The sequence below is a fragment of the Bacteroides ilei genome, assembly GCF_900128495.1.
In the GTDB taxonomy this organism is placed as follows: domain Bacteria; phylum Bacteroidota; class Bacteroidia; order Bacteroidales; family Bacteroidaceae; genus Phocaeicola; species Phocaeicola ilei.
Map to the genome: position 1 here is coordinate 1,495,685 of NZ_LT635801.1, position 230,686 is coordinate 1,726,370.

Genomic DNA, 230,686 nt, shown 5'->3' on the forward strand with positions numbered 1-230,686 from the left:
AATGACGGATGCGGATGTGAAAGTCAATGGCGTTTCTGCAGGACCTGTGCATCAGGGCGGATTTTACCGTTTTTCTTATGACATTACGGAACTGGTGAAATTCAAGGGGAAGAATACATTGGAAGTAACTGTGCATAAGCAGTCTGCCGATCCGTCTGTTAATGCAGCTGAACGTCGGGCGGATTGGTGGCTTTTTGGCGGCATTTACCGTCCTGTCTATCTGGAAGCAAAACCCCGGATGCATATAGAACGTTTTGCGGTGGATGCCCGTGCCGACGGAACTTTGCATACGGATGTTTTTCTGGAACATTTGCAGGAGAACTGCCGGTTGGAATTGGCCTTGTCGACAGCCGATTTGCAGACACTTGTGGGGAGGCAGGTTTGTAAATTGTCGACTGACGGAAAACAGACATTGACCACGCAGTGGGCGGGAATCAAGACCTGGGATCCTGAACACCCCAATCTTTATCGTCTTACGCTTAAACTGATTGATGATAAGGGGACAGTTGTGCATGAGGTTACGGATTGCATAGGTTTCCGTACAATCGATTTTCGTCCTGCCGATGGTATTTATCTCAATGGGACGCGTCTGTTGGTGAAAGGTACTAACCGGCATTGTTTTGATCCGGAGAAGGGCCGTACGGTGAGCCCGGATCTTGACCTGAAGGATGCCTTGCTCATTAAACAGATGAATATGAATGCTGTACGTTCCCATTATCCGCCCGACAAACATTTCCTGCATTTGTGTGACTCTTTGGGGTTGCTTTATGTGTACGAGTTGTGTGGCTGGCAGAATCATTATAGTGATACCATTGCGTTACGGTTGCTGCCGGAAATGATAACGCGGGATGTGAATCATCCTTGTATATTCCTTTGGGGAAATGGTAACGAAGGTGGATGGAATACAACGGTGGACCGCCGTTTTGCTGACTATGATCCGCAGCATCGCCATGTCATTCATCCGTGGGCAGATTTTGACGGATTGGATACACGGCATTATCCTACCGGACAAGATAATGTGTATCGAATGGATCGTGGACGGAAAGTGTTTATGATGACCGAATTCCTTCATGGCTTGTATGACCGCGGCCAGGGTGCTGGACTGGATGGATTATGGGCAAAGTTCTGTAGTAGTCCTTTGTTTGCCGGAGGTTTTTTGTGGGCTTATGTAGATGAGGCCCTATACCGGACAGACACCGGTGAAATGGATACATACGGTCCGAATGCACCGGATGGTATTGTCAGTGCAGACCGCCAGAAAGAAGGAAGTTTCTATACGGTCCGTGAAGTGTGGTCTCCTGTGCAGATAGAACCTTTCCGGGTGAATCAGTCGTTCTGCGGACAGTTTCGTGTGACCAACAACTATTTGTTTACAAGTATGGATGAGGTCCGTATGAAATGGCGTGTGTGGCAGATACCTCTTTTGTCGGATCAGTCAGTCTGTTTGGCTGAGGGAGATGTGACATTACCATCCATTGCGCCGGGTGAGACAGGAACGGCCCGTTTCATGCTTCCGGAAGCTTTTCAGAAAGGTGATGTGCTGGAACTGGAGGCTTATGGTACGGCAGGTGATACGGTTTGTACATGGACATACCCCATTCGTAGTCCTCACTCCTACGTTGAGAATTACCTGACATCGGCAGAAGGTAATGGAGAAAAGGCGCATTGGCAGGCTGATGAAAATTATGTGACATTGGAAGCCGGACATAGTCGTGCTGTTTTTAACCGTTCGGATGGAATGTTGGTGCGGCTTTCGTGTGACGGGCTGACTATTCCTCTTTCCAACGGTCCTCTTCCGGTGGGGATGAAGGTGCAGCTGCAGACTTCTGCCGTACGTATGCAAGGCGATACGGCCGTTTATGCCGTAAAGTATGCCGGAGCGGTAGATTCGATTGTCTGGCGGATGACACCTTCCGGTCTGTTGGGTATGGATGCAGTGGTACTTAACCGCCGGGGAGATTTTTATGATAAAAAGGTGTATAACCTGGGATTCACATTCTCTTATCCGGAGAATGAGGTAAAAGGGATGCGCTGGTTGGGACGTGGTCCTTACCGGGTGTGGAAAAACCGCATACGGGGTACCCGTTACGGTATATGGCAGAAAACGTATAACAACACGGTTACCGGTGAATATCATATTCCTGTAGTATATCCGGAATTTAAGGGTTATCATGGCGATCTTTATTGGGTTACTCTACAGTCCGGAAATGCGCCGTTGACAGTTTATTCGGAAACGGAAGGACTTTATTTGCGTGTGTTTACGCCTGAAGAATCGCGTGACCGGGAAGACCGGGGTATGTCTGTAGTGGAATATCCGGCAGGTGATCTTTCTTTTTTGCTGGAGATACCCGCTGTCAACTCACAGGGAACCGGTGGCGAATCTTCATCGGTCAAGATAAATGTAGGTGATGAAGGGTCTCGGATAAAAATCTGGTTTGATTTACGGAATCATACGGATGTGGCTGGAACCCGATAGTACATGTTGTAGGCGGAAAATAAAAACGTATTGAATGTCAGGAATGTAACATTGTAATAATTGAGAATCATAACTATGAAAAAAACATCAGTCATTGTGTTATCGGTATTGCTGCTGTGCTGTCCGGCTATTTTATGGGCTGCAGAAAAATCGGAAACTTATATCCCCTGGAAAAATGGGAAATTGACGGTTTCGGAAGAACATCGTTATCTGAAGCATGAGAACGGGGCTCCTTTTTTCTGGTTGGGAGAAACGGGGTGGCTTATGCCAGAGCGTTTGAACCGGGAAGAGGTTCCTTATTATCTGGAGTGTTGTAAAAATGCAGGTTATAATGTCGTGCAGGTGCAGACTTTGAACGGAGTGCCTTCCATGAACTTTTATGGGCAGTATTCTATGACTGACGGGTTTGACTTCAGTCATATCGACCGTAAAGGTGTATATGGTTATTGGGATCATATGGATTATATTATCCGTACTGCCGAACGATATGGAATCTATATCGGTATGGTCTGTATTTGGGGTACTCCTGTCAGTCAGGGACTGATGGATGTGAAGGAGGCACAAGCTTACGGGACGTTTCTTGCCGAACGGTATAAGGATGCTCCGAACATCATATGGATTATAGGTGGGGATATCCGGGGGGATGTGAAGACAGAAGTATGGGAGGCTTTGGCTACTTCCATCAAGGCAGTCGACAAAAACCATGTAATGACGTTCCATCCGCGTGGCCGTACTACTTCCGCCAAGTGGTTCAACAATGCGGAATGGCTGGACTTCAACATGTTCCAAAGCGGACACCGCCGGTATGGACAGCGCAATGGCGACGGAGATTACCCGATTAAGGAAAATACGGAAGAAGATAACTGGCGTTATGTGGAAGCTTGTCAGGCTGAGACTCCGTTAAAGCCTGTCCTGGATGGGGAACCTGTCTATGAAGACATTCCTCAAGGTCTGCATGATCCGGAAGAAGTCCGTTGGAGCGATGCTGATGTCCGCCGTTATGCATACTGGTCGGTCTTTGCCGGTTCCTTCGGTCATACTTACGGGCATAATTCGATCATGCAGTTTTATCGTCCTGGATACAGTGCGGCCTATGGAGCCGACAAGCCTTGGTATGAAGCATTGAAGGATCCGGGCTTTAACCAGATGAAGTATCTGAAGAACTTGATTCTGACGTTTCCGTTCTTTGAACGTGTGCCCGATCAAAGCGTCATCGCCGGTAAGAACGGTATCCGTTACGACCGTGTGATCGCAACCCGTGGAAAGGACTATATGCTGGTATATAATTATAGCGGGATACCTATGCAGATTGACCTGACTAAAATTGAAGGGACAAGGAAAAATGCGTGGTGGTATGCTGCCAAGAGTGGCAAGCTGACTTATATAGGTGAGTTTGAAAATAAAGTGACTTTCTTTCAGTTTGATGGCGGGTACAACAGTGGAAATGATCAGGTACTGATTGTAACGGATGCTTCTGCCGGTTATGTCCAGAAAGATTGGACAGAATTGCCGGATGCGCAACAGAAATGGATGAAATGATGAATTCAAAAAAGAAGCTGCACACTTTCTTAATGTAGGAGAGGTGTGCAGCTTTTGATTATAAGAAAATTGAGCTTGAGACTGTTATTTATTGTAATCTTCATACATCATCAGGAGGTGTGATGCACTCCAGCTGAAATGGGGTGCCTGTAGCCGTTTTCCGTCGTGTGTCCCGTAATTTTCATGGATAGGAGCGTCTTCTTTCAGTCCTTGGCAACGTTCGAAAACCTGTTCTGTATATCGGTCGGCAAGTTCTTTGTAACCGTAGTTTCTCAGTCCTGTGATGGCCTGATAAGTCTGGTCCAGCCAGATGGGGCCTCTCCAGTAACCGTTTGAATCGCATTTTGGATTGTCGGCTGCTACTGTCGGGAAAGGAATGTAGGTCGAGAATTTGGTGGTATCGGTAAGCAGGACGAGTGCTTTATCCATTTGCCGCTGGTCGGCTATCCCTACCCAGAACGGAGTGTAACCTTCGCATCCCGGTTCTGCAATGAAGCTGCCGTCACTCAGCCGGCGGTCACAGAACCAGCCGGTCTGTTCGTCGAAAAAGTAGTCGGCTATTTTGTCGCTGTAGTCCGGACCGTCGAATGTGGTACCCGCCAGTGAGGCAAATTTTTTCAGCAACCTACATTCATAGGCCAGGTAGGCATTGAGGTCGACACTTTCCTGATCCATACTCCAGGCGTCTTCTGCATTCTTCAGCATCCCGGTATGGTCAAAACGTATGGCATTGTCCATGCCGCTTTCCCATGCCGCCGCTTCCAATGTCCCGTCGGTGGAGCCGAATTCGCAGATTCCGTTGTGGTTGTGGTCACGTTTGACATACCACCATTTGTAATAGGCCAGCAGTTGCGGATACATTTCCTTGACAAAGGCGGTATCTTGTGTGTGGGTGAAGATCTTGTCAACAGCCCAACATACCAGGGGCGGTTTGCTGTCGCGTGCATTGTTCTCGGCTGAGTTCGTGTAGATGCAGTCTATAATCATGCCGTCGGGCAACTGGTAATCGAACATGGCCCGGATGTTGTTCTTTGCCAGTTCGGGGGCGAAACTGGCCAGTGCAGCCGAAAACCGCCAACTGTCCCATGCCCAGAATCCGATAAAATAACCGACAGCGTGGCTGGGAATGACTCCTTCGTGTAGGAGACCTTCCCTGTGTGTCCGCCAGTTGGAAATCAGTGTTACGACCGATTTGACTGCAATCCGGTCATATTCAGGTTTCATGTCATCACGCAATACATTCTGCAGATAACCGTTCCAGCGTGCGGTATTCTGTGCCAGCTCTTCTTTGGGGTTGTTCAGCAGAAACTGTATGTGTTGCCGGTTGGCAAGCAGTTCCTTCTCGGAAGTGAAAAAAGAGATGGCTACGACTGCCTTTTTACATCCGGGCTGAGTCTGTGCCATGTAATTGTGTTTGTCACAGGTAAGGGTAATGTCATTTCCGAATGAAAGAGTGATGATTTCTCCGTTGGGATGGTAGGCCGTGACTGTATTCCTTTCGGCTTCCAGGCGTATATGGCTGTTCCATTGGCGGGCGGTGAAACTCAGCCCGGCCTTGCAGTCTGTCTCTACCTGCAGGAGGGCTGTATTTGCGTCAATGAAATTCATGCGTTGGAAAATCCTTCCTTCCGCAGATGATGAGGCCATGTATACTTCTCCGGGAAAATAGGATACCGAATCTGGAGTCATGACATCTTTTTTGCCTGATAATCCTACCTCTACGGCTGCCTGGGCGAACCATATACGGTTGTCAATGCTGAACGGACCGCAAAAACCGTTGACCCATCTGTCTGACTGAGGTAGGGTGAACCCCATCCATGAGCCGGCGTCGGTAAAACAGCCTACACGGCTGACCGTGGAATCGGGGGTAAGCCGGATATCCAGTATATCGTTGAATTCATATCGGTTCCTGTCGTATGACATGTCTTTGGGAGAGGTCGTGGTACAGGCTGCGAAGCCGCTTATGATTCCCGACAGCAACAATGTTTTTATTATGTTTGTTTTCATCTGGTTATGTGGTTAGAAAAATTTTTTATACGTTTCCTGTATGACGTCCGATCCGGCTCCCAAGGGGCGGAGAGTGAAACTGTATGTCCAGGCGTGAGGGGTGACGGTATATTCGGAGTGTACGTGTGCCCCCCATGTATTGTCACCGCCTACTCCCATCTGCCGATGGTCTATATTCAGCCATACCAGATCCTTTTTCTCTACGCTTCTTCCATGACGGCGTTCTACGTTGAACGGGCGGTATTCAATGTCTTCTTGCGGGAAATTCCATGCACTGACGCTCATCGGTTCTTCTCCGGTAACGAGCAGGCCTTCTCCGTCGGAATTACGTAAGGCTACCCAGCGGACATCACATTTGTTTGCCGTTTCCTGTGCGCGTACGTATGGATGATACTGTTCCCATACACTGGCTGTATATAAACCGATTGCGGCACTGCTCTTGCGGTCGGCATAATTTTCGTGAGGGCCTCTTCCCAGCCAGGTCATTGTTTCATATTCGGCCGGAAGTATCAGGCGCATACCCAGTCGGGGCATCTCAGGCAGTTCCTTGTTTCCCGGGATGAATTTCATGGTGACTTTTATGGTACCTTCGGGGCGGATGATATAGGAAATATCCAGATCGGCGTCCTGTTCTTCCATACGGTATGTAGCGGTGACAATGGCTTGCCGCTTGTCTGTAGCTTCGGTCAATTTCAAATCCTTCAGGCGGGCATTCTTTCCCGCATCCTGCCAGATTCGGCAGCGTTCTGGTGTTCCGTTAGCCACATCGTTATCAGTCAGTCCTCGCCAGAAGTTGGCCTGCAGCCCTGCTTTGATCAGGTTTTTCCCGTTATATTCCAAAGTTGTCATTTCTCCGTTTCGGACAGAGAAGCAGACCCGGAAGCTGTTTCCGCTCAGGCTGATGGATTCCGGAGTGCGTTCCGTTGTCAAGGTTCCGCTTATGGGTTCCATTTCCGGAATAATCTGTTCTACTGGCAGTTTCCATTGTTCCATTGCTGCTACATGGCCGGCCGGTATCATCGGAGTATCTTGGCGGGTTACAGCTTCAAGCTTCAGAAAGTATTCTTTTTCACTTGCACTGATAGGCTGTAAAGGTAATGAGATTTCCTGGCTTTGACGGGCTGGCACCGGTGGAAAATCCATTGTTCCCTGTTGGATATTTTTCCCGTCGGCTTCGACACTCCAACGCAGAAGATATCCGGAGAGATTGATGAAATCATGACGGTTGGTTACTGTGATCCGGTTCGTTGTAAAGGCCACTGGGCTGAAATGAATGTATTGGTATACTTTTTTCACTTCGTAGATGTGAGGATGCAGAGAGCGGTCGGCGGCAACCAGGCCGTTGGCACAGAAGTTGGAGTCATTGGGTATGCCTACATATCCCATGTCACCTCCGTATGCCCAGATTTTGTTTCCTCGTCCATCTTCCTTTGCAAACGTCTGGTCTACCCAGTCCCAGATAAATCCTCCCTGGAGCTGGTCGTATTTGTATATCAGGTCCCAGTAATCCTGCAGGTTACCTACGCTGTTTCCCATGGCATGGGCATATTCGCACATGATCATCGGACGTGCGTCGCGCTGGTTGATGTGGCGACGGAGTGACCATATACGGGGGTACATCGGACAGTAAATGTCTGATTTGCCTTCATATCCTCCTCCTTCGTATTGTACCGGACGGGTCGGGTCAGTATTTTTAGTCCAATTGTATATTGTTTCGAAATGCTTGCCGTAACCGGATTCATTTCCCAATGACCAGGTTACGATAGCCGTACAGTTGCGGTCGCGCATTACCATACGGCTCATGCGCTGCATGAATGCGGATTCCCATTCCGGATAATTGGCGAGTGTACCATCCTTGTGGTTCATCATACCGTGGCTTTCGATATTGGCTTCACCTACCAGGTAAAGGCCATATTTGTCGCATAGTGCGTACCATTGGTAATGGTTGGGATAGTGGCAGTTACGTACTGCATTGATATTGAACTGTTTCATGAGACGGATATCGGTCACCATACTTGCTACGTCGATCGACCGTCCTTTGTAAGGATCGTGTTCGTGGCGGTTCACTCCTTTGAACAGTACCGGAACACCGTTGATAAGCTGTTGTCCGTTTTTCATCTCTACCGTACGGAATCCGAAGGGGTGTGCGAATGATTCCATCGTTTTTCCTTGCTTATCGAATGTATTCACGACCAGCGTATACAGGTTGGGCGTTTCTGCAGTCCAGGCCGGTGCATTCTTGAACAAATGGCTCCCGGTGAATAAGGTATCGGTAGCGTTCCTTATTTTTTTCTCTTGCATGTAGACGGTTTTACCTTGTGTATCCAGAACTTTGAATTCCACGTGTTGTCCTTGTCGGGGATTGTGTAAGGTAATATCTACATTGAACTCTCCGTCCCGGTATCCGTTTGTCATTCCTGCTGTCAGCTTGAAATCTTTGACCCGGCTTTGGGGACGGGCGTACAGATAGACGTCTCTTTCTATTCCGCTGTATTTCCAGTAGTCCTGGTCTTCCATATAAGAGCCGTCACTGAAACGGAATACCTTTACTGCCAGTCTGTTCTTTCCTTTCTTCAACAGCCTGGTTATATTGAAATGCGCGGGGAGTCGGCTGTCTTCACTGTATCCGGCAAGTTTACCGTTGATCCAGCAGTAGTAAGCCGATTCTACCCCTTCAAAGTCGATGAATATATCCATTCCGTTCCATGTTTCGGGAACGGTAAATTCACGTACATAAGCTCCTACCGGATTATAATCGGATGGAACGTAAGGCGGATTGCAAGGGAACGGATAAGATACATCCGTATAGATAGGAGAGTCGAATCCTTGAAGTTCCCAGCTTCCTGGAACTTCAATGTCTTTCCATTGGCTGGTGTTGTAATCCGTATGATGGAAATCGGACGGGCATGCGTCATTGTTCCGGGAAAAGAGGAATTTCCAGGTCCCGTCAAACGAGATACGCCGTTCCGTTTGCGGGTTTACCTCAAAACGCTGTAAATCGGGTAGGGCCTGTTGTGACAATGCCGCCTTTTCACTGATGAATGGAATGAAATGCGCATGCATCGGTTCACGGTTTATTTCATTGACCTGCGGGTCTTGCCATGGAACAGATTCGGCGTATATGCGCTTGGTAGTGAATGAGGCAAGTATGCATGCTATATAGAAAAAGTGTCTTTTCATGAAGTGTTTTTATTTAAATGGAACAAAAGAACGTTACCAGGAACGGTACGCTGAAATCGGTGACGAAACCATGGAATATGGATACTACAGCAAACTGTTGTCCGGCATAACGGGTTATGATAGGGAGTGTGGTATCCATCGTTGTGGCTCCTCCGGCTGCTATCGGGGCGAGGTTACCGAACCAGCGGACCAGTAGCGGGGCACACAGCAGGGTCATGATTTCGCGGGTAATGTTCGAAAGCAGGGCGATGGTTCCCAGTTCCGGACCTTTGTATTCTGTAATGAAGATACTGGAAAGTGAATAATACCCGAATCCGGATCCTACAGCCATACATTCTGCCGCACTTCTGTGCGGCAGAATAAGGCTGACCAGCGCGGCTGCCGATAAGGTTCCCATTATGGTAGCGGCCGGCAGGAATATCAGTCTGGGATTCAGGGAACGGAAATTCTTCAAGGTTTGCGGATCGTTTCCGATGCTTAATCCTACACAGAACATCAATGCACACAAGGCATAGAAGCTTATGTTGCTTTCTGTCATATCGAATGGGATAAGGTGGAATATTCCGCATAGGGTACCGATGGCGAAGAATCCGACTATAATCAGACTTCCTTTCATGCATTTCCTCCTTCCCTTCTGTATAGCAGGTACCATAATCCCCACGCAAATATGCAACTTCCTGATATACATGCCAGTGTAATGCCGAAAGCTTCTATCCCCAATGTAGCTATCCCTTCTATGATACGGCGGTTACTTCCCACTTCCACTCCCAGAAGAAAAAGAAGTATCCAGATAAGTAAGGTAATGGCCTTGCTTGTCCATGAAAGTTCCCGCTTGCGGAGGAGAAAACCGGCAGCCATACCTCCCAGCATGAGTCCGATAACTGTAAACATATTCTTTCTCAGTTTACAAATCTTTTATTTTACTTCGGGGTTGGCGTCAATTTCCCATTTAGGTATCGGATAGAACAGCTTGCTGTTATCGAATCCGCTGCGTCCTGCTTTCTGTAGGGCTTCGGCCGTCTTTCCCCAGCGTCGCAGGTCGTACCATCTGTAGCTTTCCAGCGGGAATTCAATGATACGTTCATGTTCTATCTGGTTACGTACTTCCTGTTGGGTCGTTCCTGACATAGGAGGCATGTTTCCATGTATCTTGCGGATATCGTTGATGATAGGGATAGCCTGTTCGGGATGTCCTTGCTCGTTCAGTACTTCCGCTTTCATCAGCAGGACATTTACATAGCGCATTAACGGAATATTGATGGCACATGCGTCGCTCATTTCTTTCAGGGTAGGTGATGTGAACTTACGGAATGCGGGTCTGTCTTCACTGAACAGGTCATCATATTCCTTGCCCATTACTCTGCCGGTACCGTCATTGAAATAGTCACATTTGAAATAGATGGTATTATACAGACGTTCATCGTACCGTCCGTCGTTCAGTTTTCCTTCTTTCATGTATTCTTCCATCAGAACCGTACCCGGAAGAATTTCATCGTAGCCGTTCAGTTCCCTTGAACCGATCCATTGGTTGATATAGGAATAGTGGACTGAACCGTTTGCTTCACTTTTGCTGTATTGTACTTCAAAGATGGATTCCGGACAGTTCTTGTTTGTCCCGTTGAACATTCCGATCAGTTTGTCTCCGCTTACGAGTGAATATCCTTTGACGTTGTTCAGTGCAGTCAATGCTTTTTCCAGATAGGCCTCTTTCTGGCTGGGTTCTTCGTAGGCGCGGGTCAGGTAGGCAAAGCCCAGATATGAGTAGGCACAGCCGCTGGTAGCACGTCCCAGTTCATTGTCACTTCTTTTTTCCGGGAGACCGGTGGCGTATTCCAGTTCCTCGATGACAAAGTTCCAGCAGTCTGCACGTTCAGACAAGGGCCGGTTTAACTGGGAAGTCTCTTCGATATACTCATTGCGGATAATGATTTTTTCCCAGTTCAGCAAGAGCATCATGTGGTAATATCCTCTTAGGAAATGGGCTTCGTTGAGAATGCTTTTACGTTTGCTCTCGTCCAGATTCGGGATTTTGGCTACGTTGGCCAGTACCTGATTGGCGAAGTTGATGCCTCTATACAAATCCTGGTAGTAATATGAAAACTGTGTGTTACCATTGGTATAGTTGAAATAATACAGGGCTACCCATTGGTCGTAGTTTCCGGCATCTCCTCCTAATTTGAACAGGTCGGCGCGGAATTCTTCTGTCGGCCAGCGTACTTCACTGGTTGAGTACGTATCCCCGTGATACAGTTGTGAATATGCAGCGGCAAGTCCTGATTGTGCATCTTCTTCGTTTCTCCAATAATTGTCGCCTGTCAGTTCGTCCGGTGATTCTACAGACAGGAAGTCCTCGCAGGATGTCAGTGATAAGGCGAGGCATATACTTGCTAGATAAAAGAACTTTTTCATATTTCTGTCATTGAATGGTTATGGTTTAGAATGTCAATTGTGCTCCTACCGTAAATGAACGGGTAAACGGATAGATGTAACTGTCTATACCGGTATCCAGCGGACTTCTCCGTGAAAATTCCGGATCTGTACCTGAATACTGGGTAATGGTGAACAGATTGTCGCCACTGATGTAGAAGCGCAGTTTTTCAATATAGATCTTTTTTAAGATATGGGTCGGAAGGGTATAACCTAATTGTGCTTGGCGCAGGCGGACGAAATTACCTTTTTCAAGGAAACGTTCAGATTCGCGTGCATTTTTGTTCGGGTCATTCAAGACGGCGCGCGGCATGTCTGTCTTGGTATTTGAAGGAGTCCAGGCATCCAGTACGGTAGTCAGCATTTGTCCGGGTGTCTGCATGCTTTCATAAAAATAGCGGTTACCGTTGAACAGTTTGTGTCCCCATGCACTACCCAGTGACAGAGTCAGATCGAATCCCTTGTATGCGGCCGACAGGTTCAGGTTGGCTTCAACTTTCGGGATTCCGGTACCGCAGTATTCACGGTCACTTTCGTCCAGAACTCCGTCACCGTTTATATCCTTGAAACGGATGTCGCCAGCCTTGGCGTTTGGCTGCAGTTTTTTCCCGTCGGCATTTACATAGGCAGCGGCTTCTGCATCACTCTGGAAAATTCCGTCTGTGCGGTATAGGTAGAAGGCACTGATAGGTTTACCTTCGGTGGCATAGGCCGGAGTATAGTCGGTACCATATACCAGACCGGTGCAGTAGAGGGCTTGTCCTTTGTCGGCAAGGCTTACTACTTCATTGTGTGTGGTACTCAGATTGAATCCTACGCTATATTCGAACTCCTTTATTTTGTCATTCCAGTTCAGTTCCAGTTCGAATCCTTTGTTGCGGATCTTGCCTACATTCAGTATCGGATTCTGGTAACCGGCCGATGGAGAAAGTTTTTTAGTGATCAGCAGATCTTCGGTCTGGTTGATATAATAGTTGATGCTCCCGGTCAGACGGTTGTTGAACATACCGTAATCGAATCCGATATTCTTTGTATCGGTGGTTTCCCATTTCAGATCGTTACGTTCCATGTTCCAGGCAATTGCTCCGGCCCACGGGTTACTTCCATTACCTTGCACGTATCCTCCGTAATAAGTGTTATAGGAAGATATAAGAGATTGGAAATCATAATATCCCAGAGCATTTTCATTTCCCAGGCGTCCCCAGCTGGCACGGAACTTGAGATTGTTGATGAAACTGTTCTTTGGGAAGAACTTTTCTTCGCTGATACGCCATCCTATAGCGATGGAAGGGAATGCACCCCAACGGTTGTTTTTCCCGAATTTGGATGAACCGTCGTAACGCATGGTAGCCTGGATGAGATAGCGGTCGTTGAAGTTATAATTGATTCTTCCGAAGAACGAGGCACGGTTATACGTGTATTTGGTTCCGTTTCCGGTATAAGTACCGCCTTTACCAGCATCGATTGTTGTGAAACTCGGGTCGAGGAATCCTGACGGTTCATCTTTGGTTACCAGGTTACCGTCCTTATCGACCGAATATCTGGTGGAAAAACCTTCTACTGCCACTCCGTTCGATGTGTTCTTGGTTGTATTGATAGATGAACCGACCATTACATTCAGACTATGTTTCCCGAATTCCTTGTTAAAATTCAGAATATTGTCAATTACCTGTTCTTCCCAGTAATAGGTTGATTCACTGTTGTAGGGATATAGATGGGTCTGCTGTGCATTGGAAATATAATCGGGATAATGCAGTGTGTATCTGTAGTGTTTGCCACGGTAGGCATAGCTGGTCTTGAAGTTGAGCCATGGAGCAATTCTGATACCCAACGAAACATTGGCAGTTGTGCTGAATGTCTTTTCTACTTCATTCCGGTAATGATAGTCGGCCATCGGATTGTTGTTGGAAGGAAGTCCTTGGCTGGCTGTAAGTCCGAAACCATATTTTTCATTCTCGTCATATACAGGTACGAGCGGTGATATGTTATATACTTCCTTCAGCGAATAGGTAGGCTGGTGGTTCTTTGTATAACGGAACCCTAAATTGGCATCCAGATCAAATATGTATTTGCTCATGTGGAGTTTCATGCGGGCATTGTCCTGGCGGAAATCGTTTCCCAGAAAAATACCTTTGTCGTCAGCATGGTTATACGATACGGAATATTGAGCTGTTTCACCGCCTCCTCTCACACTGAACATGTAATTTTGAGCAAATCCGTTGCGCATCATTTCATCTTGCCAATGGGTGTCAATTCCCGTATCGGTATTGCAGTAGGCTGGGATTTCGTTTTCCCGACCGGCATTTATATACATTGATTTGATAACTGATTTATATTGGTCCGCATTCAGAAATTCCAGCCGTTTGGCAACTTGGGTCATACTCAGATAGGTATTGAAGTCAATGTGTGTTTCGCCTTTCTTACCGTTTTTTGTTGTGATGATGACCACTCCGTTTGCTGCAACGGAACCATAGATGGCTGCAGCTGCACCGTCTTTCAGCACCTCCATTGATTGGATATCCACCGGATTGACGCTGTTGATGTCACCGGGAAACCCGTCAATGATGTACAGCGGTTCGTTGTCGCCGAAAGATTTTACTCCACGGATTTTTACAGAAACTCCTGCTCCGGCATTTCCTCCTGATTTCATGATATTTACTCCGGCTATTTTCCCTTGTAGGGCTTCGGCCGGATTGGTTGTGGTACGTTTGGTCAATTCTTCCACATCTACGGATGAAATGGCTCCGGTCATATCACTTTTTTTCATTGTTCCGTAACCTACCACTACTACCTCGTCTAAGACTTCCGTGTCCTCCTTGAGTATGATTTTAAAGCTGCGTTGGTTGTTGACTTCGATTTCCTGGGTCTGGAAACCGACATAAGATATTACAAGAGTAGCATTGGGAGATACCTGAAGTTCAAAGTTTCCATCCAGATCGGTGATGATACCGTTGGTGGTTCCTTTTTCCAAGACACTTGCACCGATAACTGACATTCCCGATGCATCGAGTACTGTACCTTTCACTTGGATTGCTTGTGCAAACCCTGACATGGGGAACAATAAAGCTAGCAGGAATATGAACTGCCACGCTTTGAGACAACATCTTTTTTCCATTTGTGTTTCGTTTATATTAAGGTTAATCGACTAAGTTTTTCGATGAACCAAATATATTCAAAAGGAATTGAAGGACGTTTTGATCTGTTGTCACAAAGAGTCTACACAGGCATGTCTTCGGTACTGATTTATATCTACATTCTGTTGATTTATATCATTGATAATTAGTGTTTTATATATGTATGATATATCTACAGAATAGGCGTTTCATGATGTTTCCGAGGAAGTGTTCATATAGACTGTATATAAGCGATAAGATCTGCTTCTGAAGACAATCCCAAAGCCTTGCGCAGGCGGTATCGGTTCATGTTGATGGTTTTGGGAGTGTTTCCGGTCAGCATGGCGATTTCTTTGGTAGATAAGTTTACCCTCAGCAGGCTGGCCAGGTATTTCTCTCCCTGTGTGAGATTGGGATGCCTTTCAGTCAGATGGGTCAGAAATTCCTTGGTCTTTTCGTCTATGGTCTGTAGGGTCATGCTGTTGTTTTTGTTATTTGTCTGATATTGGCCTATGAAGGCATTGATCTTTTTCAGATGCGTAATCAGTTCCTGTTTTTCCATCCGGTACCCTTGTCGTACCAGTTCCTGGATTTTGTCCAGCAGTTCATTGCGGCTTTGCAGGAACAAGGCGAAGTTAGTTGTTTCCTGTTTGCTGGTTTCCAGTTCCTGCTGTACATTTTCCAGTTCCATTTTCTGCTGATGCATTTTAAACTTGGCCAGTTCATGTTCCGACTGTTCCAACATATATTGTGTGTTGAGCAGTTGGATTTTTTTCTTACGTTTTATGCGTTGGAACAAAAGGAAACAGATAATGGCTAATGAGATTCCCACAGTCAGTATGGTCATGATATTCCGACGTAACAGTTTGATCCTATATTCCCGTTCTTGCAGTTCTTCTTTCTGCTGTTGTGCCAAGAGCTTGTCTTGGGCGATGCGCTGTTCTACAGTACGCAGCTTGTTCTCGCTCTGGATTTCTTTGCTCAGGTTATAGAGGGCCTTCTGTTTTTCATAAGCTACCTTGTAATTTCCTATGGCACTGTATACCAGTGCGGCATATTCATAATTGTCGCAGATGATCCCTTTGGCTCCGATACTTGAAGCCAGTCGGTAGGCTTTTTCGAGTGCGGCTATAGCTTCCGGATATTTCCGGTCGTAGTAGTAGAGCTTTCCCAGGTTATTGTAGTTTTCTCCCAATGACCAGGTGGCGTTCAGATGTTTGTTAATGATAATTGCTTCTTTGATCCATTCCATTTGCTCTTTGATACTGTCCTTGAACAGACAGAGGTTGTTCAGATTGCTGGCTATGCTTTTCAGGTTCTTTGAAGATCGGTTGATGGCCAGAGCTTGTTCCAGAAATCGGTTTGCCTGTGGAAATTCATTGATGTGGATATGTATGATTCCTCGGTTATTGTAGCATGATGCCAGATTGAGCGAATCATTTTGTACCTTGAAAAAGGAGATAGCCTTGTCGCTTAATGTGATAGCCTTGCCATAATCTCCCAGATTACAATAAGTTACACTCATCAGGTTATAGATATGGCCTTTCAGGCCGGTTCCTTCCTTCTTGTTTGAGAGCAGATCTTCAGCTTCATACAGGGCTTCAATACATCCATCGAAATTTCCTAAGAGCTTTTCCGCCTGTGCATAAAGATAGAGAGATTGTGCACGTAGTAATGGGGATGTTGCGGCGGCCCTGGCTTTTGTGGCATAATAGGCTACCTGTTGCGGATTGGTATAGAGTTCTTTTTGCGCTTTTTCCAGAAGTTCCTTCACTGCTTTTTCCGATGTCGCAGCGTAACCGGTTCTTGCACATACAGACAGGCATAGGATGATTATGAGGTAGGGAATGATGTTTTTCATGTGAAGCTCGGTTTTCCACAAAGGTAAAATTTATTTCTTATTGGTACAACTATATAAAAAAATCCCCTTATTCCTATATATAAAGAAAGGAATAAGGAGATTGATTTGGGAAGAGATTGCCGGTATTCCCGGACTGATCTTATTTTATTTCTTGAATTTCACGGCAGCTTCTTCAATGGCCAGGCAGGTCTTGTAATGTTCAATGTATTCATTGAAACCTTTTACGTATTCTGGTTCAGGAGAAACCTCGATGCCGGTATTTCCTGCAAATACTTTTTCATCGAGAAAATCGGACAATGACTGTTTTTTGTCATTATTGACCAGATAGGAACCGAGCAATGCGATACCCCAGGCACCGCCTTCACCTGCCGTTTCCATTACAGAGATAGGTGAGTTGATGGCTGCGGCCAGGATACGCTGTCCTACCCCTTTTGTTTTGAACAGTCCGCCATGACCGGTAATTCGGTCGACCTTGATCTTTTCGTCGTTGAAAAGTATGTCATTACCGATTTTCAGAACGGCTACTGAAGCGTATAGATGAGCACGCATGAAGTTGGCCAGATTGAATTTGTCATTGGCTGTGCGGACGAACAGAGGACGTCCTTCTGTCAGGCCGGTTACAGGTTCGCCCGAGAAGTAGTTGTATGAAATCAGGCCACCACAGTCGGTATCTCCTTTTAATGCGTTATTGTAGAGTTTGCCGAATATTTCATCCATATCTACCGGTATACCCATCAGTTCCTGGTATTCCTTGAACAGTCCTACCCATGCATTCAGGTCGGATGTACAGTTGTTGCAATGTACCATGGCTACCAGACTGCCGTCGGGGGTGGTCACCATATCAATCATCTCATAAGGTTTGGAAAGATCCTTTTCCAGAACGATCATTGAGAATGAAGAGGTTCCTGCCGATACGTTTCCTGTACGTTGCTTTACGGCGTTTGTTGCTACCATTCCTGTTCCGGCATCTCCTTCGGGAGGACAGACAGGAATACCCGCTTTCAGGTGTCCGGAAACATCGAGCAGTCTTGCGCCTTTCTCTGTCAGGCAGCCTGCGTCTTCGCCGGCCAGCAGAACTTTAGGCAAGATATCAGTCAGTTTCCAGCTGAAGCCGTAAGGGCTTACCAGCTTGTCGAACTTTCCGATCATTTCAGCCGAGTAGTTCTTTGTCTCCGGGTCAATAGGGAGCATACCGGATGCATCGCCTATACCCAGCACCTTTGCACCTGTAATCTGCCAGTGTACATAGCCTGCCAGTGTAGTCAGGAACTTTATGTCTTTTACATGTTCTTCCTTGTTCAGGATAGCCTGATAAAGGTGGGAGATACTCCATCTCAACGGGATGTTGTATACAAAGAGTTCCGACAGTTCGGCTGCAGCCTGTCCGGTATTGGTGTTTCTCCAGGTGCGGAACGGTACCAGGATCTCTTCCTTGTCGTTGAAAGCCATGTAACCGTGCATCATGGCACTGATTCCGATGGCGGCCAAGGTTTCTATTTCAATTCCGTACTGCTTCTGTACATTTGCACGGAGGTCGGCGTAACAGTCCTGTACCCCGGCCCAGATAGCATCGATACTGTAGGTCCAGAGACCGTTTTCCAACTGGTTTTCCCACGTATGGCTTCCTTGGGCAATCGGCTTGTTTTCCTGGTCAATCAGGACGGCCTTGATTCGAGTGGAGCCGAATTCGATACCAAGAATGGCTTTGCCGTTTTCGATAGTTGACTTAGCATTAGATTCCATATGTCATTGTATATGTTTCGGTGATAAAATAAAGGTAGATACAATAAAATTAAAAGTGCAGCCGGCAATGGCTTGCCGTGCACTTTTAATTTAGTTATATGATATTAGCAAAGAGCTTTGTTGAGCATGTAGTAGACTTCGTTCATGCGAAGTTCTTTCTTGAATTCACTGATTGTAGTATCCTTGTTGATGTGTACCATTTCAATACCTGCAATTTCTGCATAGTCTTCCCAGTATTCGGCTGTAAGGTCGTATGAGAAGCAGGAGTGGTGGGTACCACCTGCCAGGATCCATGCTCCGGCACCAGTTTCAAAGTTAGGCATCGGTTTCCACAAAGCGGAAGCTACCGGCAGTTTAGGCAGTGGTTTCGGTTCGATACATTCAACATCGTTTACGATAAGGCGGAAACGGTTACCCAGGTCAACGACAGTAGCTGTACAGCCTTTACCTACCTTTGACGTGAATACCAGACGGGCAGTTTCACTCTTGCGGATACCGATTCCGAGGAAGTGTACTTCCAGACGAGGTTTCTTGGCTGCAATCAGCGGACATACTTCCAGCATGTGTGCCTGAAGGATAGCGCTGTTTTCACCGTCGAAGTTCAGTGTATAGTCTTCCAGGAAGGAACAACCGTTGGCGAATCCCTGGTTCATTACCCATACGGTACGGTAGAGAGCTGCCGATTTCCAGTCACCTTCAGCACCGAAGCCGTAACCTTCTGCCATCAGACGTTGTGATGCCAGGCCCGGAATCTGGTCGAAGTGGCTGCCGTCAGTCTGTCCGAGGTCATCGAAGTTGGTTGTGAATCCTTTGGCACCTTTGTCTTTCAGAATGGCACGGAGAGCAAGTTCTGCTTTGGCAGAGTTCCATACCTTCTGATAAGCTTCTGTAGATTTGTCTTCAAGGGCTGCATCATGGTCGTATTCTTTAAAGTAAGTTTGTACCAAGGCATCTACGTCGGCGTCTTTTACCTGTTTGTGATATTCCATCAGTTCGCTTACCGGGCAATAGTCTACATGATATCCCATACGCTGTTCGGCTTCAACCTTGTCACCGTCTGTTACGGCCACATTGTTCATCTGGTCACCGAAACGGATAATCAGCATGTCTTGTGCATCGGCCCATGCAGCGCATACACGCATCCATACAGCAATCTTCTTCTGTGTTTCTTCTTCTTTCCAATAGCCTACTACCACTTTACGGCGGATACGCATACGTGTACAGATATGTCCGAATTCACGGTCGCCATGTGCACTCTGGTTCAGGTTCATGAAATCCATGTCCATTGTATCCCAAGGAATTTCCTTATTATACTGTGTATGCAGGTGGAGCAGAGGCTTTTTCAGCTGCTGCAGACCGTGGATCCACATCTTTGCCGGTGAGAATGTATGCATCCAAGTAATTACACCGATACATTTTTCGTCGTTGTTGGCTGCTTTGAATACTGCTTCCACTTCTTTTGAAGAGTTGGCAGTTCCTTTATATACAACTTTAACAGGCAGTTTACCTGATTCATTCAGTCCTTTCACCATTTCATTGCTGTGTGCATCTACTGCGATTACAGCGTCACCTCCGTACAGAAGCTGTGCTCCTGTGACGAACCATACTTCATATTGATCAAATGCGTTCATATACTATATTATTTTATGTTTTTATTAATTCGGTTATTTTTATTTCTGTCCATAATAAGCATTGGGGCCGTGTTTACGGCTGAAATGCTTTTCGATAAGCAATGGATTCATGGTCAGGTTTGGGTTGATGGCATAGGCGATAGAAGCCATTTTGGCAACCTGTTCCATAACTACTGCATTGTGTACGGCATCATGTGCGTCTTTTCCCCAGGCAAACGGTCCGTGGTTCTTTACCAATACGCCCGGTGTATGTACAGGATTCATGCCTTCAAAACGTTTTACTATGACATTTCCTGTTTCCAGTTCATAGGCTCCTTTCACTTCTGCTTCGGTCATGTCTGCCGTGCAGGGAATGGCTTCATGGAAGTAATCGGCGTGGGTTGTACCGATGTTAGGAATATCACATCCGGCCTGTGCCCAGGCTGTAGCATATGTGGAATGTGTATGTACCACTCCGCCTATTTCGGGGAAGGCTTTGTATAGCACTACGTGTGTAGGAGTATCAGAAGACGGTTTGAGCCGGCCTTCTACCACTTTTCCGTCGAGGTCAACTACAACCATGTCTTCAGCTTTCATTTCATCATAGCTTACGCCACTCGGCTTGATGACTACCAAGCCGCTTTCACGGTCAATTCCGGAAACGTTCCCCCAGGTGAAAATGACCAGTCCGTGTCTCACCAGATCGAGGTTGGCGTGAAATACCTTTTCTTTTAATTCTTCTAACATATGTTTAACGTATAAAAGTTACAGTTTGAATTTGGGAGCTCTGCGGTATACCTTTTCGTTGAACCGGTAGAGGGCAGCGCCACGTTTGGATGTTGTCTTGTCAATCAGGTCTGTCTTTTCTATATAGTCCATATCGGCTATCCGTTTACGGAAATTCCTTTTGTCTATGGCCTCTCCGTAGATTGCCTCATACAGACTTTGCAGCTGTGACAAGGTGAACAGTCTGGGCAGCAGGTTGAAGCCTATGGGAGCTACCGATGCCTTTTGCTGCATCAGAGCCCGAGCCTGTTCAACCATAGCTTGGTGGTCGAAGATCAACGGTGGCAGTTCGTCTATGTCTACCCAGAAGGCATTGTGTCTCTGTACCAGTTCGCGATCGTATTCATTGATATTGATCAGTGCATAATATGCAACAGATATTACCCGTTCACCCGGATCCCGGTCTATGGCGCCGAAAGATCCGACCTGTTCCATATATACCTGGTCCAGTCCCGTAAGTTCTGCCAGCACCCGTTTGGCCGCATCATCTACACTTTCGTTTTCCTGAACAAACCCGCCCATCAGAGACCATTCTCCTCTGGCCGGTTCAAAATTCCTTTTGAGAAGCAACAGGTGCAGCTTCCCTTCGTGGAATCCGAAAATGATGCAGTCTACCGAAATGTAGAATTTGGGGTTGACGCTATAATAGTTGCTCATTGATAATACACTGTTTAATTATTGATTAGACGATAAATACAATTTTCCGCAAGTTCCCTTTTCGGAATGTTAACGGTTCGTACCGATTACCAGAAATATGTGTAGAACAAGGCGCAAAGGACAATGACACCCAGGGTAGCGATGACATCCCATTTGTTCCAGCTCTTCAGGATTTCCTGCTTATAATTTCCGGTAAATGTAATGGCTTCAATCTGCTGTGCCGAAGGTTTCGGAGTGAAGCAGGATACTACAATCATGAATATGATCAGGAATACCAGCAGCCAGACTTCGAAGATAAGCCAGTTGGTCTGCCAGAACCAGGAAGTATATTCCCAGAATGCGCCGTCCATGACAGCTTTCCCCGAGTTGGTAATGACGTTGGTCAGCAGACGTACCATACCGATCAGGAAACCGCCGATAAGTCCCCATTCACCGGCCTTCGGAGTGATCCGCTTCGAGAAGATACCCAGAGTGAATACGGCAACCATGGCCGGAGCAATCAATGATTGGATATCCTGCAGATAAGAGTACAGGTTACCCATATTCATCATGATAGGCATCCATGCCAGTCCTAGGAGTACGACAACTACGGTTGCGATACGGCCTACCAGTACATAATGGCTTTCGCTCATTCCTTTTTTCATCGGTTTATAGAAGTCTTCAGTAAACAGCGTGGCGCAGCTGTTGAAGAATGCGGCCAATGAAGCAACAAGAGCGCAGATAAATCCGATGGTAACGATGCCTTTCACGCCGGCTGGTAATATATTTTTTACCATCATGGCGAAGGCTCCGTCTGTATCGTGTGTGTTGGTAATATCCATGACAATGCCGCTACCTGTCTTTTGGGCAAGTGCATAAGCTACCATTCCCGGAATCAGGAACATGAATACCGGTAACAGTTTGAAGTATCCGGCTGCGATAGTACCGCGACGGGCGCGTCGCATAACCACCTCGTTCGATTCACCTTTCTGCTGTCCCAATACACGCTGTACGATATGTTGGTCGGTACACCAGTACCAGAATCCGATGATGGAGGCACCCAAGAATACTACATATCCCGGGAATTGCTGGTACATTGGGTCGGCCGGGTCAGTATGGAACATATGAGTCGTTCCGAAACCGTCGTGGGCTGCATTACATACGGCCATCATCTGTGACCATCCTTCGGATATGCTGCCGTCACCCAGCATGCTTAATCCCAGGAACAATACGAGGAAAGAACCGATTATAAGGATAGGTGTCTGGATGGCAGACAGGGTCATGACACCCTTCATGCCACCGAATACCGTGAATATTGCGGTAACGGCAATCAGTCCGATGGCACCATACCAGAACGGCAGTCCCAGCAGGTATTCGAAGAAGATACCGCCGGTGAAGGCTGTAACGGAAACTTTGGTAAGTACATATGCAATCAAGGTAATGATTGACAGCCAGGAACCCGTACGTTGGGTATAGCGGAATTTCAGAAAGTCGGGCATGGTAATGATCTTACCCATCTTGTTGTTCAGCAGTTGGTAGAACGGAACGAACAACCATCCCAGAATCAGGATCATCCAGCCTTGCATTTCCCAGTGGGCCATACCTACACCGTCTTTGGCACCTGTACCGGCAAGGCCTACCAGGTGTTCCGATCCGATATTGGCTGCGAAGATTGCGGCACCGATTATGTACCAGGGTTCACCTTTACCGAAGAGGTAGTCTTGGCTGTCGGCTCCTTTCATCTTTTCCTTATCTTTCTTTATGGCGCGGTAGATGGCCCATATGATGGCTACGATTCCAATGGCGAGAACCACCCAGTCGAGCCAGATAAATTCATTTGTAGTCCAATTCATATTTTCTTATGTTTATTTAGTATTGAATTAAGGTTTATTTTTCTACACCGAACTTAAAGATACAGTGGCTCTGGTATGTCTGACCCGGTTCCAGAATTGTCGACGGCCATTGAGGCTTGTTGGGGCTGTCGGGGTAATGTTGTGTTTCCAGACATACGGATGCCCGTTGCGGATAGGCAATGCCTTTCTTTCCCTTCACTTTTCCGTCCAGGAAGTTACCGGTATAGACCTGTATACCCGGTTCGTCGGTATATACCTCCAGTGTGATACCGGTTGTCGGACTGGTCAGCTTGGCTGCCAGCTGGCTGATGTCTCCTTTGGTCTTCAATACCCAGTTGTGGTCGAAACCGTTGCCGAATTTCACTTGTTCGTTCGTGAAGTCGGTTACAGAAGGAGCAATGGTCTTGGGAGTATTGAAATCAAAAGGTGTTCCTGCTACAGCCATCATTTCACCTGTTGTCATGAATGTATTGTCTACAGGTGTAATGCTGTCTGCGGCTACGTAAAGGATACAGTCGGTTGCCGGTTTGGAGGGATCTCCGTTCAGGTTGAAATAAGAGTGGTTTGTCATGTTGATGACTGTAGTCTTGTCTGTTGTGGCCGAGTAGCTGATGCTTATAGCATTGTCGGCTGTAAGAGCGTAAGTTACATGTGCTTCTACGTTTCCGGGGAAGTTATTGTCTCCGTCCGGAGATTTCATTACAAGCTGCAGGGTGCTGTCATTGGTCTGTGTACCTTCGTATACCTGATATTGCCATCCGGTAGGGCCGCCGTGCAGACAGTGCCCGAAATTGTTTAAGGGCAATTGGATTGAATCGCCGTCTATAACCATTTGTCCTTTGTTTATGCGATTGGCATAACGTCCGATGGAAGCTCCGAAATCGCTGGGAATATGCTGGTAGTCTGCTACGCTGTCGAATCCCAATACTACGTCGGTCATTTTCCCGTTACGGTCAGGGACCATGACGGAAACAATTCGCCCTCCGAAGTTTGTGATACATACTTCCATACCTTGGGAATTTTTCAAGGTGTACAAGTGGGTTTGTTTGTTACTGTCGGTTGTTGTCTCGAAATTTGCCGGATCCAGACCTGAAAGTGTAAGCTGGGGCTGTGCCGGTTTTGTGCTGCAAGCGCTTATCAGTAAAGCGGTTAAGGCTGCACCTGCCAATGATTTACTCATGCTTTTCATATAACTAATATTAGTATAAGTTTTAATTTGGTGTAAATGTAACACTTATCGCGATAGGTTGTTATTCAGAGATATATGTTATGTAACATAAAAGTGTCGATTTTACACTTTTAAACCATTTTTATTTGTTGTGGTCAGGGTGTGTTACAGGTCTTTCAGCAAAATCTGGTTGTTTTGCCGGGTATATTCTTCGCGTGCGGTTATCAGGGCGTCCCAGTATGACGAATATTGTTTGTGGTTAATCTTGAAGTCTTCTGCTCCGTAACTGTCCAGCTTGTTGAGCAATACTCCTACGCTCAGATGATGGATATCCATTCCGGGTACGAAGCGTACCAGACCTTTTTTTTCTTCCGGTGTTTCATAGATCAGACCCATATCCAGCAACTGGTAAAGTATGGTTCTGGTCAGCCGGACAGGAATCTTGTTTTCTTTGCTGATCTCTTCGGCAGTGTAGGGTGGTTCTCCCTTTTCAAACCTTTTGCAGATGGCCGAAAGGATGATGGTACAGAAGAAATCGTGGTAGCGCCGGCTGATATTTTTTGTCTCTTTCTCAAAATTGAACGATTCCAGATTCTGGCTGATGTAGCACATCTGTGCCCCGAAAAGGCAGATGGTCCAGGATATTTGTGTCCATAGCAGGAACATGGGGATGGCTGCGAAACTGCCATAGATGGCGTTATAGTTCGAAACCCAGATCTGGCTGTTCACATAGATGTATTGGAATGCCTGGAAGGCACTTCCGGCAAGCAGTCCGGGAAGCCATGCGTGGCTGAAGCGTACGCGGGTATTGGGCATGAATATGTACAGTCCGGTAAACATGAGCCATGTCAGTGTATAGGGAATGAGCCGTACCAGAAGTTTCATGACCGGAGCCAGCAGCAGGAAGTTCTGCATGTCTTTTACATAGGTAGTCATGAAGATGGTAAGACCGCTTGATATGACGATAAGCAGAGGCAGCAGCAGGATCATGGAGAAATAGTCGGTTATTTTACGGAATGGGGTCCGTGGATGTTTGACTTGCCATATGGCATTGAAGCTGCGTTCGATGTTGTCTATCAGGATCAGGATGCTCCACAACAGCATGACCAGACCTACCCCGATGAAGATGCCGCTTTGTGCATGTTGCAGGTATGAGTTGATCCATGTGATTATCAGTCCGCTCTGCTGGCTAACGACACCGGTGCGCAGCTGTTCCTCTATCAGTTCGTCGAATCCGAAGCCCCGGGCTATGGCAAACAGAAGGGCCAATATGGGTATGATAGAAAGTAATGTACTGTAGGTGAGGGCCGATGCCCGGACCTGGATACGGTCGTTCAGGAATTGTTTGACAGAAAGTATCACCACCTTGATACAAGAATAGAGAAGGCTCCGTATGGGCGTTATTTCATCTTCCGTAATCCGCCAGATCCCTTCGGTCAAGAATTTCTGTATATTCCTTATCTTATTCTTGTTCATGGTTACAAAAGGTTTGGTATAAAAAAGCAGCCGGTCTGTAAGCCGGGTTCTGTTCCTTAATAAATTAAGGCGTTTGTCATTTATCTACGCCAGTCGTTGCCGAAAGGCTCTAGCGGTCTACCCTCCGACGTGGGGCGAGCAACCCTCGTTAATGCCGGTTTACATGACCTTACAACTCCTAAGATGCACAGCCCGCATATCGCTACACGGCTGGTGGGCTCTTACCCCGCCTTCTCACCCTTACAGTCCACTGGAGACTGCGGTTGTTTTCTTCTGCATTACTCTGCCTTCGCAGACAGCTTTCCGTTAGGAAGTAGGATGCTCTGCGTTGCCCGGACTTTCCTCTTGTACATTCTGTACCAGCGACAAACCGACCGACTGCTTTTCTGTGGGCAAAGTTATAGAATTATACTGAAATTTCGTCATATTTCTGACAAATATATCCGTCGGTCGTCTGTCAGTAACTAATAATGAATGCAAAAATGCTATATTCTCCAGTTAACTGCGGTTAATGTGATATAATTCTATGTTAAAAGAGGGAAAAAAGAGGAGGAATGTTGTACAATCGTATGGATTTTGTTCTAATTTAGCAAATGAAATGTTAAACAAATATTGAAATTAACAATTATCAAGGAATAAGATTATGAAAAAGGTAAGTAAAATAGCGCTAGGCACAGCAGCATTGGTCGCTGTGAGTGCAGGAGTTTCGGGAGTTACTACATATTCCCTGATGCAGTCTAAGCAGGATAAGAATACTTCGTTTAATGAGGCTTTTGATACTGCCGACAATATGTCTTATGCAGCGCTGGATGCTTCAAGCATGCAGCCGGTTGATCTGACGAAAGCGGCTGAAAGCTCATTGAGTTCAGTGGTACGTATTACAGCCGTACAGCATAGTAAGGTACAGACTATCCAGCAACAGCCGGATATTTTCGATTTCTTTTTCGGTGACGGCCGCGGCCGTGAACAGCAGGTGCAGACTCCGGAACAGAGAGGTATGGGTTCAGGAGTCATCATCTCGAAAGACGGTTATGTGGTTACCAACAACCATGTGGTGGACGGTGCCGACGAGCTGACGGTCAAGCTGCATGACGGCCGTGAAATGAAAGGACGTATTATAGGTACTGACCCGACGACCGACCTGGCTCTGATCAAGATTGAAGGTGATGATTTTCCGGCTATTCCGGTGGGTGATTCCGACCGGTTGAAAGTGGGAGAATGGGTATTGGCTGTCGGTAACCCGTTTAATCTGGGATCTACGGTAACAGCCGGTATCGTGAGTGCGAAATCACGTGGACTGGGTGCCAACGGTGTAGAATCTTTCATACAGACCGATGCTGCCATCAACAGGGGTAACAGTGGTGGTGCGCTGGTTAATGCCAAAGGTGAACTGGTGGGTATCAATGCCATGCTGTATTCACCTACAGGAACCTATTCGGGCTATGGATTCGCCATTCCGACAAGTATCATGACAAAAGTGGTAACCGACCTGAAACAGTATGGTACCGTACAGCGTGCCCTGTTAGGTATAGCCGGACGTGATATGGGTAATGATATGTATCCGGAAGAAATCCTGAAGGAGCAGAAGACACTGGGCATCAATGAAGGTGTACAGGTTGTCGAAGTGACCGACGGAGGTTCGGCTCAGGGTATTCTGGAAAAGAACGATGTCATTACTGCATTGAACGGCAAACCTATCAAGACGATGGCCGAACTGCAAGGAGCGTTGGCTAAGTTCCGTCCGGGCGATAAGGTGACAATTAAAGTTTGGCGTGACAAGAAGGAAAAGACATTCACTTTGACGTTGAAGAACGCACAAGGTAATACCAAGGTAGTCAAGAATGCCGACATGGAAATACTGGGTGCAGCCTTCCGTCCTGTCCCGAATGAGCTGAAGAAGCAGTTGAATCTGGGTTATGGTGTAGAAGTGACAGGTGTTTCCGACGGTCGTATGGCTGAAAGCGGTATACGTAAGGGATTCATTATTCTGAAGGCGAACGGCAAACAGCTGAAGACCGTACAGGATCTGGAAGATGTATTGAAAGCCGCTTCACAGTCTCCTGATCAGGTATTGTTCATGACCGGTGTCTATCCGTCTGGCAAACGTGCCAATTATGCCGTAGATCTTTCACAGAATAATTGATAAGATTAATTACATAGAAGGTTATAGACAGGAAAAAGGTGGACCGGAGTTATTCCGGTTCACCTTTTCTTATGTTAACCGCAAGGATGTAGCATGGTTTTAAAGGTACATGCAATGTTAAATTAAAGATGCTATGGCATTTGTGCCATAACATAAGGTTCTTTTTATTGAAAGATAAAGGCGTTTTGGATAAAAAATGAAGTTCTTTCGGGTGAAAGATGAAGACGTTTTTCCAAAAGATGAAAGCGTTTTTTATCCAGTCCGTGTCTCGGATCAGCGTGTTCCCAGATAGAGGAAGAACATACCGATAAGGACCAGCAGAAGGTCGATTACCTTGCTTCTGAGGTTCTTTTCATGGAATACCATGGCTCCGAACAGGAAAGATACCACTACACTGCTTCGGCGTACCATGGATACGATGGAAATCATGGAATCGTCCATGCCTAGGGCGTAGAAATATACGAAGTCGGCAGCCGACAAGAATACGGAAATCAGTATGATGCACCAGTCCCAGTGGAAGGGAGTGGTAGTTTTCCGTTTGGGCCACCACAAGAACATCACTACACCGCCCATCATGAACAGCTGGTAGATGTTGTACCATGACTGTACTACCATGTTGTTGAACCGTCCCATCAGGTATTTGTCGTAAAGTCCGCTTACGGCTCCCAGAAGAGCGGCCAGCACGACAAACCATATCCAGTGGTTGTGTTTGAAATCGATTCCTTCCTTCTTCCCCGAACGGCTCAGCATGAAGAATGAGATGACAGCCATAATCACACCTATCCATTGGTACAGGTTCAGCCGTTCACCGAAAATCAGCAGGGCCCCTACCAGGGTCATTACGGGACGTGTAGCGTTGATAGGGCCGACAATGGTCAGCGGCAGGTTTTTCATCCCGAAGTATCCGAAGGTCCATGAAGAAAGTACGATGACCGATTTCAGAATAATGAATTTGTGTGTCTGCCAGTCCAGACTGTCGGGAACGAAAAAGATAGTGCCTTGCAACATATCCGGTCTGAAGTGAGAAATCAGGATGAACGGGATGAAGATGAGGCTGGAGAATAATGTGTTCAGTGCCAGAACCGGCAATACGGCATTGTTGTTCAGGGATTTTTTCTTGAATACGTCATAGAAGCCCAGCAGCGCTGCCGAGCAGAAAGCTAATAGTAACCACATAGATCTTTCAAACTTTAATATCGATGTATTTACAGCAGCGTCCGGAGTCCGGAAACCGCAAAACCGGTCCACATACTGAATTCCGGCGCAAAATTACAATAAATTTCAGAAAGATTTGCTGGAGAACGGAACTCTCTTTATCTTTGGGTTTGTAATCATTACAAAAAAGTAATTTCATGAATGAGCAGGTGATACAGAAATTGAAGATTCTGGCCGAGTCGGCCAAATACGACGTTTCCTGTGCGTCCAGCGGTACGGTACGCCGTAATCAGAAAGGCGGTGTAGGCAATACGGTGGGTGGATGGGGTATCTGTCACAGCTTTGCTGAAGACGGACGCTGTATTTCTTTGCTGAAAATCATGCTTACCAATTATTGCATATACGACTGTGCGTATTGTATCAACCGGATCAGCAATGATATTCCCCGTGCGACCTTTTCGGTTACAGAACTGGTGGAACTTACGATGGAATTTTACCGGCGTAACTATATCGAGGGTCTTTTCCTCAGTTCGGGGGTAGTGCGTAATCCGGACTATACGATGGAACGGCTGGTACGTGTGGCAAAGGATCTGCGTGAACGGCATCGTTTCAACGGGTATATCCATCTGAAAAGTATTCCCGGGGCCAGTGAAGAACTGGTACGCCAGGCGGGACTTTATGCCGACCGTATGAGTGTGAATCTGGAAATTCCTACGGAAGAGAACCTGAAAAGGCTGGCTCCCGATAAAGACCATAAGAGCGTATATCTCCCGATGAAATATATCCAGCAGGGGGTACTGGAGAGCGCGGAAGAACGGAAGCATTACCGCCGTGCGCCTCGCTTCGCTCCGGCCGGACAAAGCACCCAGATGATAGTGGGGGCGACTCCCGAGAACGACAAGGATATTCTCAACGTGTCGTCGGCACTTTACCGGAGCCCTACCATGAAGCGTGTCTATTATTCGGGATACATTTCGGTCAATACATACGACAAACGTCTGCCGGCACTGAAGCAGCCGCCTCTGGTGCGTGAAAACCGTCTGTATCAGGCCGACTGGCTGCTGCGTTTCTATCAGTTTAAGGTTGATGAACTGGTCGATGACGCCCATCCCGATCTGGATCTGGAGGTCGACCCCAAGCTGGCCTGGGCCCTGCGTCATCCCGAGGTGTTTCCCGTCAATATCAATACAGCCGATTACGAGATGCTGCTGCGCGTGCCGGGAATCGGGACCCGTTCGGCCGCATTGATTGTCGCCTCACGTCGTTTCTCGCGCATCGGTTTCTATGAATTGAAAAAGATGGGGGCTGTGGTGAAGAAAGCGAAGTATTTTATAACCTGTAATGAGCTGCCGGATAAGACTATACTTGATCTGGGCCCGGCGGGGGTGCGTAAGCTGCTTCTTCCCAAACCGAAGAAATCGGCAGACGAACGCCAGTTGACGCTGGATTTTAAATTTTAACGGTTATGTGGAAAATTATCAAGGAATTGAAACGGAAGGACCATCCCCGTTATTTGGGAGGGATCGATTTCTTCCGCTATATAGGTCCCGGTCTGCTGGTGACTGTGGGGTTCATTGACCCGGGAAACTGGGCTTCGAATTTCGCAGCCGGGTCGGATTATGGTTATGCCTTGCTTTGGGTGGTGACTTTATCGACAGTCATGTTGGTTATCCTGCAGCATAATGTGGCTCATCTGGGAATTGTTACCGGATTGTGCCTGAGCGAGGCTGCAACGAAATATGCGCCACGCTGGATATCCCGTCCCATTCTGGGCAGTGCGGTGCTGGCTTCGGTCTCTACATCCCTGGCCGAGATTCTGGGAGGAGCCATTGCTCTGGAAATGCTGTTTGACATTCCTGTGGCAGTGGGGGCCGTACTTACAGCGGTGCTGGTGGTTGTCATGCTTTTCACCAATTCCTATAAACGGATTGAAAGGGCGGTCATTACGTTTGTTTCGGTCATCGGGCTTTCCTTTCTGTATGAATTGTTTCTGGTAGATATCGATTGGCCCGAAGCAGCGTATGCCTGGGTTGTTCCTTCTGTACCCGAAGGCAGCATGCTTATCATCATGAGTGTGCTGGGGGCAGTGGTGATGCCACACAACCTGTTCCTACATTCGGAGGTAGTCCAGAGCCGCGAATATAATAAAGGTGATGAAGTGTCTGTCAGACGGCGTTTGAAATACGAGTTTTATGACACCTTGTTTTCAATGGGAGTGGGATGGGCCATCAACAGTGCCATGATACTTCTGGCGGCAACGGCTTTTTTTGCCGGAGGCACCCCGGTGGAGGAGCTCCAGCAGGCAAAGTCTTTGCTTGATCCGCTTTTAGGGAACGGTGCCGGACTTGTCTTTGCACTGGCTCTTCTGATGGCAGGTATATCATCAACGGTTACAAGCGGTATGGCAGCCGGTTCCATCTTTGCCGGTATGTTCGGTGAAAGCTACCATATCAAGGATATCCATTCCAAGCTGGGGATTCTGATTTCTTTGGGAGTGGCTCTGGTCATTATTCTGTTTATCAGTGATCCTTTCCAGGGACTTCTCATATCCCAGATGGCCTTGAGTGTCCAGTTGCCGTTTACTGTGTTCCTGCAGGTGGGACTTACTTCTTCCAGAAAGGTTATGGGGCAGTATGTCAATTCCCGTTGGAGTTCGTTCCTGCTTTATTTCATCGCTGCTGTCGTTTCCGTATTGAATGTCATGCTGTTGTTCAGCTGACGGAGATGTCTGAAGTGATATATCAGCATCAGTACAGCCGTGATAAAGGCTATCATGTCGGAAATGCACATGCTGGCCCACACTCCGTTCACTCCCCATAATGGAGGCAGGAAGGCCAGGCAGGGAAGCAGGAACAGCAATTGTCGGGATAGTGACAGGAAGATGGAGATCCTGGCTTTTCCGATCGACTGGAAAAATTGGGTGATTACGATCTGAGCTCCGATGACGGGGAAGGAAAGGACTCCTATCCGGAGTGCCGTACTTGCTTCGGAGGTAAGTTCCGCATTGGTCGTGAACATACCGACAAAGATATTTGGGAAAAGTTCGCTGGCCAGAAATCCGACGGTGGTTATGCTGCAGGCGGCAATGATTCCCAGCTTCAGGTTGTGCATTACCCGGTCATACCGGTGTGCTCCGTAATTGTATCCCGAAATGGGCTGCATCCCCATGGTTATGCCCATCACAATCATGACGAACAGCATCTGGATGCGGTTGAGTATGCCGAATGCTCCGATGGCCATGTCACCTCCGTAGGAAAGAAGCCGGTTGTTGATGAAGATGACGATACAGCAGGCACATACGTTCATGACGAAAGGAGACATGCCTATTCCGAATACGGAAAGGATGATGTGTCTTTTCAGTTTGAAACAGGAACGTTTGAAGTGGACGAAACTTTTCCGGTTGTTGAAGTGGTACAACACCCAGATCATGCCGAAGAACTGTGAAACAAGGGTGGCCAGTGCCGCTCCCCTGATTCCCCATTCAAAGACGAAGATGAATATGGGTGCGAAAACAAGGTTGCATCCTACGGTCAGCAGTGACGACATCATGGCTTTTTTCGGATATCCGGTAGCTCTCATGATGTTGTTCAGACCTATCATGATATACGATATGGGAGTTCCTAGCAGAATGACCTGCATGAAATCGTATGCATAAGGCAATGTGTTTTCGGTTGCGCCGAAGAAAATTAGTAGCGGTTTCAGGAACAGGAGCGAGAGGCCTCCGAAAATGATGGCGTTGATGATGCAGAGAATAGCTACGTTCCCCAGAATGTATTCGGCTCCTTTCTGGTCTTTCTGTCCCAGGCGGATGGAAGATATGGTGGCACCGCCTACACCTACCAGGGTGCAGAAGGCGACGACGAGGTTCATCAGCGGAAATGTGATGGCCAGTCCGGATATTGCCATGGCTCCCACTCCATGTCCGATGAAAATACTGTCGATGATGTTGTAAAGAGATGTAAGTGTCATGCCTACAATGGCCGGAATGGAGTATTGGAGCAGCAATTTTCCAATGGGGGCGGTTCCTAGGATATGAGGATTGTTCTCTTTCATGGGAGTTTAAGAAATTTTGTTTTTCAAAGTTAGGAAGAACAACTGATATTTTAGAACTTTGCAGCGTTAAATCAAACTAAACACCATAAGAATGGATAAAACTAAATGTTTGGCCGCTCTTTTTGATTTTGACGGAGTGGTGATGGATACCGAATCTCAATATAGTATTTTCTGGAACGGGGTAGGTGAGAAATACCGTCGGGAATCCGGTTTCGGACGGATTATCAAGGGAATGACATTGACCCAGATCTATGACAGGTATTTTTCCGGTCTGAAGGAAGAACAGGAGCGGATTACAGCCGACCTGAACCGTTTTGAAAGCGAAATGGTCTATGAATATGTGCCCGGAGTGGTGGAATTCATGCGCGAGTTGAGAGCCCATGACGTGAAGATAGCCATTGTGACAAGTTCGAACGATTTGAAGATGGCCAATGTCTATAAGGCACATCCGGAACTGAAGGAGCTGGTGGATCGTATTCTGACTGCCGAAATGTTTACACGTTCTAAACCGGCTCCCGACTGTTTCCTGCTGGGTGCCGAAGTGTTTGGAACAGTACCGGCCAACTGTGTTGTGTTTGAGGATTCGTTCCATGGCCTTGAAGCCGGGAATGCCGCAGGCATGACGGTTGTAGGATTGTGTACGACAAACCCGAAGGAAGCCATACAGGATAAATGTAAGGCGGTTATTTCCGATTTTACGGATTTCGGTTATGAAAAGATGTGCTCGCTGCTTGCTTAACTTCCTGAAATCTGCTAACTTTGCCGAGTTTTTTAATTGATTGAAGTATTATGGCAGGATATTTGTCGAGTGATACACGTAAGGTGACTACTCACCGCCTGGTTGAAATGAAGGAAAGGGGTGAGAAGATTTCAATGCTTACTTCTTATGACTATACGATGGCCCAGATTGTGGACGGGGCCGGGGTAGATGTGATTCTGGTAGGTGATTCGGCATCGAATGTAATGGCCGGTAATGTTACCACTTTACCGATTACCATTGACCAGATGATTTATCACGGGCGTTCCGTGATGCGTGGCGTAAAACGTGCGCTGGTGGTGGTAGACATGCCTTTCGGTTCTTATCAGGCCGCTCCGTTTGACGGTGTGTGCAATGCCATCCGCATGATGAAGGAAACCGGAGCCGACGCATTGAAGCTGGAAGGTGGCGAAGAGGTCATCGAGACGATACACAAAATTATCGGGGCCGGAATACCTGTAATGGGACATCTGGGCCTGATGCCTCAGTCTATCAACAAGTATGGTACATATGGTGTACGCGCCAAAGAAGATAGGGAGGCGGAAAAGCTACTGCGTGACGCTCATCTGCTGGAGGAAGCCGGATGTTTTTCGCTGGTACTGGAAAAGATCCCGGCAGATTTGGCCGGACGTGTGGCTCGGGAACTGAAGATTCCGGTAATCGGTATCGGAGCTGGTGGAGCTGTCGACGGACAGGTTCTGGTCGTTGCGGATATGCTGGGAATGAGCAAGGGATTCAGTCCCCGTTTCTTACGCCGTTATGCCGACCTGCACACCATCATGACCGATGCTATCGGGCAGTATGTGACGGATGTGAAGTCGTCCGATTTCCCGAACGAGAAAGAACAATATTGATTGTAGACAGACATGTAGAAAATGGGTTCCTGTATTTCTTGAAGAACGGGAATTCCGATGATATGGGGTAGTGGCGATGAATATGCGAAGGGTCTGTGTGGACCGGTCCATGTTCTTTGTCACTATTATGATTTAGATACAATAATTTAGCTAGAATAACTGTTTTATGCTGTGGAATAAAAATTTTACTTTATTGATTGCAGCAAATTTCCTTCTTTTCGTAGCCGTGTTCATGCTGTTCCCGTTGCTTCATGACTGGATGGTAACGGATAAGGGATGTACTGATTCCCAGGCGGCGTTGGTTTCTGTCATTTTTGGTGCCGCCATGTTTCTTCCGGGGCCGTTTAACAATTATCTGGTCGATGCATTCAGCCGCAAGCATGTGTGTACCAGGAGTATACTTCTGTTGGCTTTGCTGTCTTTACTGTATCCGTATGTATCCGGATTATGGATGGTAGTGGTATTGAGGATCCTGCAAGGGGGGCTGTTTGCCGTTTCACTGATGGTGACAGGCAGTACCTTGGCTATTGACGTCACACCGAGCAACCACCGTGATTCGGCCAACCGGGTCTTTACATGGTCGGGGATTTTGGGACTGGTGGCAGGACTGGTTGTGGGGACACACAGAAGCGGACTGCTTACTTTTGACCAGACACTTTACCTGTCGTCTGTCTTTTGTGCTGCCGCCATTCTGCTGGTCTTGTCTGTACATGTCTGTTTCAGGGCTCCATTGGATGTACCGCTTTGTTCCTTCGACCGTTTTTTCCTGTTCCGTACGTTGCTGCCAGGTATTAATATGATGGCGGTTCCCTTGGTTTTAGGCTTCCTTTTTTCATCGGTAACCGATACTTTTTTCTATCTTTGCATAGGAGCGGGCTTTATTGTGTATCTGCTTGTCCGTGAGATTTTCCGGCGTCCGATGCATGGGCGGTTACAGATCTTGATCGGCCAGCTTCTGACCGCTTTGGGACTGGTTGCCCTGATGAAGTCGGAGCAGGGTATTCCCTTGTATGTAGGTGGAATACTGATCGGTGTGGGTTGTGGATTCTCTATCGGCCAGTTTCTGCGCATGATGATTCTGCTACCCCTGCATTGTGAGCGGGGGAGTGGTTACCATACGTTCCAGTTGCTCTGGATTTTAGGAATTGTGGCAGGTTTCTTTTTGGGTAAAGGAGCTTTGCCGCCGGTAACCGTGGGCGACTATGCCGGAGCTTTGTGTATCTGTCTGGGAGGTTTTATTTTCTATCAGGTATATATCCACGGCTATTTTACGAGGAATTACAAAAAACATTAAACATTTGAAAGAATATGGCAGACGATAAAAAAATTATCTTTTCAATGGTCGGAGTGAGCAAGTCATTCCAGAACAACAAACAGGTATTGAAAGACATCTACCTATCCTTTTTCTATGGTGCCAAAATCGGTATTATCGGATTGAACGGTGCCGGTAAGTCTACTTTGATGAAGATTATTGCCGGCCTGGAGAAGAATTACCAGGGAGAAGTGGTATTCTCACCGGGATATTCGGTAGGTTATCTGGCACAGGAACCTCATCTGGACGATACCAAGACTGTGAAGGAGGTTGTTATGGAGGGTGTACAGAAGGTTGTGGATACACTCGCCGAATATGAAGAAATCAATAACAAGTTCGGTTTGCCCGAGTATTATGAAGATCCTGAAAAGATGGATGCACTTTTTGCCCGTCAGGCCGAACTGCAGGATATCATTGATGCAACGGATGCGTGGAACATTGACAGCAAGCTGGAGCGTGCGATGGATGCGTTGCGTTGTCCGCCCGAAGACCAGTTGGTGAAGAACCTGTCGGGAGGTGAACGCCGTCGTGTGGCCTTATGCCGTCTATTGCTACAGAAACCGGATATTCTGTTGCTCGATGAACCTACCAACCACCTGGACGCCGAAAGCATCGACTGGCTGGAGCAGCATTTGCAGCAATATGAAGGTACGGTCATCGCCGTAACGCACGACCGTTATTTTCTGGACCATGTGGCCGGCTGGATTCTGGAGCTCGACCGTGGCGAAGGTATTCCTTGGAAGGGTAACTATTCAAGCTGGCTGGAGCAGAAGACCAAGCGCATGGAAATGGAAGAGAAGGTTGCCAGCAAGCGCCGCAAGACATTGGAACGTGAGCTGGAATGGGTACGTATGGCTCCGAAGGCTCGTCAGGCTAAAGGAAAGGCTCGTCTGAATTCTTACGACAAACTGTTGAATGAAGATGTGAAGGAGAAGGAAGAGAAACTGGAAATCTTTATTCCGAATGGTCCGCGTCTGGGTAATAAGGTTATTGAAGCAAAGCATGTGGCGAAGGCATACGGTGATAAGCTGCTGTTCGATGACTTGAATTTCATGCTTCCTCCCAACGGCATTGTCGGTGTGATCGGTCCTAACGGTGCAGGAAAAACGACGCTGTTCCGTTTGATCATGGGATTGGAAAAAGTGGATAAAGGTGAATTTGAAGTAGGAGAAACCGTCAAGATAGCTTATGTAGACCAGCAGCATAAGGCCATTGATCCTAACAAGACTGTCTATCAGGTAGTGAGTGGAGGGAATGACCTGCTCCGCATGGGGAACCGTGACGTGAATGCCCGTGCTTACTTGAGCCGTTTCAATTTTTCAGGCTCCGATCAGGAAAAGCTGTGCGGAATGCTTTCGGGCGGTGAACGTAACCGCCTTCACCTGGCGCTGGCGCTGAAGGAAGAGGGGAATGTGCTGCTGCTTGACGAACCTACCAATGATATAGACGTAAATACACTCCGTGCACTGGAGGAAGGTCTGGAAGACTTTGCCGGATGTGCGGTAGTGATCAGTCACGACCGTTGGTTCCTTGACCGTATCTGTACGCATATCCTGGCTTTCGAAGGTAACAGTGAAGTGTTCTTCTTTGAAGGTTCCTATACCGAATATGAAGAGAACAAGATGAAGCGCATGGGCAACCAGGAACCGAAACGGGTACGTTACCGTAAGTTGATGGAAGATTAATGGAAGGGTCTTGTAACTGATTTTTGCAGGTATGGTTGATTTGTATATAGCCCGTCATGGACAGACGGAGGAGAATGTTGCCCGGATTTTTCAGGGACATCTGCCCGGCCATCTCACGGAAGAAGGGAAAAGGCAGGCGGTGGAGTTGGGCCGGCGCTTGGCCGGTATTGAGCTGGATGCCGTTTTGAGCAGTGACCTGCAGCGTGTTGTGGATACGGTCAGACTGGCGATGGCTTCCAGAAATCTGCCGTGGGAGAAGACTCCGCTGCTTCGTGAAATAGACTGGGGAAGCTGGACCGGTCTTCCGCTGGACAGTGTAGACCGGAGTAGGATTCCCGCCGACGCCGAATCGAAAGAAATGTTATATGAGCGTGCCGGAAAATGTATCGGCTATATCCGCCGGCACTATCAGGGGAAAAGGTTGCTGGTAGTGGCGCATGGTTTGATCAACCGTTCGTTGCGGGCACAGATAGAAGGGATTCCTGCCGACAGGCTGACTTCCATTCCTCACATGGACAATTGTGAGGTGGTACATATGACATTGGTGTGAAACAGCTGCCGTAATATGTACATGTATTGAAGAAAGATTACCTGAAATTTGTATATGTCAAACCTTTGTCCCACCTTTGCGGGACATAATGGAAAGGTAAGTTTTGTAATCCTCATCGGAGGGCATGAAGCCGGATAAGATGACTGGGTAAAACCGTCTCTTATCCGGCTTTTTGTCTAAATTTGAATCAGTATGAAAGAACTTGATCTGACACAAGGTAGTGTACCCAGGACATTGCTTCAGTTTGCAGTCCCTTATTTGCTTGCCAATGTGTTGCAGGCCTTGTACGGAGGGGCCGATCTGTTTGTCGTAGGCCAGTTTGATGACGCGGCGAGTGTGGCCGGTGTAGCCATCGGCAGCCAGGTGCTCCAGACGGTTACGGGAATTATCTTGGGACTGACTACAGGTATTACCGTGCTTATCGGGATAGCTACAGGAGCACGTAACAACAGGGAGGCTGCCTCCATAATCGGTTCGTCGGTATGGCTGTTTGTCATTATCGGTGCTGTGCTGACGTTGCTGATGGCCTTTTTCCATCAAGCTGTGACGTCCGTCATGCATACTCCGGCGGAAGCGGTGCGTGATACGGAGCATTATCTGCTGATCTGTTCGCTGGGTATACCTTTCATGATCGGGTACAACGTAGTCTTTGGCATCATGCGCGGCCTGGGCGATTCACGTACGCCGCTGTACTTTGTAGCATTGGCATGCATAATTAATATAGTGCTCGATTTCGTTCTGGTAGGTGGTCTGCACATGAGAGCGGCAGGGGCGGCTGTGGCTACAGTCTCTTCTCAGGGTATCAGCTTTGTCGTTGCTCTGTGGTATTTCTACCGGAAAGGATTCGACTTTGAGTTTACCCGCCGTAACATCCGTCTGGACAAGGTCCTTTCAAGGCGGATTATCATTCTGGGAGCTCCGCTTGCCCTTCAGGATGCATTGATAAATATCTCTTTCCTGCTTATTACGGTCATTGTAAACGGGATGGGAGTCATCGCTTCCGCGGCGCTCGGGGTCGTAGAGAAGCTTATCATATTTGCCATGCTTCCTCCGGTAGCCATCTCTTCGGCCGTTGCAGCCATGACCGCACAGAATTACGGGGCGGGCCTGACAGCAAGGGTGGAGCGCTGCCTGCAGTCGGGAATTGTCATGGCCCTGTTTTTCGGTGTGTCTTTCTGTATCTATTCCCAGTTTCTACCCGGAACACTGGTGGGAATCTTCACACATGATGCCTCCGTGATAGCGATGGCGTCGGGATATCTGCACGGTTATAGCCTTGACTGCATCATGGTGAGCTTTGTATTCTGCTTCAATTCCTATTTCAGCGGACAGGGGAACTCACTCTTTCCGATGGTACACAGTCTGATTGCGACTTTCCTGTTCAGAATCCCACTGTCATGGATTTTCAGCCATATTGACCCCACTTCACTTTTCTGGATGGGATTTGCTCCTCCGCTTTCTACAATGGTATCACTGTTGATATGCATCTGGTATGTAAACCGGTGGAAAAAAAGAGGACTCCTCTACAAAAAGGCGGCGGGTGAAGTCTTGGACTCCACCCGCCGGAATGTATCAGGAACCGGTCGGTCAGTTGTGGACTAAAGTCCCGATCTTCTCGCCGGACATCACTTTCTTCAGGTTGCCTACGGTATCCATGTCGAATACGATGATCGGAAGGTTGTTTTCCTTGCACATGCAGGTTGCTGTCAGGTCCATTACTTTCAGGCCCCTTGCCAGAACCTCATCGTAGGTTATGTCATCGAATTTCGTAGCCGTCGGGTCTTTTTCCGGGTCGGCGGTATAGATTCCGTCCACGCGGGTACCTTTCAGCATGACATCGGCTTCTATCTCGATGCCTCTCAGGGAAGAACCGGTATCGGTTGTAAAGAACGGATTTCCGGTTCCAGCCGACATGATGACCACTTCACCGTTTTCCATGGCTTCAATGGCTTTCCATTTCGTATAGAATTCGCCGATAGGTTCCATGCGGATAGCTGTCAGGACCCGTGCCTTTACGCCTGCCGCTACCAGGGCAGAGCTTAATCCCAGGCTGTTGATAACCGTTGCCAGCATACCCATCTGGTCGCCTTTTACCCGGTCGAATCCTTTTCCGGCGCCACTCAGTCCGCGGAAGATGTTTCCGCCGCCGATTACGATTCCGATCTGGACACCCATATCATGGATTTCCTTGATTTGCTGTGCATACTCGCCGAGGCGTTTTTCATCGATACCGTATTTTTTTTCGCCCATCAGACTTTCTCCACTGAGCTTTAACAGGATACGTTTAAATTTTGCCATACTTTCCAGAATATTTTATTGTTTGGAACAAAGATACTTAAACTGGTTCAAATACGAATGATTTTGGAGGGAATAATGTCAGATATTTCGAAACTCCCGAGACAGCCGGTGTAAGCTATTGCGGCGATACGGGATACAGCCGTTTCAGGAACGGCCGTATGAAGATTCCTTGCATCACACCCCGTAGGGCCAGGTAAGTAAGGAATGCGAGCCACAATGCGTGGTTGCCCCAGCAGTGCTGCAGGCCGTAGTAAAGGAGGAAGAAGCTGGCGGCGGCTATCACCATGGCCCGCAGCATGATGTGGGTGGCTGTCATTCCGATGCATATGCCGTCATACAGAAAGGCGGAGAATCCGGCGGCAGGAATCAGCAGGATCCAGTATATGTAGTCTCCGGATGCCTCGATGACGGCTGTGTCGTTGGTGAGCAGTCCCAGGAATCCTTTGCCGCCTGTTCCGTAAAGCAGGGTGAATACAACCGATAAGCCGATTCCCCATCCGAAGAGGTGTCTGACAGTCTTTTTCAGCTCATTCATGTTTCCGGCACCGAACGATTTGCCGGCCAGTGCCTCTCCGGCATAGGCGAATCCGTCCATGATGTAGGAAAACAGGGTGAACAGCTGCATCAGGAGGGTGTTGACAGCCAGGATAACGTCGCCGTAGGCGGCTCCTGTGGAGGTGAAGAATACGGTTACCGCCACCAGGCACAGTGTACGCAAGAAAATGTCGCGGTTCACCAAGAAGAAACGTTTCATGGAATCTTTCCCGAATATGACTCTCTTCCGGATGCTGGAGCGTAACGGACTGTAATGTTTCAGCCAGAGTATGTACGCCATCAGCAGACCGGCGTATTGGGCGGTCAGCGTGCCCAGAGCTACACCGGCCACTTTCATGTCGAGCCCGAATACGAAGAACAGGCTGGCGGCTATGTTGACGATGTTCTGGGTTATGGCTATGAACATAGGGAAGCGGGAATTCTGCATGCCGATAAACCAGCCGGAAAAGCTGTAGAGTCCCAGTACGGCAGGAGCTCCCCAGATACAGATATGGAAATAGAGGCTTGCCAGCTCCTGTACCTCCCGGCTGGTGTCGATGATACGGAAGGCGGCCAGTCGGATGGGGTACTGCAGTACGATGAGCACAAAGGAAATCAGCAGGCTGATGGCAAGGGAGCGTAGCAGGATATGGATCATTTCCTGTCTATTGTCCTGTCCGAAGGCTTGGGCGGTCAGTCCGCTTGTCCCCATGCGCAGGAACCCGAATATCCAGTAGATCATGCTGAACAACATTCCTCCTATGGCTATGGCGCCTATGTAGGAGGTGGCTCCCAGGTGACCGACAATACTTACATCTACCAGTCCCAACAGCGGGACGGTAATGTTCGATATGATGGAAGGTATGGCAATATCCAGAATGTGTCTGCTGGTAGGCGAGATCGTGTATGTTTTAAAGGTCATATACTTTGAGTGTTACAGTATGTATTCCACTTCCTTGAACATATATTCCCGGCGTGTCCCGTTTTCATCTTCCAGTATCAGTTTGCCGCTGGGTTCTATGTCGCATATGCAAGCCTTGAATATGCCGCTCGCATCTCGGTAGGTATGGAACCCTTCTTTCCGGTAGAGTGCCTGTTTGTAAAGGCCGGTGATTCCGTCGGTCTGTCCGGCCTGCAGTTGTGCATAGTAAACCGACACCTTTTCCATGATCCGGTGCAGGATATCTGTCGGGTGGTATGTCTTTCCGGTAATCTGGAAAAGTGAGACAGGGTTAGGGGCGTCACTTATGAAATGCTGCTGGTTAAGGTTTACGCCTGTTCCCGAAATGGAACGGCTGATACAGGTACCCGTCAGGTCGTTTTCGATGAGGGTCCCGCACAGTTTCTTGTCTTCCCAGTAGATGTCGTTCGGCCATTTGATGGTAATGCCGGCAGTATATTGTGAAAGCACTTCCTGTAATGCTAGTGCTGTAACTTGCGACAGCAGGAACTGTTTCCGGGCTTCGAGGAAATCCGGATAGACCACGAAACTGAAAAGCAGGTTCGCACCGGCTTCCGATTCCCAGCTGTTGCCTCTCTGTCCCCGGCCTGCACTTTGGTAGCTTGTATATACGCTTGTCAGTTCGGCCGGATGCTGCCGGTTGCACAGTTCGGCTAGGTAACTGTTGGTGGAAGTGGTTTCTTCCAGCCGTATGGGTGTAGGGTAGTTCATTCCGATTGTCTTTGTTTATGGTGTTTACGGTCCTCTGTCTGTCGGGTATTTACCATACGGGAGGCAGAAACGCGTCTTCTATGTGTTCTATGCCGAAGGGTGGCTTTCTGCCTGTGACTGTAATGATGTCGAACCTCACCGGCAGGTCTATCCCGAACTTGCGGAGGTATGCGTCGGTCGAGGCGACGATGTTCCGGATCTTACGGTCGCCGACGGCATCTTCCGGACGCCCGAAATTTTCATTGCCGCGGGTTTTGACCTCTACGATGACCAGCTCCCCGTCTTTTTCGGCAACAATGTCAATTTCCTTTTTCCCCGACCTCCAGTTGCGGTGCCGTATCCGGTACCCTTTTTCCATGAGGTGGAGTGCCGCAAGGTCTTCGCCTTCTTTTCCCAGTTCGTTATGTGCCGCCATAGACAGTTTTCTGCAAAAATACGCATTTTTATATTTTGAATTTAAGTGAACTGCATTAAATTTGCACAATCATGATGAATAATGGGAAGAAAAGAAAGAAAGTGCCGTCATCGGTGCCGCCCCGCAAACGGCGGATGGTTTGCCTGATGAGCGACGAAGAAGTGCAGATTGTGGACAGATATCTGGAGAAATATCAGATCAAGAACAAGGCGCGCTGGCTTCGTGAAACGGTATTGGCCTTTATTCATCAGAATATGGAGGATGACTATCCTACCTTGTTCAATGAACACGATATGCGCAGATAAAATGGACGGATATGGCAGATGACAGCTTTTACATGAAACAGGCGCTGCAGGAAGCGCGGAAAGCGGCCGGAATAGGAGAAGTTCCGGTAGGAGCTGTAGTCGTTTGCAGGGATCGTATCATTGCCCGTACGCATAATCTCACCGAAACCCTGACCGATGTGACAGCCCATGCCGAAATGCAGGCCATTACGGCCGCTGCCAATGCCCTGGGGGGGAAATACCTGAATACATGTACGCTTTATGTGACGGTGGAGCCGTGTGTGATGTGTGCGGGTGCCATTGCCTGGGCCCAGACCGGGAGACTGGTATTCGGGGCGTCCGACGAAAAGAGAGGATACCGGAAATATGCTCCGGAAGCCCTGCATCCGAAGACGGAGGTCGTGCAGGGTGTACTGGCCGAAGAGTGCGCTCAGTTGATGAAAGATTTCTTTAAAAGCAAGCGATAAAAAAAGAACTTGATCTTCTCCGGAAACATCAGGTTCTTTTCCCGAAAAGTTCAAGTTCTTTCCATTAAAACGTCAGGTTCTTTGCATGAAAATTTCAAGGTCCGGTCTTGATGATGTCAAGGTGTCCGTGCCCACGGTTCCCGCTCATTTGATTTCTTCAAAGTCAACGTATTCCCCTTCATCGTCATCGAATACCTTTTTCCGGTTGGACTTTGGGGAACCGGTCGTGTTCTGTCCTGCCGCATGGCCGGAATTTCCGTTCCGGAATTCCTGGCGGGCCGATTGCCGGCCTCCGGTTTTTTTCCCGAAGATGCGTCCTGTCATTCTGTAGATGTTCCGTATGACCGCTACGGCCAGCAGCAGGCCGGCCAGTACTACAGCGATGATGATGAATAATATGATTTGGATAAAGCCCATAATGATTGTTTTTTGTTTTGAAACTACAACAACCATGCCACATTCATGGCCCGGTTATTTTTTCCGTGTGGCAAGCGATAGCAGGATATACCATACGATGACGGCCGCGAATCCGCTCAGTCTGAAGATGATTAGTAAAGGGATGCTGACTATCAGGAAGATATAGCTGACCTTATTGTTTGCCCACGAGAGATTCTTGAATTTCAATGAAAACATCGGAATCTCTGCCACCAGCAGGAGTGACATGATGACAACCAGGATGAAGAGATAGGCGGCGTTGAACGTTTCGGATACCAGGAAATCATATCCTCCCACGGTAAGGGAGCCCCAGAACAATGCGTTGGCCGGGGTAGGCATTCCGATAAAGGAAGAGGTCTGCCGTGTGTCGATGTTGAACTTGGCCAGGCGCAGGGCCGAGAATACAGCAATCAGGAATCCGGTGTATGGCATGAATCCCGCCAGAGGTTCCATGAATGTGGGGTAATGTACATCTTTGAACAGGGAAAATACGATAGCGGCCGGTGCCAGTCCGAACGTGATGTCGTCGGCAAGGGAGTCCAGTTCTTTCCCGATCGGTGAGGATACGTGCAGCAGGCGTGCGGTCATTCCGTCGAAAAAGTCAAATACAGCTCCTACGATGATGAAGGTCAGCGCCATAGGATAATTCCCCTGGAAAGCCATGTAACACGCTATGCAGCCCGAAAGCAGGTTGCAGCTGGTAATGGTATTGGGGATGTTTCGCAAGATTGCGTTAGCCATTTTTCTTCTGTTTTATTTCAGTTTGGCGATAACAGTCTGGTCGCCGGTCGTCTTCTGTCCCATAGTTACGCAGACTTCTGTTCCAAGAGGCAGATAAACGTCGACCCGCGAGCCGAACTTGATAAAGCCCATATGCTCGTCAATGAAACATTCTTCTCCCTTTTCGGCGTAGGTTACAATACGCCGTGCAATGGCGCCCGCAATCTGGCGTGCCATTACGGTATGCCCTTCCGGGGTTTCAATCACCACCATGGAACGTTCGTTTTCGGTGCTGGCTTTGGGGAGCCAGGCCTTCATGAAACGTCCGTTATGATGGTCTACATGCACTACGGTCCCGTCTACGGGATACCAGTTGGCGTGTACGTTGGTAATGCTCATGAAGATGGAAATCATCAGCCGGCGGTCGTGGAAGTATTCGTTTTCGTCTACTTCCTCTATAACCACCACCTTCCCGTCGGCAGGTGCCACTACAATCTTTTCTGTATCTGATCCGAACAGCCGGATAGGGCTGCGGAAGAAGTTTACCATCAATGAATAAAGGACGACGCTTATGGCTGCAACGAAGTAGAAGGGAATCTTACATTCGATTCCGCAATACAGGGCTGCGTTGATTATAATCAGGATGATTGCACCGGTAATCAGGATATGCGTACCTTCCCTGTGCAGTCTTATCTTTTTTATTTTTTTTCTTATCCGATTCATAACAAAAGTCTGCGTTTATCCGTGCAAAAATATAGTTAATTTAAAGATCTTCCAAATAAACATAGGTTGAATTAAGGATTTACTTTCTTTTTTCTTTAAAAAGTATTCATTGAAGTTAAGTTTATTCCATTGTTTTTGTTTCTTCTCCAAAACCTCGGTATCTTTGAAGTCGGTTAATGTGAATTTCGTAACTATATGCAGGATTTTGTTCATTTGCACGTACATAGCCAATATTCGATATTGGACGGTCAGGCTTCGATTGCGCGTCTGGTAGACAAGGCCATAGCCAATGGCATGCGCGGAATTGCAGTTACCGATCATGGCGACATGTTCGGTATCAAGGAGTTTTTCAATTATGTAAACAAGAAGAACGGAGGGACCAACGCCGAGATAAAGGAACTGAAAAAGAAGATTGCCGACTTGGAAAGCGGCAAGGGCGGAGCGGAAAATCCCGAAGAGGAGCTGGCAGCCTGCAAGGAACAGTTGGAGGCGGCCCGGAAAAAGCTGTTCAAGCCTATTTTCGGTTGTGAAATGTATGTGGCACGCCGCCGGATGACCGACAAGGAGGGAAAGCAGGACCAGAGCGGTTACCACCTGGTGGTGCTGGCCAAGAACCTGAAGGGATATCATAATCTGATCAAACTGGTGTCCAAGGCATGGACACAGGGATTCTATATGCGTCCGCGTACTGACCGCGAAGAATTGAAGAAATATCATGAAGGACTGATTGTCTGTTCAGCCTGTCTGGGAGGGGAGGTGCCTAGAAAGATTACGGCCGGTGATTTTGCCGGTGCCGAAGAGGCTGTCCGCTGGTATAAGGACCTGTTCGGTGACGATTATTATTTGGAGCTGCAGCGCCATAAGGTTACCGACCCGAAGCAGCGGGCCAACCGGGAAGTCTATCCGTTGCAGGAGGTGGTCAACAAGAAACTTATCGAATATTCGAAGAAATATGGCATCCGGCTGGTGTGTACGAACGACGTGCATTTCGTGGATGAAGAGAATGCCGAGGCGCATGACCGCCTGATATGCCTGAGCACGGGAAAGGATTTGGACGATCCGAACCGTATGCTCTACACCAAGCAGGAATGGATGAAGACCCGCGAGGAGATGAACGAGATTTTTGCCGATGTGCCGGAGGCGCTTTCGAATACGGTCGATATATGCGACCAGGTTGAATTCTATTCCATCGACCATGCGCCTATCATGCCGAACTTCGAGATTCCGGAAGAGTTCGGTACGGAAGAAGGGTATCGGCAGAAATTTACCGAAAAAGACCTGTTCGATGAGTTTACCCGTGACGAGAACGGGAACGTAGTGATGGACGAGGCTTCGGCCAAGGCCAAGATAGAGCGTCTGGGGGGCTATGACAAGCTGTACCGTATCAAGTTGGAGGCCGATTACCTGGCTAAACTGGCATACGACGGTGCAAAACGCCGTTATGGAGAAAACCTTTCGGACGAGGTAAGGGAGCGTATCAAGTTTGAGCTGCATATCATGAAGACCATGGGTTTTCCGGGCTACTTCCTGATTGTGCAGGACTTTATATCGGCGGCACGTTACAAACTGGACGTTTCGGTGGGACCGGGACGTGGTTCGGCTGCGGGGTCGGCTGTCGCCTACTGCTTGGGTATCACCCAGATCGACCCTATCAAGTACGATCTGCTGTTCGAACGTTTCCTGAACCCCGACCGTATTTCTCTGCCTGATATCGATGTCGACTTTGATGACGACGGACGTGGAAGGGTGCTGAACTGGGTAACCGAAAAGTACGGTCAGGAGAAGGTGGCACATATTATTACATACGGTACTATGGCTACCAAACTGGCCATCAAGGATGTGGCCCGTGTGCAGAAGCTCCCCCTGTCGGAATCCGACCGGCTCTGCAAGCTGATTCCCGACAAGATTCCCGACAAGAAGCTGAACCTGCCCAATGCCATTGCCTATGTTCCGGAGCTGCAGGCCGCGGAAGTTTCTTCCGATCCGGTTCTGCGTGATACCATCAAGTATGCCAAGATGCTGGAAGGGAACGTCCGCAATACGGGTGTGCATGCTTGCGGTACCATCATTTGCCGTGACGACATTACCGACTGGGTGCCTGTAAGCACCGCCGATGACAAAGAGACCGGCGAGAAGATGCTGGTTACACAGTATGAAGGTTCGGTGATTGAAGATACCGGACTGATCAAGATGGACTTCCTGGGGCTGAAGACCTTGTCTATCATCAAGGAGGCTCTGGAGAATATCCGTCACAGTAAGGGCATAGAACTGAACATTGACGAGATACCGATTGACGATCCGGCCACTTACAAACTGTACAGCGACGGCCGTACCGTCGGTACCTTCCAGTTTGAATCGGCCGGTATGCAGAAATATCTGCGTGAGCTTCAGCCTACCACATTCGAGGACCTGATAGCCATGAATGCTCTGTACCGCCCGGGGCCTATGGATTACATCCCCGATTTTATCGACCGTAAACAGGGTCGCAAACCTATCGAGTATGATATCCCCTGTATGGAGAAATACCTGAAAGATACGTATGGCATTACGGTATATCAGGAGCAGGTGATGTTGCTGTCGCGTCTGCTGGCCGACTTTACCCGAGGCGAATCGGACGCCTTGCGTAAGGCTATGGGTAAGAAGCTGCGTGACAAGCTGGACCATATGAAACCGAAATTCATAGAGGGCGGAAAGAAGAACGGGCACGATCCGAAGATTCTGGAAAAGATATGGGCCGATTGGGAGAAGTTCGCTTCGTATGCGTTCAACAAGTCGCATGCCACATGTTATTCATGGGTAGCCTACCAGACAGCCTATCTGAAAGCCAACTATCCGTCGGAGTACATGGCTGCCACCATGAGCCGTAACATTTCGAACATTACCGAAATCACGAAGCTGATGGACGAGTCGAAAGCTACGGGGGTCAATGTACTCGGTCCGGATATCAATGAAAGTAGCATGAAGTTTTCCGTAAACCGGCGCGGCGACATCCGTTTCGGGCTGGGAGCTATCAAAGGAGTAGGCGAGTCGGCCGTACAGAGTATCCTCACGGAGCGTGAGAAGAACGGTCCGTTCAAGAATATCTTTGATTTTGTACAGCGTGTGAACCTGTCGGCCTGTAACCGTAAGAACATTGAAAACCTGGCTCTTGCCGGTGGGTTCGACAGTTTTCCGGGTATCAAGCGTGAAGATTTCTTCGTGAAGAACGCCAAAGATGAGAGTTTTACCGAAGTGCTTGTTCGCTACGGAAATAAGTATCAGATAGACAAGGCCGCCGCTGCCAATTCCTTGTTTGGCGGAGAGCATGAGGTGGAGATCGCTACCCCCGAGATAGTGAGCGCACCGGCATGGAGTGACCTGGAACGTCTCAACAAAGAGCGTGAACTGGTAGGTATCTATCTGTCGGCACATCCGTTGGACGAGTTTTCGGTCATTCTGGAAAATGTGTGCACTACACGTATGGCCGATCTGTCCGACCTCACTCCGCTTCAGAACCATGACATTACGTTGGGGGGTATCGTTACCGGTGTGAGGGAAGGATATACCAAGACCGGAAAGCCGTATGGAATCGCCAAGGTGGAAGATTATTCGGGTACTGCCGAGTTCGCCTTCTTCGGCAATGACTGGGTAGAGAAGAAGAATTTTTTTGTGGAAGGCATGTTCCTTTTCATGCGTGGAAAGTGTCAGCCCCGACAGTGGAAGCAGGATGAATGGGAAGTGAGGATAAACAGCATCGAACTGCTGCCGGAGGTAAAGGAACGGCTCATCGAGAAGATTACCGTATCGGCCCCGCTGTCGGCGGTAAACAAGGAGATGATCATGGAGCTCAGTTCGCTTATAAAGGAGCATCCGGGAAACACCGAACTTTACTTCTTTATCCGTGATGAAGACGGGCAGATGCATGTGAACCTGCAGTCGCGTACCATGAAGATTTCTGTCCAAAAGGATCTGGTGAATTATTTAAAAAGCCAGCCATTGTTGGACTATAAAATAAATTAGTATATATTTGCGTACATAAAATAATCAACAAAGTAATTAAGAAAAGAATTATGGCACTTGTAATTAAAGATGACAATTTTGAAGCTATCGTAGCTGAGGGCAAACCTGTAGTGTTGGATTTCTGGGCAACTTGGTGCGGACCTTGTAAACAGATTGCTCCATACATTGAAGAGCTGGCCGAAGAATTCAAGGATACCGTGAATATCGGAAAATGTGACGTTGATGACAATTCGGAACTTACAGCCCAGTTTGGTGTCCGTAATATACCTACCGTACTGTTTATCAAAGACGGTAAAGTAATGGACAAACAGGTCGGTGCAACTTCCAAGGCTGCTTTGAAGGAAAAAGTAGAAGCATTATTAAAATAATCATTTATAAAAATCTGAGACTATGGGAATGGAAGACGATTTCTTGTTGGAAGATGAGGACGATGAAAAGACAATTGAGTTTATCAAGAGTTATCTGCCTCAGGATTCGAAGGATAAATTTACAGACGATGACCTGTATTATATTCTGGATTTGATTGTGGACTATTATACTACAAGCGGCTGTCTGGATGTTCAGCCTGATGACGAGGGTTACATCAACATCGACCAGGATGAAATTGTAAACTACATAGTCAAGGAAGCGGACAAGGACGGAATGGGACCTTACAATCCGGACGATGTGTTCTTTGTAGTCCAGGGAGAAATGGAATACGGGAATTCATTGGGACAGGTGGAATAATAAGGATTCCTTTAGTATAGCTGGAGAGAGGGGATATCGGTGCGCGGATATCCCCTCTCTTTTTATGTGTATGCGGGATGTTACAGCCCTATTCCGAATCCGGCAGAGAAACTGCTGAATTCCGGTCCGAAACCGGATTGGAACACGTGGCACGGAGCGTATTTCAGATAGATGTGCAGATTTTTGAATACGCGGAAATCAACGAGCAGGTCAATGGTTACCGGAGCCTGGTGGATGTCCTTGTTTTTGATCTTCATCTTTTCGCCTTCGGCCGTGGTATATCGGGTAAGCAGACTTCCGTGCGTGTTGAAGTTGAGCATCGGCCCGAACATGATGCCCGAATTGCGTGATACGGGTATTTCATAAAAGCATGAAAAGGTCCAGCTGAATATTTTCAGGCGTGAGAAGTCCGGGTCGGTTCCGTCCGGGTAAGTATTTACAGTAACGCTGTTCCCATCCTTGTTGAAATAGTTCATTCCCATCATGCGGTAGTTTTTCCAGTTGATACCTCCAGCCAGGCTGAAGCGGTTATATTCGAGATACAGTAACCGGGGCATGGATATTTCGAAAGAACGTCCCATATCTGTATTCATATTTCCGGGAGCGCCCGTCGGGCAGATGAATCCGACGGATATGCCGCCTACCCCGATTTCCCATTTGTTGTTTTTCTTCCTGCTTTTCTTCTTGTCTGAAACGAAAGGCACTTTGAAGTCCCAGTTTTTTTCCGTGACGGAAGCTATCGTGTTGCTGTCCTGTGCTATCGTATAGTTATACCGGTAATGAGGATTTCCTTTTGCCCCCTTGACCTCAATCTGATACGCGTCGTTGCCGTTGATGAGGCGTACGGTGTCGGCCGAAAGGATAAGTGTCGTGTCTTTTTCAATGGACGGATAGGCTTGTGCCGCCAGCGCCGCGAAACACAGCACAGCAGCAAAAGCGATTTTAGTCAGATTTCTTTTCATCATAGTAGCATTATTTTAATTGAACATTTTTTTCAGTTGCTCGAGTGTGGCATGTCCCTCCATGTAGATGAGGGTAATTTCCTGGCTTTTCCTGTTACGTAACGTATTGTTCCGGTAGAAAAGGTAGCTGTAACTGCCGTCTGTCTTTCTGAAACAATAGAAGGCGTAATAGATATGGCCTCCTATGGTCCCGATTTCCTTGTCGGCAGCCTCTTGTCCGTCGGCTTTCACCAGCTTTTCGATGGCGTCTCGTTGTCCGGGAGTCGTTTTCAGTGTCTGGCTCCGGAAATACTCCAGATTGTAGGGCTTCAGTTCACGCCCTTTGATTATGATTTCTTTCTGTCCCTTTCCCAATGTCGTCTTGCCGAATACGGGTGCCACGTTCATTCCCGACTGGGCATACGCATGGGGTGTTACGGCCAGCAGGCAGAACAGGAAAAATAGTATTTTTTTCATATGCATAACGGGTTATTCTTTAGTGACGGTAATCTCTTTATCATTCATGCTGCCGAACAGGTCATGCAGCTGTTCTTCGGCCGACGGCAGTCTGTTGTCGTTCAAGCCTATATCCTGCATGGAAGACCTCATCTGCTGCATGACAAATTCCCTGTCGGTATATTTTTCTCCGTTCATATAGGCTACGCAGTAGTTGTTATGCCGGTAATATGCCTGTGCCCCGATAAACAGCGCTGCCAGGAAACAGGCTGCGGCCGTCCAGTACCGGTAGATGTGCCTGCTTTTCCTTTTCTGCATATCCGTTGTGCGTGAAAGTGCCCGGCCGGCCGCAAAATATCCCATTACCGCCTTGACGTCGTCCATCGACGTGTCTTCTTCGGGTAGTCCGGCTATGTATCCCTTCAAGGCACGTTCCTCTTCTACCGAAGTCCGGGCGTCGAAATATTTTTCGGTCAGTTCCCTCCAGTATGCCTTGCCGTACGGTTCATGGGTTGTTGAATGACTTCTTTTTCTTTTCATCGTTTTGTTGTTGATAGATTGAACGTATCATTTTACGTGCTCTTGAGAGCTGCATCCTGACAGCCGTTTCCTGCATGTCGAGTGCTCTGGCTATTTCAGCGTAGTCTTCGTCTTCGTATTCCCGTCGCCGGATGATTTCACGTTGCAGGGGTGACAGTCCGGTTTCGATAATCCGTTCTACGGCAAGGAAAGATTCCTTCATTTCAAGTCTGTCGGACGGTGACGGTTCTTCCGGAGCGTCCTTTTCGTCATCTATTCCGGTTGTCGGACGTCTCTGTTGTTCCCGGAGCCTGTCGATACAGAGGTTATGTATGGTGGCGGCAGTCAGGGCCTGCGTCCTTTGCGGATCGTCCAGTTCATCTTTTTGGGGCCACAGTCTGCAGAATGCATCCTGAAGCACATCATCTGCATCGTCATCGTTGTGAAGAATACGCCGTGCCATCAGTTGGAAACGTTTCCTCAGCCTGGTAAACGTGTAGGTCAGCGTTTCTTCACTCATGTCGGTCTGGTATTTGGTTCATTTCTCATGTCTTTTACTTGTCGTTTCTACAAGGTTAACGGAAAAGGACGGCTTTTGTAACAGGAAAAAACGTTTTTTTTAGAAATTATTTCAGGATATATAAAGAAGAGGCAGACCATACTCTAAATATGGCCTGCCTCTTTCACTATTATAATTATACCGGACTGCAGGGCCCGGTGGCCCCGTCCTTTTTTACACTATCCCTTGGATGGAAAGAAAGAAGAAAACACCTGTCGCAATCATCAGGCATCCCAATGCCGCATAGAACAGGCGGGCCCGGTTACGTCCGGCACTGGCTACGATAAATTGTGTGTTGCGGGCGGTAAAGAACCAGTCCCAGTTGAACACGGCAGCCAGTAGAGCCAGCAGGCCTGTAATGACAAATATTGCCTGGATTATATAATGTGTGACCATAGGGACTTCCTCCGTTATTTATTCTCCGGCGTCGAAGCGTATGGTACGTGAACCGTCTTCGTTTTCATCGATATGGACGTTTACCGCATCACCCGGCAGCAGATCTTCGATGAGTTCGGGCCATTCTATGAAGCATAGTGCACCGCTGTAGAAATAGTCTTCGTATCCCATGTCATAGACTTCTTCCAGTTTCTTGATGCGGTAGAAGTCGAAATGATAGATCAGTTCACCCGTCTTGTCCGAGCGGTATTCGTTTACGATGGCGAATGTGGGCGAATTGATTACGTCTGTTACTCCCAGTTCTTCGCATACGGCTTTGATGAAGGTTGTTTTTCCGGCACCCATTTTCCCGTAGAATGCGAAAACGGTATTGTCTCCCATGGCTGCAATGAACTGTTTGGCAGCTTCATGAATATTTTCGAGTGAAGTGATTTTGATTTCCATAAGGCATATTTATTTCGATTATCTGCAAAAGTAACTAATTTTTCAGTAATTGCTTCGTGTCGGCTCCGATTATTCTTTCCTCAGGAGGCTACGGTATATCTTGGCGAGTGTATAGATGATGATGGAAACGAAGATGATGGAAGCTCCCGAGGGGATCTGGTACCTGTAAGAGAAAAACAGTCCTCCCAGGCAGCTGATATACCCGATACCTACCGAGAGCCAGATAATGTTCCTGAACTTGTAAGTAAAGAGGTTGGCCGTCATCTGTGGCAGTGTAAGCAGGGAGATTGCCAGGACTATACCTACCATGCGCAGGCACGATACGATGGTCAATGCGATAAACATCATAAGCATGTATTCGAAAAAGGCCACGGGCATCTGCTGTGAACGGGCATATTCACGGTCGAACGCTATGGCTACGATAGGCCTCATGAAAAGGGTGAAGAAGATAGCCAGTGCCACGCTGATTATTCCCAGCAGGATGATGTCGGCACGGGTAATGGTCAGGATATTCCCGAAAAGAAATGACGAGAGGTCGGGGGTGAATCCCGGGGCCAGGAAACTGAATATGATACCTACCGCCATGCCGAAGGTCCAGAACACCGCAATGGCCGAATCTTCGCGCATGTCGCTCCGTTTGCTCAACCATTCCACGCCAAAGGCCGAAAGTACCGAGAATATGGCTGCTGTGAGCAGAGGGGATATGCCTGTATAGAGACCTATTCCTACACCTCCGAACGAGGCATGTGTAATGCCTCCGCTGATGAACACCAGCCGTCGGGTTACGATATAGGTACCGATGATTCCGCAGGCAATGCTGGCGAAGAGGCTTCCCAGCAGGGCATGCTGGAAGAAGGTATAATTGAAAAGTTCGAGTAAGTTGTCCATGTCTCAGCTTTTAGTGGTAGAATCCTGGTTGAAGCGCCGTTCGCCTACAATCAGGAAAAGTTCGTCCTTCAGTTCATCGGGCAGTTCTATGCCACGCAGCTGCAGGCTGCGGCTCCATCCGGCTACGTCTACCTCCTGCATGGTGTAGAGTATGTCCCGGAATTCTTCAATTTCCTCATCGCTGTATCCGTTGCCCGGACGTCCCTTGAAACGGTCCAGTTCTTCATCGTCATAGTACTCTATTTTCTTGCTTACCGCCGCCAGCAGACTTTCTTTTTCGCATATCTGGTGTTGTCCGCAACATTCACTGTCTACAGTCTTTACTTCGGGGGCTTCTTTTAGCTCTCCTTTTGCTATTTTCCTGTTGATGTTGCGGTTATAGAAATATCCGGCAATGAGTCCGAAAACAACTACTCCTATCAGGATAAGAATCAAAATCCACATGTTTCCACTCTTTTGTTATTTTTCCAGTAAATATCATTTATTCTTTTTCACCGATGATGGAAAAGCCTGCCTGTTCCAGGTTTTCCCAGTAATGCGGATACGATTTGCTCACTACGTGCGGGTCATTGATCCGGATTTCGCCCAGTCTGATGCAGGCTGGCGCAAAGGCCATGGCCATCCGGTGGTCTTCATACGTATCGATGCAGGGGAGTGCATCCGGAGTACAACGTCCGCCGTCCCAGAAAAGTTCAGAACCATTTGCTTCCCGGATGGGATAGCCCAGCTTTTTCAGTTCGGTGATAAGAGCCGCCATGCGGTCGGTCTCTTTGATTTTCAGGCTTTGCAGTCCGTAGAAATGGAACGGGATGTCCAGCATGGCGCATGTCACTACGAAAGTCTGGGCCAGATCGGGCTGGTTCACGAAATCGTACTCCATGTGTTCCGTCCTCTTTCCGCTTTTTTTCAGCATGACGGTCCGTTCGCCGTAAACCGTTTCAACTCCCAGCTGCCGGAATATCTCCGCCACTTCCGAGTCTCCTTGAAAACTTTGCCTGAAAAGTCCCGGAAGCTCTATCGTCGCATTGTCCGAAAGTGCGCATATTTCATACCAGTAAGACGCTGCGCTCCAGTCGCTTTCCACATAATATGGAGTTGGCTTGTATGGTACAGGCTTGACCTCGAGGCAATTGTCGGACATCCACCCGGCTTCCGCTCCGAATTCGTCCATCATGCGGAGGGTGAGGTTGATGTACGGACGTGAAACGATATCGCCTGTCAGTGTCAGTTTCAATCCTTTTCCAAGTGCAGGGCCTATCATCAGCAAGGCTGATATGTATTGGGAGCTTACGTTCCCGGGCAAACTGATTTCATGGTTGGTGAGTTGGCATCCGGTAATCCGGAGCGGAGGGTAACCTTCGTTCCCTGTATATTCAATGCGGGCTCCCAACGCGCGCAAGGCATCGACCAGGATACGGATAGGACGTTGCTTCATGCGCTCGGTTCCGGTAATGACATGCGTGCCTTGCGTGACGGACAGGAATGCTGTCAGGAACCGCATGGCCGTTCCTGCCGCCATGATATCGATTACCGGTGTCATTTCCTGCAAAGCGCGTATCATGACACGCGTATCGTCGCAATCGGAAAGGTTTTCCGGCTGGAATCCGCTTCCTGCCAGTGCGTTCATAATGAGTGCACGGTTGCAGATACTTTTGGAAGAGGGTAGCTGGATGCGGGTCTGTATATCGGCCGGAGGGGTTATTTTTATTCGCTTCATGCTGATTTGGATTGTTCTGTTTTGTTGACTGGCAAAAGTACGAATAAAAAGTGATAAACAGAAAAATGTAATGATGTTATTGGCCGATGTATCTTATATGCTTTCTATAGAGACAACTGATTTGTTATTCATTGTCTATCGGTAGATAGTGTGTCAATGCAATTTTTTTCCATGCGGAATTTTTTTGGAGACATTCCTGTATTTTTCTTGAAGAAACGGCTCAGGTAGGATGAATCGGGAAACTGACAGATGTTTGCTATTTCGGTGACAGACAGATCGGGATTATTCAACTGTACCTTAATTTCAGCGGTCAGTTGCTCGTCAATCACTTCCTTCGGTGTCTTTCCGTTGGCGTAAGTGACGGTTATTTCGTTAAGGTAGCGTGCGGAAATACAGAGTTTTTCTGCATAGAACAAGACTTGATGTTCCCGTACAGCATGTTCATGTACCAGATGCATGAAGCGGTGAAACAACAATTGTTTCCTTGTATATGAATGTGTTACCGAAACGTATGTTTCAGGGATGGAACTGAATATCCATAAGAACATGCTCTGCAGGAAGTTCAGTTCCAACCTTTCGGTAAAAGGGGAGGCCGGTCGGGTGAACAGCATCTGTCCCATATCCATCCAAAGATTGATGTTTTTCCAGCTTTGGAGATTGCCTGTATTTCCGTGGTCAAACAGCGGAAATTCTTTCATGTAGTTGAAATAGGTGCTGTCTAGTGATACAGCAGCCTGTAGGAAAACTTTGGAAGGATAAAGCAGAAGTCGTACGTGGAAATCGGGCGAGGCTTCCATCAGTTGCATGATGCTTCCGTGCCAGAAAATCAGTTCACATCTTTCTTTCAGCTTGAATTGTTGTGCCCCCGTAGAAATAATCCCGTATCCATTGGTGCAGATTATCTGAATACAACAATCGAAATGGAACGGAGAGTTGAGAAGAAAACTGAGGTCACTTTCTTCATAATGGATCCCGGATAGGGGAAATGATAGGGGTATATTCATGAAATTTACTTTTATGAAACAAAAATAGCGATTTTTTTTCTTGAAAAAATGATTTTATTCCGTTTTTGAAAAATATTGTGCGGCAAAAGATAGGTATTATGATTAATACAATATCTAATTTTGCAACGTTTTTAATAGATAGTTTTTTATGGTAAAAGAAAATTCACAATTGTTTATTCTGGTATTCCTTGGGGTTCTTACGGCGTTTGGTCCTTTTGTGACAGATATGTATTTGCCTACATTGCCTGCTATGACCGGTTTTTTTCATACCACTTCCTCACAGGTACAGTTAGGGCTTACAGCAAGTATGATCGGGCTGGCGGTCGGTCAACTGTTTTTTGGTCCGTTAAGTGATAAGTATGGACGTCGTTTGCCATTGATCATAGCGATGGTTTTGTTTCTGCTTGCTACAATCGGATGTCTGTTTTCTTCCACAATCATGCAATTTATAGGCTGGCGTTTGGTACAGGGTATGGCTGGAGCTGGCGGTATCGTGATTTCACGGTCTATTGCTGCCGACAAATATTCTGGCCGTGAACTGGCGAAAATGCTGGCTGTTATTGGAGCCATTAACGGTGTGGCCCCTGTGGCAGCTCCTATAGCAGGTGGCAGTATGGCTGGCAGTTGGGGCTGGCAAGGTATTTTCTGGACACTTTTCGCTTTGGGGATTATTTTGTTGGCGGGAAGTTTGCATTTCAAGGAATCGCTTCCGCAGGAACGTCGCCAAAATGCACGTTGGCGTGATGTATATACCAGTTTTGTGACTGTTATTCATAATCGTCGATATGTCTGTTATATTCTTCAGTTCGGCTTTGCTCAGGGAGTTCTGTTCGCTAATATTGCTTCTGCTCCTTTTATCATGCAGCAACATTACGGTTTTTCGCCAATGATGTTCAGTATATGTTTCGGTATCAATGCGGTTGCTATTGTAATTTCCGCTGCCTCTGCCGCTAAATTTGCTCATCCGGAACAGGCTTTGTATAGAGGAAGTATCGGCATGCTCATTGCTTCTTTTTTCCTTTTTATTGCACTTAGTTCTCATTGCAGCTTTTGGATTTATGAAGTTCTGTTGTTAGGTCTGCTTTCTATGTTAGGACTTACTTTTACAGCTTCGAATACATTGGCTATGGATAGTGAACGTGCCAATGCAGGAATGGCTTCGGCTCTGTTGGGTGCATTGGGATTTGCTTTTGGTGGAATTGTGTCTCCGGTTGTTGGACTGGGTGACATCATGACATCTACCGGGGTTGCTTTTCTTGTAGGTTCCATCTGTTCATTTTTATGTACCCGTATGGCTGTTCGCCGTGTATTTTCATTGGCTCAGTTTTACCGGCAATAATGAGGTTGTTTTCTGTTGATATAGTTACTCTTCGGATGTCTGCCTGCTTATGTGGGCGGAGGTGTGAGACCCTTTTCTTTGATGGATATTATAGTGATAAAAGTTATTGAAAAATTTTAGAAAAGTCAGGTAACGATATTTGGGTAATGAATTTGTCATGGTAGAAACGGAAAAGAGTTTAATGCATGAAGGAATAGTGGATTAATGTATTGGAAGGCCGGTTCCTTCTATTAAAATACATAGATTTAAATTGTCTCTTTATTTGGATAATAGAAAATATGCCGTAATTGGTGTAAAAACAGAATTACGGCATATTCATTTTAGTGAGTTTGAATCGTGAGGGTATAGGGAGTTTCTGAATCTTCCATCTGTACATTTATTTTAATCTTTCCTGCTTTTCGTCGGGATTGTACAATAATCAAAGCTTTGCCAAAGTAAGTTTTTGATTTGTTGCTGCTAAATGTTTCTCTTTTACGTAGGTCCCCATTATCTACTCCCATTAATTTCCCTTCTCCTTCAATAGACACTTTCAGATGCTTGTCGTCTGTTTGTACAGGTTTTCCGTCTTCGTCATAAAGTTGGACTGTAATGTGTGACAAGTCTTGTCCGTCGGCTTTTATTGTTTGCCGATCGGGAGTAAGTGTCAAGTATTTTGTTTCTTTACTTGTTTCTATGGAATATGAAGCAACTTCTTTACCTTGAATGAATCCTTTTGCTGTTATATTACCGGGATGATATGGAATATTCCATATGATAGTGTTGTTTGTGAAATCATGTGTCTTTTGTTTTCCCATTGATTTCCCATTGAAAAAGAGTTCAACTTCTTCGCAATTGGTAATCGTACAAAGCTGTATGACTTGTTCTCGGTAGGAAGATGGAAGATTCCAATTAGATGCCATTTTAGGCCATTGCCAAATGTCTCTTCCATGTTCAATGTCTAGAGACGGATCTAAATAGGCGATATTGACAGATGGTTTTTTGTTCCACATGGCACGATGATATGCTGCTCTAGGTTTTTCAAACATACAAATATCAAATAACCCTTCCGGCCATCCAAAACTGTCATGTCCGGCTTCACCTAAATAATCCACTCCAGCCCAAATAAATCCACCGGCAACAAATTCATTTTCAGCTATGATGTTCCAAGGATTATAGGGAGTATAGCTGCGTATATTACCTTCTTCTCCACTGAAATAGGGCAGTTCTTCAGTAATGATAAAGCGTCGTTCAGGAAATTTCTTATGATCGTTTAACATTCTTGCCTCCAGGTAGTTATATCCGATAACATCGGTTATTCCGGAAAATTTTTCCTGATGGTTGTTTTGTGCAGAAAGAATAACCATACGACTTGGTTCTTTTTCATGTACATAATCTTGTAGCATTTTGGCTCTTCGCCATCCTGTATCAGTAGTGTCCCAAGCTTCTTGTAATTCATTGCCGATACTCCATAGGATGACAGACGGATGGTTTCGGTCTCTGGTCAACATATTGTTTAGGTCTTTTTGCCACCATTCATCAAAATATTTGGCATAGTAGCCGGATTTCCATTTGTCGAATGCCTCATCAATGACTACAAACCCCATGCGGTCACACATATCCAGAAATTCAGGAGATGGTTGGTTATGTGCACATCGGATAGCATTACATCCATATTCTTTCAGTATTTCCAGCTTGCGTTCATAGCTCCTGTCGGGTACGGCTGTTCCTAAACAACCTCCATCCATGTGTAGACAAAGTCCTTTTAATTTAATTTGTTCTCCATTCAAGAAAAAACCTTTATCGGAGGTGAATTCAATTTTCCGGACCCCGAATTGTGTATAGTATACATCGTGTCGTTTGCCATTCACTTTTATAGTTGTTTCCATTGTATAAAGTGAAGGTTGGTCTATTGACCACAATATCGGATTTTTTAAGTGAAACTGTTGTGATAAGGTCAATGTATCATCAGGTTGGATGATGGTTTGCTGATTGTCACTGTAGGCCACGGTCTTTTTTTCATTGTTTAATATTCGTTGGGACAAAATGACGGTTTTTGTCTTATCTGATGCGTTTGTCAATGATGTTTTAATGTGGATGTCTGCTTGTCCTTTGCTTATCGTCGGTGTTGTGATATAAGTTCCGTCATTGATTACATGTATAGGATTGGTTATAATCAACCATACGTGTCGATAAATACCGGAACCAGTATACCATCGTGCTATATTGTCTTTACCGGAGCGGTCTACACGTACAGAAATGATGTTATTTTTGCCATATTCCAGATAGGGTGTTAAATCATATTCAATACTACAGAACCCATATGGGCGGAACCCTAAATGTTTTCCGTTAATATATACATCACTTTGATGGAATATTCCGTCAAATAAAATAGAAACAGATTTTCCTCGGTAGGAATTAGGGATATGGAATGATTTACGGTACCATCCAATGCCACCTGGCAGATGTGCTGCCGATCCGCTGATTTCCGGATCGTAATTGAGTTTTATACTCCAGTCATGTGGTAATTGGATATCTTCCCAAGATTGATCATCGTATATTTTTTCTGCATATTCTTGTTTGTCGGTCAAGGAAAATTTCCAGTCAAAATCAAAATTTTTTTTGTAACGGAGTTGTTGGGAAAATAGATTGATAGTTCCGCAAAGGGCAAAGATTAGAATAATGTATTTTTTCATTAATGAAAGATTTTTATGTGTATATGTTACTAATCGGAACATTCTATCCGATTCGTTTATTAATCGGATAGAATGTTATCAGAAGTCAGAATCCTTCGTATCCAGGATTTTGTTCGATATTTCCAAATATGTTTTTTTCTATTTCACTGTAAGGTATTGGTAACAGGTTCTGATAATCACCTACATTGTAGCCGTAAGGATTATATTTTTGAGATCTTTCGACAACTTTACCAAGACGGCACAATGTCGGTAAGCGGAAATCTTCAAAGTATAATTCTCTTAATTGTTCGTCCAGTATGAAATCCAGATTGACATCGGCTTCTGTAATTTCAGTAGCGTTGGCACGGATTCTGATTTCATTTAAATCGTCTTTAGCTTTACTTAATTCTCCTTTTCCTAAATATGCTTCGGCTCTTAATAAATAAGTTCCTGCCAAACGATACATGTATTCATCTTTCATTGATGTATTTGCGCTCAAGCTACCCCATTGATAGACAATACCATGTTCTCCAAGGTCGGTGATGACATAGGAGCCGTCCGGATTTTTTGCGTAATTGTCGTCGGGTAAACCGCCGATACGACTGAACTTCATGATGAAGGGATAGAAATTTCTCATTTTTTGATCATTACTTAATTTGTCATACCATCCGTCAGCTACCATCCATTGGTTATATCCTTTTGCTTCTTTGTTTTCTATTTTATAATCCCGGACAATCATGTAGCTGGAATTCCGGATATCTCCTTCTGTCCAGATTTCATTTAGGAAATGATCGGTTGGTCGGATACATCCAATACCTCTACCACCTTTTTCTTCTGTCAAAGTGGGAAAGGCGGCTACTTGTTTATTGGGATCCTCTGCAGATTCGACTTGTAGTCCGGCATAGAAAGGTAAGAGCCAGCGTGGCATTTCGTTGCTATAAGATGAACCAGCATTCTTATATTCATATTGTAGAGCCCAAATTGTTTCAGTATTACCGCTGGAGCGGTTTTGATTGTCAACTTGGAACAAGTCCCAATATACATCTTTTCCTGGTTCGTCTTTTCTGGAGCCAAAACGTTCTTTCATCAGTCCCATAGCCGGATTTTCTATGACATCAGAAGCTGTTTCTATGGCTTTGTCATAGTCTTTTAATGAAATATATACTTCAGTCAATAAATGTTGTGCTGCCTGTATGTTGATTTCACCGTCTTTGGCTTTTGTAATGTCATTTAATAAGGTTATTGCTTCTTCCAGATCTTTCCGTGCTTGGTCATAAACTTCTTGACGATTTGATTGAACATAGTCTCTCCGGGGTGTTTCTGCTTCTTCGGTAACAATGGGTACGTTTCCGAACAGGTTAGCCAGGAAATTGTAGAAATAGGCTCGGAAGAATAATGCTTGTCCTTTTATTATTTTTTTGTCATCTGTACCTACTTGATTGTCCATATCAATACGGTGGATAATTGTATTGGCATTGGCAATTACAGAATAGGCTGGATTCCAATATTCTCCTGAAACGTATGTGTATGGAGTAAAGAACGTTTTAAAATTGTTGAATTTGTTATCTGGATCGGTCGCTCCATATCCAATATCGCCACACCACATTGCTACATGTTGGTCTCCCAATTTCCAATGCATTTCCCGGACTTCATCATAGAGAAAATTTAATGCCTGTTGGAATTGTGCCGTTGTTTGGTAAGAATTGGCTGGGGTATAGAAATCATAAGGAGTTTCTTCCAACCATTTGCTTTCATTACAGGATGTTCCTGCGTATGTCATAGCAAAGGCGATAAAAATGTATTTAATGTTTTTCATATGATTGCGTATTAAAATTCAAAATTTAATCCTAGCGTATAACTTTTCATAGTCGGATAACCGTCCAGATCATAGGTAACTCCTTGTCCTGCTTCCGGATCCCATCCATCCCAATTGGTTATCGTAAATAAATTGGATGCACTGACAAATACTTTGGCGCGATTTACATGGATTTTTTTCAGGAATCTTTGAGGTACATTATATGCCAGTGACAATTCTTGGAGCCGGATAAAGCTGCGTGACACATAAGGAGAAAAGCCTTCCCCTAGAGATGCTGTATAAAAGCCTAACTGTCGGTATTTGGCATTCGGATTTTCTGGAGTCCAATAATCAAATTTCATGAAACTGTTACTTTTTAAGTGGTCAGGAATACTTAAATCAGCCAAAGGTTGTCCTAAATAGTGATTTTTTCCGCCCTGTACGGAATTAATGAAGATATTTAGTTCAAAATCTTTATATCTGAAATTATTCTGTATACTGAAGCGATATAAGGGATCTTCGCAACCGATTATTTTTCTGTCTTTTTCTGCGGTATAGCTTCCATCTTGGTTTATATCTTCAATTTTGTACGTCCCATAAGTAAAACCATTGGGGATTATGCCATTTAGATAATCTTCCATTTGCCACATGCCGATGATATTGTAATCGTAGATTGTATTCAAGGGCTGGTTGATAAATATGTTGCTCGCTATAAGGTCATCTTCTTTGCCATCTCCGTTTGCATCAATTCCTAGAATGGTTTTTACTTTATTTCTGTTCAATGAAAAATTTGCAGTGATGCTCCATTCAAAGTCTTTGTTGGTAACAGGAATTCCTGTAATACTGAATTCATGCCCCATATTTTGAAGTTTACCGATATTGGTCGGTACACTATTGGTAACCATTCCATTGATGTTCGGGATTTCAATATCATATAGCAGATCGGTTGTATTTGAGACATAATATTCGTAATTACCGAATAAACGTCCGTTTAAGACACTGAAATCCATACCTATATTGACTGATTTTGTTGTTTCCCATTTCAAATCTGGATTAGGTAAAGTTTTCATCAGTTGCATTAATCCGGCTGTACCTCCATCGCCGAATACATATCCGGTACTGCTTGTTTCAAAGTTGTTCGTATTTTGCATTTGAGCCATAGTGGCATAACGTCCGCTAGTACGGTTACCGCTAGTTCCGTATGAAAGGCGTAGTTTTAAATTGTCTATCCATTTTAGGTTATTTTTTATAAAATTTTCTTCACTTAATCTCCATGCTCCTGCTATTGATGGAAAATAACCGAACTTATTCCCCTCGCTGAATCCAGAGAAACCGTCACGACGTATTGTACCGGTAAAAATATATCGGTCATTGAACGTATATACTAGTCGCAGCATGTTGTATAGGCTGGTTTCTTTCCATGCATTGGACGAGATGGTATTCAGGTCGGCTTGCCCCATACCCATATTGTTGTATCCTAACGTCTTGTCATTGAAAGTATTTGCTATAGCATCGGTTGCTTCATAGGTACGTTTTTCAACACCATATACGAATGTTGCATTGACAGAATGTTTACCAAAGCGGTTCTGGTAGGTAAGTATGTTGTCCAATGTCCATTCATTTTGGTTTGTATGTTTTTTTTCGGCTTGTCCCAACAGTGTGTTGGCATATGGGTCAAAAGCATAGTAGTGATATATGGTCCAGTTGTTGGCGTAGTTGATTCGATAACTCAAACCTTTAATCCATGGAATAGTTACATCAGCATATACATTACCTGAGAGGTTGTAGCGTATATCTTTATTAGGGTCATGTATTTTTTAATAAAGGGTTGATTGTACCGGTAATCGGGTTTGTTTTTAAGGTGACACCATCGTCTTCATAGGGTGTTGTACAGGCTGGGATACTGAAAAGATTACCGAATGATGTGTTTTCACCAGAAAAATTACTGACATTGAAATAGGAAGATGTTCCAATTTTCAGCCAATCGGTAATTTTACTGTCTAAATTGATACGTACATTATAACGTTTGTATGTATCATTGATGACAAGATTTTTCTGGTCTGTAAATCCAAATGAGATGAAGTAACTATTCATTTCAGTTTTACCACGGACACTGACATTGTGATTTTGGATATATGGTACATCTTCTGTAAGTAAATTCCACCAATCTGTATTTAGCCCTTCATTATATCCTTTAATTACAGCCTCGTCTTTAAAGTAGTCTGTAGGATTAAAATCGGGGTTTCGTTGGGATAGATCATTACCCATTCTACTGTTTTCCAGCATAATGTCTGCAATTTGTGTCGCAAATCCTTCTCGATCCAGTCGTTTCATGTCATTATTGATAAGTCCTTGCAATGTAAATGTACCGTTATATTCAAATATTGGTTTTGAATAGTTCTTGGCCGTTTTTGTGGTAATCATTAAAACTCCATTTGCAGCTTGAGAGCCATAGATTGCAGTACTACTTGCGTCTTTTAAAACATCAATGGATTCAATATCGCTGGGATTTATGTCTGAAATGTTTCCACGGTAAATGACACCGTCCAATACGACTAACGGTTCTGTTGATCCGGATATAGAATTACGTCCGCGAATTGATACAGTAGGAGAATCTCCGGCTTTGGTTGCGACTCCTATGTTTAATCCAGGAACAACACCTTTCAGTCCTTGAAGGACGTTTACATTCGGTGATTTTTCTAAAGCACTCATATCAGCTCTGGTTACGGCACCAGTCAGGTCGCTTTTTTTTGCTGTACCATAGCCAATGACGATAACTTCATCCAGATTTTGTGTATCTTCTTTTAATATGATGTTGAGAGTCGTTTGATTTCCGACAATCACTTCTTGAGACACATATCCTAAGAAAGAAAAAACAAGTACCGCATTTTTGTCGGGAACGGTGAGAGTAAAATTTCCATCTAGATCTGTAACTGTACCATTGGTTGTTCCTTTTTGTAAGACATTGGCACCTATGATGCCTTCGCCTGTAGAGTCTTTTACAATACCGTTAATGGTTATTGATTGGGCTAATGCTCCAAAGGAATAAGTCAGAAGGATAACAAATAGTATCCAAGACTTGGGGTGATAAATAGCATTTTTCATAATTAGTTAAAGTTTACGATTTGGTTTTGCGAAAATAACCAGAATATGAAAAATGATATTCGTGTCCCTGTTTCAAACCATGTAGTTATGTGTTACGTGTTTGTTTCAAAATACTCTATTTTTTGTTACATACCTGTTCACGGTATTCTGTAGGGGAGCATCCGTATGCTTTTTTGAATGTAGAAGAAAATAGAATAGGGTTTGAAAAACCTACAGCGTAGGCAATCTGCGAAATGGTTATATCATTTTCTTTTAATAAAACAGTTGCTTGTTTTAAACGGAGATTACGAATAAATTCACTGGCGGATAAGCCTAATAATTCTTTAAGCTTTCTATGGAGCTGTACTCGGCTAATCCCCACATTCTCGGCTAATATTTCTACTGTGAAATTAGGGTTTGACAGATTTGTATTAATGGTTTTTACCAATCGTTCCATTAATTGTTCATCGTGAGATTTTATAACAATTTGTTGGATTCCTTTGTCTATATTTTGTCCTAGTCCGTATTTCCCTTTCAGAAGTATATGCTTATCTATTAGATTTGAACAGAGTGAAATTAATTCTTCTATTTTGAAGGGTTTGGATAAAAATGCGTCTGCCCCGTTGGTCCAAGCCTTGATCCTATTTTCTGCTTCAGCCTGTGATGTAAGAAGGATTACTGGAATATGGTTGATTTCGGTATTGTTTTTTATCTTTTCTAAGAGCTCAAATCCGTTCATACCTGGCATGACAATATCTGAAATGATAAGATCGAACGGTTGCGACAATGCTATTTGCAGGGCGTCTTGACCTGTATTGCAGATTGTTATATTATAGATTGAGTAGAGTTCTTCTTGTATATATTTACAAAGATTTAGATCATCATCTACTAATAATATACGATTTCTCAATTGCTTTCTTATTTCAGCCTTTTTTGTACTATCTTCCCGTTCCGGATTTTCATTTAAGTGGATTGTGGGTTCATAAGGTTGAGGGTCTTTTTCTATTTCGTCTTCTTTAAAGGATTTTTTGTCTGATGGAATATGTATAATGAAACAGCTACCTTGTCTGTCAGTCCGATTTTCAGCCTTTATATTTCCATGATGTAATTCTACCAACATTTTTGCTAGGTTCAGTCCTATTCCGAACCCAGGTGTCGTATTGGAATGAGAAGTGGATTGATAGAAACGATCAAATATTTTATTCAAGTCTTTAGGGCCAATTCCGGTCCCTGTATCTTTTACATAAATGGAAATATAATGGTTTGTGTTGTTTTTATCTTGTTTTTCAGTAGTATTGATTATAATTTCTATATTTCCTCCGTCGGCTGTATATTTGAATGCATTAGTCAAGAGATTTATGATGATTTTATCGAAGTTTTTTGGATCAATCCATACAGGTAATTCTTCTATATTGTGGATAAAGTTAAATTGAATATTTCTTTTTTTTGCTTGATATTCAAAAATATCACATATGTTTTGTATAAAAGAGATTAGATTGATCTCTTGGCAGGCTATTTTCATTTGGCCTTTATCTATTCGGCGTATATCAAGCAGTTGGTCTATCAGATTCATGATTCTTCGTGCATTCTGTTCCATAATCTGTATGTCTTTACGTATTTTGGAATCAGTTACCTGATGTAGTATTTCATTTAACGGGCTGATAATAAGAGTAAGAGGAGAACGGATTTCATGAGCTATGTTGATGAAGAAACGCAACTTTTCTTCATTTGCTTCTTCTTTACGTTTCTGATCTTTTCTATAAAAGTAATAGTAAACAATAAATATGATTAGAGATATTCCTGAAAGGTAATATAAGATAAAAGCCCATTGCGTCTGATACCAAGGGGGAGTAATATAGAGATTTATTGTGCGGGTAGGAGAAGTCATGTCATTTTTGCACGCTCTGACTTCAAGTGTGTAATTTCCTGGATGTAGATAGTTATAATCGATACGGTTACTACCGAAAGCTGTACGGTTCCATTTTTCTCCCAATTCTTTGATTCTGTATTCAAAAAAAACATTTTTTTTGTCATGAAAATCAAATGTCGAGAATTCCAAAGAGATTATATTGTCTGTATATTTAAATCGCAGTTCATTTGTATTGACTAATGCTTCTTTGGTTAGGTCTTGTCTTTGGGACAATATATGTGAGTCTACTGGAATATTATTGATGTACAGATAGGAGAGGGTGGGAGTTTCTATTGATTCCTTTGTCTGAATCTGGTTAGGCATAAAACGGGTAATACCGGATGTTCCTCCAAAATATATAAATCCGGCTTTGTCTTTTAAGGATACTTGAAGTGTATATTCTTTGTCTACTAATCCGTTACCGGAAAAATAGTTTGTTATGTTGTGTCCGTCATGTGAGATGCGGCATAGACCTTTATAGGTGCTACACCAGATATTTCCTTTTCTATCTTCCTGGATACCGCAGATGATATTACTGGGTATACCTTGTTCTTTTCCAAAATGGATCAGGTTTTGGTCATGAGGGGTATATAGGAATATTCCATTATTTGTTCCGATCCAAAATTGTTTGTTCTTATCTTCCAGTAAGGTGTAGCATACATATTTTTTAAGTCGTTCATTGACTGGTATTTTTATAAATTCTTTTGTTTCAGGATTATAACAGCTTAATCCTAAAAAATGAGTTATCCATAGCATACCATTTGAATCAAAAGTCAAATCATTGATCCAATCATTTCCCAACATAACATCATTTTTCATTTTTGTCTGATAGGAAAGAATTTTACCTTTGTTGGTTGTCAGGTCATATATACCTAGTCCATTGCCTGGAAAGCTTATAAAAAGTTGATTGTTTTTTCCTGATATTAATTTGTTGATATCTTTATTTTGAAAGATTGTAATAGATTGGATCTTGCCTTTTTCCCGATTTAACTGATATAATCCGGCATTATTACAGCCTATCCATATAGACCCTTTTCCATCTTCGCAAATTGCTTTTGGATAATTAGGCAACATGTATCGCTTTACTAGTTTGCCGTCTTGTGTGATTTCGGAAAGAGATTTGTCTTGATTACCTATCCATAAATGCGAGTCTTTAGTTTGATAAATTACTGTCGGATAATTTTGAGGGTTGGTTAAGGAATAATCCCAAAATTCAAATTGTTTTTTTTCATTGGTAATCATTGTCAGACCAGCTTTTCTGTATGCCAGCCATTTATTTCCGTTTCTGTCTTCAAGAAAACTTGTTATTTCCCCATAAAGGGAATCATTAAAATATTTAGAAATTAAGGAGTTATCTTTGTATAGCTTTTCTTGTTCAATATCTATGTACATTAATCCTTTATTAATTGTATTAACCCATAGTTTTCCATCTTTTCCTAGGATTATACCTCTTGCCGAGACTTTATGATTATCTGTCGTCTTAATTGATATGAAGTGTTCCTCTTGAAATCTCTTTAATAGGACATCATCAAAAGTAATGATATAAAGATTCTTTTGTGAATCTTCTTTCATTCCATATACTTTAGGAAATGGAGTGTTAGGAAGGACATAGGTCATTATTCTATGTGTGGCAGGATTGATGCATGCAAGCCGGTTTCCGAGGAAAGAAATCCAAATATTGTGAAAACTATCTTCATATATACAATTTACAAAAGAGTAGTCGCATTGCTCTCCGACCCATTTCATAAGTTGGATTTGTTTGGTTTTTGTATTTAGAATGTATAATCCACTTCCTGATACGGCAAAACAGATTTCTTGATTATGTAATTCTGTGAGACAGCTTACATTTGAATGGATATTGGGGATACTATGGAATGCATCTTCCCGCGGAGAATAGTATTGCAGGCCTTTGTTTGTAGCAATCCAGAGTTGTTGGTTGGAATCGGTAAAAATTTGGTTGATATAATTATTGATTAATGAAGTAGAATCATTTTCATCATGAAAATAACTAGTGAATGTCCACCCATCAAATTTATTAAGACCGTCTTCAGTGGCTATCCAAATAAATCCATAGCCATCTTGTGCCAGACTTTTAATTTGGTTGCAAGATAATTTGTCATTATCGAATCTGTAAACTTGTTGTGCGTTGCCGTAGCGGCAAATAAGTATTAAAATCAAGGTTATAATGATCGTGTTTTTCATAGGCTTGTTTCTAGATTTGACAAAAATAGAAAAAATATACTGATTTGCAAAAGGTTGATTTGCATCTGTTTTATGAATGGTTAAAGTGTAAAGGGATTTGTGTTAAGGTCAATAAATTATTCGATTTGAAAAAATTGAGCGTATCCTTTGGTTAAAACTCCTTAATTATAGTAGCTGTTTGTGGTAAAAGTATAACATTCCCTTATATTTGTGCCAAATCTTTTTATTAAATATGAGTGAAATAGTCATAATTGTCGGGCTGATAATTTTGAATGGGATTTTTGCTATGTCGGAAGTCGCTTTGATATCAGCCCGCAAATCCCGCTTATCTACAGACGCTAAAAAAGGTAATAAATCAGCAAAAATCGCATTGAAGCTGGCGAATGATCCGGATCGTTTTCTTTCTACTGTTCAGATTGGCATCACATTAATAGGTATTCTTACCGGTATTTATTCCGGAAACAAGATAGCGGTCGAGTTTACGGAAATTATGAAGGGGTGGGGTGTTTCGGCTTCTTATGCTGCCGCTCTTGCCCAAGGTGTCATTGTGGTGGTTGTTACTTATCTTACCATCATATTCGGTGAATTGGTTCCTAAACGTATCGGTATGAGTATTGCAGAAAGTGCAGCTAAGGCGGTGGCACGTCCGATGCGTATTTTGTCGGTCATAGCTCTTCCGTTCGTATGGTTGTTGGCAAAAAGTACCGAATTGATATTCAATCTTTTGGGTATTAAGGAAAATGACAATAAGGTTACGGAAGAGGAAATCAAGTCAATCATTCAGGAAGGTACGGAGGATGGTGAAGTACAGCCGGTCGAACAGGATATCATGCAGCGTGTGTTTCTGTTGGGCGATCTGAAGGTGGGTTCCATTATGACACATAAAAGTGATATCGTTTGGCTGGATATAGAAATGACGGCATCTGAAGTAAAAAATGTATTGGCGGAGAACTTGTACGAATTCTATCCGGTAGCGAAAGGAGATCTGGACCATGTGAAAGGTATTGTCAATCTGAAAGATCTGGTATTGCATCTCTCAGAACCGGATTTCAATCTTTCTAATCTGACTCACGAAGCAGTCTATTTTCATGAAAGCATGAATGTATACAAGGCTTTGGAACAGATGAAGGAGAAAAGAATAAGTCACGCCTTGGTCTGTGATGAATTTGGAGCATGTGAAGGTATCATTACCTTGCGTGACATTCTGGAAGGACTTGTTGGCAACATGGATGAGGCTGAAGATGAGCCGGATATCATTAAACGTGTCAATAAGGAAGGCTGGCTGGTAGACGGACAATGTTCATTGTATGATTTCTTATGTTACTTTGACCGTCGTGACTTGTTTGAATCTGACGGGTACCATACTGTAGGAGGATTGATCCTGCAAAAGTTGCAGCATATACCAGTGAGTGGTGAAACCCTTGAATGGAACGGCTTTACGCTGGAAGTAGTGGATATGGATGGTGCCCGGATCGATAAAGTGCTGGTTACGGTTCCTGCGTCGGAAGATACAGGAGATGAAGACGCTTGATTTTTATTTTGTATAAAAAACTGATGAAGGCGCGGAAGTTAAAATCGTATGTTTTGTTGGCAATCTGCATGTTGATGCTGGTTGCTCAGGTACTTCCGCACCATCATCATTCGGAAATATTCTGCTTGTCGTCCGATCTGGTTTCATATGGTAGCACGGAAACATGCAGTGGAAACATGCATCATAGCGATGATGCCGACTGCCATTCGTGTAGCAGTACTTGTGTAACTCATTTTCAGTGCGGTACGCCCGACCAGCATTTGTCCGACATTGCTCCCGATTATTCTTTTTATTCCATACTTTATCCGTTAATTCCTGTACTGCATGTACTGGCTCTACCGGCTGATGAGGCTGATGCCGACTGGGCATTGTATGTAGAGAGCCTGCATGCACATTATTTTGTCCAGGTAGCAGGACTGCGCGCTCCCCCCGCTTCTGTAATTTGTGTATGAAAGACTGCAACTCGGTTGCAGCAGAACATCCGTATCTTTGTGGCACGGATAGCTAAATCGTTGTGTTTAATACATTAATTACATTTACATTCAAATGAAACGTTATATATGGATGGGAGCTCTGGCAGTGTGTATGCTGGGAGCTTGTGGAGGTCATGAAGAACATGACCATGAGCATGACCATGATCATGAAGCGGAGGCTGAAGCGAAGGAAACGCATGCAGCTCATTCCGATGAAATTATATTGACTCCGGAAAAGGCAAAGGCTGCCGGAGTAAAGGTAGAAGAGATACAGCCTGGTACGTTCCGGAGTGTGATTGCCACCAGCGGACAGATTCTGGCGGCTCAGGGGGATGAGGCTACCGTTGTGGCAAGTGTGTCGGGGATAGTGAATTTTACTCGTCCGCTGACCGAAGGGGTGCAGGTAGGTGCCGGTACAGCACTGCTGACGGTTTCTTCGCAGCATATTCAGGAAGGAGATGCCGTGAAGCGTGCCCGTATCGCCTATGAAACGGCCAAGCGTGAATACGAACGTGCTGCCAAGCTGGTCGACAAGCAGATCGTTTCGCAGAAAGATTTCAGTCTGCTGAAAGAAAATTATGAAAATGCCCGTATCGCTTACGAAGCCCTTTCGCCCAGCAAGGACGGCAAGGGAGTATCGGTCAAGTCGCCGATAGGAGGATACGTCAAGTCGTGTCTGGTAAAGGAAGGCGACTACGTAACTGTGGGACAGCCTTTGCTGACCGTCACTCAGACGCGTCGCCTGCAACTGAAGGCTGAGGTGTCCGAACGTTATTATGCCGAACTGAAATCGATTGTTTCGGCCAATTTCACCACTCCTTACGATAACAAGGTCTACCGGCTGGACGACCTGAAAGGACGTCTGCTGTCGTACGGTAAATCCTCGGGCGACGCATCGTTCTATATTCCCGTAACTTTCGAATTTGACAACCGCGGCGACATGCTGGCAGGCTCTTTCGTCGAAGTCTATCTCTTGTCGGGAGAACGGCAGGGAGTCATCAGCCTGCCTGTTTCGGCCATCACCGAAGAACAGGGACTGAACTTCGTATACCTACAGGTAGATGTCGAAGGATACAAGAAGCAGGAAGTGAAACTCGGCATGAGCGACGGTACCCGTGTAGAAATCCTTTCAGGACTGAAGGGAGGCGAGAAAGTCGTGACTGCCGGAGCCATGCACGTGAAACTGGCTGCTGCCAGCAATGCGATTCCTGCACACACCCACAACCATTGATGTGCGGGTAGTATTTATCAGATACGGATATCATTTATTAGAGTATTATGCTGAATAAAATCATACATTTTTCATTGCAGAACCGTTTGCTGGTTCTGGTCGCTTCGGTCTTGCTGCTGATAGGAGGTACCTATACGGCGTTTCATACCGAAGTGGATGTGTTTCCCGATCTGAACGCTCCTACCGTGGTGGTGATGACAGAAGCGGGAGGCATGGCTGCCGAGGAGGTAGAGCAGTTGGTTACTTTCCCGATTGAAACAGCCGTAAACGGTGCCACGGGAGTACGCCGCGTACGTTCATCGTCTACAACGGGTTTCTCCGTGGTGTGGGTAGAGTTCGACTGGGGTACCGACATTTACCTGGCGCGTCAGATTGTTTCCGAGAAACTGGCAGCCGTGGGAGAATCGCTTCCCGATAACGTAGGCAATCCTACCCTCGGCCCTCAATCGTCTATTTTGGGAGAACTGCTGATTGTGGGACTGACAGCCGACAGCACTTCCATGCTCGACTTGCGTACCCTTGCCGACTGGACCATCCGTCCGCGCCTGCTGTCTACCGGAGGTGTGGCACAGGTTGCCGTATTAGGAGGTGACATCAAGGAATATCAGATATTGCTGCATCCCGAACGCATGAAGCACTACGGTGTGACACTGGGTGAAGTGATGGCAGTAACCCGTGGCATGAACCAGAATACCAACGGTGGAGTGATTTATGAATACGGCAATGAATACATCGTGCGTGGAGTGGTTTCTACCGACGACGTTCGCCAGATGGCACGCTCGGTAGTCAAGACAATCGACGGTGCTCCGGTGACGCTGGAAGACATAGCCGACGTACGCATAGGAGCTCAGCAGCCCAAGCTGGGACTGGCTTCGGAAAGGGGCAAGCCCGCCGTACTGATCACCGTCACCAAACAGCCCAATACAGGAACCATCGAACTGACCGAGAAACTGGAGGCAGCGTTGAAGGACTTACAGAAGAATCTTCCTGCCGATGTAAAGGTTTCTACCGACATCTTCCGTCAGTCGCGTTTCATCGAAAGCTCTATCGGCAACGTACAGGAATCTCTTTACGAGGGAGCCATCTTCGTGGTCATCGTACTCTTCTTGTTCCTGGCCAATACACGAACCACCATCATTTCACTGGTAACCCTTCCATTGTCGCTGGTCATCGCAATTCTGGTACTGCACTATATGGGACTCAGCATCAACACCATGAGCTTGGGAGGTATGGCCATTGCCATCGGTTCGCTGGTAGACGATGCCATTGTCGATGTGGAGAACGTATGGAAGCATCTGCGTGAGAACCGCATGCTCCCCGTCGGCGAACGCAAGCCTGTGCTGGATGTGGTATTCCATGCTTCACGCGAGGTACGTATGCCTATCCTCAACTCTACGCTGATTATCATCGTAAGTTTCGTTCCTTTGTTCTTCCTGAGCGGTATGGAAGGCCGAATGCTGGTTCCGCTGGGTATCGCGTTCATCGTGTCACTGTTTGCTTCGACCATTGTCGCCCTGACACTGACTCCTGTACTGTGCAGCTATCTGCTGGGAGGAGATTTCAAGAAAGACGGACTACCGAAAGAAGCCTTCATTGCTGTATGGCTGAAAAAACATTACGAACGCGGACTGCTCTGGGCTTTGGGACATAAGAAAACGGTATTAGGTAGTACCATCGCCTTGTTTGTGGTTGCACTGGGAGCGTTCTTTACCTTGGGACACAGCTTCTTGCCGTCCTTCAACGAAGGTTCGTTTACCATTAACATCAGTTCGCTGCCCGGCATCTCGCTGGAAGAATCCGATAAAATCGGTCGTCAGGCAGAAGAACTGCTGCTTAGCATTCCGGAGATCAAGACCGTGGCCCGCAAGACGGGACGTGCCGAACTCGACGAGCATGCATTGGGCGTAAACGTATCCGAGATAGAAGCTCCGTTCGAACTGGATGGCCGTTCACACAAGGAAGTGCTGGAAGACGTACGTCGTAAGTTGTCGGTACTGACCGGAGCCAACATCGAAATCGGACAACCTATTAGTCACCGTATCGATGCCATGCTGAGTGGTACGCAGGCAAGCATCGCCATCAAACTTTTCGGCGACGACCTGAACAAGATGTTCTCTCTGGGTAACCATATAAAGGATGCGATACGGGATGTGGAAGGTATTGCCGACCTGAACGTGGAGCAGCAGGTAGAGCGTCCGGAACTGAAGATTGTGCCTCGCCGCGAGATGCTGGCCAAGTACGGCATTTCACTGGCACAGTTCAATGAGTTTGTTACGGTGAACATGGCGGGTGAAGTGGTTTCTCAGGTATACGAGAATGGAAAATCGTTCAACCTCGTGGTGCGTGCGGCAGAAGACAACCGTGGCTCGATGGAACGCATCAAAGACCTGATGATAGACGATGCCCAGGGACGCAAGATACCGCTGGGCTATGTGGCACGTGTGGAATCGTCCATGGGACCGAATACCATCAACCGTGAGAACGTAAAGCGTAAGATTGTCATCTCGGCCAACACCAGCGGACGCGACCTGCGCAGTGTGGTAAACGATATTCAGGCACGGGTGAACGAAAAGATCCAGTTGCCCGAAGGTTATCACATCGAATACGGCGGACAGTTTGAAAGCGAGCAGGCAGCCAGCCGTACCCTGCTGCTTACTTCGCTGATGAGTATCGTGGTCATCTTCCTGCTGCTGTATGTACAGTTCCGCAACGCCTCGCAGAGTGGCGTGATCCTCTTGAACCTGCCGCTTGCCCTGATAGGTGGTGTCTTCGCCCTGCTGTTTACCACGGGTGAAGTCAGCATTCCGGCCATCATCGGATTTATTTCGCTGTTTGGTATCGCTACCCGCAACGGTATGCTGTTGATCAGTCACTACAATACCTTGCGCGACGAGCAGGGCATGGGAGTACGTGAAAGCATTATCCACGGTTCACTCGACCGTCTAAACCCGATTCTGATGACCGCCTTGTCGTCTGCTCTGGCATTGATACCGCTTGCCTTGCGCGGCGATCTGCCCGGCAACGAAATCCAGAGTCCAATGGCAAAGGTTATCTTGGGAGGTCTGCTTACCTCGACCTTCCTGAATGCATTCATCATTCCGATCGTATACGAACTGATGAACCGCAAGAAGTCAGATGCTAATAAACAGTAATTATGAAACATACTTATATCACATTGGCCGCATGCCTGTTCTTTACGGCAGGCATGCAGGCACAGGGCATTGATGAGGTGCTCCGTCAGATAGAACAGAATAATAAAGAATTGCAGGCACAGCAGCAGTCTACCCGTGCTGCCCAGCTGGAAGTCCAGACGCAGAACAATCTGGAAGACCCGTCGGTAGAATACAGTCCGTTTTATACCAGAGGCATCACCGGCATGTCGAGTTCGGAACTGGTCGTGACACAAGGATTCGACTTCCCTACTTTGTATGCGGCACGCAGCCGTTCGGGAAAGTTGCAGCGTGAAGCCCTTCACCGTCAGTACGAGGCTACCCGTCGCAATATACTGCTGAATGCAAAGAATCTCTGCCTCGACCTTGTGATGCTGAACAAGCAGCAAGAGCTGCTGGAGGAACGGAAAAAGAATGCCGACGAACTGCTTGCCTTGTTCGAAAAGCGACTGGAAGAAGGGGATGCCGGCATACTGGAAGTCAATAAAATCAAGATGGAACGGATGAGTGTACAGACAGAAGTTTCGCAGAATAACGCTGCTCATCGTACCGCCTTGCAGCAGTTGCTTGCCATGAACGGCAATCTTCCGGTGGACTTTACCTCACGTGATTATCCGCAGGTAGAAGCGTTGACGGACTATAACGCTCTGTACGACGAGGTGATGGCTACCGATGCCACGCTGCAGGCTGCTGATGCTGCCGCACGTGCTGCCGAGAAGAACATCAGTGTAAGTCGTCAAAGCTGGTTGCCGAAACTGGAAATTGGCTATCGTCGCAACACTTCACTCGATGAAAAGAGCAACGGTTTCCTTATCGGAGGAAGTTTACCGATCTTTTCGAACCGGAAGAAACACCAGATAGCCCGTGCACAAGCTATCAGTGCCCAGTATCAGTTGGATAATGCCCGCTTGCAGGCAGAAGCTCAGGTGCAGAGTCAGTTCAACGAAATGCAGCAGTTGACTACCGCCATGCAGGCATACGACGTGGAACTGATGCATCAAACGCTGGACATGCTGAAAGAAGCCGTTACCGCAGGACAACTTTCCATCATCGATTACTATACGGAAGCTGACAACGTATACCGTAACTTGCAGGCTTACATGGATCTGGAGAATCAGTACCAGAAGCTGATGGCAAGCATTTACAAAAATCGGTTGTAAAAACAGCTATAATTTGTTCTCAACGACATAAAGGACTTTTGGATAATTTATTTTGTTGTGTCTATTGCCATCAATAAACATTACTTTCTTACTTCAATCATCAAGACAAGAAAGAAGCTTTGAAAAATAATAATAGAGGATAGTTTGTAATACACATGAGTTCGAACTGTCTGAGTTTATAAAGTTAGAAAAGCTATTGGAGACGTACATTTCCAGTGGCTTTTCTTTTTTGTGGATGGCTATATCGATTTTGTCAGAGTAAAGGATTTTCTGTAAGCAGTTTTGTATTGCTTTCATGGGTACTTGTTTATAAACAGTTGAATTGAAAGAGTCAACTTAAAAGATTACAGTTATCAGCTTTAAGAACGCAATAGTTATAATAGGATATAAGAATATAGGTATTACTTTCCATAATCCACGTTTATAGTGTTTTTTTCTTTCTTCTACATTCATTTTTAAATATTCTTCATGGATTATTTGAACATATCTGTCTTGTTTTAGTTTTTTAATTATCGCGTTGACAACTATTAGACATAAGATAACTGTACCTAAAGCTATACTTAATTTGTATTGTGGAATTCCGCATATATGTACGAGTATAAAAAGAATTATGCAAGCAGTAAATACGAAAAGTGTTTGTAAAGTTACCCAAATTCCGTTGTATATGTTTCTTTCATCAAATTCTTGTTTGTATTTTTCCAGCATATAAATTTTTGAAATTACAATTTCATAATAAAATGATTTTATTTTTTTCATACCCTTCTATGTTTAAATAGCAATGATACATAATTAGTTTATTCTGGTTAATATTCATAGACGAATTTCTTCCAGTCAATATTATAATCCGTAATGGAAATTATATCCGTCAGATGGAAAAAGTGTAAAACCCTGCCATTTCTCCCACTATAGGAAGGAATGGCAGGGTTCTTTTTCGTATGAATTACCTCTAGGCTACAATCATTTTCCATTTACAGAATATCAAGTTTGGTAATCGAAGCATACTTCGACTGGTTGGCAGACTCGATCATCTCGTCCAGCATGAACTGGAAAGTAGTCTTAAGTGACGTATACTGTTACTCATAAAACTTGTTTGCAATATTCGTAAAATTTCTTAATATATGCAAGCTTATGGGGGGTCGTTTGTGCTGTCGATGGAACAATTTTGGCATGATTGTATTCGGCGGTTATCGTCGGGGTAAGGAGACAATGTCCGGATGATTTTGTAATAGGGAAGGAGTTTCGGGGATTTTTGTAGTAATAATCTGTTCGCTTCCATAGTCTTTCCGGTGAAAGAATAAGGGAGATTTTATTTTTATTTCCTAATTTTGCACTTGCAATTAATTCATGAAGAAATGCCATTAAATTTACCCGATAAACTTCCTGCCATCAGTCTGTTGAAGGAAGAAAATATATTTGTGATAGACAATTCCCGCGCCAGTACGCAGGATATCCGTCCGCTGAAAATTGTGATTCTCAACTTGATGCCGCTGAAAATAACTACCGAAACCGACTTGATCCGTCTGTTGTCTAATTCACCGTTGCAGATTGAAGTCAGTTTCATGAAGCTGAAAAGCCATACTTCGAAGAATACGCCCATTGAACATATGAAGGCGTTTTACCGCGATTTCGAATTGATGCGCGATGAGAAATTTGACGGAATGATCATTACCGGTGCACCGGTGGAACACCTTGATTTTGAGGAGGTGAACTATTGGGGTGAAATCAAGGAAATATTCGACTGGACCAAGACGCATGTTACTTCTACGCTCTATATCTGCTGGGCGGCACAGGCGGGACTGTATCATCACTACGGCATTCCCAAATATCCGCTCGACAAGAAGATGTTCGGTATCTTCGAGCATCATATCTGCGAGGGCATGAACAAGCTGCCTATCTTCCGTGGCTTCGATGATGTGTTCTTCGTGCCTCACAGCCGTCATACGGAAGTGCGCCGTGAGGATATCGAGAAACATCCTGAACTGACCATCATTTCCGAGTCGGACGATTCGGGAGTGCATATCGTGATGGCTCGCGGCGGACGTGAGTTTTATGTGACCGGACATTCGGAATATTCTCCTTATACACTCGATACGGAATACCGCCGTGATCTGGGTAAAGGACTGCCTATCGATATGCCAAAGAACTATTACCGCGATAATGATCCTGAGAAGGGACCTCTGGTGCGCTGGCGGAGCACGGCGAACCTGCTGTTCTCCAACTGGCTGAACTATTATGTATACCAGGAAACTCCATACGACATTAATCAGATTAAGTGATGATCAGACAACGTCCTATAGAATTGTTGGCTCCGGCAAAGAATCTGGAGTGTGGCATTGAAGCTGTAAACCATGGAGCCGATGCCGTATATATCGGTGCTCCCCGTTTCGGGGCGCGTGCTGCTGCAGGTAATTCACTGGAAGATATTGAGGCTTTGGTAAAATATGCCCATATATATAACGTACGCATTTATGTGACGGTGAACACCATACTTAAAGATGAAGAGCTGAAAGATACAGAAGCCATGATCTGGGATCTGTATCGTGCCGGTGTTGACGCCTTGATTGTTCAGGATATGGGAATTACCCGTCTCAACCTGCCCCCCATTGCGCTGCATGCCAGTACGCAGATGGATAACCGGACTGCCCGCAAGGTAAAATTCTTGAGTGAAGCCGGCTTCTCCCAGGTGGTATTGGCTAGGGAGCTTACATTGGATGAGATTGCAGCCATACATGCCGCTTGTCCCGATACTCCTTTGGAGGTGTTTGTACATGGAGCGCTGTGTGTAAGCTATAGCGGTCAGTGTTATGCCAGTCAGGCATGTTTCGGCCGCAGCGCCAACCGTGGTGAATGTGCCCAGTTCTGCCGTCTGGGCTTTGATATGGTAGATGCCGACGGGAAAGTCATGGCACACGGCAAACACTTGCTGTCGCTCAAGGACATGAACCAGAGTGAGAATCTGGAGGCGTTGCTCGATGCGGGCGTATCTTCGCTGAAGATAGAGGGGCGGCTGAAAGATGTGTCGTATGTGAAGAATGTAACGGCATATTACCGTCAGAAGCTGGATGCCATATTGAAACGTCGTAAGGAGTATATCCGTGCATCATCAGGTACGGTAAAGCTGGCTTTCCGTCCGCAGCTGGACAAGAGTTTCAGCCGTGGTTTTACCGATTATTTCATCCATGGCCGGAATTCCGGCATCTTTTCATTCGATACCCCTAAATCGCTTGGAGAGGAAGTGGGGGTAGTGAAGGAAATCAGGGGCAATTATCTGACGGTAGCCGGTGTGAAGCCTTTTGCCAACGGTGACGGACTTTGTTATCTGGATGAGCGTGGCAAACTGCATGGGTTCCGTGTGAACCGTGTGGACGGCAATAAGCTTTTTCCACAAGAGATGCCGGTTGTAAAACCTAAAACCAAGTTGTACCGCAATTTCGATCAGGAATTTGACCGTGTGATGCAAAAGAAATCGGCCGAGCGCAGGATATCGGTTGCCATACAGTTGGAAGAGAACAATTTCGGTTTTACTTTGACGTTGTGCGATGAAGATGACAACCGGGTGAGTCTTACGTTACAACGTGAGAAAGAACCGGCGCGTACACCTCAGTCGGAAAACCTGAAGAACCAGTTGGGTAAACTAGGGAATACGCCGTTCGAAGCCGGTGAAATTTCCATCAATTTCTCTGAGAACTGGTTTATACCTTCTTCCGAAATAGCCGATTTGCGTCGTCGTGCGGTTGAAAAGCTGTTGGAAGTACGTCGTATCAGTTACCGACGTCCGGAAGGCAGGTTCCCCCATACGGTCCATCCTTATCCGGTGCAGGAACTTACTTATCTGGGCAATGTGATGAACGGGATGGCGCGGGAGTTCTATCATGACCATGGAGTGAAGCGGATCGCCCCTGCTTTCGAGAAGGAAGCTCCGTCTGGTGCTGTCCTCATGTTCTGCAAGCATTGCATCCGGTACGCTATGGGATGGTGTCCGGTACGGCATAAGGTGAAACCGCCTTTCCGTGAACCTTTTTATCTGGTAAGTGGAGACGGGAAACGTTTTCGTCTGGAGTTTGACTGTAAACGGTGTGAGATGAAAGTCTACGCCGGAGATTAATGATAGATAACAATGTTGAAGGTAAGATATGTCATAGGGTTGCTTGTATTACTGGCAATATGTATTACGCCTGCATGTCATTATCATGCCGATGTTGCAGGAAGTGGAACCGAGGCATCCGATAGTGATTCCGTCAGTGTCATAACGGAACGGAGTTATGTCCTGAATAGTAACTTCAAGGTAGTGAGCGATACCTTGTGGCTGCACCAGCTTCCTTTCAGAGATACTATACCTGTAGTAAAAGGCGACCAGCTTGTGGTTGCCGAGTTTGATGTACATCCCCAGGATTCTGTTGATTCCATTTGGGTAAAGGTAGCCCGTGACCAGGAAACGATAGGCTGGATACAGGAAGGACAGCTTTTGCAACATATCGTTCCGGTCGATCCTATTTCGCAGTGTATCCATCTGTTCAGCAGTTCGCATGCGCTTCCGTTTTTTCTGGTGTTGGCGGCTTTCCTGTTCTGGTTTGTATACCGTGCGGTGAAGCGCAAGCAGATCAAGCTTATCTGGCTGAACGATATCGACAGTGTATTTCCCATCATCATGTCATGGCTGATGGCTGTGGCAGCTACCATTTATAACAGTATCCAGCATTTTGTACCGATGACCTGGGAACATTATTATTATGACCCGTCACTGAATCCGTTTGATGTTCCTTTCATTCTGGGACTGTTCATCATTTGTGTGGGGCTGATCATTCTGCTGGGGGTAGCTCTGCTGGACGATTTGTTCCATCAGACCAAGGTCGAAGTGGCGTTCTTCTATATTTTCGGCCTGCTGTCCTATTGTATTCTGCTATATATTTTCTTTACTTATATTTGGGTATATCTGGCTTATATTTGTCTTGCCGGTTATTCGTATTGTTCCTTCCGGTGGTTGAGACGTTCCAACCGCTATCCGTACGCTTGTGGTGCCTGTGGGGCCAAAATGCGGCAGAAAGGTATCTGTCCGCATTGTGGCGCACTGAATGAATAGATGCATCCGGCTATTTCTTTCCGTGAGTGTCTGTCTGGAAACAGATGCCAACCAGGATGGTTATGAATCCTGCCAGGGTAACGGCTGGTGCTATAGCGGTGCGTTGTAGATCGAAGATGTCGGGGTCAAAACGCTCTTCTGTGGAGACTGGTCCGCAGAGAAGGCAGAATCCTGTTATGATCAGCAGATAGCCTGCCAGCATAATCAGGTAGTTGGTACGGTTGAACGGCGTTTCTGTTTTCTGTAAAGTCGGAGAATTTCTTTTCATTTTCTGTCTGTTCTTGATTCTTGTTTTCTGATATTTGTGTCATTGTAGGTCCGGGACATACCGAAATTTCTTTCGGACGAAGTCATGACTTATTTCTTTTCCTTTCCAGTATCGGGCTGTAAATAGCTTTGGAGCAGGTCCTTTACAAAGGAGGCATATGGGCTGCCGCATTGTGTCAGCCTTTTTTCGGCCAGCTGAAGCTGATGGATATAGTCGTACAGGTCCTGGTCGTGCGTAAGTATGTCTCCGGATATTCCCACCCGGATAACGGTGTCCCACTGATAAAGTGTACGTACCATGCTTTTTTCACTCAGCCAAAGTTTGCGGTCGGGAAGACTGTTGTACCAGTTGACGGTCTGCGAAAGGTTGTCGTAGGTATATTGCCAAAGTTTCCTTCCTTTTTCTTTATCCCCCAGGAGTGTGGTCAGGACACCGGCCCGGTAGCTATAGCTGTCGGGGTCGGATAATACCTGCGGATGTCTGATATGCTGTTCGCCGATAGTCAGGATGTTACGTGCTTCGGCATCTTTCCCCTGTCGGTGAAGTTCTTCGGCTGTTTCTGTAATGCAACGCTGCAGGGAAAGGGCCATGGATAAATTGGAATCGTCCAGGTACAGGTCGGGGTTTTCCAATCCGCCGAATTTGAATTTCCGGGTGATGTTTTGGTACATCTTTTCGGCGTCCAGCTTCCGGTCACCGGTATTGAAAGGAACGATTCGGTTGGCCATCCCTTCCTGCAGCAGATGGTCCGAGAGATCCAGATATTCGTTGACATTGACACTGATGGCTACATACAGAGGCCGTTCCCAATTACATTGCCGGATAAGGTCCAGCAGGATGATTCCGCTGCGGGTAAGGTAATTCCTGTTGCCGAGCCGGATAACCATCGTATCCGGAATTTCTGTTCCCGGGGGGGTAGTCATGCCCGAACGCCGTACTGCTTCTTTGTCGACTGGAATGTGGATCTCGTCGGTAGGGATGCACCGCATGCTTTCATCGTCCGATGTGAGCCAGTACTTCACGATGTTGTTCCATTCCCACGGATCTTCTCCGAACGGTTTACTTTCGGGATGTTCCCGGTAAATCTTCTCGATTTCGTCTTTCATACGGACAGGTGTCCCATCTTCTTTTGTTCCGATGACCGGATTGATGCGGGCATAGTCGTTCACGCCGTCACGGCAGAACGCTTTCGGTATGGATACCGGCAGGCCGGGGGCGGAGTAGGCTGGCTGCCGCATCTGTTCTACATACCATCCTCCGGTCAGATACATCAGGTTGCATACCCGGGCATCTCTGCGTACGCCTTCCACCTCGGTAGAATACCACAAGGGGAATGTATCGTTGTCGCCGTTGACGAAGAGGATGGGATTTCCTTTTTCCGGCAAGGTGTTCAGGTAGTTGTATCCGGTATCACGGCAAAGGTAGCGGTCGCTGCGGTCGTGGTCATCCCATGTCTGGCTGATTATCTGTATAGGAACCAGTATGGCAACAGCCAGTACTCCCAGGCATGCTTTGCGGGTATTCCATTTCTTTTTCAGGAAAGTATAGAGTGCGGCTGCCCCCATTCCTATCCAGATGGCGAAGGCATAGAAGGATCCGGCATAGGCGTAATCACGTTCTCTTACCTGGGCCGGTGTCTGGTTCAGGTAAAGGATGATGGCCAGTCCCGTCATTACGAATAGCATGAAGATGACAGAACATTGCCGCTGTCCGTTCCGTCCTTGGCGTATCTGCCAGAACAGTCCGGCCACCCCCAGCAGCAGAGGTATCCCGAAATATACGTTTCTGCCTTTATTGTTCCGCATGGAGTCGGGCAGGTCCTTGACATTACCGGTAAGCCACTTGTCGATGAATCCGAATCCGGTAATCCAGTTGCCGTTTTCTGTCTCTCCTACACCTTGTATGTCATTTTGTCGACCTACGAAATTCCAGAGGAAATATCTCCAGTACATGAAGTTGATCTGGTAGGATATGAGATACCGCAGATTGTCCCATAAGGAAGGGATGACAATGCGGGTATCTTCTCCCGAAATCTTGTCATGGTAGGTGACGGTCTTGCCTTGCAGTTCTCCCAGCCAGGAGCGGTACCCGTCGGCCGATTCTTCTTTGTACATACGTGGAAACCATACACAGGTTTCCGGCTGGTATACCGGAGTCATCTTGTGTCCGGTTGCCACATAACGTTCTTCGTCTGTATCGCACAGTTGGTTTATACGGCGGTATTCCGTTTCTCCTTCCTTGTATCGGGTTGTGAGATAGCCGTCTTTTTCCTCCCATGCATGCGGTGATACGAAAGTAGGGCCATACAGCAGAGGAATGTCACCGTATTGTTCACGTGCCAGGTATCCTTTCAAGGCAAAAGGATTGTCGGGCGACTGTTGGTTCATGGGTGGATTGGCTGTAGCACGGATGATGATCAGGGCGTATGAAGCATATCCGGTCATGATCATCAGCAGGCTGAAGCTGAATATATGCAGTATGCGCCATATACCCGGAGCAGCAGCTCTCTTCAGTCTCGGATAAAGTAGGCCGAATACCAGTCCGGCTGTCAGAAGCGTTACTGATATGATGATTGCGGTACTGCCCTGGAGAGTGATTCCCGACAGGCAGATACCAGCTAGCAGAGCTATGCACATACGTAAAGGTGAGCTTCCCTTCCGGCTTTCGGTACAGCTCCATATCAGGCATCCTGCCAGTATTGCGACATAGATGAGCATGCCAAGATTGTAGGGCAGGTGGAGTACGTTCACAGCCAGCAGTTCGGACAGTCCGGCTGCCTTCATTACTCCCGGCATAATCCCGTAGAGTACCGTTGCCATGATCAGGAACGACAGGCAGAGAGTTATGGCTGTACCTTTCTTGCCGGGTTTCTGAGTTTTCCGATAGTAGACAACCAGTCCGATGGCCGGTATGCAGAGCAGATTCAGCAGATGGACTCCTATCGATAATCCGATGATGTAGGCCAGCAGGATAATCCAGCGGTCACTCCGGACGGAATCGGCTTCATTTTCCCATTTCAGTATGATCCAGAACGAGAGGGCAGTGAGAAAGGACGAGAAGGCATAGACTTCACCTTCTACAGCCGAATACCAGAAGGTATCGCTGAACGCATAGGCCAGCGCTCCGGCGAAACCGCTTCCCATGACGGCTGCCATTCTCCATTTGTCTGTCTTTGGATTCTGTTCCGGAAGCAGGCGGTCGGTCAGATGGGTGATACTCCAGAAAAGGAAAAGTATACAGCCGGCGCTAAGCAGGGCGTTCATGATATTGATGCAATAGGCTATATATGTAGCGTCGGGGGCAAAATGGGAAAACAGATTACCGGCCAGCATAAAGAACGGTGCGCCGGGCGGATGTCCCACTTCCAGTCGGGCTGCCGAAAGGATAAATTCGGGACAGTCCCAGAAACTGGCCGAAGGTTCTACGGTAAGTACATAGACGATAGCTGAAATGACAAAGCAGCTCCAGCCACATATACGGTTGACGGTTTGATAATGTTGCATAACTTTGTTTTTGAAGGCAAAGTTAGCAGGTACGTCGGAAATGGTGAAGGAACAGGGCCGGACATTCGCATTGGCGATATTATTATATAATATATTGATAAATAGCGTATTATGGTGTATGGGAATTCTATCCTATGCGGACATCTGCATTTTGTATGCCGGATTTCTACGCTCTTTCTCCGGTATTTGTTCCCGTCTTTTCACATTCATCCATGTCCAGTTTCTTTTGCAGGCGGAACTTGGCTTTGGTAACCGATCCGGGGGAGATACCATAAAAGACAGCCAGTTGTTTGGTGGTGAATCCCAGTTTGGTCAGATAACAGAGTTCGATATCCCGTTCTGTCAGTCCGTCGGTCCGGGCCAGCCGGTCGGCATATCCCGGATAGAGTATTTCCGTAAACTCTTTCAACAGCTTCCATTCGTCTTTGTTTTGTACGGGCTGGTATGTAGGGGCATTTTTCATCCGGTTCAATAGGTTCACTACCTCTGTACTTCCATCGGACAGTAAGGCCTTTTCACGTTTCCGCAGTTCTTCTTCCTGCAATTTTATTTTGTTTTCCTGTTGCAGGTGGTAGTTGAGTTTTTCATACAACCGCCGGTTTTCTTCGGACGATATACGGCTGGCTTGTAGTGACCGTTGTTGCTCCTTCTTTTTCTTGCGGTATACTGCAGCCAGAAGTGTGAGCAGAATCAGGACTGTTCCCAGGAAGACGGTGAGCTGTTGCTGTTTTCTTGTTTCTGCTTGAGCTGCCTGTAATTCGGATTTCTGCTGCTTGTAACGGGCCTCCCAGTCGAGCAGCCGTTCCCTGTCATACAGGTTGCTTCTGGATTCAGGAAGCAGTGTTCCTGCCAGGTTCCCGAGGCCTTTGTCTTCCGGAAGAAGCAGTTTCGTGAGATTGTTCTGACGGGCTATGCGGTTGTTCAGTTCCAGAAAGTAGCGGGCAGTGTCGTTCCGGTTGAGCAGGGTATAGTCGAGGGTAAGCCGCCGGGTGGTTTCACAGAGCAGGGTCTGGTCGGTGAGGCGGCGGGCCAGGTTGTACCCTTCGCGGTGGCTCGCAACAGCTTTTTCGTAAAGTCCGTAGCTGCAGAGAAGATCTCCCAGCCGGTTATAAGTCTGTGCTTTCAGTACCGTGTCACGCCCGCTCTGGAGCAAGTCAAGGGCATCCCAGTAACAGACCAGTGCTTCCTTTATTTGTGAGGCCTTTTCGTGTTGCCGGCCTTTTTCCAACAGGGTATATACTTGCTGGTCTATGGATTCGGAACGGTGTGCATGGCTGCCCGAGCAGGCAGTCAGTCCGGTTATGAATAATGACAGAAGCAGGTATAGAAGACTTTTCATGGATGGATTCTGTATCGTTATCAGTTGTCGTAATACAAAAATTTTCAGTAAAAATACGAAAACCCGCGTATCGCGGGTTCTCTTTAAACTATTTTAATGTATATGGATGCTGGAGCTACTGAATTCACTCCATTGTGTATTGTGTTGTTCGGGTCAGAAGCGGCAACGGAGATCAATGCCTACCTGCAGTGGCCGTCCGTATTGTGCAAAGCCTCTGTTCATGCTTTCAAAATAGAACGCTTCGTATTTCTTGTTGAGTGCGTTGTTGATCCATAAGGCTATCTGTCCGTTTCCTTTGTTGAAATTGATACGCCCGTTCAGAGTTCCGTAGAGGGCCTGGCTGGCGTCATTCTTTTCAGTCCAGTATATCCGTCCGGCTGCATTGTAGTTGGCGTTCAAGGTGATGTTGTCCAGTAATGTACACTGCTTCAACCGGATGATGTATTGTCCGCCCACGCTGAAGGTATGTTTGGGAACGAAAGGCACGTAATGCCCGTTGTAGTTCTCGGTATCGCTGAGGGTATAGCGGGTAAAGGTGGCATAGGTATAGCCATAGTTTCCGTCCAGACTGAGAGCGTCCGTAATCTGCGTACGCAGTGCGGCTTCAAATCCCATGCTCCGGCTTTTTCCGGCATTGACTGTAACACGGCCCAGTCCGCTTTCGGCAAAACGGGAAATCTGCTGGTCGTGTGTATCCATATAGAAAGCGGCTATGTCGGTCTGGAGTTTTCCGTCGAGCAGGTCCAGATGGCTTCCTGCTTCATAGTTCCATGAATATTCAGGTTTGTATAAGGTAGCGGCTCTCACATCGGTGGCGGTTTCTGTAGCCAGCTTGTTCAGGATTCCGGTTATCTGGTCTTTCGTCTCCTGCGGAATCATGGGTATTCCTTCTACCGCCGGTACGGTGACACCGGCTACATCCTTCATGATGCTGCTCTGCATGTCGTTCTGCAGAATATCCGAGAACATCTGGATGTTGTATCCTCCCGAGCGGTATCCCTTCGATACCGTAATGTAGACATTGCCATGCCGGTTGAACTGGTATTGGAGTGATACTTTGGGTAACAGCTGCACGTAGTCATGCGTGAGTTCTCCTATGTAATATTTGCTTGCCTGGTAATCGGCTTCCGGAATCATCTCAATCACCGTATTCATGGGGCTGAGTACACCTTTCAGTCCGTAGGTATGGGTGAAATCGTAGCCTGTATGGTAATTGAATGTAAGCTTCTCATAATCCAGACGCAGGCCGGCAGTAAGTGACAGGCCTTCCATGCCGAACAGATCATTGAATGTAGACTGATGGAATACGGCTCCGTTCAGTACAGGCGTGTCGAAGTCGCCTCCTATAAGCAGCTCGTCACCTTTGATGTTGTCGCTGAACTGCATGTTCATGCTCATCGGGCCTACTTGTATGACAGGCATGTATTGGTTGCCGTAGGTATTAATCATACCGTTCAGCCAGGCAATACCGTCGGAACGGAAGGTGACGGGTGCCTGTGTGTGCAGTGACTGGTAGAACCCGCTTGCTCCGGTAATCCATTGCCAGCGTTTTCCCGGTTTCGATTTCAGAACCAGCTCTTCGCTTACCGTCTTTGCATTCTGTTTCTGCATCATGGTATAAAGGTCCTGCGACGTGAAATCTTGGTCGAGGTTCATCTGGTCATACAGGTACTGGAAGCCGGTGACGCTGCTCAATATGAAATTGTCGGCCTGATATTCGTAATTCAGTCCGGCATTGATCAGGTTACGTTTGTATCCGCAGGTACTGTTGTAGTTGATCTTGTCCAGGTCCTGCGGACGGTCTTCTTCCTTTCCGTCGGTACGGCCCATGTATTGGTACGGGTATCCTCCCTGGTTGGTATATTCATAATTAACGGTAAAATCCAGCCGGTTGTTTTCCGAAGGCAGCCAGATGGCACGGATACGGCCTCCGAATTCATTGTCGGTATCCACCCGTTTGCCGGTAAGGCTGTTCTGGAAGAAACCGCCTTTGTGCTCATAGAATACTCCGGAAGAAAAGGCGAAACGTTCGGAAATACGGTGGTAATGGGTTACCGATGCCTTGTAGTTGTTATAGGTGGCTGCACCCAGTCGTACATCCGTTCCCTGATAGCTGAATGGCGATTTGGTGAATACACGGATCAGTCCGCCCATGGTGTTGCGTCCGTACAGGGTTCCCTGCGGACCTCTCAGTACATCGATCCGTTCGATGTCGGAATAGTTGAAATCGAAAGCCGACTTGTCGATGAAGGGGATGTTGTCGACATACAGGCCCACGGCCGGAGTATTGATACGGGATCCGATTCCCCGCACATAGACCGAAGTGGTGAGTTTGGAACCGTAATCGGGGATGAACAGGTTAGGGACCCTGTTGGAAAGGGATTTGATGGAGGTTACCGACCGGTTACGCATTTCGTCCTGCGAGAATGAAGTGGATGATACAGGCTGCTGGCGCAAACGGTTGTTTTCCTTAGGGGTAGCTATCACCACAATCTCTTCTATGTCAATGACTTTTGTCGTATCTTTAGGCAGGTCGTTGCCCATGTTTCCGTCGTCGGGGGAAGCCATGGCCAATGAAGCGGCCAGGACAACCGACGGGATGGTCATTATAAGTCTTTTCATCAGTATACCTGTTTTGTACATATCAATTTTCCGGCTGCAAAGTAAAGATATACTCTAAAGATGTACAATCCTAATAAATGAGGATTTTGTCTGATAGGGTGTTTAGATGGTGTCAGGGTCTACATATCCGTGGAGTACCGCATAGATGGCCAGTCCCGATACTGATTTGATACCCAGTTTTTCTGTGATGTTCTTGCGGTGAGATATGACGGTGGTGAGACTGATGTTCAGCCTTTCGGCAATTTCCTTGTTTATCATTCCTTTGGTGATGAGTATCAGTACCTCGATTTCCCGGGGGGAAAGTTCGTGCTCCATGTCGGCCGGTACATTGCTGGAAACAGGATGGGGTCTGCCTTCGTGTCCGTATCCCCGCAGTTGCATGATGGATTTTACCAGTCTGTCTTGCGGCTGGTGCAGGTTCAGGGTAGGGACTCCGTTCAGCAGAGGCTGTTCGCCTGCCGAGAGTACAATGGTTTTCGGCCGGCGCTGCAGGAAAAACGAAGTATGTCTGAAATAGATCTGGCTGGAGATGAAATAATGTGCGTACATGTCGGGAGTATCATCGATCAGTGCTTCAAATGTGGGGAATACACGGATGGATGCTGCCGGGATGAGCTCTTCCAGTATGGTGCGCAGTCCCAGGGCGGTGAGGGTGTTCGGTTCTACAATGGCTATTTCGGACATAATTTTACGGATATGGGTTTGTTTCAGACAGGTTTCATTTCTCAGAGCCGGTTCCGGTGCCGATACCCAGGTAATTCGCCGCTGCTTCGGCGCATCGTTCACCGTCTACGCCTGCCGAAACGATACCTCCGGCATATCCGGCCCCTTCGCCGCACGGAAACAGTCCTTCTACCGTTACATGCTGCAAGGTTTCGTTGTCACGTACAATGCGTACCGGTGCCGAGGTACGGGTTTCTACCGCAATCATTACGGCATCATTGGTAAGGAATCCGCGCGAGCTTTTTCCGAACAGCTGGAAGCCTGTACTGAGTCGTCCGGCAATGAACGGAGGCATCCAGAAATGAAGCGGAGAGGATACCAGTCCCGGACTATAGGACGTGTCGGGCAGGTCATAGCTGAGTTTCTTGCGGGTAAAGTCCACCATGCGTTGCGCCGGCGCCGTCTGGCGCATGTTCCCTTGTTGCCAGCAAATCTGTTCCAACTGTTCCTGGAACTGCATCATGGCGAGAGTGTGTACACCGTTACTGCCGGTATCGGCTGTACGGCTTATCAGTTCTGCCGTTTCCGTTTCTGCTGAGTCCGGGTACGGTTCGTATCCCTGTACCTGCAATGTGGGATCCGAAAGATCTTCCGGACGTATTTCCACCACCATTCCCGAATTACTCCATCGTGTACCCCGGTTGCTTGGACTCATGCCGTTGACCACCAATTGGTGAGGGCCGCTTGCCGCAGGCACCACGAAACCTCCCGGGCACATGCAGAAGCTATATACACCCCGCCCGTCTACCTGTTGGACGAAGCTGTATTCGGCTGCCGGCAAGTACTTTCCCCTGCCGTTTCTGTTGTGGTATTGTATCTGGTCGATCAGGTGTGAGGAATGTTCCAGACGTACTCCTACGGCCAGCCCTTTCGCTTCCAGTTTCACCCCATTGGCGAAAAGCCAGCGGTAAACATCGCGTGCGGAGTGTCCGGTAGCCAGAATGACCGGTCCGCGAAAGACCTTTCCGGTATTTGTCTCGATACCTATGACTTTCTCCTTTTCGATGACCAGCGCATCCATGCGTGTCTGGAAATGGACCTCGCCTCCACAGGCAATGATCGTGTTACGCATGTTCTCTATGACGCGTGGCAACTTGTCGGTACCGATGTGCGGATGGGCGTCTACCAGGATGGAGGTACTGGCACCATGCTGGCAGAATACATTGAGAATCTTTTCGGTACTGCCACGTTTCTTGCTCCGGGTATAGAGCTTGCCGTCGGAATATGCTCCGGCTCCTCCTTCGCCGAAACTGTAGTTTGATTCGGGATTGACCTTGTGCTCCCGGCTTATCCTGGCCAGATCTTCCTTCCGTTCACGTACATTCTTTCCACGTTCCACCACAATGGGGCGCAATCCGAGCTCGATGAGCCTTAACGCGGCGAAAAGCCCTCCCGGTCCGGCACCCACCACAATCACTCCGGGCTTCCCTTCCACATTCCTGTATTCCGTCCGGGTATATTCGGTTTCAGACGGTTCTTCATTGATGAATACCTGTACCTTGACATTCATGAAAATGGTACGTTGACGAGCGTCGATGCTGCGCTTCAGTACACGTACGGCGTTGATGGTACGGATGTCCATCCCTTTTTCACTGCTTATGTAGCGTTTGAGTGAGTGTTCGTCGGCTGCCTGTTCGGGCAGAATGCGGAGTTGGTATTCGTGGATCATAATGATATTTTTTTGCAAAGATAAAGCAAAGAATGGATATAAAGTCAGTCCGGGTGAATATATTGGGCTGTCCGGTCCGGATTCATCCGAACAGTTGCCGGAAGGCTTCCTCCACTTTCCTTACCGGTATGAGTTCGATCTTGATTTTCTTGCGGTCCAGTCCCTGAAGGTTGTGCTTGGGTATGAGCATGCGGGTGAAGCCCAGCTTTTCCGCTTCACCGATGCGCTGTTCGATGCGGTTGACCGGACGTATTTCTCCGCTCAGCCCCACTTCTCCTGCCATGCATACACCCGTTTCAATTTCGGCATCCATGTTGCTGGACAATATGGCGCTGATGACAGCCAGGTCGATTGCCGGATCGTTTACCTTCAGTCCGCCGGCAATGTTCAGGAACACATCCTTTTGTGCCAGCTTGAATCCCACCCGTTTTTCCAGCACGGCCAGCAGCATGTTCATGCGCCGGAGGTCGAAACCGGTAGCCGAACGCTGGGGCATGCCGTATGCCGCTGTACTTACCAGAGCCTGTACCTCGATGAGGAAGGGGCGTACCCCTTCTATCGCTCCGGCAATGGCCACACCGCTCATGCCTTCATGGTCCTGGGTGAGCAACAGCTCGGAGGGGTTGCTTACTTGGCGTAAGCCATCCTGGCGCATCTCGTAGATACCCAGTTCGGCCGTACTTCCGAAACGGTTCTTGATACTCCGCAGGATGCGGTACATATAATGCTGGTCGCCTTCGAACTGTAATACGGTGTCGACAATGTGTTCCAGAACCTTAGGCCCGGCGATGCTGCCTTCCTTGTTGATATGTCCTATCAGGATGACCGGTGTCCCTGTTTCTTTGGCGAATTTCAGGATGGAAGCCGAACATTCACGTACCTGTACGATACTTCCGGGTGAGGAGTCGATGTTCTCGGAAGAGATGGTCTGGATGGAGTCGATGATGACCAGGTCGGGCACCGTATTCTTGATGTGGGTGAATATCTGTTCCAATGAAGTCTCACAGGCTATCAGCAGTTCGGAGTTATCGGGATGTGGAATCCGGGCGGCGCGCAGCTTGAGTTGGCGTGCGCTTTCCTCTCCCGAGATATACAGGACCTTTCTCCCGTTCAGCCTCAGCACCGTCTGCAGCACTAAGGTCGATTTGCCGATGCCGGGTTCACCTCCTATCAGAGTGAGCGAGCCTTCTACCAGTCCGCCTCCCAGCACCCGGTTCAGTTCCGCATCATTCATGTCGATGCGCTGCTCTTCACTGGAGTTGATTTCATGCAGCCTTTGCGGTTTTGACCGTACCGGTTCGATACCATGGGCCACGTGTTTGGCGACAGGTGCCTCTTTGCGCACCAGTTCTTCGGTAAAAGTGTTCCATTGTCCGCATGACGGACATTTGCCTGCCCATTTGGGAGATTCATATCCGCAATTGGTACAGATATATACGGTTTTTTCTTTAGCCATGTTTCTTCTTTTGTTAAGCTTCAGGTGCAAAGTTATCAAATTCCGGATAACAAATTCAGTATCGCCTGAAAACATCAAGGCGTTTTCAGGAAAGATCAAGAATTTCCGTTGAAAACATCAAGTTCTTTCGTGTGGAACGTCAGGTTGTCCGGAACGAAATTTCAAGTTGTTCGGAGACGTCTGGCATTGATGTTGTACGGTGGAGATTTGTTTGTTCTTCTTTTGTAACCTTCATCCGGATTGTTACATTTTGTTTTCACTTTATGATTTGTAATGAAAATTATTCATGTAGCGATTGATTCTAAGATTATCAGGCATTTTCTGGCGAATTTATTTTCGTATGATGCTATCTGGATTCAATCTGATTCCGGATGATTTGTTAATGTGGCCCGTTTGTTAACATTTGGTAGTTAAATACAAATAATTCAAATAAATATGCAGGGAAAAAGGCCTTTAAAATTCGCGGTTTTTACTATATTTGTCTACAATTTTAATTTCTTCACAAAAACTATTTAAGTATTACGTATGAAAAAACATCTGAAGCAATTCCTGGCTTTTGCAGTCATGGCTTTATGCTGTACTGTAACAGCGGTAGCTCAGGCTACGTTGAAAGGTAAAATTGTAGATGCTGAGACGAATGATGCGTTGATCGGCGCAACGGTTTCAGTGAAAGGATCTACTCTGGGTGCAGTGACTGACATGGATGGGCTCTTCTCTCTGAAGGTTAACTCTTCCAATCCTACTCTTGAGATCAAGTATCTTGGTTATAAGGACATCACAATGAGAGTTACCCAAAAAGGCAATGTGGATCTGGGTATCATCGGCATGCAGCCTGATGCGCATGTACTGAGCGATGTGGTGATCACTTCTTCTATTGCGGTAGCGCGCAAGACTCCGGTTGCGGTATCGACTGTAGCTCCTGAGTTCATTGAGGAGAAACTTGGAACACAGGAATTCCCGGAAATATTGAAGGCGACCCCAGGAGTTTACGCTACCAAACAAGGTGGTGGCTATGGCGACTCTAAAATCAATATGCGTGGATTTAAGTCGGAAAACATTGCTGTAATGGTAAACGGTATTCCTATGAATGATATGGAATGGGGAGGCCTTTATTGGAGCAACTGGGCCGGTTTGAGTGATGTGACACGGAGTATGCAGACACAGCGCGGTCTGGGTGCTTCCAAGGTTTCGGCTCCTTCCGTGGGTGGTTCTATCAACATCATCACCCGTTCCATTGACCAGAAGAAAGGTGGTTCCGTTTCGTATGCCATGGGTAATGACGGTTATAACAAAGTTACATTCCATGTTTCTACAGGGTTGTCTAAAACCGGCTGGGCGTTGACTTTGTTAGGCGGTAAGACTTGGGGGGATGGATATATCCAAGGTACCGATTTTGAAGGATATAATTATTTTGTGAATATCTCCAAGCGCATTAATGATGATCATCAATTGTCGTTTACGGCATTTGCGGCTCCACAATGGCACAACCAGCGTAACAATAACGACGGTTTGAGCATCAAAGGCTGGCAACAGGTAAAGAACTTTATGGGTGACAAGAGTCCGTACCGCTACAATCCTACTTATGGATTCGGCCTTAACGGAGAGCGTAAGACATCTTCTTATAATTCTTATCATAAACCGCAGATCTCATTGAACCATCAGTGGCAGATCAATGAGAAATCTTCGTTGAGTACCGTTGCTTACGTTTCCATCGGCCGTGGATATGGATATTCCGGACAGGGATATGGAAAGGATGAAAACGGGACCACTTATAGAAATATGTGGTATGGCTCTTATAAAGGGACATTGAATACTTACTTCCGTAATGCTGACGGAACGTTTGCATACGATCAGATTTATGATTTGAACGGAGGCAGTGAAAACGGATCTTTGATGGCGATGTCAAAGAGTATCAATGAGCATAACTGGTATGGATTGCTTTCTACTTATACTACCAAATTCGGCAAGTACATTGATTTCTATGGAGGTATAGATTATCGTTATTATAAAGGGACACATACAAATGAACTGGTCGATCTGTACGGTGGTGAGTTCTTCCTGGATGAATCACGTGCAAAGGTGAACGCTTCGGTCAATGCTGCCGCTGCTAATCCTGGATATGCGACTCAGAAACTGGGAGTCGGCGATGTGGTATATCGTGATTATGACGGTTATGCCATGTCGGAAGGTGTGTTTGCCCAGGCTGAATTCAATAAGGATAATATCAGTGCCTTCCTTGCCGGTTCATTGTCTAATACCGGTTATTGGCGCTATGACCGTTTCTATTATGATGAGGCCCATGCAAAGTCGGAGACCGTCAACTTCCTGGGATATACCATAAAGGGTGGTGCAAACTATAACATCAACAAGTATCATAATGTTTTTGCTAATATAGGTTATATCAGCCGTGCTCCTTTCTTCTCTGGAGGTGCTTTCTTGCAGAGTACTACAAGTAATGCCACAAACCCGGATGCGGTGAATGAAAAGATATTCTCTTTTGAATTAGGATATGGTTTCCGTTCCCAGTACTTTACTGCTAACCTGAACCTGTATCATACCCAATGGTTTGACAAGACTAATGCAGCTTCGGTAGGTATAGAAAATGAAGAAGGAATCCAGATAGACCGTGCCACGATCAATATGACCGGTGTGGATGCGACTCATCAGGGTATTGAGCTTGATTTTGTTGCCAAACCGTTCAGATGGTTGGATATTACAGGTATGTTTTCTATCGGTAATTGGCGTTGGAGCAGCACTCCTAAAGGATATTTTTATAATTCATTAGGACAGCCTTTGGCTTACAAGAACGGCGAGTTTGTTGAAGCGTCAGGCATTATGGCGGAAGATCATGCCTGGTCAGAGCTGGATTTGGATGGTGTGAAGGTCGGAGGGTCGGCTCAGACCACAGCGGCTTTGGGGGCTAACGTGAAGTTGTCGAAAGATTTGAAGGTAGGTATGGATTGTACATTCTTCGGCCGTAATTATGCAGACTGGAGTATTAATTCCAGTGATCTGACCTATAATGTAAACAAGACCCTAGTTTATGAAACTCCATGGCGTATGCCTTCGGCTTATGTCTTCGATTTGAATGCAAGCTATCGTTTCAATATAGGAAAGCTGAATGCTATTTTGTCGGGTAATATCAATAACTTGTTCAACCAGGAATATATTACTGATGCTACAGATGGGTCTAATCATGATTGGGAAAGTGCTTATGGCATCTTCTACGGATTTGGCCGTACTTACAACATTAGACTGAAAGTGAATTTTTAATCCAAATAAATAGAATTCGGATATGAAAAAGAATCGGATATTATTGCTTGCTGCCTTGTCTATAGGATTTACGGCATGTGATTATAATGAAAAATATTTTGAAGGCTTTGATGAACCTAAAGCGGAAAGTGCCAGCAAGTATACGGTAGAGTATACGGAAAAGACTTTTAAGGAAGGGGAGAGTGCCAAAGATGAGATTATCCCTTGGCTTAATAAAAAATATTTTACGTGTGCAGAGGGATCCATGGCTTCGGTTTCCTATCAGCAGGAGAAGACTGAAATTCAGGAAGTCGTAGCGCTGGATGTAGACCTGGAAAGGAACGTCATTACTAAAGACCCTACGGATATTTACGGATGGCTGAATTATGCCACCCAGGGTGAAGTGCTTTGGTATGATGGCTCTTACAGCTCCAATACCTATACGGAAGTCAGCGCTTATGGTGCTGAAGGTGAGGTGGAGGCTTGGTTCATATCTCCTAAGGTGAAGATAGAGGAAGGTGATGTATTGAGTTTTGATGCGGCTTTCCGTTATTATGCAGGTGACGCTTTGACCGTTTACATTTCGGATGATTTTCAAGGGAACCAAGGAAGCATAACCAATAAGAATACTCACTGGGATGATGTGACCGTTAATTTTGATATTGCAGGAAACGAATCTCAGAACCTTGTTTCTGTAGGTGAAATGCCACTTGACGTATATGCCGGAAAGAGTGTGTATATCGCTTTTGTATATAGAGGTTCTGCTTCGGGAGTGACAACAACCGTACAGCTTGATAATATTTTGATTAAGGGACAACGTTCTTCGAATATTATGAAGACTGAAGTGGACGAATATGACTTCAAGGGCGGAGAATGGGTGTTCAAGCGTACTGTACCTTCCGACCTGCTGTATGTGACTGTCACTATGCAGGAAGCTGACTTCCAGCTGATTGTAGACTATGTGACTGAAAACTTCGATCCAGGATATTTGGATACTCAGAAAGTGGGTAAAGGTGAGTATTATTATGGTGCAAGTTCTGCTTATAGCAACTGGAATGCTAAGGGATATACGCGTCAGAAATACTATGATGTAGATGGTTCTTTAGCCGGAATGTCGGAAGATGAAGCAGATGCCTATTGTATGGAACGTGTAAAGGAAGGTCTGGTGAAATTTGTTGAATTGAAATATCCGGGACCGGTAGAACAGGACGGACAATATGTGAACTATAAAGTCATTTCACCGATTTACGCCAGCAACGGAACATTCAAGTATCAGGCAACCATCATGTGGGATGAGGAACAAGGCAAGTACCTCCTGGAAGCTTTGGATGTGATTGACTAAAAAATAGATTATTAATAGTGACGAGGAGGATAAATTCAAAAAAGTCCTCCTCGTTTTTATATAAGGGCTTATGGTAAGAAAAACGATGTGGCTATGTCTGTGCTTTCTGCTGTTTGTGGTTTCAGGCTATGCCCAAAACAAGAAGACCGTTCTTTATGGCGTGGCTTTCTACAACTTGGAGAATCTTTTTGATACTTCTCATGATGAGGGTAAGAATGACTATGAATACTTGCCTGATGGGAAAAACCAGTGGACGGAGGAAAAGTATCAGTCGAAGCTGAAGAATATGTCAACGGTATTGAGTCTGCTGGCTACCGATAAGGTGAGTGAAGGTCCTGCCATCATCGGTATGTCGGAAGTTGAGAACCGGGATGTGCTGGAAGATTTGTTGGAGCAGCCGGCTTTGTCGGGGAGAGGATATCGGATTATCCATTATGAAGGGGAGGACCAACGAGGGATTGATTGTGCCTTCTTTTATAATCCGGAGATGTTCGAACTCAGGAACAGCAAATTGGTACCTTATGTGTATTTGAATGATACGGTTCATAAAACCAGAGGTTTCCTGATAGCCGACGGTATGCTGGATGGTGAGCATTTCGCCTTTATTGTGAATCATTGGCCTTCACGTGGGGCCGAATCGTCTGCGCGTGAAAGAGCCGGAGTCCAGGTCCGTGCCTTGAAAGATTCCTTGCAGCGGCTGGATCCGGATGTGAGGATTGTCATTATGGGCGATATGAATGATGATCCGATGGATAAGAGTATGGCTGAGGCTCTGGGAGCCAAGAGAGAAATGAAAGAAGTCGGCAAATCGGATTTGTATAATCCATGGTGGAATACCTTGGCTGGAGGTGAAGGAACTTTGAAATATCGTGGGAAATGGAATCTTTTTGATCAGATTGTATTTACCGGAAACCTCCTGAAAGGGAAGAAAAAGAACTTCCGTTTCAAGGAGCACGAGATATTCAGACGCGATTTCCTGATTCAGCAGGATGGAAAATACGAAGGATATCCGCTTCGTACACAAGCGGGAGGAAGATGGATGAACGGTTATAGTGATCATCTGCCGACTATTGTTTATTTTGTCAAGCGGAAATGATTTCAATTGTATTATGTTTGAAAATCCCGGAAGTTTATCAAAGCTGCCGGGATTTTTCTTATATTGTCGGATATTTGACTTTAACCATGTAAAATAGACAAATTATGCTTAAAATCCATCATTTTACATTTGCTTTATGTTTGGGGGCAGTTTCCTTATCGGCTCAGACCAATAAGGATGCACGGGAAACGGCGGTCAAGATTGCCGACCGTATCATTGCTTCGACAACTTATGATTTCAAGGATGTAAAGACTGGTAAGGTTTATGCTTCGTTGAAGGGTGTACCGTTGAATCCGGACATCCGTGTGAGCAGCAAATACCTGAACTGGCACTACACCAATGGCGTTACCAACCTGGCTTTGATGGAGTTGGGTGACAAACTTCAGGACAGCCGGTATGAAAATTTTGTTCTGAAGAATATGGAATTTATTTTCAACGGCGAAAACCAGGATTATTTCCGGCGCCTGTATGACCAGACGTTCAAAGAGAAAGGATGGAGAGGTATAACGCGATTGAACTGGCACATGATTTACAGGAACAAACGTCTGGACGATAACGGACCGATGGGAGCCAGTCTGGTCGTGTTGGAAAAGCGTCATCCTAACCAAGCTTTCCGGAAATATATTGAAACGACCGATCGTCATTTGAAGGTTTCCGAACCACGTCTGGCCGACGGTACAATAGCCCGTATCTGGCCTCATGAAAATACGGTGTGGGCGGATGATGCATTCATGGCCATTTCATTCCTGGCCCGTATGGGGGAGGCGACAGGTGATACTTCCTATTTTACCGATGCGGCCAACCAGATCTTGAACTATACCCGCTATCTGTGGTGTGCCGGGAAAGGTTTGTATTACCATTGTTATCATACCGATACGAAAGAGCATGGTGTGGCACATTGGTCGAGGGCCAATGGCTGGATATTTATGGCTACGGCCGATCTGCTGGCCCGTATGCCCGATAATCATCCCATGCGTGCCGATGTAATCCGGAATTTCCGGATGCAGGCGAGTGGTGTGGTTCGTTACCAGGGGAAGAACGGCTTGTGGCACCAGTTATTGGACAAGGAAGATTCTTATGAAGAGATTACCGGTACGGCCATGTTTGTCTTTGGCATAGCGAAGGGAGTCAAGGAAAAATGGCTGGATCCTGATTATATTTATGTTGCCTGGCAAGGATTGAAAGGTATGATGACGATGATCAGTAAGGAAGGGGATGTATCTGGTATTTGTGTCGGCACAGGCATCATGCCTTCACTGACATTCTATTATAACCGTCCTACCCAAGAGAATGATCCGATGGGAGAGGGACCTGTCTTACGCGCTTTGGTCGAAATGATTGATGCGCCTGCCTATAAGGAAATCAATGCCAATGACCAGTATGACAAGATAAAGTGATTGGGGCCATAAAAAATAAAGGTGTGCAGGCCATCTTGGCATACACACCTTTATATTAATTCCTTTAGGAAGAAAAGAATCAAGCTTCAGCCGGAGCTTCTGTTGCTTCTTCTGCAGCCGGTGCTTCTTCAGCGTTAGCGGCAGCTTCTGCCTCTGCTTTTGCAGCAGCTTCAGCAGCTTTCTTTTCAGCTACTTTCTTGGCAATTTCTTCGTTGATTTTCTTTTCTGCTTCCAGACGTGCCTTAACGTCAGCTTTCTTAGCTTCTTCTTCTTTTGTTCTCAAGGCTGCCAGACCAGCTTCCTTGTTTTCTTTCCAAGCGTTGAAGCGAGCTTCTGCAGTTGCTTCATCGAAAGCACCTTTAGCAACACCGCCCATCAAGTGTTTCTTCATGTAAACACCTTCGCGAGACAAAATGTTACGGACTGTGTCTGTAGGCTGCGCACCGCACATTACCCAGTATAGTGCACGTTCGAAATTCAAATCTACTGTGGCAGGATTGGTATTCGGGTTATAAGTACCAATTTTTTCAGTAAATCTACCATCACGTGGTGCTCTTGCATCTGCAATAACAATTGAATAGAACGCATAGCTCTTGCGTCCGTTTCTCTGCAATCTGATTTTAGTTGCCATTTTTAAACGTTAAATTTTTAATGTTAATGATTTGAATTGTGCCAATATCTCGTATTAGCGGGTGCAAAGGTAAAACTTTTCTTTTGAATGACAAAAAGTTATACGTTGTTATTTCATTATTTATTGATTTCACGCAACCATTTTTCCAATTCACCTGTCCATTGGCGTTTGTAAAGGAATGAGTCGCGGAACCCCCATCCGTGTCCGCCTATCGGGTAGGTGTGGAGAGCTGCCGGTACGTTGTTTCTGACCAATGCCGTGTAGTAGTTGATGCTGTTGGCTACAGGTACGGCACGGTCATCGCTGCTGTGCATGATGAATGCCTGTGGAGTCTGTGCGGTAACCTGCTTTTCGTTTGAATATTTGTCTTCAAGTTCTTTACCGGCGTCTTTGCCCAGCAGGTTGTCATGAGAACCTTTATGGGTATAAGTCAGATCCATGGTGATTACCGGATAGAAAAGGATCTGGAAATCGGGACGTGTTTCCGGGTCGGTAAAATGAGTGGCTACGGTACTTGCCAGATGGCCTCCGGCCGAGGCTCCCATAATACCTAGTTTCTGTATGTTCCATTCGCCGGCATGTTGGCGCATGATACGCATTGCTTGTTGTGCATCGCTCAGCGGTACTTCGTTGTGTCCGTTGGGCATGCGGTAGATCAGGACTGCGTAAGTGATTCCCTGGGCATTGAACCAGGCTGCCATGTCGTGTCCTTCATGGCTGGTTGCCAGATGGCTGTATCCGCCGCCCGGGCACATGATGACAGCCAGGCCGTTTCCGTCTTTCGCCGGATAAACGGTCAATGTAGGTCCCGCTACGTAGAGTATACCTTTTTCTTCCTGTTTTGTCATTCCGTTACTGATGGGAGCTCCATCCGGCCATAATTTGATTTCAACCGGTTTTTGTGCAGCAAGCATGCTTGAGATAAATAGGAAACTTAAAAATAATAGTTTTTTCATGGTTTTGTATCGGTTAAAGATTTTCACGTTATTTTGTTATTTGTTTTTCTTGATGTTCATGCTGGCCTTGATGAGATAGATAATCAGGCAGATATAGGCAATGAGCGAAACGACCTGACTCATAGGGTTATCCAGCCATTCCGCATTGATGAAATCGATTTCGCAATAGCGCAGTATGGAACTTACAACTCCCATCAAGGCGCCGCCGGCAATGAAACCGGATGCAAGCAGGGTTCCTTTCTCACCGCGTTCAGCATTGACGGATGCGTCTTTGCTGCGGCTGGTTACATACCAGTTGATTGCTCCGCCGACCAGCAGAGGCAGGTTCAGTTCCAGTTGGATGAACATTCCTAAGGCAAAAGCCAGTGCCGGGACTTTGCAGAAGGTAAGGATTAGCGCGAGTAAGGCACCTATTCCATACAGCAGCCACGGTGCTCCTACACCGTTCATCAGCGGATCGATAACAGCTGCCATAGCATTGGCCTGTGGGGCTGCCAGTTGTCCGCTCGTAAATCCGTATGAATCGTTCAGCACCATAATTACACCTCCCACTGTCGCTGCAGAAACGAGTGTTCCAAGGAATTTCCAGCTTTCCTGTTTTTTGGGAGTGCTTCCCAGCCAGTAACCTATTTTCAGGTCGGTGATGAAACCGCCAGCCATGGAGAGTGCGGTACATACTACGCCACCCATAACCAAGGCGGCAACCATACCGGTTGCTCCTTTTAATCCTACGGCTACCATGATAACAGAGGCCAGAATCAAGGTCATCAGAGTCATACCTGATACCGGATTGGTACCTACTATGGCAATGGCATTGGCTGCAACGGTTGTAAACAGGAAGGAGATGACAGCTACCAGCAGGATTGCGACAATAGTATGGAGCAGATTTCCTTGCATTACATCAAAGTAGAAGAAAAGTACAATCAGCAGCAGTGTAAAGATGGAGCCGAATGCTATGATTTTCATCGGCAGGTCTTTCTGGGTGCGTTCGGCTGTTTCGGCGGTTTTCTTGCCTCCTATTTCCTTGCCGGCCAGGCTGACGGCACTTTTTATGATTCCCCAGGAGCGGACGATACCGATAATACCTGCCATGGCTATACCGCCGATACCGATGCTTTTGGCGTATTCCTTGAAGATCATTTCGGGTGACATTTGACCTACTGCTATGTTGATTTCCGGATTCCATGCATTCAAGGTTTCACCGCCCCAAATCAGGGATATTCCCGGTACGATAATGAGCCATACCGTTAATGATCCGGCACAGATGATGGCTGCGTATTTCAGTCCGACAATGTAACCAAGTCCCAATACAGCGGCTCCTGTATTGATCTTGAAAACGAGCTTTGCCTTTTCCGCCAAGGTCTCTCCCCATCCGCATACACGGCTGGTAAAGTTTTCGTTCCACCAGCCCAACGTTCCTACAATGAAGTCATACAGGCCGCCGATCAGTCCGGCCATCAACAGAGGCTTGGCCTGGTCGCCCCCTTTTTCTCCGGAAACCAGGACCTGGGTGCTGGCTGTCGCTTCAGGAAAAGGATACTCCCCGTGTTTGTCTTTTACGAAATATTTACGGAAGGGGATCAGGAAGAGGATACCCAGTACACCACCCAGAAGAGAGCTGATGAACATCTGCATGAAGTTGACTGTCATTTCCGGATATTTTTCCTGGAGGATATAGAGTGCGGGAAGGGTAAAGATCGCTCCTGCAACAATGACTCCCGAGCAGGCTCCGATAGACTGTATAATGACATTCTCACCCAGTGCCCCTTTACGTTTGGTAGCACTGGATACGCCTACGGCAATGATGGCAATCGGGATGGCAGCTTCGAAAACCTGTCCTACTTTCAATCCCAGATAAGCGGCGGCGGCCGAAAAGATGACTGCCATGACGATTCCCCATGTAACAGACCATAAATTAACTTCCGGATAGGTCTTGTCGGGCGACATCAACGGCTCATACTTTTCTCCTGGTTTGAGCGGGCGGAACGCGTTTTCGGGCAGTCCCACCTGTTTTTCGTTTTCTTCTTTCATGTTTTCACGTATTAAATTAGTTCTTCAAATATCTTTTCATGCCTTCCGTAAAGTAGATGTCTGTGGTACCGTCTTCTTTGGTATAGATGAAATAGGCATCCAGTTCCGGATGTGCGTTGCAGATAGTCTTGGCCGAATCCAGTCCTAATACCATGAAGGAGGTGGCGTAGGCATCGGCTGTGGCGCAGTCTTTGGCTACTACGGTCGATGACAAGATGTTATGCTGTATAGGGTAGCCGGTCCGGGGATCTATCGTGTGGGCATATTTTTTCCCGTCCTTGTAGTAGAAGTTCCGGTAATTGCCCGATGTAGCCAGGCCGACATCCGTTATTTCGAGTACAGTCTGGAGTTCCTGATTGACCGACAATGAATCGTCGATAGGCTTGTTTATGCCGATGCGCCAGGTTTCCATTTTCGGATTCTTACCTTTCATTACCAGTTCACCGCCGATGTCGATCATATAGTTTTTCACGCCTTTGCTGTCGAGCAGACGGGCTACACAATCCACCCCATATCCTTTGGCTATGGCACTGCAGTCGAGTATGACACGTGGATCTTTCTTTACGATTTTTCCGTTTACCAGGTCTATTTTATCTATCCCTACAAATTCCTGCAGACTGTCTATTACGGCATCCGTTACATTGGTAGCATTCTTGAATCCGAATCCCCATGCGTTGACCAGCGGAGCTACTGTTATATCGAAAGCTCCATGGGTCTCTTTTGAGATTTTTTTGGAAAGTTGGAATACTTGGGTAAACAGACTGTCTACCTCCATGTTTTCGTTGTTGTTGACATGGGTAATGACCGATTGTTTGTTGAATGGAGAGAGGGAATTGTCTACTTTCTGCAATGCGGCTTCTATTTCCGGTTTCAAGTTCTCTTTCGACTGGTATGTAATTTTATAGATTGTTCCGAATACCATTCCTTCATTGGTCTGGTAAGGTGCCTGCTTCCTGAGGATCAGCACTGTTCCTACAATCAATATGACGAGAAACGGAAGTTGCCATTTGAGATTCTTATTAGTCATAAGGTATATTGTTTATTGTTCAGAAAAGATGTTCCATTAGAATTTTAATACCGATACCGATCAATACCAGACCTCCGAATGCTTCCATACGGATCTTGAAACGTTTACCGCAGAACACTCCGATCAGGTTTCCGGCAACAGACAGGATAAAACTTACGAAACCGATGATGAGCAGGGGAGCTGTAAGCTGTTGTATGGCTTTGAATCCGGTAAAGGCGAAGGAAATGCCTACGGCCAGCGCATCGATACTTGTTGCGATAGCCAAGGTGAGTATTACTTTTATTTTGGTCGGGTCGAAGTTACGTTCTTCTTCGTTCTTGAAGTTCTCACGTATCATCCTGATTCCCAGGAAAGCCAGCAGTCCGAATGCAATCCAGTGATCGTAAGATTCAATGAGGTGGCTGAACTTGCTGGCTCCGAGCCATCCGAAAAACGGCATCAGAGCCTGGAACAGTCCGAAGAAAAACCCCATGGTCAGTAAGGTCGACCTGCTGATACGTTTAAGAATGATTCCGCTTGTTACGGAAACAGTGAAACAATCGATGGCCAGGCTGACGGCCAGAAGCCAGATTTCCAGGGTACTCATTTTTAAAACGGTAGATTATAAATCAGGTTATAGTTCAGGTTGAAACTGCTTTCGCCATATTTGCCGAAGCCGGGCACATACCAGGGTTCGGCATTCTCGTTACAGCCTATACTCATTTTTTTCTTGTAGCGTACACTCCATCCCATACAGAAATTCTTGTAGATCTTGACTTTGATGCCTACTACCAGTTCGGCCCAATGGGCGGTACTGGATATTCCGGTATAATTGAACGGTACGGTTATATTGCCGTAGTTCGGGTCCGTCATGTCGGGACCGCTTACATCGTAGGTATAGGAACTCATGCCATAGCGCAGTCCTACATACAGATATCCGGGAAGGTATGTCTTGAGATAGAATACATTGTAATCCATTCCTATGCGGAAATAGGGAGCTGCCGTCTTGTAGTGCATATCGTTTGCGGTGTTGGTTACATCTGTCTTGCCGTATCCTATTTCAAGTGTAGGCAGAAAGCGGTTCTTGAAATTGCTCTGCAGGAGGATTTCACTGCTGAGGACGTCTCCACCCAGAAGATTCCCTATGGCGCCGGCAACTTCCACACCAATGGAACTACCTTGGTACAGAGGAGATTTCAGGTATTCCGCCTTCAGCGTTTCCTTATCCTTTTTCTGTCCGTACATGGTGGTTGGGAAGAGTAGCATACTACTCGACAACACTAGAAACAGTAAAATATATCTTGAAGTTTTCTTTTTCATTGTTGTCTATATTCGGATTGGTTATGACCATAGAATCCAGCTGGTGATGGGTAAAAGATGCTTCCGTAACAGTATAGAACATCATGGTACCACAATCCAGATTGGTGAAATAAGGTATGTTCTTATGTTTGATACGGATGGTGTCACTTCCGGCATATGCGCGCTGTCGGGTGTGGTAGCTGATGATGAATCGGGTTTCATCGGCATAACTGAGTGGAAGCTGCAGGCTCTGCACTCCCGTTTCGCGGTTGATGATAGTGTCCGAAAGCAAAGAATCCTGAACCGTTTGTCCGGACGGGTTTTCCACATCGGCATAGGCCTGGCCGACAACCGTCACTGTATCGGTTATCTGGATTCCTCTTCCATTCTGGTCTACGAACGTGAAATGTGCGTATGAAATGGTATTGGGCGGACAGTTTTCCACTTCACATGCCGGGATAAGCAGGCATACCGAAAGGATGATACTTAGAATGAGCGGCAGTCTTTTCATGCTTACAGTTCTTTTTCTATTTGATACTTGTTGCGTTCCTGAGAATTACGGGCTATCAGTTCACCGAGAAATCCCGCAAGGAAAAGCTGGGTACCTATAATCATGGTAGTCAGAGCCAGATAGAAATAGGGGCTGTCGGTTACCAGTCGGTACGGGTTGCCGGCATACATGTCGTAAAGTTTGTTGACTCCTACTACGCATACGGCTATGAAGCCGAGAATAAACATGATGGATCCCAGGAATCCGAAGATATGCATCGGCTTGACTCCGAATTTGGAAAGGAACCATAACGAAAGCAGGTCGAGGTATCCGTTCACGAATCGGTTCAGACCGAATTTTGTCTTTCCGTATTTGCGTGCCTGGTGATGTACTACTTTTTCGCCTATCTTGCTGAAACCTGCGTTTTTGGCCAGGTACGGAATATACCGGTGCATTTCGCCGTATACCTCAATGTTCTTTACAACCTCGCGGCGGTAGGCCTTCAGTCCGCAGTTGAAATCATGCAGGTTATGGATTCCGGAAACGGCCCGTGCGGTAGCGTTGAACAGTTTGGTAGGAATGGTTTTCGACAGAGGGTCATAGCGTTTCTGCTTCCATCCCGAAACCAGGTCATATCCGTCTTGGGTAATCATGCGGTACAGTTCAGGTATTTCATCGGGGCTGTCCTGCAGGTCGGCGTCCATGGTGATGACAACGTCTCCCTCTGCACGTTCGAATCCGCAGTAAAGCGCCGGTGATTTGCCGTAGTTGCGACGGAACTTGATTCCTTTCACTTCCTTGTGCGTACGGCTCAGCTCTTCAATTACTTTCCAAGAGCCGTCGGTACTTCCGTCGTTTACGAAAATCACTTCGTAGCTGAAGTGGTTGGCGTTCATGACCCGTTCAATCCATGCATAGAGTTCGGGAAGAGATTCTTCCTCATTATATAGAGGTACTACTACTGATATATCCATAATTGTTCTGTTTTTGTTATGATTTTCTGACCAGCCATCCGGTTATTACGGAAAAGATGAATCCATAGAAGATATTCTGTGAAAAGAGTTGGAACGTTATATCCAAGGGCGACAAGGCGGAAATCATATCAATGGTTTCCATCAGTTGGTTTACGGAATCGAGCATGTTTCCGGTAACCTGTTGTTTGACCAGGTTCAGTTGTTCGGTATACATGTTGAGAAAATATCCCTGATCGATATAGCGGAAATAGACATAATGCGCTACAGCCGCCAGCATACTGGCATAGAGATACATGAAGAATGAAAAGGAAAATCCGTTCAGGTATGTCATCTTTTCAAAATGCCGGTTCCGGTAGCCGCGTACGTACAGATATCCCAGTATCGGGACGGCTACGGTAAGGAGTATGAAAAGCAACTGGAGCAGGGGGATGGTGAATCCGAGCGGAAGGAAGGTGAATTTGACGATCCAATAGATTCCCATCAGGGTACCTCCCTTCATTGCACTCTGGCTGATTGTCTTAGGTCTGTCGGTTGTCATTCTTTATTATTTATATAGATATAGTTCCAGCACACAAAAGTACGTTTTTTGTGCATATCAGCGGTAATAAAAGGTGGAAAAAACGTACTTTTTGAAAAAAATCAGCATTTTTTTGCGGATAAGTATTGCAGAACCCGAAAATATGTCTACCTTTGCACCCGCAATCGAGAAATGACGATAACGGATTTTCCCGAAAGCGGACATAACATGGGTAAGTCCCATACGGCCAGCTCCCTTCGAATCCTCCAGGGCTTGATCGCAGCAAAGGTAGTTGGTTGTAGCGGCGCGATATGGTAAGCTTACCCACCTGCCTCTTTAGCTCAGTTGGCCAGAGCACGTGATTTGTAATCTCGGGGTCGTTGGTTCGAATCCGACAAGAGGCTCAAAAAAAGAACATATTCATTGCCTCTTTAGCTCAGTTGGCCAGAGCACGTGATTTGTAATCTCGGGGTCGTTGGTTCGAATCCGACAAGAGGCTCGAAGGAAGTTGGAAAAGGTTTTCCAACTTTTTTTGTGTCCCTACGTATGAAAAAAGTCCAGACCGGATCCCCGCAAAGAATCCGGCCTGGACTTTTTTATGTCATGGCATTATTGAAATACCACTCTGTATGTCTTTACAAGACCGTTGTAGTCACACTTTACGATAGCAAGGTTTTCACCTGCTTTTGCCTGTGTAACGGTTATCTTCACATCCTTGTTGTCTGCGTTGGCCGAAACGACAGGAACTTTACCTCCGTCAGGCAGTTTACAGGTAGCTTCATAGATGTCGTAACCGGTAATGCCGTTGGTGTTGGTAGAGCGGACAGGAGTTTCCGGAATACTTATTTCTTTTCCGTCTACGGTTATGCTTACCTTGGGTACTACTGGAGCGGCTATCAGTTTCTTTGCCGAGCTGAAGCCTAAGCCTGCCAGGTCAAAGAGTTCTCCTTCCGGACCTTCAGCAACCAGGTAGATGGCATGCTTCTTGTCCAGTCCGTCAACATATTTCGCTACATTGACCGTATATTTCTGTACTTCCTGCTTTGAATTGGCCGGCACGTTGATTTCGCCTATCTTTCTCCCTTTCCATGCATCGTTTGCCCAGGGGCCGTCCAGCCATACGTTGATCTTGAATGCCTTGTCCGATTTCGGAGTAAGGAACAGGTTGAAGGTCGTTTCGTTTCCTTTCCGGCTTCCTTCGAAAGCTTTCAGGCCCAATGTATCCTTTGCCAAGCCTCCGAATCCGAAATACTTGTATCCGATGATGTTTCCGTTCTTTATGCGGGTGATGGGAGCGTGGTTGTTCCAGATATCCCATGCGTCCTGCTGGACAGATACGTCAGAGAGGTAGCAGGCAAATCCAGCAGAGTAATATTGGTAAGGATCAAGTCCGTAGACATGGAAACCTTCGGAAGTCACCTCGGCGCCTTTGTATTCTTTTCCGTTGTTGCCTTTGGCCGTCCATATCTGGTCGGTGGCATAAGGATCGTAGGCTCTGATCCGGACTGCTCCTCCTTCTGTTACTGGTTTCTCGTCGTATTCTACGTGAATAGGAGCTACCATTGACTGTCGGGCAAATCCGAAGCCTCTAGGCGGACGGTGATAGAATACATACCATAATCCGTTTATCTGTTCGATACTTCCATGGGTGTTGTGTCCGGCGTTGCTGGTCTGCAATGCACTTCCGTCCTGGTTCAGGACCGGGGCACGTGAATCTACCAGAACTCCGCCACTTTTCCATGGACCTAGCGGTGTGTCGGCATAGGCATAGCGCAATGTAGAGTTACTGTTGCCCAGTCCGTATTCCGGACCGGAATATCCGCTGTAGATGGTGACATATTTGTTTCCTACCCGGCGGATGGATGAGGCTTCAAAGAAATTGAAGGCCTTGAGATCCTCTCCCGGGTAGATACATGGATAAGTTGTGCCTTGCGGGCCTCGTATCCTGCCGTCGGGGGTTCCTGCCGGCATGAAATAAGGGATAACTTCTGTACCAGGGCGTACCGAGTACATGGTGTTCTGGTCGAGTTGGGCTGCCGACGAGTGCTGGAAGCCCCAGTATCCGTATGCTCTGAATCCGATGGAGTAGTCGGGGTCTTTGGAATCGGTAATCTGTTCTACGTAAATGGAAGGGTCGAATCCCAGGATACTTCCCGGTACCGTCTTCTGTCCGTCTTCCGTCAGGTTTACCGGAGTGAAGGGGCCGTCCGGACGACTGCCTTTGGTAACCATCGCTTCACGGTTGGCTCCCCGGCTGTGCGGATACAGGTAATATTCTTTCGTGCCGTCTTTCTTTCTTACTTCTACAAGGTCGGGGGCATACATGGTGTCCCATTGGCCGCCTGTCTTATATGTAAAGATTGGTCCTTCGTCGCGCCAGCTCGACAAATCGTCGACGGGTGCCGACCACATGCGGATATCTACGCCGCAATACCGGTCAAGGTGTACGTCGTGTGAACCGATGATGTAGATCCGGTATTTGCCCGGCTGGTCGGGGTCTTCAAACACACGGGGCTCGCCGTCGGGTACGTGTTCCCATAGAGGTAAATACGGGTTGCCTGCTCCTTTATAGACATATTTGGCTGGAGCGGAACCATTGTCTGCCTTCATTTCCTGGCCAGGAAACGCAAGCATGGCTGTACATAATGCCAGCATCAGTTGGATCTTTCTTGAAACCATATGCATTTGTTTTGATAAATAATTGTTTTTCATAGTTCTGGATGGATTGTATGATTTCGGTCGGTCCGGGTTCATCAACATTTCCATCTATTGCAAATATAGTTTATCTACAGGTAAATGATTATACGGTTATGTTTCCTATATACTAGTCAAATGTTACATAGGTACGGGGTAATGTCTTATATATTTTCCGTAATGTTTCTTCAGGTGAAGTCTAAAGATGCGGAGGCATGATTTTTTTGTGTATTTCTCTTTAAGTTTCTGTATGTTATTCTTCTGTACTTCTAGTCTTTTGCCTATTTTTGTGTATAAATCTATAATCATATAAAATTAAGAAAAAGGAATGGGAGGTTTTTTCGGTACAGTCTCAATGGCTGAATGCGTAACCGATTTATTTTACGGTACGGATTACAATTCACATCTGGGGACAAAACGCGCCGGTATGGCGACTTATCAGGAGGGAGAAGGTTTTGTCCGTTCTATCCATAGTCTGGAAAGTTCTTATTTCCGTACGAAATTCGAAGCGGAACTTTCCAAGTTCAAAGGGAAGGCGGGGATAGGTGTTATCAGTGACACCGATCCGCAACCTATCATGATCAATTCGCACCTCGGTAAGTTTGCGATAGTGACGGTAGCGAAAATCAATAATATGCCTGAGCTTGAGAAGGATCTGCTTGATGCCAACATGCATTTTGCCGAAATGAGTCTGGGTAAGACAAACCAGACGGAACTGGTGGCCTTGCTGATTGTGCAGGGAAAGAATTTTGTAGATGGTATAGAGAATGTGTACCGGAAAATCAAAGGCTCTTGTTCGATGCTGATCCTGACAGAAGACGGCATTATCGTTGCCCGAGACAAATGGGGGCGTACTCCTATCGTGATAGCTAAGAAGAACGGTGCCTATGCGGCTACCAGTGAATCGAGTAGTCTGCCGAACCTGGATTTTGAGATAGACCGCTATGTGGGTCCGGGTGAGATAATCCGTATGCGTGCCGATGGATTGGAACAGCTCCGTAAGCCGAATGAGGAGATGCAGATCTGTTCATTCCTGTGGGTATATTATGGTTTCCCGGTATCCTGTTATGAAGGACGTAATGTAGAAGAAGTCCGTTTCATGAGCGGATACAAGATGGGAAAGACCGATGATTCGGAAGTCGATTGCGCCTGTGGTATCCCGGATTCGGGAGTAGGGATGGCTTTGGGATATGCCGAAGGCAAAGGTGTCCCTTATCACCGTGCCATTGCGAAATATACTCCTACCTGGCCGCGTAGCTTTACGCCCAGCAACCAGGCGATGCGTTCGCTAGTGGCCAAGATGAAGCTGATTCCGAACCGGGCTATGTTACAGGGCAAGCGTATCCTGTTCTGTGATGATTCCATCGTGCGCGGTACGCAGCTCCGTGACAATGTGAATGTGCTCTATGATTACGGGGCAAAGGAAGTTCACATGCGTATTGCCTGTCCTCCGTTGATCTACGGTTGTCCGTTTATCGGGTTCACTTCCTCGAAGAGTGATATGGAGCTGATCACCCGCCGTATCATCAAGGAGATAGAAGGCGATGAAAACGCCAAGCTTGACAAGTATGCCACTACCGATTCTCCCGAATACAAGGAGCTTGTAGAACGGATCCGTGCCCGTTTCGGACTGACTACTTTAAGGTTCAATACGTTGGAAACCTTGATTGAGGCTATCGGATTGCCCAAGTGCAAGGTGTGCACACACTGTTTTGACGGTTCCAGTCATTTCTGATGTGGTAAGGCTTATTTCAGAATTAGGCAATCAGAAAATAAAATTTTTTCTTTCCTTTTTGAGGGGGATCTTGTCGGCTGGAGGGATTAGGGGTGTTCAAACTCACGTAATTCTGCCATGCCTTCTTCAATTTCCTTTACCGAACGTTTGTCTATATAGATATAGGCAAGATAGGTGGTTATGGATGCAACCAAAAGCATCATTCCGTCGAAAATTATCATCAGTATATTACGGTAATGATGGTGGATAAGGAATACGGCACCGAACATTCCAAGGGCCAGGAATGGGGTGCACCAGAGCTCCACTCTTAACTGGCGTTTGTAACGGAGGACCCATCGGCGTATTTCAATCAGCGTGCAGGAAGTGATATCCAGTTTATATAAGAAACGGATGCTCCATAGTGCATACAGTATGGTGACCGGTAGTAGCGTATAGGCCAGCCAGTATATTCCCGGGCGGATGGTTACCTGCATGGCTGCCAATGGAATAGCCAGTAATACCACTCCTATTATCAGGATAGCTGCAACGTTTGCTCTTACCATACGGTCACGGGCGTTCAGTATCCGTTTTTCTATCAGTTTTTTTACTGTTTTCTGATTTAAAATCTCATTTTTTTTCAGTTGCTCGTTCAGCAGCTCCCATGTCTTTTTTAGTTCTTCCAGTTCCATATTGGTTTGTTTATTGGTTTGACATATTCTTCAGTTTTTCTTTGATACGGTTCAACCGTACACCAACATTCGTTTTAGTCAGTCCTATGATCTGTGCTATTTCTTCATAGCTTCTTTCTTCCAGCCAGAGCAGGATCAGTGCCCGTTCCAGAGGTCCTAACGTATGGATCAGCCGGTAAAGTTCTGTCAGTTGTGCTTTCCGGTTCCCATCATTTTCGTCGGATATTTCCATATTGACCGGAAGTGTTATAGCCTGTACTTCTCTCCTGGATTTGCGCCGGAACGAAATGCAGGTATTTAGACTGATACGGTAGATCCATGTGGCGGATGAGCTGTCTCTCCGGAAACTGGGAAAAGCCTTCCAAAGGTTCAATACCGTTTCTTGGTAAAGGTCGTCCAGTTGGACGGTATCGGTCGTATACATGTAACAGACCTTATAGATTATCCGTTTATGCGTTTCGAGCAAGGCGAGAAAATCTTTTTCATTTTGTGAAGTTGTTTTCATGAAGAATTAAAAATGTATGTTTATCCTGTTAGTCGCCAGGAGCGGGAAATACTTACATGGCAGTAACATAAAAAAAACGCGTTCCGGCTTTGGGAAGGCTGGAACGCGTAATATATTATATGTATAAAGTTTTTTCTTGTGAAGATCAGAAAGCTTCTGTCATATTGAAGTAGAACAGGTTTCCACCGTTGATGAAGTTCCGGCCGAAATCCAGGCGGACGTTCATCCGCGGCTGTACTTCGATACGGAGTCCGAGCCCGGCATTCGGAAGCACTCCTTCTATTTTTAAGGGGTTAGGTCCCATCAGACCTACACCGCCCCAGGCTACGAATCCCAGGTGATGAAGTACTTTCTTGAGCCAATTGCTACGGTCGGTATTGAACATCTGGCGGTATTCAAGCAAAGCCAGATGTCCGCTTTTGTCCCGATATTGCCCCATGTAATACCCCCTCAGGTCGAATGGGGTTCCGCTTAGGACATATTTGTTCAGAGGAATGTCATTACCGAATACATGTTTGCTCTGCACGGTCCATGCCAGTACCTTCCGCTGTCCTACACTCTTGTATTGGCGGTAATCCAGTTCCAGACGGAAGAAATTGTTGTCACCTCCCAGCCATTTCTGATACATGAGTCCTCGGAAATCGAGGTACATTCCTTTATACGGGTTGGCCGGAATGTCGCGTGTGTCATAAGTGAGTAGGAAACCGATACCCGAACTGAATGCCTTGTATCCGTTTTCGTCGCCTCCGGACGCTATATAGTCGGACTGTTCTGTCAGTCCTTTGGCCGGTTTCGAGATCTTGTCGTAGTTCAAGTCGATCTGAGGTCCGAAAAAGAAATTGCTTTCTCCCATACGGAACAGGAACCATGGGTTTATTTGTATCCCGCTATACCGGTACTGGCTGGTTGTATCGCTACGTACATAATCTTTGTTCGTATCATATCCTATGCCATAGAAGTTTTCCTGTGTGTTCTTGTAGCTGAACTGTCCGAAGATACGAAACCTGTCGTTCTTGAAGAATAGCTGGGGCTTGACCATGATGTTCAGTCCGCCTTTGAACATGAAAGCCATGGCTACAGGCAGTACGGAGCGTCTCATGGTTGTATCTTTCGGGTCCATACGGAAGGTCATCAAGGCGCTTCCTCCTACCAGAAGTCCGAAATCCGGACTGAAACTAGGACCTCCCAATATGTTATAGTGCAGGTTCCGTTTGGCTACTTTCTGCTGGTGAAGTTCCTTTTTTGTGAGTTGCCTTTGGGGAACAGTTGTCGTATCGGATGGGGTCTCATTCACTTGGGAAAAACCGGTTATGGTAATAAGGGAGATGAGGCACAGTAAAATCGCTTTTCTCATAGATATCTGTTACGTAATGTTTTAAGGAAATTTTCCTTATTGGTGCAAAAGTACGAAAGATTTCTTTTTGTTCCTTATTTTTCCCATTCTCTTTTAGTTTCTGATGTAATTTTTAGGGTATATAAACTTATGGTTTTTGCCGTTTGGGAAGGTCCCGGTGAACGTAAATCAATCTTTTGTTTTACGAAAAAATGGTAATGTGTTTGCCTTTGTGACAGTTATTTGCTACTTTTACCCATATAAAATCTATAAAAACAGAAATATGACAGTAATAGAACGTTTTTTGAAGTATGTTTCTTTTGATACACAGTCTGATGAGTCGACCGGTGTGACTCCTAGCACGTCCAAGCAGATGGTGTTTGCCAGGTATTTACAGTCGGAGCTGGAGGCTTTGGGATTGGAGGATATTTCTTTGGATGAAAACGGTTATCTCTTTGCAACGCTGCCTTCGAATGTGGATTATGAAATTCCTACGATTGGTTTTATCGCACATATGGATACCAGTCCCGATATGTCGGGAGAGAATGTGCGTCCGCGTATTGTTCATGCTTATGATGGAAATGACATTCCTTTGTGCCAAGAAGAAGGAATCATTCTGTCTCCGACACAGTTTCCTGAGTTGTTGGACCATGTGGGTGAAGACTTGATTGTAACCGATGGACATACCTTGCTGGGGGCTGACGACAAGGCCGGAATAGCCGAAATTGTAGGTGCTGTGGCCTATTTGAAGGAACATCCCGAAATAAAGCACGGAAGAATCCGTATCGGTTTCAATCCTGATGAGGAAATTGGTCTGGGAGCCCATCATTTCGATGTGGAGAAGTTCGGATGCAAATGGGCGTACACCATGGACGGAGGTGAAGTGGGAGAGCTTGAGTTCGAGAACTTTAATGCTGCAGCAGCCAAAGTACATGTCAAGGGGCGTAATGTACACCCGGGTTATGCCAAGAACAAGATGATCAATTCCCTGCTGGTGGCCAATGAGTTTATCAATATGCTTCCGGCTAATGAAACCCCGGCTACTACCGAAGGTTATGAAGGCTTCTATCATCTGATAGGTGCAGAAGGTGAAATAGAACATACTCTTCTTTCATATATTATCCGTGACCATGACCGTGAAAAGTTTGAGTCACGTAAGGTGTTCATGCAGACGTGTGCCGAAAAGATAAACCGGAAATATGGCGAAGGTACAGTTACTGTAGAGCTGAAAGACCAGTATTATAATATGCGTGAGCAGGTTGAGCCTTTGATGCATATCATAGATATCGCTTTTGCCGCCATGCAGGAAGCCGGTGTGGAACCTAAGGTGAAGGCTATTCGTGGGGGAACAGACGGTGCCCAGCTTTCTTTTAAGGGACTGCCTTGCCCGAATATTTTTGCCGGAGGCTTGAACTTCCATGGGCGATATGAATTTATTCCTGTACAGTCTATTGGTAAGGCGATGAACGTTATTGTAAAGATAGCCGAGCTGACGGCAAAACGTTATGCTTGACCGCTATAATGAAATGCTTTACGGAGGAGACGAACTGTTTTATACTGATTTTCGGATTCTCCGTAAAGCTTGATTTTTTATGTTGAAAATAATAGACCTTAATTTGATTTTGTATGAAAACGACTCCTTTTACAAAAAAGCACGAAGCTTTAGGCGCAAAGATGCATGAATTTGCAGGTTATAATATGCCTATTGAATATTCAGGAATTATCGAAGAACACCTCACTGTCTGTCATGGGGTAGGTGTGTTTGACGTATCCCACATGGGTGAATTCTGGGTAAAGGGTCCTCATGCTTTGGACTTTATCCAGCAGGTTACATCCAACAATGCTGCTGTACTTACTCCTGGTAAGGTACAGTATACTTGTTTCCCGAATGAAACAGGAGGGATTGTAGATGATCTGCTGGTATATCGTTACAGTGATGACAAATATATGCTGGTTGTGAATGCAGCTAATATAGAGAAAGACTGGAACTGGTGTGTGAGCCATAATACGGTAGGTGCAGAACTGGAAAATTCATCCGACCGCATAGCGCAATTAGCCATCCAGGGCCCGAAAGCGATCGATACATTGCAGAAGCTGACTCCCTTGAACTTGCGTGATATCCCTTATTATACATTTGCTGTAGGAGAATTTGCCGGTATTCCGGATGTGATTATTTCAAATACAGGTTATACCGGTGCCGGTGGCTTTGAACTTTATTTTTATCCGGAGTATGCGGATAAAGTCTGGGACGCTATTTTTGAAGCAGGTGCCGAGTTCAATATCAAGCCGATAGGCTTGGGAGCCCGTGACACTTTACGTCTGGAAATGGGATATTGTCTTTACGGTAATGACATCGATGATACTACTTCTCCGTTGGAGGCCGGCTTAGGATGGATTACCAAATTTGTTGACGGCAAGAACTTTACTAACCGTGCTGCATTGGAAAAGCAGAAGGCCGAAGGTGTAACGCGTAAGCTGGTTGGCTTTGAAATGATAGACCGGGGTATTCCGCGTTCCGGTTATCTGCTGATGGATGCCGAAGGTAATGAAATTGGTAAAGTCACTTCTGGAACGATGTCGCCTACAAGGAAAATTGGTATTGGTTTGGGATATGTAAAGACGGCGTTCTCCAAACCAGGAAGCGAGATTTTCCTGGATAACCGGGGACGGAAACTGAAGGCGAAGGTTGTGAAACTCCCGTTCCGTTTAGGCTTGAATTAATATGGAGAAATCCATTTTAGAAGAATAAGCAGTTGATTTATATGATGCTTGATGTATCAGGTGCGGTGTTTTATGAATTCCGCACCTGATTTTACATGTAATTGTATTATTTTCCATTTTTTGAAGGTTGGCGAACCGGTATTTTTGTACATAGATATTACATAACCTGATTATATCTGCAGGATGCCTTTTGAACGGCTTTTGAGCGATATTTTTCAAAAACTCAAAAACAATAACAACAGAAATAATGAAACGGATTTTACTGATTGTCTTAGCATTATTGGCGTATTTACCGATATCAGCTGCAAGTGAAGCCGCCGTTACGGATTCGCGTATTGTATGTAATTTTAATTTTGGTTGGCTTTTCCATGCCGGTGATGTGCAGGGAGCGGAAACGCTGTCGTTTGATGACAGCAGCTGGCAAGGGATTACTGTTCCGCACGATTTTCAGATTTCGCAGCCTTGGGTAGCTCCGGAAAAGGGTGAAAAAGCAGATAACAGCGATATTGCCAGCAATGTAAAAAGCCGTCTCAGTTCACGTGGATTTAAGGAGATGGGAATTGGATGGTACCGCAACTCATTTATTCCCGATTCATCATGGAAGGGGCGTCGGGTTCTGGTTGATTTTGAAGGAATCATGCTTGTGGGAGATGTCTATCTGAATGGAGAACACATAGGGGGAACCGATTATGGTTATCTGGGATTTGATGTTGACATTTCAAAGAAATTGAAATATGGCGAGACGAATGTGATAGCAGTAAAAGCCAATACGCAGAGACCGGAAAACTCACGGTGGTATACTGGTGGAGGGCTTTACCGTGATGTTACACTGATTGTTACCGATCCTCAACAGTATTTTACGCGTCATCCGCTTTATATAACAACGCCTGAGGTGAGTGAAAAGCAGGCTACTGTAATGGTGCAGGCGGAAATGGCCTGTTATCTTAAGGTAGAGAAGCTGAAAGTGGGGATGAAGGTGACTGATGCTGACGGGAATGTAGTTTATGAAGCAACAAAGGATATTCCGTTTAACCGGGGCCAGAAAATTAACGAATATCTCGTTGACAGTATAACGATCGGCCAGCCCCGTTTGTGGAGCTGTGAGAATCCGCATCTGTATAAGGCCGAAGTGACCCTTTACCGTCCGGATGGTTCCATTGCCGACCAGGTTACGGAGAATTTTGGGGTACGCTGGTTTGAGTATTCACCGGAGTTTGGCTTCAAACTTAATGGAAAGAAGGTAATATTCAAAGGAATAGCTAATCATCATACACTTGGAGCATTAGGTGCTGCCGCTTATCCTAGAGCGATGGAAAAACGTATCCAGTTGCTAAAGGATTTTGGTTTCAATCATATACGTACTTCACATAACCCTTATAGTAAGTCTTTTCTTGACTTGTGTGATAAATACGGGATGCTGGTAGTTGATGAGCTTTATGATAAATGGCTTACGCAATATGCCGGAGGACGCCGTGAATGGGTTGATCTTTGGCAGCAGGATGTACCGGAGTTTGTCCGCCGTGACCGCAATCATCCGTCTGTAGTCATGTGGAGTCTGGGTAATGAACTCCAGCAGTATTGGTCGTTGCCCTATGCGGATTGGGGGGTTACTCCTTACAGGCTTCAGAAGGTATTGCTGCAGCGTTACGATAAGACACGTCCGGTTACTGTTGCTATGCATCCGCGGGGCCGTCATCTGACAACCGACTCATTGCCGGCACCGCTCGTGCATGAGACTGATATCGCATCGTATAATTACCGTTACATGTATTTCCCGGGTGACGGACGGCGTTTCCCTAATCTTATATTTTACCAGAGTGAGGCGAATACAGCCATGATGGGACCTAATTTCTATGAGATGGATCTGGATAAAGTGGTTGGGTTGGCTTATTGGGGGATGATTGACTATCTGGGTGAATCGAACGGATGGCCGGCCAAAGGATGGTCGCAGGGTATTTTTGATATATCACTGGAACCGAAGCCGATTGCATATTTCTTGAGGAGTATATTTAAGCCCGAAGAGCCAGTAGTGCATATTGGTATAATAGACAGTGACGATAATACGGTATGGAACGATGTGAAAGTGGGTACACAGCGTATGTCGGACCACTGGAACCGTATTGAGGGTAGTAGAATGTCGCTTTATACTTATACGAATGCCGATGAGGTAGAGCTGTTTGTGAACGGGAAAAGCCTTGGTGTAAAGAAAAATACCGATAACCCACGTTTGCGTAACAAATTGAAATGGGATAATGTGGCCTATGAACCAGGCTATATCGAGGCTGTGGCACGGAAAGACGGAAAAGTTGTGGCGCGGCATAAGATTGAGACAACAACCAAGCCTGTGGCTTTGGAAGCCGATTCTGACAATGCAGATTGGAAGGCCGACGGCTCCGACCTGCAGCATATTCGTGTGCAGGCGGTAGACAGGAAAGGACGTAGGGTGCAGGGGGCTGAAGCCGAATTGACTTTTACCGTTGAAGGTCCTGCCGAAATTGTAGGCGTTATCAACGGTGACATCACTAGTCCTGAACTTACGGTGGGTAATACCCGCAGCCTGTACCAAGGTACGGCTACAGTGATTCTCCGGTCTACACGCGATGCGGGTAAGGTGACTTTGACTGCTACTGCTCCAGACCTGAAGAAAATAAAGATGACAATGGAAACACATTAGATATAGGATGCCGTTATGCGGTAGGACCGTCCGCCAGATTTCATTCGGGAAGGAATGGAGTTTGGCGGACGGTTTGTTTTTATACGGGTCATGTCATATGTCGTATTTACATTGATTTAGTTATTTTTAATGGAAGGACATGCAGACTTTTGATTGAAAAGTATTTACTTTATAGAAACACTGATGTTGGACTGATAGAGGAAAGTATGAAGATAAGGAATATTCTATGGATTCTGTTGTTTGCCGGTCTTTGGTTACCGTTGCACATGCATGCCCAGCGATATGAAACGTTGTGGAAAAGTGTGGAGGAACTTGAAAAGAAGGATCTTCCGAAATCGGTAATGGAGAAAGTGGATGATATTTACAGGAAGGCTTCTGCCGAAAGGAATCTTCCGCAGATGATGAAGGCTTTTCTGGTCCGTTCGGAATACCAGGTCCGACTTGTTCCGGACAGTGTGGAAACTGAGATCATGCGTCTGAAAGCATGGGCGCAGGAAGAAACCGATACTTTAGGAAAGGCGGTTCTTGATAATCTCTTGGGTTATAGTTTGTTGCAGCAAACGGATCCGGATGTGGAAAAAGCTGTCGCTTCATTCCGTAACTCTTTACAGCATAAGGATTTTCTGGAGAATATATCCGCCAAGGATTTCCGCCCGATGACCGTTTCCGGAAAGTTGAGTGAAACTTATTTCGGTGACAATATGTACGATTTGCTTGCCCGTAACGCCATTACGGGGTTACGGAGCTACAGATGGGATATGGATAAGAAGGTAGGTAAGGAATGTATGCGTCTGTATGATGAATTGGTCGGATTATATGAAAATTCCGGTAACCGGGCGTCCGCCATGTTATGTAAGGAAGCCAGGTTGATGTTCCGTTATGACAACATGTGGAATGACAGTGAATACCGTTTGCCGGTCAATGTATACTTGGAGGAGCTGGAGAAACTGGCGGCCGAATACCACGACTTGCCGGTTGCTGCCGATCTTTATGTAAAGATGGCTTTTGCATGTTTGGATAAGGGAGATAAGGTACAGGCTATGCAACTGGTACGGAAAGGACTGGAAAAGTATCCGAAAGGAGAAGGGACTGGGACTTTGAAGGGGTTGGTAAAGAATATCACCCAGCCTTATTTGCAGGTGAATGTTCCTTTTATATATCCGGATTATATGACCGGTATCCAAGTGAAATATGCCAATCTGAAAGGGGTGACTTTTGAATTTTATCGGTTAAATCTTTCGGTGTGGGCATCTGCCTTGAACCGGCTGGATGAGAAGGATCTGCTCAAGGAGTATGGAAAGAAGGTTTCTACCTGTACTTTTAATCTGCAAGAAACGGTCGATTACAGGAATCGCGATACGGTATTGCAGTGCAGACTGCCGGCTGCGGGCATTTATGTAATGAAACAGATACCCTTGGGGAATCCGTCGTGTGCGGCATATTCCAAGTTGTATGTAACTCCTTATCAGCTGATAAACCTGCCGTTTGATACGGCTCGGAGGGAACTGGTGGCTGTCGATAAGCTTACCGGACATCCGGTTGCTGGAGCAGAAATCGTAGCTTATTCGCGTACGGGAAATGATTATGTCTTGAAACAGGTATATAAAGCCGGTTCTGACGGAAGTGTGAAATGTCCGGTTGCTGCCGGCAGGGACTGTTGGTTCAATGTACGCACACCGGGTAATGATTTTATGGCATTGGGTTATTATAGTTACGGAAATGCAGGATGGGTTTATGATGGAAAGCAAAAAGAGGAAAAGTCTTGGTCTTATTCCGAAATTTTTACAGACCGTGCCATTTACCGTCCTGGACAGACTGTGTATGTGTCGGCTGTACAGTATGAACAGAAAGGAGATTCTTTGGGGGTTCTGAAACGAAAGAATACGATCTTGAAACTCTATTCCTTGCGGCAGGATATAGCCGAGCAGCATGTGGTGACGGATGATTTCGGAGTGGTTTCGGGTACATTTGTGCTTCCGTCTACGCTGCTTCCTGGAACCTATTATGTCTCGACTGATGGAGGATCCGCTTCTTTCCAGGTAGCGGAGTACAAGCGCCCAACTTTTGATGTGACATTTGATACGTACCAAGGCTCTTACAAAATGGGGGATACGGTGTATGTAAAGGGATGTGCCATGACGTTTGCCGGGGCACCGGTACGCATGGCGGATGTGAAGTATAAGGTAATCCGAAAGGAGATGCGTCGTATATTCTACAGTACTTCCTCAGTGGAACTGGCATCGGGAGAGGTGCAGACTGACGCCGACGGAAAATTCAGTCTGGAGGCGGTACTGGAAAAGCCTGAAAACTGGACTGGGGATGAAGAGGCCGAGATTCCTGCTGAATGGATCCGTGACACGTATCCTTATTATGTGTATGAGGTGGTGGCCGAAGTGACGGATGGCGCTCATGAAACCAGACAGGCGGAGATTACCTTCCCCGTTTCGAAACAGTCACTTATGTTAGGTATAAAGGGGCTTGATGCCATTGTCATGAAAGAGAAACTGGGCAAGATTCAGTTTACGGTCATGAATCTGCAGAATAGTCCCGTCAAGGCTGAAGTGGATTATAAGGTTTATGTGCTTGAGGCAGAAAATAAAAAAGGTGAGCTGAAATTGGAAGGAAAGGCTGTGGCACAGCAGTCTTTTGTCCCGGACAGCTTCCGGAGTCTGCCTTCAGGACGCTATGTTATAGAGGTAGAGACACTGGATGAACAGGGCCGGAAATGTACGGTGGCACAGCGTTTTGATTGTTTTTCGGCTGCAGATGCAGTTCCTCCTGTCGGAGATGTTTCCTGGTTCTATCAGGACGGGAATGTCTTGAAACCGGATGAGGCAGTAACCCTTTATGTAGGAAGTGCCGAAAAGGATGTCTATATGCTGGTGGATGTGTATTGCAAAGACCGGCGGATCAGCACCGACCGCCTTGTTTTCTCGAATGCTTTGAAAAAGTTTGAGTACACTTATAAGAAAGAGTACGGTGAAGGCATAATGGTATGTTTTACCTTTATGCGTAAGGGAAGCCTGTATACCAAGTCTGTCCGCCTGGAATATCAGAAACCGGATAAAAGATTGGATGTGAAATGGGAGACATTCCGTGATAAGTTACAGACAGGTACACAGGAAGAATGGTGCTTGCATATTACCGGCAAATCGGGCAAGCCTGCCAACGCCAATCTGATGGCCGTCCTTTATGATGCCTCTTTGGATAAGTTGCAGAAGCATGGATGGGGATTTTCCATCCATTTCCCCCGGAGAGTGCCTACTGTCAATATCAGTATGATGGGATGGGAACAGCAGGTATGGATGTACAGCCAGTTCCCGTGGAACTCGATTCCTTCCGGTCTGGATTTGTGGAATGGTGATTATAGCCGTCTGTATCGTCCCAACTATTCAAGATATCGGTATGTGACGGGATCCACCCGTATGGTGATGGCACCAGCTGCCAATACGGCGCCGTTGGCGTTAATGGCAGCTGGTGCAGTGGATAATAGAGCAGAACTGGAGGTTGCTCAGGAGAAGACGGCTTCCGGTGGTTTCAGTGTAGAGCAAGGTCTGGCTCAGGCGGAGGAAGTGTTACAGATTACCGATAATGCCGCTGTGGTGGAAGCTGGAGGAAAGCCTATGCCGGCGATGGAGTTACGTGAGAACTTTGCGGAAACCGCGTTTTTTTATCCTGCTTTACGTACGGACTCCTTAGGGAATGTGAAGATTGTCTTTACGGTTCCCGATGCGTTGACCGAGTGGAAGTTTTATGGATTTGCTCATACGCAGCAGGTCGACTATTGTACGTTTTCTGCAACGGCCCAGGCCGAAAAGCTGTTTATGGTGCAGCCCAATTTGCCACGTTTTGTCCGTAAGGGAGATAAAGTAGTGATTACATCTTCATTGATTAATATGGCGATGGAAGCTGTCAGCGGTACGGCTCATCTTCAATTGCTGGATCCTGTCAGCGGGAAAGAGGTTTGTCATGACAGCCGTGAATTTACGGTGGGTGAAGGTGAGACACAGGCTCTCAGCTTCAGTTGTGAGATTCCTGACAAATATGATATTCTGGTATGTAAAGTGATGGCCGATGCCGGTACCTATAGCGACGGTGAGCAGCATTATCTGCCAGTACTTACAGACAAGCAGTGGATTACCGAAACAGTTCCTGTGCAGTTGGATGGAGATAGTCAGACTGTAGTGGAAACTAAAGATCTGTTTAACGGACAGAGTAAGACAGCTACCGGTCGGAAACTGACGGTAGAGTTGACTGCCAATCCCGACTGGTATGCAGTTCAGGCATTGACTGCTGTTTCCAATCCAGAAAATGAAGATGCCTTGTCGTGGGCTACAGCTTATTATGCGAATGCACTGGCAACTGAAATCGTAAACCGTAATCCCCGTATTAAGGACGTGTTCAGACAATGGATACAGGCAGGGAATGATAAACAGACTTTACTCAGTAGCCTGGAGAAGAACCGGGAGTTGAAGAATATTTTGCTGGAAGAGACTCCTTGGTTGAAGGAGGCTTCCGATGAAAGTGAACGGAAACGGCGGATAGCCTTGCTGTTCGATTTGAACACGATGAGTGGGCAACAGCAGACGGCTGTCAGGAAATTACAGGAACTGCAGCTCGATGGAGGTGCATGGAGCTGGTATAAGGGGATGTATGCCAACCGTTATGTCACGACTCAGATTGTGGAGATGATGGCCCGTTTGAAGGCGATGGGTGTCAAACTGGATGTGCAAATAGAGAAAATGTACCGGAAAGCTTCGGATTACCTGAAGACGGAAGTCGGGAAAGAGTATGATAATATGAGAGAAATGGAACGAAAGACTGCCGGGACCTTATCTCCGAGCAATCAGGCTATCCATTATCTGTATGTATGTGCATTGGATGCCGATATTGCAGCCCAGGCAGATCAAACGGTGAATACCTATATGGTATCTCGGTTGGAAGACCGTTCGGCCTCTTATACCATTTATGAAAAGGCTTTGATCGCTGTTATCATGCAGCAACAGGGAAAGAAACGTCAGTCTGCCGAATGGGTCCAGTCTGTCAAAGAGTATGCTGTGGCCACTCCCGGAATGGGTCGTTATTATGATACACCGAAAGCTTTCTATTCATGGAACAGTTACAGGATTCCTACTCAGGTTGCGGCTATGGAAGCTATATATCGCATTGCTCCTGATACGCTTTGCCTGAATGAGATGAAACAATGGCTCTTGAAGCAGAAACAGGTCCAAAGCTGGAGTACACCGGTGGCGACAGCTGATGCTGTATATGCCTTCCTTTATCTGTCGGGAAACAAGTTGGAGACGAACGGGCATATGAAAGCTGTCGTAGGTACGGAGATATTGGATACTCCTGATGATATCCTGGGATATGCTGCTAAAAGCTATACGGGCACCGAAACAGCTGCTTCCTCTGTCCGGATTATGAAAACAGGTACCGGTATCGGTTGGGGAGCTGTCTATGCACAATGTCTGGAAGAAATGGATAAGGTCCGGGATGCTGAAGGGAACGGATTGTCCATTACCCGTGAGTATCTGATGGATGGAAAGAAAATCGGCAGAAAGACAACTTTACGTGCTGGTGACAGGTTGACAGTCCGTTTGACGGTAAAGGCCGACCGCGATATGGATTTCGTCCAAATTAAGGATGAACGTGCCGCATGTATGGAACCTGAGGAGCAAGTATCAGGCTATTATTGGAATGGTAATGTGGGGACTTATCGGGTTATACGTGATGCTTCTGTCGAATTTTTTGTGGATAAGTTCTGTAAGGGAACTTATATCTTCGAATATATTGTCCGTCTGGATAGGATCGGTACATATCAGACTGGAATAGCTACCGTCCAGTCAGCCTATGCGCCCGAATTCGGTGGACATACAGGTGGCGGATCATTGAATGTTCCGGAATGACAGGACTCTGTATGGGTGAAACTGGTAAAATTTGTTTTAATTATCAGGCAAGTTTTGTACATCTTTGATTTTCTCTTTATCTTTGTTTTCCATTAAAAAGGAAAATTAGTTTTGATGAAGCGTATATTATTCATATTCAGTATATTATTTATGTTTTTGACTGGCGTTCAAGCACAGCCGAAGATATCGTTCGAAAAGGAATCACAGGATTTGGGCTATGTCCTTTGGCATAGTCCGGTGACCGTTACCTATAATTTTACCAATACCGGAGATAAGCCGCTGGTTATATCGAACGTTACTTCCTCATGTGGCTGCACCAGTGTGGACTGGACGAAAGCTCCGGTTCCTGTCGGGGGAAAGGGTAAGGTGTCGGCTGTATTCGATGCCGAGGCTATCGGACATTTCTATAAGGAGATAGGTGTATATTGTAACGCTTCTTCCATGCCAGTCTATCTGAATTTCAATGGAGAGGTGACAGCCGATGCCAAGAATTATTCGTTCACTCATCCATATGCTTTCGGAGCTATCCGCCTCGATAAGGAAGAGATTGAATTCGATAATGTCAATAAAGGAGACAAACCGCGGTTTGTCATCAATGTAGCGAATAACTCCAGTAAGGCTTATTCACCAGTGCTGATGCATCTGCCTCCTTATCTGACAGCTACGGCCGATCCTGAAACTTTGGGTAAAGGAAAGAATGGTACTATTACTGTAACCTTGGATACCGAGAAACTCCCTAAGTTGGGTATTACGCGGACTTCGGTCTACCTGTCACGCTTTTTGGGAGATAAGGTGGGTAGTGAAAATGAAATTCCGGTATCTGTCATCCTGCTGCCCGATTTTTCTGGTATGACGGAACAACAGAAGAATAATCCTCCCGAAATATCGGTTTCGGAGAAAAACCTGGAATTCCTCAATTTGCATCCGGGACAGCGGAAATATAAGAATGTAGTAATAACCAATACAGGTAAATCGGATTTGCAGATCCAGGATTTGCAGGTCTTCAACATCGCTTTGGCAGTATCTCTCAAAAAAACGGTCCTGAAGCCGGGTGAGTCTACCAAGATGAAGATTACGGTATTGTCTGAAAATCTGTCGCGTGTGAAAGGTACTCCCCGTGTACTGATGATTACGAATGACCCGAACCGCCCGACCGTGACAATCCGTGTAAAAGCGACTTTGAAGCAATAAGAAATGTCGAATCTTAAAACATACTACTATGGAACACCCTGAGAATAGTGAAGAATATAAAGGGTTAACCGTTAACCAAGGTGTAGACCAGCCTTCTACCGTCAATCCTTATCTGAGTATGCGTAAGAAGCCGAAACGTCGCCGGTTTACTTCCGGGGAATATGTGGAAGGTATTCTGAAGGGTGATGTAACCGTCTTGAGCCAGGCTGTTACTCTGGTGGAAAGCATCAAGCCCGAGCATCAGGCACTGGCTCAGGAAGTGATAGAAAAATGTCTGCCTTATTCAGGAAATTCGGTGCGTGTGGGCATCAGCGGAGTTCCAGGTGCAGGGAAAAGTACGTCTATTGATGTATTCGGCCTGCATGTCCTGCAGGAACATGCGGGAAAGTTGGCCGTATTGGCCATCGATCCGAGCAGTGAACGTTCCAAAGGTAGTATATTAGGTGATAAGACGCGTATGGAGAAGCTGTCGGTACATCCCGACTCATTCATCCGCCCCAGTCCTACGGCCGGTTCATTGGGAGGAGTCGCCCGCAAGACCCGTGAAACCATTATATTGTGTGAGGCTGCCGGCTTCGACAAGATTTTTGTGGAAACGGTGGGTGTGGGACAAAGTGAAACGGCCGTCCATTCCATGGTCGACTTTTTCCTGCTTATCCAGTTGGCCGGTACAGGCGATGAGCTTCAGGGTATCAAACGGGGAATTATGGAGATGGCCGACGGAATCATTATCAACAAAGCCGACGGTAACAACATAGAGAAAGCGAAACTGGCGGCAACCCATTTCCGTAATGCACTGCATCTGTTTCCGGCCACCGAGTCGGGTTGGATTCCGGAGGTGCTGACTTATTCCGGTTTCTATGGTATCGGTATCAAAGAGATTTGGGATATGGTTTACCGTTACATTGACTTTGCGAAAGAGAACGGATATTTTGAAAGACGCAGAAATGAACAAGCCAAATATTGGATGTATGAAACGATCAACGAGCATCTGCGTGATAGTTTCTATAACAATCCGGATATTGCTACATTGTTGCCTTCCGAAGAACAGGATGTCTTGGCTGGGAGAGCTTCATCGTTTTCGGCAGCCCGAAAGTTGCTTGATCTGTATTTCAAAGGTAATAAGGGATAAGGTAGTAAAGAGATGCCATGGAGGTATCTGTTTATTTGGAGGCTTTTTTGTACTTTTTTGTGCATGGATATACATATTTGTTTCATCTATGTGAATTTATTTGATAAAAGCTCTGATTTTTGCACGATTCAATGAATATTAATGAGTAGCTTTGCAAGCTGAAATCATGAACATTAATATGCAAAGGGATAGCGAACCAATTATTGAGGTCAGAGACGTGTCGAAATTTTTTGGAGAAAAAACCGCACTCGACCATATAAACCTGTCAATCCGGAAAGGGGAGTTTGTGACGATTCTTGGTCCTTCGGGTTGTGGTAAAACAACAATGTTACGTCTGATAGCCGGTTTTCAGACGGCATCAGAAGGAACAATCTATATTGACGGAAAGGACATTACATCGATTCCCCCTCACAAGCGTCCGGTAAATACCGTCTTCCAGAAGTATGCCTTGTTTCCGCATCTGAATGTGTATGACAATATAGCCTTTGGTCTTAAGCTGAAGAAAATGTCGAAAGATGTAATTGGGCGCAAGGTGAAGGCTGCCTTGAAGATGGTGGGGATGACCGATTATGAATACCGTGATGTAAATTCGCTTTCGGGAGGTCAGCAGCAGCGTGTGGCCATAGCGCGTGCCATTGTCAATGAGCCGGCGGTACTTCTGTTGGATGAACCGTTGGCCGCTCTCGATCTGAAGATGCGTAAAGACATGCAGATGGAACTGAAGGAAATGCATAAAAGACTGGGTATTACTTTTGTTTATGTGACGCATGATCAGGAAGAGGCCTTGACATTGAGTGACACGATTGTTGTAATGAGTGAAGGTAAGATTCAGCAAATCGGTACACCTACAGATATTTATAACGAACCGGTAAATTCGTTTGTAGCCGATTTTATCGGAGAAAGCAATATTTTGAACGGTATTATGATAAAGGATCGTCTGGTCCGTTTCTGCAACCATGAATTTGAATGTGTGGATGAAGGCTTCGGTGAGAACATGCCGGTCGATGTGGTGATTCGTCCCGAGGACTTCTATATATTTCCGGTTTCGGAAGCGGCCCAACTTACCGGTAAGGTACAGTCGTGTATCTTCAAAGGTGTACATTATGAAATGGTAGTGCTTTGTGACGATTATGAGCTGACTGTACAGGATTATCATGGTTTCGATCCTGGAACGGAAGTGGGACTGCTGGTCAAGCCGATGGACATCCAGATTATGAAGAAAGAACGCATGTGCAACACTTTTGCCGGCAGGATGGTGGGCAGACATTGCGTAGAGTTTCTGGGATGTGAATTCGATTGTCTTCCTGAAAACATACAGGGCAATCCGTCCGAAGGTTCAGAAGTACGGGTGGAAGTCGGTTTCGGTGATGTTAATCTGGAAGATAATGCCGGACCGGATATGATTGCAGGTGAGGTGAAGTTTATTCTGTATAAGGGGAATCATTATCACCTGACGGTCTTGTCCGACTGGGATGAAAACGTGTATGTAGATACCAATGATGTATGGGACAATGGAGACCGTGTAGGGATAACCATTCCAAAGGAAGCTATTCGCGTATTGCCGGCAGATTCCGGCAAAAGTTCAATCATATAGATTTGCTGATTTCAAGAAATGAAGAAACTGTTGATCTTTTTCTCTTCACGGAAGAGTTGGACATTACCGTACCTCCTGTTTTCGGTAGTGTTTGTTATCATTCCTCTTCTGTTGATTGTGGTTTATGCCTTTACTGATGAGAACGGGCGTATGAGTCTGGTCAATTTCAGTAAGTTCATGGCACATCCCGAGGCTATCAATACATTTGTCTATTCCATCGGGGTAGCTGTCATTACTACGTTGGGCTGTATCTTGTTGGGATATCCGGCGGCTTGGATTTTAAGTCGGAGCAACATGGGATATTCCAAGACATTGATTATGCTCTTTATCCTTCCCATGTGGGTGAATATCCTGATCCGTACGTTGGCTACGGTAGCCTTGTTCGATTTCCTCCGCCTGCCGTTGGGGGAAGGAGCTTTGATTTTCGGAATGATTTATAATTTTATTCCGTTCATGATTTACCCCATTTATAATACGCTTCAGAAAATGGATAAGAGCTATATTGAAGCAGCACAGGATTTGGGGGCCAACCAGTTTCAGGTATTCTGGAAAGTGGTATTTCCATTGTCCTTGCCCGGCATATCCAGTGGAGTGATGATGGTGTTCATGCCTACCATTTCCACATTTGCCATAGCCGAACTGCTTACGATGAACAACATCAAGTTGTTCGGTACTACTATTCAGGAAAATATTAACAACAGTCTTTGGAACTATGGTGCGGCGTTGTCACTCATCATGCTGTTCCTGATTGCCGCTACCTCATTGTTCAGTACTGACGGGAAGGACGATTCTAATCAGGGAGGAGGAGTATGGTAAGGAAAATAGTTGAACAGATCTATTTATGGATCTTGTTGTTATTGTTATACGCCCCTATCTTTATAATTGTAGTCTATTCGTTTACTGAAGCTAAGGTTTTGGGCAATTGGACCGGATTTTCATGGAAACTCTATCGTTCCCTGTTGGATACGGGGGCACATCATTCGTTGATGAATGCCTTGGTCAATACCATAGCTATAGCCTTGATTGCTGCAGCCGTGTCCACCATATTGGGAAGTGTGGCTGCCATCGGTATCTTTAACTTGCGTACCCGTAGCCGTAAAGCGATGGGATTTATCAATACCATTCCGATTTTGAACGGAGACATCATTACGGGTGTGTCTCTGTTCCTGCTGTTTGTTTCTTTGGGTATTACGCAGGGGTTTACCACTGTAGTCTTGGCACATATCACTTTCTGTACCCCTTACGTGGTACTTTGTGTGATGCCCCGGTTGAAACAGATGAATCCGAATCTGTATGAAGCGGCACTTGATTTGGGGGCTACTCCGATGCAGGCATTGCGTAAGGTAATTTTGCCGGAAATCCGTCCGGGAATGGTCAGTGGTTTTCTATTGTCGCTTACTCTTTCTATCGATGATTTTGCCGTTACGGTCTTTACTATCGGTAACCAGGGATTGGAAACGTTGTCGACTTACATCTATGCCGATGCGCGTAAGGGAGGGCTTACACCCGAACTGCGTCCGTTGTCGGCCATTATCTTCATTGTGATTTTAGTATTGCTTATCATTATTAACCGTCGTGCCGATAAGGCCAAAAAAGCAGTATGAAACTGAAACGGATCTATAATTGGATATTATTGGCGTTGGCAGTCGGATTGTCAGGCTGCTACAACATGGGTGAACCTCGGGAAAATATCCTGAAAGTCTATAATTGGGCCGACTATATAGGAGAGGGGGTCTTGGAAGATTTTCAAGCCTATTACAAGGAACAGACTGGAAAGGATATCAAGATTGTATACCAGACTTTCGATATCAATGAAATCATGCTGACCAAGATTGAAAAGGGGCATGAAGATTTTGATGTGGTGTGTCCTTCGGAGTATATCATCGAGCGTATGCTGAAAAAGGATTTGTTGCTTCCAATCGATACGGCCTTTGCGAAATCTCCTAATTATATGAAGCTGGTGGCGCCTTATATATATAGTCAGATAGCTCAGTTGGGTACGCCGGAAAAACCTGCTAACCGGTATGCTGTATGTTACATGTGGGGTACCGAAGGTATTCTTTATAACAGGAAGTTCGTTACCGAAGAGGAAGTTTCATCTTGGGGTTGTTTCTGGAATAAGAAATATGCCGGCAAGATTCTGATGAAGGATGCGTACCGTGATGCTTACGGTATGGCTTTGCTGTATGCACATCGGGAAGACCTGAAGAAGGGGAATCGTACTGTATCACAGTTGATGAACGATTATTCGCCAGCATCTATGGACTCGGTTGAAAAATGCCTGAAGCTTTTGAAGCCGAATGTGGCAGGATGGGAGGCCGATTTCGGGAAGGAGATGATGACAAAGGAAAAGGCATGGATGAATATGGCCTGGAGCGGAGATGCCCAGTGGGCAATCGATGAGGCTGAGGCCGTAGGAGTTGATTTGGCATATACAGTACCGATGGAAGGTAGTAACGTGTGGTACGACGGTTGGGTGATACCGAAATATGCCAAAAATCCGACGGCTGCCAGTTATTTCATCAATTTTCTTTGCCGTCCGGATATCGCTTTGCGTAATATGGAATCGAACGGATATGTCAGTGCCGTTGCTGCTTCTGAAATACTGGAGGCCTGTGAAGATTCTACGCTGGAGGAGTATTCGGATGTAAGTTATTTTTTCGGTCCGTCAGCCTCGAAGGTCAAGGTACCGGTAACCATTTATCCTGATAAGTCTGTCATTGACAGGTGTGCGATGATACGTGATTTCGGAGATAGGACGGAAGAAGTACTGGAAATCTGGTCGCGTGTGAAGGGAGATAACTTGAACGGTGGAATCATTATCCTGATATTGGTGGTTGCCGCCATTATGTGCGGTCTTCAGATCCGCCGCCGTTGGCTCATTCACAAACGTTCAGATGTACATTTCCATCGTCGGAAACATATAATCCGTCAAAACTGATAATAACGTCAGACTATAACAATAAAGGCTGCCATTGAGGCAGCCTTTATTGTTATAGTTACTTTGTTTAAATAGATAATTCATGGAGAACATTGACCAGTTCACGGTCGATAGGCTTGTCGTTTTTGATGGCCTTAGAAAACGGAACATAAACAATTTCATCGTTTTCAATTCCGATCATGACATTACGCTGGCCTTCCATCAATGCCTGGATACTGGCCACTCCCATACGACTTGCGATGATACGGTCGTGTGCAGTAGGGGAACCTCCCCGTTGCAGATGTCCCAGAATAGTGACGCGTACGTCGTATTGAGGATATTCATTCTTTACACGTTCTGCATAATGCATAGCTCCACCCGTAATTTCACTTTCGGCAACCAGAACAATGGAACTGCTCTTCGATTTGCGGAATCCGTTCTTGATAAATTCTTCCAGCTGGTCGACTTCCGTATTGTATTCTGGGATAATGGCAGCTTCGGCACCCGCTGCAATGGCTCCGTTCAGGGCGAGGAATCCGGCGTCACGGCCCATGACTTCAACGAAGAACAGACGTTCATGAGAAGTTGCCGTATCACGGATCTTGTCGACTGCATCCAGAATCGTATTTAATGCCGTGTCATAACCGATGGTTGTGTCGGTACCGTACAGGTCGTTGTCGATGGTGCCTGGCAGGCCGATACAAGGCACGTCGTATTCTTGTGCCAGCAGGCGTGCTCCTGTCAACGAGCCGTCACCTCCGATGACTACCAAGGCGTCAATACCTTCACGCTGCATAGTTTCATAGGCAATCTTTCTGCCTTCCGGGGTCTTGAATTCCTGACAGCGTGCCGTTTTCAGGATTGTACCTCCTAATTGTATAATGTTACTTACATTCTGTGATTTGAATTCTTGGATTTCACCGGTAATCAGTCCTTTGTATCCACGGTAGATACCTTTGACTGTAAGTCCGTTGTAAATAGCGGAACGGGTTACGGCACGAATAGCTGCATTCATGCCAGGGGCATCACCGCCCGATGTAAGGATACCAATGCATTTAATAGTTCCCATAAGTTATTCGTTAGTTTTATATTCTAGGTGTTGCAAAAGTACTAAAAATCTAATTTACAAGCAATAAAAGACTTTCTTAAATTTCTCTGTACCACTTTTGCCGTCTTTATCATCCGTCGTGCCGCATGATGATTTCCCTGCATTCCTCCATCAGCCATTTAGGGGTTGAAGTAGCACCGCATATACCTATGGAATGTATGTTGTCTGTCAGTAGTGAAAAATCGATATCTTCCGGACGGTCGATCTGGTAGGAATTGGGATTGACTTTCCGACATTCCTGGAAGAGGATTTTCCCGTTGGAACTTTTATGTCCGCAGACGAAAAAGACCAGGTCATGTCCGGCTGCGAATTTACGGATGTCGGGCATCCTGTTGGCAACCTGTCGGCATATAGTATCATAATACATGAATGTAGCCTCAGGTGAAATATGCTCCTGTATGTAGGAGACGATCTGTCTGAATTCATCGAGCGATTTGGTGGTCTGGGAATAGAGCCGGATGTCTTTGGTGAAATCCAGTTTTTGTGCCTCTTCCAGATTCTCTATAACGATGGCTTCTCCGTTGGTTTGGCCCACCAGCCCCAGTACTTCTGCATGTCCGTTTTTTCCGAATATGACAATCTGTTTCTGCCGTCCTTCATCCGTTGGGGTATCATATTCCTGTTTGATCCGTTTCTGCAGGCGTAGTACCACCGGACAGGTGGCATCAATGATTTCAATATTATTCTGTTGTGCTGTTATGTAAGTCTGGGGAGGTTCTCCGTGTGCCCTTAGCAGGACTTTGGCATGATTCAGACGAGTAAATTCTTCATGTCCTATGGTGTTCAGCCCCATCCGTCGTAACCGTTCACACTCTTGTCCGTTATGGACTATGTCGCCCAGGCAATAAAGCGTATCGCTTTTTGCCAGCTCTTCTTCAGCTTTTCTGATGGCTGTGGTCACGCCAAAACAGAAGCCTGATCCTTCATCTATTTCTACCTTACGCATGGATTGCCTTTTGATATTCGTTCATCAGCCATTCCTTTTGTTCCTGGATGGTCATGTTACTGTTGTCGAGCAGAATTGCATCATCCGCTTTCCGGAGCGGACTGACTTCACGGTTCTGGTCTATACGGTCACGCTCTTCTACATTCTTCAGAATTTCTTCAAAAGAAGCTTCCTGGCCTTTGGCTTTCAGCTCATCATAACGGCGTTGGGCCCTGATCTGTGCCGAGGCTGTTACAAATATTTTCAGTTCAGCATCGGGAAAAACGGCGGTACCGATATCACGTCCGTCCATTACGATTCCTTTTTTGCATCCCATTTCCTGTTGCTGGCGTACAAGAGCCTTGCGGACAAAATCAAGTGTGGCAACCGGACTTACATGTGATGACACTTCCATGGAACGGATGCGGTCTTCCACGTCCCTTCCGTTCAGTTGGGTGCGTGGGCGTCCGGTCTGGGGATCCAGTGTGAAGGAAATATGAATCTGTTCCATCCGGTTGCGTAGTTCTTCGGTCTTGATGGAACCGTCGGCGTTGAACAGGTCCTGTTCAATGCAGTAGAGTGTTACGGCGCGATACATGGCACCACTGTCAATATAGATATATCCTATTTCTTTTGCCAGATCTTTTGCCATGGTGCTTTTGCCGCACGATGAGAATCCGTCTATGGCAATGATTATCTTTTTCATACCTAAATTATATTATATTTGATTGGAAGTTTTGTTGCATCGTCAAATATAGCGCATTTTTTTCATACAAATAAAAATGTACTGGCTTTTACAAAAATTTACCTTGAAGATATTGTTTATTCGAATATTTGATGGTACATTTGCCGGACAGAGAGTTATTAACCTATAAAAGTAATTTTATGGAAATTAAAAAATCGCCCAAAGCCGATCTCGAAGGTAAGAAAAGTACATGGGTACTTATTGGTTTGGTGCTGATATTGGCCGCGATGTTCGTTGCGTTCGAATGGAGTGAACGTGATGTGCAGATCACTGCCGATAGTGGTATCGTAGAAGCATCCTTCGATGAAGAAATGATTCCTATTACGGAACAGGAAGAACCTAAACAGGCACCTCCTCCACCCGAAGCTCCGAAGGTAGAAGAAGTCCTGCAGATTGCAGAAAATGATGCGAATGTAGAGGAATCTACTATCCAGTCATCAGAAGACAACAACACAGCCGTAGAAATCAAGTACGTGCCGGTTGAAGTTGAAGAAGAAGAACCGGAAGAACAACAGATCTTCCAGGTTGTAGAGGAAATGCCGGAATTCCCAGGTGGTATGGCAGAATGTTTGAAATTCTTGGCTAAGAATATCAAATATCCGACTATCGCTCAGGAGAACGGTGTACAGGGACGTGTAATCGTTCAGTTCGTCGTTAACCGTGACGGTTCTATCGTTGATCCGGTAGTTATGCGTTCTGTTGACCCGTATTTGGATAAGGAAGCTTTGCGTGTCATCCAGATGATGCCGAAGTGGAAACCGGGTAAACAACGTGGTAAGGCAGTACGTGTAAAATACACTGTGCCTGTAACATTCAAATTGCAGTAATGTAATTTTATCCTTAATAGAAGGCTGCTCGTGCGGGCAGCCTTTTTTTGTCAGAAATATAAAGAACTGATACTATGGAACAGTTTTCTAGTAAAGAGATTCAGGAGCGGATCCATGCCTATATCGGGGCATTGGATTATGTCCGTGAGCCTAAAGGCTTGTATGATCCGATAGAGTATGTGCTGGCTATGGGAGGGAAACGGCTTCGTCCGGTATTGTTGTTGATGGCCTATAACCTGTTTAAGGATGATGTGGAATCGGTTTATCCGCAGGCGGCGGCTATTGAAACCTATCATAATTTCACTTTGTTGCATGATGACTTGATGGATAAGGCTGATCTGAGAAGGGGGAAGCCTACGGTACACAAAAAATGGGATGAAAATACGGCTATCCTGTCGGGGGATGCCATGCTGATATTGGCGTATCGGTTTATGATGCAGGAATGTCCGCTTCAATATGTTCATGAAGTGATGGATGTCTTTACCCGTACAGCTCTGGAGGTGTGCGAAGGTCAGCAGTGGGATATGGAGTTTGAAAAGCGCATGGATGTAACTGTGCCGGAATATATTGAAATGATCCGTCTGAAAACATCCGTTTTGCTGGCAGGTGCTTTGCAGATAGGAGCTATTCTGGGAGGGGCATCACAGGAAGATGCAAAGAAACTGTATGATTTTGGAATCAGGAGCGGACTGGCCTTCCAGCTTCAGGACGATTACCTGGACGTGTATGGTGATCCTGCGGTTTTCGGAAAAAAGATCGGAGGTGATATACTTTGCAACAAGAAGACATTTATGCTGATTACAGCCTTGAAAGAGGCTGACGGTGATACACGTGCCGAACTGGAAAGGTGGATTACCGCCGGGACATATGATCCTTCGGAAAAGATTGCGGCAGTGACTGCCATATATAATAAAGTGGGAGTAAGAGATATCTGTCGGGAGCAGATAGGCCGCTATTATGAAGAAGGTATAGCGTTGATGGAACAGGTCTCGGTCGAAACGTCTCGGAAAAAGAACTTGCTCGATTTTGTGTTAAGTTTGATGGATAGGAATCTTTGATAGTCTATATGGTTACATTGATAGATACACACACTCATCTTTTTACGGAAGAATTTGATGAAGACCGTGAACTGGCGGTAATCCGAGCTGTACAGGCTGGGGTAAAGCGTATGTTTATGCCTAATATTGATGATACGTCGGTTGAAGATATGCTGGCTCTGTGTAATAGACACGAGTTCTGTTATCCGATGATCGGATTTCATCCGACTTCTGTAGATGAGGGGTGGAAACAACGTCTGACTACCGTTGAACAATGGTTGCGTGCCTCAGGACAGCGGTTTTATGGAATAGGAGAGGTAGGTCTTGATCTTTATTGGGACAAGACTTTCAGAAAGGAACAGATGGAAGTGTTTGAAAAGCAGATAGGGTGGGCTTTGGAGTATGACTTGCCTTTGATTGTCCATTGCCGGGAGGCTTACCCGGAACTGTTGGAAGTGATGGAGCCTTACAAGCACAGTGCCCTGAGAGGGATATTCCATAGCTTTACCGGGACATCGGATGATGCGGAAAGGTTGTTGGAGTATCCGGGATTCATGTTTGGTGTAAACGGTGTGGTGACTTTTAAGAAAAGTAATCTGCCCGAGGTCTTAAGAAAAGTACCCATGGAACGTATCGTATTGGAGACAGATTCTCCCTATCTGGCTCCTGTTCCTTATAGGGGAAAGCGTAATGAAAGTTCCTTTATAGTTAAGGTCGCAGAAAAATTGGCGGAAATATATGGCCTTACACTTGATCATATTGGCCGGCTTACTACTGAAAATGCGCTAAAAGTCTTCAAAATTGCTTGAATAAGTTTTTAAAGTTTATTAATTTTTGGGTAAGATGTAAACTTTTGGGTAATGAATGTTATGTAAGACGAAAAAAAAGAATACATTTGTTGCTGAAATCGCTTGCAGTTCGCATTTTTATTTGTAATTTGCGTTCGATTTAGAGAAATAGTGTATGAGCAACGTATTGGGAGAGGTGCTCGAGTGGTTGAAGAGGCACGCCTGGAAAGCGTGTATACGCCAAAAGTGTATCACGGGTTCGAATCCCGTTCTCTCCGCAAAAAACTTTAGTTGGATAATTAAAAACAATTCATAACTATTAATTAATTAATCTTAAAAATTAGACACACAATGAAAAAGTTATTTGCAATTCTTGCAGTGATGGGAGTCCTCTCATTCGGAATGACTCAGACAGCTATGGCTCAGGATTCTACAGCTACAGCAGCTCCAGAACAGACAGAACAGGTGGCTCCTGCTGCTGATGAAACAGCAGCTCCTGCAGTTGAAGAAGGAAGTATTCACAAAGAATTAAAGACTAAGTTTATTGAAGGTGATGCCGGCTTTATGTCATTGGTAGCAATCGCTTTGGTTTTAGGTCTTGCATTCTGTATTGAACGTATCATTTATTTGAGCTTGGCTGAAGTTAACGCTAAGAAGTTGATGGCTAAAATTGAAGAAGCTTTGGAAAAAGGTGATGTAGAAGGTGCTAAGACTATCTGCCGTAACACTCGCGGTCCTATTGCTTCTATCTGCTATCAGGGCTTGATGAGAATTGACGAAGGCCTGGATGTTGTTGAACGTTCTGTAGTTTCTTACGGTGGTGTTCAGGCAGGTTACCTTGAAAAAGGTTGTTCTTGGATCACATTGTTCATCGCGATGGCTCCGTCTTTGGGATTCTTGGGTACTGTAATCGGTATGGTTATGGCGTTCGATAATATCCAGCGTGCCGGTGATATTTCTCCGACAGTTGTTGCCGGTGGTATGAAAGTTGCGTTGATCACTACTATCTTCGGTTTGATTGTAGCATTGATTCTTCAGGTATTCTATAACTACATTCTTTCTAAGATTGAAGCTATCACAAGCCAGATGGAAGATTCTTCTATCACTTTGCTTGATATGATCATGAAGTACAACTTGAAATACAAAAAATAAATTATTGAACAATGGCTAAATTATCATATAAGGTATCATACTACGTATTCTATGTCTGCATTGCACTGATTCTGGTTGTGTTGGGCATGTTCTACGGAGTAGGATATGATGAAACAAATGCAGCAGGTTTGGTTGAACCTGCAAATACTCCGGCCTTGATGTACTTGATGTACGGATTGTTTGCCGTAACTGTAATTGTAACGTTGTTGGGTGCCATCGTTCAGTTTGGTGGTGCCATGAAAGATAACCCGAAAGGGGCTGTCAAATCTTTCCTTGGTGTTATTCTGTTGGTCGTATTGCTGATTGTTACTTATAACATCGGTTCTTCAGAAACTGTGATTGTTGGTAGCGGTGATGCTTATACAGATGTTACCATGTTGAAGGTTACTGACATGTTCCTGTACTCTACTTATGTATTGTTTGCTATTGCTGCAATTGCTACATTGGTTAACTTGACTGGAATTTTTAAAAGATAATATCACATTGAAGTTTAATAATTAAATTGAAGTAAGTAAAATGGCTAAAAGGAATAGAAAAGTGCCAGGCATTAATGCCAGTTCAACGGCCGATATTGCTTTTATGTTGCTTATTTTCTTCCTTATTACAACATCAATGGATACTGACCGTGGTTTGTCGAGACGTCTCCCGCCTCCACCTGAAAACAAGGATCAGAAAGACGATATTATTGTAAAGGAAAGAAACGTTCTCCAGGTTCGTTTGAATAAGGACGACCAATTGATGATTGGTGGAGAATGGTCTGATATTAAGCAATTGAGAAGTAAGGCAAAAGAATTTATTGCAAATCCGAAAGATGATCCTAACATGCCTGAAAAGCATGCTAAGAATATTCCGTTCTTCGGTGATGTAATGATTACAGACAAACACGTGATTTCTGTACAGAATGACGTGGGTACAAGCTATAATGCATATATTCAGGTTCAGAACGAACTGGTTGCTGCTTATAACGAACTTCGTGATGAGTTGGCACATTCTCAGTTTGGCAAGAGCTACGCTGAATGTTCTGAAGAGGAACAAGATGCAATTAATGACTACTATCCACAGAAGATATCTGAAGCAGAACCTAAAAAATATGGAGGAAAATAATAATGGGAAAATTTAATAAGACTGGCAAGCGCGAGATGCCGGAGTTGAATACTTCATCTTTGCCTGACCTTATCTTTACCATGTTGTTCTTCTTCATGATTGTAACATCTATGCGTGAAGTTACACTGAAGGTTCAGTTTAAGGTTCCGGCTGCTACAGAATTGGAAAAGCTTGAGAAGAAGTCATTGGTTTCTTTCATCTATATCGGTAAACCGTTACCTGAATATCAGAAGAAGATGGGTACTAGCGACCGTATTCAGTTGAATGATAAATTCGCTGAATCTTCAGAAGTTCAGGATTACATTTATCAGGAACGTGAAAACATGAAGGAAAGTGACAAACCGTTTATGACTGTTTCCCTGAAGGTTGATTCCAAGACCAAGATGGGTATTGTTACAGAAGTAAAACAGGCACTTCGTCAGGCATATGCCTTGAAGATTAACTATTCAGCTACACAGCGTAACTGATATAGATTAATGGATAATATTAGAAAAGGGTATCCGTTTACGGATGCCCTTTTCTGTTTTTTGGTATTTTATAATACTTCGTATACTTGACCGTATATTTCATCTTTTATTCTGAGATATTCATTATCAATGTTTTCTGTGCCGGTATACATCAGGTAAAGAGGGAGTTCAAGGCCTCCTTTTCTATAGGGCGGCTGTATGTAGTTCCGTGTACACAGATAGAAGCCACAGCGTCTGTAAAAGTTGATTCTCCGGATACTCATTTCATCTTCCGGCCTTTCCACTTCCAATATGATTATTCCCTTGCACATATTCTTTAGGGCTTCTACGATTCCTTTTCCATATCCTTTGTTCCGGAGTTCAGGTGACGTTGCTAGATGTTCGGCGTAGTAGAAGCCGTTCAGATCCCATAGGGTAATGAAACCTACGGGAGTATGTTTGTCTGTTGCCAGGTAACAGTGGAATGATTTGTTGTGGTCGGTATGATGCCGTTGTCTGTCGTCATCACGGCGTTCTTCGACCGGGAATGACGTATGTAGTAGTGTTTCTACAAATTCGTAATTCGGGTCTGTTGTCTTGATTTCTGTAAGTGTCAGCATATTACTTCGATTTTGAGGTTGATATCTATATTCTGTTATTCTGTATAGAAGCGGATCAATCTTTCCAGTGACCGTTGGCATACCGGACAGAATTGAGGTGCTTCATTGATTTTCATGCGACATTCGGTTGTAGGGCGGTAGATTCCTTTTTGGGTATACCCTGCACCTTCATATAGTCCGACTTTTGTATAGATGGTGTGAGGGTCTGTTTCCGGTTTGCTTGGAATTTTTATGTCGCCGTCTACCATATCTTTCCATTTACTGCCGAAATCTACAAGTGTGGTGATATTCGGTTCCCATGGTTCGATGGAATATGGATATTGTGGACTCGGAGCTTCATCATAAGCATATTCGTCGGCAAGTCCTCCGAAACTATGTCCAAATTCATGAACTACCACAGGTTTGAACATCGGATGATGCGCTGTTGTCAACAGGTAGGAGTTATAGATACCTCCTCCACCATAGGTGTCGGTATTAGCCAGGATAATGATATGTTCGTAAGGTATTCCGGCCAGCCAGTTATGGATAGCTTTTACGTTTCGTGTAGTCAGATAACGATCGGAGTAGAAGGTATCGAAATGTGAACCGACTGCCGTATTTTTCCATTCTTCTTTACGGGGGATGCTGACTCCGCTGTCACTGGAGGGAGTCTCTACTGCTATCACATTGAAGCGGTTTTTCAGGCTTTTGAACGGTTCATGGGCAAATAATGCATTGCATGCGGTACTGGCATCTTTATAGAAAAGCTCCATTTCTTCTTTGGTATACCCTTCTGCCAGGATGACTATGTCTATACATTTTTCTGCGGGACCGTTTTGAATAAGGTATTTATATGGGGATACATGTGTTTTTCCACGCTGGTGTATAAGTATATCTTTCGGATTGATTTCGTGTGTAAGACTGGCACATACCTTTCTGTAAACGTCTCTCAGATTGATGGTTACAATGGCTTCATTTTTGGGGTAAGGAAGCAGGAACGTGTTTTCGAACCCTCGGGTCAGATGTCGGGCTTCCTCTTCGCTTACCCATTCCTGAAACAGGCTCGAGAAAGAAGTACGGTAGATGACGTTTCCTGTAGCCTTATCGGTCATGACTATATCTCCATTGCCTTCCAGCGGGAGTTCGGACAAGTGGTGACGACGGCCTGCCCAACCGGGAAGTGATACAAGTTCATCCAGACTGATGGATTGTTTTTCAGCATTTCCATTGAACAGATAATCGACTCTTAAGGTCTTGTCAATAAAGTAATCATCAAAATTCTGGCTATAAGTTCCAATGTGGAAACAACAGCATGTCAGCATGGCTGTCCATATCTTTTTGTTCATAGATGGTAGAATTTGTTTTTATATTATATAGAATTATGGTGTCAGATTAAAGCTAAATTAATAGTAAAAGTTATGATTTATATCATTGATATGGAAGATTTATTTTATCTTTGTATCATATTTACGCATAAAAATAAAATAAATGGGACATCATCAGTTAGATAAATTAGACGAACAGATCTTGCAGCTTATAGCTGATAACGCACGTATTCCTTTTTTGGAAGTGGCCCGGGCATGTAACGTATCGGGGGCTGCCATTCATCAGCGTATCCAGAAACTTACTAATTTGGGTATCTTGAAAGGATCGGAGTTTGTAATCGATCCGGAAAAGATCGGTTATGAAACCTGTGCATATATCGGTTTATATTTAAAGGATCCTGAACAATTTGATAGTGTGACTGAGGGCTTAAGAAACATTCCTGAAGTTGTCGAATGTCATTTTACAACCGGTCAGTATGATATGTTTATCAAAATTTATGCCAAGAATAACCATCATCTGCTGAATATCATCCATGATAAGCTGCAACCGTTGGGATTGGCCCGTTCCGAGACCATCATTTCCTTTAAAGAGGCTATCAAACGCCAGATGCCCATAGAGGATCTGGCCGATGAAGATTAGCGTTCATAATCAATAAAGCAATATGAGTAGAGATGCTTTTCATCTGTTGGATGGCATTCTCTACTTTTTTCTTTCCATATACCAGGATCAATAAAAGGAAAGAAAGCATCGGCTTCTTTTCCTTCATCGTCTATTTCCGTTATGTAAAGTCGGTCGGCAAGCGGAAGCGCTTCTTTATATAGACTGGCTCCTCCAATGATGAATGCTTCTTCATCGCCGGGTATATTTTCAATGGCTTGTTGCAATGACGTGTAACATTCAGCTCCGGGAAAATCTGTTCGGGTCCTGCTTAATACGATATTCCTCCGGTTGGGCAGAGCTCCTTTGGGTAGTGACTCGAATGTTTTCCGGCCCATAATAATTGTATGTCCGGTAGTCAGTGTCTTGAAACGTTTCAAATCGTTGGGTAGCCAGTATAGCAGCTTATTCTTGAAGCCTATACCATTTTGTCTATTGATTGCAACAATGATTGACAGTGTCATATCTCTGATTTTTTAATAATGGGTTAGACAGATACTTTTCCGGCGATGTGTGGCCATGGGTTATAATTTTCCAGTTCAAAGTCTTCATATTTGAAATCGAAAATGTTTTTGATATCCGGGTTCAGTTTCATCTGTGGAAGAGGACGAGGTTCGCGTGTAAGCTGCAGGTCTACTTGTTCCAGATGGTTGAGGTATATATGGGCATCGCCTAATGTATGTACGAAATCTCCGGCTTTCAGACCGGTGACTTGCGCCATCATCTGAAGCAGCAAGGCATACGATGCGATATTGAACGGTACCCCCAGGAATGTGTCGGCACTGCGCTGATAGAGCTGCAGACTCAGTCTGCCATCGGCAACATAAAACTGGAAGAAGGCATGGCAAGGGGGAAGGTTCATGTTCTTGATATCTGCCACATTCCAGGCACTTACAATGATGCGTCGGGAATCTGGATTATGTTTGATGGTCTCTACAGCTTCAGAAATCTGGTCGATGAATCCTCCTTCATAATCGGGCCATGAACGCCATTGATAGCCGTATATATGTCCGAGGTCTCCATTTTCATCGGCCCATTCGTTCCATATGCGTACTCCGTTATCTTGCAGGTACTTTACATTTGTATCTCCTTTGAGAAACCAAAGAAGTTCATATATAATGGATTTCAGATGGAGTTTCTTGGTCGTTATCAGCGGAAATCCCTCTTCCAGGTTGAAACGCATCTGATGACCGAATACACTGATTGTACCGGTCCCTGTACGGTCGTCTTTTCTGACTCCTTCTGTACGGATATGGTGCAACAGGTCCAAATATTGTTTCATGACAGTTCTACATATTGGTTAGTGAAATGCAAATTTAAGATAATCGCTCAAATAAAACAATTTATATATAAAGTTTCCATTTGTCCGGAGGAACTGTCATATTATATCGTGCTTGTCTTTATCTTGTCACTAGATTGTCGTATTTTTGCAGAAAGAAACTGATACGGAATGACTGATATGGATTTATCTCGTGACTTTATAGATCGTACCCGTAAATTGTTGGGTGAAAAAGAAATGGATGCTTTTCTACAAGCCTTGGATACAGAATCTCCGGTAAGCATCCGTTTGAACAGGAAAAAATGTATGGATACTGTTCCGCCGCAAGGTTCTCCCGTACCTTGGTGTAAGTCTGGGTTTTATCTGGCATCACGTCCTACATTTACGTTCGATCCGTTGTTTCACGCCGGCTGTTATTACGTACAGGAAGCTTCTTCCATGATTCTGGAACAGGTTTTACGCCAGTATGTCCATGGGCCTGTCATAATGCTCGACTTATGTGCTGCCCCGGGGGGAAAGTCTACTTTAGCCCGTTCTATATTACCCGAAGGCAGTATGTTGGTTGCAAATGAAGTAATGAGGAACCGTGCTCAGATTTTGGCGGAGAATCTGATAAAGTGGGGAGATCCGGGTGTCATTGTCACCGGTAATGATCCGGCCGATTTTGCTCCGCTAGAGAATACGTTTGATGTCATACTGACCGATGTCCCATGTTCGGGTGAAGGAATGTTCCGGAAGGATCCTGTGGCTGTGGAAGAATGGAGTGTGGAAAATGTAGGTTTATGTTGGCAGCGTCAGCGTCGTATATTGCGTGATATATGGAATTGTCTGAAGCCGGGTGGAATACTGATTTATAGTACATGTACCTATAACCGCGAAGAAAATGAGGATAATGTCCGTTGGATTTCGGAGGAGCTGGGAGCTGACATATTGCCTGTTGATGTGTCGGATGACTGGCGTATTTCCGGTAACCTGGCAGGATATGATTTCCCGGTATATCGTTTTTTGCCCCATCATACAGTGGGCGAGGGTCTGTTCATGGCAGTGCTCCGTAAGACGGGCGAATGGAAAGATCAGGACCTTGCTGAGAGGGTTTCTTCAAGAAAAGAAAAGAAGGGAAAGGGCGGTGGCCGGATGCCGGTTGCCAAAGTTCCGGATTATGTCAAGTCCTGGATAAAATCTCCGGAGCTCTATGCGTGGTATGTGGAAGGTGATGGAATCGTTGCCCTTCCTGCAGCTTATGGATCATTTTATGAGCGCATGAAGAGTCGTTTGCGGATACTTCATGCCGGCATAACGGTTGCTGCCTTGAAAGGTAAGGATTTTGTACCGGCGCATGCATTGGCTATGAGTGTATACCAGAATCCGGACGTATTTGAAAAGGCCGAGCTTACATATGAGCAGGCTGTCTCTTATTTGCGTAAGGAGGCTGTCGTTTTGCCGCTTGAGGTTCCCAAAGGATTGGTTATGGTTACGTATAGACAATTACCTTTAGGTTTTGTCAAAAATCTCGGGAACCGGGCCAACAACCTGTATCCGCAGGAATGGAGGATCCGTAGCGGTTATTTGCCCGAACAGCTTGTCTTTCCGCTGGACATGTAAAGGTTGGAGGTCAGGTCGTAAAGGGTTTTCTGAAGGTACATCCGTTTTTCCATTCCGAGCACCCGTATGCGGTTTTTCCCTTTATGACTTTACCTTTTCCACAGAGTGGACAAACGGTGCCTATTATCTTGTCTTCATTGGTGTTTTCCTCCGGATCCTTTGCCTTTTTCCGTTTTTTTGTTGCCGTTTTTGCAGGTTCTTCCTGGGTTACGGTAACGCGTCGGTTGCTGTTGTCGCTCAGAACACTGTGTACTATTTCAGTTACCATCTGTCTCAGCTCGGTAAGAAAAGTTGCCGCATCGTATTTCTGGCGTTCGATTTCACGCAGTTTCTTTTCCCAGATACCGGTCAGTTCCGCCGATTTCAGCAGTTCTTCATGAATAAGCTGTATCAGTTCTACACCGGTGGGGGTAGCAATCAGGTTTTTACGTTCTTTGCGGATGTAATGGCGTTTGAACAAAGTTTCGATGATGGCGGCACGGGTTGACGGGCGGCCTATTCCGTTTTCTTTCAATGCATCCCGAAGCTCTTCGTTGTCAATCAGTTTTCCGGCAGTTTCCATCGCCCGTAGCAGTGTAGCCTCGGTATAAGGCTTGGGAGGTTGTGTCCATTTCTCATTCAGATCGGGAGTATGAGGACCGTTTTCTCCTTTGACGAATAGAGGGAGTGTACGTTCTTCTTCATTGTCTTTACTCTCTTCCTGTTGTTCTTTGGTAAAGATGACACGCCATCCCGGTTCCAGAATCTGCTTGCCTGTAGTCTTGAATTCCACTTTGTCCACTTCTCCCAGTACCGTTGTGGTAGAAAATTTGCAGTCGGGATAAAAGGCGGCGATGAAACGTCTGGCTATCAGATCGAATACTCTTTTTTCCATGTCGGTCAGTCCTTGCGGTTGTACTCCGGTAGGGATAATGGCATGGTGGTCGGTTACTTTTGAATTGTCGAATACTTTCTTGGACTTGGGCAGTTTTTTCCCTGCCAGTGGAGCGGTAAAAGTTGCATAGTCTTTCAGTCCTGCCAGGATATTCGGGCATTTAGGGTATATGTCGTCACTCAAGTAGGTAGTGTCAACGCGGGGATAAGTTGCCACTTTCTTTTCATAAAGTGACTGGATAAGCTGCAGGGTCATGTCGGCCGAGTAGCTGAATTTCTTGTTACATTCCACTTGCAGCGAAGTCAGGTCGAACAGGCGGGGAGGGGCTTCCGATCCTTTTTTTGCAGATACGTCGGTCACGAAAAAGTCGGAGTTGCGGACGGTTTCAAGGAATTTCAGCCCTTCTTCCTTTGACGTGAACTTACCTTTAGTTGCACTGAACGTCGTTTCACGATAAACCGTTTTCAGTTCCCAGTAAGGTTCCGGTTTGAAGTTTTCGATTTCCTGCTGACGTTTCACAATCAGGGCCAGGGTAGGTGTCTGCACTCTGCCGATGGAAAGGACCTGTTTGTTCTGTCCGTATTTCAATGTATACAGTCGGGTTGCGTTCATACCCAGAAGCCAGTCGCCTATGGCACGGCTCAATCCGGCTTCGTATAATGGCTGGAATTCGCTTTGGTCTTTCAGTTTGGCGAACCCTTCCCGGATAGCCTCTTCGGTCAGTGATGAGATCCACAGACGCTTGACCGGACAATGGGCTCCGGCTTTCTGCATAACCCAGCGTTGTATCAGTTCTCCTTCCTGTCCGGCATCACCACAGTTGATGATTTCGTCGGCTTTCTGCATCAGCCCTTCGATAATATGAAACTGTTTCTCAATGCCCGGGTCATTGATAAGCTTGATTCCGAAACGGGGAGGAAGCATCGGCAGGCTGCCCAGACTCCACGCTTTCCAAGCCGGAGTGTACTCATGAGGCTCCTTGAGGGTACAGAGATGGCCGAATGTCCAGGTTACCTGGTATCCGTTTCCTTCAATATATCCCTCTTTTCGGTTTTTCGCTCCCAGCACATCCGCTATGTCACGGGCAACACTGGGTTTTTCGGCTATACAGACTATCATGTTATTTCTTGTTCTGTTTCTAATGCGGTGGATTGCCGGACAAAGTTAGTTAAAAATGTGCAGAGTACAAGGAATCACCGCTGCTGCTTTTAGATCATCGGGCCTTGAAAATCTCAATTTGGATCGGGAAGTGCAGACTTTATCTCTACATAAGTTTAAAAGATGTCATTCATGATAAAAAGAGGTTTACCAATTGTCAGTGCGTTTAAATTAATTCTTTAATTTTGTACTTGAAAAACAATAAAGTCATAAACAATGTCGCATTTAGCTCCTCTTATCAGTGACTTGGCGCTTATTCTGATCTGTGCAGGCGTCATGACACTTATTTTCAAGAAATTGAAGCAACCGTTAGTTTTGGGATATATTGTGGCCGGATTCCTTTGCAGTCCGCATTTCTCTTTTACACCTTCGGTGGTGGATACTGCAAATATCCAGACCTGGTCGGATATCGGTGTTATCTTCCTGCTTTTTGCTTTAGGACTTGAGTTCAGTTTCAAGAAACTGATGAAGGTTGGAGGCTCTGCCGTCATTTCTGCTTGTGCCATTATTTTCTGCATGATATTGATCGGTATGTTTGTAGGGTGGATTTTCGATTGGAGCCGGATGGACTGTATCTATCTGGGAGGTATGTTGGCCATGTCTTCCACCACAATCATTTATAAGGCATTCGATGATTTGGGTTTACGTCAGCAGCGTTTTGCAGGTTTGGTCTTGAGTATTCTTATTTTGGAAGACATCTTGGCCATAGTTTTGATGGTGATGCTTTCTACCATGGCAGTAAGTCAGAATTTCGAGGGTAGCGAAATGATATACAGTCTGTCCAAGCTGGTGTTCTTCCTGGTTCTATGGTTTGTGGTAGGCATTTACCTGATTCCTCAGGTATTGAAGAAATCACGTAAGCTGATGAGTGATGAAACATTGCTGATCGTTTCATTGGCCCTTTGTTTCGGAATGGTGGTATTCGCTGCGCAGGTAGGGTTTTCTCCAGCATTCGGAGCCTTCATCATGGGATCTGTCCTGTCGGAAACCATAGAATCGGAACATATAGAGAAATTGGTTTCTCCAGTAAAGGATCTGTTTGGTGCTATATTCTTTGTGTCTGTCGGCATGATGGTCGATCCGAATATGATTGTCGAGTACCGCTTTCCTATCATAGCCATTGTTGTGGCCATTGTGGTGGGGCAGACAATCTTTGGTACATTGGGAGTACTGCTTTCCGGACAGCCGTTGAAGATAGCGATGCAGTGCGGGTTCAGTCTGACGCAAATAGGTGAATTTGCGTTCATTATCGCTTCCTTGGGAGTCAGTCTGCATGTTACCAGCGATTTCCTTTATCCGATAGTGGTGGCCGTTTCGGTCATAACTACCTTTCTGACCCCTTATATGATCCGTCTGGCAGTTCCTGCCTACAATATGATAGACCGTCATATTCCGGAACGTTGGTTGCGGCTTATCAGCAAATATGCTTCGGGAACACAAACCGTGAATCATGAAAACAACTGGAAGAAGCTGTTGATGGCTATAACCAGAATTGTTCTGATTTATTCCGTACTCTCTATTGCAATTATTGTTATATGTCTGCATTTTATTATACCTTTGTGTATAGCGATGCTGGGTGATCTTGGAGGAAGGATTTTGGGAACCTTTGTTACCATTCTGGCATTGGCACCGTTCTTGCGGGCCATGATCATGAAAAAGAACCGGTCCATCGAGTTCAAGGCATTGTGGGCCGACAGCCGTTTCAATCATGCACCGTTGATATCAACGTTTATATTGCGTGTAATTATAGGTATCGGTTTTGTCATGTTTGTAATAGAAAGCCAGTTCACTACTTCTATGGCTTTGCTTTTAGGAATTGCGATATTACTGGTTGCCGGGATGATTGCTTCCCGCTTCCTGAAAAGGCAGTCTATCTTTATGGAGCGTACGTTTGTACAGAATCTCCGCTTCAAGGAAATGCATCAGGAATATCTGGGTGAGAAGGAACCGGAGTATGCTGGCCGGTTACTTGACCGTGACCTGCATCTGAGTGATTTTGTCATACCCGCAGAGTCGTCCGTGGCAGGAAAGACTTTGAAGGAATTGAATTGGGGAAAAAGATTCGGAGTACATGTGGCTGCGATTATCCGAGGGAGGCGGCGTGTGAATATACCGGATGGAAATTCCCGGATTTTTCCGAATGACAAGTTGCAGGTAATCGGGACAGACGACCAGCTGGCGGTATTTTCAGACAAGGTTTCGAAGGTCGCCAATACATATGATGACAGTGATTTTGAAAAGCATGAAATGCAGTTAAAACAGTTTGTCCTTGACAAGTCGGCAAAACTGGTTGGAATGACCATCGGGCAGAGCACAATCCGGACTGAATATCATTGTCTGGTTGTAGGGGTTGAATGTCATGCGGATGGTATGTTGCACAGTCCGGATGTAAACCGGAAATTCGAAGCTGGTGATGTCGTTTGGGTAGTAGGGGAAGAACTGAATCTGGAACGTTTGTTCGCGGCCCAACAGAAAGAATGATTTGTTTAACATAATAAAAAGAAGAATTATGAAAAGTGATCCGAAAGACTGTCTGTATTGTCAGAATAATGAGACATTACACAATTTGATGATTGAAATTGCCCAATTGAATGTCTCACGTGTTTTTCTGTTCAAGGAACAGACCTACAGAGGCCGTTGTCTTGTTGCATATAAAGATCATGTAAATGATTTGAACGAGTTGAGTGATGAAGACCGTAATGCGTTTATGGCCGATGTAGTCCGTGTAACCCGTGCCATGGACAAGGCATTTCATCCGGAAAAGATCAATTATGGTGCATACAGTGACAAGTTGTCTCATCTACATTTTCATCTGGCTCCTAAATATGTGGATGGTCCCGATTATGGAGGTACATTTCAGATGAATCCCGGAAAGGTATATTTGACTGATGCCGAATATCAGGAACTGATTGACGCTATCAAGGCTAATCTGTAATCTAGGATAAAAAAGTAACGGGTGCAGATCCTTCCATCGATTTGCACCCGTTATTTCTTATTTTTCATTATCATTATCATTTTCGTCTTCGTCATCAAAGTCGAAGTCAAATTCATCATCAATGTATTCAGGCGTAAAGAAGTCGTCCAGGTCGCGCCTGTCTTTTTTTGTCGGTCGGCCCATACCTTTGGCCCGGTTTACGAATCCGCTGATCTTGCTCATTTCCAGCAGTTCATATTGGTCGGGAGTCGTTACATTTTCCATGATTTCGGGAACGAGCTTGGCACCCACCCGTTTTTCAATGGCCTGCAACACCTTGAAAGAATAGGTGATGGGCGGTTTCTTGACTTGGATAATGTCACCGGGTTTGATCATGCGGGCCGGTTTGGCCTGTGCTCCATTGATGCATACCCGTCCTTTCTTGCATGCTTCGGCTGCGACGGTGCGGGTCTTGAAGATGCGGGCAGCCCACATCCATTTATCTATTCTAGCTTCGGGCATATGCTTGTTCTACTTGTTGTTATATTGGTTCATGGTTATATTCAGGCCGGCAAGACAGAAACTTTTAATGATTTCACCGGCAGTTTCCAGCCTTTCGGGCATCAGTTTCAAATCATTTTCATCGAAATGCCCCAATACATAGTCTACTTGTCCTCCTTTAGGAAAATCATTTCCTATCCCGAAGCGTAGACGGGCATAATTCTGTGTGCCTAAAGTTGCGGCAATATGCTTCAGTCCGTTATGTCCGGCATCGCTGCCTTTTCCTTTTAACCGCAGACTTCCGAAAGGAAGTGCCAGGTCATCTACTACAACCAGAACGTTTTCCAGAGGAATCTTTTCCTGCTGCATCCAGTAACGTACCGCGTTTCCGCTCAGGTTCATGTATGTGGAAGGTTTGAGTAGCAGTAATTGGCGGCCTTTGAGTGGTAAAGTTGCGGTTGCCCCGTATCGTCCGTCCTTAAAAACAATATTGGACGCCTTAGCGAGGGCGTCCAATACCATAAATCCTATGTTGTGGCGGGTATTACGGTATTCGTCACCGATATTTCCCAGCCCTACAATCAAATATTTCATTGAAAGGGATTTTGTCGTTTATGTCATTTATTTTGCAGCAGCCTGAGCACCACGAGCGGCACGAGTCAATTTAACGGCACAAACAACAGCTTCTTTGGCATTCAAAATTTCCAGACCTTCGAAGTTCAGTTCACCTACTTTGATAGTCTTGCCCAGACCCAAATTGGTTACGTTGATAACCAAACGTTCCGGAATAATGTTATACAAAGCTTTTACTTTCAGCTTACGGATCTGGAGAGCCAGTTTACCACCGGCCTTGACACCTTCGGCCAGACCTTCCAACTGTACCGGAACTTCCATTACGATAGGATTTTCTTCGTTGATCTGCAGGAAGTCAATATGCAGGATAGCGTCAGTTACAGGGTGGAACTGGATGTCTTTCATGATGGCGTTTACAACCTTACCATCGATGTCCAGGTCTACAACGTAGATATGAGGTGTGTATACCAGTTTACGCAAGCCGTCGGTCGGAACCATGAAGTGGGTAGCAACCTGCTTTCCGTTTTCATCTTTCTGCATTCCGTACAATACGCAAGGAACTGCATTGTTTTTACGCAAGCTATGAGTAGCTTTCTTTCCTGTTTCAGTTCTTAAAGAACCTTTGATTTCAATTGATTTCATGTTTGAATAATTTTTTGTGTTACTCTAAATTAAGTTGGTTTGTTGCTTAATTCGCCATCACACGATGTGGTATATCACACGATGAGCTTAAAAAAGCGCTGCAAATTTAGCGCTTTTCCATATAACTGCCAAATATTTTGTAATTTACTTTACGCCCCGGAAAGTTTTTCAGAAGTCTATGTCTATTTTTATTTCATCAGTATTTAATGTGGAAGGGGTTTCCTTGTTTTGCGTTTCGGCCGTACGACTGTCGTTTGATGCAGGTCCCTGTTCCTGTTCGATAAACCGGATGGTCTGTTGCAATCCGTTCATGAATTTCTCGAAATCTTCTTTATAGAGGAATATTTTATGCTTTTCAAAGCTGACCTGAGAAGATTCCCCTTCGCCCGATATCACTTTCTTACTTTCTGTTATGGCAAGGAACATCTCATCCTTTCTGTTTTTTTTCACATCAAGGTAGTAGATTCTTTTACCGGCCTTGATCGCTTTTGAAAAAACAATTTCTTTATCTCCTTCTCCTGTTGTGTTCTTTGTAAAATCTTCCATGGTATAAAAAACTTGTCTTTTAATATTATATATATAAATCTGGTCTCAAATTTGAGGAATTTTTTGAAATGTACAAAAAACTTCTCGTAAAATTATTTATAAACTGCAAAAATCGGTAAAAAGCCTGTTGGATATTTGTTTTGTATTTAGGAAAATAATTATTTTTGCAACCCGAAATTATATTAAAAATATATATGATTAACAGAGTTCTTATCCGTCTTAAGATTGTTCAGATAATCTACGCTTATTATCAGAACGGTGGTAAAAATTTGGATACTGCAGAAAAGGAGTTGTTCTTCAGTTTATCTAAAGCGTATGATCTGTATAACTATCTTCTTCTTTTAATGGTAGAAGTTACACGGTATGCCAACAAGCGGTTGGATGCCGCAAAGCACAAGCTCGCTCCTACAGAGGAGGATCTTAATCCGAATACAAAGTTTGTAGACAATCGTTTCATAGCCCAGCTTGAAGTGAACAAGCAGCTGAATGATTTCGCCAATTCCCAGAAGAAGACATGGGAGAATGAGGGTGAGTTCATCAAGAGCCTGTGTGAACAGATAATGAACAGCGATATATATAAGGAGTATATGGCCAGTGAGGAATCGTCATACGATGAGGACCGTGAGGTATGGAGAAAGATATATAAGAAGATCATCTTCAATAACCAGGCCTTGGATGAGGTGTTGGAAGACCAGAGCCTGTACTGGAACGATGACAAGGAAATTGTCGATACTTTTGTCTTGAAGACCATCAAGCGTTTTGATCCGAAGAATGGCGAAAAACAGGAACTTCTTCCCGAGTTCAAGGATGAGGAGGATCAGGATTTTGCCCGCCGGCTTTTCCGCCGTTCCATCCTGAATGCGGACTATTACCGCCATCTGATCAGCGAGAACTCGAAGAACTGGGATCTGGACCGTGTAGCTGTCATGGATGTAATTATCATGCAGATCGCATTGGCCGAGATTCTGAGCTTTCCGAATATTCCGGTCAATGTTTCGCTGAACGAATATGTTGAAATTGCCAAGCTGTACAGCACTCCGAAGAGTGGCGGATTCATCAACGGAACTTTGGACGGAATCGTTAATCAATTGAAAAAGGAAAACAAGCTGACAAAAAATTAATATATTTGTCAGACTTAATATTAATCTTAAACTAAGAATATAATTTATGAATCTGTTATTTGTCATGTTACAGGCTCAGGGCGGAGGCGACTACTCTTTCCTGATTATGATGGTTGCGATTTTTGCCATTATGTATTTCTTTATGATTCGTCCTCAGAACAAGAAGCAGAAAGAAATCGCTAATTTCCGTAAAAATCTTGAAGTAGGGCAGTCGGTCGTTACCGCTGGCGGTATTTATGGAAAGATCAAGGAAATCGAAGATAACGCAGTGATTGTGGAAATAGCTTCCAGCGTGAAGATTAAGGTCGACAAGAACTCTATCTTCGCTGATGCACAGGCACAGCAGCCTGCAAAAAAATAAAAATGATTTATTGCTATGTTCGATGTAAAGAACATAAATAAATATTATCGGCTGGGAATCCGGAAGGCCAGAGACTTTTTGCTGAGTAAGAAGAGTAAGGAGTGTCTGGTCTTCTTGTTTTTTGTGTTGGTGTCTTTCGGCTTCTGGCTTCTGCAGACTTTGGATGATTCCTATCAGACGGAGTTCAAGATTCCGGTCCGGCTGAAGAATGTCCCAAAAGAGGTTGTCCTGACTTCGGATTTTCCTTCGGAGGTGCGTGTACGGGTGGAAGACAGAGGGACTGTCCTGCTCAATTACATGCTGGGGCGTACGTTCTATCCTGTTTCCTTTGATTTCAATGACTACAAGGATATGGGTACGTATGTACGGATTTCATCGTCTGAACTGCTGAAGAAGATTAACGGACAGCTGAATGTCTCTACCAAGCTGCTTTCTGTCCGTCCGGATACGTTGGAATTCTATTATACCCAGGGACAGGCGAAAAGGATTCCGGTACGTTTTAACGGAAAATTCGGACTGGGCCGTCAATATTATGTCTCAAAGGTGAGGTTAAGTCCGGATTCAATTATGGCATACGCTCCTCAAGGTGTGTTGGATACGCTTGCTGCTGCCTATACGCGTGAAGTCAAGTTGGATAATGTGACCGATTCCATACACCAGAGGGTTGAACTGATGAAATGCAAAGGGGTAAAGTTTGTGCCGTCCTATACCGACATGTCGGTTTATGTTGACATGTATTCCGAAAAGACTGTGGAGGTGCCTGTTATCGGTCTCAACTTCCCGGCGGGAAAAGTATTGAGGACTTTTCCTTCGAAAGTCCGGGTTACCTTTCAGGTTGGTCTGAAGCGTTTTAAGGAGGCTACAGCCGACAAGTTCTTTATCGGTGTCACTTATGAGGATCTCATCAAATCACAGAGTGACAAGATTCCGTTGACTATTAAGGTGGCTCCCGATTATGTAGGACATATCCGGATAAACCCTGCGTCGGTCGATTATCTGATAGAGCAGCAGGAGCTGCAGGAAGGGGGCGAAGAGCAATGATCAGGCTTGGAATTACCGGAGGAATAGGTAGCGGGAAGTCTTATGTGTCACGTCTCCTGCGTGCAGACGGTATCAGTGTATATGATACCGATGCGGAAGCGAAAAGACTTATGTTGTCTCATCCTTCCATTCGCAAAGACCTGATAGGTTTGCTGGGCGAGGATGTGTATCTTGACGGCAGGCTGAACAAGCCTTTGCTGGCAAGTTATCTGTTTGCATCTTCCGGAAATGCTGCCCGGATAAACGGGATTGTCCATCCCCGTGTAAAGGAAGATTTTCTGTCATGGGCTTCCCGGCAGGAGTCCGGACCGGTAGCTTTGGAGAGTGCCATCCTTTTTGAGTCCGGTTTTGAAGATGTAGTAGATAAGGTTATTATGGTTTATGCCCCGCTGGATGTCCGTATACGTCGGGTTATGGAGCGTGACCATGCTACACGTGAGCAGGTAGAAAGCAGGATTGCCGCTCAGATGAGCGATGAAGAGAAGGTCCGCCGGGCGGATTTTGTGATAATGAACGACGGGAAGCGGGAGCTTCAGTCACAATTGTCGGCTCTCTATGACGCTTTGGCGTTGAAAAGGTTGAGATAATTTGTGTATGTCGTTGTTGAGTTGTATTTTTGTTTTATAAAATAATTAAAAGAAAAAAATTTATATGTTGAAGACTATTTTGGCAATTTCAGGTAAACCTGGATTGTATAAACTGATTTCGCAGGCTAAAAATATGCTGATTGTTGAAACGGTTGGCGCAGAAAAGAAAAGAATGCCTATCTATGCCAGCGACAAGGTGATTTCTTTGGGAGATATCGCCATGTATACGAATGACAATGAAGTGCCTTTGGCTACAGTTCTGGCTTCAGTGAGCAAGAAGGAGAACGGTGCTGTCGCTGCATTGGATTATAAGAAGGCATCGGCCGATGAATTGCATGCCTTTATGGCCGAAGTACTGCCTGAATATGACCGTGACCGTGTGCATACAAGTGATATCAAGAAATTGATCCAGTGGTATAATATCCTGGTTTCAAGCGGTGAAGATCTTCTGGGTACTCAGGAAGAAACGGTTGAAACTGCCGATGCTCCGGCTGAAGAAGAAAAAAGCGCGGAATAATCGGGATATTCCGATAAAACCGTTGATATATGAATTTTGCCATTTGATGGATGCTGAATTCCGTCGGATGGCAATTTTTTTATACCGGTATGGATGATGATTCGGAATTCCGGATAACAAAAAAGGGAACCTTCATGTGGAAGATTCCCTTTTTGTTTTTTTCTTTCAGTAGATTATGCTTCAGCGAAAGGAACTACAGAAACATAGCTTCTGTCTTCACGACCTTTCTTGAAACATACTGTACCGTCTACCAATGCGTAAAGAGTATGGTCACTACCCATTCCTACGTTTTCACCTGGGTTATGAACTGTTCCTCTTTGACGAACAATGATGTTACCAGCCTTGCAAGCTGAACCACCGAATATCTTTACGCCTAATCTCTTACTAGCTGACTCACGGCCGTTCTTAGAACTACCTACACCTTTTTTATGTGCCATTTCTTTCTACGTTTTTAATGATTAAGCAATAACTTGTTTGATAGTCAATTCAGTAAACTGCTGACGGTGACCGTTCAGTTTTCTGTAACCTTTTCTTCTCTTCTTGTGGAATACCAGTACTTTGTCGCCTTTTACCAGGTGTGAAGCAACTTCGCATACCACTTTGGCACCTTCAACTGTAGGAGCACCTACTGTTACAATACCGTTGTTGTCTACCAACAGGACTTTGTCAAATTCAACAGTTGCACCGTTTTCAGCATTCTGAATGTGGTGAACAAACAGTTTCTTGCCTTCTTCAGCCTTGAACTGCTGACCGTTAATTTCTACAATTACGTACATTTCTTTATATATTAAACGGGTTTTCTCCGCAAGGTGAACCGTTCTTATCCGGTTGCTTTTTCTACCTCCACGGACTAATCGGCTGCAAAGTTACGTCATTTATTTGATATACCAAACAGTTATGCAAGAAATATTTATAAAAAATCAAATCAGAATGTCCGGATTTTTTCCGATGGCAACGAAGGGGAGTAGTGAACTTGTTTTAAGTGGTCATTTTTCGGTGTCATCGAAATTGAACAGGTATGTCTGATATGGTTTCATAGGGGTATACGGAATACCTTGACGTATGCATTGCATCGTCAAGTCGTTTGAAACGGAACATCAAGACGTTTTTATCAGAAGATGAAGCCCTTTTCTGAAAAAGATGAAGGGCTTTCCTGGAAACGTCTTGATGTTTTTTCGAGGGGATATTTATTCCATCGGCTGATAGTTCTTGGCAAGTCCTCCTTCACTGGTTTCCTTATATAAGGAAGGAAGGTCGTGCCCGGTCTGCTTCATTACTTCAACCACCTTGTCGAAAGAGACCCGGTGACGTCCGTCTGTAAAGGCCGAGTATATGTTGGCGTCCAGGGCCCGTGCGGCGGCATAGGCGTTCCGTTCGATGCATGGAATCTGTACCAGTCCGCATACAGGGTCGCATGTCATTCCCAGGTGATGTTCCAGTCCCATTTCGGCGGCGTATTCTATCTGTGCCGGACTGCCTCCGAAAAGCTGGTTGGCTGCTGCCGACGCCATGGAGCAGGCCACACCTACTTCGGCCTGGCATCCGGCTTCGGCTCCTGATATGGATGCGTTATGCTTGACAATATTCCCTACCAGTCCGGCTGTAGCCAGTGCGCGCAAGATACGGGCGTCACTGAATTCCCGGCTGTGCTGCAAATGATAAAGTACAGCAGGTACCACACCACATGCGCCACAGGTAGGGGCGGTTACGATCTTTCCTCCAGAGGCATTTTCTTCACTTACGGCCAGTGCGTATGCGAAGATCATTCCCCGTGCGCGGAGTGAATCCTTGTATCCTTTGGCGCGGATGTAATAGGAGGATGCCTTACGGCGCAGGTGAAGTGGTCCGGGCAATACTCCTTCAGCGTCCAGACCACGGAGTATGGCGGCTTTCATGGTTTTCCATACTTCTTCCAGAAAGTCCCATATATCGGGTCCTTCGCATTGCTCCACGTATTCCCAATAACTTTTCCCGGTATGTTCACACCAGGAAAGTATAGCGCTCATGGTGTTCATTTCGTATATTTCCGGGATGGCCGTGTTATCATGTCCTTCTTCGGCCAAGGCTCCACCGCCTATGCTGAATACGGTCCATTCCTCCAGTACTTTCTTGTTCTCATTGAAAGCCTTGAATGTCATTCCGTTCGGGTGGAACGGGAAGAATACATGAGGTTTCCAGATGATTTCTACCGGAGCATGCGGCTGCAGCGTGTCTAGTATCGCTACGTCGGTCATATGTCCTTTCCCGGTTGCTGCCAGACTACCATAAAGTGTTACCTGAAACGATTTTGCTTCAGGATGGCGAGCCAGAAATATTTCGGCTGCCTTACGTGGTCCCATCGTGTGGCTGCTTGACGGACCCGTACCAATCCGATATAATTCTTTGATAGATTTCATACTGATACAAAGATAAGTTTTTGTGTTTAGTTAAGCTAATGCTTTTATTGAATATACGTTGTTTTTTATTTCAGGTCGACAACCGTGATTCCCGCACCTCCAAACTGTACGTGTTCATCCTGGAAGTGGGCTACTCCCGGAACGGTAGCCAGGTATTGGCGTATCAGCGTACGCAGGATGCCCGATCCGGTTCCATGCAGGATGCGGACGCGGCTTACGCCTACCAGTATGGCGTCGTCAATGAAATAGGTTACGGCCTGTATCGCTTCGTCTCCCCTCATGCCCCGTACGTCGATGTCTTGTTTGAAGTTGAGCTTCTTTTCGTACATCTGTTCCTGGGTGGCACTGCTTACGAATGTAGCTTTGGCAATCGTATTGGCCGGTTTGGGAGCTTCTGCACGTTCCAGCTTGTCGGCTTTCACGTTCGTTTTCATCAGTCCGAACATGACTGTCGCATTCTTGCCGTCGGTCTCCATTACTTGTCCTACGCTGGTCTGTCCTTTTATCCGTACGTAGTCTCCTTTCTGTATCGGAATAACTTTGGGGGCAGCCTGGACTTTAGGAGTGGTATCGGGCTTGTTCTTCTTTTCTTTCTTCCGTTCCTGTTTCTCACGGAGCTTTTCCATCTTCCGGGCTATTTGGGCCTCTGTTGCGGCTTTGTCCAGCTCTTCCACTTCCTTGCGGAAATCGGTCAGTTCCTGCCGTGCTGTCCTTGTCCGTTCCTTTTCGGCCTGTGCCTCCTTGATGGTCCGGATGGTATTCTCTATCCTGGCGTTCGATTCCTGCAGAAGCCGTTCGGCATCTTCTTTGGCCTGCTTCAGGATTTCTTTCCGGCTGTGTTCCAGTTCTTCAATCTCCTTTTCATAGCGGGCAATGGTTTCTTCCATCTGTTTTTCGCGCTTGCGGATGTTCTGACGTTTGGTCTCCCAATAACGTTTGTCGCGTACGATATCCTGCAGGTATTTGTCGCTCTGGATATATTCGCTGCCTACGATTTCCGATGCGTCGGCTATGACTTCTTCGGGCAGACCGATCTTGCGGGCTATTTCTACGGCAAAAGAACTGCCCGGATTGCCTATCTGCAGTTGGAAGAGGGCCCGCATCTCGTGGCGGTCGTACAGCATCGCACCGTTTACGATACCCTCATGGTCTTCGGCGAAATGCTTGAGGTTCTGGTAGTGGGTGGTGATTACGCCGAATGTCTTTTTCAGGTTGAAGCGTTTCAGCACGGCCTCGGCAATGGCTCCGCCTATTTGCGGTTCGGTTCCTCCACCGAATTCGTCAATCAGGATCAGACTTCTGCCGTTGCAGGATTTCATCATATTCTTCATGTTGGTAAGGTGCGAAGAATAAGTACTCAGATCGTCCTCGATACTTTGCTCGTCACCTATATCGATGAATATGCTGCTGAAGACTCCGGCGTGGCTACATTCGTCCATCGGGACCGGAAGACCGCATTGCAGCATATATTGGAGGAGTCCTACGGTTTTCAGGCAGACCGATTTGCCTCCGGCGTTAGGTCCGGAGATGAGCAGTATCCGCTGTCTGGTTGTCAGTTCTATATCCAGCGGTACCACTTTCTTGTTATGTTTGGCCAGTGACATCTGCAGTAAGGGGTGTACCGCCCCCGACCAGTCTATGATCTGTTTGTTTTCGAACGAAGGTTTACCGGCCTTGAAATCCAGACTCAGGAGTGCCTTGGCACGGATAAAGTCAATTTCGGCCAGGAATTCGTACGATTGTAGGATAGCCGGAGCCTGTGGACGGATGGTGGTGGAAAATTCGGTCAGGATGCGGATAATCTCCCGGCGTTCTTCTCCTTCCAGTTCGCGGATGCGGTTGTTGGCTTCTACCACTTCGGTCGGTTCGATGAAAACCGTTTTTCCTGTAGCCGATTCGTCGTGCACAATGCCTTTGATCTTTCGCTTCATGCTCGGAGCGACGGGTATTACCAGACGTCCGTCGCGCATGGTAGGAGCCACATCCTTATCTACGTATCCTTCCGACTGTGCCATGCGTAGTATGTTGTTCAGGCTGCGTGAGATGCTTCCTGTCGTTGCCGAAAGTTCGCGGCGTATGCGGAGCAGTTCGGCAGATGCATTGTCTTTGACTTTGCCGAATTTGTCCAGTATGTTGTTGATGCGTGTAATCAGCTGTGGAAAGACCATGATGTCTTTTGCCAGTTCATGCAAAGCGGGGTAGGGTGAATTTGAATCATCTTCATCCGGTTCCTCTTCATCGTCGGTCCGTTGCAGGAAGCAGACAATGTCACGGATCGTTTCCAGTGAACGGCGCAGGTCGAACAGTTCCTGTTCATTCAGATACATGCCTTCTATCCGGATCCGTTTCAGTGACGGGCGGACATCAAAGAAATACTGGCTTGGGAAATCGTCTTCCTCCTGAATAATGCGCATGAATTCCATTACCTGGTCCAGCCGGCGGTTGATTTCATCATAGCTGTCGGAAAAATCCATGTCGTCAGTCTTTTCCATACCCAGCGGACTGAGGCATTTGTTTTTTGTCAGTTGCCGGATCTGGTCGAACCCTATTTTCTGTTCAAAGTTTTGTGGATATATCATGTTGGGCAATCTGTTATTTACCTTAAATCGGTTGCAAATTTACGATAATAGGAAAAAATAATCAAAAAAGCGGCTTAATATTTGCAGTTTCCAAAATAATGCGTACCTTTGCATCGCTTTTGAAAAGAAGTGCTTCCCGAAGGAAGTTCTGGAGAGGTGGCAGAGTGGTCGATTGCGGCGGTCTTGAAAACCGTTGTGCTGCGAGGCACCCGGGGTTCGAATCCCTGTCTCTCCGCGATATAAACTTAATAATCTGTATTTTATTGTACACCCAATTTTACATTTTAAGAAGGATGTAAAATTGGGTGTATTCATTTTATTTAGTTTATTAGAATATTAAGATTATCATTGGCAAAAAGTATATGTGGATTATATATGTAACATTGGGCGTTTTGTTATTATCAATTATTGCTAAAGTACAAGATATAATAATCAAAAAAAAAGAGAAGGCGGAAAGAGAAACTAGAATTCGGAAGAATGTTCAAGCGGGAGCGTTTGATTTTAAAAAAGAAATATTTGACAATTTATATATCATTAACACCGGTGGCTATTGCTATGATTGTTTTGGGAGCAATTTTATAGTAGAAGGTGGTAAAACGGGCTTTTCTGATAAAAGAGGTGAAACTATTGTGTCACAAAAGTTTGATGCTGTTAGAACCTTCAAGGGGTATTATGCTGTTACAATTATAGGTGGAAAATTTGGTTTATTTTATTACAATGAGCGAGGAGTAGAACTTGCCTCATGTATATATGAAAATTTTGAGGAAAATAAAGATTCTATTCATGTGTGGAGGGAAAATAATGTTTCTTCAATCTGTTATAGTTATCAATGTCAATTAGATAGCTATAATTCAATTAGAACAAATGGCGATAGTGATTATATTATTGCAAAAAGAGGTAATACTGTATTTGTCATTAATATTAAAGAGCAAAGAAACATTTTAAAGTTAGATAATGTAGACATTGTTATGGATACTGATTTTCTTATTTGTACTAAATACAATGGTAAATGTATTTATGATTTAAATGGTAAATTATTGTTCCAAGATATATTTAAGGATGTTAAAATTATAATAGATTATCCTAGGGGGCTTACACGTCCTAGGGAATATTATTTTTATTGTGTAAATGATAATGGTAACAAAATTATATATGATGTTCAGGGGAGACATACGAGCGATTATAATATAAAGAATATCAGGTTTATAGATTTTCCTAATTCATATAAAGCAAAGTTTACTTCTAAGATGTTCGTTTGTGAGGATTCTAATGGTAAGTGGGGAGGAATAAATCTAAATATGGATTTGTTAATACATTTTTTGTATGACGAAATAAGTGTATATAGAAATTATATTAGTCTAAAAAAGGGAATAAAATATTATACTTATTATTATGACCAGTTATTAGGGCCATTTGATAAGATAGAAAATAAATTCAACTCTCTACTTCTCTACAATGGATCTACATTTAAGATTCTTAATTTAGATAGAGGGTATAAATTGTATGATACTATTTTTGATTCTTATGAAGAGATTTCAGGTGGACATGGTTTATACAAATTAAAATCTAATAGGAAATATGGCTTATTTAATCAAGATTTTCATCAATATTTTGCCCCGTGTTATGACGATATTATAAGTTATCAAACGGGGAAATGCATTTGTTTACAAAATGGGAAATATGGGGTTGTAGATAGCCTTAATAATGTTCTGCTTCCTTTTAAATATGCTGTTGTTGAAGATATTGAGAAAGATTGGTTAGAATATTGCAAGGGCCAAATTATAAAAAATCCTAAGAAGGCTTTTATGTATGACGAATTTTTACCTAAAAAAAGGAATCTTCAACAGCTTGATGCAGAGAATGAATTACTCTCTTTATTAAATGTAAATGAAAAATATTTATTTTTGGACACAGAAGTTGTAGGTTCTGTTAAGACTCTTGATATGCCTATTGAAATGTCTGATTTCTGGCCAAGAATATTTCAAATAGGATGGATAATAACAGATAATAAAAGTCATGTTATAAAAGAAAAAAATTATTTGATAAAGCCTATTGATTTTGTTATACCTAATGAAACAGCTGTAGTACATGGTGTAACGAATGATGTTGCTTTTAAATTTGGTTCAAATTTAAAAGATGTGTTATTGGAATTATATGGGGATATTCAAGCTTCTATTGCAATTATAGGTCATAATATTGAATATGATCTTAAAGTGCTATGTGCCGAATTTTACCGTTTGAATTATATGTTTGTATATAATAAGAAGAAAACATATGATACAATGATATTAGGGTCATATTTGGCAGAGATGAATAATAAATGGCCTAAACTTCAAGAGCTGTATAAAGCTCTGTTTGGTCATAGCTTTGATGGTGCTCATAATGCAATGATGGATGTGATAGCTACAAAAGATTGTTTTTGGGAAATGGTAAGGCTTCAAAAAATATTGTTGTCAAGTAATACGACAATGGATTATGGTGATAAAGATGATTTGCCGTTTTAATAGAGGAGGTAAATTAAACTGTGTTAGTAAAGAATAAACATAGCTTTGCTACCCAAAGAATTGGTAGTGTAAAATAAACTGTGTCATGCATTATTTCTCTCCAGAAAACTCATCGGTCGGGGAACGGCCAGCGCCAAGGGGCGGGACCACCCGTCCCGACGAGCGTATAATTACAATAATTTAAACCGGTCTCCAAACTTTATGGCGAGTTGTTGTGAGATTGCAGCCCAATGGGCAAGTGGCATGGTCCACTTCTTCCGTATATGTCCGCACAACAGTTCTTCATATATTGGAATGCCTCTGTTCTTGCTGCCTTTTGCCGGTCATAGAGTTCGTTCAGTTTGGTTTTTTCCCTGTCATATTCAGCCTTGTAGCGTTCATATTCTTTCTCTGCCTGTTTTTCCTCTTCGGCTGTATGCTCTCTGTAACCAATGGAATCATATCTGTTGTTGGCTTTATTCAGCGGCTTGCTCAGATTTCTTGTAACATCCAGCTGGGCTTTAATTTCCTGAGAATACTTTTCCATGTGCTGATAGCTGACGATAGCGCTGAATCGGTACCATGCGTAGCACTGTAATCGGTACCATCGTATCGCTCGAATCGGTACCGTCATGACGCTGCAAACGGTAGCATATTCAGTCCTGTAAAAGTTATTGCAAAGTAAGCATTCGGACAAATACATCTTTTACACTTTGAGGTTTGATTGTAGCTTTGCGGCAGCGAATACAATCAAACCTCAATTATTATGAATAGACTGGAATTTGAAGAATTTGAATTGCAGGTACAACAAAGCGGCCTGCCGTTGAAGTTGTACCTGCAACAGATAGGTGTAAGTTATTCAACCTATCATTACTGGCGTAGAAAATGTTCGGTTGACAGGAACAGTGTTAAACAGGAGCTGGCTCCCATCAGTTTTAAACAGTCAGTCATGGAATCGTCCCCTGAAGAACAAGTGCCGCATGGCGTGGCCGTTCTGTTTCCCAACGGTCTTCGTGCCCACTTCGGAAACGGTTCAGAAGAGATACTGATGGAGCTGTTCACCCAAAGTCTTCGAGGCGGCCATGTTTAACCTGAACGACACGATGCGCTACTTCCTGTGTCCTGGCAGGACAGATATGCGCAAGGGTATCAGTTCGCTGTGCGGAGTGGTACATGAGAAGATGAACAGCGAAGTGAAGAACGGGGATGTCTTCATCTTCATCGGTTCCAGCCGCAAGCTCATGAAACTGCTTCATGCAGAAGACGGAGGTATGGTGATGTATGTAAAACGCCTGGAGGCGGGCCGCTTCAAACTGCCGGAGTACGATCCCCAATCAAACAGCTATCCCATGGAATGGCGCGACCTGGTGATGATGGTCGAGGGCATTCAGGAAAATCCGCAGCAGAGGCTCCGGCGCCTGAGGGCAGAGCGCAAGGAATATCATGTATAATATGCTTCCGGAGTGAACAAAAGTGCGGATATTATTGTGTAATCCGCTTATATTTAGTATATTTACATAAACAAAACAGATGCGGACAATGGAAGAAAAGGATATACTGCTCAAGACGATAGAAGGGCTGAATGCCTCCCTGTAGATTGTATTTGCGCAGTAAGCTCCTGCGTAAATTGTCAGCTATTGAGTTTAAGGACTTCATTAGTAATGTTTTGAATATTTGGGACTGACAGTATTGAATCTGCTTCAATAAAACTACGAAGTACATTTAACGGATATAAACGGGCAAACTGGCACATATAAGTAAGATTACGCTTCGAATATCCCTTCTTTTCAGGATAGTTGAACTGGATTGCTTGTGCCAATTTCTTGATAATTTTACCACCCCAGCCATGCAGGTTTTGCTGGTACAGTATATAATTGCCCATTTTCCAGTAATGGAACAACATCTGGGCATTGGCAGCTGTTATAAGACGGACTTGCGCCTGCTCTATTTCCGAACTGACAGCATGGACAAAAGCGTCAAAATTCCTTTTATCTATATTATGATTATTGTTACTTTCCATATTAATAAGTCTTGTTCTGACAAAGATAACTTTAATAATGATAATTTATGAAACTGATTGATACTTTTATAGTTGGTTAAACTTGTTCATCGCATTAGCTTTAATATCATCGGCTATGTCAATGTAAGGTTTCATGGCTTTATAATCACTGTGTCCTGTCCATTTCATTACAACCTGTGCAGGAATACCGAGAGCCAGCGCATTACAGATGAATGTCCTTCTTCCTGCATGTGTGCTGAGCAATGCGTATTTCGGGGTGACTTTCTGATTACTGATAACAGGCAATGTCATGTGGTTTTCAAAATGGATGTCCTTGTATTTCTCAAGTATGGCTTTACTGTACTTGTTCAGTTCAATACTCAGGCTGTCTGCCGTTTTAACGGTGGTGACTTCTATATGGTCGGACTTGACATCATTTCGTTTTAGGTTACGAACATCTGAATAACGCAGACTGGTAAAGCAGCAAAACAGGAAAACATCCCGGACACGTTCCAGATATTGTTTGTCTTTGGGTATCTGATAATCTTTCAGCTTGTTCAATTCGTCCCATGTCAAGAAGATTACTTTCTTGGAAGTGCTTTTCAGTTTAGGTTTAAATGTATCGTATGCGATATTTTGGTTATAACCTTTCTTGAAACTCCAGCGCAAGAACCATTTGAGGAATCCCATTTGCTTGCCAATGGTGCTGTTCCTCATGTCTTTCTTGTCACGCAGAAAATTGACATACTCGTTCAGTCCGAACTCATCGAAATACTCAAAGGTTACGTCTTCCTTGAACTCTTTAAGGTGATTTTTTACGGCTGCAAACTTTTCGTATGTGGATTCAGTCCAGTTGTTCTGATTGCCACATTCCTTAACGAACTCATCGAATACCTTCCAAAAACTTATCTTTACGTCTTCCTGGTCTTCACTTATATCTTTCATCCGCAGGTTGAATGCGTCCTTTAGCTGTTGGGTAGTGGGCATAGTTTCCTGTACCTCAAATTCCTTGAACACATTTTGAATTTCGGTATAGTATTTCAGGAGATCGGCATTGATTTCAGATGCACTTTGCTTTAATTTGTTGGTACACCTGTTCTTCACTCGCTGCTTGTCAGTATCCCACTTGGCTACATCAATGCGGTAACCCGTTGTAAACTCAATGCGCTGCTTGCGTATATGACACGCATACGGATAGGCACGTTCTCCACGATTGGCACACCATTCTTCTTCCGGCTTTCCAATGCAAAAATGATGTTTCGTTTGATATTCATAATTGGGTGTGTTTGAAATTCTACACCCCAATATACACCCAATATTTGGAATAGTAAAAGATATTCAGAAAGATTTAGATTTACTATGCACTCCAAATAGTGCGTAATTATCAATAATTTGCAATTTTATGATATTTCTTGAATGTGTAGGTTCGAATCCCTGTCTCTCCGAGATAAATGCTGAAAATCAGTAATTTGTAGAATAAGCACCCAGTTTTATTATATATGTAAAACTGGGTGCTTGTTTATTATTTAAGATAAATCATTTGTTAAGACTTTATCTTGATGTCCGGTTCCAATAATATATCTTTGCCATACAATCTCACCATATTCAGATTCTTTTTTATAGGAAGAAGGGTTATGGTAACTTTATATCATATATTTCATTACATTTGTAGGCATTAAATTTGTAGGCATTAATCTACTAAACATGAATATTATGGGTACAAGACTATTCGTTAAGACTTTGTTCGGGCTATGCATCTGTTGCCTGCTTTTCGGCTGTAAGGACGACACTAAGGATCTGGTAACAGAAAATGAGAGAGAGACTACTGATGAACAGTATTATGCAAACAAGTTTGCCAGTGAGGCGTTGGGGATATATTATTATTGGAATGAGGAGATTGCAGCCGATCTGAAAAAGCTGGATCCGGAAACGAATACCGACCCGATATCTACTGTCAATGAAATCCGCTATCATCAAGGCGAAACTTATATAGATAAGTGGACGGCGCTCATTGATGATATGAGCAGTGTTGAAAGTTCGTTACAGGGGGTGACCACTTCTTACGGATATGAACTTTTATTTTCATATGCCGATGAAAGCGAGACCGCTATTTATGGGATTGTGGCTTTTGTATATGCCGACAGTCCGGCAGAGAAGGCAGGTCTGAAACGGGGTGATGTTATCTATGCCCTGAATGGCGTAACTTTGAATCAGAACAATTATATGGATCTTTATTATACGTCGCAGGAAAATTTGTCTGTGGCAAATTTAATATTGACTGACGGCTGGTATGTGCTTGATCAGTCATCATCGCGGGATATTACTCTCCAGGCTGTGGAGATGTATGAAAATCCCATCTTGTGCCATAAGGTTCTGGATGTGAACGGAAGAAAAGTCGCTTATCTGGCCTATTCAAGTTTTGATTTGAATTCTGTTGGACCGTTGATTGAAATCTGTAAGGAGTTCAAGGCAGAAGGGGTGAAAGATCTGATTCTGGATTTGCGTTATAACGGTGGAGGATATGTGGTTACTGAGTCTGTAATTGCTTCCATGCTGGCTCCACAGGATGTGGTGTCTGCCGGAAAAGTATTGGAGTCAGAAGAATATAATGACATCTTGACTGAAGAGTACCGGAAACAGGGATATACCGATTTTAACACTTATTTCCAGACAGAGTATGATTATCCGTCGGAATCTTTTTACGCGAATACGAAAGATGCGAATATCGGTCTGGAGCATATCTATGCTTTGATCGGTCCGAATTCGGCTTCAGCGTCTGAGGCCTTGTTGGGTGGCCTGATGCCTTATATGCCGGTTACGCTGATCGGAGAGCAGTCGCATGGCAAGTATTGTACAGGTCTTATGCTGGAAGTATCCAATTTCTATTATAATGTTCCGGAGGCCATCAAGAACTGGGGGCTTTATGTAATGATCTCTATCTATAAGAACAGTGCCGGTGAAACTCCATGCATGCCCGATGGACTGATTCCGGATATTGTGGCTTATGACAATCCGTTGATGACCGAACAGTTGGGCGATGAGAATGAAGTCATGTTGAAGACGGCATTGCAGGTTATAGGTAAAGTTTATCCTGAAACCGGGTCAAGGGCAGTTTCCGTTCCGATGCTGAAGGCCATACCGTCACATCATAAAGCCAACTTCGGTAAGCGTATCATGCTGAAGGAGCAGTTGGATGCTTTAACTTCAAATTGACATATAAATGGAAAAGTACGATTTTGACAAGGTTATAGACCGTCGGGGCACGAATGCCTTGAAACTGGAGGTATTGAAAGACAGATACGGACGTTCCGATCTGATTCCTTTGTGGGTGGCAGATATGGATTTCGAGACTCCCGGATTTATTACGGAAGCTATAAGAAAACGTCTGGAACATTCCTTGTTCGGATATACGGTAGAACCTGAAGAGTTATGGCCTACGGTAGCCGGCTGGATCGGGTCGCATCACGGGTGGAAGGTTGATGAAAAATGGCTGACGTTTATTCCGGGTATTGTAAAGGGTATCGGAATGGTAGTCAACCTGTTTGTGAAAGAAGATGAAAAGGTTATCATACAACCGCCTGTGTATCATCCGTTCCGTCTGGTCCCGCAGGGAAATGGCCGTGAGGTAGTGTTCAATCCTTTACGTGAGAACGGTGACGGTACCTATTCCATGGATTTTGAAAACCTGGAGAAAGTGGCCGATGAAAAATGCCGTCTGCTGATTCTTTCAAACCCTCATAATCCCGGTGGTATCGTGTGGAACCGTGATACTTTGGTACGGCTGGCTGATTTCTGTTACCGTCGTCATATTCTGGTCATTTCAGACGAAATCCATTGTGATATGGCTTTGTGGAGCAACAGACATATCCCGTTTGCTTCCGTTTCGGATGAGGCGGCGGCCTGCAGCATTACCTTCGGGGCTCCGTCAAAGACTTTCAATATTGCAGGTATTGTGAGTTCGTATGCCATTGTACCCAATGACACTATCCGTGAGAAGTTTTTCAGTTGGCTGTCGGCCAATGAACTGAATGAACCGACTTTGTTTGCCCCGATCGCTACCGTTGCCGCTTTCTCACAAGGTGATGAATGGCGGAAAGCCATGTTGCATTATATTGAGGGTAACGTTGATTTCGTGGCCGATTACTGTGCTGCACATATTCCTTCGGTCAAGCCTTTACGGCCTCAGGCCTCTTTCCTTGTATGGCTGGACTGCCGTGCCTTGAAGCTGGATCATGAGCAGTTGGTCGACCTGTTTGTAAATAAGGCGCGTCTGGCACTGAATGATGGTGAGATGTTCGGGACGGAAGGAAAAGGATTCATGCGCATGAATGTGGCTTCGCCCCGGTCTGTTTTAGAGAAGGCCATGGAACAGCTTCGTGAAGCAGTTGGCGGCTTGCAATAGTTTGATGGATTTCTTAAATAATTTCTTATGAAAAAAATATTCCGTTTGTCTTGGCTGTTTGTCTTTTTGATGACGGCCATCGGTGTGAGTGGAAATATACCGGAAAAGTATCATTATACCACAGTTCCGGGTGATCCCATGAATGCCCGTATCTATACGCTGGATAATGGTCTGAAGGTGTATATGACGGTCAATAAGGAACAGCCCCGTATCCAGACGTATATTGCCGTGAAGGTAGGGGGCAAGAACGATCCTGCTGAGACGACAGGGCTGGCGCATTATTTCGAGCATCTGATGTTCAAGGGAACCACCAGTTTCGGCACAATGAATTATAAGGCCGAACGTCCTTTGTTGGATCAGATTGAACAGAAGTTTGAAGTTTACCGGCAGACGACCGACAGTCTGTCGCGCGTCAAGATTTATCATGTTATCGATAGTTTGTCGTATGAAGCTTCAAAATACGCTATTCCCAACGAGTACGACAAGTTGATGGCGGCCATCGGTTCGAACGGTAGCAATGCCTATACGAGTTATGACGTGACCTGCTATATGGAGGATATTCCGAGTAACCAGATTGAAAACTGGGCCAAGGTTCAGGCCGACCGTTTCAAGGACTGTATAATCCGGGGATTCCATACGGAGCTGGAGGCTGTTTATGAAGAGAAGAACATGTCGCTTACACAGGACGACAGCAAGATGCTGGATAATATCCTGGCGGCCTTGTTCCCGCATCACCCTTATGGAACGCAGACTATATTGGGAACACAGGATGACTTGAAGAATCCTTCCATTACGAATATAAAGAATTATTTCAAGGTATGGTATGTGCCGAACAATATGGCGGTATGCCTGTCGGGCGATTTTGACCCGGACGGGATGATAGCTATTATCGACAAGTATTTTGGAGGTCTGAAACCGAATCCGGATCTGCCGGTATTGAAGTTTCCGAAGGAACAGGAGATAACACAGCCGGTTGTGCGCGATGTCTATGGTCTGGACGCCGAAAATGTGGCATTGGCATGGCGTTTTCCGGGAGCTGCTACCAAAGATGTGGATATATTGCAGCTTCTTTCCCGCATTCTGTATAATGGAAAGGCCGGTCTGATTGATCTGAACCTGGTACAGCAGCAGAAGGTGTTAGGTGCGTATGCCTATCCGATTCCTTTAGCCGACTATTCTGTGTTTCTGATGATGGGTATTCCCAAACAGGGACAGAGCATGGAAGAGGTGAAGGATTTGCTTCTGAAGGAAGTGAAGAATTTGAGGGAAGGCAATTTTGATGAGGGAATATTGCAGGCAAGCATCAATAATTTCAAGCTCGAACAGTTACAGAAGCTTGAAAGTAATGAATCTCGTGCAAGTATGTTTGTCGATTCATATATCAATGGAATAGACTGGGCCGATGAGGTTACGCTGATAGACCGTATGGAGAAACTGACCAAGCAGGATATAATAGATTTTGCTGACCGCTATTTGAAGGATACCAATTTGGCCATTGTGTATAAGCATCAGGGAAAAGATCCGAATGAAAAGAAGATGACCAAACCTCAGATTACTCCTATCGTAATGAACCGTGATACAGCCAGTCTCTTTCTGAAAGAAGTGCAGAACAGTGTAGTCAAGCCGATAGATCCTGTATTCCTGGATTTCTCGAAAGATTTATCGCTGCTGAAAGTCAAGTCGGATATTCCGGTCCTGTACAAGCAGAATACGTCGAACGACCTCTTCCAACTGGTTTACCTGTTCGACATGGGCAAGAACAATGACAAGGCATTGGGACTTGCGGCCGAATATCTGAATTATCTGGGTACCGGCGAACGTTCGGCTGAAGATATCCAGCGTGAATTCTACCGTCTGGCCTGTTCGTTCCAGGTGATTTCGCAGGATGAACGTACTTATGTCGTGTTGTCGGGTTTGGGTGAGAACATGCCTGCTGCGATGGCTGTTTTCGAGCACTTGATGGTCGATGCCAAAGTCGATTCGGCTGTTTATAAGAATATGGTGGCCGATGAGCTGAAAGCCCGTCAGGACCGAAAACTGAGTCAGGAAGAGAATTTCTCCCGTTTGAGGAGTTACATCACATATGGTCCTGAATCGCCGGCTACAAACATATTGTCGGAAGCCGAACTGGTATCTATGGATCCTCAGAAACTGGTTGACCGTATCAAGGAATTGAACGGTTACCGGCATCGTATCCTGTATTATGGCCCGATGAGTGAAAAGGATCTTCTGGCTGTGATTGAGAAAGAACACCGTGTTCCGGCCGTATGTAAGCCAGTACCGGAAGCCAAGGATTTTGTGATGCAGCCGACTTTGCAGACGAAAGTATACATAGCTCCGTATGATGCCAAACAGATCTATATGTCACAGCTGTCGAACCGGGGAGAAAAATACGATCCGTCGGTTGAACCAGCCCGTGAGCTGTTTAATGAATATTTTGGCGGCGGTATGAACTCCATTGTATTCCAGGAACTCCGTGAAAGTCGGGGACTGGCATATTCGGCGGGTGGCGGTATGAAGAGTCCGGTCTATCTGAAGGATCCTTATACGTTCACTACATTCATAGCCACACAGAATGACAAGATGATAGATGCCATCAGTAATTTTAACCGCATTACAGAAGAGATACCACAGTCGGAAGCGGCATTCCAGTTGGCAAAAGATGCCATGTTGGCCCGTCTGCGTACCGAACGTATCACGAAGATGGATGTTATCTGGGCTTACGTCAGTGCATTGTATCTGGGACAGAAGGTAGACGGCCGTATCAAGGTGTATAACGATATCCAGAGGATGACTTTACAGGATGTGCTTGATTTCCACCGGAAATGGGTGAAAGGCCGCAGTTACAGTTACGGAATATTGGGCAATAGTAAAGATCTGGATCTGGAAGCGTTGAAGAAGATTGGTCCTGTCATAGAATTGACTCCTGAACAGATTTTCGGTTATTGATACCCCGATTCAGTTTTTGTTTCCTGACCATAACCGGTCAGGGAACGGAATATAAAATATAAATAAGAAGAGCCCTGAACTTCTTTTACAGAGTTCAGGGCTCTCCTTATTTATATCAGTTCTTTTCCTATGGGAATTCAAACCTTTTAACCGGAAGTCATTGAAGTTTGTCTACGTCTTCCAGATTCTTTTCAATTTCTTCGTCCGAGAGTTCGTAATTGGTCAGGTCACCTGCCAGATATTGGTCGTATGCACTCATATCAATCAGTCCGTGTCCCGACAAGTTGAACAGAATGACCTTTTCTTCTCCGGTTTCGTTACATTTTTTTGCTTCCCGGATAGCGGCTGCTATGGCATGGCATGATTCCGGAGCCGGGATGATACCTTCTGCCTTGGCAAACAGGATACCGGCGTCGAACGATTCCAGTTGCTGTATATCGACAGCTTCCATCAGTCCGTCTTTCAACAGCTGTGATACGATGACTCCTGCACCGTGGTAACGCAGTCCGCCGGCGTGGATATTGGCCGGCTTGAAATTATGTCCCAGTGTAAACATTGGCAGCAACGGGGTATATCCCGCCTCGTCACCGTAGTCGTATTCGAATTTACCTCGGGTAAGCTTCGGACATGAAGCAGGTTCGGCTGCAATGTAACGGGTCTTTTTCCCTTCCAGAATGGTGTGTCGCATGAACGGGAAGCTGATACCGCCAAAATTGGAACCGCCGCCGAAACATCCGATAATCATATCCGGATATTCTCCGGCCATTTCCATCTGCTTTTCAGCTTCCAGACCGATGATTGTCTGGTGCAGGGTTACGTGGCTCAGAACAGATCCCAGGGTATATTTACAGTTGGGGGTTGTCATAGCAAGTTCTACAGCTTCGGATATTGCAGTACCCAAAGATCCCATGTGGTTCGGATATTTGGTCAGGATATCTTTCCCGGCGCGAGTAGACATGGAAGGAGAAGGAGTGACCTGAGCTCCGAAAGTCTGCATGATGCTCCGTCGGTAAGGTTTCTGTTCGTAGCTGATTTTTACCTGATATACGGCAGCTTCCAGTCCGAATACCTTGGCTGCATATGCCAAGGCGGCTCCCCATTGTCCGGCACCGGTTTCGGTCGTGATGTTGGTTATTCCTTCCTGTTTGCAGTAATAGGCCTGTGCCAGAGCTGAGTTCAGTTTGTGTGAACCGATAGGACTAACGCTTTCATTCTTGAAGTAGATGTGTGCAGGTGTACCCAATGCCTTTTCCAGACCATAGGCACGTACCAGCGGTGTACTTCTGTAATATTTGTACATTTCGCGTACCGGTTCCGGAATTTCGATCCATGTGTCGGTCTGGTTCAATTCCTGATGGCACAGCTCTTTCGCAAAAATTGGATAGAGGTCTTCCGGTTTGAGAGGTTCCTTTGTCTTCGGGTTCAAAGGCGGCATCGGTTTGTTTTTCATGTCCGCCTGTATATTATACCAATATCTTGGAATATCGTCTTCGGCAAGGAAAAATTTTTTTTGTTTTGTACTCATTTTATTAAGATTTTAAAGTTTCGCCCAAAAATAAGTAAAGAATTGAAATTTTCCAATAAAAACTTATTTTTATTTGATTTTTGATTCTTTTGTGCCAGGATTCCTTACATCTTGTTTGCTATGGTATTCCGTCGGAAGGACGCCGAACATTTTCTTGAATGACTTGGTGAAATAGCTGGGTGTATTGAATCCTACACTATAGGCTACTTCTACTATATTCATGTCACCTTGCGACAGAAGTTGTGCGGCCTTCCTCAAACGGATGCTTTTCACGAAATCTGTTGGTGACATTCCGGTAGTGGACCGTATCTTTCTGAACAGGTTTACACGGCTCATGGCCATATCATGGCTCATGTCTTCAATGGAATATTCCGAATTGTTGATGTTTTCCTCCACCAGACTGATGGCCTTTTTCAGGAATTTTTCATCAGCCGAAGATATGGTGATACTTTCGGGAGTGGCATTGATGTCTTTCTGGAAGTTTTCCTGGCGTTGCTTCTGTTGTTTTAATATATTCTGTATCCGGCTGAGCGATATATCCCAGTCGAATGGCTTTGATATATATGCGTCGGCACCTTCCTTGTAGCTGTTTTTTTCATTTTCAACACTATAGCTTGCCGTAAGCATAATCACGGGAATATGCGATATCTTCAGGTTATTTTTTATGCGGTGGCAAAGTTCTATGCCGTCTACTTTGGGCATCATGAGGTCGGTTATGACAATATCCGGTTCTTTTTCAATGGCAATCTGTTCACCTTCTTCTCCGTCGGCCGCTTCATAGACGGTAAAGGACTTGCCCAATTCCCTTTTCATGTAGTTCCGGAATTCGTTATTGTCTTCTACAATCAGAACCTTTTTATTTTTATTCTTTTCTGGCATTCCTTCCGGTATCGTTGTTGTTTCGTCATTATCAGTCGGTGTGTCTGTACCTGAATAGGATTCTTCCCGCGATATCGGCAGGTCGGCAGGCAGATATACGGTAAAGGTGGTACCTTGCTGGCATACACTTTCCACCTTGACATGTCCTTGATGCATTTCCGTGTATTCCTTAACCAGATTCAGTCCGATACCCGAACCTATTACATCCCGTTGTTTCCTTACCTGATGGAAACGTTCGAAAATATGTTCCTGTTCATTTTCAGGAATACCTATTCCCGTATCCTTGACTTTGATTACGGCGTATTCCTTTCCTTCGTGTTGTTCTGTATCCAGCGATAACGTAATGGTGCCGTTTTCCTCTGTATATTTAAAGGCATTGGACAGCAGGTTATCGACAATTTTACGGACTTTTTTAAAGTCCAGATTAATGCAGAGTTCCTTTATGTGACATTCAAACTTGAATGTCACATCCTTTTCTTTGGCAAGAGGGCTGAAACTGTCGAATATGGAATATAATATCTGGGTCAAATCTCCCCTGTTGACGTTTAAGGTCTCCACATTCATTTCAATTCTTCGGAAGTCAAGCAATTGGTTGACCTGTTCCATCAGGTTTGCCGCATTCTTTTGGATTGATTCCAGTTCTTTCTTTTCATCCTTATCCGTCACTTTTTTAATCAGGCTGTTAAGCGGCGTGATGATAAGCGTAAGCGGGGTACGCAGTTCGTGGCTGACATTGATGAAAAAACGTGATTTCATTTGTATGATTTCCTCTTCCATCTGAATACGGTTTTTCTCTTCCTGGCGTTTCAGATAGAGTATTATCAGGTAATACCCGATAAATAGGACAACTATGATGTAGGTAGCGTAGGCCAGGTTTGTTTCGTACCAATGCGGGGCACGATAGATGGAAACGGTGATATGGTTTTCACTCCAATAACCGTTCTTGTCTGTAGCCTTGATTTCCAGTTCATGTTTTCCTTTTGGCAATTCTTTCAGGTAGATGTCATTCAATCCCTGCGGAAGAAAGGTCCAATAGCCTTCGTCTTTATATCTGAATGCATAATGTATTTTATCACTGTTCAATGGATCGAGTGTAGACAGGAACAGTTCAAGGTCCGATTCTTCGGAATCCAGTTCGATGGTTTTGTCATTGAAATTGTTGAACCGGAGATTTCCATTGACTTTTATCGCAGTGATTTTCGGATGTACCTCCAGAGGGCGTTCAGAATTTTTAAGTCCGATATATTGCGTATTGCAGGTGATGAACCCTTCGGTGCCTCCTATATAGAAATTTCCCTGATGGTCTTTAAACATGCATGCGAAGTTTTTCAGGGGAATGTTACTGTCTGTCGTGTGCAGTTCTTTGTAGATTTTTTGTAGCGGGTAATAAAGGATGATTTTCTTCCCGGTCATGATCCATAAGTTTCCGGAAACATCGGTTTCCAATTGATAGATGTTGTTTCCGTCCAGGCCATTGAGATTGGGGAGGAGAGTGGCTGTCCGGGTTTTAGGAGAAATGTGATATACGTTCCCTCTTTGAGTACCCATCCATACATCTCCGTTGGTACCGGCCGTAATGCAGGTGCAACTTTCCTTTATTTTATAGATGTATTTTTTGCGCTCGGGCGATAGATATAGCAATCCGTTTGTTTCTGTAGTGGCATAGATACTTTTGTCCCGGGTTACAATAATATTGTTTATCTTGCCTGTATTGTTCCAGAGCCTCCAGATCATTTTTTTTGAAGGAACATAATAATATAGATTTCTGGATGCTCCAATCCAGATGTTTCCGTCGGCATCTTCATGGATGGTCCGGATTATTTCATTAGTTTCTAGAAAAGAGGTAGCATTCAAAATCAGTTTTTCATATATCTGAGAGTCTCTGAATAGCAGATGCTTGACGATTTTTTCTTGTGTAATGCATAGGATACCGTCCGGATTATAGGATTTTCCAATATAATAAGATAATCGCCGTTCACTGATGTCCGAGTAGGATACTTTATTGTCCGATGGGGTATAGAAGCATAGCTTGCCCCGGTTCAGACGGATCCAGAAGCCATTTTTTTCATAAAATATGGAGCTGAGGGTTACTGGATATTTTTCCTTTTCCTTAATGACAGATAAAGGATTGTATCCAATGGGGGCCTGGTCAAATGACGCTATGAGGTACTGGGGATAATATCCCGAGATCCAGATGTTGCCTTGTTTATCCTGTATAATGTTGGTGGATAGAAGTTTTTTCCCTAGTTCCAATGATGGGGTCGTTATTGGATATAAGGTATGTTCTGCGGTAATTCCGTATCTGTATAGATTGTCGGACGTAATGACCCACAGGTGGTTTTGTATATTGTCTTGATAAACTAGCAATGCTTCTCCTCGATAATGGTTTTGGGGATCGACGGTACATGCCTGCCAACTGAAACGCTGTTCTGTTTCAGGTTTGGATAGATCAAGACGGACTATTCCTTTTCCTAAAGTTGTAATCCAGTAATATGGACTGGTATTGTCTTTGATGATGCTTGCCGGATGTTCTTTGAAGGGCCATTTAAAAGGAATAAATGAATCGCTTTTTTTATCATAGAAAAAAATACCTCCCCTCCATTGTACTATCCATAAAATATGGAGACTGGGATCCTCATAAAGATATGATATCTTTTTTCGTTTCCCGTTCCATTTTATATCATCATACATGGATATTCTTTTGCCTTGACTGGTGTAATGAAGTATACTGTTATTTGTCGATATCCAGATAGAGCCGTCGGAGGCTTTTAACATATTGTCTATGGTCCATCCGCGGATTTCTTCATCGTCCAGTGGATTTATCCGGTAAGTTCTTTTATCTAAAATATAGACACCTCTGTTTGTTCCTATCCAGATGTTTTTATCATTGTCTTCTATAATGGATTTGACGGTATTTCCTCTATATTGATAATTGGATTTATTGGGCAGAAACCGTTGGATGGCATATCCGTCATTACGGTATAGGCCTTCTTCCGTACCGTACCATATATATCCTTCGGAATCCTGGAATGTGCAATATATTTGCCCTGCAGGTAATTGCTTTTCTACGGGTATGGGAGAAAATATGATATTTTCTGCCTTTATGCGTGAAATGAAGCATATAAGGCAAATGGAGAAACTTATTTTCAACAGGTTTAATATCATAGATTAGAGGCATTATTTTTAACTTGACAAAAGTATAAAATAAAGTGATTTATATTTGTATTTCGTTAGGCTTTTATGATTAAATTTATGGCTAAGTAATACTTTGTAATTGATTTCATCTGAATTTTTATAGTTGTCAGTTCTGTATGGATAAATGTTTTTTATGATATTCGTACAATTTTTATGTCTTGGCATGTATTGAAACATGCGTTGCATAAGATGTAACATATGTAATATAATATGGTTCGAAGATAGAGTACTTTTAGAACGTAAAAACTCTGAAATGAGCTTTTGGATTGCTTGAAGAGTAAGATTTGGAGTGAAAAAACCTTATGTTTAATTTAAATTATGTAGTATGAAAAACAGAAGAGATTTTAATCTGTCTGGTTGCAGTGTCTTGCAACGTCTGTTCTTCTTTACCTTTTTATTTATGGTGTGTGCAATCGGTGCATTTGCACAGGGTAAGACCGTTTCCGGTACTGTCTTGGATAAAAACGGTGAATCGGTAATTGGTGCCAGTGTATTGGTAAAGGGAACTACAAACGGAACAATTACAGACTTTGACGGAAAGTTTACCTTATCGAATGTTTCTGACGATGCTTCTTTGGAAATCAGCTTTGTCGGTTACAAGACTCAGGATATTCCGGTTAAAGGAAGGACCATGTTTAATGTAACCCTTGAAGAGGATACGGAAGTATTGGATGAAGTTGTGGTAGTAGGTTATGGTGTTCAGAAGAAATCTGATGTAACCGGTGCTATGGCTAATGTAGGAGCAGAAGAATTGATGGCGCGGCCTGTAAACAACGCTTTTGAAGCATTGCAAGGTAAGGCTGCCGGTGTGGATATCACATCTAACGAACGTCCGGGTCAAATCGGTGATATCCGTATCCGTGGTAACCGTTCACTGGAAGCAAGTAATTCTCCTCTTTATGTTGTAGATGGTGTTCCTTTGATGTCTGAATCATCTATTGAAACGTTGAACCCTCGTGATATTGAATCAATTGATGTGTTGAAGGATGCTTCTGCAACTGCCATTTATGGTTCACGTGGTGCCAATGGTGTTATTATTGTGACTACCAAACAAGGTAAATCCGGCCGGTTCAGTCTGGATTATTCCGGAACATTGACGGTTTCTAATCTGGTGGATAAGTCGCCGTCTATGAGTGCTGCCGATTTTATCGAATTCCGCCGTTGGGCTGCTTATAACCTGGATCCTACAACTTATGCACATCCCGATAGCCCTACCTATGAAAATGATAGAATTATATTTGATAGTGCATTGGATGGTCAGACTTCACGTGACAATGTGTTGAAAGGATGGGCTAACGGAACATGGGATCCGTCGCTTGTAACCGATACGGATTGGACGGATATCGTTACACAGACAAGTATTTCTCACGAACATACTGTCAGTGCCAGTGGAGGTACAGATAAAATGAACGCTTATGCTTCATTCGGTTATCTGAGTAATGACGGTACCCAGAAGGGACAATGGTATGAACGTTATACAGGAAAGATGAGTTTGAACATCAATCCTACAGACTGGTTCCAGATAAACGCTTCTTTGAATGTAACATGGAGTGAACAGGATTATGGTATGTCTACATTGGGAGGCCGTAGCGGAAGTGTTCCTGATGCAATTTATGGTACGGCTAAGACCATCTACAATATGGCAGTGCCTTATGATGCCGAGGGAAATCTGGTTATCAATCCCGGTGGTGAAAGTGGAACATATACCATTATGGATGAATGGAACAAGAGTACCCAGCAGTCTCAGACTTTACGTGCTTTAGGTAACTTCTCTGCAACTTTGGATTTGGGTAAATTGTGGGAACCTATTGAAGGCTTGCGTTATAAGATCAACTTCGGTCCTGACTTCCGTCATTGGAGAGAAGGTGCTTATATTGATGGAACTTCATCTCATAAGATAAATTCGGATGGCAGTGCCGGCCGTAGTTATGCCCGTCTGAAAAATCGCCGTGACTTTTCCTGGACATTGGATAATATGATCATGTACGACCGTACATTTGCCGAAAAACATAAATTGGGAGTGACTTTGTTGCAGACAGCTTCATCTTGGAATGTTGAAGAATCTTCTATGGCTGCCAATGGTATAGCAAAACCATCTTTCTTGTGGAATGCATTCGGTACTGTTGATGTGACTAATCCAGATTATGGAGCAGCAATCAGTTCCGGTTTGACAGAACGTCAGTTGATGTCTTACATGATTCGTTTGAACTATGGTTTTGCGGAACGTTATTTGCTGACTGTGTCTGGTCGTTGGGATGGTGCGTCACAGCTGGCCGAAGGACATAAATGGGATTTCTTCCCGTCTGCAGCCTTGGCATGGCGTATCAATCAGGAAGAATTTCTGCAGAATGTTTCATGGCTGGATAACTTGAAACTCCGTGTCGGTCTCGGTGTTACCGGTAACTCTGCAATTGCCCCTTATGCAACTAAGGGTGATATCTCTTCTTTCTATCTTCCTTTTAACGGGATGAGCAATGTATTGGGATATGCAACGAATGAACCTTATTATTCTTCCAGTCAGTTGTCAATGGCAAATGATGAGTTAGGTTGGGAAAAGACCACTCAAGTCAACTTCGGTCTTGATTTCGGCGTGTTGAATAATCGTATTAGCGGTAGTATCGATGCGTATTTTTCTCGTACAAATGATTTGTTGATGCTGACTAATATTCCTACTCTGACCGGTTTCCCGAATACTTATGCCAATATCGGTAAGACTAAGAACCATGGTGTAGAATTGACTTTGAACTTTATTCCTATCCAGACACATTCAGGTTTTGTTTGGGAGTCTAATTTTAATGTCGCATACCAGAAAGATGAAATCGTAGAGTTGGCTTACGGAAAGAACGATATGCCCGACAACGCTTGGTTTATCGGCGAGTCAATCAATGTATTCTATGGATATGCCAATGACGGACTTTGGCAGGATACTCCGGCAGATCAGGCTGAAATGGCTAAATGGAATGCAAACGGTTATGATTTTGAACCGGGTATGGTTCGTCCGCATGACCAGAATGGTGATTATAAGATGGATATCAGTGACCGTGTAGTTTTGGGTAACAAAGATCCGCGTTGGACAATGGGTTGGACCAATAATTTCTCATGGAAAAATATTGAACTTGGTGTTACTATGATAGGCCGTATGGGATATATGGTGGATGGTTTGGGCGAAGCAGAAACAGCTCATGCCAATCAGCGTGAAATAGACTATTGGACTCCGACTAATACTGACGCCGAATATCAAAAGCCGATTCTGGGTCAGGCTACTTCCGGTTCGGGAGATGATTTCTCCAGTTTGATCGGTTATCGGAATGCTTCGTTCCTGAAAGTTCGTAATATTTCAATCGGTTATAATTTCCCGCAGAATCTGATAAAGAAATGGGGATTGGGACATTTGAAGATCTATGCACAAGCTATCAATCCGGGTAGTATCTACCAGTCTATTGATGGATTTGATTTGGATACGAACAAGACTTATTTCAACCGTAGTTTTGTATTCGGTCTGGACTTCGGATTTTAATGATGGAATATGATTGTCTAATAATAAAGAAGATATATATGAATAATATTGCAAAAATAGGATTGGGAATTTCCTTGCTGGCAGGGCTTTCTTTCAGCTTTACGTCGTGTGCGGATTTTCTGGACGAGGAATTGACCACCAAATATTCAACAGAATATTTTGATACTCCAGAAGGATTGGAATCTTTGGCTGTATCACTTTATGGTAATATCCGCTGGCATTTTGGTTATGAATGGGCTTATGGTATTACTCTGTATGGAACCGATGAGTTCACTAATGGTAATGACTTGACTAACGAGCCGTGGAATACTTATGATAACCGTTTGGGAGCCATAGCCTGTACACCTGCTACCGGTGCAGCGAACAATAACTGTACGGCACCACAGGCATTGTGGGATGAAATGTATTACGGAATTGCTTCGGCCAATACAATTATAGCTAAAGCGAATGATGTGATTCAGGATGAGGCTGTCCGTAAACGTTGTCTGGCTCATGCCTATTTTTTACGTGGTTACAATTATTATCGTCTGACGGCACAATACGGAGGAGTTGTATTGCAGTTGCAGCCTGCTGAGGGGGTTGTCCGTAATTTTGTTCGCTCTACAGAAGAGGAATGTTGGGCGCAGGTAGTTTCCGATTTCCGTAATGCTTATGAAAATTTTGAAGGTGAGGTGTATACTTACGGAAAAGGTATTACATGGACCAAGGCGACTGCAGCCCATTTCCTGGCTAAAGCGTTGTTGTTCCGTTGTTCAGAACGCTGTCAGAAACAATTTGCGAAAGATGGAACATCCCGTACAGATGCCGATATTCAGGCTGATCTGCAAGAAGCCATTTCAGCTTGTAGCTATGCAATTCAAGCACGTGGTCCGTTGACTCCAGATTATGCTGACCTTTATGCCAATTGGACGGGTGTGGATTGTGCCAATGAACAGTTGGACGAAATCCTGATGGCTTGTGGACATAATGCGGATGATGCAACGGGTGGACGTTTTGGTAATCGTACCTATAATTATTTTACTCCTCAGTTCTCTAAGTTTGCTGACGGATGGGTTAGACGTGGTGTATGGATTGGTGGTATGGACTTCCAGCGTTGTCGTCCTACAGAATATGCGTATGCGGTATTTGACCATGTAAATGATGCGCGTATGTGGAAGACCTTTAAGACTGTATATGGCGTTAATAATGTTAAAGCGAATGATCATGGAGTAGAGTTGGGAGATCCTGCTATTGTAATGATTTTGAATACAGCGGATGATCATACATATGATAATTATGTATTTGGGTGTGCTTTGCAAGAACCTACTTGGACTGATGATGAGGGACGTTTGCCCGAATGGAAAGAGGGGTTACGACAGACTGCTAATTCAGGCAATTTAACTTCTAAAAAAGGGCAATGGGTACCTAATTCATTGGTGTTGTATCAACGGGGAGAATATGTAGCTCCTACATTTAAAAGTCCAGATGTTGCAATCTGTAATTTCTTTGCTGGAATCAATAAGACAGATGATGGATCCCGTACCGCGGAAAAGGGAGATGCGCATCGTGATGTAATAATGGCACGTTTGGCTGAAACTTATTTGGTCCGTGCGGAATGTTATGTCCGTTTGGGTGATTATAATAGTGCTATGAATGATATCAACGTAGTACGTAGTCGTGCACAATGGAAAAACGGTGAGAATCGTTCATACTATACAGATGGTTCACAAGCCTTTGAAAGTAACAGTTTGAATACGGGATCTGCTGCAGACAACTATGTGAATTCAAATCTGAATATGAATACTTATTATTTGTCTAATCCGGGTCTGGCTGTTACTACGGCTGCGTCCGACTTGACCTTGAAATCATTCCCAAGTAATTTACCTCCTGAAGATGAAGCTATTATGCAGAAGTTAGGAGTTTCTGGCGACTATCAGCGTGCTTTACATTTCATTCTTAATGAACGTACCCGTGAGTTGTTAGGTGAATGGCAGCGTTGGGAAACCTTGTCACGTACAGGGACTTTGATTATGCGTGCAAAAGCTTTCAATCCGGAAGCAGCGCCGAATATAACAGAGGGTAAACATGAACTTCGTCCGATACCTCAGACTTTCATTGATGGTTTGATGAATGAAGATGGTTCTAATTTGACCGATGAACAGCAGAAAGCTTGGCAGAATCCAGGATATTAATGTCTTTCATCTCTCTGATATAATATATTAAGTTACAAAAGTTAGGGGAAGGGGATCTTTCGGGAGAAGGATCCCCTTTATACGTTTTGTCTGTATAATTTTTGTGCTTGTTCCTATACAAATTTCTATGACTTGTACATGATTTTTCATGTACAAGTAACGTAAGTACATTAATTTTGGCACAAAACTTAATTTTGATATATCATGAAATGGAAAAGCCTTTTATGTCTGGTGGGAATTTTGGGGATAACACAGCTTTCTGCTCAAACATATCGTTTTTATTTCGGAGGTGATAAAAAAGTTCCTTCCGATTTCATTGCAGTGACTTCCGATTCCCGGTATACCGACCAGATTGGTTTCGGCTATGACTTGCTTCCGTCACCCGAAACTGGGGAAAACAATCCTTTTTTCTTTTCGGTAAACGTTCCCGATGGGAATTATAAAGTTACCGTGACTTTAGGCAGTAAGAAAAAGAAAGGAATGACTACGGTACGTGGCGAATCCCGCCGTCTGTTTCTGGAAAATGTACCAACTAAGAAGGGAGAATTTGTCACTTATAGCTTTACTATAAATAAGCGCGACACTTTGATAGGTGAGAAGGAACGTGTACATATAAAGCCCAGAGAACGTAACAAACTTAATTGGGATAACAAGCTGACTTTTGAAGTCAATGGCAATATGCCTTGTGTTCAGAGTCTGGTTATCGAAAAGACGGACAGTGTTCCTACAATATTCCTTGCTGGAAATTCTACGGTAGTCGATCAGGATACGGAACCATGGGCCAGCTGGGGACAGATGATTACCCGTTTCTTTGATGAGAATGTCTGCTTCGCCAATTATGCAGAAAGCGGTGAACGGGCCGATACGTTCATTAAGGCTAACCGTTTGAAGAAGGCTCTCAGTGAGATGAAGAAGGGAGACTATATGTTCATTGAATTCGGACATAATGACCAAAAATTGAAGGGACCGGGTAAGGGAGCGTATTATTTCTTTGCCACTAACCTGAAGACGTTTGTCGATGAAGTGCGTATGAAGGGAGGTATTCCTGTTTTTGTGACACCCACACAGAGACGTTCTTTTGACGGAAACGGTAAGATTGTAGAAACGCATGAAGATTATCCGGATGCAATGCGTTGGGTAGCGCAGCGTGAAAATGTTCCGGTCATCGAATTGCACGATATGACCCGTACATTTTATGAAGCAATGGGGGTAGAGCCTTCAAAGAAAGCTTTTGTCCACTATCCGGCCAATACTTATCCGGGACAGACCCGGAAGCTGGAAGACAATACCCATTTCAATCCGTATGGAGCGTATGAAATAGCGAAATGTGTGATCGAAGGGATGAAGAAGCTTGATCTGCCTTTTGTACACTTCCTTAGAAGTGATTATAAGCCTTTCGATCCAGCCCACCCAGATGCCGTGGAAGATTTCAACTGGAATGACAGCCCGTTCATCGATGTGCAGAAACCGGACGGTAACTGATGAATTATATCCCGGAGAGATGATAAGAGACTTTTGTTAACAATATAAATGTTTGTTTTATGAAAAGAGAAGCTTTTAAAATGTTTTTGAAGCCAGGTTTCGAAAAAGAATATGAAAGACGTCATGCGGCAATCTGGCCGGAGTTGAAGAAAATGTTGTCGGATAATGGAGTATATGACTATTCTATCTATTGGGATAAAGATACCAATATCTTGTTCGCTTGCCAGAAAACGAAAGGAGAGGAATCTTCACAGGATATGGGGAATAATCCGATTGTACAGAAGTGGTGGGATTATATGGCCGATATAATGGAAGTAAATCCCGACAACTCACCTGTAACCATTCCGTTGCCGGAAGTTTTTCATATGGATTAAAAGACCGTTTATAATAAAAAGGATACATAAGCTTATGTATCCTTTTTATTATATTTGCAGATAATTTTATCCGCAATCATTATAGGTATGAAACAAAAAATCTTATTTTGCTTATTTCTTTTTTTTACATATAGTTTGGTGGGGTGGGCCGGCATTGAAATCCGTTCTACGCGGATTACCATGTCCGATGGACTTGCCAATAATTCGGTGCGCTGTATTTATCAGGACAGTAAAGGCTTTATCTGGTTGGGGACCCAGAACGGGTTGAGCCGGTATGACGGGAATTCATTCATAACATTTCGTCCTCAGAAAGACCGTAACACTTCTCTTTCCGATCATCGTGTACATTCGTTGCTTGAAGATAAGAACGGATTCCTTTGGATTGCTACCCAGGCCGATTTGGTGAGCTGTTTTAATTTGAAATCCGATTGTTTCGTCGATTATTCGGGTAATGGTACTGCGGCCGCACGCCATTACCGTAAGATTTTGCTGACTGTAGACAATGAAGTATGGCTATGGGGGCAGCGTGACGGATGCCGGAGAGTTATATATAAGAATGGACATTTTTCCGTGCAGGATTTTGACTTGAATCATGTCTTCAAGACGAATGAAGTGAACGACGTGTTGGAAGATGGACGCGGACGCATCTGGTTCGCTACGGATAAAGGTCTGTTTTATTGGGACGGTAAGGACATGAGGCTTGTTAATGGTGCACATGACTTGTGGAGGTTGAAACTTTACAATGGAAATGTGTTCTGTATTTCCGGAAACGGTGATCTGTATCGGTGTGACCGCCAGATGAATTTTGTAACATTGGCTGGGAATACTCCCATGAAGGGGTTGCAGTTGACTGATGCCATGACATTGAAAAACGAACTGTATATTTTCACTCCTCATGGAGGGTATTGTTATAATATGGATAATGGTGGCCTGAAAAAGGCTGAGGCCCCGTATGATATGTCAAATGCCGGCATCGTATATGATAATCTGCAGAATTGTTGGTTGTATAACAAGACCGGATCTCTGTATTATGTAGAAAGCTCTACCGGTGAGGTCACCAGGTTCAAGTTGATGCCTGAGTCAAATATCAATTTCATCGATGTGGAGCGTTATCAGATAGTGCAGGATAAGCATGGTGTTATCTGGATTACGACTTATGGCAACGGGTTATTTGCCTACGACAAGAATACAAAGGAATTGATGCATTTTCAGGCTAGTGAAAATGATTTGCAAGGTTATTTGGGCTCCAATTTTGTACAGGCTTTGTTGGTAGACCGTTCGGGTAACGTTTGGGTAAGTTCGGAATATACAGGTTTGTCACGTATCAGCGTCATCAATGAAGGGGCTACACGTATTTATCCGTATGGAACCCCATCTTTCGATTGGGGAAATGCAATACGTATGCTACAAAGAAATAAGGACGGTAATATTTATGTAGGTAACAGGAATGGGGATGTTTATGAATATACACCTGATTTGAACCACATTCTGAAAGCAGAACATTTCAATACCAATATATACGCTGCATTGACCGATGAAAAGGGAGTAGAATGGTTGTGTACCCGCGTAAGAGGATTGTTGATTGGTGGTAAGGAGTACCGCCATAAAGCCAATGATCCTTCAAGTCTTTCGTTCGACCAGACATTCTGTCTGTTGCAGGATAAGAAAAAGAATATATGGGTAGGAACTTTTGGAGGAGGACTTGATCTGGCTGTTTCACAAGGAGATGGGTATGTTTTCCGTCATTTCTTCAATGAGACTGATGGTATGAAACGTATCCGTGCGCTTTGTGAGGACCGTAACGGTTGGATTTGGGTCGGAACAAGTGATGGACTGTTCTGCTTTTATCCTGACAGGCTTTTGAAGAATCCGCGTGACTACTATCGGTATTCGTTGGATAAAGGAAGTATCAAGACCGATGAAATAAGAAGTATCGTGATGGACTCGAAGGGACGTATATGGATTGCTGAAACGGGGGCAGGCTTTGCTGTCTGTACTCCGGGAAAGGATTATTCGGATCTGGTATTCGAACATTATGATGTTTCCGACGGATTGATTAATCCGATGGTACTGGGATTCGTGGAGGATTTGCAAGGTCATATGTGGATTACGACCGAATATGGTGTATCACGTTTTGATATGCAGAAGAAATTGTTCGAGAATTACCTGTTCTCCAGTAACTTGCAGGGAAATGTATATGGTGATAACAGTACACTCCGGCTGGATGACGGGCGTCTGGCGTTTGGAAGCCGGTATGGACTTACCGTTGTAGATCCTTTGAAACTTCGTCGTAAGAACATGAAGAATGAAGTGGTATTTACGGATCTGAAACTGAATGGTGAATCTGTACGGCCGGGGCAGCCGGATTCTCCGTTGGATTCGGCATTGGCATATTCGTCTGTCGTGAATCTGAAGTACGACCAGAATTCCTTTAATATCGAATTTTCGATTATGGATTATTCCGACAGAGAAAAATATATGAGTAAACTGGAAAATTATGATAAGGAATGGAGTGTCCCTTCTTCACTAGGTTTTGTAGCTTACAAGAACCTGTCTCCCGGTACTTACTATCTGCATGTAAAAGCGTGCAATTCGTTGGGGGTATGGTCGGACCAGGAGGCTGTATTGAAGATTGTAGTGTCTCCTCCGTTCTGGAGAAGCTATTGGGCGTATGCATTGTATATTGTAGTCTTGTTGGCACTGCTGTACTTTACGTATCGTATATTGAACAAGATGAATACGCTCCGTTATAAGATTGCTATGGAAGAACAGCTTACCGAATATAAGCTGGTATTCTTTACCAATATTTCCCATGAATTCCGCACACCGCTGACCTTGATTCAAGGGGCATTGGAGAAGATTCACCGTATCGGAGGATTAACCAAGGAACAGTTGTCTTCTATTAAAATCATGGACAAGAGTACACAACGTATGCTCCGTCTTATCAACCAGTTGCTTGAATTCCGTAAAATGCAGAACCGGAAACTTTCACTGGCTTTGGAGGAAATGGATGTGATACCCTTCCTGCAGGATATTTATCAGAGTTTCATGGATATTGCCGAATCAAAACATATGGAATATACATTTGAAACCGATCGTGATTCATACAGGATGTTCGTTGATAAGGGACATTTGGATAAGATTGTCTATAATCTGTTGTCGAATGCATTCAAGTATACCCCTTCCCGGGGAAAGATTGTGTTCAGTGTTGCAGTTGATGAGAATGCAAAGAAGATCCGGTTGCAGGTTTCGGATACAGGGGTCGGTATCCCGAAACAGAAGCAGGGAGAGTTATTCCATCGTTTTATGCAGAGCAGCTTTTCGGGCAGCAGTATGGGGGTAGGATTACATTTGACCCATGAACTGGTTGTACTCCAGAAGGGAACAATCCGTTTTTCTGAAAATCCGTTGGGAGGATCTATATTTACCGTGGAACTGCCTACTGACTCTTCCATTTTTGAGGAAAAGGATTTTCTGGTTCCCGACAATGCTATTCTGCGTGAAGAGGTGGAGGCGGAAAAACATTTTGCCACAGAAATGAAGAAGGAAAACAGTGAAGTGGAAGTGCCGGAATTTGCCCGTTCTCCGCTGAACAAACGTAAGGTACTGATTGTAGAAGACGATATGGATGTACGTAATTTCCTGCAACAGGAGATCAGTCCTTATTTTGAAGTATTGGTGGCTTCGAACGGAAATGAAGGGTTTGACATTGCAAAGAATACAGAGCTGGATTTGATAATCAGTGATGTCATGATGCCGGTATGTTCAGGTTTTGATATGACCCGGAAGCTGAGAAATGATCTGGCTACCAGTCATATTCCTATTATTCTGCTGACAGCTTTGGATTCGGACGACAATCATGTGAAGGGAGTGGGTATGGGAGCAGATGCCTACATTACCAAGCCGTTCAGCATGCAGTTGTTGCTTACCCGTGCGTTCAAGTTGATTGAACAGCGTGAAAAACTGAAAGAAAAGTTTTCGAACGATCCGAAGGAGGTGCGCTCAGTTCTTTGTTCTTCGGATGCCGACCGGCAGTTTGTTGACAAGATGATTGAAGTAGTTGAGAGCCAGCTGTCGAATGCACAGTTCTCGGTCGATGAGTTCGCTTCAATGATGTGTATGGGACGTTCCTTGTTCTACCGTAAGGTAAGAGGAGTTACCGGATATTCTCCGAATGAATATATCCGTATCATGCGTATGAAAAAGGCGGCGACGTTGCTCCGTCAGACGAATATGACGATTTCGGAGGTATCTTATCAGGTGGGATTGAATGATCCGTTCTATTTCAGCAAGTGTTTCAAAAGCCAGTTCGGCATTACGCCCTCGGCTTACCAGAAAGGGGAAGAGCCACATCCGGATAAAGGTAATACCGCTTCAAATACCCGACAACGTGATACCAAAGGGGAGGAGGAAGGAGCGAAAAACGACAATAATTCCGGGAATTAAATGAGTTATAGTATAAATGGATGAAAAATAGATTATTGATATCATGAAAACATTAGGATTGTTTGTGTCTGTATTGTTTGCCAGCTGTCTTGCTGTTTCAGCCCAGACGGTGGAGGAGAAGAATTTGGAAATAGTTGTTGAAAATCCTTCCGATGCGGTGAAGGTCGACGAACCGGTAGTGGTTAGTCTACACGACTGGGCTAATGGTTTTACCGTAAAGTCGGCGGTTGTTATGGATGAAGAAGTTGAGGTTCCTTCACAGCTGGATGATCTGGATTTCGATATGCGTGCCGATGAGCTGGCTTTCGTGATTGATGTGCCGGCTAGAGGAAAAAAGACATTGCAGGTCACATTGTCGGCAAAGAAGACCGATAAGATCTATAAGCCGCGTGTGTATGCCCAGATGTTGTTCCGTACTCATTATAAAGATAAATATGAAAAAGGATATTCCATTTATGCACCGGGAACCAGTGATACGTATACCGTGCTGATGCATCATGGCATTGCCTTTGAAAGTGAACTGGTGGCTTATCGGATCTATTATAACCAAAAGCAGACTACTGACCTTTATGGAAAATTCAACAAGGGGTTGGAGATTGAAGAAAGTTTGTTTTATCCTACCGATGAGCAGTTGAAGAAGGGGTTCGGTGATGATGTCATTCTGGTAAGAGGGAGTTGCGGGGCAGGAACTCTTCGAGGTTGGGATGGTACTCAGGCAACGGATATTGCTCCTGTTGCTTTCCGTGGACAACGACTGATCGCTTCCGGACCGGTCCGTACGATTGCCGATGCAGAGGTAAAGGCTTGGAAATATCAGGGAAAGGAGCTTAACATGATTAACCGTTATACCTTATATGCCGGACATCGTGATGTACAAGTAGATGCAATTTTTGACCGTCCGCTGGATCATGAAACTTTTGCCACCGGTGTGCAGAATATTTTGGGTACTTCTGAAAAATATTCCGATCATGAAGGTCTGGTGGCAAGTTGGGGTACCGACTGGCCTACAGGCGATACTGTCAAATATACCCGTCAGACGGTTGGATTGGCCACTTATATTCCTAAAAAACTAGTGTCCAAAGAAGCGGCAGACAAGGAAAATTATTTGTATGTAATCCAGGCACCTGGACAGAGCTCTTTCCGTTATTATACTGCTTTTACGTCTCGGAAGGAGAAGTTCGGTTATCCGACTCCAACGGATTGGTTTGCTTTTGCAAAAGAATGGAAAAAGGCATTGGAACAGCCATGTAAGGTGACTGTAATGCCCCGATAATATGATACAATGAAGACTTTTTGTAACCTTGAAAAAGACATGTATATGAAAAAAAGATTGATAAGTTGTCTGATGTGTCTGGCCATTTCTTTCCCTGTGATACACGGACAGAATGAATGGTTCAAAGATAAGGATCTGACACTGACTGGAGCATATTATTATCCGGAGCATTGGAATGAAAACGAATGGGAACGGGATTTGAAAAAAATGCATGAGCTTGGGTTTGAGTTCACGCATTTTGCTGAATTTGCATGGGCACAACTGGAGCCTCAGGAAGGGGTCTATGATTTTTCATGGCTTGATAAGGCTGTGGCTTTGGCCGATAAATATGACCTGAAGGTTGTTATGTGTACATCTACTGCTACTCCTCCGGTCTGGTTGAGCCGTAAATACCCTGAAATACTGTTACGTGACGAACAGGGTAATGTGATGGATCATGGAGCCCGCCAGCATGCTTCTTTCGCATCGCCGACATACCGTAAACTGGCATTCCGCATGATTGAGGAGTTGGCAAAGCATTATGGAAATGATTCACGTATCATAGGATGGCAGTTGGATAACGAACCTGCCGTACAGTTTGATTACGGTAAAGAGGCTTTGGATGGTTTCCGTCGATTCCTGAGAGAAAAATATCAGGATGATATCCGGAAGTTGAATGAGGCGTGGGGAACTGCATTCTGGAGTCAGACATATAGTTCGTTCGATGAAATCAATCTGCCTCAGTTTTCTCTGATGTTCATGAACCATCATCAGGTTTTGGATTACCGTAGGTTTGCTGCTTTACAGACGAATGAATTTTTGGATGAACAATGTCGTCTGATCAAGAAATATGCCAAGAACCAGTGGGTAACTACCAATTACATTCCCGATTATGACAAAGGCCATATCGGTGGTAGCAAGACATTGGATTTCATGAGTTATACCCGTTATATGGTATATGGGGACAATGAAGGCATAGGTCGTCGTGGTTTCCGTATAGGAAACCCGTTACGGATTGCCATGGCAAATGATTTTTTCCGTCCGGTAACCGGTACTTATGGTGTGATGGAGCTTCAGCCGGGACAGGTGAACTGGGGGAGCATCAATCCTCAGCCATATCCTGGAGCTGTCAGATTATGGCTGTGGAGTGTATTTGCAGGTGGATCCGATTTTATCTGTACCTATCGTTTCCGTCAGCCGCTATATGGTACCGAGCAGTATCATTATGGTATAGTGGGTACCGATGGGGTTACCGTAACTTTGGGAGGGCATGAATATGAACAGTTCATGCGGGAAATCCGTGGATTGCGTCCTGTTGCAAGGGAACGGGAGGCCAAGCCTGCCGATTATGTGAAACGTACTACTGCCATTCTGTGGAATCCTGAAAATTATTGGAGTATTGACCGTCAGAAGCAGAACCATACGTGGGATACCTTCAAACATGTCGACAAGTATTACCGTGCGTTGAAATCGTATGGGGCCCCTGTGGACTTCATTTCGGAAGAAAAGGATTTTTCGAGGTATCCGGTTCTGGTGGTACCGGCATACCAGCTTGCAGATGAGGCGCTGGTAAAACGTTGGAAGGAATATGTGATGGAGGGCGGCAATCTGGTACTGACTTGCCGTACGGCGCAGAAAGATCGTATGGGAAGGCTGCCTGAAGCACCTTTCGGTTCCATGATCAGTGAACTGACAGGCGATAAAATCGAATTTTATGATTTGTTGTTGCCTGATCTGCCGGGAACAGTCAGGATGGATGACTGTGACTATAATTGGAATACATGGGGTGAAATTCTGATGCCTCAGTCCGATAATGAAGTATGGGCTACGTATACGCAGGAATTTTATGAGGGAAAGCCTGCCGTTACTTTCCGTAAATTAGGGAAAGGTACGGTAACCTATGTGGGAGTGGACACGACCGACGGAACTTTAGAACGTAAGGTGCTGGATAAGCTGTACGCCCGTTTGGGTATTTCTGTCATGAACCTGCCTTATGGTGTTACAATGGAATACCGTAACGGATTCGGTATTGTATTGAATTATGCAGACCGGCCTTATCATTTTGAACTTCCACAAGGAAGTAAGGTCCTGATCGGTTCGCAGGATATTCCGACCTCCGGTGTATTGGTTTTTTCAGTGGATGAATAATAGACTTAATTGAATGTACATTTATGGGAAATGTGATTGAAAGGATGAGAAAGGGCGAACGGATCGTTGAAACGGATCCGGATTTTCCTTTACTGAGAGAAGAGTTTGAGAAGACGATGAAACTGGTAGGTGAGTTGAATTCCGGATATCATTCGCCGGATGAGGTACGCGCATTATTGGAACGTATATGGGGATGTGAGCTGGATGCTTCCGTCAGAATGTTTCCACCTTTCTATACGGCTTTCGGTAAGCTTACCCGTGTAGGGAAAGGGGTGTTCATCAATTTCGGCTGTACGTTTCTTGATCAAGGGGGAATTACCATTGAGGATGGTGTCTTTATAGCTCCGGGTGTGAAGATAGCTACTGAGGGGCATCCTGAAAATCCGGCAGTCCGTCATAATCTGCTGGTCAAACCGGTTACTGTAAAACGTAATGCATGGATTGGGGCGGGAGCTATTGTCCTGCCAGGTGTTACGATAGGTGAAAATGCGATTGTAGCGGCTGGAGCTGTCGTGACGAGAGATGTTCCTGATAATATGATAGTAGGTGGTGTCCCTGCCAAAGTCATCAGGGCAATAGATGTGAACCGATAGCTATACGTTAGAATATGATAGAATAAAAGACGAAAGCTTACTCAATTGTACGATGATACTGGTAAGCTTTCGTCTTTATTCATTCAACTGCCTCTATAAGTTGAATATCCGTATGGAGAAAGGGTTATAGGCACATGGTAATGGTTTTCATCTTTGATTTCGAGCACTACTTGAATATATGGATAGAACGTATCTTTTTGTTGCCTTTTGAAGTAAGGACCTATGTGATAGGTCAGCCTATATATACCTCTGTTGTCATTCCCTTTTTTTTCAAGGAAGTCTTTTACCCTTCCATCCTTGTCGGTTATTTTTTCGTCTATTGTCTGCCAGGAATCGTTTTTATCCTGTTTTTCCAGTGTTATTTTTACTCCGGGTGCCGGTTGCCCGAGGTGGATGTCAAGAATGTGGCTGGAGAGCTGGAATTCTTTTGTTTGTGCCAGTGCAGGCATGGATCCGATGAAGGTGAGCAGCATTGATAATAAAAAGAATTTTTTCATACGTTGGAATGTAAAAAGTGAATACTGTTCTAATTATTGCAAATGTATTTAAGTTTGTAATAATTACAAACTTATGTGCAGTAGCCTACATTCTTTTCTGTTTTATTAAGTATTATATTCAGGTTTTAAATAAAAATGGAATAGCTTGTTTTTTAGTTGATTCTGCGGTTAATAAGAATAGTGTCTGTAAGATTAGCAATATCAATAAAAAAGGCTTCCATTTGGAAGCCTTTTTTATTGATGTGATCCGCTTGGGGGCGGAACCTTATATTTTTTATCGCTAATAATCAGTTACTTATCTTGCTGTTTATCATTTAGTCCACCTATTTCACCTCGATTGAACTTCTTTGTTCTGCACTGATATACAACTCTTTGTCAGTACTGCAAAGATACGGATTTTTGCTTTGAAAATCAACGAAAATTCCAAGAAATGTTTAACGGAATGCTTCCTGTCTGTTTTTCTCAAGAAGTTCTTCTATATCAGATTCCCGATATAAAATTTTACCTCCAATCTGATAATAGGATAAGATTCCATTATTTCTATATTCTTGTAAAGTGCGTCTTGATACTTTAAGGTAATTTGCCAATTCTGCATCATTCATATATCTATGCCCATTAAGTGTTGGGTTGTTGTTCTTCAGAATATCTTCGAGTCTTGTTAGCGTATCTTTTAACCTATTGTATATCTGAATAACTTGCTCATTATCTTGGGTAATTACTTTGCTCATAATTTTCTGTTGTGTTTTTCAATGAACTTCTGAATATCTTCTTTTTTATAATAAATCTTTTTTCCAATTTGAGAATAAGAGATTTGGTCTGTATCTCTAAGATTCTGTAATGTTCTTGGAGAAATTTTGAGGATCAGGCAAACTTCTTGATTATCCAACCATTCCCCTATTGTTTTCTGTGAAGAAGCTGTAATCAATTTATCAATGGTATCAAGGAAGTTTTCAATTTCCTTTAATGTCTTTTCATATGTAGCTGTTTCAATTCCAATGATTTCCATATCCAAAAAAGTTGAGTTTGTACAAATGTATTTTGAATATGTATATGATACAAAATGTTGTCATTAGGTGTCGTCAGGTAGCATCAGATGTCATTGTTGGTGGCTGTGTTAACCCGTTTCCAATTCTGTATTACATAGTTTACACTTTTGGTTTACACTAAATATTAAGTAGAAAAAATATACGCCTGATTATCAGCGTCTAATAAGCTTGTTGATCTTTGTCTTAGATTCAGGCATACTATTTTCACTACTATAAGTACATACTCTTAGAGTGCGCACGAAGAGAGTATCGATTTATTCATTTAATAACATTGGAATTATGTCATATATAGATAATGAGATACTCGAAAGACTTATAGGAACCATGGTAGAGGGATTTGCCCGCATTGAAAAGAAACTGGATCAGATGAACCGTCTGAAAGAATGTATGAACGGAGACAGACTGCTTGATAATGTGTCTGGCAGAACTCCTTGGTGTGTCACAAAGAACCTTGGCACGTTACAGGCAAGAGGGCAAGATTAAATATTACTCGGTGGAAAAGAACGGGAAATCATTCTATCTTGCCTCAGAGATACAGAGTTTCCTTCTCCAGCGAGGTAAGAACATAGTAAATAATAAGTAGCAAATAGAATAAGTGACCGTATTCTGATGGAAAGATGATACGGTCACTTATGCATTACACTGGGATTGCGGTCATTTTCAATGTATCCAGATTGACATAGACACCGCGATACAGTGTCTTTCCTTCCTTGAACATTCTCCATAATATGTCACATCCGATATGTGCCAGTGTGGAGTTGATGAACAAATCCTGTTTTTCCAAAGCTTCCGCCAGAGAACAGCTTGGTCCTGATTCCTTTTCCTTGATTTTTGCATAGTCCACTTTCTCGGTGATGACATTCATTTTAGGCATGGGAATATATTCCTGTGAAGAAGGTTGGAGAACTTTCTCACGTACCGTCCCGATGATGACCTGTCCTTTTGTCTGGCTGTTCCCAAAATCCATCCAGTATATGGGAGCCGAATGGTCACTGAAGTTTTCTTTGCGGACTTTCTTCAGGAACTTCCAAAGCGTAAGACGTGAACGTATATTGTCCGTACAGGTTATGATGATATTTGCTGTGCTTTCTCCAGAAAAGTTCCTGGTGGGGAAACATTGCGGTTCTGCAGTCCATGCGTATCCGAAGAAACGGTTGATGCGTGTGACAAGTGATACGGCCTTGTTCAGTCCCAGTTCCGTCTCACTGAAAAGCTGGCGTCCTATATTGGCTTGGCTTACTGTGTCGGGATCGAATACGGTGACATGCAGTCCGGGATGGCCCAATGCTTGAAGTGCCATACTCATGCGTGCCAGATTGGTTATCACTTGTGAGCCGGTACCTCCGGCTCCGATGACGAATACCGTTACCGGATGACGCGGATTGAGCAGGTAGCGGTCGGTAAAATGTATTGGTTAAAATTATAGTGTTATATAACGATAGCCTCCTTTTGATTATACGGCTAGCATCATGTTGCTTGTAGTTAATTCCTATAATCTTCATTTTAATTTTAATCAGTTTACTACCACATTTTTTCAGATGAATTTTCAAGGCGATAGTCATAAAGAAAATTCTCCTTAAGAAAGGAACAAATACGATTATAAAGCAGTATTGGAATTTATCTTTAATGGAATAGATAACTTAAAAAATAATGCAAGTGTCATATTTCTTACACTGATTATTTCGATAAAATGTTTTTTTTGCAAAAAAATGTATATATATGATATTATCTAAAAGGCAGAAAATAATAACAGCCATCATGGCTGGAACTATAGTAGGAGGTGGATTATTTTTCCTTTATATGTTGAGGGCGCATACTTATCTTACTGATGAACCTTCAGCTTGTGTGAATTGTCATATTATGTCCCCTTATTACGCTACATGGATGCACAGTTCTCATTCAATAAATGCTACTTGTAATGATTGTCACGTTCCTCATGAGAACTTTGTAAAGAAATGGACTTTTAAGGGAATGGATGGAATGAAGCATGTTGCAGCTTTTCTGACAAGTTCTGAACCACAGGTCATACAGGCACATCCTGCAAGCTCACAAGTAATAATGAATAACTGTATACGATGCCACCAGCAACTTAATACTGAATTTGTGGAAACAGGACGTATAGACTATATGATGTCTGAAGTTGGAAAAGGGAAAGCATGTTGGGATTGCCATAGGGAGGTACCTCATGGAGGTAAAAACAGTCTCTCTTCCACTCCCAATGCGATAGTTCCACTACCTGAATCACCCGTACCGGAATGGCTTAAGAAAATGAAGAAATAATAAAATAAAACTATAGTATATGAACAATAATTTTAAATCTTGGCATGGATGGTTGTTGTTTGGTGTTTCAATGACCGTTGTTTTTTGTTTGGGACTTGCTGTTTCTGCATTGTCTGAACGCAGGGCAGAAGTGGTAAGCATATTTAATAACAGAAAAAATCCTATGAAGGGTATTGTACCTCAGAATGAGAAGTTCCAGAGTGATTTCCCGAGAGAATATCAGACTTGGACAGAAACTGCCAATACTGATTTTCAGAGTGAATTTAATGGAAACGTAATGGTTGACGTCCTAGAACAACGTCCTGAAATGGTCATTCTTTGGGCTGGTTATGCTTTCTCAAAGGACTATTCTACACCGCGTGGACATATGCATGCAATAGAGGATATACGAGCAACATTACGTACCGGTTCTCCGGAAAACGAAAATGACGGTCCCCAGCCTTCTACATGCTGGACATGCAAGAGTCCTGATGTCCCACGTATGATGCAGGAAATAGGTGTTGATTCATTCTATAATAATAAGTGGGCTGCTTTTGGCTCTGAGATTGTAAATCCTATAGGATGTTCAGACTGTCACGATGCAGAGACTATGGATCTTCATATAAGCCGTCCGGCTTTGATTGAAGCATTTGCACGTCAGGGAAAAGATATAACAAAGGCAACACCGCAGGAAATGCGTTCTTTGGTCTGTGCGCAGTGCCATGTGGAATATTACTTCAAAGGGGATGGAAAATATCTGACATTTCCTTGGGACAAGGGTATGACAGTGGAAACAATAGAACAATATTATGATGAGAACAATTTCTCTGACTATACACATGCCTTAAGCCGTGCTCCTATTATCAAGGCACAACATCCTGATTATGAAATATCCCAGATGGGAATTCATGGACAGCGTGGGGTATCATGTGCAGACTGCCACATGCCGTATAAGAGTGAAGGTGGTATGAAGTTCAGTGACCATCATATCCAGAGCCCTCTTGCCATGATAGACCGTACATGTCAGGTTTGCCACCGTGAAAGTGAGGAAACTTTGCGTAATAATGTTTATGAACGTCAGCGTAAGGCTAATGAAATAAGAAACCGTCTGGAAGAAGAACTGGCTTCTGCACATATTGAAGCCAAATTTGCATGGGACAAGGGAGCTACGGATAATGAAATGAAGCCTGTTCTAAAGCTTCTTCGCGAGGCACAGTGGAGATGGGACTTTGGAGTAGCATCACACGGAGCAGCATTTCATGCGCCTCAGGAAATACAGAGAATCCTTTCGCATGGACTTGACAGAGCCTTACAAGCGAGATTGTCTATTTCCAGGATATTGGCAAAGCATGGATATACGGACAATGTACCTATGCCTGATATTTCAACCAAGGAAAAGGCTCAGAAATTTATCGGATTGGATATTCCAGCAGAGAAAGCTGCAAAGGAGCGTTTTATGAATAAGACTGTACCAGGTTGGTTGAAAGAGGCAAAGTCTAACGGACGTATTATTTGATATTTATGTGGAAGAATACTTGGGGAGTAAAAGAAGGAATAATGACCTGTGGCGGATTGATAGCCATAGGTCTTATTTTGCATCTATTTACGGGGGCTGTTGACTGGAGCAGTTTTGCTTGGCCACTTAATATCTGTATTTTAACAGTGTATGTAGTGGTTTTGATAATGCTTTATATTTTAAGGAAAAAGCTATATTTTGTTCGTTGGACAATGTCGTATAATGCAGCTGTACCATCATTGATAGCAGTTGTATTTCTGACATTCCTTATGGGGATGATAAAACAGATGCCGTCTTCTGTTTCTTCGGACGGATTTTCCATATTTAACAGTATGCTTTCTTTTTGGCCTTTCATTCTGGTTTATATTTGGATGACTTCAATAGTGGGGCTAGTTTCTATAAAATATTTGTTCTCATTTCGTGTTGCCAGAATACCATTTCTGCTAAATCATTTAGGGTTGTTTATAGCTTTGGTTTCAGCTACTTTGGGAAGTGCTGACATGAAGAGGCTGACTATGAATACCCGTATTGGTCAGACTGAATGGCGTGCTACAGACATTAACGGGAATTTACATGAATTGCCGTTAGCCATAGAACTAAAGGACTTCAGTATAGACGAATACCCACCGAAACTGATGCTGATAGATAATTCTACAGGAAAGGCTTTACCATATGATAAACCTGAACACCTTTTGCTGGAAGATGGGGTAAATTCAGGTAAGCTGTCAGAGTGGAAGTTTGAAATATTGGACAGAATAGAAATGGCTGCATCAGTATCAGGAGAAGATACTGTAAGGTATGTTGAATGGCCAAGTACCGGAGCCACTTATGCTGTAAACGTGAAGGCTGTTTCCTGTGATGGGAAACGAACTGCAAGTGGTTGGGTAAGCTGTGGAAGTTTTCTGTTCCCATATCAGGCTCTTCGCCTTGATAGTATTTGCAGTCTGGTAATGCCGGATAGAGAACCCAGACGTTTCTCTTCAGATGTAGTTATATATACAGAAAGCGGAAAAAAACAGGAAAAAACAATAGAAGTAAACAAACCTGCAGATATAGAAAACTGGAAGATTTATCAGTTGAGTTATGATGAAAGCAAAGGACGTTGGAGTGATATAAGTGTTTTTGAACTGGTTTTAGATCCTTGGCTTCCGGCTGTTTATGTAGGAATTATAATGATGATGTTTGGTGCTGTGTGTATGTTTGTCACTGCCCAAAAGAAAAATAATTAGAAAATAGGGAAATATGATGAGTTGGGACTGGTTTATATATTTTGCCATAGCGTCTGTATTGTTCTGGATTATAGGTTCATGGAATGCTTTTAAAGAATTCAAAATACGAGCATGTACATTTACTTTTATAGGACTTCTTGTCTTTGGAACATTTATAGTCTTGTTGTGGTATTCATTGGAGAGACCTCCTTTGCGCACAATGGGAGAGACCCGTCTGTGGTATTCTTTTTTCCTGCCATTTGCTGGGTTGATTACCTATATGAGATGGAGGTATAAATGGATACTTGGATTCAGTACTATACTGTCTGTAGTATTCATTTGTGTAAACATTCTTAAACCTGAAATTCACAATAAGGCTTTGATGCCTGCGTTGCAAAGCCCATGGTTTGCTCCTCATGTCATTATATACATGTTTGCTTATGCTATGCTTGGGGCTTCGGCCATAATGGGAATTTATCTTTTATGGATAAAGAAAAATCAAGGCGATGTCAAAGAAATGGCCTTGTGTGATAACCTGGTATATGTCGGATTGTCATTCATGACTCTAGGTATGTTGACCGGAGCATTATGGGCAAAGGAAGCATGGGGACATTACTGGTCATGGGACCCAAAAGAAACATGGGCTGCAGTTACATGGTTTTCATATCTCACATATATACATATGAGGATAGGAATGCATAATAAACGGAAAGCATCCTTGTATGTTTTACTGTTATCGTTTGTGTTTCTGCAGATGTGCTGGTGGGGAATAAATTATTTGCCGTCTGCACAAGGTAGCAGTATACATACTTATAATATGAACTGATTAAACCTTATGATTTATGAGAAGAAGAAACTTATCTATGTTGATAGCATTCTTATTTATAGGAAATGTATCAATCTCTTATGCCCAGGAAGAAAATAACGAAAAAGACAAATTTTTTGTTTCGGCCCAGATTCGTACAAGAGGTGAATACCGTAATGGAGCATTGTATCCGCGTAATGAAAGTGATTTGCCGTCCGGTTTTATAAATGAACGTGTCAGACTTTCATTGGGATATGAACGTCAACGCCTTTCTCTGAAATTCTCTGCTCAGCATGTAGGTGTATGGGGACAGGATGCCTTGGTGGATAAGAACGGCCGTTTCATATTGAATGAAGCATGGGCTGCATTTGAATTTAATGATTATTGGTTTATGCAGTTGGGAAGACAGGCTCTTTCGTATGACGATGAGCGTATTCTCGGAGGGTTGGACTGGAATGTAGCCGGACGTTATCACGATGCTCTGAAAATTGGATATAGAAAAAATGGGCATCAGCTTCATGGTATATTTGCATTTAATCAGAATGACGAGAATGTTATAGGAGGAACATTCTATGATAGCAGCAAGACAAAGCTGTATAAGAATATGCAGACTTTATGGTATCATTATGATTTTGCTTCAACCCCTTTACAGTTTTCAATTATGGCAATGAATCTTGGTCAGGAGGGAGGCGATGCTGAGTCAAGAAAATCTGACACTCAATATATGCAGACATTCGGAACATACATTAAATATGCTCCCGGCCAATGGAATTTATCCGGTGCATTTTATTATCAGTTCGGCAAGAATGTATCATCACGTTCAGTATCAGCTTTTATGGGTAGTGCACGTGCTTCATATAATATAAATAAAAGCTGGTCTGTAAATGTTGGAACTGATTACTTGAGTGGAAATGATAAGTCTGACGGAACATATAAGGCTTTCAACCCATTATATGGAACACACCATAAGTTTTATGGGGCAATGGATTATTTCTATGCTTCTGATTTTATTGGAGGTTATAACCCAGGGCTTTCCGATACTCAGATTGGAGTTGGTTATAAGGTGTCTTCTTCAGTATCGATGGGAATGAATTATCATTATTTTGCTACAGCTGTGAAACTTGAAAATCTGGAACGTTCATTAGGATCTGAAATTGATTATCAGCTGGACTGGAAGATAATGAAGGATGTAAGTTTGTCTTTAGGCTATTCTGTAATGTTCGGGACTTCAACAATGGATATTGTAAAAGGAGGTAACCATAACAGCTGGCAAGACTGGGGATGGATATCACTGAATATAAACCCACAAATCTTTTGTAAGTGACGATTCCTGTATGAGTTTTGGTGGTAATTATTCTGAATTCAAGTTTCGATAATAAAATGTATATTAAACAGAACGCTCAATTGAGTAAATTGTAAGCTTCCAAAATTGGCGTATTGACTAGCATGTCTCTTTCGCATACCTTCGTGCTAAACTTAAAACTCGAAAGATTATGTTTAGCGAAAAAGATTTTGAAAGACTGTGGTTCCTCTACAAAACCGAGGGTGAGCCCAATGGGGTTTCCATCAACTCGTTCTGCATTGGCAACAATATTCCATACACGGCATTCTATGACTGGTTCAAGAAGACACAGAAAAAGGTTGTACCTGTAGAAGTTGAAGGAATTCCGGAAGAGCTGATTCGGACAGGCAATGAAGAACGGCAGGAGGTTGCTAAAGACAAGCTCAAACGTACAACTCCCCATAAAGGAAGCATTATGGTGACGATAAGAACTCGTGAGGGCTTGTGCATACAGAAGAAAGGCTTAGACTATCAGGGGCTGAAAACACTGGTAGAGAAACTGGAGGGCTTATGCTGAGCATCAACGGTCTTCACAACTTCTACTACCTTCCTGAGCTTCACGATATGAGATGCAAGGCTCAGCGTATATGCGAGATAATCCGAGGTCGATACCACCGTGATCCATTGAATGGTGATGTTTACATGTTCATGTCTAAAGACCAGCGCAAGGTTCGTATGATACACTATGAGCGCAATGCCTACTACCTTCATGAGAAGTCTTTCATTAAGGGCTATAAGTTCATGAAAATAGAGCGCAAGAACGATGTGACAGTATATAAAATAGACTGGAAAGACCTGGTCACGATACTTGAAACTCCAGTAATAACGAGTATAAGAATTTAAAGATAAAACTCTGACAATCAGCGATAAAAATTCTCTAAATATTTGTATATCTCATTGAAAATGAGTATCTTTACATAAAATATTAGAGAACATGGAACTGGAAGAGCTCATAGAAAATACACTCAGACGCAAGCATCTTGAAGAGATGATGAACAGACCCGAAAAGGAGCATACACCCCTTGAAGGTATGGATAATGAGCAGATAAAGAGGTTCGCCCTGTTCCTGTTTGAGGAAAATCAGAGCAAGAGCAAGCAGCTTGACGAAATGATAGCACGGCTTGATGAAATAGGAAAAGACCTGAAGGAGTCCAATAAGAAAATAGACTCCCTTACAAATGCCCTGCTTAAGGCAAACAGCAAGGCTGACAAGGTTGTCCTTGAATACAAGCTCCGCGATAAGGAGTATAAAAAACTTGAGAAAAAGTATAATGCCCTTTTAGAACGTCTTTCCATTATGAATACCCAGACCTATGCCTCTTCCAAAAGTCTCAAAGGTATTGACCGTAAAAGGGTCGTAAAAGGGAAGCATGATGACAAGGATGATTTTGACGGTACTCCTACTGCTCCACCAAGCGAGGTTCCACAGCCGGACTCTTCCGCATCATGCGACACGCAGGATACTCCGAAGGCTTCCCTTTCCAAGGAAAGACCATACAGGAAAGGAATGACATACAATAAGACTTGTGTAGGTACACCGATTATACACAGGTCTGATTATACAATGCTTCCTGAGGATTCTGTTGTAATATCGTCAAGCTACCGTAAAATAAGAAACATTGTGAGCCATATTGAGGAACATCACTTTGAGGTACTTAAGGTGAAGCATGCCGACGGCAGGATTGAAAGCATGTTCCTTCCTATGAAGGATGACGTCCGGGCAAGCCTTTATGACGAGATAGTACCGGGTACAAGCATTACGGCAAACATGCTCTCGTATCTGATGTTCAACCGCTTCCAGATGTCGACACCGGCATACAGGGAGGCGAAGAACCGTCTGTCGGATATGGACTGGAACACCTCTGTGCAGAACCTGCTGAACTGGGCCGACAAAGGTGCCATGCAGCTCAATAAGCTGATACCTGCCCTCAAGAAGATTGCCCTTCAGGACGGTGCCAACGTGAATGTGGACGAGACATGGCTCCGCTATCACGCATACAATAAGAAACGAAAGACCTATATGTGGTGTCTGGTAAACAGAAAAGCGCGTATAGTCATCTTCTTCTACGAGGATACAACGGATGATGAAGGTGTACAGAAACATGGAGGCAGGAACAGAAATGTGTTGAAGGAGTTCCTTGGTGATGCAAAAATCAAATCACTGCAGAGTGACGGTTATAACGTATATATGTATCTTGACAACGAACTTATGGATATAGATCATCTCTGCTGTCTGGCTCATGCAAGGGCAAAGTTCAAGTATGCCTTCGACCAGGGAAGCCCGCAGGCAAGAATCTTCCTTGAGCAGATAGCAAAGCTATACGGCATGGAAGATACTTATCGCCGGGAAAAACTTACTGCAGACGAGATTTACCGCAGAAGGAACAGTAAGGAAACAACTGAGGTCATCGAGAAGATAAGGACAGAACTTTATGATCTGCTTGCAAATCCGGATGAGAACCGAAGCGAACTTATGAGCAAGGCTCTTAACTATCTGAAGAACTTCTGGAATCAGATCTTTGCCTACAGAAATGATGGAGAATACTCCATAGACAATATGGCAGCAGAAAGAGCGATAAGACCAATCACTGTCCAAAGAAAGAACAGCCTGTTCTTCGGAAGCGTGAAAGGAATACAGAACTCCGCAATCTATAATACCTTTATAGAAACCTGCAAACAGGCAGGAGTCTCCTTCAGGGATTACTTCTGCAAGCTGCTCAGAGAATTAAAAAAGGGAAGAACGGATTACGAAAACCTTCTTCCCATGACAATATGCAAATAATAATCGTTAAATTTGTGGATTCTTTTTTAGACGGGTGCCGACTGGCGCCCGTCTAAAAGGGGATACCCTAAAATTACGTGAGTTCGATATAAAATTAGAAAATAGACAGTTGTCCGTCATTGACAAAGTTTACATCAATGGCGGGCTTCTTTTCAAAAAAGCAATATGCTGCTATAGCCGACAAAGAGTTGGCTATAAAGTTATTGAACGAACGATGTCTGGAGTGTTCTATCTGTGCAATGTTCTTCAGCTCGTCATTGACCGTCTCAATCAAGGCCCTTTTTCTGAGCAGAATCTTGTCGGCAATGCTCATCAGCGAGTTCTTCATATTGTTTTTAACTTTAGTGACAAGCTGAATGCCATCAAGGAAAAGGTTCTCGAACAGAGCTTGGCCAATATATCCTTTGTCTGCACATAGTTTTCCTTTGATGTTTTTCAGAAACTTACCCTGCTTCAAAGGCTCCCGGTCATCCACGTTTCCAGGAGTAAACATAAAATTGAGAATTTCCCCTTTGTCATTGATTATCAGATGTAGTTTGAATCCGAAGAACCATCCCATAGTGAACATTTTCCACGCTCGGCAAGTCCTTCAAATGTCTTATGAATAAGGATTCTTTGGTTACGGCAGACACGTAAAGGAGTGGAGTCGACAAAACTGATGCCGGTACAGGTTCCCAGCAAAACTTTCTTGATGAAGATGGTCATGGGAAGCAGCACTTCTTTCTCCAGCTCCACAAAACGGTTATAAGAAACCTGACGCGGAAAAAGGTGTTTCAGATGTTTACAGACATATTCCTTGTAGTAATGCTTGAAACAGCGAAAACCACCGGAGTGAAATAGGATTAGAATAACCATAATCTCAGCATCATTCATACGGTTAGGTTTGTTACGATGCCTGGTTTTCTTATCCTCAATCATATATTTTTCCTGTTGCAATGTAAATTCCTTGCAAAAATCATCGGCCATACAATAAATCTCTGTAACTTTAGACTCTGGAAACATAGTGGTAATCGTTTAAATCTTATAATTCAGCACTATAAATTTAATACTTTTATCGCTATGTTTCTAATTATCACTGAAATATATTTATTACTATTTCGAACTCACGTTAAAATTGGAAGTTTACGAGTAAATTACATATAATTTACTGTAAGTAGAAAATAGAAGACCTGGCAAATAGTCATGAAATAAAAGTAAATGAGCTATTTGTCAGGTCTTCTATTATAATTGAAATTAATCTTGATATTATATGGGCCTTTTAATTTTAGCCAAGTTTAATTCTATGTTACCATTAGGTATTCTTTTTATTAATCCTTCCTTTTCCATTTTATTGAATTCAGTTGATAATGCAGGTCTTGTAACATTCAAATATTCAGCCAGCTGCGTTAAAGTATGAGGCATCTTAATGATATTAGAGTCTTTAGCCTGCTTTTTAAACAGATATACTAGGATACGTTCTCTAATTGTTTTTCTGGATAAAACATCCAAACGTACAGTTGTACATATATTACATTTTCCGGATACACAAAGAAAACTTCTTAAAATATCAGGACATTCACTGATGAGACGGAATGTGGAATCCTTTGTAGCTGTCAGAAGTATAGATTCTTCAATCGTTTTAAATGTTGCGGGGAATCTGTTGTCTTCTTTAAACAAATGAGGAGTTGCAAATGCACGTGGGGCCACAATATTTTCGATTAGAACCTCATTGCCATTTGCATCAATAATATTGACCTCTAATTCTCCTTTTAATAAGATATATAGCCTGGAACAGGCTTCTCCTTGTTCTGCAATTATTTCATTATTTTGAATCTTGAATAAATTAAAATCAAGTTCCTGAATGAGTCTCTTTTTTAATATAGTATTTAAATCACGGAATAGTGGTATTGAGAATAATATATCTTTATAATAGTCATTAAATTCAATTGTCTCCATAATCTTATTCTTTTTGAAAATGTACAAAGTTAGTATTTTCTGCCGACATTATGAAACTTTATCCGGACTAATATCCAATCTGATTATCAGATTACTGAGGATTATGTGAACATAGTGTTTTATTCATAGATGAAGTTTCATGTATGTATATTATATGCTTTTCAAAAGTTTAGATTTGAAATATTCGCTGAATAAAACATACAGTTAAGAATGAAAATGTATTGGATTGATTATTTCATCAGGTATTTTCTCTAATAAATATCAATGGTGTCATTTTTATTACATCGTATTTTTTTCATCTAAGGTAATTTTGTCGTATAGTTATAGAATATTTTATACCTAGGTAATAGAACAGAGGTTGTTCTTACCTGTAATATTAGGCAAATATTTAAGCATATTTAGAACTTTATGAGAAAAGTAAGTAGGGAAATGGACAGCAACTGGGCATTGGAAATAATGCGCAAAGCTCCATATATAACGGTTAGTTTTACAAGACCGGACGGTACTGCATATGGAGTACCATTATCTTTGGCCAGTAATGGTGATGATATTTGGTATTTTCATTGTGCTCCAGAAGGTGATAAACTTGATGCTATAGCAGTAAATCCAGAAGTATGTCTTTCTGCTGTTACAAAATGCCAACCTACGGTTGGTCCTAAAGATGGAACTTTCACTCTTCAGTACCGTTCGGCTATTGCATTTGGAAAAGCTGAGGTTGTTACTGATAATGAAGAAAAGATTTTGGCATTGAGATTAATTAGCCAACGCTTTCTGCCAAAACACATGGACGCTTTTGAGGAAGCAGTTAAAAGAAGCCTTCATCGTACAGCTGTAGTCAAAGTAACCTTGTCGGCTCCTCCAACAGGCAAGCGTAAACAATACGATAAGAATGGCGATGAAATGAAGTATGGAAGGATGGAGTAGTAAAATATTAGATTATGAATTTGTTTGATGTTTATTCTATATTCCCTATAAATATTGTTAGGGGTTCTGGTTGTTATGTTTACGATGACAACGGTAATTCATATTTGGATTTTTATGGTGGACATGCTGTAATATCAATAGGGCATTCTCATCCGTACCTTGTAAAATGTATGTATGAGCAGATGCAGAATCTGATGTTTTACTCTAACTCAGTAGTTAATAAACTTCAGGAGAAGCTTGCATATGAATTGGGGGAAATCTCCGGGTATTCTGATTATAGTGCATTTTTTGTAAATTCTGGAGCTGAGGCAAATGAGAATGCCCTTAAACTAGCCTCGTTCCATACCGGAAAGAAAAAGGTGATAGCATTCAGAAACTCTTTTCATGGTCGTACATCAGCAGCAGTAGAGGTAACAGACAATCCTTTGATCACAGCTCCTCTTAATTGCAATGATAATGTATATTTTTCAGGAATGGATATAGCTGAGGTGGAAAGTGTATTGCGTAGTGGAGATGTTTGTGCTGTAATAATAGAAGGTATTTCTGGGGTTGGTGGAATAAGAGTTCCAGAGGATAATTTTCTTAAAGAATTGCGTAAGCTGACTATACAATATGGCGCAATTCTAATTATGGATGAAATACAGTCTGGCTACGGGCGTACAGGAAAGTTCTTTGCTCATCAATGGAGTGGCATTAAACCGGATATCATTACTGTAGCCAAAGGTATAGCCAACGGCTTTCCATTTTCAGGTGTTCTGATAAGTGACGTTTTCAAACCTCGTAAGGGAATGCTTGGAACTACATTTGGCGGTAATCATCTTGGGTGTGCTGCTGCATTGTCGGTGATACAGGTCATGAAAACTGAAAACCTGATAGAAAATGCAAATAATGTGGGAGATTATTTCATACACAAACTGCGTTCTATTGAATCGCCATTAATCACTGATGTTAGAGGACGTGGGCTAATGATAGGAGTTGAGTTTGCCATATCTGTGTCAAAGATCCGAGAGATGCTTCTGTTCAATCACCATATCTTTACCGGATATTCTGGTAGGAATATTCTGAGAATATTGCCTCCATTATGTATTACAAAGTCGGAAGTTGATTATTTCATTGATAAGTTAGTATGTTGTTTGGATAAATTAGGATGTAAGAATGATTAAGGAAGGAAAGGTCCCTTACAGGGTTTTTGTTATAGCAGGTAGTGAACCTCTTGGCTCTGCAGGGATACAGGCAGATGTCAAGGCAATATCTGCATGTGGAGGATACGCTGCAGGGGCTATCACATGTGTTGTTGATGAAGATACAGAGCATGTAAAGGATGTTTGTTTAATACCTGTTGATATGGTAGTGTCTCAAATACAGTCTTTTATGGAGGATGTCGAGGCCGACTGTATTAAGACTGGAATGCTGTATTCGAAAGATTTGGTATTGAAAGTCTCTGAGACGATAAAAAACTATGCTGGTATACCGTTGGTGGTAGATCCTGTTATGGTTAGTTCCTCGGGTGATCAACTTCTTGAAGATGAAGCTATTTTTTGTTATAAAAAGAAACTGATGCCACTAGCCACTATCATTACACCTAATATGCGAGAGGCAGAGATTCTACTCGGGCGAAAATTGAATATACATGGGATTCTAGACGACTTGAAGGAACTTTCTATTTGGGGTAATTCTGTGATAATAAAATCTGTGCCATATAAAGATAAACTTGCAGATTATTTTTATTGTCCACAAAATGGTGATTTTAGGGAATATATTAAACCTATAATTAAAACAAAGAATGTGAATGGAACGGGTGATATGTTCGCATCATCTATTGCTACTTATTTAGCAAGAGGATGGAATATTATTGATGCAATAGATAAATCTGAAGATTTTATTCATAAGGCCATAAGTTATGGAGCAAAATTTTCTTTCGGGACAGGTTTTGGGCCGGTTTTTCCATTCTACAAGAATTATACTAAATTACAGAAAGAAAATCTCAGATATAGAATGAATATCTCTCAAGACAGAAATAATAGGTGATATATTGTTTGATGTTATTAATTATCTAGAGTGTGAAATCTTGATATATAAAATGATTATTGCATAATATTTTAAAGTAGATATTGATTTTATGGAACTTAGATGTAAGAAAGTAAAGGATATTGTCTTAGAAAACTCTGCAAGTGCGTCTGTTTTCTTCAGATATGGGATAGACTATTGCAATGGAAATATGAGTTTGGAAGATTTATCTGGAGAAAATAGCGCTAATATAGATGAAGTCCTCCACGATTTGGAAAATATATCACATCAGGGAACACCATTTTATTTATGGCCTTTAGATTTGCTTTTAGATTATATTATACCTCAAATCCGCAACCGCCCTCATAAGATGACACAGAGGTCAAAAAGGTAGCGACACTGTGGCAAAAGAGGGTGCAACGCAGCAAAAATCGCCACAAAGACGCATTAAATCCCCTTACCCCACCATGCGACTTGAGGCAATACGCAAAATCACGACCATAAGTTGTCGGTGTCATCCAAAGTCATTCTGGAACACATCAGCATAAGCGTTGTTGCATGAATAGATATTCAGCACATACTGCCTTGATGTCCTGACCCATTTGGCTGGCACAGAGATGAACTTGAAGACAAACGCCTTGATGCGGCTTGTTGCTTTGAGTCCGAACCTCTTCACGTCAAGCCTCGCCATGATGAATTTATAGAAGTTGCGTATGAGTGCCGTAAGCAGAAGAAACACCGTGTTTTCTCCCATGAAGGATTTTGGAAGCCTGTTCCAGCCGAATCCGTTATTCATGTCATCGAAGATGCGTTCCTTCCCTCCACGGAGGTTATAGAATTCGACAATCTCTTTCTCGGAAGACTCGTAGTCATTTGTAAGGATGCAGCGGTAGGTGTATTCTCCTTCCCACAGGTCGAGTTCGCCGTCTATCCGCTTCTGTCTTTGAATCACAAGACGGTATGCCTTCCCTTTCCATTTCTCGATGAGAATGGAGGCCAGCTCAAACTCAATGCCGCCCAATTCCACTTTCTTCCAACCTCTGAGGGCAAAGATGTCATTGTAGAGCGAACTGCATCGGTTGGCACGGATATAGAAGGTCTTGCAGTGTTTAGCAATCTCTTCCACTATCTCTTCAGAACACGAGCCGCAATCAGCTCTGAAACGGTTGATCATAAGCTTGTTCTTTTCAAACCTTTCAAAGAACCTCTTCAGCGTGTCCTTCTGGTGGAAACGGACATTTGTGTTGCCGTCGCTGTTCTCAATGCCGACAATCAAGTCGCCAATAACCGCCACGCCAGGACGGTATCCGAGAAACTTCTTGTATGTGGGTTTCGCATCAAACTTCTCAGCCTCTATGAACTGGTGGTCGAAGTCAACGTCATACCCCTCGCCATCTTTCAGCTGCCCTGTGGACAATAGGCAATTGAGGAGCAGTGTATTCAGCATGTCTGCCGTGTTTAAGTCGTAGGTCTTGCCAGTGTCGGATGTGTAGGAAATGTTATCCTGGGTCAGTTCCTTTATGGCTCTGAGAATCGTGTCGGCACTGCATGTGCGAAGTGTCGGATGAAGCGAGAGGTGATACATCAGATGAGTGGTGACATCCTCTATGCATGAGCCGCCACAGAAATAAACGCTCATAAGCGAACGGATGATTTCGCTGTATTGATAACCATACAGCCTACATCTCATACCGAGGGTTGAGTCGATTACAGATGAGAGATTGGAGTCAAATTGCTCCATTATTGAAAAAATTCCTCCAAAAGGAGAGAGTTTCTCAGATTTTATTGCTACCTTTGCCATGTCTGTCGGGTTTGATACATATTTTGATTTGCAACACTAAGATAGGTGAAAAATCTGACATGGCAAAATCCTGAGCAACTTTTTGTTGCTCAGGTACTTATAAAATAAGTTAAACTAAAATGCTGCGGAATTTAGGTTATAAAGTATCATCACAGGAATACAAAGGAAAAAGGGGCTTATCTTCTTTCTATGATTGAGAATGTGAAGGACAATTATGGAATGGAATATCCTGAATTAAATGAATTGTTTAATCAGGTTAAGTTGTCAATGCACGACTTGGAATCGCATTTTCAGAAAGAAGAGAGTGTGTTATTCCCATATTTGTATGAATTGTTCGATGCTTCACATAATGAAGAATATATAGAGACTATGCATTGTGGAACAATTTCAAATCCTATCAGAGTAATGACAATGGAGCATGAAAATGAAAGGATGCGCTATATGCATTTGAGAAAGATTACAAACGGTTTTAGAGTACCGGATGAAAATCTTTGTATAAATTATGAACAGATGATGGTTGAACTGGAAACGTTTGTAGAGGATTTATTTGAGCATATATTCATTGAAAATAATATTCTATTTCCTCAATTTGAGAAATTGGAGAGAGAATGGGTAAGATGATTAATTATGACGTAAATCCTATTTTTACAGAATGAAATTATGAATACAACACATTTGCAGCTAATTTCCTCTATGATAGAATACTATCGGGGTGATGCTAAACGAATACAACATTTTATCAAAGTATATAATTTTGCTTCATTGCTTGGAAGACAAGAACAATTGGACGAAGAAACTCTTTTTATTCTTGAAACAGCAGCAATTGTTCATGATATTGGCATACGTATATGTGAACAGAAGTATGGAGTTTGTGATGGAAAACACCAGGAACTTGAAGGTCCGGCAGAAGCGGAGAAACTCTTGATAAAAACAGGTAATTATACATGTGAACAGATAGAACGGGTTTGTTGGTTAGTCGGTCATCATCACACATATACAAATATCAGTGGAATAGATTATCAGTTGCTTGTTGAAGCAGACTTTCTTGTTAATATATTCGAGGATGGATTCTCTGCTGAAATGATTGAGAATGTAAGAAATAAGATATTTAGAACACAATCAGGAATACAATGTTTAGAAGATATGTATTTGAAAGCTAACTGATTTTATGATATAGCTTGAGAATACTGTTTTTATATTGTAGTAAGATCTAAATGAAGGAATCCCCTGTTTGGGGGATTTTTTATTTAGTAGTCATTTTTAAGTATATAAATTCTGGTATGTTGAAAATAGCAAGTAATAGAGATATGACATCTGGATCTCCATTGACTGTTTTGATTAATTTTACAGTCCCTCTTTTGTTGGGCAATCTTCTCCAGCAGACATACTCTATAGTTGATGCAGTAATAGTTGGTAAATTTTTAGGTATAAACTCTCTTGCGGCTGTTGGTGCAGGTACTTCTGTGATAACCCTTATATTGGGATTTTGTACAGGCTGTTGTTGTGGTTTTGGAATCCCTATGGCTCAGAAATTTGGTGCACATGATTATTTGACATTGCGTAGATATATTTTATTAGTCTGAAGATTTCAGCAGTAATGTCTATAATGATTGCCATAATAACAAGCCTGTTGTGCTCGGATATATTGGGTTGGATGAAAACTCCTGAAAAGATAATGAATAAAGCTTATATATGGAAAATCCACAGCGGTGTGACCCCGTGCGCCAAACAGGATTGACCCTTCCGGCCATTTTGCCATTGCCCACTTATGCCAAAATAAGAATAACCCCTGTCAAGCTTATGGTTTGACAGGGGATTTTTCTGTATTTTCGTTTACCGTCTTGGCCGACGGTTTAAAACAGTTAATACAATGGCAAAATTAAAAAATGTCCTCCGTTGTTATGTAATGGGGATGGGAATAAAAGGCATAAGCAGCGCTTTCGGCCTTTCCCGCAACACGGTGCGCAAGTATGTCCGCGCCTATCAGGAGAGCGGCCTTCCCATTGAGAAAGTGTTGGAAATGTCCGATGAACACCTTTACGGTATGTTTGTCGGTGGCAAGTCGCGTGTCAGGGAACCTTCCGAACGCCGTATCGAGCTGGAGGCTCTCCTTCCGGAATACGCCTCCCGCCTGAAACGGAAAGGGGTCACGGTACGCAAACTCTTTGAGGAATACAGGCGCGGGCATCCGGATGGTTACCGCCATGCGAATTTCGGTATCCTGCTGCGGCGGTATATGCTTCAGACCAAGGCCGTAGGCCATGTGGAACATTACGCCGGCGACCAGATGTACATTGACTTTGCCGGTGACAGGCTTGAGGTTACGGACGAGCTGACGGGAGAAATCAGGCAAATGGAAGTGTTTGTCGCCATCCTGCCGTGCAGCCACTATACCTATTGCGAGGCCGTCCGCTCCCAGCGTAAGGAAGACCTTATCACCGCCTGTGAGAATGCGTTGCATTTTTTCGGAGGCTCTCCCATGGCCATAGTGCCTGACAACCTGAAGTCCGCCGTCCTCCGCAGTGACCGCAACGAACCGGTCATTAATGAAGACTTCGAAGCTTTTGCCGAACATTACGGCTGTGCCGTATACCTGGCACGTGTACGTCACCCCAAGGACAAGGCTCTCGTGGAGAATGCAGTTAAACTGATATACCGTTCTGTCTATGCCGACATTGAAGGATTGACGTTCCATGATCTGAATTCGTTGAACCTTGCCATACGTGCCTCATTGGAGAAGTTCAACGCCGGGCGCATGGCATCGCGCGAGCATTCCCGCCGTGAGCTCTTCGAACAGTCGGAAGCCGACTACCTGCGTCCGCTTCCTGCCATGCGCTACCAGATGAAGGAACGCAGGACGGCGACGGTAATGCGTAACAGTTATGTCACGCTCTTCAAACACCACTACAGCGTGCCGAAAGAATATATCGGCAAACGTGTGGATATCGTTTATGACGCCGATACGCTGGAAGTCTTCCACGGGCTCAGACACGTGACAACCCATCACCGTGACGACACGCCTTACGGCTATACGCAGAAGGCTTCGCACAATCTGCCCGGCCGGCATGGAAGCTACGAGAAAGACCTGGGCGAGATCTTTCAGCGGGCTGCCTCCATCGACAACATCGTGCTTGTGTACCTGAAGGAAGTCACTGCCCACAAAAGGTATCTTCCGATAGCATTCCGCAGTTGCCGCGGCATCCTCTCCCTTGAGGAGAAGTACGGGCTGGAACGGCTTGTGGCGGCATGCGCATGTGCCTCGCAGGCCCGTCTTTACGGATATCAGGAAGTGCTCGACATTCTGGAAAAGGGCGGCGATGCGGACTTCCTGCCTTCCGCCGACGGTTGCGGCACGGAGGGCGGATTACCGGCATTGCCGCGGCACAAGAATATCCGCGGACGTGAATACTTCTCAAAGACAATTACACCCAATAACTTAAAGACAGACAACAATGAAAACAAATGAAAAGACGGCCCCCATCATTGCGGAAAAAGACCGCAACGCCGTATCCCTCGAACTCATGAACCGGATGAAGCTTTACGGCATGGCCGCAGCCTTCACCGAAAGTCTTTCGTCAACTTTTGCCGAAGCCGCCACGCCTGACAGCTTCCTCAACTGGCTGCTTTCCCGTGAATGGGACTACCGTTCGGAAGCCGCCATCCAAAGGCTCATACGGCTGGCCTCCTTCCGTTACAAAGCTTATCCGGAAGAGATTGACTATACTATCGGCCGGGGGCTTGACCGCAACCAGATGGAGCGGCTGGCTTCCCTGGAGTTCGTCCGACAGGCGCAGAACCTGTTCATCACAGGATCCTCGGGAACCGGGAAAAGCTTCCTGGCTACCGCATTGGGATACCAGGCATGCAAATCCGGAATACGGACTTTCTATGCGAGCGCCTCGAAACTCCTGGGATTCCTGAAAGTGGCAAAGGCAAAAGGCACAATCGAAACGGAACTCAGAAAAATAGAGCGATGTCCGCTACTCATTCTGGACGACCTGTTCCTCGTACCGCTTGACGCCAAGGAGCGTCCAATCCTGCTGGACATCATAGAGGACAGGCATGGAAGGAAATCCATCATTATCACTTCACAGGTTCCCGTCTCCAGCTGGTATGACGCCATCGGAGACCCTACAGTAGCCGATGCAATACTTGACCGTATAGTACACTCGGCACACCAGATTGAACTGAGTGGTGAAAGTGTACGGAAAATCAAGGCTGGGAAAAACAAATAATCTCAACTAACCAAAATAAAAATAACCCCCGTCGGCCAGGACTAATACAGGGTATTTAGCATTTTTTTCAGAAGGGTCAATCCTGTTTGGCACACGGGGTCACACCGCTGTGGATTTTCCAGCATTGCCATACTCTTCTTTTTTTGATGGTGTAAAAATACATGTTTTGAAAAGAGTTTGTTTTATGCAAAACACAGAGAATCAGTGAAATATAATCCAATCAGGTGGACTTGTTTTTACGTGGAAATTAAGTCCACCTATTTCACCTCCAGTAAGATGCGGTATTCTGCTTCAATTTGCGGTATGGATAAAAAGAAAAACCGCTGATAATGATTGATTATCAGCGGTTTTCATTGTTTTGCTTTTTGTTTGAGTGATCCGCTTGGGGCTCGAACCCAAGACCCCAACATTAAAAGTGTTGTGCTCTACCTGCTGAGCTAGCGAATCAATCCTTAGTGCATCATTTCCTGATTGCGAGTGCAAAGGTAGATGTTTTTGTTATAACTGGCAAACTTTTTGGCGAAAATTTTAGAAATATTTTCTTCTTTATTTTATAAAATTCTGATTACAAGTGGTTTATTGGTCTGAATAATAATTGATAAAATTATATGGAAATAGATGAATTTGAAAATATTATAGCTTTTTTTGTTTTTCTTCCTGTAATGTTTTCAGGTAACAGCTTCTGCAGAGTGGTTCATATTCTGTTTTTTCACCTAGCAAGACCCGTTTTTCGCTTGGTACCGTACGATGGGAGATATATGCCAGTTCACCGCATTTGACACAGATGGCATGTACTTTGGTTACTTCGTCGGCGATGGCACATAATGCGGGAATAGGACCGAACGGTATTCCTTTAAAATCCATATCCAATCCAGCTATGATTACCCTGACTCCCCGGTTGGCCAGTTCATTGCATACATTAATTACTCCATCATCGAAAAATTGAGCCTCATCAATACCTACTACGTCTATTTCGGAGCTGAACAGCAGGATGCTGGCCGATGAGTCGACCGGTGTGGACTTGATCGAATTATTGTCGTGTGATACTACTTCTTCTTCCGAATAGCGAACATCGATGGCAGGTTTGAATATCTCCACACGTTGTCTTGCAAACTTGGCACGTTTCAGGCGTCGGATCAGTTCTTCTGTCTTGCCTGAGAACATAGAGCCGCAGATGACTTCGATCCGGCCTCTGCAACGGGTCTCTTGATTATGATCTTCTGAAAAAACAACCATAGCTATTGTGTTATATTTTGAATAATCGGTTGCAAATGTACCGATTTGTAGGTATATAATGGATGAATCCAATCCGAATTTTCATGAAAACATGACAGGAAATATACAACATCTGTTAAATGTTGGTGGAATTTAACTTATCGAATCAAAATCTTTCTACCTTTGCTCATAGTATCATTAAAAGTCTCTATGGGAAAATTATATGTGGTTCCTACTCCAGTAGGTAATCTGGAGGATATGACCTTTCGTGCCATTCGGATTCTGAAAGAAGCCGATTTGATTTTGGCGGAAGATACACGTACGTCGGGGATTCTTTTGAAGCATTTTGAAATAAAAAATGCAATGCAGTCGCATCATAAGTTCAATGAACATAAGACTGTCGAAGGAATTATAGACCGGTTGAAAGCAGGAGAAACAATTGCTTTGATCTCGGATGCCGGAACTCCAGGCATATCTGATCCCGGTTTCCTGGTAGTTCGTGAGTGTGTCAGAAATGGGATTGAGGTTCAGTGTCTGCCGGGTGCTACGGCTTTTGTTCCGGCTTTGGTTGCTTCCGGATTGCCTAATGACCGTTTTTGTTTCGAAGGTTTTTTGCCTCAGAAAAAAGGACGTATGACCCGTTTGAATGTTTTGGCTGAGGAGGAACGTACCATGATTTTCTATGAGTCTCCCTATCGTCTGGTCAAAACGTTGACACAATTCATTGAAGTATTTGGAGCCGAACGTCAGGTTTCTGTCTGTCGTGAGATATCCAAAATCCATGAAGAAAGTGTCAGAGGTACATTACAGGAAGTGGTTGCTCATTTTAATGCGATTGAACCACGTGGAGAGATTGTTATTATTTTAGCTGGGAAAGAAAACTAAATTATAAATTCTAAACTGAAAAGGACTATGAAGAAAGTTGTATTGTTTGCATTATGTGTCCCTGCATTTCTAGCTTCTTGTAACCAAGGGGCTAAAAGTAATGACAGTCTGCAGGCGCAGAATGATTCATTGATGCTTGAATTGTCAAACCGTGATGCGGAGCTGGATGAGATTATGGGCTCTTTCAATGAGATTCAGGAAGGGTTTCGGGAAATCAATGAGGCTGAAAACCGTGTGGACCTGAGTGAGGGGACTATCGAAAGCCAGTCTAGTGCAGATAAGATTAAAGAAGACATCCGTTTTATCAGTCAGAAACTGCAGTCCAACCGTGAAGAAATTGCCCGTCTGGAAAAACAGTTGAAAAACAGTAATTACCAGTCGGCACAATTGAGAAAGGCTATTAAGAACCTGACAGCCGAACTTGAAGCAAAACAGAAGCAGATCGAGACATTGCAGGCAGAACTGGCATCGAAGAATATCCGTATAGCTGAGTTGGATGAGGCTGTTGCCGACTTGAACAAGAACGTTGATGAGCTGACTGCAGAAAATGAAGCCAAGACTCAGACTGTGGCTGTTCAGGACAAGGCTTTGAACACAGCATGGTATGTGTTCGGTACAAAGTCGGAATTGAAAGACCAAAAGATATTGAAGAGCGGTGAAGTCTTGAAGAACAATGAATTCAATAAAGATTATTTCACTGAGATAGATATCCGTAAGGATAAGGAAATCAAACTCTATTCCAAGCGTGCAGAGTTGTTGACCACTCATCCTACCGGTTCTTATGAGCTGGTTAAGGATGACAAGGGGCAGCTGACGTTGAAGATTACAAATCCGAACCAATTCTGGAGTGTATCACGTTATCTGGTTATACAGGTACGATAAACAAGTTGGGTTTCCGGATAGTAGGAAATAGAACGGGGAAAATGGGATTTCTGTTTTCCCCGTTTTTTTATCCGGTTGATAAAAACTGTTGAAACTGCAATAAATAGTGTTGCATTAGTTGTTTATGGCTTATTTTTTGTATATTTTCATACGGTAAACTGAAAAACGGAGGATTTATGAAAATAATTTGATGGATATGCCTGCTTTTGGTCTTTGTGTTGGGATATCAGGATTTACTGGCTCAGAAAAAGACAAAGGAGGAAAAGAAGCAGGAGATGAAAGAATTGGTAGAACGTTCGGTCAAAGCACATACCTTTAAAATAGATGCGTCGATAGCATATCCGATGCGAGGACGCAGTATCCCGCTGACCGGCAGTTATTCGCTTGAATTGAAAAATGACTCGGCCGATGTCTATCTTCCCTATTATGGCCGTGCTTATAATATACCTTATGGTGGTGGAAAGGGACTGGTATTCAAGGCTCCGGTAAAGGATTTCACTACAGATTTAGGTAAAGGGAAATATACCGTTACTTTTTCGACATCCAATGATGAGGACACTTTTGATTTTGTAGTCAAGATATATGATGGCGGTAGTGCCAATATTTCGGTTACAATGAGAAACCGGACTGCAATCAGTTATTCGGGTTCGTTGGATGCAACCGGCTTGCAATGAAAATACTCTATCTTTGTATTGTATTAATTTTAGAACGGATGGAAAATAATCAATGTTATATAGATCGGTTGGAGAAAAAAGGTGTTAAGCCTACCGCTGTGCGTATCCTTGTATTGAAAGCCATGGTGGAAGAGAATAGAGCTATGTCATTACTCGAGTTGGAAATGAAGTTGGAGACTGTTGACAAGTCGACCATTTTCCGTACTTTGAGCGTTTTTCTTGCCCATCATGTAGTCCATGATATTGAAGATGGAAGCGGCTCTGTAAAATATGAAGTGTGTTGTGGTGAGGATTCATGCAGTATAGACGACATGCATATTCATTTTTATTGTGAAGTCTGTCATCGTACCTATTGTTTCCATTCATTGCATATCCCGGTTGTGAAGTTACCGGAAGGTTTCGATATGCATGGAATCAATTATATGATTAAAGGAGTCTGCCGGATGTGTTCCGGTAAAAAGGTGTAATTCACAACGGCAGATCTGCTTTCTTTCCGTTTGATGATTGCATATTTCCCATTGGAATACCTGGTCATTATATTGTAACGTCCGGTCTATCTCCTGGGCAAGTGGCTTGGAATCATCTTCACCGGTCAGTACTTTGTATATTTGTGCTGCAATGATTTTTGCCCCATCTTTGTTGGGATGTACTCCGTCCTGATATTTTTGCGGGTAATAGGGAAGCATGGCTGCGTAAAGATCAATGACTGGCAGATGTTCTTCGGCTGCAACTTCCTTGATGTAGGGGATTATCTTGTGATAGATAATACTGTCGTTGATACCCCACTCTTTGTTATTCCCTGGAATGGGTAGACAAAGATAAATTCGGGGGTGAGAAGAAAGAGATTGGAATTTGTGTATCAATGTCTTCAAGTCATTCTTGAATTCTGCGTGGTGGACCCAATTCTGGGGTTTCGAGTCGTTAGTCCCTAGTTTGATAGTTACTATATCCGGTAGAAAAGCCTGTGCTTCTTCGAATTTCTGTTCTTTCATGTATGGACGGTTACCTTTCAGCATCAGGGTCCGGGCGCTGAGTCCGAAGTTCCGGACATCATATTTCTCGCCCAACAGGTCCTGCAGGATGCTGGGATAACTTTCTGATTTCGGATCTGCAAGTCCGTATCCTTCTGTAATGCTATTTCCGACGCATGCAATTCTGACTTTTTGAGTTGTCTGGGAAAATGCAAGAGACGGAAATAGCAATAGTAAGGCTATCCAGCATATGTTTCTGACTAAATTGATATTCTGATGAATTTTAAGAGAGTAAACTGTAACAAGTGTGTTAGGCATAATATTATGGATTTTAATCGCAAATATAATATTTATCTGCTACAGAATAAGACACTTAAAATTTTATTTTTCAAAATTTGATGCTGGACTTTCGGTTCATTTCAATCCAATACTATCAGTTCATATTTCTGGCTTCCCATGCCAAGTGATGCAGCATGGTCGAGAGTGTGCATGCCGTGGCGTGAATCAATCCGTTCTATCAGATGGATTTTACCGTGATCATCGGATGAACGTACCAGGTCTGTGCAGGCACGGTCGAGGGCTACAGGGTCGAGTGAGGCCAGAATACCTATATCTCCCATTTGTGGATCGGCCGGTGAAGAGTCGCAGTCACAGTCTACAGAAAGATTGTTGGCTACACTGATATAAATGATATTTTCTCCACAATGGTCGGCAACAGCTTTGGCTGCTTCGGCCATTGATTCCAGAAAATCATCCTGAGCTGGACTACCCCAACTTGTTGTACTGGTTCCTGCAGAATGGATGAGCCGTTTGCCATTGGATGAAGCTATTCCGATAGACATGTTTTTGATTGCACCTCCGAATCCTCCCATGGCATGTCCCTTAAAGTGAGAAAGGACGATGGTAAAATCATAGTTCAGGAAATTCTTCCCTACTATGTCTCGGGTGAGATGTTTCCCTCCTTTTACAGGAAGTTCCGTTTCGCCTTCCGCATCCATGATGTCAACGGGAGCGATAGCCGTAAATCCATGGTCGGCTGCAGCTTTCAAGTGGCTTTCCGTATCCGAACGTCCTCCTCCGTAGGCGGTATTACATTCTACTATGGTACCGTTTACTTTCTGTACCAGCCCTTTGATGAGTTGGGGGTTCAGGAAATTGTGTCCTCCCGGTTCTCCTGTCGAGAGTTTTACTGCCACTTTCCCTTTAGCTTCCCTTCCCAATACTTCATAGATCTTGACCAGATTCTCCGGCGAGATTTCTTTGTACAGATAGACTTTGGGTTTTTCTGCATCTGTAGATAAAGACCCGTTTTGTGAAGTTTCCTGGTTGCTTTGTGCATTGGCGCAACCGAATGTAGCGAACAACATTGTCCACATGATTGTCATGATACTTTTTTTCATATGAGTGGGGTATTGATGTGTTCTCTAGAAATTGACATTGATTCCTGCCATGACTGTAGCGCGCGGCATGGGGTAACCGGCATTGATTTCGTATTTCTGTGCCAATAGATTTTCTCCACGTGCCCAAATGTCGAGCCAACGGGATATACGGAACGAGGCACGTATGTTCCATAATACAAAGTCTTCTGTCATTACAGGTTCTGTCTGTGTATAAAGTCCGGAAATATATTGTATTCCGGTAGACAGATTCCAGCGTGCGTACGAAAAATTAGCGCTGGCATAGAGTTTATGTTCTGGAGCGGCGACAACAGGTTCTTTCATGTGGAGGTAGCTGTAGTTTCCGTCTATTGACCAGTGGCGGTCAATGCGGTAGGCAGCCGATATTTCAACGCCGGAATTTTCTATCTCCCCTGAATTCTGGTTGAGCATACCGCTTCCGTTCGGGTTGGGAAGTGTCAGTATCAGATTTTTACCGTCAATATAGAACAGATTCACTCCATAATTCAGCCGGCCTTCCAGCAGCCGTTGTGAAAAGGCAAGTTCATAGTTCCACATCGATTCAGGCTGCAGATCGGGATTTTGTGGCGGGAACATGTACATTTCCCTGAGGATGGGATAGCGGAATCCTTTGGAGGCTGAAGCTTTCAATTCTATGTCATGCGGCAGATGAAAGGCTACTCCTGCCTGCGGTACCCATTCTGTGCCCACCCGTGAGTGATGGTCAATCCGGATTCCGGCATTGAAGGTAAGCCATGTATTTATGTCTTGTCTCAAATCGATGTAGCCGGCCATTTCATCTTCATGTTTGTCTACCAGGCCGGATATGGTGCCCATGTTTTCGCCGCTTACATATTCATTCCAGGCCCGGCCACCATAACGGAACCAGTCAAGTCCCAGTGTGATACGGTTGCCTTTGAAAAATTGTGTACTTTGATATAATGAAATTCCCATCATGTTGTCGTTTGAGAGGAACCGGTCATCTTGAGGTCCTTCTCCTTCTGATGGAGTATAGCCGTCATTTATCCAATGGTCTCCCCAGTTGTAGAAGAAACTGAGAGCTCCGGACGTCTTTTCATACTTATTTTCTATGGCAAATGAAGTCATTCCCCGGGTGATACGTTGGTCTCCGTCGAGTAATGGGGCGTTTACCGGACCCGGATAGGACGCATTGAAATGGGTTATGTTCACATCGCCACGCAGGTTCCACGTGTCTGTTATTTCATAGCCTAATTTTGCATAACCTCCGTATTGTTCGAATTCCATATCTGCCCGGTGTCCGTCAGTCCGGTTATAGGAGCCTGAGATGACACTTGAAAAACGTCCTTTGCGGATGCGGTTTGTCAGTTCGGTCTCTAATGTGTTATAGGAACCGTAACCGGCATGGAAATTGGTGTTTACACCATCTTCCTGCATCTTGCGGGTAACAATATTCACAACTCCTCCCATGGCGTTTGATCCATAGAGAACAGATGCGGGGCCTCTTAGCACTTCTACCCGTTCGGCCAGGAATGACTGGTATGCATCGGATATCGGATGTCCGAATATACCGGCATATTGCGGATGTCCGTCAATCATAACCATCAGTCTGCCAGAACCACCGCTCAACCCACGGAGGGAAATACTACCGGCTGCACCGTTTGAAACACCATATCCCATAATTCCTCTCGAGGTGACAAACAGCCCAGGTATCTGTTCGGTAAGTACGGGTAATAGAGAAGGCTGAAGGGAGTTTTCTATTTGAGAACGGCCTATAATTGAAACGGTCTGTGAAAGATGCCGTACATCTGTTTCTTGCCGTGTTCCGGTAACTACCACTTCGTCTATTCTGTAGGTCTTGTCTGTAGTCAGTGTATCATGTAGCAGTTCCTGCCCCATTCCCATATAGCTGTTTAGGCAACATATGAGAACAGGAAGATATATCTTTTTCATTTGGATTAATTATGTGTTTTTGAATTATTGAAATACTTTCTCATGACAAAAATACATAATCTCTTTATTTTATGATATACCAGAAATACAGATTCTCTTCCCCAAATTATGGATATCTGTTGATCTTTAAGTCTTTTATGTGTTAGAAAATATGTTTCTATCGGAAAGAAAACAGACTTTATCTGTCAAATATATTTATTCATTCGTAAATTCCGTTCTGATAATCCGACAGGTATTGCGAGCATGTCTTGCCAGTCTGCTGTTTGAAGAAGCGCATCAGATGACTGGGGTCGGAAAAGTGGAATTCATCTGCCAACTGGCTTACGTTGCGGCCGGAGAATAGCAACTCATTTTTCAGTTCCTCCAACAAGCGTTGTTTGAGTAGATGGGAGGCAGATACGCCGAACTGCGCTATTACGGAATTGTTTAGCGTGATGCGGCTTACGTGGAGCATATCGGCATACTCCTGGACACGTTGTAACTTGTGGATATGTTTTTCTAGCAAGTCTTTGAACTGAAATGCATAATTGTTTTTCGGTATCTCGACAGGCAGACGATAGGCTTTGGCATATGCCCGGTTGATAATCACTAACAGATAATAAAGAACAGATACAATAAGGTTATAGGTATCCACCACCGGATGTAGCAGTTCTTGTTTTATCTTTCCTAAAAGGTGCATATATTCCGCCAGTTCTTCTGGAGCAGCAAACAGATATGGAGGCGTGTCGGTCTGGTAATAATACAGCAGGCGGTACACGAAAAACTTGTCGGCAATGAACGTGCGCATAAAGTCTTCGCGGAAGATAAGAAAGGTGTAGTCCAACCCTGCTTCGTTTACGTGCCATTCCTGTTGCTGATGAGGCGACAAAAGCAGCACCATATTATCCCGTAACCCTACTTTGCGGAAGTTCAGCAGTACATATCCGTTGGCACGACGAAAGAAATAAAAACTGAAAAAATCCGTTTTGAACGTTCTATACTCGGTCAAGACACCGCAAATATCCTTGCTCTCACCTGTGTTGATGTAGAAATCCACGCCGCACTGCGTTTTGCTGAATGGAACGTTGACCAGCCTTTCAGGATTGACTATCGCTTTCATTTCTCTTGTTTTTGCTTTTTGCAAAAATACACATTCTTTTATCAAAATGGCATATCTTTACTTTGTTTTGGTATAAGACCTTCTTGTTATTATCCCGACTTTTGTAACTGTAATAATAACTTTAATCATATTCTTAAGATGAAGAAAATTTTCTTTTTATTTCTTGCAAGTTTAATGACTGTTACGATGGTGAATGCACAAAATACCGTGCGCCTGATTCGTAATGCGACGCTTAAAATACAATATGGTGGTAAAATAATTCTTTTAGATCCTCTATTGGGTGAAAAAGGAAGTTCGGTATCTGCGTTGAAAGTAAATAAAAATCCGCGCGTCCACCTTTCCATGCCTGTAATGGAAATACTCGAGAATCTGGATTGTGTGTTACTGACTCATGTACACATTGATCATTATGACGATGCGGCAAAGAAGCTGATCTCTAAATCAATGCCTTGGTATGTGCAACCGGCCGATTATGATTCGGTAGCGGTAAAAGATAAATTTATACATACAACAGCCATAGTGGATAGCATACAAACAGGTGATCTGACAATTGTATGTATTACAGGCTCTCATGGAAGAGGGAAATTAGCGGAAATGATGGGGGCTTCTTCTGGTTATGTACTCAAAGCCAAAGGGCAACCTACACTTTACATCATGGGAGATTGTGTATGGAACGAAGCAACCCAAAAGGCCGTGAAACAACATAGCCCTGCATACATCGTAGTAAATAGTGGTGGGGCCATCTTACCTCCATTTTCCAAGACCGATGGCCCTATTATCCCCGATGAGGAGGAAGTGATGGCGATGCTCGACGCACTTCCCCCACACATCAAACTGATAGCCGTGCACATGGATGCCATTGACCATTGCCAGACAACGCGCGAAATTCTGCGTAACGAAGCTCGCCATCAGGGGGTGGATATGAGCCGACTGATTATACCGGAGGATGGAGAAAGGATTACATTATGAGTGTCTGCATCAAATCCCTGATAAAGAATATGAACATAGTGGTAGGCTGCTCCATTGGGTGTAGCTACTGCTATGCCCGTAACAACTGCCGTCGCTTCCATATCATAGACGACTTTTCCGTACCGGAATATATGGGACGTAAGCTGCACATCATCGACACGATCAAACCTCACGTATGGCTGATGACCGGAATGAGCGACTTCTCTGACTGGAAGCCTGAATGGAATGCGGAAATTTTCAGGCGAATAAAAAATAATCCGCAACACGCTTATATCTTTCTTACGAAACGTCCGGATAAAGTTTGTTTTTCTACAGATGATGAAAATGTCTGGATGGGTGTGACCGTTACGCGCGGTTCCGAAAAAAAGAGACTGGACGATTTGAGAAGAAATATCAAAGCCAAACACTACCATGTCACTTTTGAGCCTATATTCGATGAAATCGGTGAGATAGACCTCGAGGGTATCGACTGGATTGTCATTGGTACGGAAACAGGACATCGGAAAGGCAAGGTGGATGCCCGTCCCGAATGGGTACTTCATATTACCGAACAAGCTAAAACACAGGGAATCCCTGTGTTTATGAAAGAAGATTTGCTGCCTATAATGGGCGAAGGAAAGATAATTCAAGAA

At 44.6% G+C, this 230,686-nt stretch carries 180 protein-coding genes, 5 tRNA genes, 1 other RNA gene and 6 pseudogenes (2 of these 192 cut by a window edge); 98 read left to right on the forward strand and 94 right to left on the reverse strand.

Going from position 1 to position 230,686, the window contains the following annotated elements; all coding sequences use genetic code 11:
• Both BQ7489_RS06485 and BQ7489_RS06490 read left to right on the forward strand, forming a co-directional pair.
• On the forward strand, positions 1 to 2,476 hold the 3' portion of the coding sequence (locus BQ7489_RS06485; RefSeq protein ID WP_083580473.1) for a glycoside hydrolase family 2 TIM barrel-domain containing protein. The gene continues 365 nt to the left of window position 1, outside the view; only the last 2,476 of its 2,841 coding nucleotides appear in the window; its start codon lies beyond the left edge, outside the window; its stop codon occupies positions 2,474 to 2,476.
• Between the two features lie 75 nt (positions 2,477 to 2,551).
• Complete coding sequence (locus BQ7489_RS06490; RefSeq protein WP_072530346.1) at positions 2,552 to 4,015, forward strand: glycoside hydrolase family 140 protein; 1,464 nt, start codon at positions 2,552 to 2,554, stop codon at positions 4,013 to 4,015.
• A gap of 84 nt (positions 4,016 to 4,099) precedes the next feature.
• Here BQ7489_RS06490 and BQ7489_RS06495 read toward each other — a convergent pair whose 3' ends face one another.
• The 15 genes from BQ7489_RS06495 to rnpB form a co-directional block, all read right to left on the reverse strand.
• A complete protein-coding gene (locus tag BQ7489_RS06495; RefSeq protein ID WP_072530347.1) occupies positions 4,100 to 6,022 on the reverse strand; it encodes an MGH1-like glycoside hydrolase domain-containing protein in 1,923 nt (640 codons plus the stop codon).
• A gap of 12 nt (positions 6,023 to 6,034) precedes the next feature.
• Positions 6,035 to 9,202 carry a beta-galactosidase, LacZ type gene (locus tag BQ7489_RS06500; protein ID WP_072530348.1) on the reverse strand — a complete coding sequence of 1,056 codons (3,168 nt, stop codon included), beginning with the start codon at positions 9,200 to 9,202 and terminating at the stop codon, positions 6,035 to 6,037.
• Positions 9,203 to 9,215: 13 nt separating this feature from the next.
• Positions 9,216 to 9,818: a LysO family transporter gene (locus tag BQ7489_RS06505; RefSeq protein WP_072530349.1), complete on the reverse strand. Its 603-nt coding sequence runs from the start codon at positions 9,816 to 9,818 to the stop codon at positions 9,216 to 9,218.
• Complete coding sequence (locus BQ7489_RS06510; protein ID WP_072530350.1) at positions 9,815 to 10,093, reverse strand: LysO family transporter; 279 nt, start codon at positions 10,091 to 10,093, stop codon at positions 9,815 to 9,817. Before BQ7489_RS06510 ends, BQ7489_RS06505 begins: the two co-directional genes overlap by 4 nt.
• A 24-nt stretch (positions 10,094 to 10,117) precedes the next feature.
• Complete coding sequence (locus BQ7489_RS06515; RefSeq protein WP_072530351.1) at positions 10,118 to 11,611, reverse strand: RagB/SusD family nutrient uptake outer membrane protein; 1,494 nt, start codon at positions 11,609 to 11,611, stop codon at positions 10,118 to 10,120.
• A 25-nt stretch (positions 11,612 to 11,636) separates the two neighbouring features.
• The gene (locus BQ7489_RS06520; protein ID WP_072530352.1) at positions 11,637 to 14,744 is read right to left on the reverse strand and encodes a SusC/RagA family TonB-linked outer membrane protein; all 3,108 of its coding nucleotides are present in this window, start codon (positions 14,742 to 14,744) and stop codon (positions 11,637 to 11,639) included.
• Positions 14,745 to 14,974: 230 nt separating this feature from the next.
• Positions 14,975 to 16,603: a tetratricopeptide repeat protein gene (locus BQ7489_RS06525; protein WP_072530353.1), complete on the reverse strand. Its 1,629-nt coding sequence runs from the start codon at positions 16,601 to 16,603 to the stop codon at positions 14,975 to 14,977.
• Positions 16,604 to 16,747: 144 nt separating this feature from the next.
• The gene (locus BQ7489_RS06530; protein WP_072530354.1) at positions 16,748 to 18,346 is read right to left on the reverse strand and encodes a xylulokinase; all 1,599 of its coding nucleotides are present in this window, start codon (positions 18,344 to 18,346) and stop codon (positions 16,748 to 16,750) included.
• A gap of 104 nt (positions 18,347 to 18,450) precedes the next feature.
• Entirely contained in the window at positions 18,451 to 19,977 is a 1,527-nt protein-coding gene (gene araA / locus BQ7489_RS06535; RefSeq protein WP_072530355.1) for an L-arabinose isomerase, read from the reverse strand.
• Positions 19,978 to 20,016: 39 nt separating this feature from the next.
• The gene (locus tag BQ7489_RS06540; protein ID WP_072530356.1) at positions 20,017 to 20,703 is read right to left on the reverse strand and encodes an L-ribulose-5-phosphate 4-epimerase; all 687 of its coding nucleotides are present in this window, start codon (positions 20,701 to 20,703) and stop codon (positions 20,017 to 20,019) included.
• Positions 20,704 to 20,721: 18 nt separating this feature from the next.
• Positions 20,722 to 21,399 (reverse strand): NUDIX hydrolase, encoded by a 678-nt coding sequence (locus BQ7489_RS06545; protein WP_072530357.1) that lies wholly within the window; start codon positions 21,397 to 21,399, stop codon positions 20,722 to 20,724.
• Positions 21,400 to 21,485: 86 nt separating this feature from the next.
• Complete coding sequence (locus BQ7489_RS06550) at positions 21,486 to 23,231, reverse strand: sodium:solute symporter (protein ID WP_072530358.1); 1,746 nt, start codon at positions 23,229 to 23,231, stop codon at positions 21,486 to 21,488.
• 34 nt (positions 23,232 to 23,265) lie between these two features.
• Positions 23,266 to 24,420, reverse strand: coding sequence for an aldose epimerase family protein (locus BQ7489_RS06555; protein WP_072530359.1), 1,155 nt, complete (start codon positions 24,418 to 24,420; stop codon positions 23,266 to 23,268).
• A 144-nt stretch (positions 24,421 to 24,564) separates the two neighbouring features.
• Positions 24,565 to 25,875, reverse strand: a complete 1,311-nt coding sequence (locus tag BQ7489_RS06560; RefSeq protein WP_072530360.1) for a YhjD/YihY/BrkB family envelope integrity protein — start codon at positions 25,873 to 25,875, stop codon at positions 24,565 to 24,567.
• A gap of 22 nt (positions 25,876 to 25,897) precedes the next feature.
• Positions 25,898 to 26,257, reverse strand: an RNA gene (rnpB, locus tag BQ7489_RS06565) — RNase P RNA component class A.
• A 261-nt stretch (positions 26,258 to 26,518) separates the two neighbouring features.
• Between rnpB and BQ7489_RS06570 the strand changes: the two genes are divergently transcribed.
• The gene (locus BQ7489_RS06570; RefSeq protein ID WP_072530361.1) at positions 26,519 to 28,018 is read left to right on the forward strand and encodes a Do family serine endopeptidase; all 1,500 of its coding nucleotides are present in this window, start codon (positions 26,519 to 26,521) and stop codon (positions 28,016 to 28,018) included.
• Positions 28,019 to 28,291: 273 nt separating this feature from the next.
• On the opposite strand, the gene BQ7489_RS06575 is transcribed toward BQ7489_RS06570, so the two are convergent.
• The gene (locus tag BQ7489_RS06575; protein ID WP_072530362.1) at positions 28,292 to 29,194 is read right to left on the reverse strand and encodes a DMT family transporter; all 903 of its coding nucleotides are present in this window, start codon (positions 29,192 to 29,194) and stop codon (positions 28,292 to 28,294) included.
• Positions 29,195 to 29,370: 176 nt separating this feature from the next.
• On the opposite strand from BQ7489_RS06575, the gene BQ7489_RS06580 reads away from it, so the two are divergent.
• Entirely contained in the window at positions 29,371 to 30,633 is a 1,263-nt protein-coding gene (locus tag BQ7489_RS06580) for a putative DNA modification/repair radical SAM protein (protein ID WP_072530363.1), read from the forward strand.
• A gap of 5 nt (positions 30,634 to 30,638) precedes the next feature.
• On the forward strand, positions 30,639 to 31,892 hold the full coding sequence (locus BQ7489_RS06585; protein WP_072530364.1) for an Nramp family divalent metal transporter: 1,254 nt from the start codon (positions 30,639 to 30,641) through the stop codon (positions 31,890 to 31,892).
• On the opposite strand, the gene BQ7489_RS06590 is transcribed toward BQ7489_RS06585, so the two are convergent.
• Entirely contained in the window at positions 31,838 to 33,226 is a 1,389-nt protein-coding gene (locus tag BQ7489_RS06590) for an MATE family efflux transporter (RefSeq protein ID WP_072530365.1), read from the reverse strand. The genes BQ7489_RS06585 and BQ7489_RS06590 overlap by 55 nt on opposite strands.
• Positions 33,227 to 33,317: 91 nt before the next feature.
• Between BQ7489_RS06590 and BQ7489_RS06595 the strand changes: the two genes are divergently transcribed.
• The 6 genes from BQ7489_RS06595 (at position 33,318) to BQ7489_RS06620 (ending at position 39,986) form a co-directional block, all read left to right on the forward strand.
• Positions 33,318 to 33,965 carry an HAD family hydrolase gene (locus BQ7489_RS06595; protein ID WP_072530366.1) on the forward strand — a complete coding sequence of 216 codons (648 nt, stop codon included), beginning with the start codon at positions 33,318 to 33,320 and terminating at the stop codon, positions 33,963 to 33,965.
• 50 nt (positions 33,966 to 34,015) lie between these two features.
• Positions 34,016 to 34,837, forward strand: coding sequence for a 3-methyl-2-oxobutanoate hydroxymethyltransferase (panB, locus tag BQ7489_RS06600; RefSeq protein ID WP_072530367.1), 822 nt, complete (start codon positions 34,016 to 34,018; stop codon positions 34,835 to 34,837).
• A gap of 166 nt (positions 34,838 to 35,003) precedes the next feature.
• Positions 35,004 to 36,131 carry an MFS transporter gene (locus BQ7489_RS06605; protein ID WP_072530368.1) on the forward strand — a complete coding sequence of 376 codons (1,128 nt, stop codon included), beginning with the start codon at positions 35,004 to 35,006 and terminating at the stop codon, positions 36,129 to 36,131.
• 14 nt (positions 36,132 to 36,145) lie between these two features.
• A complete protein-coding gene (gene ettA / locus BQ7489_RS06610) occupies positions 36,146 to 37,834 on the forward strand; it encodes an energy-dependent translational throttle protein EttA (RefSeq protein ID WP_072530369.1) in 1,689 nt (562 codons plus the stop codon).
• A 31-nt stretch (positions 37,835 to 37,865) separates the two neighbouring features.
• Positions 37,866 to 38,384 carry a histidine phosphatase family protein gene (locus BQ7489_RS06615; RefSeq protein WP_072530370.1) on the forward strand — a complete coding sequence of 173 codons (519 nt, stop codon included), beginning with the start codon at positions 37,866 to 37,868 and terminating at the stop codon, positions 38,382 to 38,384.
• 192 nt (positions 38,385 to 38,576) lie between these two features.
• Entirely contained in the window at positions 38,577 to 39,986 is a 1,410-nt protein-coding gene (locus tag BQ7489_RS06620; protein WP_083580475.1) for an MATE family efflux transporter, read from the forward strand.
• On the opposite strand, the gene pyrH is transcribed toward BQ7489_RS06620, so the two are convergent.
• The 4 genes from pyrH to BQ7489_RS06640 all read right to left on the reverse strand — a co-directional run bounded on the left by pyrH (position 39,972) and on the right by BQ7489_RS06640 (position 43,303).
• Complete coding sequence (gene pyrH, locus BQ7489_RS06625) at positions 39,972 to 40,682, reverse strand: UMP kinase (protein ID WP_072530371.1); 711 nt, start codon at positions 40,680 to 40,682, stop codon at positions 39,972 to 39,974. The two genes, BQ7489_RS06620 and pyrH, sit on opposite strands and share 15 nt — an antisense overlap.
• Positions 40,683 to 40,797: 115 nt before the next feature.
• Positions 40,798 to 42,138 carry an MATE family efflux transporter gene (locus BQ7489_RS06630; protein WP_072530372.1) on the reverse strand — a complete coding sequence of 447 codons (1,341 nt, stop codon included), beginning with the start codon at positions 42,136 to 42,138 and terminating at the stop codon, positions 40,798 to 40,800.
• 12 nt (positions 42,139 to 42,150) lie between these two features.
• A complete protein-coding gene (locus BQ7489_RS06635; RefSeq protein ID WP_072530373.1) occupies positions 42,151 to 42,888 on the reverse strand; it encodes a biotin--[acetyl-CoA-carboxylase] ligase in 738 nt (245 codons plus the stop codon).
• Positions 42,889 to 42,937: 49 nt separating this feature from the next.
• Entirely contained in the window at positions 42,938 to 43,303 is a 366-nt protein-coding gene (locus tag BQ7489_RS06640) for a YraN family protein (RefSeq protein WP_072530374.1), read from the reverse strand.
• Positions 43,304 to 43,374: 71 nt separating this feature from the next.
• On the opposite strand from BQ7489_RS06640, the gene BQ7489_RS06645 reads away from it, so the two are divergent.
• A complete protein-coding gene (locus BQ7489_RS06645) occupies positions 43,375 to 43,608 on the forward strand; it encodes a hypothetical protein (protein WP_072530375.1) in 234 nt (77 codons plus the stop codon).
• Positions 43,609 to 43,619: 11 nt separating this feature from the next.
• Positions 43,620 to 44,054, forward strand: a complete 435-nt coding sequence (locus BQ7489_RS06650) for a nucleoside deaminase (RefSeq protein WP_072530376.1) — start codon at positions 43,620 to 43,622, stop codon at positions 44,052 to 44,054.
• 144 nt (positions 44,055 to 44,198) lie between these two features.
• Here the strand turns inward: BQ7489_RS06650 and BQ7489_RS06655 are convergent, their stop codons facing one another.
• From BQ7489_RS06655 to BQ7489_RS06665, 3 genes are read right to left on the reverse strand one after another with little or no spacing between them, the layout of a single operon-like run.
• A complete protein-coding gene (locus BQ7489_RS06655) occupies positions 44,199 to 44,471 on the reverse strand; it encodes a DUF4834 family protein (protein ID WP_162617782.1) in 273 nt (90 codons plus the stop codon).
• 54 nt (positions 44,472 to 44,525) lie between these two features.
• Positions 44,526 to 45,230, reverse strand: a complete 705-nt coding sequence (pssA, locus tag BQ7489_RS06660) for a CDP-diacylglycerol--serine O-phosphatidyltransferase (protein ID WP_072530378.1) — start codon at positions 45,228 to 45,230, stop codon at positions 44,526 to 44,528.
• A 12-nt stretch (positions 45,231 to 45,242) separates the two neighbouring features.
• Positions 45,243 to 45,932 (reverse strand): phosphatidylserine decarboxylase family protein, encoded by a 690-nt coding sequence (locus BQ7489_RS06665; protein ID WP_072530379.1) that lies wholly within the window; start codon positions 45,930 to 45,932, stop codon positions 45,243 to 45,245.
• Between the two features lie 195 nt (positions 45,933 to 46,127).
• On the opposite strand from BQ7489_RS06665, the gene dnaE reads away from it, so the two are divergent.
• The 3 genes from dnaE to BQ7489_RS06680 are packed head-to-tail and all read left to right on the forward strand — an operon-like array spanning position 46,128 to position 50,657.
• Positions 46,128 to 49,931 (forward strand): DNA polymerase III subunit alpha, encoded by a 3,804-nt coding sequence (dnaE, locus tag BQ7489_RS06670; RefSeq protein ID WP_072530380.1) that lies wholly within the window; start codon positions 46,128 to 46,130, stop codon positions 49,929 to 49,931.
• Positions 49,932 to 49,981: 50 nt separating this feature from the next.
• Complete coding sequence (gene trxA / locus BQ7489_RS06675; RefSeq protein WP_072530381.1) at positions 49,982 to 50,299, forward strand: thioredoxin; 318 nt, start codon at positions 49,982 to 49,984, stop codon at positions 50,297 to 50,299.
• A gap of 22 nt (positions 50,300 to 50,321) precedes the next feature.
• A complete protein-coding gene (locus tag BQ7489_RS06680) occupies positions 50,322 to 50,657 on the forward strand; it encodes a hypothetical protein (protein ID WP_072530382.1) in 336 nt (111 codons plus the stop codon).
• Between the two features lie 80 nt (positions 50,658 to 50,737).
• Here BQ7489_RS06680 and BQ7489_RS06685 read toward each other — a convergent pair whose 3' ends face one another.
• The 10 genes from BQ7489_RS06685 to BQ7489_RS06730 form a co-directional block, all read right to left on the reverse strand.
• Entirely contained in the window at positions 50,738 to 51,622 is an 885-nt protein-coding gene (locus BQ7489_RS06685; protein WP_072530383.1) for a hypothetical protein, read from the reverse strand.
• 12 nt (positions 51,623 to 51,634) lie between these two features.
• A complete protein-coding gene (locus tag BQ7489_RS06690; protein ID WP_072532050.1) occupies positions 51,635 to 52,075 on the reverse strand; it encodes a DUF6108 family protein in 441 nt (146 codons plus the stop codon).
• Positions 52,076 to 52,087: 12 nt separating this feature from the next.
• On the reverse strand, positions 52,088 to 52,594 hold the full coding sequence (locus BQ7489_RS06695) for a hypothetical protein (protein ID WP_072530384.1): 507 nt from the start codon (positions 52,592 to 52,594) through the stop codon (positions 52,088 to 52,090).
• Positions 52,560 to 53,093, reverse strand: coding sequence for an RNA polymerase sigma factor (locus BQ7489_RS06700; RefSeq protein ID WP_072530385.1), 534 nt, complete (start codon positions 53,091 to 53,093; stop codon positions 52,560 to 52,562). The genes BQ7489_RS06695 and BQ7489_RS06700 overlap by 35 nt, the downstream gene beginning before the upstream one ends.
• A 213-nt stretch (positions 53,094 to 53,306) precedes the next feature.
• Positions 53,307 to 53,528 (reverse strand): immunity 17 family protein, encoded by a 222-nt coding sequence (locus BQ7489_RS06705; protein ID WP_072530386.1) that lies wholly within the window; start codon positions 53,526 to 53,528, stop codon positions 53,307 to 53,309.
• Positions 53,529 to 53,546: 18 nt separating this feature from the next.
• Positions 53,547 to 53,972, reverse strand: a complete 426-nt coding sequence (tsaE, locus tag BQ7489_RS06710; RefSeq protein WP_072530387.1) for a tRNA (adenosine(37)-N6)-threonylcarbamoyltransferase complex ATPase subunit type 1 TsaE — start codon at positions 53,970 to 53,972, stop codon at positions 53,547 to 53,549.
• 69 nt (positions 53,973 to 54,041) lie between these two features.
• Complete coding sequence (locus tag BQ7489_RS06715) at positions 54,042 to 54,860, reverse strand: metal ABC transporter permease (protein ID WP_072530388.1); 819 nt, start codon at positions 54,858 to 54,860, stop codon at positions 54,042 to 54,044.
• 3 nt (positions 54,861 to 54,863) lie between these two features.
• Complete coding sequence (locus tag BQ7489_RS06720) at positions 54,864 to 55,304, reverse strand: YneF family protein (protein ID WP_113745242.1); 441 nt, start codon at positions 55,302 to 55,304, stop codon at positions 54,864 to 54,866.
• A 37-nt stretch (positions 55,305 to 55,341) separates the two neighbouring features.
• Entirely contained in the window at positions 55,342 to 56,577 is a 1,236-nt protein-coding gene (locus BQ7489_RS06725; protein WP_072530389.1) for a 3-phosphoshikimate 1-carboxyvinyltransferase, read from the reverse strand.
• A gap of 128 nt (positions 56,578 to 56,705) precedes the next feature.
• On the reverse strand, positions 56,706 to 57,581 hold the full coding sequence (locus tag BQ7489_RS06730; protein ID WP_072530390.1) for a helix-turn-helix transcriptional regulator: 876 nt from the start codon (positions 57,579 to 57,581) through the stop codon (positions 56,706 to 56,708).
• Between the two features lie 148 nt (positions 57,582 to 57,729).
• On the opposite strand from BQ7489_RS06730, the gene BQ7489_RS06735 reads away from it, so the two are divergent.
• Positions 57,730 to 58,920 carry a multidrug effflux MFS transporter gene (locus BQ7489_RS06735; RefSeq protein WP_072530391.1) on the forward strand — a complete coding sequence of 397 codons (1,191 nt, stop codon included), beginning with the start codon at positions 57,730 to 57,732 and terminating at the stop codon, positions 58,918 to 58,920.
• Between the two features lie 320 nt (positions 58,921 to 59,240).
• Here the strand turns inward: BQ7489_RS06735 and BQ7489_RS06740 are convergent, their stop codons facing one another.
• From BQ7489_RS06740 to BQ7489_RS06755, 5 genes are all read right to left on the reverse strand, one after another.
• Entirely contained in the window at positions 59,241 to 61,592 is a 2,352-nt protein-coding gene (locus tag BQ7489_RS06740; RefSeq protein ID WP_072530392.1) for a glycoside hydrolase family 2 TIM barrel-domain containing protein, read from the reverse strand.
• A gap of 85 nt (positions 61,593 to 61,677) precedes the next feature.
• Positions 61,678 to 63,387 (reverse strand): RagB/SusD family nutrient uptake outer membrane protein, encoded by a 1,710-nt coding sequence (locus tag BQ7489_RS06745; protein WP_072530393.1) that lies wholly within the window; start codon positions 63,385 to 63,387, stop codon positions 61,678 to 61,680.
• 11 nt (positions 63,388 to 63,398) lie between these two features.
• Positions 63,399 to 65,180, reverse strand: coding sequence for a SusC/RagA family TonB-linked outer membrane protein (locus BQ7489_RS17845; protein ID WP_317042550.1), 1,782 nt, complete (start codon positions 65,178 to 65,180; stop codon positions 63,399 to 63,401).
• Positions 65,173 to 66,471: a SusC/RagA family TonB-linked outer membrane protein gene (locus BQ7489_RS17850; RefSeq protein ID WP_262483177.1), complete on the reverse strand. Its 1,299-nt coding sequence runs from the start codon at positions 66,469 to 66,471 to the stop codon at positions 65,173 to 65,175. Before BQ7489_RS17850 ends, BQ7489_RS17845 begins: the two co-directional genes overlap by 8 nt.
• 115 nt (positions 66,472 to 66,586) lie before the next feature.
• Positions 66,587 to 70,561, reverse strand: a complete 3,975-nt coding sequence (locus BQ7489_RS06755; protein ID WP_072530394.1) for a hybrid sensor histidine kinase/response regulator transcription factor — start codon at positions 70,559 to 70,561, stop codon at positions 66,587 to 66,589.
• A gap of 232 nt (positions 70,562 to 70,793) precedes the next feature.
• Here BQ7489_RS06755 and BQ7489_RS06760 point away from each other — a divergent pair, with 232 nt between their 5' ends.
• From BQ7489_RS06760 to BQ7489_RS06780, 5 genes are all read left to right on the forward strand, one after another.
• Positions 70,794 to 72,092, forward strand: coding sequence for a hemolysin family protein (locus BQ7489_RS06760; protein ID WP_072530395.1), 1,299 nt, complete (start codon positions 70,794 to 70,796; stop codon positions 72,090 to 72,092).
• Positions 72,093 to 72,115: 23 nt separating this feature from the next.
• On the forward strand, positions 72,116 to 72,544 hold the full coding sequence (locus BQ7489_RS06765; protein ID WP_072532052.1) for a DUF6769 family protein: 429 nt from the start codon (positions 72,116 to 72,118) through the stop codon (positions 72,542 to 72,544).
• Positions 72,545 to 72,638: 94 nt separating this feature from the next.
• Positions 72,639 to 73,796, forward strand: coding sequence for an efflux RND transporter periplasmic adaptor subunit (locus tag BQ7489_RS06770; protein ID WP_072530396.1), 1,158 nt, complete (start codon positions 72,639 to 72,641; stop codon positions 73,794 to 73,796).
• A 47-nt stretch (positions 73,797 to 73,843) separates the two neighbouring features.
• Positions 73,844 to 76,948: an efflux RND transporter permease subunit gene (locus BQ7489_RS06775; RefSeq protein ID WP_072530397.1), complete on the forward strand. Its 3,105-nt coding sequence runs from the start codon at positions 73,844 to 73,846 to the stop codon at positions 76,946 to 76,948.
• Positions 76,949 to 76,950: 2 nt separating this feature from the next.
• Positions 76,951 to 78,126: a TolC family protein gene (locus BQ7489_RS06780; protein ID WP_072530398.1), complete on the forward strand. Its 1,176-nt coding sequence runs from the start codon at positions 76,951 to 76,953 to the stop codon at positions 78,124 to 78,126.
• A 336-nt stretch (positions 78,127 to 78,462) separates the two neighbouring features.
• On the opposite strand, the gene BQ7489_RS06785 is transcribed toward BQ7489_RS06780, so the two are convergent.
• Entirely contained in the window at positions 78,463 to 78,882 is a 420-nt protein-coding gene (locus BQ7489_RS06785; protein ID WP_072530399.1) for a hypothetical protein, read from the reverse strand.
• 596 nt (positions 78,883 to 79,478) lie between these two features.
• Here BQ7489_RS06785 and metA point away from each other — a divergent pair.
• The 3 genes from metA to BQ7489_RS06800 are packed head-to-tail and all read left to right on the forward strand — an operon-like array spanning position 79,479 to position 83,206.
• Positions 79,479 to 80,402 (forward strand): homoserine O-acetyltransferase MetA, encoded by a 924-nt coding sequence (metA, locus tag BQ7489_RS06790; RefSeq protein WP_072530400.1) that lies wholly within the window; start codon positions 79,479 to 79,481, stop codon positions 80,400 to 80,402.
• On the forward strand, positions 80,402 to 82,231 hold the full coding sequence (locus BQ7489_RS06795; protein ID WP_072530401.1) for a peptidase U32 family protein: 1,830 nt from the start codon (positions 80,402 to 80,404) through the stop codon (positions 82,229 to 82,231). The genes metA and BQ7489_RS06795 overlap by 1 nt, the downstream gene beginning before the upstream one ends.
• Before the next feature lie 12 nt (positions 82,232 to 82,243).
• A complete protein-coding gene (locus tag BQ7489_RS06800) occupies positions 82,244 to 83,206 on the forward strand; it encodes a hypothetical protein (protein ID WP_072530402.1) in 963 nt (320 codons plus the stop codon).
• Positions 83,207 to 83,216: 10 nt separating this feature from the next.
• Here the strand turns inward: BQ7489_RS06800 and BQ7489_RS06805 are convergent, their stop codons facing one another.
• The 7 genes from BQ7489_RS06805 to radA all read right to left on the reverse strand — a co-directional run bounded on the left by BQ7489_RS06805 (position 83,217) and on the right by radA (position 94,786).
• Positions 83,217 to 83,474, reverse strand: coding sequence for a DUF3098 domain-containing protein (locus tag BQ7489_RS06805; protein ID WP_072530403.1), 258 nt, complete (start codon positions 83,472 to 83,474; stop codon positions 83,217 to 83,219).
• 89 nt (positions 83,475 to 83,563) lie between these two features.
• A complete protein-coding gene (locus tag BQ7489_RS06810) occupies positions 83,564 to 86,977 on the reverse strand; it encodes a DUF2723 domain-containing protein (protein ID WP_072530404.1) in 3,414 nt (1,137 codons plus the stop codon).
• A gap of 166 nt (positions 86,978 to 87,143) precedes the next feature.
• Positions 87,144 to 88,316, reverse strand: coding sequence for a helix-turn-helix transcriptional regulator (locus tag BQ7489_RS06815; RefSeq protein ID WP_072530405.1), 1,173 nt, complete (start codon positions 88,314 to 88,316; stop codon positions 87,144 to 87,146).
• Positions 88,317 to 88,469: 153 nt separating this feature from the next.
• Positions 88,470 to 90,938, reverse strand: a complete 2,469-nt coding sequence (locus BQ7489_RS06820) for a TonB-dependent receptor (RefSeq protein ID WP_239496925.1) — start codon at positions 90,936 to 90,938, stop codon at positions 88,470 to 88,472.
• A gap of 102 nt (positions 90,939 to 91,040) precedes the next feature.
• A complete protein-coding gene (locus BQ7489_RS06825; protein ID WP_072530406.1) occupies positions 91,041 to 91,622 on the reverse strand; it encodes a helix-turn-helix transcriptional regulator in 582 nt (193 codons plus the stop codon).
• A gap of 34 nt (positions 91,623 to 91,656) precedes the next feature.
• A complete protein-coding gene (locus tag BQ7489_RS06830; RefSeq protein WP_072530407.1) occupies positions 91,657 to 93,330 on the reverse strand; it encodes an NAD(P)/FAD-dependent oxidoreductase in 1,674 nt (557 codons plus the stop codon).
• An 82-nt stretch (positions 93,331 to 93,412) separates the two neighbouring features.
• Complete coding sequence (gene radA, locus BQ7489_RS06835; RefSeq protein WP_072532054.1) at positions 93,413 to 94,786, reverse strand: DNA repair protein RadA; 1,374 nt, start codon at positions 94,784 to 94,786, stop codon at positions 93,413 to 93,415.
• 525 nt (positions 94,787 to 95,311) lie between these two features.
• Here radA and BQ7489_RS06840 point away from each other — a divergent pair.
• From BQ7489_RS06840 to BQ7489_RS06855, 4 genes are all read left to right on the forward strand, one after another.
• Positions 95,312 to 98,059, forward strand: coding sequence for a TonB-dependent receptor (locus tag BQ7489_RS06840; protein WP_072530408.1), 2,748 nt, complete (start codon positions 95,312 to 95,314; stop codon positions 98,057 to 98,059).
• A 22-nt stretch (positions 98,060 to 98,081) separates the two neighbouring features.
• Positions 98,082 to 99,380: a choice-of-anchor J domain-containing protein gene (locus BQ7489_RS06845; RefSeq protein ID WP_072530409.1), complete on the forward strand. Its 1,299-nt coding sequence runs from the start codon at positions 98,082 to 98,084 to the stop codon at positions 99,378 to 99,380.
• A gap of 70 nt (positions 99,381 to 99,450) precedes the next feature.
• Positions 99,451 to 100,476, forward strand: coding sequence for an endonuclease/exonuclease/phosphatase family protein (locus BQ7489_RS06850; RefSeq protein ID WP_072530410.1), 1,026 nt, complete (start codon positions 99,451 to 99,453; stop codon positions 100,474 to 100,476).
• Between the two features lie 104 nt (positions 100,477 to 100,580).
• Positions 100,581 to 101,873 carry a glycoside hydrolase family 88/105 protein gene (locus tag BQ7489_RS06855; RefSeq protein ID WP_072530411.1) on the forward strand — a complete coding sequence of 431 codons (1,293 nt, stop codon included), beginning with the start codon at positions 100,581 to 100,583 and terminating at the stop codon, positions 101,871 to 101,873.
• A 79-nt stretch (positions 101,874 to 101,952) separates the two neighbouring features.
• Here the strand turns inward: BQ7489_RS06855 and BQ7489_RS06860 are convergent, their stop codons facing one another.
• The 9 genes from BQ7489_RS06860 to BQ7489_RS06900 all read right to left on the reverse strand — a co-directional run bounded on the left by BQ7489_RS06860 (position 101,953) and on the right by BQ7489_RS06900 (position 109,798).
• Complete coding sequence (locus BQ7489_RS06860) at positions 101,953 to 102,504, reverse strand: 30S ribosomal protein S16 (protein WP_072530412.1); 552 nt, start codon at positions 102,502 to 102,504, stop codon at positions 101,953 to 101,955.
• A gap of 116 nt (positions 102,505 to 102,620) precedes the next feature.
• Positions 102,621 to 103,460 (reverse strand): alpha/beta hydrolase, encoded by an 840-nt coding sequence (locus BQ7489_RS06865; protein WP_072530413.1) that lies wholly within the window; start codon positions 103,458 to 103,460, stop codon positions 102,621 to 102,623.
• Positions 103,461 to 103,496: 36 nt separating this feature from the next.
• A complete protein-coding gene (locus BQ7489_RS06870) occupies positions 103,497 to 105,491 on the reverse strand; it encodes an OPT family oligopeptide transporter (RefSeq protein ID WP_072530414.1) in 1,995 nt (664 codons plus the stop codon).
• A gap of 16 nt (positions 105,492 to 105,507) precedes the next feature.
• On the reverse strand, positions 105,508 to 106,518 hold the full coding sequence (locus tag BQ7489_RS06875) for an FAD:protein FMN transferase (protein ID WP_072530415.1): 1,011 nt from the start codon (positions 106,516 to 106,518) through the stop codon (positions 105,508 to 105,510).
• A gap of 19 nt (positions 106,519 to 106,537) precedes the next feature.
• Positions 106,538 to 107,104 (reverse strand): manganese efflux pump MntP, encoded by a 567-nt coding sequence (locus BQ7489_RS06880; protein ID WP_072530416.1) that lies wholly within the window; start codon positions 107,102 to 107,104, stop codon positions 106,538 to 106,540.
• Positions 107,105 to 107,106: 2 nt separating this feature from the next.
• Positions 107,107 to 107,817 (reverse strand): DUF6048 family protein, encoded by a 711-nt coding sequence (locus BQ7489_RS06885; protein WP_072530417.1) that lies wholly within the window; start codon positions 107,815 to 107,817, stop codon positions 107,107 to 107,109.
• The gene (locus BQ7489_RS06890) at positions 107,765 to 108,307 is read right to left on the reverse strand and encodes a DUF6452 family protein (protein WP_072530418.1); all 543 of its coding nucleotides are present in this window, start codon (positions 108,305 to 108,307) and stop codon (positions 107,765 to 107,767) included. The genes BQ7489_RS06885 and BQ7489_RS06890 overlap by 53 nt, the downstream gene beginning before the upstream one ends.
• Before the next feature lie 2 nt (positions 108,308 to 108,309).
• A complete protein-coding gene (locus BQ7489_RS06895) occupies positions 108,310 to 109,260 on the reverse strand; it encodes a glycosyltransferase family 2 protein (RefSeq protein WP_072530419.1) in 951 nt (316 codons plus the stop codon).
• Positions 109,261 to 109,276: 16 nt separating this feature from the next.
• Complete coding sequence (locus BQ7489_RS06900) at positions 109,277 to 109,798, reverse strand: DUF4199 domain-containing protein (protein ID WP_072530420.1); 522 nt, start codon at positions 109,796 to 109,798, stop codon at positions 109,277 to 109,279.
• A gap of 309 nt (positions 109,799 to 110,107) precedes the next feature.
• On the opposite strand from BQ7489_RS06900, the gene BQ7489_RS06910 reads away from it, so the two are divergent.
• Positions 110,108 to 110,181 (forward strand) — tRNA-Thr (locus BQ7489_RS06910).
• A gap of 21 nt (positions 110,182 to 110,202) precedes the next feature.
• Positions 110,203 to 110,276: transfer RNA gene (locus BQ7489_RS06915), tRNA-Thr, on the forward strand.
• Between the two features lie 110 nt (positions 110,277 to 110,386).
• Here the strand turns inward: BQ7489_RS06915 and BQ7489_RS06920 are convergent.
• Positions 110,387 to 112,387: a hypothetical protein gene (locus BQ7489_RS06920; protein WP_394334076.1), complete on the reverse strand. Its 2,001-nt coding sequence runs from the start codon at positions 112,385 to 112,387 to the stop codon at positions 110,387 to 110,389.
• Positions 112,388 to 112,799: 412 nt separating this feature from the next.
• On the opposite strand from BQ7489_RS06920, the gene BQ7489_RS06925 reads away from it, so the two are divergent.
• Positions 112,800 to 114,206: an amidophosphoribosyltransferase gene (locus BQ7489_RS06925; protein ID WP_072530421.1), complete on the forward strand. Its 1,407-nt coding sequence runs from the start codon at positions 112,800 to 112,802 to the stop codon at positions 114,204 to 114,206.
• An 86-nt stretch (positions 114,207 to 114,292) separates the two neighbouring features.
• Here BQ7489_RS06925 and BQ7489_RS06930 read toward each other — a convergent pair whose 3' ends face one another.
• The 3 genes from BQ7489_RS06930 to BQ7489_RS06940 form a co-directional block, all read right to left on the reverse strand.
• Positions 114,293 to 114,874 carry a hypothetical protein gene (locus BQ7489_RS06930; RefSeq protein WP_072530422.1) on the reverse strand — a complete coding sequence of 194 codons (582 nt, stop codon included), beginning with the start codon at positions 114,872 to 114,874 and terminating at the stop codon, positions 114,293 to 114,295.
• Positions 114,875 to 114,884: 10 nt separating this feature from the next.
• Positions 114,885 to 115,379, reverse strand: coding sequence for an RNA polymerase sigma factor (locus tag BQ7489_RS06935; RefSeq protein ID WP_072530423.1), 495 nt, complete (start codon positions 115,377 to 115,379; stop codon positions 114,885 to 114,887).
• 145 nt (positions 115,380 to 115,524) lie between these two features.
• Positions 115,525 to 116,733 carry a BamA/TamA family outer membrane protein gene (locus tag BQ7489_RS06940; protein ID WP_072530424.1) on the reverse strand — a complete coding sequence of 403 codons (1,209 nt, stop codon included), beginning with the start codon at positions 116,731 to 116,733 and terminating at the stop codon, positions 115,525 to 115,527.
• Between the two features lie 262 nt (positions 116,734 to 116,995).
• On the opposite strand from BQ7489_RS06940, the gene pepT reads away from it, so the two are divergent.
• From pepT to BQ7489_RS06990, 10 genes are all read left to right on the forward strand, one after another.
• Positions 116,996 to 118,225 carry a peptidase T gene (pepT, locus tag BQ7489_RS06945; protein ID WP_072530425.1) on the forward strand — a complete coding sequence of 410 codons (1,230 nt, stop codon included), beginning with the start codon at positions 116,996 to 116,998 and terminating at the stop codon, positions 118,223 to 118,225.
• A gap of 113 nt (positions 118,226 to 118,338) precedes the next feature.
• Positions 118,339 to 119,433 carry a glycine cleavage system aminomethyltransferase GcvT gene (gene gcvT, locus BQ7489_RS06950; RefSeq protein WP_072530426.1) on the forward strand — a complete coding sequence of 365 codons (1,095 nt, stop codon included), beginning with the start codon at positions 118,339 to 118,341 and terminating at the stop codon, positions 119,431 to 119,433.
• A 247-nt stretch (positions 119,434 to 119,680) separates the two neighbouring features.
• On the forward strand, positions 119,681 to 122,107 hold the full coding sequence (locus BQ7489_RS06955; RefSeq protein ID WP_113745244.1) for a glycoside hydrolase family 2 TIM barrel-domain containing protein: 2,427 nt from the start codon (positions 119,681 to 119,683) through the stop codon (positions 122,105 to 122,107).
• Between the two features lie 206 nt (positions 122,108 to 122,313).
• Positions 122,314 to 128,016: an alpha-2-macroglobulin family protein gene (locus tag BQ7489_RS06960; RefSeq protein ID WP_072530428.1), complete on the forward strand. Its 5,703-nt coding sequence runs from the start codon at positions 122,314 to 122,316 to the stop codon at positions 128,014 to 128,016.
• 114 nt (positions 128,017 to 128,130) lie between these two features.
• Entirely contained in the window at positions 128,131 to 129,207 is a 1,077-nt protein-coding gene (locus BQ7489_RS06965; RefSeq protein ID WP_072530429.1) for a DUF1573 domain-containing protein, read from the forward strand.
• A 28-nt stretch (positions 129,208 to 129,235) separates the two neighbouring features.
• On the forward strand, positions 129,236 to 130,339 hold the full coding sequence (gene meaB / locus BQ7489_RS06970) for a methylmalonyl Co-A mutase-associated GTPase MeaB (protein WP_072530430.1): 1,104 nt from the start codon (positions 129,236 to 129,238) through the stop codon (positions 130,337 to 130,339).
• 172 nt (positions 130,340 to 130,511) lie between these two features.
• On the forward strand, positions 130,512 to 131,933 hold the full coding sequence (locus BQ7489_RS06975) for an ABC transporter ATP-binding protein (protein WP_204352766.1): 1,422 nt from the start codon (positions 130,512 to 130,514) through the stop codon (positions 131,931 to 131,933).
• Between the two features lie 18 nt (positions 131,934 to 131,951).
• Positions 131,952 to 132,749 carry an ABC transporter permease gene (locus BQ7489_RS06980; RefSeq protein ID WP_072530432.1) on the forward strand — a complete coding sequence of 266 codons (798 nt, stop codon included), beginning with the start codon at positions 131,952 to 131,954 and terminating at the stop codon, positions 132,747 to 132,749.
• Positions 132,743 to 133,537: an ABC transporter permease gene (locus tag BQ7489_RS06985; RefSeq protein ID WP_072530433.1), complete on the forward strand. Its 795-nt coding sequence runs from the start codon at positions 132,743 to 132,745 to the stop codon at positions 133,535 to 133,537. The genes BQ7489_RS06980 and BQ7489_RS06985 overlap by 7 nt, the downstream gene beginning before the upstream one ends.
• On the forward strand, positions 133,534 to 134,874 hold the full coding sequence (locus BQ7489_RS06990) for an ABC transporter substrate-binding protein (RefSeq protein WP_394334066.1): 1,341 nt from the start codon (positions 133,534 to 133,536) through the stop codon (positions 134,872 to 134,874). Before BQ7489_RS06985 ends, BQ7489_RS06990 begins: the two co-directional genes overlap by 4 nt.
• Positions 134,875 to 134,941: 67 nt before the next feature.
• On the opposite strand, the gene pfkA is transcribed toward BQ7489_RS06990, so the two are convergent.
• The 3 genes from pfkA to cmk all read right to left on the reverse strand — a co-directional run bounded on the left by pfkA (position 134,942) and on the right by cmk (position 137,592).
• The gene (gene pfkA, locus BQ7489_RS06995; RefSeq protein ID WP_072530434.1) at positions 134,942 to 135,922 is read right to left on the reverse strand and encodes a 6-phosphofructokinase; all 981 of its coding nucleotides are present in this window, start codon (positions 135,920 to 135,922) and stop codon (positions 134,942 to 134,944) included.
• Between the two features lie 109 nt (positions 135,923 to 136,031).
• Positions 136,032 to 136,907: a 4-hydroxy-3-methylbut-2-enyl diphosphate reductase gene (locus BQ7489_RS07000; RefSeq protein WP_072530435.1), complete on the reverse strand. Its 876-nt coding sequence runs from the start codon at positions 136,905 to 136,907 to the stop codon at positions 136,032 to 136,034.
• Complete coding sequence (cmk, locus tag BQ7489_RS07005) at positions 136,900 to 137,592, reverse strand: (d)CMP kinase (protein WP_072530436.1); 693 nt, start codon at positions 137,590 to 137,592, stop codon at positions 136,900 to 136,902. Before cmk ends, BQ7489_RS07000 begins: the two co-directional genes overlap by 8 nt.
• A gap of 179 nt (positions 137,593 to 137,771) precedes the next feature.
• On the opposite strand from cmk, the gene BQ7489_RS07010 reads away from it, so the two are divergent.
• The 8 genes from BQ7489_RS07010 (at position 137,772) to BQ7489_RS07045 (ending at position 143,006) form a co-directional block, all read left to right on the forward strand.
• Positions 137,772 to 138,458 carry an energy transducer TonB gene (locus BQ7489_RS07010; RefSeq protein ID WP_072530437.1) on the forward strand — a complete coding sequence of 229 codons (687 nt, stop codon included), beginning with the start codon at positions 137,772 to 137,774 and terminating at the stop codon, positions 138,456 to 138,458.
• Positions 138,459 to 138,532: 74 nt separating this feature from the next.
• Entirely contained in the window at positions 138,533 to 139,516 is a 984-nt protein-coding gene (locus BQ7489_RS07015; RefSeq protein WP_072530438.1) for a polyprenyl synthetase family protein, read from the forward strand.
• 8 nt (positions 139,517 to 139,524) lie between these two features.
• Entirely contained in the window at positions 139,525 to 140,304 is a 780-nt protein-coding gene (locus BQ7489_RS07020; protein ID WP_072530439.1) for a TatD family hydrolase, read from the forward strand.
• 169 nt (positions 140,305 to 140,473) lie between these two features.
• Positions 140,474 to 140,561 (forward strand) — tRNA-Ser (locus BQ7489_RS07025).
• Positions 140,562 to 140,634: 73 nt separating this feature from the next.
• Positions 140,635 to 141,435: a MotA/TolQ/ExbB proton channel family protein gene (locus BQ7489_RS07030; RefSeq protein ID WP_072530440.1), complete on the forward strand. Its 801-nt coding sequence runs from the start codon at positions 140,635 to 140,637 to the stop codon at positions 141,433 to 141,435.
• 11 nt (positions 141,436 to 141,446) lie between these two features.
• A complete protein-coding gene (locus BQ7489_RS07035; protein ID WP_072530441.1) occupies positions 141,447 to 141,911 on the forward strand; it encodes a hypothetical protein in 465 nt (154 codons plus the stop codon).
• A 40-nt stretch (positions 141,912 to 141,951) separates the two neighbouring features.
• Positions 141,952 to 142,539, forward strand: coding sequence for an ExbD/TolR family protein (locus BQ7489_RS07040; RefSeq protein WP_072530442.1), 588 nt, complete (start codon positions 141,952 to 141,954; stop codon positions 142,537 to 142,539).
• A gap of 2 nt (positions 142,540 to 142,541) precedes the next feature.
• Positions 142,542 to 143,006, forward strand: a complete 465-nt coding sequence (locus BQ7489_RS07045) for an ExbD/TolR family protein (protein WP_072530443.1) — start codon at positions 142,542 to 142,544, stop codon at positions 143,004 to 143,006.
• 68 nt (positions 143,007 to 143,074) lie between these two features.
• Here BQ7489_RS07045 and BQ7489_RS07050 read toward each other — a convergent pair whose 3' ends face one another.
• Positions 143,075 to 143,605, reverse strand: a complete 531-nt coding sequence (locus BQ7489_RS07050) for a GNAT family N-acetyltransferase (protein WP_072530444.1) — start codon at positions 143,603 to 143,605, stop codon at positions 143,075 to 143,077.
• 35 nt (positions 143,606 to 143,640) lie between these two features.
• Entirely contained in the window at positions 143,641 to 144,930 is a 1,290-nt protein-coding gene (locus BQ7489_RS07055; protein WP_072530445.1) for a M64 family metallopeptidase, read from the reverse strand.
• A gap of 142 nt (positions 144,931 to 145,072) precedes the next feature.
• On the opposite strand from BQ7489_RS07055, the gene BQ7489_RS07060 reads away from it, so the two are divergent.
• On the forward strand, positions 145,073 to 145,549 hold the full coding sequence (locus tag BQ7489_RS07060; RefSeq protein WP_072530446.1) for an Lrp/AsnC family transcriptional regulator: 477 nt from the start codon (positions 145,073 to 145,075) through the stop codon (positions 145,547 to 145,549).
• On the opposite strand, the gene BQ7489_RS07065 is transcribed toward BQ7489_RS07060, so the two are convergent.
• On the reverse strand, positions 145,546 to 146,031 hold the full coding sequence (locus BQ7489_RS07065) for a dihydrofolate reductase (RefSeq protein WP_072530447.1): 486 nt from the start codon (positions 146,029 to 146,031) through the stop codon (positions 145,546 to 145,548). The two genes, BQ7489_RS07060 and BQ7489_RS07065, sit on opposite strands and share 4 nt — an antisense overlap.
• A 23-nt stretch (positions 146,032 to 146,054) precedes the next feature.
• Positions 146,055 to 146,849, reverse strand: coding sequence for a thymidylate synthase (locus BQ7489_RS07070; RefSeq protein WP_072530448.1), 795 nt, complete (start codon positions 146,847 to 146,849; stop codon positions 146,055 to 146,057).
• A 177-nt stretch (positions 146,850 to 147,026) separates the two neighbouring features.
• Between BQ7489_RS07070 and BQ7489_RS07075 the strand changes: the two genes are divergently transcribed.
• The gene (locus BQ7489_RS07075) at positions 147,027 to 148,448 is read left to right on the forward strand and encodes a methyltransferase RsmF C-terminal domain-like protein (RefSeq protein WP_072532058.1); all 1,422 of its coding nucleotides are present in this window, start codon (positions 147,027 to 147,029) and stop codon (positions 148,446 to 148,448) included.
• A gap of 10 nt (positions 148,449 to 148,458) precedes the next feature.
• On the opposite strand, the gene BQ7489_RS07080 is transcribed toward BQ7489_RS07075, so the two are convergent.
• Entirely contained in the window at positions 148,459 to 150,441 is a 1,983-nt protein-coding gene (locus BQ7489_RS07080; RefSeq protein WP_072530449.1) for a DNA topoisomerase 3, read from the reverse strand.
• A gap of 255 nt (positions 150,442 to 150,696) precedes the next feature.
• Between BQ7489_RS07080 and BQ7489_RS07085 the strand changes: the two genes are divergently transcribed.
• Together BQ7489_RS07085 and BQ7489_RS07090 are read left to right on the forward strand one after the other, a co-directional pair.
• A complete protein-coding gene (locus BQ7489_RS07085; protein ID WP_072530450.1) occupies positions 150,697 to 152,961 on the forward strand; it encodes a cation:proton antiporter domain-containing protein in 2,265 nt (754 codons plus the stop codon).
• Positions 152,962 to 152,989: 28 nt separating this feature from the next.
• Entirely contained in the window at positions 152,990 to 153,415 is a 426-nt protein-coding gene (locus tag BQ7489_RS07090; RefSeq protein WP_072530451.1) for an HIT family protein, read from the forward strand.
• A gap of 57 nt (positions 153,416 to 153,472) precedes the next feature.
• Here BQ7489_RS07090 and BQ7489_RS07095 read toward each other — a convergent pair whose 3' ends face one another.
• From BQ7489_RS07095 to BQ7489_RS07110, 4 genes are all read right to left on the reverse strand, one after another.
• The gene (locus BQ7489_RS07095) at positions 153,473 to 153,916 is read right to left on the reverse strand and encodes an RNA-binding S4 domain-containing protein (RefSeq protein ID WP_072530452.1); all 444 of its coding nucleotides are present in this window, start codon (positions 153,914 to 153,916) and stop codon (positions 153,473 to 153,475) included.
• A 9-nt stretch (positions 153,917 to 153,925) separates the two neighbouring features.
• Positions 153,926 to 154,489, reverse strand: a complete 564-nt coding sequence (pth, locus tag BQ7489_RS07100) for an aminoacyl-tRNA hydrolase (protein WP_072530453.1) — start codon at positions 154,487 to 154,489, stop codon at positions 153,926 to 153,928.
• A gap of 27 nt (positions 154,490 to 154,516) precedes the next feature.
• A complete protein-coding gene (locus tag BQ7489_RS07105) occupies positions 154,517 to 155,110 on the reverse strand; it encodes a 50S ribosomal protein L25/general stress protein Ctc (protein WP_072530454.1) in 594 nt (197 codons plus the stop codon).
• 168 nt (positions 155,111 to 155,278) lie between these two features.
• The gene (locus BQ7489_RS07110; protein ID WP_072530455.1) at positions 155,279 to 155,656 is read right to left on the reverse strand and encodes a PUR family DNA/RNA-binding protein; all 378 of its coding nucleotides are present in this window, start codon (positions 155,654 to 155,656) and stop codon (positions 155,279 to 155,281) included.
• Between the two features lie 194 nt (positions 155,657 to 155,850).
• On the opposite strand from BQ7489_RS07110, the gene nusB reads away from it, so the two are divergent.
• The 5 genes from nusB to BQ7489_RS07135 all read left to right on the forward strand — a co-directional run bounded on the left by nusB (position 155,851) and on the right by BQ7489_RS07135 (position 159,283).
• Positions 155,851 to 156,777 carry a transcription antitermination factor NusB gene (gene nusB / locus BQ7489_RS07115; protein WP_072530456.1) on the forward strand — a complete coding sequence of 309 codons (927 nt, stop codon included), beginning with the start codon at positions 155,851 to 155,853 and terminating at the stop codon, positions 156,775 to 156,777.
• 46 nt (positions 156,778 to 156,823) lie between these two features.
• Positions 156,824 to 157,138, forward strand: a complete 315-nt coding sequence (yajC, locus tag BQ7489_RS07120) for a preprotein translocase subunit YajC (protein WP_072530457.1) — start codon at positions 156,824 to 156,826, stop codon at positions 157,136 to 157,138.
• 15 nt (positions 157,139 to 157,153) lie between these two features.
• On the forward strand, positions 157,154 to 158,179 hold the full coding sequence (locus BQ7489_RS07125) for a CdaR family protein (protein ID WP_072530458.1): 1,026 nt from the start codon (positions 157,154 to 157,156) through the stop codon (positions 158,177 to 158,179).
• On the forward strand, positions 158,176 to 158,766 hold the full coding sequence (gene coaE, locus BQ7489_RS07130; RefSeq protein ID WP_072530459.1) for a dephospho-CoA kinase: 591 nt from the start codon (positions 158,176 to 158,178) through the stop codon (positions 158,764 to 158,766). Before BQ7489_RS07125 ends, coaE begins: the two co-directional genes overlap by 4 nt.
• A gap of 64 nt (positions 158,767 to 158,830) precedes the next feature.
• A complete protein-coding gene (locus BQ7489_RS07135; RefSeq protein ID WP_072530460.1) occupies positions 158,831 to 159,283 on the forward strand; it encodes a DUF5606 family protein in 453 nt (150 codons plus the stop codon).
• 173 nt (positions 159,284 to 159,456) lie between these two features.
• On the opposite strand, the gene rpmA is transcribed toward BQ7489_RS07135, so the two are convergent.
• From rpmA to BQ7489_RS07155, 4 genes are all read right to left on the reverse strand, one after another.
• Entirely contained in the window at positions 159,457 to 159,720 is a 264-nt protein-coding gene (gene rpmA / locus BQ7489_RS07140) for a 50S ribosomal protein L27 (protein WP_072530461.1), read from the reverse strand.
• Positions 159,721 to 159,741: 21 nt separating this feature from the next.
• Positions 159,742 to 160,059: a 50S ribosomal protein L21 gene (gene rplU / locus BQ7489_RS07145; RefSeq protein ID WP_072530462.1), complete on the reverse strand. Its 318-nt coding sequence runs from the start codon at positions 160,057 to 160,059 to the stop codon at positions 159,742 to 159,744.
• A gap of 411 nt (positions 160,060 to 160,470) precedes the next feature.
• Complete coding sequence (locus BQ7489_RS07150; protein ID WP_072530463.1) at positions 160,471 to 161,679, reverse strand: L-serine ammonia-lyase; 1,209 nt, start codon at positions 161,677 to 161,679, stop codon at positions 160,471 to 160,473.
• Between the two features lie 65 nt (positions 161,680 to 161,744).
• Complete coding sequence (locus tag BQ7489_RS07155) at positions 161,745 to 164,258, reverse strand: endonuclease MutS2 (protein ID WP_072530464.1); 2,514 nt, start codon at positions 164,256 to 164,258, stop codon at positions 161,745 to 161,747.
• A gap of 150 nt (positions 164,259 to 164,408) precedes the next feature.
• Here BQ7489_RS07155 and BQ7489_RS07160 point away from each other — a divergent pair.
• Positions 164,409 to 164,493, forward strand: a tRNA-Ser gene (locus BQ7489_RS07160).
• Between the two features lie 127 nt (positions 164,494 to 164,620).
• Positions 164,621 to 166,762, forward strand: coding sequence for a 3'-5' exonuclease (locus tag BQ7489_RS07165; RefSeq protein WP_072530465.1), 2,142 nt, complete (start codon positions 164,621 to 164,623; stop codon positions 166,760 to 166,762).
• Positions 166,763 to 167,012: 250 nt separating this feature from the next.
• Here the strand turns inward: BQ7489_RS07165 and BQ7489_RS07175 are convergent.
• Positions 167,013 to 167,297, reverse strand: a pseudogene (locus BQ7489_RS07175) (hypothetical protein); the annotation flags it as partial.
• A gap of 210 nt (positions 167,298 to 167,507) precedes the next feature.
• Here BQ7489_RS07175 and tnpA point away from each other — a divergent pair.
• Positions 167,508 to 167,831, forward strand: coding sequence for an IS66 family insertion sequence element accessory protein TnpA (tnpA, locus tag BQ7489_RS07180; RefSeq protein ID WP_072530466.1), 324 nt, complete (start codon positions 167,508 to 167,510; stop codon positions 167,829 to 167,831).
• Entirely contained in the window at positions 167,824 to 168,192 is a 369-nt protein-coding gene (gene tnpB / locus BQ7489_RS07185; protein WP_072530467.1) for an IS66 family insertion sequence element accessory protein TnpB, read from the forward strand. The genes tnpA and tnpB (BQ7489_RS07185) overlap by 8 nt, the downstream gene beginning before the upstream one ends.
• A 182-nt stretch (positions 168,193 to 168,374) precedes the next feature.
• Here the strand turns inward: tnpB (BQ7489_RS07185) and BQ7489_RS07190 are convergent.
• Both BQ7489_RS07190 and BQ7489_RS07195 read right to left on the reverse strand, forming a co-directional pair.
• Positions 168,375 to 168,761: pseudogene (locus BQ7489_RS07190) on the reverse strand (DUF1016 N-terminal domain-containing protein); the annotation flags it as partial.
• A 66-nt stretch (positions 168,762 to 168,827) separates the two neighbouring features.
• Positions 168,828 to 170,014: pseudogene (locus BQ7489_RS07195) on the reverse strand (phage integrase SAM-like domain-containing protein).
• A gap of 439 nt (positions 170,015 to 170,453) precedes the next feature.
• Between BQ7489_RS07195 and BQ7489_RS07200 the strand changes: the two are divergent.
• The 3 genes from BQ7489_RS07200 to BQ7489_RS07210 are packed head-to-tail and all read left to right on the forward strand — an operon-like array spanning position 170,454 to position 176,091.
• Positions 170,454 to 171,953: a S41 family peptidase gene (locus BQ7489_RS07200; RefSeq protein WP_072530468.1), complete on the forward strand. Its 1,500-nt coding sequence runs from the start codon at positions 170,454 to 170,456 to the stop codon at positions 171,951 to 171,953.
• A 7-nt stretch (positions 171,954 to 171,960) separates the two neighbouring features.
• Positions 171,961 to 173,142: a MalY/PatB family protein gene (locus tag BQ7489_RS07205; protein WP_072530469.1), complete on the forward strand. Its 1,182-nt coding sequence runs from the start codon at positions 171,961 to 171,963 to the stop codon at positions 173,140 to 173,142.
• A 27-nt stretch (positions 173,143 to 173,169) separates the two neighbouring features.
• The gene (locus BQ7489_RS07210; RefSeq protein ID WP_072530470.1) at positions 173,170 to 176,091 is read left to right on the forward strand and encodes a M16 family metallopeptidase; all 2,922 of its coding nucleotides are present in this window, start codon (positions 173,170 to 173,172) and stop codon (positions 176,089 to 176,091) included.
• Positions 176,092 to 176,248: 157 nt separating this feature from the next.
• Here BQ7489_RS07210 and BQ7489_RS07215 read toward each other — a convergent pair whose 3' ends face one another.
• Both BQ7489_RS07215 and BQ7489_RS07220 read right to left on the reverse strand, forming a co-directional pair.
• Entirely contained in the window at positions 176,249 to 177,616 is a 1,368-nt protein-coding gene (locus BQ7489_RS07215) for a TrpB-like pyridoxal phosphate-dependent enzyme (protein WP_072530471.1), read from the reverse strand.
• Positions 177,617 to 177,685: 69 nt separating this feature from the next.
• Positions 177,686 to 181,660, reverse strand: a complete 3,975-nt coding sequence (locus BQ7489_RS07220; protein ID WP_072530472.1) for an ATP-binding protein — start codon at positions 181,658 to 181,660, stop codon at positions 177,686 to 177,688.
• A gap of 355 nt (positions 181,661 to 182,015) precedes the next feature.
• Between BQ7489_RS07220 and BQ7489_RS07225 the strand changes: the two genes are divergently transcribed.
• The 8 genes from BQ7489_RS07225 (at position 182,016) to BQ7489_RS07260 (ending at position 197,673) form a co-directional block, all read left to right on the forward strand.
• Positions 182,016 to 185,207, forward strand: coding sequence for a SusC/RagA family TonB-linked outer membrane protein (locus BQ7489_RS07225; protein ID WP_072530473.1), 3,192 nt, complete (start codon positions 182,016 to 182,018; stop codon positions 185,205 to 185,207).
• A gap of 38 nt (positions 185,208 to 185,245) precedes the next feature.
• Positions 185,246 to 187,378 (forward strand): RagB/SusD family nutrient uptake outer membrane protein, encoded by a 2,133-nt coding sequence (locus tag BQ7489_RS07230; protein WP_072530474.1) that lies wholly within the window; start codon positions 185,246 to 185,248, stop codon positions 187,376 to 187,378.
• Between the two features lie 204 nt (positions 187,379 to 187,582).
• Positions 187,583 to 188,860: a rhamnogalacturonan acetylesterase gene (locus tag BQ7489_RS07235; RefSeq protein ID WP_072530475.1), complete on the forward strand. Its 1,278-nt coding sequence runs from the start codon at positions 187,583 to 187,585 to the stop codon at positions 188,858 to 188,860.
• A 59-nt stretch (positions 188,861 to 188,919) separates the two neighbouring features.
• Positions 188,920 to 189,234: an L-rhamnose mutarotase gene (gene rhaM, locus BQ7489_RS07240; RefSeq protein ID WP_072530476.1), complete on the forward strand. Its 315-nt coding sequence runs from the start codon at positions 188,920 to 188,922 to the stop codon at positions 189,232 to 189,234.
• A gap of 87 nt (positions 189,235 to 189,321) precedes the next feature.
• Positions 189,322 to 193,680 carry a hybrid sensor histidine kinase/response regulator transcription factor gene (locus BQ7489_RS07245; protein WP_083580687.1) on the forward strand — a complete coding sequence of 1,453 codons (4,359 nt, stop codon included), beginning with the start codon at positions 189,322 to 189,324 and terminating at the stop codon, positions 193,678 to 193,680.
• 43 nt (positions 193,681 to 193,723) lie between these two features.
• A complete protein-coding gene (locus BQ7489_RS07250; RefSeq protein WP_072530478.1) occupies positions 193,724 to 194,953 on the forward strand; it encodes a DUF4861 domain-containing protein in 1,230 nt (409 codons plus the stop codon).
• A 72-nt stretch (positions 194,954 to 195,025) separates the two neighbouring features.
• The gene (locus BQ7489_RS07255) at positions 195,026 to 197,080 is read left to right on the forward strand and encodes a beta-galactosidase (RefSeq protein ID WP_239496981.1); all 2,055 of its coding nucleotides are present in this window, start codon (positions 195,026 to 195,028) and stop codon (positions 197,078 to 197,080) included.
• 23 nt (positions 197,081 to 197,103) lie between these two features.
• A complete protein-coding gene (locus tag BQ7489_RS07260; protein WP_072530479.1) occupies positions 197,104 to 197,673 on the forward strand; it encodes a sugar O-acetyltransferase in 570 nt (189 codons plus the stop codon).
• An 83-nt stretch (positions 197,674 to 197,756) separates the two neighbouring features.
• Here BQ7489_RS07260 and uraH read toward each other — a convergent pair whose 3' ends face one another.
• From uraH to BQ7489_RS07280, 3 genes are all read right to left on the reverse strand, one after another.
• Complete coding sequence (gene uraH / locus BQ7489_RS07265) at positions 197,757 to 198,170, reverse strand: hydroxyisourate hydrolase (RefSeq protein WP_083580479.1); 414 nt, start codon at positions 198,168 to 198,170, stop codon at positions 197,757 to 197,759.
• 434 nt (positions 198,171 to 198,604) lie between these two features.
• Positions 198,605 to 198,898, reverse strand: a complete 294-nt coding sequence (locus tag BQ7489_RS07275) for a helix-turn-helix domain-containing protein (protein ID WP_005776824.1) — start codon at positions 198,896 to 198,898, stop codon at positions 198,605 to 198,607.
• Complete coding sequence (locus tag BQ7489_RS07280) at positions 198,895 to 199,176, reverse strand: helix-turn-helix domain-containing protein (protein WP_004326371.1); 282 nt, start codon at positions 199,174 to 199,176, stop codon at positions 198,895 to 198,897. Before BQ7489_RS07280 ends, BQ7489_RS07275 begins: the two co-directional genes overlap by 4 nt.
• Positions 199,177 to 199,495: 319 nt before the next feature.
• On the opposite strand from BQ7489_RS07280, the pseudogene BQ7489_RS07285 reads away from it, so the two are divergent.
• A pseudogene (locus tag BQ7489_RS07285) lies at positions 199,496 to 199,799 on the forward strand (helix-turn-helix transcriptional regulator).
• Positions 199,800 to 199,853: 54 nt separating this feature from the next.
• Here the strand turns inward: BQ7489_RS07285 and BQ7489_RS07290 are convergent.
• Complete coding sequence (locus BQ7489_RS07290) at positions 199,854 to 200,627, reverse strand: PRTRC system ThiF family protein (RefSeq protein WP_072530482.1); 774 nt, start codon at positions 200,625 to 200,627, stop codon at positions 199,854 to 199,856.
• A 308-nt stretch (positions 200,628 to 200,935) separates the two neighbouring features.
• Here BQ7489_RS07290 and nrfH point away from each other — a divergent pair, with 308 nt between their 5' ends.
• From nrfH to tnpC, 8 genes are all read left to right on the forward strand, one after another.
• Positions 200,936 to 201,496: a cytochrome c nitrite reductase small subunit gene (gene nrfH / locus BQ7489_RS07295; RefSeq protein ID WP_072530483.1), complete on the forward strand. Its 561-nt coding sequence runs from the start codon at positions 200,936 to 200,938 to the stop codon at positions 201,494 to 201,496.
• A gap of 19 nt (positions 201,497 to 201,515) precedes the next feature.
• The gene (nrfA, locus tag BQ7489_RS07300) at positions 201,516 to 202,991 is read left to right on the forward strand and encodes an ammonia-forming cytochrome c nitrite reductase (protein WP_072530484.1); all 1,476 of its coding nucleotides are present in this window, start codon (positions 201,516 to 201,518) and stop codon (positions 202,989 to 202,991) included.
• Positions 202,992 to 202,996: 5 nt separating this feature from the next.
• The gene (locus tag BQ7489_RS07305) at positions 202,997 to 204,220 is read left to right on the forward strand and encodes a cytochrome c biogenesis ResB family protein (RefSeq protein WP_072530485.1); all 1,224 of its coding nucleotides are present in this window, start codon (positions 202,997 to 202,999) and stop codon (positions 204,218 to 204,220) included.
• Between the two features lie 16 nt (positions 204,221 to 204,236).
• Complete coding sequence (locus BQ7489_RS07310; protein WP_072532060.1) at positions 204,237 to 205,025, forward strand: cytochrome c biogenesis protein; 789 nt, start codon at positions 204,237 to 204,239, stop codon at positions 205,023 to 205,025.
• A gap of 16 nt (positions 205,026 to 205,041) precedes the next feature.
• Positions 205,042 to 206,328: an alginate export family protein gene (locus BQ7489_RS07315; RefSeq protein ID WP_072530486.1), complete on the forward strand. Its 1,287-nt coding sequence runs from the start codon at positions 205,042 to 205,044 to the stop codon at positions 206,326 to 206,328.
• A gap of 169 nt (positions 206,329 to 206,497) precedes the next feature.
• The gene (locus BQ7489_RS07320; RefSeq protein ID WP_007901163.1) at positions 206,498 to 206,863 is read left to right on the forward strand and encodes a hypothetical protein; all 366 of its coding nucleotides are present in this window, start codon (positions 206,498 to 206,500) and stop codon (positions 206,861 to 206,863) included.
• On the forward strand, positions 206,857 to 207,189 hold the full coding sequence (gene tnpB, locus BQ7489_RS07325) for an IS66 family insertion sequence element accessory protein TnpB (protein WP_007901161.1): 333 nt from the start codon (positions 206,857 to 206,859) through the stop codon (positions 207,187 to 207,189). The genes BQ7489_RS07320 and tnpB (BQ7489_RS07325) overlap by 7 nt, the downstream gene beginning before the upstream one ends.
• Positions 207,190 to 207,280: 91 nt before the next feature.
• Positions 207,281 to 209,128 (forward strand): IS66 family transposase, encoded by a 1,848-nt coding sequence (tnpC, locus tag BQ7489_RS07330; protein WP_072530487.1) that lies wholly within the window; start codon positions 207,281 to 207,283, stop codon positions 209,126 to 209,128.
• Positions 209,129 to 209,222: 94 nt separating this feature from the next.
• Here tnpC and BQ7489_RS07335 read toward each other — a convergent pair.
• Together BQ7489_RS07335 and BQ7489_RS07340 are read right to left on the reverse strand one after the other, a co-directional pair.
• Positions 209,223 to 210,130 (reverse strand): annotated as a pseudogene (locus tag BQ7489_RS07335) (IS982 family transposase).
• 243 nt (positions 210,131 to 210,373) lie between these two features.
• Entirely contained in the window at positions 210,374 to 211,063 is a 690-nt protein-coding gene (locus tag BQ7489_RS07340; RefSeq protein WP_072532061.1) for a Crp/Fnr family transcriptional regulator, read from the reverse strand.
• A 408-nt stretch (positions 211,064 to 211,471) separates the two neighbouring features.
• On the opposite strand from BQ7489_RS07340, the gene BQ7489_RS07345 reads away from it, so the two are divergent.
• The 4 genes from BQ7489_RS07345 to BQ7489_RS07360 all read left to right on the forward strand — a co-directional run bounded on the left by BQ7489_RS07345 (position 211,472) and on the right by BQ7489_RS07360 (position 214,388).
• The gene (locus BQ7489_RS07345; RefSeq protein WP_072530488.1) at positions 211,472 to 211,987 is read left to right on the forward strand and encodes a pyridoxamine 5'-phosphate oxidase family protein; all 516 of its coding nucleotides are present in this window, start codon (positions 211,472 to 211,474) and stop codon (positions 211,985 to 211,987) included.
• A 14-nt stretch (positions 211,988 to 212,001) separates the two neighbouring features.
• Positions 212,002 to 213,150, forward strand: a complete 1,149-nt coding sequence (locus tag BQ7489_RS07350) for an aspartate aminotransferase family protein (RefSeq protein WP_072530489.1) — start codon at positions 212,002 to 212,004, stop codon at positions 213,148 to 213,150.
• Complete coding sequence (gene thiD, locus BQ7489_RS07355; RefSeq protein ID WP_072530490.1) at positions 213,143 to 214,015, forward strand: bifunctional hydroxymethylpyrimidine kinase/phosphomethylpyrimidine kinase; 873 nt, start codon at positions 213,143 to 213,145, stop codon at positions 214,013 to 214,015. The genes BQ7489_RS07350 and thiD overlap by 8 nt, the downstream gene beginning before the upstream one ends.
• A 91-nt stretch (positions 214,016 to 214,106) precedes the next feature.
• The gene (locus BQ7489_RS07360; RefSeq protein ID WP_072530491.1) at positions 214,107 to 214,388 is read left to right on the forward strand and encodes a DUF542 domain-containing protein; all 282 of its coding nucleotides are present in this window, start codon (positions 214,107 to 214,109) and stop codon (positions 214,386 to 214,388) included.
• 120 nt (positions 214,389 to 214,508) lie between these two features.
• Here BQ7489_RS07360 and BQ7489_RS07365 read toward each other — a convergent pair whose 3' ends face one another.
• On the reverse strand, positions 214,509 to 215,795 hold the full coding sequence (locus BQ7489_RS07365; RefSeq protein ID WP_071147970.1) for an IS1380 family transposase: 1,287 nt from the start codon (positions 215,793 to 215,795) through the stop codon (positions 214,509 to 214,511).
• A 138-nt stretch (positions 215,796 to 215,933) separates the two neighbouring features.
• Here BQ7489_RS07365 and BQ7489_RS07370 point away from each other — a divergent pair, with 138 nt between their 5' ends.
• The 5 genes and pseudogenes from BQ7489_RS07370 (at position 215,934) to istB (ending at position 220,030) form a co-directional block, all read left to right on the forward strand.
• Entirely contained in the window at positions 215,934 to 216,416 is a 483-nt protein-coding gene (locus BQ7489_RS07370; protein ID WP_083580481.1) for a hemerythrin domain-containing protein, read from the forward strand.
• A gap of 39 nt (positions 216,417 to 216,455) precedes the next feature.
• Positions 216,456 to 216,959, forward strand: coding sequence for an HD domain-containing protein (locus tag BQ7489_RS07375; RefSeq protein WP_072530493.1), 504 nt, complete (start codon positions 216,456 to 216,458; stop codon positions 216,957 to 216,959).
• Between the two features lie 125 nt (positions 216,960 to 217,084).
• Positions 217,085 to 217,518 (forward strand): annotated as a pseudogene (locus BQ7489_RS07380) (MATE family efflux transporter); the annotation flags it as partial.
• Positions 217,519 to 217,665: 147 nt separating this feature from the next.
• Positions 217,666 to 219,261, forward strand: a complete 1,596-nt coding sequence (istA, locus tag BQ7489_RS07385; protein WP_072530495.1) for an IS21 family transposase — start codon at positions 217,666 to 217,668, stop codon at positions 219,259 to 219,261.
• Complete coding sequence (gene istB, locus BQ7489_RS07390) at positions 219,248 to 220,030, forward strand: IS21-like element helper ATPase IstB (RefSeq protein ID WP_072530496.1); 783 nt, start codon at positions 219,248 to 219,250, stop codon at positions 220,028 to 220,030. The genes istA and istB overlap by 14 nt, the downstream gene beginning before the upstream one ends.
• A 374-nt stretch (positions 220,031 to 220,404) precedes the next feature.
• Here the strand turns inward: istB and BQ7489_RS07395 are convergent.
• Positions 220,405 to 220,477, reverse strand: a tRNA-Lys gene (locus BQ7489_RS07395).
• Between the two features lie 186 nt (positions 220,478 to 220,663).
• Positions 220,664 to 221,266 carry a thymidine kinase gene (locus tag BQ7489_RS07400; RefSeq protein WP_072530497.1) on the reverse strand — a complete coding sequence of 201 codons (603 nt, stop codon included), beginning with the start codon at positions 221,264 to 221,266 and terminating at the stop codon, positions 220,664 to 220,666.
• Positions 221,267 to 221,455: 189 nt separating this feature from the next.
• Between BQ7489_RS07400 and rsmI the strand changes: the two genes are divergently transcribed.
• The 4 genes from rsmI (at position 221,456) to BQ7489_RS07420 (ending at position 224,153) form a co-directional block, all read left to right on the forward strand.
• Entirely contained in the window at positions 221,456 to 222,130 is a 675-nt protein-coding gene (rsmI, locus tag BQ7489_RS07405; protein WP_072530498.1) for a 16S rRNA (cytidine(1402)-2'-O)-methyltransferase, read from the forward strand.
• A 27-nt stretch (positions 222,131 to 222,157) separates the two neighbouring features.
• Positions 222,158 to 223,012, forward strand: coding sequence for a Cbp1 family collagen-binding glycoprotein adhesin (locus tag BQ7489_RS07410; protein WP_072530499.1), 855 nt, complete (start codon positions 222,158 to 222,160; stop codon positions 223,010 to 223,012).
• 275 nt (positions 223,013 to 223,287) lie between these two features.
• Entirely contained in the window at positions 223,288 to 223,686 is a 399-nt protein-coding gene (locus BQ7489_RS07415) for a DUF4251 domain-containing protein (protein ID WP_083580689.1), read from the forward strand.
• A gap of 38 nt (positions 223,687 to 223,724) precedes the next feature.
• The gene (locus BQ7489_RS07420; RefSeq protein WP_072530501.1) at positions 223,725 to 224,153 is read left to right on the forward strand and encodes a Fur family transcriptional regulator; all 429 of its coding nucleotides are present in this window, start codon (positions 223,725 to 223,727) and stop codon (positions 224,151 to 224,153) included.
• Here the strand turns inward: BQ7489_RS07420 and BQ7489_RS07425 are convergent.
• The 4 genes from BQ7489_RS07425 to BQ7489_RS07440 all read right to left on the reverse strand — a co-directional run bounded on the left by BQ7489_RS07425 (position 224,073) and on the right by BQ7489_RS07440 (position 229,085).
• The gene (locus BQ7489_RS07425) at positions 224,073 to 224,975 is read right to left on the reverse strand and encodes a GDSL-type esterase/lipase family protein (RefSeq protein ID WP_083580483.1); all 903 of its coding nucleotides are present in this window, start codon (positions 224,973 to 224,975) and stop codon (positions 224,073 to 224,075) included. The genes BQ7489_RS07420 and BQ7489_RS07425 overlap by 81 nt on opposite strands.
• 101 nt (positions 224,976 to 225,076) lie before the next feature.
• Positions 225,077 to 226,057 (reverse strand): DUF362 domain-containing protein, encoded by a 981-nt coding sequence (locus tag BQ7489_RS07430; protein WP_072530503.1) that lies wholly within the window; start codon positions 226,055 to 226,057, stop codon positions 225,077 to 225,079.
• Positions 226,058 to 226,081: 24 nt separating this feature from the next.
• Entirely contained in the window at positions 226,082 to 227,938 is a 1,857-nt protein-coding gene (locus tag BQ7489_RS07435; protein ID WP_239496983.1) for a TonB-dependent receptor, read from the reverse strand.
• A gap of 247 nt (positions 227,939 to 228,185) precedes the next feature.
• Positions 228,186 to 229,085: a helix-turn-helix domain-containing protein gene (locus BQ7489_RS07440; protein WP_072530505.1), complete on the reverse strand. Its 900-nt coding sequence runs from the start codon at positions 229,083 to 229,085 to the stop codon at positions 228,186 to 228,188.
• Positions 229,086 to 229,274: 189 nt separating this feature from the next.
• Between BQ7489_RS07440 and BQ7489_RS07445 the strand changes: the two genes are divergently transcribed.
• Positions 229,275 to 230,054, forward strand: a complete 780-nt coding sequence (locus BQ7489_RS07445; RefSeq protein WP_113745281.1) for an MBL fold metallo-hydrolase — start codon at positions 229,275 to 229,277, stop codon at positions 230,052 to 230,054.
• Positions 230,051 to 230,686, forward strand: the 5' portion of a protein-coding gene (locus tag BQ7489_RS07450; RefSeq protein ID WP_072530506.1) for a radical SAM mobile pair protein A. Its footprint extends 33 nt past the window's final position; only the first 636 of its 669 coding nucleotides appear in the window; its start codon is at positions 230,051 to 230,053; its stop codon lies beyond the right edge, outside the window. The genes BQ7489_RS07445 and BQ7489_RS07450 overlap by 4 nt, the downstream gene beginning before the upstream one ends.

What these genes read in the sequence shown, in the direction of transcription:
- BQ7489_RS07320 (WP_007901163.1), top strand. Translation starts at nt 206,498, where the DNA reads ATGTTTAGCGAAAAAGATTTTGAAAGACTGTGGTTCCTCTACAAAACC.
- BQ7489_RS07340 (WP_072532061.1), bottom strand. Translation starts at nt 211,063, where the DNA reads ATGGAGACAATTGAATTTAATGACTATTATAAAGATATATTATTCTCA.
- BQ7489_RS06515 (WP_072530351.1), bottom strand. Translation starts at nt 11,611, where the DNA reads ATGAAAAAGTTCTTTTATCTAGCAAGTATATGCCTCGCCTTATCACTG.
- BQ7489_RS07015 (WP_072530438.1), top strand. Translation starts at nt 138,533, where the DNA reads ATGGAACAGTTTTCTAGTAAAGAGATTCAGGAGCGGATCCATGCCTAT.
- BQ7489_RS06805 (WP_072530403.1), bottom strand. Translation starts at nt 83,474, where the DNA reads ATGAAAAGAAATTCTCCGACTTTACAGAAAACAGAAACGCCGTTCAAC.
- BQ7489_RS06815 (WP_072530405.1), bottom strand. Translation starts at nt 88,316, where the DNA reads ATGAAAAGTCTTCTATACCTGCTTCTGTCATTATTCATAACCGGACTG.
- BQ7489_RS07055 (WP_072530445.1), bottom strand. Translation starts at nt 144,930, where the DNA reads ATGAACAAAAAGATATGGACAGCCATGCTGACATGCTGTTGTTTCCAC.
- BQ7489_RS07200 (WP_072530468.1), top strand. Translation starts at nt 170,454, where the DNA reads ATGGGTACAAGACTATTCGTTAAGACTTTGTTCGGGCTATGCATCTGT.
- BQ7489_RS07095 (WP_072530452.1), bottom strand. Translation starts at nt 153,916, where the DNA reads ATGCCCGAAGCTAGAATAGATAAATGGATGTGGGCTGCCCGCATCTTC.
- BQ7489_RS07090 (WP_072530451.1), top strand. Translation starts at nt 152,990, where the DNA reads ATGAAAAGTGATCCGAAAGACTGTCTGTATTGTCAGAATAATGAGACA.
- BQ7489_RS06490 (WP_072530346.1), top strand. Translation starts at nt 2,552, where the DNA reads ATGAAAAAAACATCAGTCATTGTGTTATCGGTATTGCTGCTGTGCTGT.
- BQ7489_RS06630 (WP_072530372.1), bottom strand. Translation starts at nt 42,138, where the DNA reads ATGACCTTTAAAACATACACGATCTCGCCTACCAGCAGACACATTCTG.
- BQ7489_RS06870 (WP_072530414.1), bottom strand. Translation starts at nt 105,491, where the DNA reads ATGAAAGAAGAAAACGAAAAACAGGTGGGACTGCCCGAAAACGCGTTC.
- BQ7489_RS07305 (WP_072530485.1), top strand. Translation starts at nt 202,997, where the DNA reads ATGTGGAAGAATACTTGGGGAGTAAAAGAAGGAATAATGACCTGTGGC.
- metA (WP_072530400.1), top strand. Translation starts at nt 79,479, where the DNA reads ATGCCATTAAATTTACCCGATAAACTTCCTGCCATCAGTCTGTTGAAG.
- thiD (WP_072530490.1), top strand. Translation starts at nt 213,143, where the DNA reads ATGATTAAGGAAGGAAAGGTCCCTTACAGGGTTTTTGTTATAGCAGGT.
- cmk (WP_072530436.1), bottom strand. Translation starts at nt 137,592, where the DNA reads ATGAAAAAGATAATCATTGCCATAGACGGATTCTCATCGTGCGGCAAA.
- rpmA (WP_072530461.1), bottom strand. Translation starts at nt 159,720, where the DNA reads ATGGCACATAAAAAAGGTGTAGGTAGTTCTAAGAACGGCCGTGAGTCA.
- BQ7489_RS06935 (WP_072530423.1), bottom strand. Translation starts at nt 115,379, where the DNA reads ATGAAAACAACTTCACAAAATGAAAAAGATTTTCTCGCCTTGCTCGAA.
- BQ7489_RS06550 (WP_072530358.1), bottom strand. Translation starts at nt 23,231, where the DNA reads ATGAATTGGACTACAAATGAATTTATCTGGCTCGACTGGGTGGTTCTC.
- BQ7489_RS06890 (WP_072530418.1), bottom strand. Translation starts at nt 108,307, where the DNA reads ATGAAAAGACTGCCGCTCATTCTAAGTATCATCCTTTCGGTATGCCTG.
- BQ7489_RS06860 (WP_072530412.1), bottom strand. Translation starts at nt 102,504, where the DNA reads ATGGCAACTAAAATCAGATTGCAGAGAAACGGACGCAAGAGCTATGCG.
- pfkA (WP_072530434.1), bottom strand. Translation starts at nt 135,922, where the DNA reads ATGGGAACTATTAAATGCATTGGTATCCTTACATCGGGCGGTGATGCC.
- BQ7489_RS07245 (WP_083580687.1), top strand. Translation starts at nt 189,322, where the DNA reads ATGAAACAAAAAATCTTATTTTGCTTATTTCTTTTTTTTACATATAGT.
- BQ7489_RS06705 (WP_072530386.1), bottom strand. Translation starts at nt 53,528, where the DNA reads ATGGTCACACATTATATAATCCAGGCAATATTTGTCATTACAGGCCTG.
- BQ7489_RS07135 (WP_072530460.1), top strand. Translation starts at nt 158,831, where the DNA reads ATGTTGAAGACTATTTTGGCAATTTCAGGTAAACCTGGATTGTATAAA.
- BQ7489_RS07315 (WP_072530486.1), top strand. Translation starts at nt 205,042, where the DNA reads ATGAGAAGAAGAAACTTATCTATGTTGATAGCATTCTTATTTATAGGA.
- dnaE (WP_072530380.1), top strand. Translation starts at nt 46,128, where the DNA reads ATGCAGGATTTTGTTCATTTGCACGTACATAGCCAATATTCGATATTG.
- BQ7489_RS06755 (WP_072530394.1), bottom strand. Translation starts at nt 70,561, where the DNA reads ATGAAAAACACGATCATTATAACCTTGATTTTAATACTTATTTGCCGC.
- BQ7489_RS07070 (WP_072530448.1), bottom strand. Translation starts at nt 146,849, where the DNA reads ATGAAACAATATTTGGACCTGTTGCACCATATCCGTACAGAAGGAGTC.
- BQ7489_RS07085 (WP_072530450.1), top strand. Translation starts at nt 150,697, where the DNA reads ATGTCGCATTTAGCTCCTCTTATCAGTGACTTGGCGCTTATTCTGATC.
- BQ7489_RS06745 (WP_072530393.1), bottom strand. Translation starts at nt 63,387, where the DNA reads ATGAAAAACATTAAATACATTTTTATCGCCTTTGCTATGACATACGCA.
- BQ7489_RS06575 (WP_072530362.1), bottom strand. Translation starts at nt 29,194, where the DNA reads ATGTGGTTACTATTAGCTTTCTGCTCGGCAGCGCTGCTGGGCTTCTAT.
- nusB (WP_072530456.1), top strand. Translation starts at nt 155,851, where the DNA reads ATGATTAACAGAGTTCTTATCCGTCTTAAGATTGTTCAGATAATCTAC.
- BQ7489_RS06955 (WP_113745244.1), top strand. Translation starts at nt 119,681, where the DNA reads ATGAAACGGATTTTACTGATTGTCTTAGCATTATTGGCGTATTTACCG.
- BQ7489_RS06885 (WP_072530417.1), bottom strand. Translation starts at nt 107,817, where the DNA reads ATGAAAAAGAAAACTTCAAGATATATTTTACTGTTTCTAGTGTTGTCG.
- BQ7489_RS07075 (WP_072532058.1), top strand. Translation starts at nt 147,027, where the DNA reads ATGGATTTATCTCGTGACTTTATAGATCGTACCCGTAAATTGTTGGGT.
- BQ7489_RS06875 (WP_072530415.1), bottom strand. Translation starts at nt 106,518, where the DNA reads ATGACTAATAAGAATCTCAAATGGCAACTTCCGTTTCTCGTCATATTG.
- BQ7489_RS06560 (WP_072530360.1), bottom strand. Translation starts at nt 25,875, where the DNA reads ATGAACAAGAATAAGATAAGGAATATACAGAAATTCTTGACCGAAGGG.
- BQ7489_RS06715 (WP_072530388.1), bottom strand. Translation starts at nt 54,860, where the DNA reads ATGGACAACTTACTCGAACTTTTCAATTATACCTTCTTCCAGCATGCC.
- BQ7489_RS06810 (WP_072530404.1), bottom strand. Translation starts at nt 86,977, where the DNA reads ATGCAACATTATCAAACCGTCAACCGTATATGTGGCTGGAGCTGCTTT.
- BQ7489_RS07150 (WP_072530463.1), bottom strand. Translation starts at nt 161,679, where the DNA reads ATGAAATCTATCAAAGAATTATATCGGATTGGTACGGGTCCGTCAAGC.
- BQ7489_RS07000 (WP_072530435.1), bottom strand. Translation starts at nt 136,907, where the DNA reads ATGCGTAAGGTAGAAATAGATGAAGGATCAGGCTTCTGTTTTGGCGTG.
- BQ7489_RS07020 (WP_072530439.1), top strand. Translation starts at nt 139,525, where the DNA reads ATGGTTACATTGATAGATACACACACTCATCTTTTTACGGAAGAATTT.
- BQ7489_RS06730 (WP_072530390.1), bottom strand. Translation starts at nt 57,581, where the DNA reads ATGAATATACCCCTATCATTTCCCCTATCCGGGATCCATTATGAAGAA.
- BQ7489_RS06620 (WP_083580475.1), top strand. Translation starts at nt 38,577, where the DNA reads ATGAAAGAACTTGATCTGACACAAGGTAGTGTACCCAGGACATTGCTT.
- BQ7489_RS07440 (WP_072530505.1), bottom strand. Translation starts at nt 229,085, where the DNA reads ATGAAAGCGATAGTCAATCCTGAAAGGCTGGTCAACGTTCCATTCAGC.
- istB (WP_072530496.1), top strand. Translation starts at nt 219,248, where the DNA reads ATGAAAACAAATGAAAAGACGGCCCCCATCATTGCGGAAAAAGACCGC.
- BQ7489_RS06830 (WP_072530407.1), bottom strand. Translation starts at nt 93,330, where the DNA reads ATGATCCACGAATACCAACTCCGCATTCTGCCCGAACAGGCAGCCGAC.
- BQ7489_RS07050 (WP_072530444.1), bottom strand. Translation starts at nt 143,605, where the DNA reads ATGCTGACACTTACAGAAATCAAGACAACAGACCCGAATTACGAATTT.
- BQ7489_RS07360 (WP_072530491.1), top strand. Translation starts at nt 214,107, where the DNA reads ATGGAACTTAGATGTAAGAAAGTAAAGGATATTGTCTTAGAAAACTCT.
- BQ7489_RS07235 (WP_072530475.1), top strand. Translation starts at nt 187,583, where the DNA reads ATGAAATGGAAAAGCCTTTTATGTCTGGTGGGAATTTTGGGGATAACA.
- uraH (WP_083580479.1), bottom strand. Translation starts at nt 198,170, where the DNA reads ATGAAAAAATTCTTTTTATTATCAATGCTGCTCACCTTCATCGGATCC.
- BQ7489_RS07275 (WP_005776824.1), bottom strand. Translation starts at nt 198,898, where the DNA reads ATGAGCAAAGTAATTACCCAAGATAATGAGCAAGTTATTCAGATATAC.
- BQ7489_RS06850 (WP_072530410.1), top strand. Translation starts at nt 99,451, where the DNA reads ATGGTAAGAAAAACGATGTGGCTATGTCTGTGCTTTCTGCTGTTTGTG.
- nrfA (WP_072530484.1), top strand. Translation starts at nt 201,516, where the DNA reads ATGAACAATAATTTTAAATCTTGGCATGGATGGTTGTTGTTTGGTGTT.
- BQ7489_RS06695 (WP_072530384.1), bottom strand. Translation starts at nt 52,594, where the DNA reads ATGAAAAGAAAAAGAAGTCATTCAACAACCCATGAACCGTACGGCAAG.
- BQ7489_RS06500 (WP_072530348.1), bottom strand. Translation starts at nt 9,202, where the DNA reads ATGAAAAGACACTTTTTCTATATAGCATGCATACTTGCCTCATTCACT.
- panB (WP_072530367.1), top strand. Translation starts at nt 34,016, where the DNA reads ATGGCAGGATATTTGTCGAGTGATACACGTAAGGTGACTACTCACCGC.
- trxA (WP_072530381.1), top strand. Translation starts at nt 49,982, where the DNA reads ATGGCACTTGTAATTAAAGATGACAATTTTGAAGCTATCGTAGCTGAG.
- nrfH (WP_072530483.1), top strand. Translation starts at nt 200,936, where the DNA reads ATGATATTATCTAAAAGGCAGAAAATAATAACAGCCATCATGGCTGGA.
- BQ7489_RS07165 (WP_072530465.1), top strand. Translation starts at nt 164,621, where the DNA reads ATGTGGATTATATATGTAACATTGGGCGTTTTGTTATTATCAATTATT.
- gcvT (WP_072530426.1), top strand. Translation starts at nt 118,339, where the DNA reads ATGAAAACGACTCCTTTTACAAAAAAGCACGAAGCTTTAGGCGCAAAG.
- BQ7489_RS06520 (WP_072530352.1), bottom strand. Translation starts at nt 14,744, where the DNA reads ATGGAAAAAAGATGTTGTCTCAAAGCGTGGCAGTTCATATTCCTGCTA.
- tnpC (WP_072530487.1), top strand. Translation starts at nt 207,281, where the DNA reads ATGGAACTGGAAGAGCTCATAGAAAATACACTCAGACGCAAGCATCTT.
- BQ7489_RS06590 (WP_072530365.1), bottom strand. Translation starts at nt 33,226, where the DNA reads ATGAAAGAGAACAATCCTCATATCCTAGGAACCGCCCCCATTGGAAAA.
- BQ7489_RS06495 (WP_072530347.1), bottom strand. Translation starts at nt 6,022, where the DNA reads ATGAAAACAAACATAATAAAAACATTGTTGCTGTCGGGAATCATAAGC.
- BQ7489_RS06555 (WP_072530359.1), bottom strand. Translation starts at nt 24,420, where the DNA reads ATGAAAAGCATGAGTAAATCATTGGCAGGTGCAGCCTTAACCGCTTTA.
- BQ7489_RS06685 (WP_072530383.1), bottom strand. Translation starts at nt 51,622, where the DNA reads ATGATGAAAAGAAATCTGACTAAAATCGCTTTTGCTGCTGTGCTGTGT.
- BQ7489_RS06700 (WP_072530385.1), bottom strand. Translation starts at nt 53,093, where the DNA reads ATGAGTGAAGAAACGCTGACCTACACGTTTACCAGGCTGAGGAAACGT.
- BQ7489_RS06655 (WP_162617782.1), bottom strand. Translation starts at nt 44,471, where the DNA reads ATGGGCTTTATCCAAATCATATTATTCATCATCATCGCTGTAGTACTG.
- BQ7489_RS06895 (WP_072530419.1), bottom strand. Translation starts at nt 109,260, where the DNA reads ATGGATATATCAGTAGTAGTACCTCTATATAATGAGGAAGAATCTCTT.
- BQ7489_RS07215 (WP_072530471.1), bottom strand. Translation starts at nt 177,616, where the DNA reads ATGAGTACAAAACAAAAAAAATTTTTCCTTGCCGAAGACGATATTCCA.
- BQ7489_RS06640 (WP_072530374.1), bottom strand. Translation starts at nt 43,303, where the DNA reads ATGGCGGCACATAACGAACTGGGAAAAGAAGGCGAAGACCTTGCGGCA.
- BQ7489_RS07365 (WP_071147970.1), bottom strand. Translation starts at nt 215,795, where the DNA reads ATGGCAAAGGTAGCAATAAAATCTGAGAAACTCTCTCCTTTTGGAGGA.
- BQ7489_RS06530 (WP_072530354.1), bottom strand. Translation starts at nt 18,346, where the DNA reads ATGGAATCTAATGCTAAGTCAACTATCGAAAACGGCAAAGCCATTCTT.
- BQ7489_RS07210 (WP_072530470.1), top strand. Translation starts at nt 173,170, where the DNA reads ATGAAAAAAATATTCCGTTTGTCTTGGCTGTTTGTCTTTTTGATGACG.
- BQ7489_RS07105 (WP_072530454.1), bottom strand. Translation starts at nt 155,110, where the DNA reads ATGAAATCAATTGAAATCAAAGGTTCTTTAAGAACTGAAACAGGAAAG.
- BQ7489_RS06595 (WP_072530366.1), top strand. Translation starts at nt 33,318, where the DNA reads ATGGATAAAACTAAATGTTTGGCCGCTCTTTTTGATTTTGACGGAGTG.
- BQ7489_RS06980 (WP_072530432.1), top strand. Translation starts at nt 131,952, where the DNA reads ATGAAGAAACTGTTGATCTTTTTCTCTTCACGGAAGAGTTGGACATTA.
- BQ7489_RS07230 (WP_072530474.1), top strand. Translation starts at nt 185,246, where the DNA reads ATGAATAATATTGCAAAAATAGGATTGGGAATTTCCTTGCTGGCAGGG.
- BQ7489_RS06760 (WP_072530395.1), top strand. Translation starts at nt 70,794, where the DNA reads ATGAGTGAAATAGTCATAATTGTCGGGCTGATAATTTTGAATGGGATT.
- BQ7489_RS06635 (WP_072530373.1), bottom strand. Translation starts at nt 42,888, where the DNA reads ATGAACTACCCTACACCCATACGGCTGGAAGAAACCACTTCCACCAAC.
- BQ7489_RS07430 (WP_072530503.1), bottom strand. Translation starts at nt 226,057, where the DNA reads ATGAAAAAAAGTATCATGACAATCATGTGGACAATGTTGTTCGCTACA.
- BQ7489_RS06900 (WP_072530420.1), bottom strand. Translation starts at nt 109,798, where the DNA reads ATGACAACCGACAGACCTAAGACAATCAGCCAGAGTGCAATGAAGGGA.
- BQ7489_RS06645 (WP_072530375.1), top strand. Translation starts at nt 43,375, where the DNA reads ATGATGAATAATGGGAAGAAAAGAAAGAAAGTGCCGTCATCGGTGCCG.
- BQ7489_RS06540 (WP_072530356.1), bottom strand. Translation starts at nt 20,703, where the DNA reads ATGTTAGAAGAATTAAAAGAAAAGGTATTTCACGCCAACCTCGATCTG.
- BQ7489_RS07400 (WP_072530497.1), bottom strand. Translation starts at nt 221,266, where the DNA reads ATGGTTGTTTTTTCAGAAGATCATAATCAAGAGACCCGTTGCAGAGGC.
- BQ7489_RS07080 (WP_072530449.1), bottom strand. Translation starts at nt 150,441, where the DNA reads ATGATAGTCTGTATAGCCGAAAAACCCAGTGTTGCCCGTGACATAGCG.
- BQ7489_RS06800 (WP_072530402.1), top strand. Translation starts at nt 82,244, where the DNA reads ATGTTGAAGGTAAGATATGTCATAGGGTTGCTTGTATTACTGGCAATA.
- BQ7489_RS06865 (WP_072530413.1), bottom strand. Translation starts at nt 103,460, where the DNA reads ATGAAAAAACTATTATTTTTAAGTTTCCTATTTATCTCAAGCATGCTT.
- BQ7489_RS07345 (WP_072530488.1), top strand. Translation starts at nt 211,472, where the DNA reads ATGAGAAAAGTAAGTAGGGAAATGGACAGCAACTGGGCATTGGAAATA.
- pyrH (WP_072530371.1), bottom strand. Translation starts at nt 40,682, where the DNA reads ATGGCAAAATTTAAACGTATCCTGTTAAAGCTCAGTGGAGAAAGTCTG.
- BQ7489_RS06825 (WP_072530406.1), bottom strand. Translation starts at nt 91,622, where the DNA reads ATGTCCGAAATAGCCATTGTAGAACCGAACACCCTCACCGCCCTGGGA.
- BQ7489_RS06615 (WP_072530370.1), top strand. Translation starts at nt 37,866, where the DNA reads ATGGTTGATTTGTATATAGCCCGTCATGGACAGACGGAGGAGAATGTT.
- BQ7489_RS07415 (WP_083580689.1), top strand. Translation starts at nt 223,288, where the DNA reads ATGAAAGAATTGGTAGAACGTTCGGTCAAAGCACATACCTTTAAAATA.
- BQ7489_RS07205 (WP_072530469.1), top strand. Translation starts at nt 171,961, where the DNA reads ATGGAAAAGTACGATTTTGACAAGGTTATAGACCGTCGGGGCACGAAT.
- BQ7489_RS06990 (WP_394334066.1), top strand. Translation starts at nt 133,534, where the DNA reads ATGAAACTGAAACGGATCTATAATTGGATATTATTGGCGTTGGCAGTC.
- BQ7489_RS07225 (WP_072530473.1), top strand. Translation starts at nt 182,016, where the DNA reads ATGAAAAACAGAAGAGATTTTAATCTGTCTGGTTGCAGTGTCTTGCAA.
- BQ7489_RS06960 (WP_072530428.1), top strand. Translation starts at nt 122,314, where the DNA reads ATGAAGATAAGGAATATTCTATGGATTCTGTTGTTTGCCGGTCTTTGG.
- tnpB (WP_072530467.1), top strand. Translation starts at nt 167,824, where the DNA reads ATGTTTAACCTGAACGACACGATGCGCTACTTCCTGTGTCCTGGCAGG.
- BQ7489_RS07110 (WP_072530455.1), bottom strand. Translation starts at nt 155,656, where the DNA reads ATGGAAGATTTTACAAAGAACACAACAGGAGAAGGAGATAAAGAAATT.
- BQ7489_RS07410 (WP_072530499.1), top strand. Translation starts at nt 222,158, where the DNA reads ATGAAGAAAGTTGTATTGTTTGCATTATGTGTCCCTGCATTTCTAGCT.
- BQ7489_RS06785 (WP_072530399.1), bottom strand. Translation starts at nt 78,882, where the DNA reads ATGAAAAAAATAAAATCATTTTATTATGAAATTGTAATTTCAAAAATT.
- BQ7489_RS06770 (WP_072530396.1), top strand. Translation starts at nt 72,639, where the DNA reads ATGAAACGTTATATATGGATGGGAGCTCTGGCAGTGTGTATGCTGGGA.
- BQ7489_RS06965 (WP_072530429.1), top strand. Translation starts at nt 128,131, where the DNA reads ATGAAGCGTATATTATTCATATTCAGTATATTATTTATGTTTTTGACT.
- araA (WP_072530355.1), bottom strand. Translation starts at nt 19,977, where the DNA reads ATGAACGCATTTGATCAATATGAAGTATGGTTCGTCACAGGAGCACAG.
- BQ7489_RS06820 (WP_239496925.1), bottom strand. Translation starts at nt 90,938, where the DNA reads ATGAAAAGACTTATAATGACCATCCCGTCGGTTGTCCTGGCCGCTTCA.
- BQ7489_RS07065 (WP_072530447.1), bottom strand. Translation starts at nt 146,031, where the DNA reads ATGACACTGTCAATCATTGTTGCAATCAATAGACAAAATGGTATAGGC.
- BQ7489_RS07040 (WP_072530442.1), top strand. Translation starts at nt 141,952, where the DNA reads ATGGCTAAAAGGAATAGAAAAGTGCCAGGCATTAATGCCAGTTCAACG.
- BQ7489_RS06930 (WP_072530422.1), bottom strand. Translation starts at nt 114,874, where the DNA reads ATGGAACTGGAAGAACTAAAAAAGACATGGGAGCTGCTGAACGAGCAA.
- coaE (WP_072530459.1), top strand. Translation starts at nt 158,176, where the DNA reads ATGATCAGGCTTGGAATTACCGGAGGAATAGGTAGCGGGAAGTCTTAT.
- BQ7489_RS07125 (WP_072530458.1), top strand. Translation starts at nt 157,154, where the DNA reads ATGTTCGATGTAAAGAACATAAATAAATATTATCGGCTGGGAATCCGG.
- pepT (WP_072530425.1), top strand. Translation starts at nt 116,996, where the DNA reads ATGACAGTAATAGAACGTTTTTTGAAGTATGTTTCTTTTGATACACAG.
- BQ7489_RS06780 (WP_072530398.1), top strand. Translation starts at nt 76,951, where the DNA reads ATGAAACATACTTATATCACATTGGCCGCATGCCTGTTCTTTACGGCA.
- BQ7489_RS07425 (WP_083580483.1), bottom strand. Translation starts at nt 224,975, where the DNA reads ATGCCTAACACACTTGTTACAGTTTACTCTCTTAAAATTCATCAGAAT.
- BQ7489_RS06650 (WP_072530376.1), top strand. Translation starts at nt 43,620, where the DNA reads ATGGCAGATGACAGCTTTTACATGAAACAGGCGCTGCAGGAAGCGCGG.
- BQ7489_RS06775 (WP_072530397.1), top strand. Translation starts at nt 73,844, where the DNA reads ATGCTGAATAAAATCATACATTTTTCATTGCAGAACCGTTTGCTGGTT.
- BQ7489_RS07310 (WP_072532060.1), top strand. Translation starts at nt 204,237, where the DNA reads ATGAGTTGGGACTGGTTTATATATTTTGCCATAGCGTCTGTATTGTTC.
- BQ7489_RS06845 (WP_072530409.1), top strand. Translation starts at nt 98,082, where the DNA reads ATGAAAAAGAATCGGATATTATTGCTTGCTGCCTTGTCTATAGGATTT.
- BQ7489_RS17850 (WP_262483177.1), bottom strand. Translation starts at nt 66,471, where the DNA reads ATGAAAAATGCTATTTATCACCCCAAGTCTTGGATACTATTTGTTATC.
- tnpA (WP_072530466.1), top strand. Translation starts at nt 167,508, where the DNA reads ATGAATAGACTGGAATTTGAAGAATTTGAATTGCAGGTACAACAAAGC.
- BQ7489_RS07035 (WP_072530441.1), top strand. Translation starts at nt 141,447, where the DNA reads ATGGCTAAATTATCATATAAGGTATCATACTACGTATTCTATGTCTGC.
- BQ7489_RS06665 (WP_072530379.1), bottom strand. Translation starts at nt 45,932, where the DNA reads ATGAATCGGATAAGAAAAAAAATAAAAAAGATAAGACTGCACAGGGAA.
- rsmI (WP_072530498.1), top strand. Translation starts at nt 221,456, where the DNA reads ATGGGAAAATTATATGTGGTTCCTACTCCAGTAGGTAATCTGGAGGAT.
- BQ7489_RS07420 (WP_072530501.1), top strand. Translation starts at nt 223,725, where the DNA reads ATGGAAAATAATCAATGTTATATAGATCGGTTGGAGAAAAAAGGTGTT.
- BQ7489_RS07220 (WP_072530472.1), bottom strand. Translation starts at nt 181,660, where the DNA reads ATGATATTAAACCTGTTGAAAATAAGTTTCTCCATTTGCCTTATATGC.
- BQ7489_RS07030 (WP_072530440.1), top strand. Translation starts at nt 140,635, where the DNA reads ATGAAAAAGTTATTTGCAATTCTTGCAGTGATGGGAGTCCTCTCATTC.
- BQ7489_RS07045 (WP_072530443.1), top strand. Translation starts at nt 142,542, where the DNA reads ATGGGAAAATTTAATAAGACTGGCAAGCGCGAGATGCCGGAGTTGAAT.
- meaB (WP_072530430.1), top strand. Translation starts at nt 129,236, where the DNA reads ATGGAACACCCTGAGAATAGTGAAGAATATAAAGGGTTAACCGTTAAC.
- BQ7489_RS06740 (WP_072530392.1), bottom strand. Translation starts at nt 61,592, where the DNA reads ATGAAAAAATACATTATTCTAATCTTTGCCCTTTGCGGAACTATCAAT.
- BQ7489_RS06725 (WP_072530389.1), bottom strand. Translation starts at nt 56,577, where the DNA reads ATGAAGCGAATAAAAATAACCCCTCCGGCCGATATACAGACCCGCATC.
- BQ7489_RS06855 (WP_072530411.1), top strand. Translation starts at nt 100,581, where the DNA reads ATGCTTAAAATCCATCATTTTACATTTGCTTTATGTTTGGGGGCAGTT.
- BQ7489_RS06680 (WP_072530382.1), top strand. Translation starts at nt 50,322, where the DNA reads ATGGGAATGGAAGACGATTTCTTGTTGGAAGATGAGGACGATGAAAAG.
- BQ7489_RS06925 (WP_072530421.1), top strand. Translation starts at nt 112,800, where the DNA reads ATGGGAGGTTTTTTCGGTACAGTCTCAATGGCTGAATGCGTAACCGAT.
- pssA (WP_072530378.1), bottom strand. Translation starts at nt 45,230, where the DNA reads ATGGCTAACGCAATCTTGCGAAACATCCCCAATACCATTACCAGCTGC.
- ettA (WP_072530369.1), top strand. Translation starts at nt 36,146, where the DNA reads ATGGCAGACGATAAAAAAATTATCTTTTCAATGGTCGGAGTGAGCAAG.
- BQ7489_RS07350 (WP_072530489.1), top strand. Translation starts at nt 212,002, where the DNA reads ATGAATTTGTTTGATGTTTATTCTATATTCCCTATAAATATTGTTAGG.
- yajC (WP_072530457.1), top strand. Translation starts at nt 156,824, where the DNA reads ATGAATCTGTTATTTGTCATGTTACAGGCTCAGGGCGGAGGCGACTAC.
- BQ7489_RS06525 (WP_072530353.1), bottom strand. Translation starts at nt 16,603, where the DNA reads ATGAAAAACATCATTCCCTACCTCATAATCATCCTATGCCTGTCTGTA.
- radA (WP_072532054.1), bottom strand. Translation starts at nt 94,786, where the DNA reads ATGGCTAAAGAAAAAACCGTATATATCTGTACCAATTGCGGATATGAA.
- BQ7489_RS06985 (WP_072530433.1), top strand. Translation starts at nt 132,743, where the DNA reads ATGGTAAGGAAAATAGTTGAACAGATCTATTTATGGATCTTGTTGTTA.
- BQ7489_RS06765 (WP_072532052.1), top strand. Translation starts at nt 72,116, where the DNA reads ATGAAGGCGCGGAAGTTAAAATCGTATGTTTTGTTGGCAATCTGCATG.
- BQ7489_RS07155 (WP_072530464.1), bottom strand. Translation starts at nt 164,258, where the DNA reads ATGATATATCCACAAAACTTTGAACAGAAAATAGGGTTCGACCAGATC.
- BQ7489_RS06795 (WP_072530401.1), top strand. Translation starts at nt 80,402, where the DNA reads ATGATCAGACAACGTCCTATAGAATTGTTGGCTCCGGCAAAGAATCTG.
- tsaE (WP_072530387.1), bottom strand. Translation starts at nt 53,972, where the DNA reads ATGGAAATCAAAATCACTTCACTCGAAAATATTCATGAAGCTGCCAAA.
- BQ7489_RS06585 (WP_072530364.1), top strand. Translation starts at nt 30,639, where the DNA reads ATGTGGAAAATTATCAAGGAATTGAAACGGAAGGACCATCCCCGTTAT.
- BQ7489_RS06720 (WP_113745242.1), bottom strand. Translation starts at nt 55,304, where the DNA reads ATGTGGATTTTGATTCTTATCCTGATAGGAGTAGTTGTTTTCGGACTC.
- rplU (WP_072530462.1), bottom strand. Translation starts at nt 160,059, where the DNA reads ATGTACGTAATTGTAGAAATTAACGGTCAGCAGTTCAAGGCTGAAGAA.
- istA (WP_072530495.1), top strand. Translation starts at nt 217,666, where the DNA reads ATGGCAAAATTAAAAAATGTCCTCCGTTGTTATGTAATGGGGATGGGA.
- BQ7489_RS06735 (WP_072530391.1), top strand. Translation starts at nt 57,730, where the DNA reads ATGGTAAAAGAAAATTCACAATTGTTTATTCTGGTATTCCTTGGGGTT.
- BQ7489_RS07255 (WP_239496981.1), top strand. Translation starts at nt 195,026, where the DNA reads ATGTGTCTGGCCATTTCTTTCCCTGTGATACACGGACAGAATGAATGG.
- rhaM (WP_072530476.1), top strand. Translation starts at nt 188,920, where the DNA reads ATGAAAAGAGAAGCTTTTAAAATGTTTTTGAAGCCAGGTTTCGAAAAA.
- BQ7489_RS07375 (WP_072530493.1), top strand. Translation starts at nt 216,456, where the DNA reads ATGAATACAACACATTTGCAGCTAATTTCCTCTATGATAGAATACTAT.
- BQ7489_RS06840 (WP_072530408.1), top strand. Translation starts at nt 95,312, where the DNA reads ATGAAAAAACATCTGAAGCAATTCCTGGCTTTTGCAGTCATGGCTTTA.
- BQ7489_RS07260 (WP_072530479.1), top strand. Translation starts at nt 197,104, where the DNA reads ATGGGAAATGTGATTGAAAGGATGAGAAAGGGCGAACGGATCGTTGAA.
- tnpB (WP_007901161.1), top strand. Translation starts at nt 206,857, where the DNA reads ATGCTGAGCATCAACGGTCTTCACAACTTCTACTACCTTCCTGAGCTT.
- pth (WP_072530453.1), bottom strand. Translation starts at nt 154,489, where the DNA reads ATGAAATATTTGATTGTAGGGCTGGGAAATATCGGTGACGAATACCGT.
- BQ7489_RS06940 (WP_072530424.1), bottom strand. Translation starts at nt 116,733, where the DNA reads ATGAGAAAAGCGATTTTACTGTGCCTCATCTCCCTTATTACCATAACC.
- BQ7489_RS06580 (WP_072530363.1), top strand. Translation starts at nt 29,371, where the DNA reads ATGAATGAGCAGGTGATACAGAAATTGAAGATTCTGGCCGAGTCGGCC.
- BQ7489_RS06605 (WP_072530368.1), top strand. Translation starts at nt 35,004, where the DNA reads ATGCTGTGGAATAAAAATTTTACTTTATTGATTGCAGCAAATTTCCTT.
- BQ7489_RS06545 (WP_072530357.1), bottom strand. Translation starts at nt 21,399, where the DNA reads ATGAGCAACTATTATAGCGTCAACCCCAAATTCTACATTTCGGTAGAC.
- BQ7489_RS07250 (WP_072530478.1), top strand. Translation starts at nt 193,724, where the DNA reads ATGAAAACATTAGGATTGTTTGTGTCTGTATTGTTTGCCAGCTGTCTT.
- BQ7489_RS06690 (WP_072532050.1), bottom strand. Translation starts at nt 52,075, where the DNA reads ATGAAAAAAATACTATTTTTCCTGTTCTGCCTGCTGGCCGTAACACCC.
- BQ7489_RS07010 (WP_072530437.1), top strand. Translation starts at nt 137,772, where the DNA reads ATGGAAATTAAAAAATCGCCCAAAGCCGATCTCGAAGGTAAGAAAAGT.
- BQ7489_RS07060 (WP_072530446.1), top strand. Translation starts at nt 145,073, where the DNA reads ATGGGACATCATCAGTTAGATAAATTAGACGAACAGATCTTGCAGCTT.
- BQ7489_RS06505 (WP_072530349.1), bottom strand. Translation starts at nt 9,818, where the DNA reads ATGAAAGGAAGTCTGATTATAGTCGGATTCTTCGCCATCGGTACCCTA.
- BQ7489_RS06570 (WP_072530361.1), top strand. Translation starts at nt 26,519, where the DNA reads ATGAAAAAGGTAAGTAAAATAGCGCTAGGCACAGCAGCATTGGTCGCT.
- BQ7489_RS06880 (WP_072530416.1), bottom strand. Translation starts at nt 107,104, where the DNA reads ATGAGTACCCTGGAAATCTGGCTTCTGGCCGTCAGCCTGGCCATCGAT.
- BQ7489_RS07435 (WP_239496983.1), bottom strand. Translation starts at nt 227,938, where the DNA reads ATGGGAATGGGGCAGGAACTGCTACATGATACACTGACTACAGACAAG.
- BQ7489_RS06920 (WP_394334076.1), bottom strand. Translation starts at nt 112,387, where the DNA reads ATGAAGGCAGACAATGGTTCCGCTCCAGCCAAATATGTCTATAAAGGA.
- BQ7489_RS06510 (WP_072530350.1), bottom strand. Translation starts at nt 10,093, where the DNA reads ATGTTTACAGTTATCGGACTCATGCTGGGAGGTATGGCTGCCGGTTTT.
- BQ7489_RS07280 (WP_004326371.1), bottom strand. Translation starts at nt 199,176, where the DNA reads ATGGAAATCATTGGAATTGAAACAGCTACATATGAAAAGACATTAAAG.